The 229,165-nt window shown below is 68.4% G+C and carries 207 protein-coding genes, 4 tRNA genes and 2 pseudogenes (2 of these 213 only partly in view); 118 read left to right on the top strand and 95 right to left on the bottom strand.

What is annotated here, in order from left to right:
- From ET475_RS01345 to ET475_RS01330, 5 genes are all read right to left on the bottom strand, one after another.
- Positions 1–986, bottom strand: partial view of a diacylglycerol/lipid kinase family protein gene (locus ET475_RS01345; protein ID WP_242497718.1) — the 5' portion only. 7 nt of this gene lie to the left of the window's left edge; the window shows 986 of its 993 coding nt (coding positions 1–986); it begins with the start codon at positions 984–986; its stop codon lies beyond the left edge, outside the window.
- Positions 987–996: 10 nt separating this feature from the next.
- Complete coding sequence (locus ET475_RS17730; RefSeq protein WP_165310675.1) at positions 997–1,158, bottom strand: hypothetical protein; 162 nt, start codon at positions 1,156–1,158, stop codon at positions 997–999.
- 87 nt (positions 1,159–1,245) lie between these two features.
- A complete protein-coding gene (locus ET475_RS01340; protein ID WP_129385315.1) occupies positions 1,246–1,578 on the bottom strand; it encodes a hypothetical protein in 333 nt (110 codons plus the stop codon).
- A gap of 58 nt (positions 1,579–1,636) precedes the next feature.
- Positions 1,637–1,711 (bottom strand) — tRNA-Lys (locus tag ET475_RS01335).
- 87 nt (positions 1,712–1,798) lie between these two features.
- Positions 1,799–3,010, bottom strand: coding sequence for an SDR family oxidoreductase (locus ET475_RS01330; RefSeq protein ID WP_129385313.1), 1,212 nt, complete (start codon positions 3,008–3,010; stop codon positions 1,799–1,801).
- Between the two features lie 206 nt (positions 3,011–3,216).
- Here ET475_RS01330 and ET475_RS01325 point away from each other — a divergent pair, with 206 nt between their 5' ends.
- From ET475_RS01325 to ET475_RS01310, 4 genes are all read left to right on the top strand, one after another.
- Positions 3,217–3,564, top strand: coding sequence for a helix-turn-helix transcriptional regulator (locus ET475_RS01325; RefSeq protein ID WP_129393505.1), 348 nt, complete (start codon positions 3,217–3,219; stop codon positions 3,562–3,564).
- A gap of 52 nt (positions 3,565–3,616) precedes the next feature.
- A complete protein-coding gene (locus ET475_RS01320) occupies positions 3,617–4,027 on the top strand; it encodes a VOC family protein (RefSeq protein WP_129385311.1) in 411 nt (136 codons plus the stop codon).
- A gap of 17 nt (positions 4,028–4,044) precedes the next feature.
- Positions 4,045–4,683, top strand: coding sequence for a DNA-directed RNA polymerase subunit beta (locus tag ET475_RS01315; protein WP_129385309.1), 639 nt, complete (start codon positions 4,045–4,047; stop codon positions 4,681–4,683).
- A gap of 290 nt (positions 4,684–4,973) precedes the next feature.
- Complete coding sequence (locus tag ET475_RS01310) at positions 4,974–5,858, top strand: aminotransferase class IV (RefSeq protein ID WP_129385307.1); 885 nt, start codon at positions 4,974–4,976, stop codon at positions 5,856–5,858.
- Here ET475_RS01310 and pstB read toward each other — a convergent pair whose 3' ends face one another.
- The 7 genes from pstB to ET475_RS01275 all read right to left on the bottom strand — a co-directional run bounded on the left by pstB (position 5,859) and on the right by ET475_RS01275 (position 13,756).
- Complete coding sequence (pstB, locus tag ET475_RS01305; RefSeq protein WP_129385305.1) at positions 5,859–6,638, bottom strand: phosphate ABC transporter ATP-binding protein PstB; 780 nt, start codon at positions 6,636–6,638, stop codon at positions 5,859–5,861. It lies immediately after the preceding gene.
- A 16-nt stretch (positions 6,639–6,654) separates the two neighbouring features.
- On the bottom strand, positions 6,655–7,767 hold the full coding sequence (pstA, locus tag ET475_RS01300) for a phosphate ABC transporter permease PstA (protein WP_422879931.1): 1,113 nt from the start codon (positions 7,765–7,767) through the stop codon (positions 6,655–6,657).
- The gene (pstC, locus tag ET475_RS01295; RefSeq protein WP_129385303.1) at positions 7,764–8,690 is read right to left on the bottom strand and encodes a phosphate ABC transporter permease subunit PstC; all 927 of its coding nucleotides are present in this window, start codon (positions 8,688–8,690) and stop codon (positions 7,764–7,766) included. Before pstC ends, pstA begins: the two co-directional genes overlap by 4 nt.
- A gap of 10 nt (positions 8,691–8,700) precedes the next feature.
- The gene (gene pstS, locus ET475_RS01290) at positions 8,701–9,807 is read right to left on the bottom strand and encodes a phosphate ABC transporter substrate-binding protein PstS (RefSeq protein WP_129385301.1); all 1,107 of its coding nucleotides are present in this window, start codon (positions 9,805–9,807) and stop codon (positions 8,701–8,703) included.
- Between the two features lie 121 nt (positions 9,808–9,928).
- The gene (locus tag ET475_RS01285) at positions 9,929–10,867 is read right to left on the bottom strand and encodes an NUDIX hydrolase (protein ID WP_129385299.1); all 939 of its coding nucleotides are present in this window, start codon (positions 10,865–10,867) and stop codon (positions 9,929–9,931) included.
- Positions 10,864–13,029, bottom strand: a complete 2,166-nt coding sequence (locus ET475_RS01280; protein ID WP_129385297.1) for an RNA degradosome polyphosphate kinase — start codon at positions 13,027–13,029, stop codon at positions 10,864–10,866. The genes ET475_RS01285 and ET475_RS01280 overlap by 4 nt, the downstream gene beginning before the upstream one ends.
- A gap of 34 nt (positions 13,030–13,063) precedes the next feature.
- Positions 13,064–13,756 carry a response regulator transcription factor gene (locus tag ET475_RS01275; RefSeq protein ID WP_129385295.1) on the bottom strand — a complete coding sequence of 231 codons (693 nt, stop codon included), beginning with the start codon at positions 13,754–13,756 and terminating at the stop codon, positions 13,064–13,066.
- Positions 13,757–13,833: 77 nt separating this feature from the next.
- On the opposite strand from ET475_RS01275, the gene ET475_RS01270 reads away from it, so the two are divergent.
- From ET475_RS01270 to ygfZ, 3 genes are all read left to right on the top strand, one after another.
- Positions 13,834–14,127 carry a hypothetical protein gene (locus tag ET475_RS01270; protein WP_129385293.1) on the top strand — a complete coding sequence of 98 codons (294 nt, stop codon included), beginning with the start codon at positions 13,834–13,836 and terminating at the stop codon, positions 14,125–14,127.
- Positions 14,128–14,272: 145 nt separating this feature from the next.
- Positions 14,273–14,872 carry a heme-binding beta-barrel domain-containing protein gene (locus ET475_RS01265; RefSeq protein ID WP_129385291.1) on the top strand — a complete coding sequence of 200 codons (600 nt, stop codon included), beginning with the start codon at positions 14,273–14,275 and terminating at the stop codon, positions 14,870–14,872.
- Positions 14,872–15,951 (top strand): CAF17-like 4Fe-4S cluster assembly/insertion protein YgfZ, encoded by a 1,080-nt coding sequence (gene ygfZ, locus ET475_RS01260; protein ID WP_129385289.1) that lies wholly within the window; start codon positions 14,872–14,874, stop codon positions 15,949–15,951. Before ET475_RS01265 ends, ygfZ begins: the two co-directional genes overlap by 1 nt.
- Positions 15,952–15,983: 32 nt before the next feature.
- Here ygfZ and ET475_RS01255 read toward each other — a convergent pair whose 3' ends face one another.
- The gene (locus ET475_RS01255; protein WP_129385287.1) at positions 15,984–16,805 is read right to left on the bottom strand and encodes a class I SAM-dependent methyltransferase; all 822 of its coding nucleotides are present in this window, start codon (positions 16,803–16,805) and stop codon (positions 15,984–15,986) included.
- A 40-nt stretch (positions 16,806–16,845) separates the two neighbouring features.
- Here ET475_RS01255 and ET475_RS01250 point away from each other — a divergent pair, with 40 nt between their 5' ends.
- Positions 16,846–17,592, top strand: coding sequence for a phosphoglyceromutase (locus ET475_RS01250; RefSeq protein WP_129385285.1), 747 nt, complete (start codon positions 16,846–16,848; stop codon positions 17,590–17,592).
- 1 nt (position 17,593) lies between these two features.
- Here the strand turns inward: ET475_RS01250 and phoU are convergent, their stop codons facing one another.
- Positions 17,594–18,250, bottom strand: a complete 657-nt coding sequence (phoU, locus tag ET475_RS01245; protein WP_129385283.1) for a phosphate signaling complex protein PhoU — start codon at positions 18,248–18,250, stop codon at positions 17,594–17,596.
- Between the two features lie 140 nt (positions 18,251–18,390).
- Here phoU and ET475_RS01240 point away from each other — a divergent pair, with 140 nt between their 5' ends.
- Positions 18,391–19,587, top strand: a complete 1,197-nt coding sequence (locus ET475_RS01240) for a sensor histidine kinase (RefSeq protein ID WP_129385281.1) — start codon at positions 18,391–18,393, stop codon at positions 19,585–19,587.
- Positions 19,584–20,267, top strand: coding sequence for a response regulator transcription factor (locus tag ET475_RS01235; protein ID WP_129385269.1), 684 nt, complete (start codon positions 19,584–19,586; stop codon positions 20,265–20,267). The genes ET475_RS01240 and ET475_RS01235 overlap by 4 nt, the downstream gene beginning before the upstream one ends.
- Before the next feature lie 7 nt (positions 20,268–20,274).
- Here ET475_RS01235 and ET475_RS01230 read toward each other — a convergent pair whose 3' ends face one another.
- Positions 20,275–20,787 carry a DNA modification methylase gene (locus tag ET475_RS01230; RefSeq protein WP_129385267.1) on the bottom strand — a complete coding sequence of 171 codons (513 nt, stop codon included), beginning with the start codon at positions 20,785–20,787 and terminating at the stop codon, positions 20,275–20,277.
- A 146-nt stretch (positions 20,788–20,933) separates the two neighbouring features.
- On the opposite strand from ET475_RS01230, the gene ET475_RS01225 reads away from it, so the two are divergent.
- The 5 genes and pseudogenes from ET475_RS01225 (at position 20,934) to ET475_RS01205 (ending at position 25,544) form a co-directional block, all read left to right on the top strand.
- On the top strand, positions 20,934–21,416 hold the full coding sequence (locus ET475_RS01225) for a CarD family transcriptional regulator (protein WP_129385266.1): 483 nt from the start codon (positions 20,934–20,936) through the stop codon (positions 21,414–21,416).
- Positions 21,365–21,892 (top strand): annotated as a pseudogene (gene ispF, locus ET475_RS01220) (2-C-methyl-D-erythritol 2,4-cyclodiphosphate synthase); the annotation flags it as partial. The gene ET475_RS01225 and the pseudogene ispF, both read left to right, overlap by 52 nt.
- Positions 21,893–22,450: 558 nt before the next feature.
- A complete protein-coding gene (cysS, locus tag ET475_RS01215; protein ID WP_129385264.1) occupies positions 22,451–23,854 on the top strand; it encodes a cysteine--tRNA ligase in 1,404 nt (467 codons plus the stop codon).
- Complete coding sequence (gene rlmB / locus ET475_RS01210; protein WP_129385263.1) at positions 23,847–24,845, top strand: 23S rRNA (guanosine(2251)-2'-O)-methyltransferase RlmB; 999 nt, start codon at positions 23,847–23,849, stop codon at positions 24,843–24,845. Before cysS ends, rlmB begins: the two co-directional genes overlap by 8 nt.
- Before the next feature lie 57 nt (positions 24,846–24,902).
- A complete protein-coding gene (locus ET475_RS01205) occupies positions 24,903–25,544 on the top strand; it encodes an NAD(P)-dependent oxidoreductase (RefSeq protein WP_129385262.1) in 642 nt (213 codons plus the stop codon).
- Between the two features lie 12 nt (positions 25,545–25,556).
- On the opposite strand, the gene ET475_RS01200 is transcribed toward ET475_RS01205, so the two are convergent.
- A complete protein-coding gene (locus ET475_RS01200; protein WP_129385261.1) occupies positions 25,557–26,867 on the bottom strand; it encodes a DUF4032 domain-containing protein in 1,311 nt (436 codons plus the stop codon).
- Positions 26,868–26,944: 77 nt separating this feature from the next.
- Positions 26,945–28,048: an ABC transporter ATP-binding protein gene (locus tag ET475_RS01195; RefSeq protein ID WP_129385260.1), complete on the bottom strand. Its 1,104-nt coding sequence runs from the start codon at positions 28,046–28,048 to the stop codon at positions 26,945–26,947.
- Positions 28,049–28,273: 225 nt separating this feature from the next.
- Between ET475_RS01195 and ET475_RS01190 the strand changes: the two genes are divergently transcribed.
- Together ET475_RS01190 and ET475_RS01185 are read left to right on the top strand one after the other, a co-directional pair.
- On the top strand, positions 28,274–29,263 hold the full coding sequence (locus ET475_RS01190) for a DsbA family protein (RefSeq protein ID WP_129385259.1): 990 nt from the start codon (positions 28,274–28,276) through the stop codon (positions 29,261–29,263).
- Positions 29,264–29,290: 27 nt separating this feature from the next.
- Positions 29,291–29,366 (top strand) — tRNA-Thr (locus tag ET475_RS01185).
- A gap of 25 nt (positions 29,367–29,391) precedes the next feature.
- On the opposite strand, the gene ET475_RS01180 is transcribed toward ET475_RS01185, so the two are convergent.
- Entirely contained in the window at positions 29,392–29,616 is a 225-nt protein-coding gene (locus ET475_RS01180; protein ID WP_129385257.1) for a DUF2188 domain-containing protein, read from the bottom strand.
- Between the two features lie 178 nt (positions 29,617–29,794).
- On the opposite strand from ET475_RS01180, the gene ET475_RS01175 reads away from it, so the two are divergent.
- The gene (locus ET475_RS01175) at positions 29,795–30,211 is read left to right on the top strand and encodes an SHOCT domain-containing protein (RefSeq protein WP_129385255.1); all 417 of its coding nucleotides are present in this window, start codon (positions 29,795–29,797) and stop codon (positions 30,209–30,211) included.
- Between the two features lie 10 nt (positions 30,212–30,221).
- On the top strand, positions 30,222–30,725 hold the full coding sequence (locus ET475_RS01170; protein ID WP_207205383.1) for a GNAT family N-acetyltransferase: 504 nt from the start codon (positions 30,222–30,224) through the stop codon (positions 30,723–30,725).
- Between the two features lie 1,231 nt (positions 30,726–31,956).
- Here the strand turns inward: ET475_RS01170 and ET475_RS01165 are convergent.
- Together ET475_RS01165 and msrB are read right to left on the bottom strand one after the other, a co-directional pair.
- Positions 31,957–32,499 carry a nitroreductase family protein gene (locus ET475_RS01165; RefSeq protein WP_129385253.1) on the bottom strand — a complete coding sequence of 181 codons (543 nt, stop codon included), beginning with the start codon at positions 32,497–32,499 and terminating at the stop codon, positions 31,957–31,959.
- Entirely contained in the window at positions 32,496–32,903 is a 408-nt protein-coding gene (gene msrB, locus ET475_RS01160) for a peptide-methionine (R)-S-oxide reductase MsrB (protein ID WP_129385251.1), read from the bottom strand. The genes ET475_RS01165 and msrB overlap by 4 nt, the downstream gene beginning before the upstream one ends.
- Positions 32,904–32,972: 69 nt before the next feature.
- Here msrB and ET475_RS01155 point away from each other — a divergent pair, with 69 nt between their 5' ends.
- The 4 genes from ET475_RS01155 to groL all read left to right on the top strand — a co-directional run bounded on the left by ET475_RS01155 (position 32,973) and on the right by groL (position 36,690).
- Positions 32,973–34,076 carry a DUF2332 domain-containing protein gene (locus tag ET475_RS01155; protein WP_242497717.1) on the top strand — a complete coding sequence of 368 codons (1,104 nt, stop codon included), beginning with the start codon at positions 32,973–32,975 and terminating at the stop codon, positions 34,074–34,076.
- A 9-nt stretch (positions 34,077–34,085) separates the two neighbouring features.
- Positions 34,086–34,334, top strand: coding sequence for a DUF3263 domain-containing protein (locus ET475_RS01150; RefSeq protein ID WP_129385249.1), 249 nt, complete (start codon positions 34,086–34,088; stop codon positions 34,332–34,334).
- 53 nt (positions 34,335–34,387) lie between these two features.
- A complete protein-coding gene (locus tag ET475_RS01145) occupies positions 34,388–34,954 on the top strand; it encodes a LytR C-terminal domain-containing protein (protein ID WP_129385247.1) in 567 nt (188 codons plus the stop codon).
- Positions 34,955–35,067: 113 nt separating this feature from the next.
- A complete protein-coding gene (gene groL / locus ET475_RS01140; protein ID WP_129385245.1) occupies positions 35,068–36,690 on the top strand; it encodes a chaperonin GroEL in 1,623 nt (540 codons plus the stop codon).
- A gap of 164 nt (positions 36,691–36,854) precedes the next feature.
- Here the strand turns inward: groL and ET475_RS01135 are convergent, their stop codons facing one another.
- The 4 genes from ET475_RS01135 to ET475_RS01120 form a co-directional block, all read right to left on the bottom strand.
- Complete coding sequence (locus ET475_RS01135) at positions 36,855–37,142, bottom strand: WXG100 family type VII secretion target (protein WP_129385243.1); 288 nt, start codon at positions 37,140–37,142, stop codon at positions 36,855–36,857.
- Positions 37,143–37,260: 118 nt separating this feature from the next.
- Positions 37,261–38,868 carry a sensor histidine kinase gene (locus tag ET475_RS01130; RefSeq protein WP_422879930.1) on the bottom strand — a complete coding sequence of 536 codons (1,608 nt, stop codon included), beginning with the start codon at positions 38,866–38,868 and terminating at the stop codon, positions 37,261–37,263.
- Between the two features lie 91 nt (positions 38,869–38,959).
- The gene (locus ET475_RS01125; protein WP_129385239.1) at positions 38,960–39,652 is read right to left on the bottom strand and encodes a response regulator transcription factor; all 693 of its coding nucleotides are present in this window, start codon (positions 39,650–39,652) and stop codon (positions 38,960–38,962) included.
- Between the two features lie 7 nt (positions 39,653–39,659).
- A complete protein-coding gene (locus tag ET475_RS01120) occupies positions 39,660–40,367 on the bottom strand; it encodes a helix-turn-helix transcriptional regulator (protein WP_129385237.1) in 708 nt (235 codons plus the stop codon).
- 89 nt (positions 40,368–40,456) lie between these two features.
- Between ET475_RS01120 and ET475_RS01115 the strand changes: the two genes are divergently transcribed.
- The 3 genes from ET475_RS01115 to ET475_RS01105 are packed head-to-tail and all read left to right on the top strand — an operon-like array spanning position 40,457 to position 43,223.
- Complete coding sequence (locus ET475_RS01115) at positions 40,457–41,680, top strand: NAD(P)/FAD-dependent oxidoreductase (protein WP_129385235.1); 1,224 nt, start codon at positions 40,457–40,459, stop codon at positions 41,678–41,680.
- Positions 41,680–42,573, top strand: a complete 894-nt coding sequence (gene folP / locus ET475_RS01110; protein ID WP_422879952.1) for a dihydropteroate synthase — start codon at positions 41,680–41,682, stop codon at positions 42,571–42,573. The genes ET475_RS01115 and folP overlap by 1 nt, the downstream gene beginning before the upstream one ends.
- Positions 42,570–43,223: a pyrimidine reductase family protein gene (locus ET475_RS01105; protein ID WP_242497716.1), complete on the top strand. Its 654-nt coding sequence runs from the start codon at positions 42,570–42,572 to the stop codon at positions 43,221–43,223. The genes folP and ET475_RS01105 overlap by 4 nt, the downstream gene beginning before the upstream one ends.
- Positions 43,224–43,230: 7 nt before the next feature.
- Here ET475_RS01105 and ET475_RS01100 read toward each other — a convergent pair whose 3' ends face one another.
- From ET475_RS01100 to ET475_RS01090, 3 genes are read right to left on the bottom strand one after another with little or no spacing between them, the layout of a single operon-like run.
- The gene (locus ET475_RS01100) at positions 43,231–44,874 is read right to left on the bottom strand and encodes a DNA repair helicase XPB (protein WP_129385231.1); all 1,644 of its coding nucleotides are present in this window, start codon (positions 44,872–44,874) and stop codon (positions 43,231–43,233) included.
- A gap of 29 nt (positions 44,875–44,903) precedes the next feature.
- Positions 44,904–46,637, bottom strand: a complete 1,734-nt coding sequence (locus tag ET475_RS01095; protein ID WP_129385229.1) for a helicase-associated domain-containing protein — start codon at positions 46,635–46,637, stop codon at positions 44,904–44,906.
- Positions 46,638–46,644: 7 nt separating this feature from the next.
- Entirely contained in the window at positions 46,645–46,911 is a 267-nt protein-coding gene (locus ET475_RS01090; protein WP_129385227.1) for a multidrug ABC transporter ATPase, read from the bottom strand.
- Between the two features lie 119 nt (positions 46,912–47,030).
- On the opposite strand from ET475_RS01090, the gene ET475_RS01085 reads away from it, so the two are divergent.
- Together ET475_RS01085 and ET475_RS01080 are read left to right on the top strand one after the other, a co-directional pair.
- Complete coding sequence (locus ET475_RS01085; RefSeq protein ID WP_129385225.1) at positions 47,031–47,411, top strand: cold-shock protein; 381 nt, start codon at positions 47,031–47,033, stop codon at positions 47,409–47,411.
- Positions 47,395–48,054, top strand: a complete 660-nt coding sequence (locus ET475_RS01080; RefSeq protein ID WP_129385223.1) for a DUF3027 domain-containing protein — start codon at positions 47,395–47,397, stop codon at positions 48,052–48,054. The genes ET475_RS01085 and ET475_RS01080 overlap by 17 nt, the downstream gene beginning before the upstream one ends.
- A gap of 15 nt (positions 48,055–48,069) precedes the next feature.
- On the opposite strand, the gene serC is transcribed toward ET475_RS01080, so the two are convergent.
- The gene (serC, locus tag ET475_RS01075) at positions 48,070–49,188 is read right to left on the bottom strand and encodes a phosphoserine transaminase (RefSeq protein WP_129385221.1); all 1,119 of its coding nucleotides are present in this window, start codon (positions 49,186–49,188) and stop codon (positions 48,070–48,072) included.
- Positions 49,189–49,293: 105 nt separating this feature from the next.
- Between serC and ET475_RS01070 the strand changes: the two genes are divergently transcribed.
- The 10 genes from ET475_RS01070 (at position 49,294) to ET475_RS01025 (ending at position 65,123) form a co-directional block, all read left to right on the top strand.
- Entirely contained in the window at positions 49,294–49,995 is a 702-nt protein-coding gene (locus ET475_RS01070) for an iron-dependent transcriptional repressor DtxR (protein ID WP_129385219.1), read from the top strand.
- 222 nt (positions 49,996–50,217) lie between these two features.
- Positions 50,218–51,108 carry a M23 family metallopeptidase gene (locus ET475_RS01065; protein WP_129385217.1) on the top strand — a complete coding sequence of 297 codons (891 nt, stop codon included), beginning with the start codon at positions 50,218–50,220 and terminating at the stop codon, positions 51,106–51,108.
- Positions 51,109–51,414: 306 nt separating this feature from the next.
- Positions 51,415–51,912: an HNH endonuclease gene (locus tag ET475_RS01060; RefSeq protein ID WP_129385214.1), complete on the top strand. Its 498-nt coding sequence runs from the start codon at positions 51,415–51,417 to the stop codon at positions 51,910–51,912.
- A gap of 119 nt (positions 51,913–52,031) precedes the next feature.
- Complete coding sequence (aroA, locus tag ET475_RS01055; protein ID WP_129385212.1) at positions 52,032–55,106, top strand: 3-phosphoshikimate 1-carboxyvinyltransferase; 3,075 nt, start codon at positions 52,032–52,034, stop codon at positions 55,104–55,106.
- Positions 55,051–56,250 carry an acyl-CoA dehydrogenase family protein gene (locus ET475_RS01050; protein WP_129385210.1) on the top strand — a complete coding sequence of 400 codons (1,200 nt, stop codon included), beginning with the start codon at positions 55,051–55,053 and terminating at the stop codon, positions 56,248–56,250. The genes aroA and ET475_RS01050 overlap by 56 nt, the downstream gene beginning before the upstream one ends.
- The gene (locus ET475_RS01045; RefSeq protein ID WP_129385208.1) at positions 56,247–57,089 is read left to right on the top strand and encodes an SDR family oxidoreductase; all 843 of its coding nucleotides are present in this window, start codon (positions 56,247–56,249) and stop codon (positions 57,087–57,089) included. Before ET475_RS01050 ends, ET475_RS01045 begins: the two co-directional genes overlap by 4 nt.
- A 7-nt stretch (positions 57,090–57,096) precedes the next feature.
- On the top strand, positions 57,097–59,115 hold the full coding sequence (locus tag ET475_RS01040) for an oxidoreductase (RefSeq protein ID WP_207205382.1): 2,019 nt from the start codon (positions 57,097–57,099) through the stop codon (positions 59,113–59,115).
- Positions 59,116–59,410: 295 nt separating this feature from the next.
- Entirely contained in the window at positions 59,411–60,103 is a 693-nt protein-coding gene (locus ET475_RS01035; RefSeq protein WP_422879929.1) for a hypothetical protein, read from the top strand.
- The gene (locus ET475_RS01030; protein WP_129385206.1) at positions 60,103–61,713 is read left to right on the top strand and encodes a DNA polymerase Y family protein; all 1,611 of its coding nucleotides are present in this window, start codon (positions 60,103–60,105) and stop codon (positions 61,711–61,713) included. The genes ET475_RS01035 and ET475_RS01030 overlap by 1 nt, the downstream gene beginning before the upstream one ends.
- Positions 61,713–65,123 (top strand): error-prone DNA polymerase, encoded by a 3,411-nt coding sequence (locus ET475_RS01025; RefSeq protein ID WP_129385204.1) that lies wholly within the window; start codon positions 61,713–61,715, stop codon positions 65,121–65,123. Before ET475_RS01030 ends, ET475_RS01025 begins: the two co-directional genes overlap by 1 nt.
- Before the next feature lie 29 nt (positions 65,124–65,152).
- Here ET475_RS01025 and ET475_RS01020 read toward each other — a convergent pair whose 3' ends face one another.
- The gene (locus tag ET475_RS01020) at positions 65,153–65,437 is read right to left on the bottom strand and encodes a Fe-S cluster assembly protein HesB (protein ID WP_129385202.1); all 285 of its coding nucleotides are present in this window, start codon (positions 65,435–65,437) and stop codon (positions 65,153–65,155) included.
- A 179-nt stretch (positions 65,438–65,616) separates the two neighbouring features.
- Between ET475_RS01020 and poxB the strand changes: the two genes are divergently transcribed.
- Positions 65,617–67,350: a ubiquinone-dependent pyruvate dehydrogenase gene (gene poxB, locus ET475_RS01015; protein ID WP_129385200.1), complete on the top strand. Its 1,734-nt coding sequence runs from the start codon at positions 65,617–65,619 to the stop codon at positions 67,348–67,350.
- Between the two features lie 176 nt (positions 67,351–67,526).
- Here poxB and ET475_RS01010 read toward each other — a convergent pair whose 3' ends face one another.
- Positions 67,527–68,408, bottom strand: a complete 882-nt coding sequence (locus ET475_RS01010; RefSeq protein ID WP_129385198.1) for an aldo/keto reductase — start codon at positions 68,406–68,408, stop codon at positions 67,527–67,529.
- A gap of 87 nt (positions 68,409–68,495) precedes the next feature.
- Positions 68,496–68,571, bottom strand: a tRNA-Arg gene (locus ET475_RS01005).
- Positions 68,572–69,769: 1,198 nt separating this feature from the next.
- Between ET475_RS01005 and prmC the strand changes: the two genes are divergently transcribed.
- The 13 genes from prmC (at position 69,770) to ET475_RS00940 (ending at position 80,918) form a co-directional block, all read left to right on the top strand.
- Positions 69,770–70,759: a peptide chain release factor N(5)-glutamine methyltransferase gene (gene prmC, locus ET475_RS01000; protein WP_242497715.1), complete on the top strand. Its 990-nt coding sequence runs from the start codon at positions 69,770–69,772 to the stop codon at positions 70,757–70,759.
- Positions 70,760–70,803: 44 nt separating this feature from the next.
- Positions 70,804–71,505: an L-threonylcarbamoyladenylate synthase gene (locus ET475_RS00995; RefSeq protein ID WP_129385195.1), complete on the top strand. Its 702-nt coding sequence runs from the start codon at positions 70,804–70,806 to the stop codon at positions 71,503–71,505.
- Positions 71,502–72,698 (top strand): MraY family glycosyltransferase, encoded by a 1,197-nt coding sequence (locus tag ET475_RS00990; protein WP_129385193.1) that lies wholly within the window; start codon positions 71,502–71,504, stop codon positions 72,696–72,698. The genes ET475_RS00995 and ET475_RS00990 overlap by 4 nt, the downstream gene beginning before the upstream one ends.
- A complete protein-coding gene (locus tag ET475_RS00985) occupies positions 72,685–73,188 on the top strand; it encodes a Cg1360 family ATP-synthase-associated protein (RefSeq protein WP_129385191.1) in 504 nt (167 codons plus the stop codon). Before ET475_RS00990 ends, ET475_RS00985 begins: the two co-directional genes overlap by 14 nt.
- Before the next feature lie 142 nt (positions 73,189–73,330).
- The gene (atpB, locus tag ET475_RS00980; RefSeq protein ID WP_207205452.1) at positions 73,331–74,143 is read left to right on the top strand and encodes a F0F1 ATP synthase subunit A; all 813 of its coding nucleotides are present in this window, start codon (positions 73,331–73,333) and stop codon (positions 74,141–74,143) included.
- 44 nt (positions 74,144–74,187) lie between these two features.
- Positions 74,188–74,427: an ATP synthase F0 subunit C gene (gene atpE, locus ET475_RS00975; protein WP_129385187.1), complete on the top strand. Its 240-nt coding sequence runs from the start codon at positions 74,188–74,190 to the stop codon at positions 74,425–74,427.
- Positions 74,428–74,453: 26 nt separating this feature from the next.
- Positions 74,454–75,008, top strand: a complete 555-nt coding sequence (locus ET475_RS00970) for a F0F1 ATP synthase subunit B (protein WP_129385185.1) — start codon at positions 74,454–74,456, stop codon at positions 75,006–75,008.
- Positions 75,008–75,796 carry a F0F1 ATP synthase subunit delta gene (locus ET475_RS00965; protein WP_129385183.1) on the top strand — a complete coding sequence of 263 codons (789 nt, stop codon included), beginning with the start codon at positions 75,008–75,010 and terminating at the stop codon, positions 75,794–75,796. The genes ET475_RS00970 and ET475_RS00965 overlap by 1 nt, the downstream gene beginning before the upstream one ends.
- Before the next feature lie 66 nt (positions 75,797–75,862).
- Positions 75,863–77,503: a F0F1 ATP synthase subunit alpha gene (gene atpA, locus ET475_RS00960; RefSeq protein ID WP_129385181.1), complete on the top strand. Its 1,641-nt coding sequence runs from the start codon at positions 75,863–75,865 to the stop codon at positions 77,501–77,503.
- A gap of 18 nt (positions 77,504–77,521) precedes the next feature.
- Positions 77,522–78,427 carry a F0F1 ATP synthase subunit gamma gene (locus tag ET475_RS00955; protein WP_129385178.1) on the top strand — a complete coding sequence of 302 codons (906 nt, stop codon included), beginning with the start codon at positions 77,522–77,524 and terminating at the stop codon, positions 78,425–78,427.
- Between the two features lie 23 nt (positions 78,428–78,450).
- Positions 78,451–79,899 carry a F0F1 ATP synthase subunit beta gene (gene atpD, locus ET475_RS00950; RefSeq protein ID WP_129385176.1) on the top strand — a complete coding sequence of 483 codons (1,449 nt, stop codon included), beginning with the start codon at positions 78,451–78,453 and terminating at the stop codon, positions 79,897–79,899.
- A gap of 2 nt (positions 79,900–79,901) precedes the next feature.
- Complete coding sequence (locus ET475_RS00945; protein ID WP_129385174.1) at positions 79,902–80,162, top strand: F0F1 ATP synthase subunit epsilon; 261 nt, start codon at positions 79,902–79,904, stop codon at positions 80,160–80,162.
- Positions 80,163–80,168: 6 nt separating this feature from the next.
- Entirely contained in the window at positions 80,169–80,918 is a 750-nt protein-coding gene (locus ET475_RS00940) for a YaaA family protein (protein ID WP_129385172.1), read from the top strand.
- Positions 80,919–80,978: 60 nt separating this feature from the next.
- Here the strand turns inward: ET475_RS00940 and ET475_RS00935 are convergent, their stop codons facing one another.
- A complete protein-coding gene (locus ET475_RS00935) occupies positions 80,979–84,818 on the bottom strand; it encodes a S8 family serine peptidase (RefSeq protein ID WP_165310673.1) in 3,840 nt (1,279 codons plus the stop codon).
- 122 nt (positions 84,819–84,940) lie between these two features.
- On the opposite strand from ET475_RS00935, the gene ET475_RS00930 reads away from it, so the two are divergent.
- Positions 84,941–85,897, top strand: a complete 957-nt coding sequence (locus ET475_RS00930; RefSeq protein ID WP_129385168.1) for a helix-turn-helix domain-containing protein — start codon at positions 84,941–84,943, stop codon at positions 85,895–85,897.
- 3 nt (positions 85,898–85,900) lie between these two features.
- Here ET475_RS00930 and ET475_RS00925 read toward each other — a convergent pair whose 3' ends face one another.
- Complete coding sequence (locus ET475_RS00925) at positions 85,901–86,308, bottom strand: DUF4870 domain-containing protein (RefSeq protein WP_129385166.1); 408 nt, start codon at positions 86,306–86,308, stop codon at positions 85,901–85,903.
- Between the two features lie 84 nt (positions 86,309–86,392).
- Between ET475_RS00925 and ET475_RS00920 the strand changes: the two genes are divergently transcribed.
- Positions 86,393–87,370, top strand: coding sequence for an aldo/keto reductase (locus ET475_RS00920; protein WP_129385164.1), 978 nt, complete (start codon positions 86,393–86,395; stop codon positions 87,368–87,370).
- 171 nt (positions 87,371–87,541) lie between these two features.
- On the opposite strand, the gene ET475_RS00915 is transcribed toward ET475_RS00920, so the two are convergent.
- Positions 87,542–88,837 (bottom strand): MFS transporter, encoded by a 1,296-nt coding sequence (locus tag ET475_RS00915; RefSeq protein WP_129385162.1) that lies wholly within the window; start codon positions 88,835–88,837, stop codon positions 87,542–87,544.
- A gap of 41 nt (positions 88,838–88,878) precedes the next feature.
- Between ET475_RS00915 and ET475_RS18345 the strand changes: the two are divergent.
- Together ET475_RS18345 and ET475_RS00910 are read left to right on the top strand one after the other, a co-directional pair.
- A pseudogene (locus tag ET475_RS18345) lies at positions 88,879–88,971 on the top strand (ClpX C4-type zinc finger protein); the annotation flags it as partial.
- Positions 88,972–89,226, top strand: a complete 255-nt coding sequence (locus tag ET475_RS00910) for a hypothetical protein (RefSeq protein WP_242497714.1) — start codon at positions 88,972–88,974, stop codon at positions 89,224–89,226.
- Position 89,227: 1 nt separating this feature from the next.
- On the opposite strand, the gene ET475_RS00905 is transcribed toward ET475_RS00910, so the two are convergent.
- On the bottom strand, positions 89,228–89,878 hold the full coding sequence (locus ET475_RS00905) for a TetR/AcrR family transcriptional regulator (protein ID WP_129385160.1): 651 nt from the start codon (positions 89,876–89,878) through the stop codon (positions 89,228–89,230).
- On the opposite strand from ET475_RS00905, the gene paaZ reads away from it, so the two are divergent.
- On the top strand, positions 89,877–91,925 hold the full coding sequence (gene paaZ, locus ET475_RS00900; protein WP_129385158.1) for a phenylacetic acid degradation bifunctional protein PaaZ: 2,049 nt from the start codon (positions 89,877–89,879) through the stop codon (positions 91,923–91,925). The genes ET475_RS00905 and paaZ overlap by 2 nt on opposite strands.
- Positions 91,926–91,928: 3 nt before the next feature.
- Here the strand turns inward: paaZ and ET475_RS00895 are convergent, their stop codons facing one another.
- The 3 genes from ET475_RS00895 to paaI all read right to left on the bottom strand — a co-directional run bounded on the left by ET475_RS00895 (position 91,929) and on the right by paaI (position 95,445).
- Positions 91,929–93,374 (bottom strand): MFS transporter, encoded by a 1,446-nt coding sequence (locus ET475_RS00895; protein ID WP_422879928.1) that lies wholly within the window; start codon positions 93,372–93,374, stop codon positions 91,929–91,931.
- A 384-nt stretch (positions 93,375–93,758) separates the two neighbouring features.
- Positions 93,759–95,012, bottom strand: coding sequence for a phenylacetate--CoA ligase PaaK (gene paaK, locus ET475_RS00890; protein ID WP_422879951.1), 1,254 nt, complete (start codon positions 95,010–95,012; stop codon positions 93,759–93,761).
- Between the two features lie 19 nt (positions 95,013–95,031).
- Positions 95,032–95,445, bottom strand: coding sequence for a hydroxyphenylacetyl-CoA thioesterase PaaI (gene paaI, locus ET475_RS00885; RefSeq protein WP_129385154.1), 414 nt, complete (start codon positions 95,443–95,445; stop codon positions 95,032–95,034).
- A gap of 81 nt (positions 95,446–95,526) precedes the next feature.
- On the opposite strand from paaI, the gene paaA reads away from it, so the two are divergent.
- From paaA to ET475_RS00830, 11 genes are all read left to right on the top strand, one after another.
- Entirely contained in the window at positions 95,527–96,477 is a 951-nt protein-coding gene (gene paaA, locus ET475_RS00880; protein WP_129385152.1) for a 1,2-phenylacetyl-CoA epoxidase subunit PaaA, read from the top strand.
- A complete protein-coding gene (gene paaB / locus ET475_RS00875; protein WP_129385150.1) occupies positions 96,474–96,758 on the top strand; it encodes a 1,2-phenylacetyl-CoA epoxidase subunit PaaB in 285 nt (94 codons plus the stop codon). Before paaA ends, paaB begins: the two co-directional genes overlap by 4 nt.
- Positions 96,755–97,570: a 1,2-phenylacetyl-CoA epoxidase subunit PaaC gene (gene paaC / locus ET475_RS00870; protein WP_129385148.1), complete on the top strand. Its 816-nt coding sequence runs from the start codon at positions 96,755–96,757 to the stop codon at positions 97,568–97,570. Before paaB ends, paaC begins: the two co-directional genes overlap by 4 nt.
- Positions 97,564–98,175: a 1,2-phenylacetyl-CoA epoxidase subunit PaaD gene (paaD, locus tag ET475_RS00865; protein ID WP_129385146.1), complete on the top strand. Its 612-nt coding sequence runs from the start codon at positions 97,564–97,566 to the stop codon at positions 98,173–98,175. The genes paaC and paaD overlap by 7 nt, the downstream gene beginning before the upstream one ends.
- Positions 98,175–99,335, top strand: coding sequence for a 1,2-phenylacetyl-CoA epoxidase subunit PaaE (gene paaE / locus ET475_RS00860; protein WP_129385144.1), 1,161 nt, complete (start codon positions 98,175–98,177; stop codon positions 99,333–99,335). Before paaD ends, paaE begins: the two co-directional genes overlap by 1 nt.
- 10 nt (positions 99,336–99,345) lie before the next feature.
- Positions 99,346–100,116 (top strand): enoyl-CoA hydratase/isomerase family protein, encoded by a 771-nt coding sequence (locus ET475_RS00855; RefSeq protein ID WP_129385142.1) that lies wholly within the window; start codon positions 99,346–99,348, stop codon positions 100,114–100,116.
- A gap of 69 nt (positions 100,117–100,185) precedes the next feature.
- Positions 100,186–100,770 carry a TetR/AcrR family transcriptional regulator gene (locus ET475_RS00850; RefSeq protein ID WP_165310671.1) on the top strand — a complete coding sequence of 195 codons (585 nt, stop codon included), beginning with the start codon at positions 100,186–100,188 and terminating at the stop codon, positions 100,768–100,770.
- Positions 100,771–100,772: 2 nt separating this feature from the next.
- Positions 100,773–102,500 carry an ABC transporter ATP-binding protein gene (locus tag ET475_RS00845; RefSeq protein WP_129385138.1) on the top strand — a complete coding sequence of 576 codons (1,728 nt, stop codon included), beginning with the start codon at positions 100,773–100,775 and terminating at the stop codon, positions 102,498–102,500.
- Entirely contained in the window at positions 102,497–104,491 is a 1,995-nt protein-coding gene (locus ET475_RS00840; protein ID WP_129385136.1) for an ABC transporter ATP-binding protein, read from the top strand. Before ET475_RS00845 ends, ET475_RS00840 begins: the two co-directional genes overlap by 4 nt.
- Before the next feature lie 53 nt (positions 104,492–104,544).
- The gene (locus ET475_RS00835; RefSeq protein WP_129385134.1) at positions 104,545–105,348 is read left to right on the top strand and encodes a PP2C family protein-serine/threonine phosphatase; all 804 of its coding nucleotides are present in this window, start codon (positions 104,545–104,547) and stop codon (positions 105,346–105,348) included.
- 68 nt (positions 105,349–105,416) lie between these two features.
- Positions 105,417–108,326, top strand: coding sequence for an FtsK/SpoIIIE domain-containing protein (locus ET475_RS00830; RefSeq protein WP_129385132.1), 2,910 nt, complete (start codon positions 105,417–105,419; stop codon positions 108,324–108,326).
- Here the strand turns inward: ET475_RS00830 and ald are convergent.
- Together ald and ET475_RS00820 are read right to left on the bottom strand one after the other, a co-directional pair.
- Positions 108,306–109,424, bottom strand: coding sequence for an alanine dehydrogenase (gene ald, locus ET475_RS00825; protein WP_129385130.1), 1,119 nt, complete (start codon positions 109,422–109,424; stop codon positions 108,306–108,308). The two genes, ET475_RS00830 and ald, sit on opposite strands and share 21 nt — an antisense overlap.
- Before the next feature lie 50 nt (positions 109,425–109,474).
- On the bottom strand, positions 109,475–110,464 hold the full coding sequence (locus tag ET475_RS00820; protein ID WP_129385128.1) for an asparaginase: 990 nt from the start codon (positions 110,462–110,464) through the stop codon (positions 109,475–109,477).
- A gap of 40 nt (positions 110,465–110,504) precedes the next feature.
- On the opposite strand from ET475_RS00820, the gene ET475_RS00815 reads away from it, so the two are divergent.
- Entirely contained in the window at positions 110,505–110,993 is a 489-nt protein-coding gene (locus ET475_RS00815) for an OsmC family protein (RefSeq protein WP_129385126.1), read from the top strand.
- On the opposite strand, the gene ET475_RS00810 is transcribed toward ET475_RS00815, so the two are convergent.
- Complete coding sequence (locus ET475_RS00810) at positions 110,962–111,735, bottom strand: lysophospholipid acyltransferase family protein (RefSeq protein ID WP_129385124.1); 774 nt, start codon at positions 111,733–111,735, stop codon at positions 110,962–110,964. The genes ET475_RS00815 and ET475_RS00810 overlap by 32 nt on opposite strands.
- Before the next feature lie 123 nt (positions 111,736–111,858).
- On the opposite strand from ET475_RS00810, the gene ET475_RS00805 reads away from it, so the two are divergent.
- Complete coding sequence (locus ET475_RS00805) at positions 111,859–112,803, top strand: FKBP-type peptidyl-prolyl cis-trans isomerase (RefSeq protein WP_129385122.1); 945 nt, start codon at positions 111,859–111,861, stop codon at positions 112,801–112,803.
- A 1-nt stretch (position 112,804) separates the two neighbouring features.
- On the opposite strand, the gene ET475_RS00800 is transcribed toward ET475_RS00805, so the two are convergent.
- Entirely contained in the window at positions 112,805–114,430 is a 1,626-nt protein-coding gene (locus tag ET475_RS00800) for a glycosyltransferase family 2 protein (protein WP_129385120.1), read from the bottom strand.
- A gap of 47 nt (positions 114,431–114,477) precedes the next feature.
- On the opposite strand from ET475_RS00800, the gene dxr reads away from it, so the two are divergent.
- Positions 114,478–115,560: a 1-deoxy-D-xylulose-5-phosphate reductoisomerase gene (gene dxr, locus ET475_RS00795; RefSeq protein WP_129385118.1), complete on the top strand. Its 1,083-nt coding sequence runs from the start codon at positions 114,478–114,480 to the stop codon at positions 115,558–115,560.
- 727 nt (positions 115,561–116,287) lie between these two features.
- Here dxr and ET475_RS00790 read toward each other — a convergent pair.
- The 3 genes from ET475_RS00790 to ET475_RS00780 form a co-directional block, all read right to left on the bottom strand.
- Positions 116,288–117,940, bottom strand: coding sequence for a Mur ligase family protein (locus ET475_RS00790; protein ID WP_207205380.1), 1,653 nt, complete (start codon positions 117,938–117,940; stop codon positions 116,288–116,290).
- A gap of 10 nt (positions 117,941–117,950) precedes the next feature.
- The gene (locus ET475_RS00785) at positions 117,951–118,598 is read right to left on the bottom strand and encodes a DUF1775 domain-containing protein (RefSeq protein ID WP_129385116.1); all 648 of its coding nucleotides are present in this window, start codon (positions 118,596–118,598) and stop codon (positions 117,951–117,953) included.
- A gap of 105 nt (positions 118,599–118,703) precedes the next feature.
- Positions 118,704–119,288, bottom strand: coding sequence for a hypothetical protein (locus ET475_RS00780; protein WP_129385114.1), 585 nt, complete (start codon positions 119,286–119,288; stop codon positions 118,704–118,706).
- 57 nt (positions 119,289–119,345) lie between these two features.
- Between ET475_RS00780 and ET475_RS00775 the strand changes: the two genes are divergently transcribed.
- A complete protein-coding gene (locus ET475_RS00775; RefSeq protein ID WP_129385112.1) occupies positions 119,346–120,623 on the top strand; it encodes a M50 family metallopeptidase in 1,278 nt (425 codons plus the stop codon).
- A gap of 6 nt (positions 120,624–120,629) precedes the next feature.
- On the opposite strand, the gene ET475_RS00770 is transcribed toward ET475_RS00775, so the two are convergent.
- Positions 120,630–122,546 carry an anthranilate synthase family protein gene (locus tag ET475_RS00770; protein WP_129385110.1) on the bottom strand — a complete coding sequence of 639 codons (1,917 nt, stop codon included), beginning with the start codon at positions 122,544–122,546 and terminating at the stop codon, positions 120,630–120,632.
- 347 nt (positions 122,547–122,893) lie between these two features.
- Between ET475_RS00770 and ispG the strand changes: the two genes are divergently transcribed.
- Positions 122,894–124,024: a flavodoxin-dependent (E)-4-hydroxy-3-methylbut-2-enyl-diphosphate synthase gene (gene ispG, locus ET475_RS00765; protein WP_129393470.1), complete on the top strand. Its 1,131-nt coding sequence runs from the start codon at positions 122,894–122,896 to the stop codon at positions 124,022–124,024.
- A gap of 468 nt (positions 124,025–124,492) precedes the next feature.
- On the opposite strand, the gene ET475_RS00760 is transcribed toward ispG, so the two are convergent.
- Positions 124,493–124,921, bottom strand: a complete 429-nt coding sequence (locus ET475_RS00760; protein ID WP_129385108.1) for a VOC family protein — start codon at positions 124,919–124,921, stop codon at positions 124,493–124,495.
- A 707-nt stretch (positions 124,922–125,628) separates the two neighbouring features.
- Between ET475_RS00760 and ET475_RS00755 the strand changes: the two genes are divergently transcribed.
- Positions 125,629–126,477 (top strand): alanyl-tRNA editing protein, encoded by an 849-nt coding sequence (locus ET475_RS00755; RefSeq protein ID WP_129385106.1) that lies wholly within the window; start codon positions 125,629–125,631, stop codon positions 126,475–126,477.
- A 49-nt stretch (positions 126,478–126,526) separates the two neighbouring features.
- Positions 126,527–126,602, top strand: a tRNA-Ala gene (locus tag ET475_RS00750).
- On the opposite strand, the gene ET475_RS17725 is transcribed toward ET475_RS00750, so the two are convergent.
- The 3 genes from ET475_RS17725 to ET475_RS17720 form a co-directional block, all read right to left on the bottom strand.
- Positions 126,591–126,989, bottom strand: a complete 399-nt coding sequence (locus tag ET475_RS17725; RefSeq protein WP_165310670.1) for a hypothetical protein — start codon at positions 126,987–126,989, stop codon at positions 126,591–126,593. The genes ET475_RS00750 and ET475_RS17725 overlap by 12 nt on opposite strands.
- A 93-nt stretch (positions 126,990–127,082) precedes the next feature.
- Positions 127,083–128,282, bottom strand: coding sequence for a recombinase family protein (locus ET475_RS00745; protein ID WP_165310669.1), 1,200 nt, complete (start codon positions 128,280–128,282; stop codon positions 127,083–127,085).
- Positions 128,283–128,441: 159 nt separating this feature from the next.
- Entirely contained in the window at positions 128,442–128,585 is a 144-nt protein-coding gene (locus ET475_RS17720; protein ID WP_165310668.1) for a hypothetical protein, read from the bottom strand.
- Here ET475_RS17720 and ET475_RS00740 point away from each other — a divergent pair.
- The 3 genes from ET475_RS00740 to ET475_RS00730 all read left to right on the top strand — a co-directional run bounded on the left by ET475_RS00740 (position 128,565) and on the right by ET475_RS00730 (position 133,211).
- A complete protein-coding gene (locus ET475_RS00740) occupies positions 128,565–129,443 on the top strand; it encodes a hypothetical protein (protein ID WP_422879927.1) in 879 nt (292 codons plus the stop codon). The genes ET475_RS17720 and ET475_RS00740 overlap by 21 nt on opposite strands.
- A 146-nt stretch (positions 129,444–129,589) precedes the next feature.
- The gene (locus ET475_RS00735) at positions 129,590–129,976 is read left to right on the top strand and encodes a sulfate permease (protein WP_129385104.1); all 387 of its coding nucleotides are present in this window, start codon (positions 129,590–129,592) and stop codon (positions 129,974–129,976) included.
- Between the two features lie 208 nt (positions 129,977–130,184).
- Positions 130,185–133,211, top strand: coding sequence for a TrlF family AAA-like ATPase (locus ET475_RS00730; protein WP_129385102.1), 3,027 nt, complete (start codon positions 130,185–130,187; stop codon positions 133,209–133,211).
- Positions 133,212–133,300: 89 nt separating this feature from the next.
- Here the strand turns inward: ET475_RS00730 and ET475_RS00725 are convergent, their stop codons facing one another.
- Entirely contained in the window at positions 133,301–134,980 is a 1,680-nt protein-coding gene (locus ET475_RS00725; RefSeq protein ID WP_165310667.1) for an SIR2 family protein, read from the bottom strand.
- 122 nt (positions 134,981–135,102) lie between these two features.
- On the bottom strand, positions 135,103–136,602 hold the full coding sequence (locus ET475_RS00720; protein WP_129385098.1) for an AlbA family DNA-binding domain-containing protein: 1,500 nt from the start codon (positions 136,600–136,602) through the stop codon (positions 135,103–135,105).
- 1,477 nt (positions 136,603–138,079) lie between these two features.
- On the opposite strand from ET475_RS00720, the gene ET475_RS00710 reads away from it, so the two are divergent.
- On the top strand, positions 138,080–140,365 hold the full coding sequence (locus ET475_RS00710; RefSeq protein WP_165310666.1) for a hypothetical protein: 2,286 nt from the start codon (positions 138,080–138,082) through the stop codon (positions 140,363–140,365).
- A gap of 121 nt (positions 140,366–140,486) precedes the next feature.
- On the opposite strand, the gene ET475_RS00705 is transcribed toward ET475_RS00710, so the two are convergent.
- The 3 genes from ET475_RS00705 to ET475_RS00695 all read right to left on the bottom strand — a co-directional run bounded on the left by ET475_RS00705 (position 140,487) and on the right by ET475_RS00695 (position 143,423).
- A complete protein-coding gene (locus ET475_RS00705; protein WP_129385092.1) occupies positions 140,487–141,632 on the bottom strand; it encodes a DUF4062 domain-containing protein in 1,146 nt (381 codons plus the stop codon).
- Between the two features lie 132 nt (positions 141,633–141,764).
- Complete coding sequence (locus ET475_RS00700) at positions 141,765–142,148, bottom strand: helix-turn-helix domain-containing protein (RefSeq protein WP_129385090.1); 384 nt, start codon at positions 142,146–142,148, stop codon at positions 141,765–141,767.
- A 279-nt stretch (positions 142,149–142,427) separates the two neighbouring features.
- Complete coding sequence (locus tag ET475_RS00695; protein WP_129385088.1) at positions 142,428–143,423, bottom strand: glycoside hydrolase family protein; 996 nt, start codon at positions 143,421–143,423, stop codon at positions 142,428–142,430.
- A gap of 80 nt (positions 143,424–143,503) precedes the next feature.
- Between ET475_RS00695 and ET475_RS00690 the strand changes: the two genes are divergently transcribed.
- From ET475_RS00690 to ET475_RS00680, 3 genes are all read left to right on the top strand, one after another.
- Positions 143,504–144,037 (top strand): PadR family transcriptional regulator, encoded by a 534-nt coding sequence (locus ET475_RS00690; protein WP_129385086.1) that lies wholly within the window; start codon positions 143,504–143,506, stop codon positions 144,035–144,037.
- Between the two features lie 66 nt (positions 144,038–144,103).
- Entirely contained in the window at positions 144,104–144,445 is a 342-nt protein-coding gene (locus tag ET475_RS00685) for a VOC family protein (protein ID WP_165310665.1), read from the top strand.
- On the top strand, positions 144,442–144,876 hold the full coding sequence (locus ET475_RS00680; RefSeq protein WP_129385082.1) for a MarR family winged helix-turn-helix transcriptional regulator: 435 nt from the start codon (positions 144,442–144,444) through the stop codon (positions 144,874–144,876). The genes ET475_RS00685 and ET475_RS00680 overlap by 4 nt, the downstream gene beginning before the upstream one ends.
- Positions 144,877–144,905: 29 nt before the next feature.
- On the opposite strand, the gene ET475_RS00675 is transcribed toward ET475_RS00680, so the two are convergent.
- The 4 genes from ET475_RS00675 to ET475_RS00660 all read right to left on the bottom strand — a co-directional run bounded on the left by ET475_RS00675 (position 144,906) and on the right by ET475_RS00660 (position 149,019).
- On the bottom strand, positions 144,906–145,730 hold the full coding sequence (locus ET475_RS00675) for an MBL fold metallo-hydrolase (RefSeq protein ID WP_129385080.1): 825 nt from the start codon (positions 145,728–145,730) through the stop codon (positions 144,906–144,908).
- A complete protein-coding gene (locus ET475_RS00670; protein ID WP_129385078.1) occupies positions 145,727–146,041 on the bottom strand; it encodes a putative quinol monooxygenase in 315 nt (104 codons plus the stop codon). The genes ET475_RS00675 and ET475_RS00670 overlap by 4 nt, the downstream gene beginning before the upstream one ends.
- A 187-nt stretch (positions 146,042–146,228) precedes the next feature.
- A complete protein-coding gene (locus tag ET475_RS00665) occupies positions 146,229–147,821 on the bottom strand; it encodes an AMP-binding protein (protein ID WP_129385076.1) in 1,593 nt (530 codons plus the stop codon).
- Positions 147,822–147,951: 130 nt separating this feature from the next.
- Positions 147,952–149,019: a Glu/Leu/Phe/Val dehydrogenase family protein gene (locus ET475_RS00660; RefSeq protein ID WP_129385074.1), complete on the bottom strand. Its 1,068-nt coding sequence runs from the start codon at positions 149,017–149,019 to the stop codon at positions 147,952–147,954.
- A gap of 371 nt (positions 149,020–149,390) precedes the next feature.
- Between ET475_RS00660 and ET475_RS00655 the strand changes: the two genes are divergently transcribed.
- The 3 genes from ET475_RS00655 to ET475_RS17715 all read left to right on the top strand — a co-directional run bounded on the left by ET475_RS00655 (position 149,391) and on the right by ET475_RS17715 (position 151,711).
- Positions 149,391–150,281 carry an endonuclease domain-containing protein gene (locus tag ET475_RS00655; protein ID WP_129385072.1) on the top strand — a complete coding sequence of 297 codons (891 nt, stop codon included), beginning with the start codon at positions 149,391–149,393 and terminating at the stop codon, positions 150,279–150,281.
- A gap of 315 nt (positions 150,282–150,596) precedes the next feature.
- Positions 150,597–151,073 carry a YbaK/EbsC family protein gene (locus tag ET475_RS00650; RefSeq protein WP_129385069.1) on the top strand — a complete coding sequence of 159 codons (477 nt, stop codon included), beginning with the start codon at positions 150,597–150,599 and terminating at the stop codon, positions 151,071–151,073.
- A 107-nt stretch (positions 151,074–151,180) separates the two neighbouring features.
- On the top strand, positions 151,181–151,711 hold the full coding sequence (locus ET475_RS17715) for a hypothetical protein (protein ID WP_165310662.1): 531 nt from the start codon (positions 151,181–151,183) through the stop codon (positions 151,709–151,711).
- Here the strand turns inward: ET475_RS17715 and ET475_RS00645 are convergent.
- Positions 151,639–152,403 carry an IclR family transcriptional regulator gene (locus ET475_RS00645; protein ID WP_422879926.1) on the bottom strand — a complete coding sequence of 255 codons (765 nt, stop codon included), beginning with the start codon at positions 152,401–152,403 and terminating at the stop codon, positions 151,639–151,641. The genes ET475_RS17715 and ET475_RS00645 overlap by 73 nt on opposite strands.
- A 52-nt stretch (positions 152,404–152,455) precedes the next feature.
- On the opposite strand from ET475_RS00645, the gene hutH reads away from it, so the two are divergent.
- Genes hutH through hutI form a run of 5 tightly spaced genes read left to right on the top strand, consistent with a single transcriptional unit; the run spans position 152,456 to position 159,313 of the window.
- A complete protein-coding gene (hutH, locus tag ET475_RS00640; protein WP_129385067.1) occupies positions 152,456–153,994 on the top strand; it encodes a histidine ammonia-lyase in 1,539 nt (512 codons plus the stop codon).
- The gene (gene hutU, locus ET475_RS00635; protein WP_129385065.1) at positions 153,991–155,649 is read left to right on the top strand and encodes a urocanate hydratase; all 1,659 of its coding nucleotides are present in this window, start codon (positions 153,991–153,993) and stop codon (positions 155,647–155,649) included. Before hutH ends, hutU begins: the two co-directional genes overlap by 4 nt.
- Before the next feature lie 3 nt (positions 155,650–155,652).
- The gene (locus tag ET475_RS00630) at positions 155,653–156,870 is read left to right on the top strand and encodes an allantoate amidohydrolase (protein WP_129385063.1); all 1,218 of its coding nucleotides are present in this window, start codon (positions 155,653–155,655) and stop codon (positions 156,868–156,870) included.
- Positions 156,867–158,135 carry a formimidoylglutamate deiminase gene (locus ET475_RS00625; protein ID WP_242497712.1) on the top strand — a complete coding sequence of 423 codons (1,269 nt, stop codon included), beginning with the start codon at positions 156,867–156,869 and terminating at the stop codon, positions 158,133–158,135. Before ET475_RS00630 ends, ET475_RS00625 begins: the two co-directional genes overlap by 4 nt.
- Positions 158,132–159,313, top strand: a complete 1,182-nt coding sequence (hutI, locus tag ET475_RS00620; RefSeq protein WP_129385061.1) for an imidazolonepropionase — start codon at positions 158,132–158,134, stop codon at positions 159,311–159,313. The genes ET475_RS00625 and hutI overlap by 4 nt, the downstream gene beginning before the upstream one ends.
- Positions 159,314–159,343: 30 nt before the next feature.
- Here hutI and ET475_RS00615 read toward each other — a convergent pair whose 3' ends face one another.
- Genes ET475_RS00615 through ET475_RS00605 form a run of 3 tightly spaced genes read right to left on the bottom strand, consistent with a single transcriptional unit; the run spans position 159,344 to position 161,589 of the window.
- Complete coding sequence (locus tag ET475_RS00615) at positions 159,344–159,967, bottom strand: hypothetical protein (protein WP_165310660.1); 624 nt, start codon at positions 159,965–159,967, stop codon at positions 159,344–159,346.
- A complete protein-coding gene (locus tag ET475_RS00610; RefSeq protein ID WP_129385057.1) occupies positions 159,946–160,296 on the bottom strand; it encodes a gamma-glutamylcyclotransferase family protein in 351 nt (116 codons plus the stop codon). The genes ET475_RS00615 and ET475_RS00610 overlap by 22 nt, the downstream gene beginning before the upstream one ends.
- A gap of 18 nt (positions 160,297–160,314) precedes the next feature.
- Positions 160,315–161,589, bottom strand: coding sequence for a DUF445 domain-containing protein (locus ET475_RS00605; protein WP_129385055.1), 1,275 nt, complete (start codon positions 161,587–161,589; stop codon positions 160,315–160,317).
- A gap of 49 nt (positions 161,590–161,638) precedes the next feature.
- Here ET475_RS00605 and ET475_RS00600 point away from each other — a divergent pair, with 49 nt between their 5' ends.
- Both ET475_RS00600 and ET475_RS00595 read left to right on the top strand, forming a co-directional pair.
- The gene (locus ET475_RS00600; RefSeq protein ID WP_129385053.1) at positions 161,639–161,914 is read left to right on the top strand and encodes a metal-sensitive transcriptional regulator; all 276 of its coding nucleotides are present in this window, start codon (positions 161,639–161,641) and stop codon (positions 161,912–161,914) included.
- Positions 161,911–162,318 (top strand): pilus assembly protein CpaE, encoded by a 408-nt coding sequence (locus ET475_RS00595; RefSeq protein ID WP_129385051.1) that lies wholly within the window; start codon positions 161,911–161,913, stop codon positions 162,316–162,318. The genes ET475_RS00600 and ET475_RS00595 overlap by 4 nt, the downstream gene beginning before the upstream one ends.
- Before the next feature lie 4 nt (positions 162,319–162,322).
- Here ET475_RS00595 and ET475_RS00590 read toward each other — a convergent pair whose 3' ends face one another.
- Genes ET475_RS00590 through ET475_RS00580 form a run of 3 tightly spaced genes read right to left on the bottom strand, consistent with a single transcriptional unit; the run spans position 162,323 to position 165,355 of the window.
- Entirely contained in the window at positions 162,323–163,531 is a 1,209-nt protein-coding gene (locus ET475_RS00590; RefSeq protein WP_129385049.1) for an MFS transporter, read from the bottom strand.
- A gap of 22 nt (positions 163,532–163,553) precedes the next feature.
- Positions 163,554–164,210: a response regulator gene (locus tag ET475_RS00585; RefSeq protein ID WP_129385047.1), complete on the bottom strand. Its 657-nt coding sequence runs from the start codon at positions 164,208–164,210 to the stop codon at positions 163,554–163,556.
- Positions 164,207–165,355: a sensor histidine kinase gene (locus ET475_RS00580; protein WP_129385045.1), complete on the bottom strand. Its 1,149-nt coding sequence runs from the start codon at positions 165,353–165,355 to the stop codon at positions 164,207–164,209. Before ET475_RS00580 ends, ET475_RS00585 begins: the two co-directional genes overlap by 4 nt.
- A gap of 163 nt (positions 165,356–165,518) precedes the next feature.
- Here ET475_RS00580 and ET475_RS00575 point away from each other — a divergent pair, with 163 nt between their 5' ends.
- The 5 genes from ET475_RS00575 (at position 165,519) to nrdF (ending at position 170,357) form a co-directional block, all read left to right on the top strand.
- A complete protein-coding gene (locus ET475_RS00575; RefSeq protein ID WP_129385043.1) occupies positions 165,519–166,223 on the top strand; it encodes a hypothetical protein in 705 nt (234 codons plus the stop codon).
- 262 nt (positions 166,224–166,485) lie between these two features.
- On the top strand, positions 166,486–166,719 hold the full coding sequence (nrdH, locus tag ET475_RS00570) for a glutaredoxin-like protein NrdH (protein ID WP_129385041.1): 234 nt from the start codon (positions 166,486–166,488) through the stop codon (positions 166,717–166,719).
- A gap of 1 nt (position 166,720) precedes the next feature.
- On the top strand, positions 166,721–167,164 hold the full coding sequence (gene nrdI / locus ET475_RS00565; RefSeq protein ID WP_129385039.1) for a class Ib ribonucleoside-diphosphate reductase assembly flavoprotein NrdI: 444 nt from the start codon (positions 166,721–166,723) through the stop codon (positions 167,162–167,164).
- A complete protein-coding gene (gene nrdE, locus ET475_RS00560) occupies positions 167,146–169,305 on the top strand; it encodes a class 1b ribonucleoside-diphosphate reductase subunit alpha (protein WP_129385037.1) in 2,160 nt (719 codons plus the stop codon). The genes nrdI and nrdE overlap by 19 nt, the downstream gene beginning before the upstream one ends.
- 74 nt (positions 169,306–169,379) lie before the next feature.
- Entirely contained in the window at positions 169,380–170,357 is a 978-nt protein-coding gene (nrdF, locus tag ET475_RS00555; protein ID WP_129385035.1) for a class 1b ribonucleoside-diphosphate reductase subunit beta, read from the top strand.
- 111 nt (positions 170,358–170,468) lie between these two features.
- Here nrdF and ET475_RS00550 read toward each other — a convergent pair whose 3' ends face one another.
- The 5 genes from ET475_RS00550 to ET475_RS00530 form a co-directional block, all read right to left on the bottom strand.
- On the bottom strand, positions 170,469–171,362 hold the full coding sequence (locus tag ET475_RS00550; RefSeq protein ID WP_129385033.1) for a hypothetical protein: 894 nt from the start codon (positions 171,360–171,362) through the stop codon (positions 170,469–170,471).
- A gap of 173 nt (positions 171,363–171,535) precedes the next feature.
- On the bottom strand, positions 171,536–172,165 hold the full coding sequence (locus ET475_RS00545; RefSeq protein ID WP_129385031.1) for an ABC transporter ATP-binding protein: 630 nt from the start codon (positions 172,163–172,165) through the stop codon (positions 171,536–171,538).
- Positions 172,156–173,151, bottom strand: coding sequence for a peptidoglycan-binding domain-containing protein (locus ET475_RS00540; protein ID WP_129385029.1), 996 nt, complete (start codon positions 173,149–173,151; stop codon positions 172,156–172,158). Before ET475_RS00540 ends, ET475_RS00545 begins: the two co-directional genes overlap by 10 nt.
- Positions 173,152–173,171: 20 nt before the next feature.
- Positions 173,172–173,651, bottom strand: a complete 480-nt coding sequence (locus ET475_RS00535; protein WP_129385027.1) for a hypothetical protein — start codon at positions 173,649–173,651, stop codon at positions 173,172–173,174.
- 149 nt (positions 173,652–173,800) lie between these two features.
- Positions 173,801–174,139 carry a hypothetical protein gene (locus ET475_RS00530; protein ID WP_129385025.1) on the bottom strand — a complete coding sequence of 113 codons (339 nt, stop codon included), beginning with the start codon at positions 174,137–174,139 and terminating at the stop codon, positions 173,801–173,803.
- A 519-nt stretch (positions 174,140–174,658) separates the two neighbouring features.
- Here ET475_RS00530 and ET475_RS00525 point away from each other — a divergent pair.
- Entirely contained in the window at positions 174,659–175,078 is a 420-nt protein-coding gene (locus tag ET475_RS00525; RefSeq protein WP_129385023.1) for a hypothetical protein, read from the top strand.
- A gap of 840 nt (positions 175,079–175,918) precedes the next feature.
- On the top strand, positions 175,919–176,398 hold the full coding sequence (locus ET475_RS17710) for a hypothetical protein (protein WP_165310658.1): 480 nt from the start codon (positions 175,919–175,921) through the stop codon (positions 176,396–176,398).
- A 1-nt stretch (position 176,399) separates the two neighbouring features.
- Here the strand turns inward: ET475_RS17710 and ET475_RS00515 are convergent, their stop codons facing one another.
- Positions 176,400–177,068 carry a response regulator transcription factor gene (locus ET475_RS00515; protein WP_242497711.1) on the bottom strand — a complete coding sequence of 223 codons (669 nt, stop codon included), beginning with the start codon at positions 177,066–177,068 and terminating at the stop codon, positions 176,400–176,402.
- 14 nt (positions 177,069–177,082) lie between these two features.
- Positions 177,083–178,441 carry a sensor histidine kinase gene (locus tag ET475_RS00510; protein ID WP_129385017.1) on the bottom strand — a complete coding sequence of 453 codons (1,359 nt, stop codon included), beginning with the start codon at positions 178,439–178,441 and terminating at the stop codon, positions 177,083–177,085.
- Positions 178,442–180,051: 1,610 nt separating this feature from the next.
- Between ET475_RS00510 and ET475_RS00505 the strand changes: the two genes are divergently transcribed.
- The 5 genes from ET475_RS00505 (at position 180,052) to ET475_RS00480 (ending at position 183,648) form a co-directional block, all read left to right on the top strand.
- Positions 180,052–180,780: a thioredoxin domain-containing protein gene (locus ET475_RS00505; RefSeq protein ID WP_165310656.1), complete on the top strand. Its 729-nt coding sequence runs from the start codon at positions 180,052–180,054 to the stop codon at positions 180,778–180,780.
- Positions 180,781–180,942: 162 nt separating this feature from the next.
- Positions 180,943–181,356, top strand: a complete 414-nt coding sequence (locus ET475_RS00495) for a hypothetical protein (RefSeq protein ID WP_165310654.1) — start codon at positions 180,943–180,945, stop codon at positions 181,354–181,356.
- Between the two features lie 178 nt (positions 181,357–181,534).
- Positions 181,535–181,906: a PadR family transcriptional regulator gene (locus ET475_RS00490; RefSeq protein ID WP_129385011.1), complete on the top strand. Its 372-nt coding sequence runs from the start codon at positions 181,535–181,537 to the stop codon at positions 181,904–181,906.
- A 1-nt stretch (position 181,907) separates the two neighbouring features.
- Complete coding sequence (locus ET475_RS00485) at positions 181,908–182,501, top strand: DUF1700 domain-containing protein (protein ID WP_129385009.1); 594 nt, start codon at positions 181,908–181,910, stop codon at positions 182,499–182,501.
- A gap of 721 nt (positions 182,502–183,222) precedes the next feature.
- Positions 183,223–183,648, top strand: coding sequence for a MarR family winged helix-turn-helix transcriptional regulator (locus tag ET475_RS00480; protein WP_129385007.1), 426 nt, complete (start codon positions 183,223–183,225; stop codon positions 183,646–183,648).
- On the opposite strand, the gene ET475_RS00475 is transcribed toward ET475_RS00480, so the two are convergent.
- On the bottom strand, positions 183,641–184,714 hold the full coding sequence (locus tag ET475_RS00475; protein WP_242497710.1) for a tellurite resistance/C4-dicarboxylate transporter family protein: 1,074 nt from the start codon (positions 184,712–184,714) through the stop codon (positions 183,641–183,643). The genes ET475_RS00480 and ET475_RS00475 overlap by 8 nt on opposite strands.
- A 46-nt stretch (positions 184,715–184,760) precedes the next feature.
- Here ET475_RS00475 and ET475_RS00470 point away from each other — a divergent pair, with 46 nt between their 5' ends.
- A complete protein-coding gene (locus ET475_RS00470; RefSeq protein ID WP_165310652.1) occupies positions 184,761–185,603 on the top strand; it encodes a hypothetical protein in 843 nt (280 codons plus the stop codon).
- On the opposite strand, the gene ET475_RS00465 is transcribed toward ET475_RS00470, so the two are convergent.
- Positions 185,589–185,975 carry a VOC family protein gene (locus ET475_RS00465; RefSeq protein ID WP_129385003.1) on the bottom strand — a complete coding sequence of 129 codons (387 nt, stop codon included), beginning with the start codon at positions 185,973–185,975 and terminating at the stop codon, positions 185,589–185,591. The genes ET475_RS00470 and ET475_RS00465 overlap by 15 nt on opposite strands.
- 147 nt (positions 185,976–186,122) lie before the next feature.
- Between ET475_RS00465 and ET475_RS00460 the strand changes: the two genes are divergently transcribed.
- The gene (locus tag ET475_RS00460; RefSeq protein ID WP_129385001.1) at positions 186,123–188,681 is read left to right on the top strand and encodes an ATP-dependent Clp protease ATP-binding subunit; all 2,559 of its coding nucleotides are present in this window, start codon (positions 186,123–186,125) and stop codon (positions 188,679–188,681) included.
- Between the two features lie 410 nt (positions 188,682–189,091).
- Here ET475_RS00460 and ET475_RS00455 read toward each other — a convergent pair whose 3' ends face one another.
- Positions 189,092–190,903: an SLC13 family permease gene (locus ET475_RS00455; RefSeq protein ID WP_129384999.1), complete on the bottom strand. Its 1,812-nt coding sequence runs from the start codon at positions 190,901–190,903 to the stop codon at positions 189,092–189,094.
- A gap of 178 nt (positions 190,904–191,081) precedes the next feature.
- On the opposite strand from ET475_RS00455, the gene ET475_RS00450 reads away from it, so the two are divergent.
- From ET475_RS00450 to ET475_RS00440, 3 genes are all read left to right on the top strand, one after another.
- Complete coding sequence (locus ET475_RS00450) at positions 191,082–191,846, top strand: LLM class flavin-dependent oxidoreductase (protein ID WP_129384997.1); 765 nt, start codon at positions 191,082–191,084, stop codon at positions 191,844–191,846.
- 1,338 nt (positions 191,847–193,184) lie between these two features.
- On the top strand, positions 193,185–194,045 hold the full coding sequence (locus tag ET475_RS00445; RefSeq protein ID WP_129384995.1) for an LLM class flavin-dependent oxidoreductase: 861 nt from the start codon (positions 193,185–193,187) through the stop codon (positions 194,043–194,045).
- A complete protein-coding gene (locus ET475_RS00440; protein WP_129384993.1) occupies positions 194,042–195,019 on the top strand; it encodes an epimerase in 978 nt (325 codons plus the stop codon). The genes ET475_RS00445 and ET475_RS00440 overlap by 4 nt, the downstream gene beginning before the upstream one ends.
- Before the next feature lie 820 nt (positions 195,020–195,839).
- On the opposite strand, the gene ET475_RS00435 is transcribed toward ET475_RS00440, so the two are convergent.
- On the bottom strand, positions 195,840–197,249 hold the full coding sequence (locus tag ET475_RS00435; RefSeq protein WP_129384991.1) for an MFS transporter: 1,410 nt from the start codon (positions 197,247–197,249) through the stop codon (positions 195,840–195,842).
- A gap of 68 nt (positions 197,250–197,317) precedes the next feature.
- On the opposite strand from ET475_RS00435, the gene ET475_RS00430 reads away from it, so the two are divergent.
- Positions 197,318–198,859, top strand: coding sequence for an ATP-dependent DNA ligase (locus tag ET475_RS00430; RefSeq protein ID WP_129384989.1), 1,542 nt, complete (start codon positions 197,318–197,320; stop codon positions 198,857–198,859).
- Here the strand turns inward: ET475_RS00430 and ET475_RS00425 are convergent.
- The 4 genes from ET475_RS00425 to ET475_RS00410 are packed head-to-tail and all read right to left on the bottom strand — an operon-like array spanning position 198,847 to position 203,745.
- Positions 198,847–200,124, bottom strand: a complete 1,278-nt coding sequence (locus ET475_RS00425) for a DUF4921 family protein (RefSeq protein WP_129384987.1) — start codon at positions 200,122–200,124, stop codon at positions 198,847–198,849. The two genes, ET475_RS00430 and ET475_RS00425, sit on opposite strands and share 13 nt — an antisense overlap.
- On the bottom strand, positions 200,121–201,788 hold the full coding sequence (locus ET475_RS00420; protein WP_242497709.1) for an MFS transporter: 1,668 nt from the start codon (positions 201,786–201,788) through the stop codon (positions 200,121–200,123). The genes ET475_RS00425 and ET475_RS00420 overlap by 4 nt, the downstream gene beginning before the upstream one ends.
- Positions 201,781–202,803 (bottom strand): glutaminase A, encoded by a 1,023-nt coding sequence (gene glsA, locus ET475_RS00415; protein ID WP_129384985.1) that lies wholly within the window; start codon positions 202,801–202,803, stop codon positions 201,781–201,783. The genes ET475_RS00420 and glsA overlap by 8 nt, the downstream gene beginning before the upstream one ends.
- Positions 202,804–202,860: 57 nt before the next feature.
- The gene (locus tag ET475_RS00410; RefSeq protein WP_129384983.1) at positions 202,861–203,745 is read right to left on the bottom strand and encodes an NYN domain-containing protein; all 885 of its coding nucleotides are present in this window, start codon (positions 203,743–203,745) and stop codon (positions 202,861–202,863) included.
- Between the two features lie 35 nt (positions 203,746–203,780).
- On the opposite strand from ET475_RS00410, the gene ET475_RS00405 reads away from it, so the two are divergent.
- Positions 203,781–204,173, top strand: coding sequence for a PLDc N-terminal domain-containing protein (locus ET475_RS00405; RefSeq protein WP_129384981.1), 393 nt, complete (start codon positions 203,781–203,783; stop codon positions 204,171–204,173).
- Here the strand turns inward: ET475_RS00405 and ET475_RS00400 are convergent.
- The 6 genes from ET475_RS00400 to hrpA all read right to left on the bottom strand — a co-directional run bounded on the left by ET475_RS00400 (position 204,149) and on the right by hrpA (position 213,716).
- Complete coding sequence (locus ET475_RS00400; protein ID WP_129384979.1) at positions 204,149–205,138, bottom strand: Gfo/Idh/MocA family protein; 990 nt, start codon at positions 205,136–205,138, stop codon at positions 204,149–204,151. The genes ET475_RS00405 and ET475_RS00400 overlap by 25 nt on opposite strands.
- Before the next feature lie 105 nt (positions 205,139–205,243).
- A complete protein-coding gene (locus tag ET475_RS00395; protein WP_129384977.1) occupies positions 205,244–206,566 on the bottom strand; it encodes an O-acetylhomoserine aminocarboxypropyltransferase/cysteine synthase family protein in 1,323 nt (440 codons plus the stop codon).
- Between the two features lie 120 nt (positions 206,567–206,686).
- A complete protein-coding gene (locus ET475_RS00390; RefSeq protein WP_129384975.1) occupies positions 206,687–207,628 on the bottom strand; it encodes a quinone oxidoreductase family protein in 942 nt (313 codons plus the stop codon).
- Between the two features lie 12 nt (positions 207,629–207,640).
- On the bottom strand, positions 207,641–209,335 hold the full coding sequence (gene mctP / locus ET475_RS00385; protein ID WP_129384973.1) for a monocarboxylate uptake permease MctP: 1,695 nt from the start codon (positions 209,333–209,335) through the stop codon (positions 207,641–207,643).
- Positions 209,335–209,604 (bottom strand): DUF3311 domain-containing protein, encoded by a 270-nt coding sequence (locus ET475_RS00380; protein WP_129384971.1) that lies wholly within the window; start codon positions 209,602–209,604, stop codon positions 209,335–209,337. The genes mctP and ET475_RS00380 overlap by 1 nt, the downstream gene beginning before the upstream one ends.
- 140 nt (positions 209,605–209,744) lie before the next feature.
- Positions 209,745–213,716 carry an ATP-dependent RNA helicase HrpA gene (gene hrpA / locus ET475_RS00375; RefSeq protein WP_129384969.1) on the bottom strand — a complete coding sequence of 1,324 codons (3,972 nt, stop codon included), beginning with the start codon at positions 213,714–213,716 and terminating at the stop codon, positions 209,745–209,747.
- Between the two features lie 115 nt (positions 213,717–213,831).
- Between hrpA and ET475_RS00370 the strand changes: the two genes are divergently transcribed.
- Both ET475_RS00370 and ET475_RS00365 read left to right on the top strand, forming a co-directional pair.
- Positions 213,832–214,668, top strand: coding sequence for an aldo/keto reductase (locus ET475_RS00370; RefSeq protein WP_129384967.1), 837 nt, complete (start codon positions 213,832–213,834; stop codon positions 214,666–214,668).
- 4 nt (positions 214,669–214,672) lie between these two features.
- On the top strand, positions 214,673–216,520 hold the full coding sequence (locus ET475_RS00365; protein ID WP_129384965.1) for a thioredoxin domain-containing protein: 1,848 nt from the start codon (positions 214,673–214,675) through the stop codon (positions 216,518–216,520).
- Here ET475_RS00365 and ET475_RS00360 read toward each other — a convergent pair.
- From ET475_RS00360 to ET475_RS00350, 3 genes are read right to left on the bottom strand one after another with little or no spacing between them, the layout of a single operon-like run.
- Positions 216,514–217,692: a cation:proton antiporter gene (locus ET475_RS00360; RefSeq protein WP_129384962.1), complete on the bottom strand. Its 1,179-nt coding sequence runs from the start codon at positions 217,690–217,692 to the stop codon at positions 216,514–216,516. The two genes, ET475_RS00365 and ET475_RS00360, sit on opposite strands and share 7 nt — an antisense overlap.
- Positions 217,693–217,708: 16 nt before the next feature.
- Positions 217,709–218,203, bottom strand: coding sequence for a cation:proton antiporter regulatory subunit (locus ET475_RS00355; protein ID WP_129384960.1), 495 nt, complete (start codon positions 218,201–218,203; stop codon positions 217,709–217,711).
- 16 nt (positions 218,204–218,219) lie between these two features.
- Positions 218,220–219,764, bottom strand: coding sequence for a dolichyl-phosphate-mannose--protein mannosyltransferase (locus tag ET475_RS00350; protein ID WP_129384958.1), 1,545 nt, complete (start codon positions 219,762–219,764; stop codon positions 218,220–218,222).
- A 22-nt stretch (positions 219,765–219,786) separates the two neighbouring features.
- On the opposite strand from ET475_RS00350, the gene rsmI reads away from it, so the two are divergent.
- The gene (rsmI, locus tag ET475_RS00345) at positions 219,787–220,608 is read left to right on the top strand and encodes a 16S rRNA (cytidine(1402)-2'-O)-methyltransferase (RefSeq protein ID WP_129384956.1); all 822 of its coding nucleotides are present in this window, start codon (positions 219,787–219,789) and stop codon (positions 220,606–220,608) included.
- Positions 220,609–220,649: 41 nt separating this feature from the next.
- Here the strand turns inward: rsmI and ET475_RS00340 are convergent, their stop codons facing one another.
- Complete coding sequence (locus tag ET475_RS00340) at positions 220,650–221,408, bottom strand: SDR family NAD(P)-dependent oxidoreductase (protein WP_129384954.1); 759 nt, start codon at positions 221,406–221,408, stop codon at positions 220,650–220,652.
- 1 nt (position 221,409) lies between these two features.
- Complete coding sequence (locus ET475_RS00335) at positions 221,410–222,273, bottom strand: fumarylacetoacetate hydrolase family protein (RefSeq protein WP_129384952.1); 864 nt, start codon at positions 222,271–222,273, stop codon at positions 221,410–221,412.
- A gap of 133 nt (positions 222,274–222,406) precedes the next feature.
- Between ET475_RS00335 and ET475_RS00330 the strand changes: the two genes are divergently transcribed.
- The gene (locus ET475_RS00330; protein WP_129384950.1) at positions 222,407–223,699 is read left to right on the top strand and encodes an L-fuconate dehydratase; all 1,293 of its coding nucleotides are present in this window, start codon (positions 222,407–222,409) and stop codon (positions 223,697–223,699) included.
- The gene (locus ET475_RS00325) at positions 223,696–224,658 is read left to right on the top strand and encodes an aldo/keto reductase (protein WP_129384948.1); all 963 of its coding nucleotides are present in this window, start codon (positions 223,696–223,698) and stop codon (positions 224,656–224,658) included. The genes ET475_RS00330 and ET475_RS00325 overlap by 4 nt, the downstream gene beginning before the upstream one ends.
- On the opposite strand, the gene ET475_RS00320 is transcribed toward ET475_RS00325, so the two are convergent.
- Together ET475_RS00320 and ET475_RS00315 are read right to left on the bottom strand one after the other, a co-directional pair.
- Positions 224,646–225,485: an amidohydrolase family protein gene (locus tag ET475_RS00320; protein ID WP_165310650.1), complete on the bottom strand. Its 840-nt coding sequence runs from the start codon at positions 225,483–225,485 to the stop codon at positions 224,646–224,648. The genes ET475_RS00325 and ET475_RS00320 overlap by 13 nt on opposite strands.
- Complete coding sequence (locus ET475_RS00315) at positions 225,482–226,165, bottom strand: FadR/GntR family transcriptional regulator (protein WP_129384944.1); 684 nt, start codon at positions 226,163–226,165, stop codon at positions 225,482–225,484. Before ET475_RS00315 ends, ET475_RS00320 begins: the two co-directional genes overlap by 4 nt.
- A gap of 120 nt (positions 226,166–226,285) precedes the next feature.
- Here ET475_RS00315 and metG point away from each other — a divergent pair, with 120 nt between their 5' ends.
- Both metG and ET475_RS00305 read left to right on the top strand, forming a co-directional pair.
- Positions 226,286–227,860, top strand: coding sequence for a methionine--tRNA ligase (gene metG, locus ET475_RS00310; protein WP_129384942.1), 1,575 nt, complete (start codon positions 226,286–226,288; stop codon positions 227,858–227,860).
- Between the two features lie 75 nt (positions 227,861–227,935).
- On the top strand, positions 227,936–228,817 hold the full coding sequence (locus tag ET475_RS00305; RefSeq protein ID WP_129384940.1) for a TatD family hydrolase: 882 nt from the start codon (positions 227,936–227,938) through the stop codon (positions 228,815–228,817).
- A 281-nt stretch (positions 228,818–229,098) separates the two neighbouring features.
- Here the strand turns inward: ET475_RS00305 and ET475_RS00300 are convergent, their stop codons facing one another.
- Positions 229,099–229,165 carry the final stretch of a hypothetical protein gene (locus ET475_RS00300; protein ID WP_129384938.1) on the bottom strand. 494 nt of this gene lie beyond the right edge of the window, so 67 of the gene's 561 nt are visible here — the last part of the coding sequence; its start codon lies beyond the right edge, outside the window; it ends in the stop codon at positions 229,099–229,101.

Below are 229,165 nucleotides of genomic sequence, written 5' to 3'. Positions count from 1 at the left end.
TGGGCGCGAACGATGCCGAGCGCCTGAGGCAGCACCGTGATCTCGGCGCCGGTTGCCGTGCCGAAGGCGTCGCCGTCCAACTGGGTGGGCTCGGGGACGTCGAACCGGGCGCTCAGCGTTCGTGCCTGAAGGTAGCGCATCTCGCGCCACTTGCCGCCGGGCCGCGTCGCCGCACGGGCGCTGTGCGTGCGATGCAATACCCGGTTGAGCCCGAGCCGGGACCCCACGCGCAGCCACTGCCAGAATCCCTTCGGGCGCAGCAGCACGACGTCGAGGAGGCCGTCATCGGGGGCGGCATCCGGAAGAAGAAGGATGCCGGCGGTGATGGTGCCGCAATTGCCGACGATCACGGTGTGCGCACGCACCGCGGTCTCGGCTCCACCATCGGCACGGTAGTGCAGAGTGAAGCGCTTGTTGCCCATCACCGACTTGCTGATCGGATCGGCATAGGCGAGCCAGCCGATGCGCTTCTTCAGCGCCTCATTGGTATCGGTGGCCATGCGGGCGTCCAACCCGACGCCGGTCATAACCAGGAACACGTGGGTGGTCGCGGGCTCATCGCCGCGTTCGAGGCGCACGACGCCCACGTCGATCGGGCGCGTCTCGCCGGTGAACGCGGTGTGCACACCGGTCTCGATATCGGCGACGAGATCGAGATTGCGCGCCAGCAGATTTCCGGTGCCTGAGGCGACGATGGCGATCGGCACACCGGAACCGTGCAGTTCCTCGGCCGCAGCCCGCAGTGTTCCATCGCCGCCGGCGACGATCACCACAGTCGGAGTGCTCTGCAAAGCTGCTCGGGCGGCCTGGCCACCGGGGTCGGCCGCGGTCGTCTCGAACCACGTCGACGATGCCCAGCCGTTGCTTTGCTCTTCGGCGTGCACCGCGGCGCGCAGGCGCGCGACATCGGCCTTCACCGGGTTCACGATGACGGCAGCTCGACGAGGTGCCGCCGAATCCTGCGGCTCTGTGTCTTGCTCGCTCACATGTCGAAGCCTACGGGCGGCGACGAGCTCGCTGACGGATTGCGCCCACCACCACGGTGCCCACGAACAGGATGATTCCGATCACCGCGAGCCAGAGCAGGCCCTTGATGGCGAACCCCACGACCGACAGCACGGCCCAGACGATGAGCAGGATCACGATGAGTGTCCACATACCCGAAGGCTACGCTGGCCGGCGGTGGATAGCGAGGTGTCGCCGGTGGCCTCGCCTGGACGGGGACACGCGCCGGGTCGGCGTGGCTCAGTGCACGTGACCGGTCGAGCGCACGTCGGTCATGCCCTGCGGTCCGTTCGTGCCGAACGAGAAGTCGACGACGCCCTGGGGGCCCACGCTTGCCTCAAGTACGAAGTCTTCGAGATCGTCGACGACGTCGGGAGCCAGAAAAATATGCGCGCCCGACTGCTCGAGCACGACATCGCCCGATTCCGGGCCGTCTGCCGGTTCGAGAGCGAAGTCGGTGCCGCGGTCAGACCCGTCATAGACGCGGATGCCCCCGGCTTCGCGCCCGCCTGCGGTCTGCGCGGCGATCGCCTTCACGATGACGCACGCGTCGTCGGTGAGTGTGAACAACATTGCCTCCTGCTGTCGCCGAGGTTCCGCGATGTCGGAGCCATGGCGTACAACGAGAATATGGTGCCCCCGGAGAATTACGATATCTCGACCCACCGGTTAAAAGCCGGTTGCTCTGCCTCTGAGCTACGGGGGCGAACATAAGTGCCGTACAAGATGTGCGGCACCTGTCGGCAGTCTAAACCATTGACGGAATTCAACCGGTGTGAGTGGCACCGCTCGTTCAGCCGGGTGTCGGGATCGTCGCCGACACGCGAAACCCGCCGTCGGCGGTGGGGCCGGATGCCACGGCCCCGCCCAGCCGACGGATCTCGGTGCGCGAGCGGCTGAGCGTCGCGGACAGTTGGGCGTGCGGGGTCACTCTGCCGGGCCCGTGGCTGACCTCGATCTCGACCGCCTGCGCCAGATAGCGCACCGTGGCCGCGGCATCCACCCCGCGCGTGCGGGTGAGCACGAGGCCGACGCCCTCCTGCAGCGCGCGGAACGCGGCCTCGTCGATGTTTACGGGCAACCGGCGCTCGTCGCCGTCAATGGTCAGGGTGATCGGCATTCCGGCCGTCTGCAGCCCCGCGATCAGTTCGCGGGCGTTCGTCAGCGACGGCTCGGGCGGTTGGGGGAGCGGGGCGCGCACGAGCGGAATGCCCGCCACCCCCATCGGACGTTGCGCCTTCGCCTCGCCGTCTGACCCTGTCTGCTGGCGCAGCCATGTCGTGAAGTCCTGTCCGCGCAGCTGCGCCGAGGTGCCGGCCAGAAGGCTTCCGTCGCGCATCTGACGTCCCGAGCCACCCGGAAGCGACAGCTCGACGACGCGCCCCGGCAGTCCGGCCGCGCGGCCATAGCGCCGGGCGAGGTCGGCCATGCGCTCCACACGCGGTCCGGCGATGTCGGTCACCCGTCCGGCAGGCACACCCTCGGCCAGCTCGACGAGTCGGGCGGCGACCTCGGCCGCCTCGATCGGCTGCGAGCGCATGGTGGGCACGAGCACGAACGGGCCCACCTTCATCCGCTCGAACATCTGCCGGGCGAACTCGTGGAATTGCGTGGCACGCAGAAGCGAGGAGGGAATCGGCCCGGTCTGAACCATGTGCTCCTGCGCGCGCTTGCCCTGGTAGTAGCCGTACCCCTTCTCGACGCTGTCGATCCCGATGATCGACAGCACGACATGGTGCCGCACCCCGGCGCGCTGCTCGGCGGCCAGAAGATTGCGGGTCGCGGTCTCGAAGAACCGAATGGATGCCGCTGCCGACATCGATGCCGTGCTGGTGACATCGATCACCGCATCGACGCCGGCCAGCACGGCGTCGAGCCCGTCTCCGCTGAGCAGGTCGATGCCCGTCGAGCGGGAGATGACGACGGGTTCGTGGCCATGACGGCGCACGAGGTCGGTGACCAGGCGCCCGACGGTTCCGGTGCCTCCGGCGATGGCGATGCGCATGCTTCGAGGCTACTGCGGGTCGGACGCGTCGGTCGGGCGTTCAAAACTCATCCGATCTCGTCCGCGGGGGTGCCCGAACGACGCGGTCGGGCCCGTTCTGCACCCGATGGGATGAGTTCTGAACGCGGCGCCGATAGCCTCGAACCGTGGCATCCGCCCCGCAGACACCCCAGACGCTCGCACACCTGCGTCGCGCCCGCGATCTGATGGACCGCGACTATGCAAAACCGCTCGACGTGCCGACGATGGCCGCGCGCGCGTTCATGTCGCCGGCGCACTTCTCGCGCGAGTTCAAGACCGCGTACGGCGAGACACCGTATGCGTATCTGATGACCCGGCGCATCGAGCGGGCGATGATGCTGCTGCGCGCGGGCATGTCGGTGACGGATGCCTGCACCGCCGTGGGCGCGACATCACTGGGGTCATTCAGCTCGACGTTCACCGAGATCGTCGGCGAGACGCCCAGCGCGTACCGTGCGCGCAAACACGACGACGCTGAGGCTCTGCCGGAGTGCTTCGCGAGGGTTCTCACCCGGCCGACGAGGTATGTCTGATCGAGCAGGATCGGAGAAGCACGGTGGGATGCCGCCGCGTACCGTTACCGGCATGACAGACATCACATTCGGATATTTTCCACTCACCGTCGACGATGTCGACACCGCTCTCGAGTTCTATCGGGATGCCCTCGGCCTGAGTGTGCTCAACGACGTCTCGGGTAACGGATGGCGCTGGCTGAGCATGGGGGTGCCGGATCAGCCGGGCGTCGTGCTCGTCTTGTCGGCACCGGGCGCGGGCCGCTCGCCGGAAGACGCCGAAGTGCTCGCCCGACTGGTCGCGAAGGGCGCAGGTCCCGGGCCGATCGTGTTCGCGACGAGCGACCTCGATGCCGCGTTCGAGCGCATCCGGGCGACCGGTGCCGAGGTGCTGCAAGAGCCGATGGACCAGCCGTGGGGTCCTCGCGACTGTGCTTTTCGCGACCCGGCCGGCAACCTCGTGCGGATCAACGGAACGGCATGACGGCGTAGCCTTGACGCGTGCAGCAATCGGGCAGGGAGTTTCACAAGCCGGTGCGGCGCGCCGGTGAAGAACTCGACCGGCTGTTCGGCGCGCACGATCCTGCTGAGGCGACGCGGGTCGCGCACTCCACGGCGACGGCGCTGCTCTCGCGAGTGCGCGCCGACCCCGAATCCGAGATCGTCGACCGGCTCGTCGACTTCACCCGCACGCACGGTATCGACGACATCGCCGAGCTGTGGTCACGGTCGCCCGCCCGCAGCCTTCCCGGTGCGCTGTGGAACCTGTATCTGCTGCAGCTGATGATCCACCGCGACCCCGATACGGCCGCGCTGCTGTACGAGCGCGGCCGCGTCGAGATCACCTCGGTCGACCCGGTGATCGCCGGCGCGCCGGTGCCGTCGGGGCCCGACGAGCTCGTCGCCACCGTCGACCGGATTCTTCGAGGGGTGTTCGACGGCGACTTCGCCGTGGCGCTCGAGCGCGCCGCCGCGTTCAGCCGGGTGCAGGCATCCGGGGCCACCCACGTCGCCGACGACTACGAGGGCACCGAGCCCGAGCGTGCCACGACGCTGACCACGCGAGCCGCGCGGTTGGCCACCATCGCGAGCGACCTGACAGCGGCCGCGGCGCTGTGGCGGATGGACGCGCTGAGCTGACTCGGCGGGGTGGCGCGCGGGCAGGAAAATGCCGGGCCGCAGAACGCCTCTCGGCGCGAGGCCGCTCGAAGCGGCAGAAGATGGAGCCCGGGGTTACTGCGGCCCGGCCGATCAAGTCTAACCGACGGCATCCCCGCCCTATTCCCCTCCCGGGTCGGCCGGCGGCGTTCGTCTCGCAGGAAGATCTGCGCCAGGGGCCCCGACACGCCGCCGACACTCCCGGGATCGCAAAAAACGTCCTGCGAGACGAACGCGCCGGGGCCGGGTCGCCGCCGTCCTAAGCTCGAGCCATGGCCGCACACTTCGCCCTGCTCATCGACCCGGCAGCCTCCGACGATGCCTGCGATGACTTCGCGGCGACGTTCACGGTGCTCGACCCGGCAGCGCCGGCGCTGAGCGTCAGCGAACTGAGCACGCAGCGCGGCGACGGCATCTTCGAGTCGATCGGCGTCGTCGACGGTCATCCGCAAGAGGTCGCGGCGCACCTCGAACGGCTCGCGCACTCCGCGGCGCTGTGCGATCTGCCCGCGCCGCACCTCGGCCAGTGGCGGCAGGCCATCGGGCGCGCGGCGGCCGCGTGCGGCGCGGGCGAGTCGGTGATAAAGCTCATCCTCAGCCGCGGAGTCGAGCACGGCCCCGCCCCGACAGCCTGGGTGACCGCCGCGACAGCGGCCGACAACAGCGCGGTGCGCGAGCGCGGCATCCGCGTCGTCACCCTCGACCGGGGCATCGACAGCGGCGCCGCCGACCGAGCGCCATGGCTGCTGCTGGGCGCGAAGACGCTGTCGTACGCGGTGAACATGGCGGCGATCCGCGAGGCGCACCGGCGCGGAGCCGACGACGCGGTGTTCGTCTCCAGTGACGGCATCCTGCTCGAGGCGCCGACAGCTTCGCTCATCCTCAAGAAGGACGGCCGCTTCGTCACGCCGGCCGCGGGCAGCGGCATCCTGCACGGCACGACCCAGATCAGCCTGTTCGAGCACCTCGCACAGCTCGGGCATTCGACGGCGTACGAGACGCTTCCGGTCGAGGCGTTGATGAGGGCGGATGCCGCGTGGCTGGTCTCCAGCGTTCGGCTGGCGGCTCCCATCAGCGCCGTCGACGGCGTCGAACTCTCCGCCGATAGCGCGCTGACGGCATCCATCAACGACTATCTGCTCAGCCCGCGCGACTGACTATCCGAATCGGCCCGAGACGTAGTCCTCGGTCGCCTGCTGCTGCGGTGTCGTGAACATCGTCGCCGTGTCGCCGTACTCGATGAGCTTTCCCGGCTTGCCGGTGCCGGCGATGTTGAAGAACGCCGTCCTGTCCGACACACGCGAGGCCTGCTGCATGTTGTGGGTGACGATGACGATCGTGTACTCGGTCTTCAGCTGCGCGATGAGCTCCTCGATCGCATAGGTCGAGATCGGGTCGAGCGCCGAGCAGGGCTCGTCCATCAGCAGCACCTGCGGCGAGACGGCGATGGCGCGCGCTATGCACAGGCGCTGTTGCTGCCCGCCCGACAGGCTCGACCCGGGCTTGCCCAGGCGGTCCTTGACCTCGTTCCACAGGTTCGCGCCGCGCAGCGACCGCTCCACCAGCTCGTCGGCGTCGCTGCGCGACATGCGCTTGTTGTTGAGCTTGACCCCGGCCAGCACGTTGTCGCGGATCGACATGGTCGGAAAGGGGTTCGGCCGTTGGAAGACCATGCCGATCTGGCGGCGTACGGCGACCGGATCGACTCCGGGACCGTAGAGGTCGTCTCCGTCCAGCAGCACCTCGCCGCCCACGCGGGCACCCGGAACGACTTCGTGCATGCGATTCAGCGTGCGCAGGAACGTGGACTTGCCGCATCCCGACGGGCCGATGAAGGCCGTCACGCTGCGCGGGGCGATATGCATGCTCACGCCCTCGACGGCGAGGAAGTCGCCGTACCAGACGTTCAGCTCGGTGACGTCGATGCTCTTGGACACGGGTCTCCTTCGGAAATCACAGGCCGCGCTTGGGCGCGAAGATCTTGGCGATGAGCCGACCGGCGAGGTTCAGCACCATCACGATGACGATGAGGGTGAGCGCGGCCGTCCACGCTCGGTCGATGGACGCCTGTGCACCCACGCCGGCGGCCTGGGTGTACTGCGTGTACACGAACACCGGCAGCGTCATCATCCGGTCGTCGAACAGGTTGTAGTTCATGCTGAAGGTGAAGCCGGTCACCAGCAGCAGTGGCGCGGTCTCGCCGATGACGCGGGCTATCGCCAGCATCACCCCGGTGACGATGCCTGCGAGCGAGGTGGGCAGCACGATCTTCAGGATCGTCAGCCACTTCGGCACCCCGAGCGCGTACGAGGCCTCACGCAGCTCGTTGGGCACGAGGCGCAGAATCTCTTCGCTGGAGCGCACCACGACCGGGACCATGAGCACCGACAGGGCGACGGCCCCCATGAAGCCATTGCGCACGGCGGGCCCGGCGACGAGCGCGAAAAGTGCGAACACGAACAGCCCCGCGACGATCGACGGGATGCCGGTCATCACGTCGACGAGAAAAGTGATGGCCTTCGCCAATGCGCCGCGGCCGTACTCGACGAGGTAGATCGAGGTGAGCAGGCCGATCGGCACCGAGATGACGGCGGCGGCAAGCGTGATCAGCAGCGTGCCCATGATGGCGTGCAGTGCGCCGCCGCCGGAGCCGACGACATTACGCATCGACTGCGTGAAAAAATCCACATCGAGGCGGGCGAGGCCGCCGAGCACGACCGTCCAGACGAGGGAGACCAGCGGTAGCAGGGCGATGATGAACGCCGTCGAGACCAGCGAGGTGACCAGGCGGTCCAGCGCCCGGCGCGAGCCCTCGACGATGCGGGAGAGCGCATACAGCACGATGTCGAACAGCACGGTGCCGAAGAACACCGTGCCCACCAGGCTGAACGTCGTGGTCACCCCCGCGGCCCACAGCAGCATGAAGAAGGCGCCGGCAAAGATCCAGCCGCCGGCCAGCACCATCCAGGCGGTGCCGCGCGGGAGCGTGGCCCCGGTCAGCGGCGCGGAGGAGGGGATGCCGTCGGCCGAGGCGAGGGCGGGAGCATCTGTCACGGTGGTGGTCATCCGTTGGCTCCCGAGAAGGCGGCGCGGCGGCTGACGATCCAGCGCGCGAGAACGTTGACGAGCAGGGTGACGGCGAACAGCACCAGGCCCGAGGCGACCAGGGTGTTGACCGCGATGCCGGTGGCTTCGGGAAACTGCAGGGCGATGTTCGCGGCGATGGTGTTGGGGTTCTGCGCCTGCAACAGGGCGAACTTGACGACGAACGCCGGGGAGAGCACCATCGCCACGGCGAATGTCTCGCCCAGCGCCCGGCCCAGACCCAGCATGATCGCAGAGACGATGCCGCTGCGCGCGAACGGGAGCACCGACATCCGGATCATCTCCCACTTGGTGGCCCCCAGCGCCAGAGCCGCCTCTTCGTGCAGCCGCGGCGCCTGTAGGAACACCTCGCGGCAGATGGCGGTCATGATCGGGATGACCATGACCGCGAGGACTATCGCTGCGGTCAGGATCGTGCGGCCGGTGCCCGAGACCGGGCCGGCGAACAGCGGGATCCACCCGAGGTTGTCGCCCAGCCACTGATACAGGGGCTGCACCAGGGGCGCCAGCACGACGATGCCCCACAGGCCGAACACGACCGAGGGAACGGCGGCGAGCAGGTCGATGATGTACCCGAGCGTCTGCGACACGCGCCGCGGCGCGTAGTGCGAGATGAACAGGGCGATGCCCACCGACAGCGGGGTGGCGAACAGCAGCGCCAGGAACGCCGCCCACACCGTGCCGAACACGAGTGGCCCGACGTACTGCCAGAAGTTCGTGGCCGAGTTGGGAAGATCGCCCTCGCCGGCGCCCAGCGCGGGAATGCTCTGGATCACCAGGAAGATCGCCACGGCGGCGAGGGTGGCGAGGATGACCGCGCCGGCGACCACGGTGATCGTGGAGAACACCCGGTCGCCGACGCGGACGGTGACTTTCGTCGTCATTCGATTCCCACTACTTGATGGTCTGCGCCGCGGCGATGACCTTCGCCGACAGCTCGGCCGACAGCGGTGCCGACCCTGCCTGTGCGGCCGCGGCCTGCTGGGCCGCGTCGCCGGCCACGTACTGGATGTACGAGCTCACCAGGGCGCCCTTGTCGGCGTCCTGATACTGCTGACAGGCGATCAGGTACGACACCAGCACGAGCGGCCAGGCGCCGTCCTGGGTGTCGGTGCGGTTGATCGCGATGGCCAGATCGCCGGCGGCGCGCCCGGTGACCAGGGGCGAGTCGGCGACCACGGCCGCGGCGCCGTCGGCCGAGATCTTCACGAACGTGTCGCCGACCTTCAGCTGCGCTATCGACAGACCGGCCGCTCCCGACTCGTCGATATAGGTGATCGAGTTCTTCGCGCTCTTGGCGGCTTCGGCGACACCCGAGGTGCCCTTGGCGGCGTCGCCGACAGCGAACGGGAATGTCTGCGACGGCTCTTCGGTCCACACGTCCGCCGCGTTGGCCGCGAGATACTCGGTGAAGTTCTGCGTCGTTCCTGAGTCGTCGGAGCGGTGCACGACTGTGATAGCGGCATCCGGAAGCGACACACCCTCGTTCAGCGCGGCGATCTTCGCGTCGTCCCAGCGGGTGATCGTGCCGGAGAAGATGCCCGCGATCGTCGCGGCATCCAGCTTCAGCTCGTCGACGCCCTCGATGTTGTACGCGATGGCGATGGGGGAGATGTAGACCGGCAGGTCGATGGCGCTGGTGCCATCGGCGCACATCGCGAAGGTGCCGGCCAGTTCGTCGTCGCTGAGTGCGGCATCGGAGCCGGCGAAGTCGGCGGCGCCCGAGATGAAGCTCTTGCGCCCCGCTCCCGAACCCTGGGGGTCGTAGTTGATGTTCAGCTCGGGATTCGCGGTCTGGATGCCGGCGATCCAGGCCTGCTGCGCGGTGCCCTGCGCCGACGATCCGATGCCGTTGATGGTGCCGGACAGTGCTGCGGAAGAGTCGCCGGTGGGCGAGGGGCCGGAGCCGTCGGCGGATGCCTCGTTGGCAGCGCAGCCGGCCAAGACGAGGGTGGATGCCGCGACCAGGGCGCCCAGGGGAGCGATGCGGGTGAGCTTCACAGTGTGAATCCTTCACGTTGTCGGGTTGTCGGCCCCGCTCTGCGGGGCTCGCCACGAACCTAAAGCGCGTCGGTGACCAGACTGGGCTCTGCGAGTGAACGGAAGGTGAACGGCCGGAGACTCAGATCTTCGGCTCGTGCGTCTCGATGGCCACGATGCCCGATCCGGGGTTGCTGGCCGACAGATGGACGACCGAGAAAGCGCCCACCGGAAGGGCGGCGGCATCGTCGAGATACGAGCCGCGCAGCGTGCCGGTGGCCAGGGCAAGCTCTCGCATGATGTCCGGAAGCACCGGGCCGTGGCTGCACAGCACCGAGGCCTTGCCGGCGCGCACGCGTGCACCGACGGCGGCGCGCACGTCGGAGGTGCCGTCTTCCCAGGCGTCTTGACTGATCTCGGGGGTGCGGTGGATGCGATGCCCGGTGGCAGCGGCCAACGGCGCGACGGTGGTCACGCATCGCACGGCGTCAGACGAGTAGATCTTTCGCACGCCGAAGGCCTGCAGCGGAGCGGCGATGGCCTTTGCCTGTTTCGTACCGCGAGCGGTCAGTGGACGCAGAGCGTCTTCGCCGGCCCATTCCTCGCGCGCGGCGGCCTTCGCATGGCGCTGCACCACGACGGGGAATGTGTGTCGCACCCCGTCGTCGACCAGTGCGAGGAAGTTCTCCAGAATCTCCACATCGACCGGATAGCTCATGCGGGCCAGGGCCTTCTTCGGCGAGATCCATTCGATCGCGGCGATCTCTTTGTTCGGCACGAACCGTGACGCCCGGATCGCCTCATCGGAGGCGAAGGTCGACCAGTAGTGCACGATCTTGGTGCGGCCGCTGGGCAGCGCGTAGCGCGAGACGCCGACGGGCACGCCGAGACAGACGGCGATGCCGGTCTCTTCGAGGATCTCACGCACGGCGGTGCCCGCCAGCATCTCGCCGGCGTCGACCTTGCCCTTGGGCAGGGTGACGTCGGCGTAGGCGGTGCGGTGGATCACGAGGACCTTCAGCTTGCCCTCGACCAGGCGCCAGACGACGCCCCCGGCGGCATAGACGGCCGTCTCGCTCATCGCACCGCTCGCGCCCGCCGCCGACGTTGCACGTTGGCCATCGTCTTGTCCTGCAGATCCACCAGCCTCTTCCCGTTCTCGCCGACGCTGTGCCTGACCCAGTCACCATCCGGCTGCAGATGCCACGAGCTGGTCCCGTCGCTCATCGCAAGGGTGAAAAGGTCCTCCAGCGACTTGAGCTGTGCGGGTGAGGTCACCCGCACCAGCGCCTCGATCCGTCGATCAAGGTTGCGGTGCATCATATCGGCGCTGCCGATGTACACCTGCGGGTCGCCGCCGCCCGCGAACGAGAAGATACGCGAATGCTCCAGGTTGCGGCCCAGGATGCTGCGCACGGTGATGTTCTCGCTCATTCCCTCGACCCCCGGCTTGAGGCTGCAGATGCCTCGCACCCAGACTTCGACCGGCACCCCCGCCTGGCTCGCACGGTAGAGAGCGTCGATGATCTGCTCGTCGACCATCGAGTTCACCTTGATGCGAATACGCGCGGGCTTGCCGTCGAGGGCGTTGCGGCGCTCCTTCTCGATCAGGCGCAGCAGGCCCTTGCGCAGGTAGCGGGGCGCGACCAGCAGGCGCTTGAACTTCTTCTCGATCGCATAGCCGCTCAGCTCGTTGAAAAGCCGGATGAGGTCACGGCCGACCTGTTCGTCGATCGTGAAGAGGCCGAAGTCCTCGTAGATGCGGCTGGTCTTCGGGTTGTAGTTGCCGGTGCCGATGTGCGCGTAGCTGCGCAGCGTGCCCTCTTCTTCGCGGATCACGAGGGCGAGCTTGGCGTGCGTCTTCAAACCGACGAGCCCGTACACGACGTGTACTCCGGCCTTTTCGAGCTTTCTCGCCCAGGTGATGTTGGCGGCCTCGTCGAAACGCGCCTTGACCTCGACCACGGCCAGAACCTGTTTGCCGGCCTCGGCCGCGTCGATGAGCGCCTGCACGATGGGGCTGTCGCCCGAAGTGCGATACAGCGTCTGCTTGATGGCCAGAACGTGCGGATCCTTCGCGGCTTGCTCGAGAAAGGCCTGCACACTCGTCGCGAACGGTTCGTACGGATGGTGCACGAGCACGTCGCTCTTGCGGATAGCGGCGAAAAGGTCGGCGCGGCCGTTCTGCTCTGCCGGCTGCAGCGCGAACGGAGTCACCGGCACATGCGGGGGGTAGCGCAGCTCGGGGCGGTCGATGCGTCCTAAGCCGAAAAGTCCGCCCAAATCGAGCGGGCCGGGCAGTCGGTGCACCTGCTGCTCGGTGATGTCGAGTTCGTCCACGAGCAGGTCGAGAGTGATGTCGTCGATGTCATCGGTGACCTCGAGGCGGATGGGCGGTCCGAACCGGCGGCGCAGAAGCTCGGCCTCCAGTGCCTGGATGAGGTTCTCGGTCTCGTCCTCTTCGACCTCGACGTCTTCGTTGCGGGTGAGCCGGAAGGCGTGGTGGTCGAGCACCTCCATGCCGGGGAAGAGGTCGGCCAGGTTGTTGGCGATGAGGTCTTCCAGCGGAAGGAAGCGGATGCGAGCGGAGTCGTCACCCACCCGCACGAAGCGCGGCAGCATCGGCGGCACCTTCAGTCGCGCGAAATCCTGGCGGCCGGTGCGGGCGTTGCGAATCCGGATGGCGAGGTTCAACGACAGCCCCGAGATGTAGGGGAAGGGATGCGCCGGGTCGACCGCGAGCGGGGTGAGCACCGGGAAGACCTTCTCCTGAAAGTACCGGTAGAGATCGTCGCGCTCGCCGTCGCTGAGCTCGTCCCACGTCAGAAAGTCGATGCCCGCCTCGGCCAGGGCCGGCTTGACCAGCTGGGTCCACGCGTCGGCGTGGCGCAGCTGCAGCCGGTGCGCATCACCCGAGATGTCGGTGAGCACGTCTTGCGGCGAGCGGCCCACGTTCGTCGGAACCGCCAGGCCGGTGAGGATGCGGCGGCGAAGCCCCGCAACGCGCACCATGAAGAACTCGTCGAGGTTGCTGGCGAAGATCGCCAAGAAGTTCGCCCGCTCCAGCACCGGCTGGGCCGGATCTTCGGCCAGTTCGAGCACGCGCTGGTTGAACGCCAGCCAGCTCAGTTCGCGGTCGAGGTAGCGGCCCTCGGGCAGCTCGGAATCGTAGACCTCTTCCAGGTCGAAATCGTCATCCTCGCCGTCATCCAGCCCGGTGTCCAGGACCTCGTGTTCGATCATCTTCACATCATTGCAGGCCGAGGTTACGTGCGCGTCAACGCGTGGGCGCCGACGCGGCCTCGCTCTCGTCATCGTCGGTCACATTGAAGCGATATCCGACGTTGCGCACGGTGCCGATGAGCTGTTCGAACTCGCCGAGCTTGGCGCGCAGGCGCCGTACATGCACGTCGACCGTGCGGGTGCCGCCGAAGTAGTCGTACCCCCACACTTCGCTGAGCAGCTGCTCGCGGGTGAACACACGGGACGGGTGCATCGCGAGAAAATGCAGCAGCTGGAACTCCTTGTAGGTGAGGTCGAGCGGCTTGCCGTGCAGCTTGGCCGAGTACGACGACTCGTCGATGCTCAGCCCCGAGGTCTGCACGCGCGCCGGCTCGGCGGCCGCTGCCTGGCTGCGCCCGACGGCCAGGCGCAGGCGGGCCTCGGTCTCGGCGGGTCCCGCGGTGCTCAAGATGACGTCGGCGACGCCCCAATCGGCGGCGACCGCCGCCATCCCGCCTTCGGTGACCACGAGCAGCAACGGCGCCTCGAGTCCGGTGGTTGTCAGGATGCGGCACAGCGACTTCGCCGCGACGAGGTCGGTACGTGCGTCGAGCAGAATGACATCGACACGGGGTGCCTTGACCAGCTGCGCGGGCTCGGCCGGAATCGTCTGCACGTGGTGTCCGAGCAGTTCGAGTGTGGGCAGGGCGGCATCGCGAGCCGAGCTGAGTACGAGAATATGGACCACGCGACCTCCTGCGACCTGCCGGACCACGGTGGCCGAAGTGTTGTGGGGACATTTTAGGGCCGTGCGAGAATGGGCGCATGTCCAGCGAAGCAGAGCGCGTCGGCCGAACGCCTTTCGGCGGGGTCATCGCGGTGTGGGTCGCCGCTGTCGTCATCGGCGTGCTGGTGGGTGTGCTCACCCCCTCGGGGCAGCGCGCACAGTGGTTCGCCATCGGGCTGGCCGGCTGTCTTGTCCTCTCCTTCGCGGTGCAGCTGTGGGCAGGTCGCCCCCAGCGATTCATCTCGCGGGTCGCGCTGAGCATACTTGGCTCGCTCGTCGTTCTGGGAGCGATCAGCGCCGTCTTCGGCTTGGTCGCCGCGGCGGCCGGGTAGAACCGGGATAGAGTAGAACCATGGACACGATGGCGCTGGAACTCTTCTTCGTCGGCCTGCTGGGCCTGGCCTCCCTCGCGATCCTCTTCTGCACGGCCGTCGTGATCAAGAATCTGTATCGCGGCCAGCGCTGAACGGGCGCGTCGTGATCGAGATCCCGACCGATCTGCCCGCCGAGCTGGCGCCCCTCGCCTGGCTGCGGGGGGTGTGGGAGGGCACCGGGGTCATCGACTACGAGGCAGACGGTCATCACTTCTCCGCGGAGTTCACCCACCGCGTTTCGTTCAGCACAGGCGACGGCGGCTATCTCAACTACTCGGCCGACGCCTGGACGGGTGATGGCGACGAGCGGGCGCCCCTGTTGGCCGAGGTCGGCTACTGGCGGCTCGCTCGCCCGCAGACTGCGGCCGACCCCGGGCCGGCCCTGTTGCCGGCGCGCACGGCCCCGGTCGCCCTGACCGCCGACGACATCGAGAAGCTCCGCAACGCCGAGGGCGGCTTCGACATCGAGGTGGCGCTGGTTCATGCCGACGGCACCAGCGAACTCTCGCTCGGGCAGGTGCGCGGTCCGCGCATCGACGTGGCCACCGACGCCGTGGTGCGCCCGGCGACCGCGAAGGCGTACACCGCGGCATCCCGCATGTACGGGCTGGTCGAGGGCCATCTGCTGTGGGCGTGGGATGTCGCGGCCCTGGGTGCTCCGATGGCCTCGCATGCCTCCGCCCGCCTGGCGAAGGTTCAGTGATGGACGCATTCGCCGCTCTTCTGCGCGCCGCCGACGGCGCGGTCGTCGCCGACGGCGTGCTCGAGCACGTCGGCAACCCGATCGCTGAACAGCGCGCCCTTGCTTCGGGCGCCGCGCTGGCGCCGCTGGGCGACCGCGTCGTGCTGGCCGTGCCCGGCGAAGACCGCCTCACCTGGCTGGAGTCGTTCTCGACCCAGCGGCTGAGCGTGCTGGTGCCCGGCGAGAGCGCCGAGCTGCTGATCCTCGACCCGAACGGGCACGTCGAGCACGCGGCATCCCTCATCGATGACGGTCAGACGGCGTGGCTGATCGTCGACAGATCGGATGCCGTGGGCCTGCTCGATTTTCTGAAGAAGATGCGGTTCCGCCTGCGCGTGGACCCGCGCGACGCGCGTGACGAGTACGCGGTCGTCGGGGGAACGGCGGGGGCGGTGGCCGCGCTGCCGGCGCCGCTGGTCTGGCATGACCCGTGGCCGGGGATCACCGAGGGCGGCTGGGCGTATTCGGCCGCCGACCCGCACCCGGGCGCCGAGCGCGATTGGGCCGAAGCCCTGGTCGATGCCGAGGGGGTCTCGCGACTGGCCACGGCTGCGGCATCCGGTGCCTTGCACCTGGCCGGCTCGATAGCTGCCGACGCCCTGCGCGTCGCCGCCTGGCGTCCGCGCATCGCCGACGCCGATGAGCGGATGCTGCCGCACGAGGTCGACTGGCTGCGCAGCGCCGTGCACCTGAACAAGGGGTGCTACCGCGGGCAGGAGACGGTGGCAAAGGTGCACAACCTCGGGCATCCGCCCCGGCGACTCGTGGCGCTGCAGCTCGATGGCGCACCGGCCGCCCGCGGCGACGCGGTGCTCCACGGCGACGCCGAGGTCGGAACGGTGATCGCGGCCGCGCAGCACTTCGAGCAGGGCCCGATCGCCCTGGCGCTCGTTCGTCGGAACACGCCCGTCGACGTCGACCTGGCCGTGGCCACCGCCGACGGCCCGGTCGCCGCCGCCCAAGAGGTGATAGTGCCGCCCGAGGCGGGGGCCACCGCGTCGGTGCCGCGCATCCCCAAGCTCGGCCGCCGACGCGCGTAGCGCGGTCGTGTCACGCCGCGCGAGGCGGGCTTTCACACCCGCGGCGCGACGGCCTCCCACGGCACGGTGACCTCGCCCAGACGCCAGCGCGCGCGATCGCGCAGCGGCCAGCCGGCATCCACAAGTCCCTGCATCGCCGCACGCCAGCGCTGCACCGGGCCGAACGCCGACATGCCCGCGGCCCGCTCCCACTCCCGGTCGAGCGCGATCAAAAAGTCATGGATGCGCTCGCCGGGAACGTTGCGGTGGATGAGAGCTTTCGGCAGCCGCTCGGCGGCGATCGAGGGATGCTCGAGCCCGGCCAGCCGCAGCGACACCGTGAACGACACCGCCCGTGAATCGGGGCCGATCGCCACCCAGGTGGCCACGCGCCCGAGTTCGTCGCAGGTTCCCTCGACGACGAGTCCCGAGGGATCGAGCCGAGAGGCCATGCGGGCCCAGGCATCCCGCACGTCTTTCTCGTCGTACTGGCGCAAGACATTGAAAGCGCGAATGGCGGCCGGCCGCCGCCCGGCGGGCGTGGGCACTTCGAAGCCACCACGCGCGAACGACACGCGCGCGTCGGCGGCGAACGGTGTGCACCCCGAGCGCACCCGGGCCAGCTGGTCTCGCGCCCGCGCGACCCGGCCGGGATCGAGTTCGAGGCCGAGAACATGCACGTCGCGGCGCACCGGGCGCAGCCGCGCCTCGAGCTCGAGCGCTGTCACCCCGCTCGCACCGTAGCCGAGGTCGACGACGAGCGGGTCGGCGGCGCGACGCAGGGTAGGGTGGCGGGCTATCCAGCGATCGACACGGCGCAAGCGGTTGGTCCCCGTCGTGCCGCGCGTCGGGCGCCCGACGGGGGAGGATGTCATCACCTCCATCATCTCATCGCCGGATCGCTAAGGTGGAATCATGACCGCCCCGTACACGCTGATCCTGCTCCGTCACGGACAGAGCGAGTGGAACAAGTCCAACCAGTTCACCGGATGGGTGGACGTGCGCCTCACAGAGCAGGGCAAGGCCGAGGCCCAGCGCGGCGGCGAGCTTCTCGCCGAGTCGGGGCTGCACCCCGACGTGCTCTACACGTCCGTGCTGTCACGCGCGATCCAGACCGCGAACATCGCGCTGGATGCCGCGGATCGGCTGTGGATTCCGGTGAAGCGGTCATGGCGCCTCAACGAGCGCCACTACGGCGCGCTGCAGGGCAAAGACAAGGCGCAGACCCTCGACGAATTCGGTGAGGAGCAGTTCATGCTCTGGCGCCGTTCGTTCGACGTGCCGCCGCCCGAGCTGCCCGACGATGCCGAGTACAGCCAGGCCAACGACCCGCGCTACGCCGACATCGACGGCGGGGTGCCCCGCACCGAGTCGCTCAAGCTCGTCATCGACCGTCTGCTGCCCTACTGGCACGGAGAGATCGTCCCCGACCTGCAGGCCGGCAAGACGGTGCTGGTCACCGCACACGGCAACTCGCTGCGCGCGCTCGTGAAGCACCTCGACCAGATCAGCGACGATGACATCGCCGCCCTGAACATTCCGACCGGCATTCCCCTCGTCTACAAGCTCGACGAGAACCTGGCGCCGCTGGGCCCCGGCGAGTACCTCGACCCCGAAGCCGCCGCCGCCGGCGCCGCCGCCGTGGCCAACCAGGGCAAGTAGCTCAGGCGGGCGGGTCGGCCGCCCAGTCGCCGGTGGCCAGGTAGACGACCTTCTTGGCCACCGACACGGCGTGGTCGGCGAACCGCTCGTGGTAGCGACTGGCCAGTGTCGCATCGACCGTGGCCGACGCCTCGCCCTGCCAGCTGTCGCTGAGCACCTTCTCGAACACCGCTATGTGCAGTTCGTCGATGTCATCGTCGGCATTGCGAATGCGCTCGGCCAGGTCGAGGTCTTCGGTGCGCAGCAGCTCGGCGAGATCGCGCGCCAGCGCGACATCCAGCTCGCCCATGCGGGTGAAGGTGGATTTCAGCCCCTTCGGGATGGCGCGCTCGGGAAACCGCATGCGCGTCAGCTGCGCCACGTGCTCGGCGATATCGCCCATCCGCTCCAGTGAGGCGCTCACCCGCAGGCTCATCACGACGATGCGCAGATCGCGTGCCACCGGCTGCTGACGGGCGAGAATCTCGATCGCGAGCTCATCGAGGGCCAGCGCCCGCTCGTCGATGACGCTGTCGGCGTCGATCACCTCTTCGGCCAGCGTGACATCGCTCGTGCCGAATGCCGTCGTGGCCTTCTCCATCGCGGTCGCCACGAGCTCGGCGATCTCGACGAGCCCCGATTGGAGCTCTTCGAGGGACTGGTGGAACACCTCGCGCATGCAGATTCCCGTTTCTTCGGTGGGCGGTTCTCAGCGATCATCGCCATCGAAGGTTAACGGACGGTGCCGTGCCGGTGAACTCTTCTGCCGCGGTGTACAGATGGTGAACAGCAGATGTCGGTGGCCCATACTCTGGAGACATGGATGCCGCGCAGCTCGCTTTGTTCGCGCTGCTCATCGGCGTGGTGCTGGGCGTGTCCGTCGCACTGGTGGTCGCCGCCGCGTACCGCGCGCGCGATCGCGCCATGCAAAGAGCGTCGGCGGGGATCCCGGCCGGCATCCGGACGGTGCTGGCCGGCATGGACGACCCGGCCGTCGTCGTGGATCGGTCAGGCATCGTGGTCGTGGCATCCCCTCCGGCCGGCGACGCCGGTCTTCGCGAGGGCCGCGCTCTTCCCGATGAGCAGCTGGCACTTCTGGCCCGCGCCGCGCGGGCGGGTACGGCATCCACCCCCGTCATCGTGCCGATGCGCACGACCGGTCAGCCGCGCACCGTCGCCGTGCACGCGCGGGCGCTGACACCGCGCCTGGTACTGCTGGTGCTCCACGACGTGACCGAGCAGGAGCGCGTGGCCAAGATGCGCCGCGACTTCGTCGCCAACACGAGCCATGAGCTGAAGACCCCCGCCGGCGCGGTGAGTCTGCTGGGTGAGGCCATCGAGTCGGCGGCTGACGACCCCGACGAGGTGCGCGGATTCGCCCGGCGGCTGCGCGCCGAGGCCGAGCGGCTGGGAACGCTGACCAGCCGCATCATGACTCTCTCGCAGCTCGAGGCCGACGAGCCGCTGGCGATGCGCGACGTGCCGGTCGACGAGCTGATCGACGACGTGATCGAGGCGCACGGTGCCCAGGCCGACGCCGCCGATGTCGCGCTGGCACGCGGTGGTGACAGCGGCGCTCTGGTGCACGGCGACCCGCTGCTGCTGGCCGAGGCGCTGGGCAATCTCGTCGCGAACGCGGTGGCGTATTCGCCGCCGGGATCGCGCGTCGGGGTGGGCGTGAAGACCGTCGCGCGGGTCGTGGAGATCTCGGTGGCCGATCAGGGGATCGGCATCGCCGAGAGCGACCAGGAGCGCGTGTTCGAGCGCTTCTTCCGCGCCGATCGGGCGCGGTCTCGGCGCACCGGAGGTACCGGCCTGGGCCTGGCCATCGTCAAGCACGCTGTACAACGCCACGGCGGCGAGGTGCGTCTGTGGTCGCGGCTCGGTCAAGGCTCGACGTTCACGATCCGGCTGCCGCGTGCGGTGCCCGACGCGGCGGACAAGGCCGCGCTGCGGCATCCCGGCAAGAAGTCCCCGAACAAGAAGCACCACCGACGGAAGGACAGCGTCGCATGACCCGCGTACTGATCGTCGAAGACGAACCCGACCTCGCCGACCCGCTCGCCTACCTGTTGCGCCGGGAGGGCTTCGAGGTCGCTATCGCCGACGACGGGCCGGCGGCGGTCGGCGAGTTCGCCGCACACGGCGCCGACATCGTGCTGCTCGACCTCATGCTGCCCGGGATGCCGGGGACCGAGGTGTGTCGCCAGATTCGGGCGAGCAGCGCGGTGCCGATCATCATGGTCACCGCCAAAGACACCGAGGTCGACATCATCGTGGGGCTCGAACTCGGCGCCGATGACTACATCACCAAGCCGTACTCGACCCGCGAGCTGCTGGCGCGGATGCGGGCGGTGCTGCGCCGCACGGCGGCGGCCGAGGCAGACCTCGACGAGCGGGTGCTCGACGGTGGTCGCGTGCGGCTCGACGTCGACCGTCACACCGTGACGGTCGACGGCGAGCAGATAAGTATGCCGCTGAAGGAATTCGAGCTGCTCGAGGTGCTGATGCGCAATGCCGGGCGGGTGCTCACTCGCGGTCAGCTCATCGACCGGGTGTGGGGCAGTGACTATTTCGGCGATACCAAGACCCTCGATGTGCACGTCAAGCGCATCCGCTCGCGCATTGAAAAGGATCCGCGCGACCCGGCGATGCTGCTCACCGTGCGGGGGCTGGGCTACCGGTTCGAGGTGTGAGCGGCGATCAGGACGCGGGCGTGGCGTCAGGCGTCGGGGCCGGCTCGGGCACGAGGCCGGAGAGATATTGCTCGTCGCCGCCGAGCACGGGCAGGTTCGCCAGCGCGCCCTCGGCGTCACCGGACTGGAAGTACACGGGCACCGTCAGGCCCGGCTTCACGCCCAGGTTGTCCAGGCGCAGCGGGTCGACGTTCTGACCGAGGCTCGAGACGCTGTGGGCGGCCACACGCACGGTCTGGGTGATCTTGCCCGAAGCAGCGTCGACCTCGACGGTCAGCGTCTGATCTTCGGCGGTGGTGTTCACGACCGCGGCGATGAGGTTGCCGATGGTCCCGTCATCGGTGGCAACGATCAGTGCGTTGCGCACCTGCAGGGGCGCACCTGTCGTGTCGGCGATGTTGATGCCGTCGCTGGGTGAGTAGGGGATGGTGGTGCCCTGCGGAGAGATCATCGAGCAACCGGTGGCACCGAGAATGACGGTGGCGCAGACGGCGATGGACGCGAGCAGGCGCGATTTCACGGTTCCTCCCAGAGCAGACAACAGGCTCTAGCATTCTACGGTGTCCGTGTATGCGCTGCCGACCGAGGCCGATCGCCCAGGTGCTGGGCAAACCTTAGTGCATACCCGCTGTGGTATCCTGGTAGTTGCCGAAAGGATATAACTGCATGCTTTTTGAGGTTGGCGAGACGGTCGTTTATCCGCATCACGGAGCGGCGACCATCGCGGAAGTGAAGACCCGAGTCATCAAGGGCGAAGAGAAGGTCTACCTGAAGCTACGCGTCACTCAAGGCGATCTGACCATCGAGGTCCCGGCGGACAACGTCGACCTGGTCGGCGTCCGCGACGTCATCGGCAAGGAGGGGCTCGAGAAGGTCTTCGAGGTGCTGCGTGCGCCGTTCACCGAGGAGCCCACGAACTGGTCTCGTCGGTACAAGGCGAATCTCGAGAAGCTCGCTTCTGGTGATGTCATCAAGGTGAGCGAGGTCGTTCGCGACCTGTGGCGCCGTGACCAGGACCGTGGCCTGTCGGCCGGTGAGAAGCGGATGCTGGCCAAGGCCCGGCAGATCCTCGTCTCTGAATTGGCGCTGGCCGAGAAGACCGACGAAGAGAAGGCCAGCGGCCTGCTCGACGAGGTGCTCGCCTCCTGAGCGCGATCCCGCGCGTCGGCATCGGCACAGACGTGCATCGCTTCGGCGGTGCCGGCACGCTGTGGCTGGCCGGGCTCGAGTGGCCGGGAGAGCCGGCGTTGGCGGGGCATTCCGATGGGGATGCCGCAGCGCATGCGATCGTGGATGCTCTGCTGTCGGCATCCGGGTGCGGTGACATCGGAACGCACTTCGGCGTGGATCGCCCGCAGTACGGCTCGGCCCACGCCGACGTCTTCCTGGTACGCACGCTCGAGCTCGTGCAGGCGGCGGGGTTCACCGTGGGCAACGTCGCGGTGCAGGTGCAGGCTGAGCGGCCGAGGTTCGCGCCGCGCCGGGCCGAGGCCGAGGCGGTGCTGTCGGCCGCGCTCGGTGGCGCCCCGGTATCGGTGTCGGCCACGACGACCGACGGCTTGGGGTTCACGGGTCGTGGTGAGGGTGTGGCCGCCCACGCGGTGGCCCTCGTCCTCCCGTCCTGACGCCCCGCCCCGCCCCGTCCCGCCGAGTTGTCCTCGGGTTGCGCGAGTTGTCCTCGGGTTGCCCGAGTTGTCCTCTTGTTGCCCGAGTTGTCCCCGGGTTGCGCGAGTTGTCCTCGGGTTGTGCGAGTTGTCCTCGGGTTGCCCGAGTTGTCCTCGGGTTGCCTGAGTTGTCCTCGGGTTGCCCGAGTTGTCCTCGGGTTGCCTGAGTTGTCCTCGGTTGCTCGAGTTGTCCCCGGGGCAATGAGTACGGACTCGGTCGAGAACGGTGAGCTCGCGCGCCCGCCCGACGTCGACCCGCGGGCCAGGGGGGAGCAAGTCGCGCAACGCGAGGTCAAGTCGCGCAACGCGGGGACAACTCGCGGGCATGGGCCGCGGGCCATGGGGTAAAGGCGCGCAACGCGAGGTCAGGTCGCGCAACGCGAGGTCAGGTCGCGCAACGCGGGGACAACTCGCGGGGACAAGGCGCGGCACACGCTACGGGCATGGGCCGCGGCACACAACGCGGGGACAAGCCGCGGGCACACGGTGCGCGCAGACACGCGCCGGTAGGCTTGACGGGTGACTCTCCGGCTCTATGACACCAAGGCGCAAGCGCTGCGCGACTTCGTGCCCGGCGACCCGCAGAACGTCACGATCTACGTCTGCGGCCCCACCGTGCAGTCCGGCCCGCACGTCGGCCACCTGCGCGGAGCCCTGAGCTTCGACATCCTCTCCCGCTGGCTCGAGCATCGCCTCGGCCGCGTCACCCTCGTGCGCAACGTCACCGACATCGACGACAAGGTGCTCGCCAACGCGACCGACACCGAGCCGTGGTGGGCGCTCGCCTACCGCATGGAGTGCGAGTTCACCGCCGCATATGCCGCGATCGGCATCCGCCCTCCGACGTATGAGCCACGGGCGACCGGGCACATCCCGCAGATGATCGAGCTGATCGCCGAACTCATCGAGCGCGGCCACGCCTACGCAGCCGCCGGCGATGTGTACTTCGACGTGCGCTCATGGCCCGAGTACGGCGCCCTGACCCGGCAGGCTCTCGACGCGATGGAGCCGGCCGAAGACGCCGACCCGCGAGGCAAGCGCGACCCGCACGACTTCGCGCTGTGGAAGGGCGCCAAGCTGGATGAACCGCAGGATGCCGCGTGGCAGTCACCCTGGGGGGCAGGACGCCCCGGCTGGCACATCGAGTGCTCGGCCATGTCGCGACGCTACCTGGGCCCGCAGTTCGACATCCACGGCGGCGGGCTCGACCTGCGCTTTCCGCACCACGAGAACGAGCTCGCGCAGTCGACCGCGGCCGGCGACGGTTTCGCGCGCTACTGGGTGCACAACGGTCTTGTCACCGTCGACGGGCAGAAGATGTCGAAGTCCCTGGGCAATTTCGTGCTCGCGGCCGATCTGCTCGCCCAGCGTGACCCGCTCGTCGTACGGTACGCACTCGCCGCCGCCCACTACCGGTCGAGCCTGGATGTCTCAGACAAGGCGCTCGACGAGGCCGAGGCCGCCCTCGACCGTATTCGCACCTTCCTCGAGCGGGTCCGGCGCGCAGGCGCAGAGCCTCCCAGGGTCGGCGACGCCCCGCTTCCCCCCGCGTTCGAGGCTGCACTGGACGACGACCTCGGCGTGCCACAGGCGCTGGCGGTGGTGCACGACACCGTACGCGCGGGCAACGCCGCGCTCGATGCAGGAGAGCAGGATGCCGCGGCAGCGGCGTGTGACGCGGTCAGCCTGATGACCGGCGTCCTGGGCATCAACCCGCTCGACCCCCAGTGGCAGCGCGGGCAGGCAGGGCCCGAGGCATCCGCCCTCGACAGCCTGGTGCAGACGATGATCGACCAGCGCGCACAGGCGCGTCTGGACAAGGATTGGGCGGCAGCCGACCGGGTGCGCGACGCGCTCGCGACGGCCGGGGTCGCTCTGGAAGACGGTCCCGACGGGACCCATTGGAGTGTGCAGAATGGCTAAGCCCAAACGTGCCGGCAACACCGGCAACAGCAAGAAGAAGGGTCCCCAGAAGGGCACCGGCGGCCACGGCCGCAAGGCGCTCGAGGGCAAGGGGCCCACGCCCAAGGCCGCCGACCGCAGCTGGCATGTCGCCGGCAAGCGCAAGGCGGCGCAGGACCGCTACGTGGCTGCCGGCGGCAAGCCGAAGGCCAAGCCGGTCGACATGAACCGTGCCGCCCGGGCGAAGAAGAACGACGACACCGAGACCGTGACCGGCCGCAACAGCGTGCTCGAGGCACTGCGGGCGAAGATCCCCGCCACGGCGCTCTACATCGCGCAGCGCGTGGAGATGGACGACCGGGTCAAAGAGATGCTGGCGATCGCGACGCATCGCGAGATTCCCGTGCTCGAGGTCACGCGGCCTGAACTCGACCGCATGTCGGGCATCGACGGGGTGCACCAGGGCGTGGCACTCAAGGTGCCGCCGTACACGTACGCGCACCCGCAGGACCTTCTGGAGCAGATCTTCGACACCGGGGCCACGCCCCTGCTGGTCGCGCTGGACGGCGTGACCGACCCGCGCAATCTTGGTGCGATCATCCGCTCGACGGCGGCGTTCGGCGGACAGGGCGTGATCATTCCGCAGCGGCGATCGGCGGGTGTGACCTCGACGGCGTGGAAGACCAGCGCGGGGGCGGCGGCACGCGTGCCGGTCGCGATGGCCTCGAACCTGACCTCCACCCTCAAGGAGTTCAAGAAGCAGGGCGTTTTCGTTCTCGGGCTCGATGGCGCCGGCGACGTTCAACTGCCGAAACTCGAACTGGCTGATCGGCCCGTGCTGATCGTGTGCGGGTCGGAAGGCAAGGGCCTCTCGCGCCTGGTCACCGAGACCTGCGACCAGATCGTGTCGATCCCGATCGAGGCGGCGACCGAATCGCTGAACGCCGGGATCGCGACATCCGTGGCGCTCTACCAGGTTGCGACCATGCGGGCGGCGCAGCAGGGGGAATGAACCGCCCCGCGGCTGAATTGCACTCCACGAAGATCTATTCAGCTGAAGGGAACGCTCATGGCACGCATCGTCGTCATCGGAGGCACCGGCTATGCCGGTGGACACATCGTCGCAGAGGCCGCCGCGCGCGGCCACGATGTCGTCTCGGTCGCACGCAAGGCGCCCGACGAGAAGGTCGACGCGGTCACCTACGTGCAGGGCGATCTGCGCGACCTGAAATCGCTGAGCGAGGTGCTGGAGGGGGCGGATGCCGTTGTGGACGCCGTCTCGCCGCGTGGTGACATGGTCGACGCGGCCGTGGACGCCCTGCGTGCGCTCGCGGCGAAGCTGACCGGCACCAACACGCGCCTGGGGGTGGTGGGCGGTGCGATGGGAAGCCTCGCGGCGCCGGGCGGCCCGCGACTCTACGACCTGGGTGTGCCGCCGGAGTTCGGTGTCGAGCCGAAGGTCGGCGTCGATTCGCTCGAGCTGCTGCAGGCCTCGGATGAAGGCTTGGACTGGTTCCTGGTGCACCCGCCGAAGGAGTTCGGCGCGTGGGTGCCCGGGGAGCGCACGGGCCATTACCGGGACGGCGGCGACGTGGTCGTCGAGGATGCCGACGGAAAGTCCTTCATCTCGGGTGCCGACTTCGCGATCGCCGTCGTCGATGAGATCGAGCAGGGCCGCCACCACCGCGCCCGCTTCACGGTCGGGTACTGACGCTCGTCGCGGTCAGACCAGGTCGCGCCAGTCGCCGGTGGGCTCGTCGTCGTCGGAGGCGAGGGATGCCTCATCCAGGTCGATCGGCACGGTGAGCGTCTCGGTGGCCGGGCCCATGACCGTGGCCTCGTCGCGCCGATACCGCAGCACCTCGTCGATGTAGCTGCTGATCACCTCGGCCAGGGGCACCGAGGTTCCCCGCCCTTGCGACATGTACCAGCGGTGCTCGAGCACCTGGTGGAACACCTCGGCGGGTTCGAGCTTGGCCCGCAGCTCGAACGGGATCGCGCGCACGACGGGTTCGAACACCCGGGTGAGCCACTCGTGCGCGACCATCTCCTCGTCGTCCGATGAGGCACCCGTGCGCGCCCGATACTCGTCGAGGTCGTTGAGCAGCCGCCGTGCCTGGTTCTCTTCGACGTCGAGCCCGGTCAGCCGGATGAGGCGGCGCTGGTGATGCCCCGCATCGACGACCTTCGGCTGAATAGAGACCCGCGTGCCGTCGGGCGTCGCGCGAATCGACATCTCGCCGATGTCGAACCCGAGGGTGTTCAGCCGTTGCACGCGCTCGGTGATGCGCCACGACTCGTTCGCGGCGAACGTCTCTTTGTCGGTGAGTGCCGCCCACAGCGAGCGGTACGACGAGATGATGCCGTCGGCGATCTCGACGGCATCCATGCCGCGCTCCAGCCGCCCACCGGCGGCGAGGTCGAGGATCTCGCCGGCGATGTTGGTGTGGGCGACCTCGAGGTCGTGTTCGCGCTGCCCGCGGGTGAGCCCGCTCTCGTGCAGCTCCCCGGTCTCGGCATCGACGAGATAGGCGGCGAAGGCGCCGGCATCGCGCCGGAAAAGCGTGTTCGACAGCGAGACATCGCCCCAGAAGAAGCCCACGTTGTGCAACCGCACGAGAAGAACGGCCAGCGCATCGACGAGCCGATTGGCGGTGTCGGGACGCAGCACCTGAGTGAACAGCGCGCGGTAGGGGAGCGAGAAGCGCAGGTGCGCGGTCACCAGGGCCGACGGCAGTGACCGGCCTGCGGAGTCGGCACGCCCGTCGATGACGGCGACCCGTTCGACGCACGGGACATCCAGCCGCGCGAGGCTGCCGAGCATGTCGTATTCGCGACGGGCCATCTCGGCGGTGGTCTCTTTGATGGCGACCACCCGCCCGGACAGATTCGCGAAGCGCACGAGGTGTCGCGAGATGCCCTTGGGCAGGTAGACGATGTCATCGCTGGTCCAATCCGCCAGGGGCGTCGACCACGGCAGCGCCAGCAAGCCGGGGTCGATGGCGCTTGCGGTGATGCTCAGCGACTCGGTCACGGCATCCTCCCCTTCTCGCAACGGCGACGGCGCGAACCCGGTGAACCGAGTCCGCGCCGTCGCACCGTGATGTGGTGTTACGCCGAGGCGATCGCCTTCTCGGTGAGGCGCTCGCCGCTCTCGAGGTCGAACACGTGCACGCGGCCCGCGATCGGGCTGAGCACGACGGTCTCACCGGCGTTCGGGTGCTGACGTCCGTCGACGCGCGCGACGAGGTCGTTGCGCTTGCCCTCGATCTCGGAGTGGCCGTACAGGTAGCCGTCGGCGCCGAGCTCCTCGACCAGGTCGACCGCCACCGACAGGCCCTGACCACCGGCGGAGTTGACGGTGATGTCTTCGGGGCGGATGCCGACGGTGACCTGCTTGCCGGTGACCTTGGACAGGGTGGATGCCTCGACGGGAACGAGCTGGTTGCCGAACTGCACGCCGCCCTCGACCACGTCGACCGTGAACAGGTTCATGGCGGGCGAGCCGATGAAGCCGGCGACGAAGACGTTGTTCGGCTGCTCGTACAGGTCGCGCGGGCTGCCGACCTGCTGCAGGACGCCGTCCTTGAGCACCGCGATGCGGTCGCCCATGGTCAGCGCCTCGGTCTGGTCGTGCGTGACGTAGACGGTGGTCACTCCTAGGCGGCGCTGCAGCGACGCGATCTGAGTGCGGGTCTGCACGCGCAGCTTCGCGTCGAGGTTCGACAGCGGCTCGTCCATGAGGAACACCTGCGGCTGACGCACGATCGCGCGGCCCATGGCGACGCGCTGACGCTGACCACCGGAGAGGGCCTTCGGCTTGCGGCTGAGGTACTCCTCGAGGTCGAGCAGCTTGGCGGCTTCGAGCACGCGCGCGGCGCGCTCTTCCTTCTTGACACCGGCGATCTTCAGGGCGAAGCCCATGTTCTCGGCGACGGTCATGTGCGGGTACAGCGCGTAGTTCTGGAACACCATCGCGATGTCGCGGTCTTTCGGCGGCACGTCGGTGACGTCGCGGTCGCCGATGAGGATGCGGCCCTCGTTGACCTCTTCGAGGCCGGCCAGCATGCGCAGCGTGGTGGACTTACCGCAGCCGGAGGGACCGACCAGAACGAGGAACTCGCCGTCGGCGACCTCGAGGTTGATCTTGTCGACCGCGGGGCGGGTGCCTCCGGGGTAGAGGCGGGTTGCGTTGTCGAACGTGACGGACGCCATGATTTTTCTCCTTCACCGGCAGGTACGTGCCGGACGATCCGTAGTGAATGGATGACGGACCCGTAGGCCCGTGCGCCCGCCCTCGGGCGCTCCCTCAGTATGCCAGACGAATCGTGCACGCTTGTCTGTGGGGATTTCACAGGCTGTCTGGTTAGCATCGAATCCGTCGCGGCACCCGCGCGACATCCCGGTTTTCGCCGGAGAATCAGTCCGTCAAGAGGTCCCATGTCGAACGACGAGTCATCGAACGTTCCTGATCCGAACGACCGCCGCAGCGCGGTCCGCGAGAAGGCACAGCTCGTCCATGCCCGTCAGAGGCGCGCGCGTGTGATCCGCACTGCTGCGATCACTGTCGGTGCCGTGATCGTGGTCGCCGGTGTGGCTACCGGCGTGACGATGGCCGTCACGTCGCAGACGGCGCTTCCCGACATGTCGCCGGCGAACCTCGTCGACGACGGTTTCGCCGTCACCAGCGTGAACGGCGTCGCGGTCGAGTCCGACCCGGGCGCCGTCGACGCGACGCCGTCGCCTACTCCCACCGCATCCGAGAAAGCGACCTCGACGGCGGCGAGCCCCGATCCGACCGCGACGGGCACCGGCGTCGTCGACATTCGGGTGTACGTCGACTACTACGCGCCGGGCGCCAAGCAGTTCCAGGTCGCCAATGTGCAGCAGCTCACCCGCTGGGTGGATCAGGATGCCGCGACTCTGAGCTATTACCCCGTCGCGATGCTCTCGGCCAAGTCGAACGGCACGAAGTACTCCTTGCGTGCCGCCAGCGCCTCGGCCTGCGTCGCCACCCACTCGCCGGCCTCGTTCTTCGCTTTCAACAACGCGCTGCTCTCGCAGCAGCCGGCTCAGGGTGACGACGGCTTCACCGACGAGCAGCTCGCCGACCTGGCGATAGCCTCGGGTGCCGATGAACCCAAGGTCGTGCGCGACTGCGTGGAGGGCGAGGACTACGTCAGCTGGGTCAAAGACGCCACAGAGCGTGCCCTGGTCGGCATTCCCGACACCAAGGACGTCTCGCTGACCGGCACCCCGATGATCCTCGTCAACGGCACCCCCTACGCGGGCGCCCTCGACGACCCCAAGGAGTTCGCGCAGTTCGTGCTGACGATCTCGAGCGACGCGTACTACCGGTCGACACTGCCCACGCCGTCGTCGACACCGTCGACGACATCGTCACCGAGCCCGAGTTCCACCAGCAAGTGATCGGCGTCCCGTTAGACTGGACGCTCTGCCGGCTTGGCGCAATTGGTAGCGCACCGTACTTGTAATACGGGGGTTGCAGGTTCAAGTCCTGTAGCCGGCACCACTTCGCACCTCGCCGCCGCGACCGTTCACCCCGGGATGTCGCGGGGAACATGACCGTACGAGGTGCGCTCGACGATTCTTCCGTGCAGAGCTCGGACGATGTGCTCGACGCGCAAGACCTGGGCCAGGTCGCGTCCCGCCTCGACGGCGTCGCTCTTGCGCTCGAATCGATCGTCGAGCACTTGGTGCCCCTCGATCCTGTTGCGCCAGACGCCGTCTTCGTGAAACGTCTCGATATCACCTTCGGTCATCGTTCGCCCCTTCTGTCATCGTCCGCCCCTTTTGACGAGGCCGGTCTACCCGCGGCATCCCGATTCGAGAACCCCCTTGCGACAGCGAGCAGCATTCGTCACGCGCGCGCGGGCGTCTGACCGCTAGTGTGTGCGTCAGGCGGTGTTCTGCCGCTCATCGACCTTGGGAAAGGCAGTTATGCGCTTCTTCGACGACGCCGTGGAGTACCACGGATATTGGGGATCTTTCGGTGACCTGATCTGGTGGTTCTTCACTGTCTTCATCTTCTTCGCCTACCTCATGGCCCTGTTCTCGGTGCTGGGTGACCTGTTCCGCGACCGCAAGCTGAACGGCTGGGCGAAGGCGATCTGGATCATCTTCCTGATCTTCGTGCCGTTCCTGACCCTGCTCGTCTACCTCATCGCGCGTGGACGCGGCATGACCGAGCGCAACGCGGCTCGGGTCAAGGAGTCGCAGGCCGCCGCCGACGAGTACATCCGCTCGGTTGCGGGCTCGAGCCCCGCGGACGAGATCGCCAAGGCGAAGGCGCTGCTGGATGCCGGCACGATCACGTCGGCCGAATACGAGGCGCTGAAGGCCAAAGTCCTGTCCTGATGGATTCCTGATGGACGAGGTGCGCATCCGCCCAGCGGTGGCAGACGATGCCGCCGGGATGGCGCGCGTCCACGTGGAGACGTGGCGCGAGACCTACCGCGGACTGATGCGCGACGAGGTGCTCGATCGTCCTGGGTTCGAGGCATCCCGTCACAAATTCTGGACGGCGGCGATCACGGACCCGCGCTTCGCGCGTAACCGGATCGCCGTCGCCCACCGCGGGGACGAACTGATCGGCATCGCGATGGCGGGTCCGCCGATGGATGCCGGTGCCGATGCGTCGTGGAGCGCACAGCTGTACGTGCTGTACGTGTACGCCGCGCACCACGGCTCAGGGGCCGGCGGCGGACTTCTCGACGCCGTGATCGACCCCGGCGAACCCGCGGCGCTCTGGGTCGCCGATCCGAACCCGCGGGCCCAGGCGTTCTACCGCAAGCACGGGTTCGCCCCCGACGGAACGTCGAAGGTCGATGACGGCGTTGGCGAGATTCGGATGGTGCGCGCCGGGCGGTGATCGACGCGGGTCGTGGCGCTGTTGGTTCTGCGCTCGCTGTCGCCGCAGGCGCGGTCGCAGCGCGAGGGTGGGTCGCGGCCATCCCGGGCTCGCGCTGCTGGTTTCTGCGTTCGCGGATGGTTTCTGCGTTCGCTGTCGTGTTCTGCGGTGTGTGGTTGTTCGCGCTGCTGGTTTCTGCGTTCGCGGGTGTTATTTGCGTGCGCGAGTGCGGATTCGGGTAGCGCGGGCTGTGGGGGAGGTCGCGGGGGTGGGCTGCGCGGTTGTCTTCTGCGTTCGCGGGTCGTTTCTGCGTTCGCGGATGGTTTCTGCGTTCGCGGGTCGTTTCTGCGTTCGCGGATGGTTTCTGCGTTCGCTGTCGTGTTCTGCGGTGTGTGGTTGTTCGCGCTGCTGTTTTCTGCGTTCGCGGGTGTTATTTGCGTGCGCGAGTGCGGATTCGGGTAGCGCGGGCTGTGGGGGAGGTCGCGGGGGTGGGCTGCGCGGCTGTTTTCTGCGTTCGCTGTCGTGATCTGCGTTCGCGGGTCGTTTCTGCGGTGTGTGGTTGTTCGCGCTGTTGGTTTCTGCGTTCGCGGGTGTCATTTGCGTGCGCGAGTGCGGATTCGGGTAGCGCGGGCTGTGGGGGAGGTCGCGGGGGTGGGGCGCGCGGTTGTTTTCTGCGTTCGCGGGTCGTTTCTGCGTTCGCTGTCGTGTTCTGCGGTGTGCGGTTGTTCGCGCGGATGGTTTCTGCGTTCGCGGGTGTTATTTGCGTGCGCGAGTGCGGATTCGGGTAGCGCGGGCTGTGGGGGAGGTCGCGGGGGTGGGCTGCGCGGTTGTTTTCTGCGTTCGCGGGTCGTTTCTGCGTTCGCTGTCGTGATCTGCGTTCGCGGGTCGTTTCTGCGGTGTGTGGTTGTTCGCGCTGTTGGTTTCTGCGTTCGCGGGTGTTATTTGCGTGCGCGAGTGCGGATTCGGGTAGCGCGGGCTGTGGGGGAGGTCGCGGGGGTGGGCTGCGCGGCTGTTTTCTGCGTTCGCTGTCGTGATCTGCGTTCGCGGGTCGTTTCTGCGGTGTGTGGTTGTTCGCGCTGTTGGTTTCTGCGTTCGCGGGTGTCATTTGCGTGCGCGAGTGCGGATTCGGGTAGCGCGAGGGGAGGCGGCCTCGGTGAGGCGGGTGCGACGCAAGGCGCGGCAGTGACGCCGGGCGGCGCGCCGGGCGCCGCCCGACGCGGCGAAGCCCGGCGGCGCGCCGGCGCCGAGCGGCTCAGCGCGGCTGGGGCATCGACGACAGGAAGCGCTCGGGGTCGAGCTTCTTGTGGTGGCCCTTGTCCTTGCCCGCCGGCTTGCCGCCCACATAGAGCCAGCCAAGCAGCTTCTCGTTGTCGCGCAGACCGTGCACCTTCGCAACGGCTTCGTCACGCGTGTAGTGACCGGTGCGCCAGATGACACCCCACCCTGCCTCGTCCAGGAGCAGGCTGAGCGTATGCGCGACGCCGGCTGCCGTGGCCGCCTGTTCCCAGCGCGGCACCTTGCCGCTGGGGCGATAGCTGACGACGATCGCGATCAGCAGGGGAGCGCGCAGCGGCTTGGACGACATCTCCTTGTCGCCGTTGGCCTTGGCGATCGCGCGCCCAAGGGTTTCACGGTCGCCGTCGCGCAACTCGATCAGCCGCCACGGCCGCAGCGACGAGTGATCGGCCACGCGTCCGGCGGCGGCGACGAGCTCAGCGAGCTCGTCGTGCGACGGCGCCGCGTCGGTCACCTTCGACCAGGAGCGGCGCGCGTGCACCGCATCGATCGCGCTCACGCATCCTCTTCGGGCGTGAACTGCAGCGAGATGGAGTTCATGCAGTACCGGTCGCCGGTGGGCGTGCCGAAGCCATCGGGGAACACATGCCCCAGATGCGAGCCGCAGGCCGCGCACCGCACCTCGGTGCGTTCCATGCCCAGCGAGTGGTCTTCGATCAGCTGCACGGCTTCGGGGCGCACCGATTCGTAGAAGCTCGGCCACCCGCAATGCGAATCGAACTTGGTACCGCTGCGGAACAGCTCGGCGCCGCACGCGGCACAGGTGTACAGCCCCGCGCGATGCTCGTCGAGCAGTTCACCGGTCCACGGCCGCTCGGTCGCGGCTTCGCGCAGCACGGCGTACTGCGTCGAGTCCAGTTCTTCGCGCCACTGCTCATCGGTCTTGTTCACGGCGTATGTCATGGAAACCTCCTGCACCACCATTCAACCCGACATCAGCGCAGAGTGTTCCGGTCCCTCCACAATGGAAGAGTGCCCCGCGACCCCGAGATCGATGCCGTGCAGCAACGCTACCGCCGCTTCGCCGTCGATGAGGCGCCGCACCGCTCGCCGTTGTACGCGCAGTGGGCGGCTCGCGTCGCCCACGACGCCACCCTCGCCGCCGTGCTTGCCCGTGTTCCGGCAGCGCATCGATCGCCGCCGTTGGTCTTCGCGGTCGCGCGGATGCTGGGGTGCGGGCTCTGCGCGCCCGAGAAATGGGCCGCGTGGATGATCGCGAATGCCGACGCCGTCGTCGAGGCGGCATCGGAACGCGGCGTGCAGACGAATGAACCCCTGCGCTGCGCGGCGCTGCTGCCGGCGCTGAGCCGCATCGAAGGTCCGATCGCGTTGCTCGAGGTCGGGGCCAGCGCCGGACTGTGCCTGTATCCCGATCGCTACTCGTACCGATACCGCACCCCGACGCGCGTGGTGACCGTCGACCCCCACGACGGGCCGAGCGCGGTCGTGCTCGAGGCCCAGTGGCGAGGAGAGGCTCCGACGCTGCGCATGCCGCAGATCGTCTGGCGCGCCGGTATCGACCTGCAGCCCCGCGACGCGGCCGACCCCGCCGATCGCTCGTGGTTGACCGGCCTGGTGTGGCCGGGTGAGGGAGGCCGTGCACAGCGGATACGCGCCGCGCTCGATATCGTCGCCGCCGATCCGCCGCGGCTCGTCGCCGGTGACGCCACGACGGCTTTGTCGGGGCTGATGGCCGAGGCGCCCAAGACCGCCGCGCTTGTCGTGACGACTCCCGGTGTGCTCGCGCTCGTGCCGCGTGAAGGGCGTGAGCTGATCGTGGCGGCGGCGCAGAGCGGCGATCACTGGATCACGATGGATGCCGCGGGCCTGCACTCTTCGGTCGCCGGGCGGTGGGCGGCGCCCGAACCTGCCGCGGGGCAAGCGACGGCGCCTGGAGATCCGACGGAGCACGGCGCGCGGCATCCCGCACCCGAGTCTGCGCAGTGGCCCAACGGCGTGTTCGCGCTCGCGATTGACGGCGAGGTGATCGCCGCCGTCGACCCGCTGGGCGCGATCGTCGAGCCGATCGGGGCCGACCGGGAGTGGCATCCCGTCGACGCGTCGACAGACGGATAGCGTGGAGATGTGCCCCTGGACGACCGCGCTCGCGCTCTGCTCGACTTCGAGGCCGCGTGGCAACGCCACGGCGGCGCGAAGGAGGAAGCGATCCGCGCTGAACTGGGCCTGACTCCGGCCAGGTACTACCAGCTGTTGGGACGCCTGATCGACACTGAAGACGCCCTCGCGCACGACCCGATGCTCGTCAAACGGCTGCAGCGCATTCGTGACGACCGGGAGCGCTCGCGCCTGGCCCGCGCGTCGGGTGCTCTCTGACGACGCGGGGCGTGCATCCAGGCAAGCATCAGCGCGACAGGTACCATCGTGGGGTGCCGAAGCCGAGCTATCCGCGGGATCGTTTCGACGATGCTCCCGTCGAGGTCGATCGGGTCGGCGCGCACCGCGCCGAGAACCCGCATCTGCGCGCCGGAGTCATCGTGATCTGGGCGGCCGTGACCACCGTCGTGCTGATCGCGGTCGGCGTGGTGGGCACACTCGCGCTCACGGGGCGTTTCGGCACTCCGGCAGCAGGGCCCACGACGGCCGCACCCACCACGAGCGTGACTCCCGTGATCGACACCTCGTTCACGGTGCTGATCCTGAACGCCACCGGTGAAAGTGGGCAAGCCACCGTGGCGCAGGATGCCGTGGTGCGGGCAGGCTGGGATGTCGCCGACGTCCTGCCCAGCGAGGCCGGCTCGACCTACCCGACCACCACCGTCTACTACGCGGATGCCGCCGATCAGGCCGCCGCCGCGGGGCTTGCCAAGATCGTGGGGGCTTCGTCGGTGGTGCTCGATGACCAGTACCAGTCCACGACCGACGCGAAGGGCAAGCAGCTCACTGTCGTGTTGGGCACCGATCTGGTCGCGCCGTCTGGCTCGCCCACGCCGTGACACCCCCGTCGTCGGCTTGCACTCGGTAGGGGCGAGTGCCAGAATGAATTAGCACTCGCGTAGAGTGAGTGCTAATAGACCGTCAGCCAACGTCCGGGAGGGACGACACACACATGGCAAAGATCATCGCTTTCGACGAGGAGGCCCGCCGCGGCCTCGAGCGCGGCCTGAACACGCTGGCCGACGCCGTCAAGGTGACCCTGGGTCCCCGTGGTCGCAACGTCGTGCTCGAGAAGAAGTGGGGAGCCCCCACGATCACGAACGACGGCGTCTCGATCGCCAAGGAGATCGAGCTCGACGACCCGTACGAGAAGATCGGCGCTGAGCTGGTCAAGGAGGTCGCCAAGAAGACCGACGACGTCGCCGGTGACGGCACCACCACCGCCACTGTTCTGGCCCAGGCGCTTGTGCGCGAAGGCCTGCGCAACGTCGCGGCCGGTGCCGACCCGATCTCGCTCAAGAAGGGCATCGAGAAGGCCGTCGCAGCCGTCATCGAGGAGCTGCACGCTTCGGCCAAGGAGGTCGAGTCCAAGGAGCAGATCGCGGCCACCGCGTCGATCTCTGCGGCCGACTCCACCATCGGCGACCTGATCGCCGAGGCGATCGACAAGGTCGGCAAGGAGGGCGTGGTCACCGTCGAGGAGTCGCAGACCTTCGGCACCGAGCTCGAGCTCACCGAGGGCATGCGCTTCGACAAGGGCTTCATCAACCCCTACTTCGTCACCGACCCCGACCGCCAGGAGGCGGTGTTCGAAGACCCGTACATCCTCATCGCGAACCAGAAGATCGGCAACATCAAGGACCTGCTGCCCGTCGTCGACAAGGTGATCCAGGACGGCAAGGAGCTCGTCATCATCGCCGAGGACGTCGAGGGCGAGGCGCTGGCGACCCTGGTGCTGAACAAGATCCGCGGCATCTTCAAGTCGGTGGCCGTCAAGGCTCCCGGCTTCGGCGACCGCCGCAAGGCCATGCTCGGCGACATCGCTATCCTCACCGGTGGCCAGGTCATCACCGAAGAGGTCGGCCTCAAGCTCGAGAACACCACGCTCGACCTGCTCGGCCGTGCGCGTAAGGTCATCGTCACCAAGGACGAGACGACCATCGTCGAGGGTGCAGGTGAGCAGGACCAGATCGAGGGTCGCGTGACCCAGATCCGTCGCGAGATCGAGAACACCGACAGCGACTACGACCGCGAGAAGCTGCAGGAGCGCCTCGCCAAGCTCGCCGGCGGCGTTGCCGTCATCAAGGCGGGCGCGGCCACCGAGGTCGAGCTCAAGGAGCGCAAGCACCGCATCGAAGACGCCGTTCGCAACGCGAAGGCCGCCGTCGAGGAGGGTGTCGTCGCCGGTGGTGGCGTCGCGCTCATCCAGGCCGGTGCCAAGGCGTTCGGCAAGCTCGAGCTGACCGGTGACGAGGCGACCGGGGCGAACATCGTCAAGGTCGCCATCGAGGCGCCGCTGAAGCAGATCGCAGCGAACGCCGGCCTCGAGCCGGGCGTCGTCGCCCACAAGGTGGCGGGCCTGGAAGACGGTCACGGCCTGAACGCGGCCACCGGCGAGTACGGTGACCTGTTCGCGCAGGGCATCATCGACCCGACCAAGGTGACCCGCTCGGCGCTGCAGAACGCCGCGTCGATCGCCGGCCTGTTCCTGACGACCGAGGCCGTCGTCGCCGACAAGCCGGAGAAGGCTCCGGCCGCCCCGGCCGGCGACCCGACCGGTGGCATGGACTTCTGATCCCAGAAGCCGCACACGAAGCGCCCCTCCTTCGGGAGGGGCGCTTCGTCGTGTACGCCGGAATCAGCGCGGCGCGACGCCGCAGGATGCCGCAGCATCGGCCTGCCGCGTGTCGTCGGTGACGAACTCGCCGGCCCCTCGCGCAGCAATCGGAGCACGTGGCTTCACCGGAACAGGCTCGTGGTGTACTGCTCGGCTTCGGCATACTGGTGGCCGGCCGCGCTCAGCGCGTGGTTGATCGATGACAGCGCGTCTTCGACCTGCAGTTGCGTGGCCCGCCACTGGTCGACGACACCGCCGAACGCCGCCGAGGCCGCGCCCGTCCACGTCGCTTGCAGATCGGTGAGCTGGGCGAGCATCGCCTGCGTCTCGCCCTGAAGCCGGTCGATGGTGCCGCGTACGGCGGCGGTGGCGGAGAAGACGGCGTCGCTGTCGACGGAATAGACGGCCATGGTGTGCATCCCTTCATCGAGTGGGTGCTTCCACGTTAGGAGCGCGCACAGCATCCTCGCGCCCGGAAAAGACGATCCGTGGACAACGCGCGGTGCGGCCCCGGTTGGGGAGGAGACGCTACCGGGCCTCGGCGAGGGGGAACGAGACGCGGAACGTCGCCCCTCCGCCGGGCGTCTCGAGCACCGCGACCGACCCGTGCAGCGCCTCGACGATCGACGCGACGATCGACAGTCCCAGTCCCGACCCGCCCGTCTCGCGGGTGCGCGAGGTGTCGGCGCGCCAGAACCGCTGAAAGATCTGCTCGCGGATCTGCGGGGGGATCCCCTCGCCGTGGTCGACCACGGCGATCCAACCCGTGCCGGCTGCGGCATCCGTTCCCACCACCAGTTCGATGGGGGAGTCCTCGGGCGTATAGCGGCGGGCGTTGGCCAGCAGATTCGTCACGACCTGGCGGATGCGGTTCTCTTCGCCTATGACGATGGGCTGAGGGGCGGATGCCGCAGCCTCGGGCACGCGGATCGGCACGGTGGGCGGCATCTCGTCATCGGCGTCGGCGACGGCATCGGTGGGGCGCGGGCGGCGCCGCAGCAGCCGGGCCGCGCTCGGAATCCGCCGGTGGCGGCCGGTGGTGGTAGGAGGCTCTTGCGGGGCCGTGATCTCGGCCGGCGCAGCGCCGGTGTCACCGGTGGTGGTGTCGCGGACGCTGACCGGACGGGTCGGCGCGGTCGCGCCCAGGTCGAGGGCGGCGTCATGTGCGATGGGTCGCAGATCGACCGGGGCGATCTGCACCTCTTCGCGGCGATCGTCGAGGCGGGTCAGAGCGAGCAGGTCTTCGACCAGGGCGCCCATCCGCGTGGCCTCCTTCTCGATCCGCTCCATGGCCTGGGCGACGTCCTCGTCGTTGCGGATGGCGCCCATCCGGTACAGCTCGGCATAGCCGCGCACGGTCACCAGCGGCGTGCGCAGCTCGTGGCTCGCATCGCCGATGAAGCGGCGCATCTGCAGCACCGCGCCGTCGCTGCGCTTCATCGCCGCGTCGAGCTGGCCGAGCATGGCGTTGATGGCGATCTTCAACCGCCCCACCTCGGTGTGCTCGGGCTCGATGTTCGTCATGCGCTGGCTGAAGTCGCCGCCGGCGATGGCCATGGCGGTGGCCTCGACCTGGCCGAGACTGCGGAAAGCGAGGGTGACCAGCCAGCGGGTCACGAGGGCACCGGCGATGACGGTGATCAACGCGAGGATGCTGTAGATGCCCAGGAAGGTGCCGATGATGCGGTTGACCGAGGAGATGGGCAGCGCGACAAGCTGCGTGAACAGTGCGGGCCGGGTGTCGACCTGGAACGAGGCGACCGCCGCCCGGAACGGCACCCCGGTGCTGCCCTCGATGGTGAACGGCGCCGAACCGCGGATCGTGGCCTGCGGGAGGGTCAGCTGTGTCGGCAGCACGGGTGTGTTCAGTGCGCGCGGCCCGGTGGAGGCCACCAGCGAGCCGTCGGCGGCATACACCGCGATGAAGTAGCCCGAGTAGTCGACCGGCGCCGACGAGTTCGGGGTGAAGGTGACCGAGTCATCGGTCGCCGAGATGTCGAAGACGCTCTTGGCGAGGTCGGCTCCGGCCAGCTGCTGCACCTGGGCGTCGAGGTTCGCGTCCAGGGCATTGCGCAGGAAGATCATCGTGCCCAGGCCCGCGATGAAAAGTCCGATCGCCAGCACAGCCACCGTCACCCCGGTGACTTTGGCGCGCAGGCTCAGGCTGCGCCAGCCCCGGGTGACGACATCGGGTTGTCGGCTGGTCAGTGCACACCCCCGCGGTCGATCACGACGACTTGCCCGCCTTGAGCATGTAGCCGAAGCCGCGCTTGGTCTGGATCAGCGGCTCGGTGGAGTGCGGATCGATCTTGCGTCGCAGATACGAGATGTAGCTCTCGACGATGCCCGCGTCGCCGTTGAAGTCGTATTCCCAGACATGGTCGAGGATCTGCGCCTTGCTCAGCACGCGGTTCGGGTTGAGCATCAGGTAGCGCAGCAGTTTGAACTCAGTGGGGCTCAGGTCGATCTGCGTGTCGCCGACGAACACATCATGCGTGTCCTGGTCCATCGTCAGCTCTCCGGCGCGGATCACCGACTCTTCGTCGGTCTGCATCGTGCGACGCAGGATCGCCTGGATGCGTGCGACGATCTCGTCGAGGCTGAACGGCTTGGTGACGTAGTCGTCGCCGCCGGCGTTCAAGCCCTCGATCTTGTCTTCGGTCTCGTCTTTCGCGGTGAGGAAGAGGATGGGTGCGGTGTACCCCGCGCCGCGCAGGCGCTTGGTGACGCTGAATCCGTTCATGTCGGGCAGCATCACATCGAGGATGATGAGGTCCGGCTCCTCTTCGAGGACTGCGGAGATGGTCTGCGCGCCGTTGGCGACGGCGCGCACCTGGAAGCCTGCGAATCTCAGGCTCGTGATCAGCAGATCGCGGATGTTCGGTTCGTCATCGACGACAAGGATGCGCGGTGCGGTCATGTGCCCATTATGGTGACTGAGTCTCGGTCTGTGTGGGAGGTTCGCCGTCAGCGCTTATGCCTGCGCTGCGAATCTCGACGCAGCAGCCGCCATCTCGGGGCACCGGATGAGCGCATCGGGCATCTCCTGATCCTTCGAGCAAGCCCTCGATGAGGGCGGCGTTCACGGTGCAGACGAGGGTCGGGTGTCGATCGGCCAGGGCGTGGAACGGGCAGTTGCGCAGGGTGATGCCGTCGCGGTCGCCGGCATCGGGCGTGTATCCGCACACGCTGAGGGCGGTCTCGATCGTGCCGCAGTCGGCGCCGATCTCGCGCCCGAGGTCGCGGGCTTCGGATGCCGCGGCGGCGGCCACACTCGTATGCTCGCGGTCGGCGCGCTCGGCGCCGGCGGCCAGCAGCTCGGCGGCCAGTTCGTAGTGCCGCTCGGGGATCGACCCGATGAGCTCGGTGGTCACCGCGCGATAGAGCTTGGCCGGACGGCCCGCTCCCGGCCCGCTGCGGCCGGACAGGCGACGGTATTCGACGGTCAGCAACCCCGCGTCGACAAGCCGGTCGAGGTGGAAGGCGGCCGTCGAGCGGGGGAGCGCAGCCTCGGCTGCCGCGACATCTCGGCCCACGGCATCCTGCCCTCGCGCCACGATGTCGTAGATGCGCCGGCGCACCGGGTCGGCCAGGGCAGCGAGGGCCGCGGCGCGGTTGACGGCGAGGACGCTCATCGTCCCAGATTACTCTAAAAATCTGAATCTTGACAAAAGAATCGCGGGGTCATACCGTCAGATCAGGCGTACGACGAGAGGAGCCCATCATGGCTGGCATGGTCATCATCGGAGGAGGCCTGGCCGCAGGCACCGCCGCCGAGACGCTACGCAGCGAGGGATATGACGGCGAGGTCACCGTGGTGACCGACGAGGCACACACTCCCTACCAGCGCCCGCCACTGTCAAAGGGCTTTCTCAAGGGCGATGAAGGACTCGACGCGGTCATCCTGCACCCTGACGACTGGTACCGCGAGCAGCGGATCGACGTGCGTACCGCCACAAGCGCCACGGCGGTGCATCCCGATGCGCACACCGTCGACCTCGACGATGGCACGCAGCTGAACTACGACAAGCTGCTGCTGGCGACCGGTTCGTCGCCGCGCGTGCTGCCGATCGCCGGGCACGATCTTGCCAGCGTGCACATGCTGCGTCGGCTCGACGACTCCGAGGCGCTGAAGGCACGGCTGGGCGCCGGTGGCGCAAAGCTCGTGTTGATCGGGTCGGGGTGGATCGGCATGGAGGTGGCCGCCACGGCGCGTCAGCTCGGCAACGAGGTGACGATCCTCGAGCGCGACCCGATTCCGCTGGCCGTGGCTCTCGGCGACGAGATGGGAGGCGTCTTCCGCCGGCTGCACGAGGAGAACGGCGTCGATCTGCGCACCTCGGTGAACGTGGAAAGCATCGAGGGCACCGACCGGGCCACCGGTGTGGTCGTCGATGGGCAGAGCGTGCCTGCCGACCTGGTACTCATCGGCGTCGGGGCGATCCCCAACACCGCTCTGGCCGAAGCCGCCGGCATCGACGTCGAGAACGGCATCCTCACCGATGCGTCCCTGCGCACGAGCGCGACCGATGTGTTCGCGGCCGGCGATGTCGCCAACGCCCTGCATCCGGTGCTCGGGCATCGGCTGCGCAGCGAGCACTGGGCGAATGCCCTGGGCGCCGGTCCGGTGGCGGCCAAGGCGATGCTGGGACAGGATGCCGCGCACGACATGATCCCGTACTTCTACACCGACCAGTTCGATCTGGGGATGGAGCTGTCGGGCTTTCCGCCGCTGATGCGCGATGCCGAACTGGTCATTCGCGGCGACCTGGCCCGGCGCGAGTTCATCGCGTTCTGGATGCAGGGCGCGCGCGTGGTCGGCGGCATGAACGTGAACATCTGGGATGTCAACGAGACGGTGCAGCAGCTGATCCGTTCGGGCGCGGGCATCGACCCGCGTGCCCTTGCCGACACCGAGGTGAGCCTGGACAGTCTGGTCACCGCGTGATCGTCGAGCCGGCTCTGACGACGCCGGTGCGGCGTCTGGGGGAGAGGGAGATCGACTTCTCGCGGCGGATCGCCGTCATGGCGATAGTGAATCGCACCCCCGACTCGTTCTACGACAACGGTGCCACGTTCGGGCTCGAGGCGGCGGTTGCGTCGGGCACGGCGGCATTCGACGCGGGCGCCGATCTCGTCGATGTGGGCGGCGTGAAGTTCGCTCCGGGACCGCCACTGCCCGTCGACGAAGAGCTCGCACGGGTTCTTCCCGTCGTGCGCGCACTCGCACCGGCGGGCCCGGTCAGTGTCGACACATTTCAGCCGGCGGTGGCCGAAGCGGCCATCGCGGCAGGCGCCGCGGTGATCAACGACACCACCGGCGTGCACGACCCCGCGATGGCCGATGTGGTCGCCGATTCCGGGGCGACGCTGGTGATAGCGCACAGCCTGGCCGCTCCCCGCACACAGCTGCCGCAGCCGCACTACGACGACGTGGTCGCCGAGGTGGTGGCGTTCCTGCGCGAGCGGGTCGATCTCGCCCTCGCGCACGGAGTGCCGCCCGAGCGGATCGTCATCGACCCCGGACACGACCTCAACAAGAACACCCGGCACTCGCTCGAGCTCACCCGTCGGCTGGGCGAGCTGACGGCGTTCCGCCTGCCGATGCTGGTCGCCCTCTCGAACAAGGACTTCGTCGGCGAGACCCTCGACCGTCCCCGCGACGGGCGGCTCTCGGGCTCGTTGGCGGCGGCCGTGTTCTGCGCGACGCAGGGTGCACGCATCGTGCGCGCGCACAACGTCGCCGAAACCGTCGACGCCCTGCGGATGGTCGAGGCGATCCTGGGGTGGCGCGAACCGGCGTTCGTGCTGCACAACACCCGGCCGGAGGGCAACACGTGATCACCGACGACGAGCTGCGGCGCGCGTATGCGCTCGATGACCGGCAGACGCCGCGGGTGCGGCTGAACTTCGTGTCGTCGGCCGATGGCGCCGTCACCCTCCGCGGGCGCAGCGGGACGCTGGGCGGCGACACCGATCGCCGCCTGATGCAGGTGCTGCGCGAGCTGGCCGACGTCGTGCTGATCGGGGCGGGCACCGTTCGTGCCGAAGGATATGCCGGCGTGGCCCCCCGCGTGGCGATCGTCAGCGCGCGGCTCGAGCTCTCACCCGATGACGCGGTGTTCGCCGGCGCCGCAGCCCGGCCGCTGGTGGTGACTTCGGCGGCCTCGCCACCGAGCCGTCGCGCGGCGCTGGCGGGCGTGGCCGACGTGCTGGTGTGCGGCCAGGAATCCGTCGAGCTGCCGGCGATGGTGCGTGAGCTGGCGGGTCGGGGCATGCCGCAGATCCTCTGCGAGGGCGGCCCGCACCTGTTCGGCTCGCTGTTGGATGCCGACCTCGCCGACGAGCTGTGCCTGACGGCATCGCCGCGGCTGGTCGGCGGCGTCGCCGGGCGCATCACGCAGGGAGCGGCCGAGGTCGACCGCGGGTTCGCCCTGCGCGGGGTGCGCCACGACGACGAGGGGTTCGTGTTCCTGCGCTACGCGCGGTGAGCCAGGCTCAGGCGGCGGCCAGCTGGTCGGCGTCGAGGATCGTGTAGCTGTAGCCCTGTTCGGCCAGGAACCGCTGGCGATTCTGGGCGAAGTCCTGGTCGACGGTGTCGCGCGCGATGAGGGTGTAGAAGCTCGCGGTGTGCCCCGACTCCTTCGGGCGCAGCAGCCGCCCGAGACGCTGGGCCTCTTCTTGCCGTGAGCCGAACGACCCCGACACCTGAATGGCCACGGATGCCTCGGGCAGATCGATCGAGAAGTTGGCGACCTTCGAGACCACGAGAAGCTCGATGCTGCCCTCACGGAATGCCTGGTACAGCTGCTCGCGTTCATCCACCGGGGTCTGCCCGGTGATCTTGGGGGCATCGAGGGCCTCGGCCAGCGTGTCGATCTGGTCGAGATACTGGCCGATCACGAGAATGCGCTCACCGCGATGGCGGGCGACCAGGTCGCGCACCACGCTGATCTTCGCGGGGGCGGTCGCCGCCAGACGGTAGCGGTCTTCATCGGCGGATGCCGCATATTCGAGCCGATCGCCCTCGGGCAGATCCACCCGCACCTCGTAGCAGACGGCGGGGGAGATGAAGCCCTGCGATTCGATCTCCTTCCAGGGCGCATCGAATCGCTTGGGGCCGATGAGGCTGAACACATCGCCCTCGCGGCCGTCTTCGCGCACGAGCGTCGCGGTCAGACCCAGCCGGCGCCGCGCCTGCAGATCGGCGGTGAGCTTGAACACGGGGGCCGGCAGCAAGTGCACCTCGTCGTAGACGATCAGGCCCCAGTCCAGGGCGTCCAGCAGGGCGAGGTGCGCATACTGGCCCTTCCGCTTTGCGGTGAGGATCTGATAGGTGGCGATGGTGACCGGCTTGATCTCCTTCATCTGCCCCGAGTACTCGCCGATCTCCTCTTCGGTCAGCGTGGTGCGGCGCAGCAACTCATCGCGCCACTGCCGTGCGCTGACGGTGTTGGTCACCAGGATCAGCGTGGTCGTCTTCGTCTCGGCCATCGCCCCGGCGCCCACGAGGGTCTTGCCGGCGCCGCAGGGCAGCACGACCACGCCAGAGCCGCCGCCGGTGAAGGTGGAGACGGCGGTGTGCTGATACGGCCGCAGGTGCCACCCGTTCTCGACCAGATCGATGGGATGCGGGGTTCCCGGCGTGTAGCCGGCGAGATCTTCGGCGGGCCAGCCGATCTTCAACAGCTCCTGTTTGATGGCCCCGCGCGCCCACGCGTCGATCACGTAGGCGTCCGGGGCGGGGTGCCCGATCAGCAGGGGCTGGATGGGCTTGTTCTTGGTGACCTCGGCCAGCACCGCGGCATCCGTCGACCGCAGCACCAACAGTCCTTCGTCGTCGCGCTCGATGACCAGCCGCCCGTAGCGGTTCACGCTCTCGCGGATGTCGATCGACACCGACGGCGGCACCGGGAACTTCGACCAGCGGTCCAGCGTCGCCAGCATGTCATCGGCCTCGTGCCCGGCGGCACGGGCGTTCCACAGACCCAGCCGCGTGATGCGGTAGGTGTGGATGTGCTCGGGTGCGCGCTCGAGCTCGGCGAAGATCGCCAGTTCGTGGCGAGCGGTCTCGGCGTCGGGATGCGCCACCTCGAGCAGCACTGTGCGGTCGCTTTGGACGATGAGGGGGCCGTTGGACATAAGGGTCTATTCTACCCGGGCGCTGCGGCCTACCGGGGCCGCACGGCCACGATGCTCGACACCGGAAGCGTGCGTTCGACGTCGGCGCCGCGGTCGCGTCCGCGCAGGCGTCCGCCGCCCAGACCGCTGGCCTCCATCGCGAACTCCCGCTCATCGCCGCCGGGCAGCCGCACGGTCACCACGATCTCGCTGCGGGCGCGCACCGCCTGGTCGAGCTCGCGCTGCAGCCAGGCACGGTCGGCGTCGCCGCCCGAGTGTGCGATGAGCTCCGAGGCCACCGGCAGCAGCGCCGCCCAGGGCTCGGACCGCGCGGCGGCCGTCAGCGGGGCGCGGCGTCGATGCAGGGGCACCGGCTGCCCGATCTCGTCGACTGCTATCACCGGGTAGCGGGCATCGGCGAGCGTCCAGAACACCGCATCGCGCGAGACGCGCGAGACGAGGGCGTCGTCATCGCGGACGAGCCCGATCGCGCGCAACGCCTGGTCGACGGCGAGAGTGTGCAGCAGACGCGGTTCGGCGCTGGTGACCCGCGTGCGACCCGACACGTCGGTTCCGACCCGGATGAGTCCGTGCCGTGCCTCGGCCTGGTCGATGAGGTACTCCAGGGGCTGCGGAATGCCGGTCAACGACAGTTCGGACAGAAAGGCGCGCAGGGATGCCGCATCCTCACCGCCGGCGATGGCAGCCGCCAGTGAATCGGCGCTGAACCGGTACGTGGATGCCTGGGCCACCGACTCGCGGATCGCCATGGTGCGCAACCGCAAGTCGAGCCCTGATCGCAGCGGCCCGGGCGCGATCGCGCTCAGATCTGCCTGGAGGTAGATCTTGTCGATCTCGTCGGGAACGAGCGGTGTCAGCGCGGCCAGCTCGGGGTCACCGCCCGCGCGCAGCGGCGTCGTCCAGGCAGGCTCGGCACCGTCACGGTCGTACAGTCCCCAGCGTTCGGCGCGCCGGCGGAGAAGTTCGACATGGGCGGGCCAGTCGTCGTCGAGGGGGAGCAGTGCGCTCCATGCCCCCGGCGGCAGGTACCCGTCGCCGAGGGTGCGCACAGCCGCCGGCAGCGCATCGCGCCACGCCGTGGCCACCGCTGCCCAGCGTGCGACCAGGCCCCCGGGCAGCCAGGCGTCGCCGACGTCGGTGACCAGCCATTCGCGCCCGGCCAGGGCCAGCAGCCCGGCCGCATCGGCCAGGGCGAGCAGGTCGTCGAGTTCGGTGGCGGTCTGCACGATGTGGGCGTCGAGCAGTCGCCGTCGGTCGACCGCGGTGACAGCGCCGGCGCCGGTCACGGTCAGCGGCTGGTCGCGGCTCAGCGCCACGACGTCGGTCAGGGTGCGCACCGCTGCCGCCACCTGCTCGGCGACCGTCGCCGCATGACGTTCGTCTGCGCGGGCCGGATCGCCCGGGGATGAGCCGGTGGCGACGGCCTCCGGATGCGTCGTGAGCGCCTCGCCGAGCCGGGTGGCCACGACCGCGAACGCGCGGCCGTCGGCGCGCACAAGCGCGAGTTCTTCCAGGGGAACGCGTGCGTCGCCGGTGACAGGATCGCCGGCTGCGGCATCCAATGCCTGCAGCACCGGACGCGCGAGGCGGGTCAGCGCACGGTCGATGGATGCGGCATCCAGCAGCGCCTCTGCCGCGTCGAAGCAGTCGTGCCATCCGACCGAGGCGGGCACCCCGCGCGCATGCAGCAGCCGGGCGAGCGCCTCGGGCTCGATACCTGCCAGCTGGGTCGCCAGCGCGCGTTCATCGGAAGTGTGGGCCACGTGGGTCTCAGCGCGCCTTGTTCGCTCGCGCCCTTCGCACGAAGCTCATGATGATGACCGCGAGGATCATCAGGAACGCCAGGATCGGACCGATGTAGACGGCGATGCCGACCGCCGGCCAGGCGCCCTGATCGAACTTCGCGTGCATCGCCGAGCCGATCATGATCGCGAAGAAGCAGCCGACGGACAGCACGAGCAGCCCGAGGGCTGTGAAGGACAGGATCCGGTCGATCCGGCGAACCGGGACGTCTCCGGACGGAGTGGGCGCGCTCATCGCTTTCAGCCTACTCGCCGCTCGGCGTGCCGTAGTCTTGGTGGCGGGACCTGCGGGTCCTTTTCGTTCCACTCAGCTCGCGCGCCCTCCGGCGCGCGCCGTGTTCGTGCGAGGTACTCATGCCCACCGGCAAGGTCAGGTTCTACGACGAGGAGAAGGGCTTCGGCTTCATCTCCTCTGACGACGGTCAGGATGTCTTCCTGCACGCCACGGCCCTGCCCGCGGGAGCCGTGGTCAAGGCGGGCTCACGCGTGGAGTTCGGGCTGGCTGACGGACGCCGTGGACCCCAGGCACTGTCGGTTCGGCTGCTCGAGGCGCCGGTGAGCCTTGCCAAGCGTTCCCGCAAGCCGGCCGACGATATGGCCGTCATCGTCGAAGATCTCGTCAAGCTCCTCGACGGCATCGGCGGCGACCTGCGCCGCGGCCGGTATCCCTCGGGCGGGCAGTCCCGCAAGATCGCCGCCCTCCTGCGCAAGGTGGCCGATGACTTCGATGCCTGAGACCCCGGGGCCCTCCGAGACGCCCGGCGTCGTTGCCGACGACCGGCTCTTGGCCGCGCACGATCTCGCCCGCGCCGCGTTGTACGAGGTGACCACCCCGGCGGCGGTGGGTGAGCCGGCCGGCTACACCGTCGAGTCCGACGGCGTGGTCTCGCTGCGCTTCACCAACCGGATGCCCGGGTACCCGGGGTGGTTCTGGACCGTCAGCGTGGCCGCAGTCGAGGGCGCCGAACCCACGGTGCTCGAGGTCGAGCTGCTGCCCGGCGACGAGGCGCTTCTGGCACCGGAATGGGTGCCGTGGGCCGTGCGGCTCGCCGAATACCAGGCACAGCAGACGGCGACCGCCGAGGCGGCAGCCGAAGACGAAGATTCCTCAGACGCCGACGATTCCGATGACGACGAGTCCGGTGAAGACCTCGACTTCGACGAGGACGACCTTGAAGACGTCGATGATCTGGATGCGGCGGATTTCGATGAGGACGGCTCGCCGATTCTGCACGCGGGCGATGTGGACGGCGTCGACATCGACGAGCTCGACGAGTCGGCAGACGACGAGGATTCAGACGACGACGATGCCGACGACGAGGCCGACGACGAGGAGTCCGATGACGACGACCTCGACGAGGACGCCGACCGGGAGTGACCGGGCGCTCTCGCGCTACTGCGCGAGGCGCTCCACGGTGTAGTCGATGCAGCGCGTGAGCGCACGCACGTCGTCGGGCTCGATCGCCACGAACGTCGCGACGCGCAGCTGGTTGCGCCCGAGCTTGCGATACGGCTCGGTGTCGACGATGCCGTTGGCGCGCAGCGAGGCGGCCACGGCCGCGGCATCCACCGACTCATCGAAGTCGATCGTGACCACGACCGGTGAACGGTCGGCGGCATCGGCGGCGAAGGGCGTGGCGTAGGCGGATGCCTCGGCCCACGCGTATAGCGCGTCGGAGGACTCCTTCGTGCGGGCACCGGCCCATGCCAGTCCGCCGTTGCCGTTGATCCAGCGCACCTGCTCGTCCATCAGCAGCAGTGTGGACACCGCCGGCGTGTTCAGGGTCTGGTTCAGCCGCGACTGGTCGACGGCCGTCTTCAGGTCGAGGAACGCCGGAATGTAGCGGTCGGTCGCCGCGATGCGCTCGATGCGCTCGATGGCCGCGGGCGAGACCGCCGCGAACCACAGGCCGCCGTCGGAGGCGAAGTTCTTCTGCGGGGCGAAGTAGTAGACGTCGGTCTGGGTCACGTCGAAGTCGATGCCGCCGGCGGCGCTTGTCGCATCGATCACGGTCAGCGCGCCCTCGTCGCCGTGCACGCGCTCGATAGGCGCGGCCACGCCGGTCGAGGTCTCGTTGTGCGGGCCGCCGTACACGTCAACGCCGGCCACCGGCTCGAACCGCGCGCGCGTTCCCGGCTCGGCCGTGCGCACGTCGGGCGCCTCCAGCCAGGGAGCGGCGGCGGCCTTGGCGAACTTGCCGCCGAACTCGCCGAACTGCAGGTTCTGCGCGCGCCGTTCGATCAGGCCGAACGCGGCGGCATCCCAGAAGGCGGTCGACCCGCCGTTGGCGAGGATGATCTCGTACCCGTCGGGCAGCCGGAACAGTTCGGCCAGGCCCGCGCGCACGCTGCCGACGAGGTTCTTCACCGGAGCCTGGCGATGCGAGGTGCCGAGAATGGCGGCACCCGGGCCTGCGAGCGCCTGCACCTGCTCGGGGCGCACCTTTGACGGGCCGCACCCGAAGCGTCCGTCGGCGGGCAGAAGTTCGCTGGGCAGAGTGACGTGGGCCATGCAGCGATTCTACGGCGGCGGGATGCCGCGCCCCGACGTGTGACGGCGTGCGACGGGCCGCCGGGCCGCCGGTAGGCTAGGAGGTCTACGGAGGCGGAGGAGACGATGGTAGACCTCATCGACACCACGGAGATGTACCTGCGCACGATCCTCGAACTCGAGGAGGAGAACATCGTGCCGCTGCGTGCACGCATCTCCGAGCGCCTCGGCCACTCCGGACCCACCGTCTCGCAGACCGTCGGTCGCATGGAGCGCGACGGGCTGGTCATCGTCGCCGATGATCGCCACCTCGAGCTGACCGACTCGGGTCGCTCCAAAGCCGTCGACGTCATGCGCAAGCACCGACTGGCCGAACGACTGCTCTCCGATGTGATCGGTCTGGACTGGGCCTATGTGCACGAAGAGGCCTGCCGCTGGGAGCACGTGATGAGCGAGCAGGTCGAGCGTCGCCTGGTCGATCTGCTCGGTCACCCCACCGAGTCGCCCTATGGCAACCCGATCCCGGGGCTTGATCAGCTGGGGGGCGTGGCCTCGATGACCTTTGAACAGGGCGTCGTCGGGCTGGTGCGCAAGCTCGACGCCGACGGCGGGCCGATTCGCGGCACCGTGCGGCGCCTCGCCGAGCCGGCGCAGGTCGACCCCGAACTGCTCGATCAGCTGCGCGAGGCCGGGGTCGTGCCGGGCGCGACCGGCCAATACCAGTACAGCGAGGGCTATGTGCTGGTGCAGATGGACGGCAACATCGAAGGCCTGGAGCTGCCCGTCGAGGTCGCCTCGCACATCTTCCTGGTCGACGAGACCGACTGATTGCGCCCACCCACCGGCTCGAGAGCGTGACTTATTCGTTACCTTCGGGTAGCCTCGAACAGTCCGCCGGCTAGAAGCCGGTCGGTGGATGTCTGCAGGGATCGCCTCACCGGCTCGTCGTTTCTGCAGTCCACATCGCCGGGGAATCCCGATTCCTCTGCCCGCATCCCGACGAGCCCGTAACCGGTTCCGGCCGGATGCGGAGGTCACGGAGGACAGCTTTTGGCTGAACAGCACGACTCGACCACCGACCACGACGAGCCGACCGCAGTGACGCGTTCCCGACGCAGCCTGCGCGCCGCGGCGGCTGCCGCACCCGTCTCGCATCGCGCGAAGACGGCGCCGGCGACCACATCGGCGACGCGAGCCGGGTCGGTGAAAAAGCACCGCTCGGCGGGCAGCCGAGTGGCGGTTCTCGGTGTGATCACCGCCCTGGTCGGGTCGGTCGCGATCCCGGCCTTCGCCGCCGCCGGGCAAGGCGCCCCCGAGGCGCGCACCGTGCAGCAGCAGGCCGCCGCCGACGCGCAGTCGCTCGTGGTGGCATCCGAGCACGAATCCACCGAGCTCAGTCGCAGCAGCTACTCGGCGACCACGGCCGACGAGATTGCGAAGAAGAAGGCCAAGGAAGCCGCAGCCGCCCGCGCGAAGGCTGCCGCGCGCGTCGCCTCGTACACCGCGCAGAGCGTCGATCTGAGCCTGACCGGGCCCGGCAGTGGCGATATCCGCTGGCCGCTGGCCAAGATCAACCACATCGGCGACGGGTTCCGCGCCCGCGGCGGCGAGCACGACGGCGTCGATCTGCTCACCGACGGGGGCACCCCGATCTTCGCGGCCACCTCGGGCACGGTGAAGGTCTCGAGCGAGGGGTACTACGGCTACGGCGTGGCGATCACCATCGAGACGGTGATCGACGGCAAGAAGATCACCACGCTCTACGGCCACATGCGCTACGGCAGCCGCCAGGTGGTCTCGGGTCAGAAGGTCAAGGTCGGCCAGCTCATCGGCCTGGTCGGCAGCACCGGCCAGTCCACAGCGAACCACCTGCACTTCGAGGTCTGGTTCAACGGCACCAAGGTCGACCCGCTGGCCTGGCTGCGCGCCAACGCCGGCTGAGGCATCCGCTCCGACACGCCGCCGCGCGCCGGCGACCCCACCCTCGCCGTGGCGGGGCTAATCTGTTCCCGGACGCCGAGATCCTCGCGAAAGGGACGCCGATGAACGTGTGCACACCCCGCATCCGCACCATGGATGCGCTCGGGCTGCTCGTTCTCCGGCATCATGAGAGCGGATGCCGCACCCTGCGTGCGGCGTGCGGGCGCCGTCTGTAGACGGCGCTTTTTTCATCCCTGCGCGGGGAACGAGACGTCTTCGAACCCGACCGTCCGGAAAGCCGTTTCGGACCGATCGTGAGGATGACGGATGCGCACACTGGTGTTGAACGCAGGATACGAGCCGCTGGCGGTCGTGTCGTTTCGCCGGGCTCTGGTCCTGGTGATGAACGACAAGGCGGCCATCATCGAGCGCGACGAGGACAATCCGGTGCTCGCCGCCGGCGGATCGTTCGACAGACCCGCAGTCATCATCCTCACCAGATACGTCCACCTGCCGCAGTCGGGTCGTGTACCGGTGACCCGCCGCGGGGTGCTGCGGCGCGACGGTTTCCGCTGCGCGTACTGCGGAGGGTACGCGGCCACGATCGACCACGTGCAGCCGCGCTCGCGTGGCGGGGCCGACAGCTGGGAGAACCTCGTCGCCTGCTGCCAGCGCTGCAACAACGTGAAGGGTGACCGCACACCGCAGGAGATGTCGTGGCGGCTGCGCTTCGCGCCGCGTCCGCCGCACGGACCGTCGTGGTCGATCCGAGGCACGGAGCGCACCGATCCCTGTTGGGAGCCGTATCTCGCACTCGCGGCGTGACACCCTGCGGCGGGGTCTGCGTTCGCATCCCGAGAAGAGTATGTTCGCTGCTGGCGGGCTCCGCCGTTGCCGCCGATGCGCGGTGGTCGGGCGGCCCGTACCGGACAGGAGGGTGATTCATGCATCTGTCGGTCGCAGGAAGCACGGCGCGAGTACACGGCACCGTCCGGGTACCCAACTCGAAGTACCACGCGCATCGTGCGCTCATCCTGGCTTCGCTCGCACCCGGCACCAGCCGCATCACCGGGCTCAGCGATGCACGGCACGTGCAGTACACGGTGGATCTGCTGCGTGCGCTGGGTATCACCGTCGAGATCGAGGGTGACACCTTCGTCGTGCATGGCGGCGCCTATCGGCCGCGGCGCGATCATGTCACGGTGGGCAGCTCGGGAACGACCCTGTACTTCATGGTCGGCCTGGCAGCACTGGCCGACCGCGACGTGCTCGTGACGGGTCAGAAGTATTTCGACCGGCGTCCGATCGGGCCGCTGCTGCGCGCGCTGCGGGAGCTGGGGGTGGATGTCAGCTCACCGACCGACTGCCCGCCCATTCAGGTGCGGCACGGCCGGCCGACCGGGGGCACGGTGCACATCGCCGGCACCCTGTCGCAGTGGATCTCGGCTCTGTTGCTGATAGCGCCCTTCGCCGCGGCACACACCACGGTGATCGTGGACGGCCCGTTCAACGAGCGCAGCTACGTCGATCTGACCGTGCGCATGATGGCCCAGTTCGGCCTGAATGTGGCGGTCTCGGCGGACGGACGTCGGTACGACATCGCGCCGGGCCAGGTCGCGCACCCCGCCGACCTGCAGCTGCCGCCCGACATCGGCTCGGCCGCTTTCGGGCTGGCCGTGGCCGGCATCCGGCCCGCCGATGTCGTGCTGACCGGACTGCCGAGCATCGACCCGGCCGACGTGGATCATCCCGAAGCCGAGTTCCTGCGGATCGTCCGCGCGATGGGTCTGCCGATGGAGGTGGATGCGGCGGCCGGCGCGGTGCGGGTGCGCCACGACGGTGCCCGGCTGCAGGCCACCGAGGTGGATTGCCGCGCCGTGCCCGACATGCTCCCCGTGCTGTCGACGATGGCGGCGTTCGCCGAGGGAGAGAGCGTCTTCCACAATGTCGAGCACGTGCGTCTGAAGGAGTCCGACCGGGTGCACGCGATGCTGCAGCTGAACGAGATGGGCGCGCAGCTCGACTTCGACGGCACCGACCTGCGGGTGCGTGGCGTGCCGCAGCTGCGCGGCGCGCACCTGTCGTCGTTCAACGACCATCGCGTGCTGATGTCGCTGGCCGTGGCCGCCTCGGCGGCATCCGGTCGATCCACCCTCACCTTTCCCAACGCCTACCGCATCTCGTACCCGCAGTTCCTCGACGCGATGGCAGATCTGCACGTGGACATGCAGGTGGAGAAGGGGCCGGCGCGCCCGACCGGTCGACGTCGCCCGCCCGCCGGCACTGCCGACGAGGCCGCGCGTATCACCGGGGCACAATGGATCCGCCGGTGGGCCGACGAGCGGCCGCACTCGCTGGCCCTGGTGGATGCCGCGCCCGACCGCACCACGCGCATGACGTGGTCCGAGCTCGACCATGCCGTCGACAAAGCGGCGGCCCTGCTGATCGAACTCGGCGTGCAGTCCGGCGATCGCGTGGCCGTGCAGCTGCCGAACTGCTCGGGATTCGTCGTCGCCGCCGCCGCGGCATCCCGCATCGGCGCCGTGATCTGCCCGATCATGCCGATCTTCCGGCAGCGCGAGGTCGCGTTCGCGCTGAAGCGCTCGGGCGCGAAGCTCGTCATCGTCGCCGACAACTTCCGCGGGCGTCAGCACGACCACGAACTGGCCGACATCCTCGCCGGGCCCGAGGCCTCCGAGCTGGCCGTCGAACACGTGCTCGTCATGCACCTGACCCCCGGGGTCGCTCACGTACTGCCGCCGTGCGACAACCCCGATGTCACCTGGAACGCGTGGCACCGCGCCTCGGCCTGGGTCACGGTGGATCGGGCGGCCCTCGACGCACGGGCGCCCGCGCCGCAGGATGCCGCCCAGCTGCTCTTCACGTCGGGGACTTCGGGCGAGCCCAAGGGCGTGCTGCACACGCACGAGAGCCTGAGCCGGGCGGCCTGGATGGAGATCGAGCAGCTGCCGCTGAACTCGACCGACTCGGTCTACATCCCCTCGCCGCTGGCGCACCAGACCGGCTTCCTGTACGGAATGTGGCTGGCCTGGGTGCTCGGCGTGCCCGAGATCGTGCAACGGGTGTGGAACGGCCGGCAGGCCCTGGAGATCCTGGAGGCATGGGAGGGCACCTTCGTGCAGGCGGCCACACCGTTTCTGACCGACCTTGTGCGCGAGGTCGAAGCCGGCGCCCCCGCCCCGCGTGCACTGCGCATCTTCGTCGCGACCGGCGCCGCGGTGCCGCGGGCACTGGCCGAACGGGCGACCCGGGTGCTGGGAACGGCCGTGTGCGGCGCGTTCGGAACCACCGAGACGGGGCTGGCAGCACTGTCGACACCCGCGGATCCGGCAGGCAAGGCGTGGGGCACCGACGGCAAAGCGCTGCGCGATGTGCGGCTGCGGATCGTGGACGACGACGGGCACCTCGTCGCCGCCGGTGTTGAGGGCAACTTCGAACTGACCTCGCCGACCGTCTTCGGCGGGTATCTGGATCGTCCCGATCTGAGCGCCGAAGCCTTCGCCGCCGACGGCTGGTACCGCACGGGCGATCTCGCCGTGATCGACGACGACGGATTCCTGCACATCACCGGTCGCGTGCGCGACGTGATAAACCGCGGCGGAGAGAAGGTGCCGGTCTCCGAGATCGAACAGCTGCTGTACCGGCACGAGGCCATCGATGACGTCGCCATCGTCGCGATGCCCGATGAGCGGCTGGGGGAGCGCGCCTGCGCCTTCGCCGTCCTGGTACCGGGTGCGACGCTGAGCTTCACGAAGCTGCAGAACTACCTCGACGACAACCGGGTGTCCAAGAGCTATTGGCCCGAGCGCCTCGAGATCGTCGACAGCCTGCCGCGAAACGCCGTCGGCAAGGTGCAGAAGTTCCTGCTGCGCGAACGCGCCGCCACGCTCAAGCCGCAGCGCTTGACCACCCTGACCGACACCGACAAGGAGGACCCCCTCGATGACCAGCATCCCGGTCACGCTCGACGGACGTGGAAGCCGAATAGAACAGCCTGAATACGACGCGCTCGTCGAAGAAGTCACCCGCTGGGTGCGCGGACCGGGGGAGGAGTGGGCCGAGAAGATCGAGGCGACCGGGACGGTTCCGCGCGAGTTGTTCGACCAGCTGAAGCAGCGCGGCTATCTGAGCATGGCAGCACCCCGTGAGCTGGGCGGACGGGGGCTCGCCTTCAGCCAGTGGATGGGGCTGATGGAGGTCTTCTCCCGTTCGCATGCGTCGATAAGGATGCTGGTGCACGTGCTCAACGGCACGTGGCGGGCCATCAACCCGCACGTGAGTGCTGCGCAGCGCGAGAAGTTCGTCGTGCCGATGGTCGCCGGCGACATCCTGGTCGCCTTCACCCTCACCGAGCCCGGCAACGGCACCGGCGCCGACCTGAGCTGCACAGTGCGCCGCGAGGGCGACAGCTATCTTCTGAGCGGCCGCAAGCACCTGATCACCTTCGGCGTGAACTGCGACTACTGGCTGCTGTTCGCACGGCTGGAGGGCAGCGCCGGCAAGGACGGAGTGGTCGCGCTGCTCGTCGACCGGCACGCGCCCGGTGTCGAGGTGGAGGACACCTCGCAGACGATGGGCGTGCACGGCACCGATCACGCGAGTCTGCGCTTCACCGACACCCCGGTGCCCGTCGACCAGCGCGTGGGCGAAGAGGGCGACGGGCTGCAGATAGCGCTGGGGGGCTTTCTCACCCCGAGCCGCATCTCTGTGGCGATGAGCTGTGTGGGCCTGGCCGAGCGCGCGCAGGAACTGGCCGTCGACTATGCGACCACGCGGGTCACGTTCGGCAAGCCGATCTCATCACGGCAGGCGATATCGTTCATGATCGCCGAGAACGAGGCCGACATCCAGGCGGCCAAGCAGCTCGTGCTGCATGCGGCCCGGGAGTGGGAGCGGGATGCACCGCAGGCCCCCGCACTGTCGTCGATGGCCAAGATGACGGCGGTGGACATGCTCACACGCGTCACCGACAAAGCCCTGCAGGTGCACGGCGGCGTCGGGTACTGGAAGAGTTCGCCGATCGAACGCGTCTACCGCGACGCCCGTGCGCAGCGCTTCGAAGAGGGCACGAACGAGATTCAGAAGACGGTGGTCGCGCGCGACGTGTTCGCCCGCGCGGCACAGCACAAGGAGGACGCATGACCACGCCCGAAACCGACGACGCCGGAGAATACTCGGGCCGGGTCGCCGTGATCACCGGATCGTCGCGGGGGATCGGCCGCCACCTCGCGCTCGAGCTGGCCAGCAAGGGCGCGTTGGTGGTCGTCAACTACCGCACCAACGCCGAGCTCGCCGAGGAGGTCGTCGCCGAAGCACGGCGGCGCGGAGGCGACGGTATAGCGGTGCGCGCCGACATGGAGAATCCCGAAGACATCGCGCGGCTCTTCGACGCCACGGCCGACGCATACGGACGGCTGGACTTCTTCGTCAACAACGCGGCTGCGGCCGCGTTCAAGCGCATCACCGATCTGAAGACGCACCACCTCGACCGTTCGTACGCCATGAACCTGCGTCCGTTCGTGCTGGGCGCGCAAGAGGCCGTCAAGCTCATGGACCGCGGCGGCCGGATCGTCGCCGTCTCCAGCTACGGCAGCATGCGGGCGTTCGCCACCTATGCGGCGCTGGGGTCGTACAAGGCTGCCGTCGAGTCGTTCATCCGCTTCATGGCGGTGGAGTTCGCCGGTTACGGCATCACGGTCAACGGCGTCAACGGCGGGCTCATCGACTCGGATTCGCTCGAGTACTTCTATTCGATGCCCGGGATGGCACCGATGCAGAAGGTCATCGACGCGATTCCGCTGGGCAGGCCCGGCACGGTGGCCGACATGGCGAACGCCATCGAGTTTCTGCTCTCAGAGAAGGCCGGGTACATCACAGGGCACACCATCGTCGTCGACGGCGGCATGACGGTGGCCGCACCCCCCTACTGGCACGACACGACCGACCCGCTCGGGCTGCCGCCGCGCCCCACACGCGACTGACCGAGCCGTGGCATCCCCCCGTCGCTACCCGAGGGTGCGCACGCCCGTGCGCGTGGGCACGCTGACCCTGCCGCACCGTGTACTGATGGGCTCGATGCATCTGAACCGCGAGCGGGGCGACCCCGCCGCGCTCGCGGCCTTCTACGCGGAACGGGCGCGGGGCGGGGCCGGGCTGATCATCACCGGCGGGGCGGCCGTGAGCCGGGTCGGTGCCGGTGGGGCCGGGTACGGCGTCATCGCCGAGCCGGAGTTCGCCCGCACCTGGCACACGGTGGTGCAGGCCGTACACGAGGCGGGCGGCCGGATCGCGCTGCAGCTGTTCCATGCGGGGCGGTATGCGTTGCCGAGGGCGTTCGGGCTGACGCCGGTGGCCCCGTCGGCGGTGTACAGCCGCTTCTCGGATGCCACGCCCATCGCCCTGGACGACGAGGGGATCGCCGCCACGATCGCCGATTTCGCCGCGGCATCCCGCATCGGAATCGGCCTCGGCTTCGACGGCGTCGAGATCATGGCGTCGGAGGGGTACCTGCTCAATCAGTTCGCCTCGCCCGTGACGAACCTGCGCGACGACGCCTGGGGAGGGGATGCCGCCCGGCGGTGCGCGTTCCCGGTCGCGGTGACCCGCGCCGTGCGATCGGCCGTCGGCAGCGCCCCGGTGCTCGTGCGCATCTCGGGGGCCGATCTGGTCGAGGGGTCGTCGACGCCCGACGAGGTCGACGCGCTGGCGGTGGCGCTCGCCGACGCCGGTGCCGACGCGGTCGATGTGGGGATCGGATGGCACGAGTCGCGCGTGCCCACCGTGCAGTCGATGGTGCCGCACGCCGCCTTCACACAGGTGTCGGCGCGCATCCGCGCAGCGCTGGCGGCGGCGGGAGCCACTGTGCCGGTGATCGCCTCGAACCGCATCAACACTCTTGCGCAGGCCGAACGGGTGCTTGCGGGGGGCGAGGCCGACATCGTGTCGATGGCGCGGCCGTTCCTGGCCGATCCGCACATCGTCGCCGCGTCCTTCGCGGGGCGCGAGGCGACGGTGAACCCGTGCATCGGCTGCAACGAGGCGTGTATCGACCGCTCGTTCGGTCTGGAGCCGGTCTCGTGCACGGTCAACCCGCGCGCCGGGCGCGAGCTCGAGTTCCCGCTGGCTGCGGCATCCCGCCCTCGTGGCACCCGGATCGCGGTCGTGGGGGCGGGGCCGGCAGGGATGGAGGCGGCCCGGGCGGCGGCATTCGCCGGGGCGCAGGTCACGCTGTTCGAAGCCGGCGATGCCATCGGTGGTCAGTTTCTGCTGGCGGGAGCCGTGCCGGGCAAGAGCGATTTCGCGGCCAACGCGCGCTCGTTCGCCCGCGTGCTCGACGAGCTCGGCGTCGACGTGCGCACGGGGCACGAGGCGACGGCCGAAGAGCTGGTTGGTTTCGATCACGTGGTGGTGGCCACCGGAGTCGTGCCGCGGCGCGTGGAGCTGCCGGGAGTCGAGCGCGCTGTCGACTATGTGCAGGCGTTCGCCGAGGCGGCCCGGCTCGGCGAACGGGTCGCGGTGATCGGCGCGGGCGGGATCGCCGTCGATCTCGCACATCTGCTCGTGGAAGGGGTGGATGCCGGCCCCGACCGCTTTCTCATCGAGCACGGTCTGCGGGTGGGAGCGCTGCCCGCACCGCGTCGGCGCGTGACCATCATGCGCCGCACGGGCGCGATCGGGGCGGGCATGGGCGTGACCACGCGCTGGGCGGCCGTGCAGGAGATCCGCCGTCGCGGGGTGCGCACGCTCACGGGCGTCACGTATCGGGCGATCGAGCCGAGCGGCGTGCGGGTCGAGGTGGACGGGACTGAGGAGCTGATCGAGGCCGACGTCGTCGTGATCGCGGCCGGGCAGACGCCCCGCGCGCAGCTGGCCGGGCAGCTGGCGTCGCGGGGCATCGCGCACACCGTCGTCGGCGGGGCGCGCAACACCGCCGGGCTGAACGCGGTCGCCGCATTCGAAGAGGGGCTGCGCGCCGGGGATGCCGCGGCGCGCGCGGCGGGGCGCTGACGCATCGCGCGCTGCGCGCGCGTGCGCCGGCGCGTCGGCGCGTCGCCTCGCGCCCGCCGCCCCGCGGCGCGCGCCGCGGCGTTTCCCGCGGCGCCCTCGTTCGCGCTGTCGTTTTCTGCGTTCGCGCATGCGATTTGCGGGCGCGAACGCAGAATGCGGTAGCGCGAGCCGCGACGGGCGCGGAACACGGACTATCGAACATAGCCTATGGATAGACGCGTTCCCGATGTCGGAGGCTACGTCTATCGTCGTTCTCACGATTGACGCACTAGAACATGCGTTCTAGGATGATGAAGTGGGGGCGATCATGTCGGCAGGGGCTGCGACAGCGCAGACGGAGATCTCGCGACTGCGTGCCCAGCTTGAGCGGGTGCAGGGGCGTCGGCTCGGCGCGGCCGTGCTGCCCACCCTGCCCAGCCTCGCCGGCCTGCTGCCCGGGGGCGGGTTGCGCGCAGGCGCCGCGTATGCGCTGGCGCCGTCGGCCTCGCTGCTGTTGGCGCTGCTCGCTCGCCCCTCGCAAGAGGGGTCATGGTGCGGTGTGGTGGGAATGCCCGAGCTCGGCGCCGAGGCGGCCGAGCAGCTGGGCGTCGACCTGTCGCGCATGGTGCTCATCCCCGAACCGGGGCCGCGCTGGCTTGCGGTGACTGCGACGGTCGCCGACGTGCTTCCGGTGGTCGCCGTGCGTCCGGCCGGGCGGGTGTCTCCCGGCGAGGTGTCTCGACTGTCGGCACGGCTGCGCGACCGGGGCGGGGTGCTGCTCGTGCAGGGAGTGTGGCCGCAGGCCGAGGCATCCATCGCCGTCGACCGGTCGGAATGGTCGGGTGTGGGCGACGGGTACGGCTTTCTGCGCCGACGTGCGCTGACAGTGAGTGTGACCAGCCGGCGCTGGGCGGTGCCACGCCGGGCGCGGCTGGTGCTGCCCGACGAGACCGGGGGACTGACCGCCGTGTCCCAGGTCTCGCCGGTGCCGATGCGGGCGGTGGGCTGATGAACGCGGCGACACGCAGCCTCGTGCTGTGGTTTCCCGACTGGCCGGTCACGGCGCTGCGCCGGCAGCGCGGGAGGGTGGATGCTGCGGGGGTGGATGCTGCGGGGGTGGATGCTGCGGCCCCGGATGTCGCGGGGATGGATGCCGCGGCCCTGGCCATCGTGCACGCCAACACCGTCGTGGCATGCTCGGCGGCGGCCCGTGCCGACGGCGTGCGCCGCGGTCAGCGGCGCCGCGACGCGCAGGCGCGCTGTCCGCGTCTCGAGATCGTTCCGGCCGATCCCGAGCGCGACGCGCGTATGTTCTCGCCGATCGTCACTCGCATCGAGCAGCTCGCCCCCGGCGTGCAGATCATCCGGCCGGGGCTGTGCGCGCTGCGCGCCCGGGGGCCGGCGCGGTACTACGGCGGCGAGAACGCCGCCGCCTGCGAGATTCTCGACCTGCTCGCCGAGGCAGAAGAACTGCCCGGGGTGCGCGCGGGCGTCGCCGACGGACCGTTCACCGCCGAGCAGGCAGCCCGTGCCACCGCCCCCGACGCGCCCGTGCGCGTGGTCGCCGACGGCGCGGCGGCGGAGTTCCTGGCTCCTTTGCCGGTGACCTCACTGCAAGACGACGGACTCGCCCATCTTCTCAGCCGGCTCGGGGTGCACACTCTGGGGGCGTTCGCCGATCTTGACCGTGCACTCGTGCACGACCGGTTCGGGCCGGTGGGGCGGCGACTGCATGAGCTGGCCGGCGGCGCCGACTCCCGCCCGGTGCAGCCGCGCACGCCGCCGCCCGAGCTCGATCGCGAGGTCGCCTTCGAACCGGCCGTGGAAGCGGCCGAGCAGGTGGCGTTCGGCATGCGTATGGCAGCCGATGAGTTCATCGGCGGGCTCGGCGCCGTCGATCTGGTGTGTACCGAGCTGCGGGTCGAACTGGTCGGTGAGCGGGGCGAGCGCAGCGAGCGGGTGTGGCTGCACCCGCGCTCGTTCGACGCGGCCGCGGTCATCGATCGCGTGCGCTGGCAGCTGGCCGAAGACGCGCAGAACCATGTGCTGCGCAGCGGAGTGGTGCTCGCACGGATCCATCCCGAGGCGGTGGATGCGGCATCCGCCCATCAGCCCGCCATCTTCGGCTCGGGCCCCGACGATCGCGTGCATCATGCGCTCTCTCGCGTGCAGGCGATGCTCGGGCACCGTGGGGTGCTCACCCCCGCGATCGGCGGGGGGCGGTGGCTGAGCGAGCGACAGGTGCTCGTGCCCTGGGGTGACCGCGGCGATCGTGCGGTGGCCGCGCAGCGGTCGCGGCCGTGGCCCGGCAGCCTGCCGCCTCCGGCTCCGGCGACGGTGTTCCCGCATCCGCAGCTCGTCGATGTCGTCTCTGAGACGGGGGTGATCGTCGAGGTCGACGAGCGCGGAACGCTCAGCGCCCCGCCGGCGCGGCTGACCGAAGCCGGGCGAGGCCGCGACATCGTCTCGTGGGCAGGGCCGTGGACCGTCGACGAGCGCGGGTGGGATGCCGCGCGTGCGCGTCGTGCGCACAGGTTTCAGATCGTCGACGCCGAGCAGAACGCCTGGCTGCTCGTCTGCGAGGGCGGCCGCTGGGCGGCCGAGGCGCGGTACGACTGATGGGCTTCAACAACCCCTCCATCTCGTGGTCCGAGCTCGAGCGTGTGCTCAGCGACCGGCGCCGGCCCCGCTCGGTTCCCGCCGGTGCCGACGGCGGCGACAGCCCGGCGTGGTCGCACAAGCGTGGACCATACGTGCCGCCGCCCATCGAGCGGCCCGCCGATGTGGTGCCCTACGCCGAGCTGCACGCGCACTCGTCGTTCTCGTTCCTCGATGGGGCATCCTCTCCCGAAGAACTCGTCGAAGAGGCCGAACGGCTTGGTCTGCATGCTCTGGCGATCACCGACCACGACGGCTTCTACGGCGTGGTGCGGTTCGCCGAAGCCGCAGCCGACCGGGCGTTGAAGACCGTGTACGGTGCCGAACTGTCACTCGAGCTTCCCCGACCCCAGAAGGGCGAGGCAGACCCCGCCGGCGCCCATCTGCTCGTGCTCGCACGCGGGCAGGAGGGCTACCACCGGCTGGCGGCCGCGATCACGCACGCGCAACTGCGTGGTGCCGAGAAGGGGCGGCCGGTCTACGACCTCGACGAGCTGGCCGCGCAGGCCGAGGGGCACTGGGCGATTCTCACCGGCTGCCGCAAGGGCGCGGTGCGCAGGGCACTGGCAGAGGTGACGCTGACCGGAGGGAGGGATGCCGCGGCCGCCGCGCTCGACCGGCTGGTCGCCGGTTTCGGGGTGGACAACGTGTATGTCGAACTGATCGATCACGGCGAGCCGATGGACTCGACGGTCAACGACCTGCTCGCGCAGCTGGCCGCCGACCGGGGCCTGGCCACGGTGGCCACCAACAACGTGCACTACGCGAATCCCCGGCGGCGGACCCTGGCCGCGGCCGTCGCCGCCGTACGGGCAGGTCGCAGTCTCGACGAGCTCGACGGCTGGCTGCCCGCCCATGCCGGCGCCCACCTGCGCAGCGGCGCCGAGATGCAGCGACGGTTTGCCCGGTACCCCGGAGCGGTGGCACGCACTGTCGCCCTCGCCGACGAGCTGGCGTTCCCCCTGCGCATGGCCAAGCCCGCGCTGCCCAAGCTGCGTGTGCCCGAAGGGCAGACGCCCATGTCGCATCTGCGACAGCTGGTGTGGGGGGCGGTTCCACGCAAATATCCCGATCTCATCGCGAAAGACCGGCAGCGCATCGCCCACGAACTCGACGTCATCGAGCAGAAGGACTTTCCCGGCTACTTCCTGATCGTGTACGGCATCGTGCAAGAAGCCCGGCGGCGCGGCATCCTCTGCCAGGGGCGGGGATCGGCGGCCAACAGCGCCGTCTGCTATCTGCTGGATATCACCGCCGTCGATGCTATCGCCTACGAGCTGCCGTTCGAGCGGTTCCTGTCGAGCCTGCGCGAGGAAGAGCCCGACATCGACGTGGACTTCGATTCCGACCGGCGTGAAGAGATCATCCAGTGGGTCTACGAGCAGTACGGCCGGGATCGTGCCGCGCAGGTGTGCAACGTCATCCAGTACCGGCCGAAGAACGCCGTGCGCGATATGGCGCGGGCGCTCGGGTATTCGCCGGGGCAGCAGGATGCCTGGTCGAAGCAGGTGGAGAGATGGGGTGCGAGTCTGTCCACCGGCGACGGCCACGACATCCCCGACCAGGTGATCGAATACGCCGAAGAGCTCTTGAAAGCCCCGCGGCACCTGGGCATCCACTCCGGCGGCATGGTGCTCACCGAGCGGCCGGTCGGTGAGGTCGTGCCCATCGAGCACGCGCGCATGCCCGGCCGCACCGTCATCCAGTGGGACAAAGACGACGCGGCGTGGATGGGCCTGGTGAAGTTCGACCTGCTGGGGCTGGGGATGTTGGCGGCCCTGCAGTATTGCTTCGATCTCATCCGTGCGTCCACGGGGGAGGTGTGGGAGCTGTCCACCATTCCGAAAGAGGAATCCGCCGTCTACGACATGCTGTGCCGTGCCGACTCGATCGGCGTGTTCCAGGTCGAATCGCGTGCGCAGATGGGCCTGCTGCCGCGTCTGCAGCCGCGTCGCTTCTACGACCTCGTCATCGAGATAGCGCTTATCCGTCCCGGTCCCATCCAAGGCGGGGCCGTGCACCCGTATGTGCGTCGCAAACTCGGGCGCGAGAAGGTGACGTACGCACACCCGAAGCTCGAGCCGGTGCTCGCGCGCACGCTGGGGGTGCCGGTGTTCCAAGAGCAGCTCATGCAGATGGGCATGGCCATCGGTGGCTTGTCGGGTGAAGATGCCGACCTGCTGCGCCGGGCGATGGGCTCCAAACGTGGCGTGGAGCGCATCGAGTCGCTCAAGCAGAAGCTGTACGAGGGAATGGCGGCCAATGGATTGGTGGGGGATGCCGCAGACACCATCTACGAGAAGATCCAGGCGTTCGCGAACTTCGGTTTTGCTGAATCGCATTCGCTGTCGTTCGCGCTGCTGGTCTATGCGAGCAGTTGGCTGAAGCTGCACTACCCGGCCGCGTTCTTGGCCGGTCTTCTGCGTGCGCAGCCGATGGGGTTCTACTCACCGGCCACGCTGGTCGCCGACGCGCGCCGGCACGGCGTCGAGGTGCGTCGGCCCGACCTGCACGTGTCGGGTGCCGAACCGCTCGTTGAGCGAGCGCAGCAAGACGAGACGGCCGTCACCGGCAGGGACTCATGCCTGTCCCGCCACCAACCGCCGGTCGGCGACTTCGACATCGACGCGCCCGACGAGTCCGCCGCGCATCGTCGCGACGGGGCCTTCGCCGTGCGACTGGGGTTGGCTGCGGTCAAGGGCATCGGGTCGACGCTGGCCGAGAAGATCGTCACCGAGCGCGATACGCACGGGCGTTATCGCGATCTGCGCGACCTGGTGCGCCGGGTCGGCGTCAACACCGCGCAGCTGGAGGCGCTGGCCACTGCGGGAGCCTTCGAATGCCTGGGGCTGACCCGCCGCGAGGCGATCTGGCTGGCAGGCTCGGCGGCCCAGGACAAGGCCGAGTTCCTGCCCGACTCGATGGTGTCAGTGCAGCCGCCGCTGTTCGGTGACCCGTCGAGCTACGAGAGGCTGGCCGCCGATCTGTGGGCGACCGGTGTGTCCACCGACGATCATCCGCTCACGCATTTCCGGGCACCGCTGGATGCCCGCGGCGTGCTGACCTCGCGCGAGCTGCGCACACACGAAACCGGCCGACGCGTCGAGGTGGCGGGACTTGTCACACACCGCCAGCGCCCGGCCACGGCATCCGGTATCACTTTCATCAATCTCGAAGACGAGCACGGGATCGTCAACGTGATCTGTTCGATGGGGGTGTGGACCCGGTACCGACGCATCGTGCGCGATGCGCCGGCACTGATCGTGCGGGGAATCATCGAACGGTCTGCCGAGGGCGTTGTGAACCTGCTCGCCGATGCAGTCGAAGACCTCCGGGTCGGGGTCGATCATCGCTCCCGCGACTTCCGGTGAGGTCCCGGCCCGCGCCGGGACCACACCGGTCAGACCTGTGCGGAGAGGCCGAAGCGCACGCCGCCTTCCGTGTCGACCTGGGCGTCGAGCACCTGTCCGTCGAGGGCCGCTGCGGCCCCGGCATCCAGAAACACTCGCGCGCCCGACTCGTCGACGATGGTGTCGGATGACTCCGGCGCGGGCACCACCGACAGCGCGAAACCCGAAGCCGGGTCTTCCGAGCCGTGAATACGCAGGCCGGCCGTTTCTGCCTCCGGGCCGTTCGAGACGATCGACTTCACCGCCGTCTGGGCGTTCTCAGTCAAGGTGAGCATGAGAGCTCCTTCCGTGAGGGACTTCGAGTCGGCCACGATTCCGAGAATTCGACGGGGATGCAACCCTGCACCGGCATTCGGAGGGGATTCACACACTCCGGCAACCCGCTCGCGGGGGGTGCACCCACCGCCGGTGCAACCCCCTCGCGGTGGGCGCACCGGCGGCCTACCCTGTCGGCATGTCGACGAACGTGGCGGAGCTTTTCGTGCAGACCCTGAAGAACGCCGGTGTGCAGCGCATCTGGGGAATCCCGGGCGACTCGCTGAACGCCTTCACCGAAGCGATGCGGCGTGACGGCGGCATCCGCTGGATGCACATGAGACACGAAGAGGCTGCGGCGTTCGCCGCCGGTGCCGAAGCAGAGGTCACCGGCGAGTTGGCGGTGGCTGCCGGCAGCTGCGGACCGGGCAATCTGCACTTCATCAACGGCTTGTTCGACGCGAACCGCACCCGGGTTCCGGTGCTGGCGATCGCCTCGCACATCCCGCTCGCCGAGATCGGCAGCGGCTACTTCCAAGAGACCCATCCGCAAGACCTGTTTCAGGAGTGCAGTGTCTACTGCGAGCTGATCAGTGACGCATCGCAGCTGCCATGGGTGCTGGAGAACGCCCTGCGCGCCGCGGTCAGCGAACGTGGCGTCGCGGTCGTCGTCGTGCCCGGCGATGTGTTCTTTCAAGAAGCCCCCGACCGGCGGCCCTCATCACCCATCCGCGCGGCCGTCTCGCGCGTGATGCCCGCCGCCGCTGAGCTGCAGGCGGCGGCCGACATCCTGAATACGGCCAAGAAGGTGACGATCCTGGCTGGGGCCGGAGTGGCGGGGGCGCATGACGAGGTGGTCGCGCTCGCCGAACGACTGCAGGCGCCGATCGTGCACGCGCTGCGCGGCAAGCCGCATATCGAGTACGACAATCCGTTCGACGTCGGCATGACCGGACTGCTGGGCTTCGCGTCGGGATATCGAGCGATGGACAAGTGCGATGCGCTGCTGATGCTGGGCACCGACTTTCCGTACCGGCAGTTCTACCCCGAGAAGGCCCAGATCATCCAGATCGATCTGCGCGGATCGCAGCTGGGTCGACGCACCCCGGTCGATGTCGGACTCGTCGGCGACGTCAAGAGCGCGGCATCCGCCCTGCTTCCGTTGATCGAGGAGGGTCGCGCTTCCAAGCACCTCACCGACAGCGTCAAGCACTACCGCAAGACCCGGCGCGAACTCGACGAGCTGGCCGCGAACGACGGCAAGAGGCCCATCCATCCGCAGTATGTGGCGCGGCTGGTCGACGAGTTGGCGGCGAAGGATGCCGTGTTCACGGCGGATGTCGGAACCCCGACGATCTGGGCGGCGCGTTATCTGCGCATGACGGGGGAGCGCATGCTGCTCGGCTCGTTCGTGCACGGGTCGATGGCGAGCGCGATGCCGCAAGCACTGGGTGCGGCGGGCGTGGATCCGGCGCGCCAGGTCGTGGCCCTGGCCGGTGACGGCGGACTGGCGATGCTCATGGGCGACCTGATCTCGATCACGCAGAACGATCTGCCCGTGAAGATCGTCGTGTTCAACAACTCCTCGCTGAACTTCGTCGAGCTGGAGATGAAAGCCGCCGGCATCGTGAATTTCGCGACCGATCTGCACAACCCGAACTTCGCCGACGTTGCGACATCGGTCGGGATCACCGGCATCCGGGTCGAAGATCCCGCCGATCTCGAAGACGCCCTGCAGCGCGCGTTCGCAGTACCCGGTGCGGCGCTGGTCGACGTGGTCGTTGCTCGCGAAGAGCTCTCGATCCCGCCGGCGATCACCGCCGCGCAGGCCAAGGGCTTCACCCTGTGGGCGCTGCGCACCGTGATGAGCGGCCGCGGCGACGAGCTGCTGGATCTTGCCGATGTGAACATCGTGCGGCGCATCTTCGGCTGAGAGCGTGCGCCGGGCGGCTATCAGGCTTCGGGGATGGCGCGGGCATCGCCGGCCGGCATCCTCATTTTCAGTTTCATTTTCAGTTTCAGTTTCGGTTTCGGTTTCGGTTTCAGTTTCAGCTTCAGACCTCAGCTTCAGGCGTCAGGCGTCAGGCGTCAGGCGTCAGACCTCAGGCTTCAGGCTTCAGGGATGGCGCGGCCGTAGCTTTGAAGAGTGATGTCGTCGGGCTCGGGTCCCCGGCGCACACCGGTGTCGAGCGCGTCGATGCGGGCGAGCTCATCGGCGGCGAGGGCGAAGCCGAACACGTCGAAGTTCTCCGCGATGCGAGACGGTGTCGTCGACTTGGGGATCGCCGAGCGCTGCTGCTGCAGGTGCCAGCGCAGCATCACCTGCGCCGGCGAGACGCCATGTGCTGTGGCGATGCTCCCGATGGTCTCGTCGTTGAGCGTGCTGCTGCCGCCCTCGCGGTAGAACGTGATGCCGCCGATCGGCGACCACGCCTGCGACACGATGCCCAGCTCGGCATTCTTGGCGAGCAGATCCGATTGGCGAAAGTAGGGATGGACCTCGATCTGGTTCACCGCGGGGACCACCGATGTCGCCGCCAGAAGGCGGTCGAGGTGTTCGGGCATGAAGTTGCTCACACCGATCGCGCGAACCTTGCCGTCGGCGAGCAGCTTCTCCAGCGCCCGGTATGCCTGGATGGTGCGATCGAACTCACCCGGCAGAGCCTGGTGGAGGATCAGCAGGTCGATCTGGTCGACGCCGAGCTTGCCGGCGCTCTTGTCGAAGGCGTGCAGGGTCTGCTCGTAGCCGTAGTCGCTGATCCAGACCTTCGTCTCCAGGAACACCTCGGCTCGATCCAGATCCGACCGGCGCAGGGCATCTCCGACCCCTCGCTCGTTTCCGTACGCCGCAGCCGTATCGATGTGTCGGTAGCCGACCCGCAGCGCTTCATCGACCGCGGTCGCGGTCTCATCGGGCGGGGTCTGGAACACGCCGAAGCCCAGGGCGGGCATGATCACGCCGTTGTTCAATGCCAGTTCGAACTCGCTCATGGTCCCAGGCTAGGTCGACGCCGGCATGTCAGGGAGGTCCCGGCATGCCCTGGCTGACGCGTGTACAGCCTGCTGTGGCGGGTGGGTTGGTGCCCCCGAGAGGAATCGAACCTCCGACGCGCGGCTTAGGAGTCCGCCGCTCTATCCACTGAGCTACGAGGGCGCGGCATCCAGCTTAGGGGGTCGCGCGTGCGCGCTCGCCCGGCGTGCGCTGCCCGTGCTTGGCTCGCGCTCCCCGCGCTCGGCTCGCGCTGTCGTGTTCTGCGTGCGTTGTCGTGTTCTGCGTGCGCTGTCGCGTTCTGCTCGCGCTGTCGTGTTCTGCGTGCGCTGTCGCGTTCTGCTCGCGCGGGTGGTCTGTGGGGGTGCGTGACGCTCGCGCTGTTGGTTTCTGCGTTCGCGTATGCGATTTGCGTGCGCGAACGTGGATTCGGGTAGCGCGAGGGATGCTGGGGCCGGGGTGGCTTGGCTCGCGCTGTCGTGTTCTGCGTGCGCTGTCGCGTTCTGCTCGCGCTGTCGTGTTCTGCTCGCGCTGTCGCGTTCTGCTGGCACTGTCGTGTTCTGCTCGCGCTGTCGCGTTCTGCGTGCGCTGGTGGTTTGTGGGGGTGCGCGTCGCTCGCGATGTTGGTTTCTGCGTTCGCGTATGCGATTTGCGTGCGCGAACGCGGATTCGGGTAGCGCGACGGATGCTGGGGCCGGGGTGGCTTGGCTCGCGCTGTCGTGTTCTGCTCGCGCTGTCGCGTTCTGCTCGCGCTGTCGCCGTTCTGCTGGCACTGTCGCGTTCTGCTCGCGCTGTCGCGTTCTGCGTGCGCTGGTGGTTTGTGGGGGTGCGCGTCGCTCGCGCTGTTGGTTTCTGCGTTCGCGTATGCGATTTGCGTGCGCGAACGCGGATTCGGGTAGCGCGAGGGGTGCTGGGCGGGGGTGGGTCTGCTCGCGCTGTCGTGTTCTGCGTGCGCTGTCCTTTTCCGCGTCGCGCTGTCGCGTTCTGCGTGCGCTGGTGGTCTGTGGGGGTCCGCGTCGCTCGCGATGTTGGTTTCTGCGTTCGCGTATGCGATTTGCGTGCGCGAACGCGGATTCGGGTAGCGCGAGGGATGCTGGGGTGGGGTGGGTCTGCTCGCGCTGTCGTGTTCTGCGTACGCTGTCGTGTTCTGCTCGCGCTGTCGTGTTCTGCTCGCGCTGTCGCGTTCTGCTCGCGCGGGTGGTCTGTGGGGGCGCGTGACGCTCGCGCTGTCGTGTTCTGCGTTCGCGTGTGCAATTTGCGTGCGCGAACGCGGATTCGGGTAGCGCGAGGGATGCTGGGGCCGCGAGGGGCTTGCCACGACGCGGGGGATGCCGCAGCCCGGCCGATAGGCTGGACGCCGCCCATGGACATGCCCGACACCCCCGCGCCCCACGACGCCCCCGCGCCCCACGGCGCCCCCGCGCCCCACGGCGCCCCCGCGCCCCACGACGCCCCCGCGCCCCACGACGCCCCCGCGCCTCACGCCACCCCGACCCCCCGCGCCGCCGCCGCGCTGCGCGCCGCCACGGGCGCGCTCGCGGCCGCGGGGGTTCCCGACGCGGCCGTCGATGCCGAGCTGTTGCTCGCGCACGTGCTGGGCGCCAGCCGCGGGGGAGCCCAGGCCGCCGCACTTCGCGATGACGCGCTCGCCCCCGAACAACTCGAGCGTTTCAACGGTCTGGTCGCGCGGCGCGCCGGCCGCGAGCCGCTGCAGCACCTGACGGGGCTCGCGCCGTTCCGCCACCTCGAGCTCGAGGTGGGGCCGGGCGTGTTCGTTCCGCGTCCCGAGACCGAGATCGTCGCGCAGCTGGCCATCGATGCGCTCGCGGTCGTGCCGAGCGGGCACCCGCGCGCCGTCGACCTGGGCACCGGCAGCGGCGCCATCGCCCTGGCGATGGCCACCGAGGTGCCGCACGCCGAGGTGTGGGCGATCGAGCGTTCCGCCGATGCGCACGCCTGGGCCGCGCGCAATGTCGCCCGCTACGGCGGCGAGAACACCCACCTGGTGCACGCAGACCTGGCGGATGCCGCGGCCGAACTGGACGGGACCGTCGATGTCGTGGCATCCAACCCGCCCTACGTTCCCGACGAGGCGATCCCACGCGATCCCGAGGTGCGGCTTTTCGACCCGCCCCAGGCGCTGTACGGCGGGCCCGATGGACTCGACGTGGTGCGGGTGCTCAGCCGCACCGCGCTGCGCCTGCTGCGTGCGGGCGGAACGCTCGTCATCGAACACGGCGAATGGCAGGGCGAACCGCTCCGCGAGCTGCTGACCGCCGACGGCTGGCGCGCCGCGGCCACCCACCCCGACCTCACCGGACGCGACCGCGCCACGACGGCGATTCGCCCCTGACCGCACGAGGCCGCACAGGTGTGCGTCGCTACACTGGACGGGTCATGTCCCCCCTCTACGACTGCGCCGTTCAGGCCGATCTTCTCGCCGGTATGCGCGAGGCCCGCCAAGCCATCGTGCGCGGTGAGCTCATCGTGATGCCCACCGACACGGTGTACGGCGTGGCCGCCGACGCCTTCAACCCGCAGGCGGTCGCCCGGCTGCTGGCGGCCAAGGGGCGCGGCCGGCAGCAGCCGCCGCCGGTGCTGGTGTCGGGGCGCGACATGATGCAGGCGCTGGTCTCGGAGGTTCCTGAACCGGTCGCACATCTGGTCGACGAGCTGTGGCCGGGCGGGCTGACCGTGGTGCTGCCCGCGCAGCCGTCGCTGACCTGGGACCTCGGCGATACGCACGGCACTGTGGCCGTGCGCATGCCCGATCATCCGCTGGCGCTCGAGCTGCTCACCGAGACAGGGCCGCTGGCGGTCTCGAGCGCCAATCTCACGGGAAAGCCCGCCGCCGTCACCGCCGACGACGCGCGGCGGATGCTCGACGACAGTGTCGCGGTGTATTTGGATGCCGGGGCCAGCGCGACCGGCGTTCCGTCGACCATCATCGACGCGACAGGTCTGGTCGGCACCGACCACCCCGTTGTGCGGGTGCTGCGCGAGGGTGCTGTCGATCGCGAGCGGTTGCGCGGCGTGCTCGGCGATCTTCTCGAGCCCGACCCTGAGCCCGACCCCGAGCCCAGCGGTGACGACGGGTGAAGCAGTACATCTTCACGATCCTTTTCACCGCCACGCTGACGTTGATCCTCTCGTGGGCGGTGTGGCGCATCGGGCTGCGATACAAGCTGTACCCCGCCATCCGCGAGCGTGATGTGCACAGCACGCCCACGCCACGGCTGGGCGGCATCGCTATGTTCCTCGGGATGGTCGGCGCGTTCACGGTGTCGGCGTTCACCCCGTACTTCCAGATCTTCTGGGCCAACCCGCGAGCGGTCTTCGCGATCCTGGCAGCGACCGGGCTGACGGTGCTCGTCGGCGTCGCCGACGACCTGTGGGATCTCGATTGGATGCTCAAGCTCGCCGCCCAATTCCTCGCGGCCGGCATCATCGCCTGGTGGGGTCAACTGCAGATCTTCTCGCTGCCGATCGGCGGCATGACGGTGCCGTCGGCGGCGGTCAGCTTCACGCTGACGGTGTTCGCGATCGTCGTCGTGATGAATGCGGTGAACTTCATCGACGGACTCGACGGGCTCGTGGCGGGGGTCTGCTTGATCGCCAGCACGATATTTTTCGCCTACTCGTACTTCGTGGTGCGCGATTCGGGAGCGTCGAGTTACTTCAACCTTGCGTCGTTCATCGCGTGCGTGGTGGTGGGCATGTGCCTGGGATTCCTGCCGATGAACTGGCACCCCGCCAAGATGTTCATGGGCGACTCGGGCGCGCTCGTGCTCGGGCTGCTGCTGGCCACCGGCGCCATCGCCATCACCGGGCAGTTCGACCCGGCGACGCTCGATCCCGATGAATTCGGCCGCTCGCAGCTGCTCGGTGCGTTCCTGCCGATCCTGCTGCCGGTGGCGGTGGCGATCCTGCCGCTGCTCGACTTCGGCAGTGCGGTGATCAGGCGGTCGTGGCAGGGCAAGTCGCCGTTCTCGCCCGACCGCAAGCATCTACATCATCGGATGCTCGACATGGGGCACTCCAGCCGCACGGCCGTGCTCATCTTCTACGCATGGACGGCGGTCATCGGCCTGTCCATGCTGCTGATGTACATCGGCGTCGGCCACGACTGGCCTGGCCAATACTGGCTCGGCGTCGGATTCGGGGTCGTCGGTATCGCTGCCTGCCTCGTGGTCACCTTCATTCCGAACCGTCGCACGCGGCGCCCGGCCGCGGCATCCCACCCGGCGTCGCAGACGCCCGCCTCTCAGGAGCACACCGTTGACCAACCGTGACAGCCCCGTTTCCAGCACCCCCGTTCTGCGCACGACGCTTGTGTGGTCGGCGGTGGTCACCGCCGTGCTGGCCGTCGCCGGCGCGGTGATCGGCTTCGTCGTCGCCGGAACACCGGGCCTGTTCAGTGCTCTGGCCGGAATCGTGTTGGCCGCGCTCTTCCTCGGCGTGACCGGGGCGAGCATCCTCATCGCGAACCGCTGGTTCGGCGATGCGCTGTACGTGCCGGTGTTCTTCGGCATCGTGCTGGGCGGCTGGCTGCTGAAGTTCGTCGTCTTCATCGTCGTGCTGCTGGTGCTGCGCGGTCAGCCGTGGATCGAGCCGACGGTGTTCTTCGTCGCGATCGTGGCCGGAGTGGTGGCATCCCTCGTCATCGATGTGGTCGTACTGACCCGGATGCGGGTGCCCACCGTCACCGTCGAGCTGCCCACCTCATCCGACGACGACGAGCCGTCATCGTCGGATGACGACCAGCAGAACCGGCGTGGCTGAACCGGACTTGTCTTCTCGCCGAGTTTGATAGGGTAGAGGAGCACCCGCCCGCCCGCCGCTTGTCCGTGCTGAGGTGGGGAGTGCGTTCCCATCGACCATCGTCGCAACGGTTTCGACCGATGCCCCGAAGTTGGAGCCAGCGCTGTTCACTCAAGCTGCGACACTGATCGCGAAAGCCGCGGAGTCTGATGGCGGGTTTCAGCCGCCGTCGATCGACGAGTTCTTTCCGTCGGTCCTTCTCTTCGAGGGCACCCCGTTCGCGCTGACGCGCATCAACCTCATCCAGATTCTTGCGACGATCGTGCTGATCGTGCTGTTCGTGGTCGGCACCCGCCGGATGAAGCTGGTGCCCGGCCGCTTCCAGAGCGTCATCGAGTACGGCCTCGACTTCGTGCGCAACGGCATCGCCCACGATCTGCTGGGTCGCAAAGACGGCAACCGCTTCCTGCCGATTCTGACCACCATCTTCTTCATGGTGCTGTTCATGAACTTCACGGGCATCATCCCGGGTCTGAACATCGCCGGCACGAGCATCATCGCCGTTCCGCTGCTGCTGGCGATCGTGTCGTACGTCACCTTCATCTACGCGGGTCTGAAGAAGAGCCCGAAGAAGTTCGTGCGCAACTCGCTGTTCCCGTCGGGCATTCCCGCGGGCATCAACATCTTCGTCGCGTTGCTCGAGCTGCTTTCGACATTCGTCATCCGGCCGGTGACCCTCACCCTGCGTCTTCTGATGAACATGATCGTCGGGCACCTCATGCTGGTGCTGTTCTTCACGGCGACGTGGTTCTTCTTCTTCACCGCCGGGCACTGGTGGGCGCTTCTGGGGGCGGGCACCCTGGCCTTCGGCTTCGCCTTCACCCTCTTCGAAATCCTGGTGGCCGCCCTTCAGGCGTACATCTTCGCAATCCTCACCGCGGTCTACATTCAGCTCGCGGTCGCGGACGAGCACTGAGCGGGATCGGCACGAGCCGACCCACCCAACGAAAGGAAAAACCCGTGGAAGCTACTACGGTTCTGGCGGCTGTGACCGGTTCGATCGCCACCGTCGGCTACGGCCTGGCCGCGATCGGCCCCGCCATCGGCATCGGCATCGTCGTCGGCAAGACCATTGAGGGCGTCGCCCGTCAGCCTGAGCTGGCCGGCCGTCTGCAGGTGCTCATGTGGATCGGTATCGCGTTCACCGAGGCGCTCGCGTTCATCGGTATCGCCACCGGCTTCATCTTCGGCTACAACTGATCCGCCTCTTCACGTAAGGAGACAGGATGCTTCGGGCTCTTGTCACTCTGGCCGCGGAAGAGGAAACTCACAACCCGCTGCTGCCGGAGATCTCCGACCTGGTATGGGGTGCGCTCTGCTTCATCGCGATCCTGGTCGTGTTCTGGAAGTTCGTGCTGCCGCGCATGCAAGACATGCTCGACCAGCGCGCCGCCGCCATCGAGGGCAACATCGAGAAGGCCGATGAGGCTCAGCGTCAGGCCGAGGCCGCGCTCGAGCAGTACACCGCGCAGCTCGCCGAGGCCCGCAAGGAAGCCGGCGAGATCCGTGAGGCCGCTCGCGAAGATGCCAAGAAGATCGTCGCCGAGGCCAAGGACAACGCCACCGCCGAGGCGAGTCGCGTGACCGCGACCGCGCACGCGCAGATCGAGGCGGAGCGCCAGAGCGCTCTCGTGTCGCTGCGCGGCGAGGTTGGCTCGTTGGCGCTTGATCTGGCCGGCGGTGTCATCGGAGAGACCCTCTCCGATGACGCGAAGGCGCAGTCGGTCGTCGACCGGTTCCTCGCTGAGCTCGAGGCATCCGAGACCAAGGCAGCGCACTAATGGGCAGCGCGACCACTCAGGCCCTTGCGGCATCGAACGCGGCGCTGGATGCCGCGTCCGGAGTCGACCTCGGCGTCGCCGGCGAACTTTTCGCCGCCGCACGCGCGCTGGCCGACACGCCGGCGCTGAGCGGTGCGCTGGCCGATTGGGGAGCGAGCGCTCCGGCACGAGCGAAGGTCGTCTCTGACGTGTTCGCGACGCTGCAGCCGGTCACTCGTGAGCTGCTGTCGACGGTGGGCACGCAGCGCTGGTCGCGTGCCGCCGACCTGGTCGATGCCGTCGAGGAGCTGGCGATCAGAGCTGCCGCATCGGCCGACGCGAAAGCCGACGTCGAAGGCGAGCTGTTCCAGTTCGGCCGCGTGGTCGCGGGCGACCCGCAGCTCGAGCTCGCGTTGGGCAGCCGCCTGGGCGAAGCCGGCGAAAAGGGCCGCCTCGTCGAGGCACTGCTGGGCTCGCGTACGAGCGCGGCGACCGCACTTATCGCCTCGGCGGTCGTGCAGCGCCCGCGTGAGCGGCGCGTGCGCGAGCTGCTGGCGCGCGCCGAGCGCATCGTGGCCTCCGCTCGCGGACGCAAGGTGGCGCGGGTCACCAGCGCGGTGCCGCTCTCGGCGGCGCAGATCGAACGGATCGCGAAGCTGCTGGCGGCGAAGTACGACAGCGAGATCTCGGTCAACACCGTGATCGACCGCTCTGTGGTGGGCGGCGTGCGCGTGCAGATCGCCGACGATGTGATCGACGCGAGCGTATCCACCCGACTGAACGACCTGCGGCAGCGGCTGGCAGGCTGAGACAGACTTCCCGTCCTCTTGGGACGGCGACTTCGGGGCCGAGGCCCCTCGAACAAAAGGAAGACAATGGCAGAACTCTCCATCAGCCCTGACGTCATTCGTGACGCGCTGAAGGACTTCGTCGCCGCGTACGAGCCCACCGGGGCGGCAGCGACCGAGGTCGGTACAGTCGTCGACACGGCGGACGGCATCGCCCACGTCGAGGGACTGCCCGGCGTCATGGCCAACGAGCTGGTCACCTTCGCTGACGGCACGGCCGGCCTGGCACTGAACCTCGACGAGCGCGAGATCGGTGTCGTCGTACTCGGTGAATTCTCCGGCATCGAGGCAGGCCAGCAGGTCACCCGCACCGGCGAGGTGCTGTCGGTTCCCGTCGGTGACGGCTACCTCGGTCGCGTGGTCGACCCGCTGGGCAACCCGCTCGACGGCCTCGGCGAGGTCGCCAGCGAGGGTCGTCGTGCGCTCGAACTGCAGGCGCCCGGCGTCATGCAGCGCAAGAGCGTGCACGAGCCGCTGCAGACCGGCATCAAGGCCATCGACGCGATGATCCCCGTCGGCCGCGGTCAGCGTCAGCTGATCATCGGCGACCGCCAGACCGGCAAGACCGCCATCGCCATCGACACGATCATCAACCAGAAGGCCAACTGGGCCTCGGGCGACGAGAACAAGCAGGTGCGCTGCATCTACGTCGCTATCGGCCAGAAGGGCTCGACCATCGCCTCGGTGAAGGGCGCGCTCGAAGACGCCGGCGCTATGGAGTACACGACGATCGTCGCCGCTCCCGCCTCTGACCCGGCCGGCTTCAAGTACCTCTCGCCGTACACCGGCTCGGCCATCGGCCAGCACTGGATGTACCAGGGCAAGCACGTGCTCATCGTGTTCGACGACCTGTCGAAGCAGGCCGAGGCCTACCGTGCCGTGTCGCTGCTGCTGCGCCGCCCGCCGGGGCGCGAGGCCTACCCCGGTGACGTCTTCTACCTGCACTCCCGCCTGCTCGAGCGTTGCGCCAAGCTCTCCGACGAGCTGGGCGCGGGGTCGATGACCGGTCTTCCGATCATCGAGACCAAGGCCAACGACGTGTCGGCCTACATCCCGACCAACGTGATCTCGATCACCGACGGCCAGATCTTCCTGCAGTCCGACCTCTTCAACGCGAACCAGCGTCCCGCGGTCGACGTGGGCATCTCGGTGTCGCGCGTGGGTGGCGACGCCCAGGTGAAGTCGATCAAGAAGGTCTCGGGAACCCTCAAGCTCGAACTTGCCCAGTACCGCTCGCTGCAGGCGTTCGCCATGTTCGCGAGCGACCTGGATGCGGCATCCCGCCGCCAGCTCGAGCGCGGTGCCCGGCTGACCGAGCTGCTCAAGCAGCCGCAGTACTCGCCGTACCCGGTGGAGGAGCAGGTCGTCTCGATCTGGGCCGGCACCAACGGCAAGCTCGACACCATCGAGGTCGAAGACGTGCTGCGCTTCGAACGCGAACTGCTCGACTACATCCGACGCAACACGACGATCCTGGACCGACTGCGCGAGACCAACGTGCTCGACGACGAGACGCTCGCCGAGCTCGTCAAGGTCACCGACGCATTCATCCCCGAGTTCCAGGGCGGCGCAGGCACTGCCATCGACGCCCCGGGTTCGGAGGAGTACGAGGCAGCCGACGCCGCCGACGTCAACCAGGAGAAGATCGTCAAGGGCCGTCGGGGCTGAGCGCTGGAGACGTAAGACATGGGCGCACAACTCCGGGTCTACAAGCAGAAGATTGCTTCTGCTGAGACCACCAAGAAGATCACGAAGGCGATGGAACTCATCGCGGCTTCGCGCATCCAGAAGGCGATGGCGCGTGTACGCGCGGCGGCTCCCTTCGCGCAGGCCGTGACACGGGCCGTGTCGGCGGTGGCGACGCATTCGAACGTCGACCACCCGCTGACCCGCGAGCCCGAGCAGATCCGTCGTTCGGCCGTGGTCATCTTCACCTCCGACCGAGGCCTGGCCGGTGCCTTCAACTCGCAGATCCTGCGCGAGGGGCTGGAACTGGCCGAGCTGCTCAAGTCCGAGGGCCGGGAACCGGTGTTCTACCTCATCGGCCGCAAGGCCGTCGGGTATTTCCAGTTCCGCAAGATGGCACATGCGGCCGAGTGGATCGGCGACACCGACACACCGCGGTTCACCTGGGCCGAAGACATCTCCGCGACCTTGCTCGACGCCTTCGAGCTGGGCGGCGAAGACGGCGGCGTCGACGAGATCCATCTCGTCTACAACCGCTTCGTCAGCATGATGACGCAGAGCCCCGAGACCGTGCGCCTTCTGCCGCTGGAGGTCGTCGAGGCCGCCGACGACGAAGACGACGCCAAGGCCCCGGTGTACCCGCTGTACGAGTTCGAGCCCGATGCCGAGACCGTGCTGGATGCCATCCTGCCGGTCTACATCCAGAGCCGCGTCTTCAACGCGCTTCTGCAGTCGTCGGCGGCCAAGCATGCCGCGACGCAGAAGGCGATGAAATCGGCCAGCGACAACGCCGACAAGCTCATCACCGACTACACCCGGCTGCGCAACAACGCGCGACAGGCCGAGATCACGCAGCAGATCGCCGAGATCGTCGGCGGCGCCGACGCCCTGGCATCGGCCAAGTAGACCCCATCGAAAGAGAAGAAGCCATGAGCCTCACCGCACAGGAGACCGAGACGACGGTCACCGGCCGCGTCGCGCGCGTCACCGGTCCCGTGGTCGACATCGAGTTCCCGCACGATGCGATCCCCGACATCTACAACGCGCTGAAGACCACGATCACGATCGATGGCGAATCGACCGAGATCACGCTCGAGGTCGCCCAGCACCTGGGCGACGACCTCGTGCGCGCCATTTCGCTCAAGCCCACCGACGGCATGGTCCGTGGGCAGGAGGTGCGCAACACCGGCGGCCCCATCACTGTTCCGGTCGGTGACGTCACCAAGGGCCACGTGTTCAACGTGACCGGTGATGTGCTCAACGCGCAGCCGGGCGAGACCATCGAGATCACCGAGCGCTGGGGCATCCACCGCCAGGCGCCCAGCTTCGACCAGCTCGAGTCGAAGACCCAGATGTTCGAGACCGGCATCAAGGTCATCGACCTGCTCACCCCGTATGTGCTGGGTGGAAAGATCGGCCTGTTCGGCGGCGCCGGCGTGGGCAAGACCGTGCTCATCCAGGAGATGATCCAGCGCGTCGCGCAGGACCACGGTGGTGTCTCGGTGTTCGCCGGTGTCGGCGAGCGCACCCGTGAGGGCAATGACCTGATCGCCGAAATGGAAGAGGCGGGTGTCTTCGACAAGACCGCCCTGGTGTTCGGTCAGATGGACGAGCCGCCGGGGACGCGCCTGCGTGTCGCGCTGTCGGCCCTGACGATGGCCGAGTACTTCCGCGACGTGCAGAAGCAGGACGTGCTGTTGTTCATCGACAACATCTTCCGTTTCACGCAGGCCGGTTCCGAGGTGTCGACGCTTCTGGGTCGCATGCCTTCGGCGGTGGGCTACCAGCCCAACCTGGCCGACGAGATGGGCGTGCTGCAGGAGCGCATCACTTCGACCCGTGGCCACTCGATCACCTCGCTGCAGGCGATCTACGTGCCCGCCGACGACTACACCGACCCGGCGCCGGCCACGACGTTCGCGCACCTCGACGCGACCACCGAGCTCAGCCGCGAGATCGCGTCGAAGGGTCTGTACCCGGCCGTCGACCCGCTGACCTCGACCAGCCGCATCCTCGACCCGCGCTACATCGGCGAGGACCACTACCGGGTCGCCACGGCGGTCAAGCAGATTCTGCAGAAGAACAAAGAGCTGCAGGAGATCATCGCGATCCTCGGTGTCGACGAGCTCAGCGAAGAAGACAAGATCGTCGTCTCGCGTGCGCGCCGCATCCAGCAGTTCCTGTCGCAGAACACCTACATGGCCAAGAAGTTCACCGGTGTGGAGGGCTCCACGGTTCCGATCAAGGAGACCATCGAGTCGTTCGACGCCATCGTCAAGGGTGATTTCGACCACGTCGCCGAGCAGGCGTTCTTCAACGTCGGTGGCATCTCCGACGTCGAGGCCAAGTGGGCGCAGATCCAGAAGGAGAACGGCTGATCATGCCCCTGCAGGTCACTCTCGTCTCCGCCGAAGAAGAGGTCTGGACCGGCGAGGCATCCCTCGTCATCGCCAAGACCGTCGAAGGCGAGATCGGATTCATGGCCGGGCACGAGCCCGTGCTGGCGATCCTCGCCGAAGGTCGCGTGCGCATCACCGGCGCTGACGGTGTGAAGATCGAGGCCGAAGCGAAAGACGGATTCGTCTCTGTCGAGAACGATCGGGTGACCATCGTCGCCGGCCAGGCCGCGCTCGTGGCCTGACCCGGCATGCTGATTCTGCTGCCGCCCTCCGAGACCAAGCGTTCCGGAGGGCGGCGCTCTTCTCTGCGGCTGGATGCTCTCGCTCTCGCGCAGCTCGCACCCCAGCGTGCCCAGGTCATCGACGCGCTGGTGTCTCTGGCCGCCGACGAAGAAGAGTCCGCCCGGATTCTCAAACTGTCGCCGCGGCAGCGCGGCGACATCGCGCACAATGCGGCGCTGCGCACCGGCCCGACGATGCCTGCTGTCGATCGGTATACCGGCGTGCTCTATGACGCGTTGGATGCCTCGGGGTTGGATGCCGCGGCGCGGCGCTGGCTCGGTGCGCATGTGCTTATCCACTCGGCGCCGTTCGGCCCGGTGGCCGCCCTCGACGCTATCCCGGCCTATCGGCTCGCCGCCGGCACGACCCTGCCCGGTCTGCCGCCGCTGCGCCGGGTGTGGGCAGACGCGGTGACGGCCGCAATCGCGCAGCGGGCGCCTTCGTTCGTCCTCGACCTGCGCTCCGAGGCCTACGCGGCGCTCGGCCCGATCCCCGCCGGTACCCCGCACGCCTACCTGCGCGTGGTGACCGACGGGGCCGATGGCACCACCCGTGCGCTGAACCACTTCAACAAGCACGCCAAGGGCGAGCTGGTGCGGCAGCTGGCCACCGATCGGCCGCGCATCGCGTCGATCGACACGCTGCGGCGGTGGGCGGATGCCGCCGGCGTCGTGCTGCGCGAAGGTGCGGCGGGCGAGCTCGACCTGGTCGTGTGAACACACAGGCGGCCCCGGGAAGGATCACCTCCCGGGGCCGCCTGCTGCTGTGTCACCGCGTCAGGGCTTCGGGTGCCCCTGGTGCGACGCGGAGATCTGGAACGCATGGGTGATCTGCTGAGCGAAGGTGTTGCCTGCGGCATCCTTCGCCGTCACTTTCAGATCGACCCAGCCGGCCTTGTTCGTGGGAACCTCAGCCGTGTACGAGGCGACGTACGCGCGACCGGTGGGGAACATGCCCGACGCCTCGCCCGGTCCCGACGTGTCGCGCGAGCGCAGGGTCAGCTTCACGCTCTGCCACTTTCCGCCGTTCACCCGCACCTGCGCCGTGGCGCCGGTCACCTTGGCCGATCCCACGGCACCGGCCAGATGACCGACCTGCACGTTCAGCGTCTCGGACGTCGACGGGCGATGACGGCCCTTCGTGTCGTCGTCGATGCTGTAGTACCCCTGCAGCAGCGGCAGCATGTGCTGGTCGTAGTTCGACGCGTCGGTGGTCGCCGTCGTCGTCCACTCGGTGCGGGTCGACGTCGACTGGTCGCCCAGCAGCGTGCCGTCCTGCGTCGCGGTGTTCACGATCTTCAGATCGTGCGCGCCATCGGCCAGTCCGTACGCCGACAGGCTCTGGTACGAGCCCGACCCCGCCATCTGGCCGTCCACGTACAGGTCGAGCTGCTGCGAGGTGTGCGGATCGGCCGCATACGTGTCGGCCGTGCCGGTGCGTTCGGGTGAGATGCCGTCGGCCCACGACGGGACGTTCAGCGTCACGCCGTCGCCACTGGCATACGGCGCCCAGTAGCCGGGCCCGATGTACGGCCGCACGATGCCGTCGAAGTACGACGTCGAGGTGCGCTGGCCTGCCTTGTAGCTGTGCAGAACGTCACGCACCTGCCAGGCGGCCTCGACGATCTCGGGCTCCTGCAGCCACCTCACGTCACGCGTGCTGACCCACTCGGTGCGGGTCATGCCGCGCGGAACGGCGTAGGTGAAACCGGTGCCGTACTCCACGCCCGGAACGAAGTCGTACCGGAACTCTGCGACGGTCTGGGTGTCGTCGCCGGAGTACGTCGTCTGGATCTGAGCCAGCCGGCCCGGCCGGTAGGCCTGGTTCGCCGAGATCTTGCCGTCTTCGAAGCGTGAGATGTCCCAGATCGCCTGCGAGTACGGGATGCCGGTGCCCGACACCTGTACGGGGTGGCGCGTGATGTCGGCCAACAGGGCACGGCCCTGCACGCCGCTGATCTGCGCGACGGCCAGCTTGGTCGGCTGCGTGTAGTCGGCCGAGCCTGCCCACTCGCTGAACTCACCGTCGGCGTCGTTGACGATGATCAGCAGCTTCGCGCCCGCGTTCAGAGCGTTCTCGGCCTGCTGGCCGGGCGTGATGGTCGACGAGTGGGTGACCACGGCCACCTTGCCCTTCGCTGCCACGGCGGCGAAGGCGTCGGTGGAGCCGTCGCCCGCATCCACCGCGCTCGCGCGTAGCTTGCCATCGAGAGGGGTGGATCCGGCCGCCACGATGAGGTCCAGGTTGCGGCTCCCCGCCTTCACCGTGAGTGTCGGGTGCTGCAGCCGCCAGCGCACCGAGTACGTGAAGTCCTGGTCGGCGTCGGCGTTCATCGGCTGCGCATAGAAGCCGTCCATCGTCACCGGAAGAGAGGCGCTGCCGGTGAAGCCGTCGACGGCGAAGTCCATCCGGTTCACCGTGGTCTCAAGCCCTCGTTCTCCGACGTCGACCGAGACCTTCTTCGCCGTACGTGCGTCCAGTGCGACGGTCGCACCTTCGGAGGTGAGGTCGACCGATGGGTCGCCGGTGAGAACCTCGACGGCGCTGTCGGCGCTCTTGTTCAGCGTCATGTACGAGAACACGCTGTACGAGCCGGCCGGCAGCCGCAGTGTCGCCTGGCCGGCGACGTCGACGATCTGATAGGCCTGGTTCTCGGCATTCCACAGCCATGCGGTGGCCTCGGTGGGCTGGCCGTCGAAATCGGTCGCGGTCAGGTGCAGGCTGTAGCGCTCGTCCTCGGCGATGATGCCGATCGCGGTGCGGGCCACTGCGGTGCCCTCGATCGAGGCGACCAGTGCGCCCGAGAGCTGATGCCCGGCGGCCACGGCCGCCTGGTCGGCGGTCAGGGTGACCTCGCGGCTTTCGCCGGCGGGCACGGTGAGCGAATCGGCGCTCACACTCACGACATCGCTGGGTGCGACCTCGGCCGACAGCGGCTCGACTCCGCCGTCGCCGGCGGGCGTGGTATCGGAGACGGCGACGTCGAGGTCGAGGGTCACCTCGGCCGAGCCGTTGTTCGTGTATGTGACGGTGCGCTCCAGAGTGGTCGGATCATCGCCCCAGTGCAGCATCCCGAAGTCTGCCGACCCCGAGGCTACGACGTCCGCGTCGATGGCGGTGGTCAGATCGACCACGCCGACGCCGGCTTGGTAGGGGTTCAGCCCGACGTCACGCGATGTGCTGGTCAAAAGAGCCCGCAGCTGGTCGGCGGTGTAGTCCGGATGCTGCTGCTTGAGGATCGCGGCTGCGCCGGCGATGTGCGGCGTGGCCATCGAGGTGCCGCTCATGCTGACGTAGTAGCCCTCGCCGGCGCTCTGGGCCGAACGGGCTGCGGTGATGTCGTTGCCGGGGCCGGCGATATCGGGCTTCATCGCCCCCGACAGGGTCAGCGGACCCTGGCTGGAAAACCACGACAGCGCGCCCGACGGGTCGTCGACCGAGCCGACGGTGAGGGCATCGGCGGCGGCGCCGGGGGCACCGATCGTCTCGGGGTTGGTGGCGTTGCCGGCCGCGACGATGAACAGCGCTCCGGTCTGTTCCGAGATCTCGTCGAGCGCTTCGGACATCAGGTCGGTGCCGTCGCTGGGCGTGGTCGAACCGAGGCTCATCGACACGATCGGGGCGTTCTTCGCAGCCCACTCCATGCCGGCGATGATCCACGAGTCCTGACCGAAGCCGTCATTGGCCAGGACCTTGCCGACGATCGCCTTCGCACCGTCGGCGACGCCACGGTACTTTCCGTCGCTGGCCGCTCCTGTGCCCACGATCGTCGAGGTGACGTGGGTGCCGTGTCCCTCGGGGTCGCTGCTCACGGCTTCACCCGGTACGAAGCTCTGCGAGCCGTCAAGGACCTGACCCTTCAGGTCGGGGTGGGTGGCGTCGTAACCGGTGTCGAGCACGGCGACGGTCACGCCGTCGCCGGTGTATCCGGCATCCCACGCGTCGGGAGCGCCGATCCACGGCACCGAGGTGTCGAGGGTCGCCTTGACCTTGCCGTCGAGGTGGATTGCGGTGATGCCACCGGCGAAGCCGGATGCTGCCGCCGAGCGCGTCTTCGTGCTCGTGCGTGTGAGCGCCTCCCACGTCTGTGCGGCCTTGGCGTGCGACGCGGTGACTGCCTGCGCGTCGATGCTGGGCAGCGCACGCTGCACGGTCAGGCCGGGAGCCGGAGCCGAGCGGGTGGTGCCACCGTCGGTCTGCACGATGATCGGCGTGGCATCCACGTGCGCGTCGTCGTATCCGTCCTCGATGAGCAGGCTGACGTTGAAAAGGTCGTCGTCGAGCACGCCATGGGCGAGGTACGACTCGACGCTGTCGGGAATGACGTGAAGGTCGTCGCCGACCTGCAGTGTCTTGTACCCGTCGCCGTCGGTGACTGTGTCGACGTCGACGGTGTGGGTGCCGTCGGAGCGATCGGTGACGGTCACCGTGTCGCCGGTGATGAGTGTCACTCTGTGCACGGCCTCGGCGGTCGCCGGGCTGTCCTGGTGCGAGGATGCCGCCTCGGCGGGGAGGGCGGCCGCGCCGAGCCCGCCGAGGCCCAAGGCGACGCCGGTCGTGGCGGCCAGCGTCGCCCGCGCACGTCGACGTGCGGGGCGATTGTGGGGGTGATCCATGAGAACCCTTTCCTGATTGGGGAGCGAGGCCCACATTCCCATACCGCGCGGTATAACGTGGTGGCGAAGAACCGCCATGGCCGTCATCCGCCAGCCATCGACGCCGCAGATCTGGAGGCCGCATGCTCGACGCGATCGGGCTCGATGACGATCACGTTCTGCTCTACCGCAGCCTGCTGGCCGCGCCGTCGGCAGCTCCCGACGAGCTCGCCCGGGTCACCGGGCTCGACAGCGTGCGGGTGCGCCGACTCGTCGACGAACTCGAGGGTGCCGGGCTGGTCGCCCGTCAGGCCTCGGCACCCGACCGGGTGGTGGCATCCCCGCCTTCGCTTGCTCTGCGTCCGTTGCTGTTGGAGAGCGAACGGCGACTGGCCGCCGCGCACGAGGCGCTCGTGCACTTCAGTGAGCTGTATCGGCACGGAGCCGAGCAGCGCGCGGCGCCCGATGTCGTCGATGTCGTCGTGGGGCCGGATGCCGTGCGCCAGCGCCTGGCTCAACTGCAGGCGTCTGCGCTCGAGCGGGTCGATGTGTTCGTGCTCAGCGAGGTGGCGCTGATGGCGTCGCAGGACAATCTCGAGGAGGAGCGTGCGCTGCGGCGCGGCGTACGCTATCGGGTCATCATCGAGTCAGAGGTCGCTCAGCGGCCCGGTTTCATCGACAGCGCGCGGGTGACGATCGCGGCGGGGGAAGACATCCGGGTGCTGCCGTCGCTGCCGACGCGGCTTTTCCTGGTCGACGACGCCATCGCGCTGCTGCCGATGTATTCGCACGGCCCCGATCGCGTCAGCGGCGCCCTGCTGGTGCACCCCTCGGGACTGCTCGACCTTGTGATGGCGATGTTCGGCGAGTACTGGTCGGCGGCGCGGCCGCTGCTGGGTCCCGACGAGCCCAGCGTCAGCCAGGCAGACCGCGATCTGCTGTCGCTGCTGGTGCTGGGCATGACGGATGCCGCAGCCGCCTCGCAGCTGTCTATCTCGGTGCGCACCGTGCAACGGCGCGTCGCCGAACTCGCCGAGCGTGCGGGCGTGCTGTCGCGGTTTCAGCTGGGTGCCGAAGCCGTGCGCCGCGGCTGGGTGTGACCGTTACTTGATCAGGCGCAGGTTGATCGGGTAACGATAGCCGCCGCCGTTGTTGACGGCGACTCCGCCCATGATCGACCAGACGACGTTGAGCACCCAGATGGCGAACAGCACAAGGCCCAGCAGGCCGACGAAGAGGGGGCCGATGAACGGAAGCCAACCTAGGAGACCACGGACGATCCCCACGGCCACCCAGGCGATCGTCACGGTGATCTGCCAGTTCAACGCCTCTTTGCCCTCGCCGTTCACGCGCGGGCCACGGTCTTTGAGCACGAGCCAAATGATCAGCGACGGCAGGAAGCCGACGATGCCGCCGATGTGGGCCCACATGGCGGCCTGCTTGTCACCCTCGGGTGAGAGCGGCGGGGCGGGCTGACCATACGGCTGCCCGGGGTTCGGGGGGTTCGTCATGATGCTGGTCCTTCCGAGATACGGCATGCTCACGGTATCGGTCCGACGCACTGCCCGGCAACGGCGACCGGTACGGTAGAGACGATGACCGATCTGCCACAGCGCCGTGTGGGCGCATCAGGACTTCTCGTTTCCGCCGTCGGGCTCGGCTGCAACAACTTCGGCCGTCCCGGCACCGCGACGGAGACACTCGAGGGCACGAAGGCTGTGCTGGATGCCGCGATCGATGCCGGTGTGACGTTCCTGGACACCGCCGATATCTACGGCGCCGAACCGGGGCTGAGTGAGACGCTGATGGGCCAGGCGCTGGTCGGGCGTCGCGACGAGGTCGTGCTGGCGACGAAGTTCGGACACTCCGGGCGCGATCTGGGCATCCGCGGCGGGGCGAAGGGCTCACGGTCGTACGTGCGGCGGGCGGTCGAGGCATCCCTGCGCCGCCTGCAGACCGACTGGATCGACCTGTACCAGCTGCACACGCCCGACAACGAGACGCCGATGGAAGAGACCCTCGACGCGCTGGGCGACCTCGTGCGGGAGGGCAAGGTTCGCTACATCGGGCACTCGAACTTCTCGGGCTGGCAGATCGCCGAGGCGCACTTCGTCGCGCTTCAGCGGCACAGTGTGCCGTACGTCTCGGCGCAGAACGAGTACAGCCTTTTGCGGCGGGATGCCGAGCGCAATGTGCTGCGCGCCGTTGAGCGCTATGGTCTCGGCTTCTTCCCCTACTTCCCTCTGCAGAACGGGCTGCTCACCGGCAAATTCACCCGTGCCGGCGGGCCGGACGACAGCCGCATCATGCGCCAGCGGCGCCAGCTGTGGGAGAACGCGCCGTGGGATGCCCTCGACGCGTACCAGTCGTTCTGCGACCAGCGTGGCATCACGATGCTCGAGGCGACGTTCGGGTGGTTGCTGTCGCACTCCTCGCTGTCGAGTGTGATCGCCGGTGCGACCCGGCCCGAGCAGGTGCGGGCGAACGCCGCCGCCGGCGCAGCCTGGTCGCCGTCGGCCGACGACCTCGCCGCCATCGACGCGATGTTCCCGCCGCCGGAGGCCGCGGACTGACCTCGCCGAACCGCCCGCTCGTTGAACCGCCCGGTCGTTGAGCGAGCGAAGCGAGTCGAAACGACACAACACTTCTGCCCGCGAGATCGCGCTTGTGCACGGATTTTGCGCCCTGACGCGTGCATGGGCGTGATCTCGCGAGTCCCTGCGCGAGAGGACCCGGGGCGGCGGTCACGACGGTTCGCGGGGGAGATACCCGGCAGAGATGAGTTCCTCGGCAGTCGGCATGGCTTTCCACCGCCGCTGCGGGTTCGTCATGAATACCGCCAGAGACATGGCGCTGAGGACGGCGGCCAACATGAGGGCGGCCGACAGCCCGGCGATGTCTCCGACGGTGCCACCCACGATGCTCGCCACGGGCATGGGGCCCAGCGCCGCGAATCGAGCGCATGACATGACCCGCGCATGCAACCCGGGGGGTGTCACCTGTGCCACCGTGCCGGCGGCGCTGAGCGAGTAGATCATCGCTGCGAACGTTGACAGCGATCCCAGCGCCGCGATCCAGAGGAACGAGGAGCCAAAGAGCGACGGGACCACAGGGTATGCCGCCAGGACCAGGGTGTTCGCGGTCATCGCCACAGTCTTCGCGCGCCCGATACCGAGCGCCCGAGAAAGCGAAGTCGCGAGAGTTGCCCCGGCGAATGCGGCGGCTGCCTCGCACACTGTCACGAGAGCGAAATCGCCTGCGCGCAGTCCCGCTTCCTGCAATGCGAACACGACAAGGACGGCGTTGGCCATCGCGCTTGCAGAGTTCCAGAACGCATTCCCGAGGAAGAGCGGTCGGAGCACCCGGTGACGAGCCGCATACGAGAGCCCATCCGCCGCATCACGCCACAATGACCGGCGTTGACGCTCAGGCGATTCCGTGGGGAACGGTTGATCGTCGGGATATCTGCTGAGAGCGAGGGCTGAAAGGAGATACCCCGCGGACGCGGAGAAGACCGCGACGGCGGGCGACGACATACGAATGATCACGGACCCGATGCCCGGCCCGGCGATCGAGGTCGCTGCTTGGGTGGCCCGAAGGCTGCTGTACGCCTGGCCCAGATCCGGCGCCGCGACATGGCGAGGAAGTGCGGCGGAGGATGCCGCGGAGAAGAACACATCCGCAACGCCGATGACCGCCACGGCACAGAACAGCTGCCACATTGAGAGCACGCCGCAGAATGCCGCGATGGGGATGGTGGTCACGGCCACTGCTCGAACGCCGGTCGTCGAGAGCATCACCCGACGGATGCGGGCGCGTTCGACCACGGCGCCAGCCGGTATTCCCAGGAGGAGGAACGCAGCCATGCTGAGCGCCTGCAGAAGTCCGATGGCTGAGGAGCCTGCACCGAGTGTGCTGGCCGCGACCAGAGGGAGAACCGAACGCGAGACGTCGTCTGCGAGTGACTCGCCGACGCTGCTCGTCCACAGGGCACGGAACGGGCGGTTGTGGCGAAGGCTGAGACGCATGTCGGATGTCACAAGTGTCAGGGTAACCCTGACACTCTAGACTTGTCCATGTGATGTGCTCGTTCTGTCTGAGGGCTCGAACCGGTGTGCGCCTCGTCGCCGGGCCCGGCGTCGCCATCTGTGCGGATTGCGTCCGAGATGCGGCGGTGCTCGTCGACCAGCCGGGGGACACGGAGCTGTCTCGTGTGTTCTCGCCAGATCACCGGGTGTCCCTCGGACTCAGCCGCATCCTGGAGATTCTTCCGGAGGTGGCCCAGGTGGGTGCCCATGTCGACGAGGAATTGGTCGGTTGGGTGAAGACGGCACGAACGGCGGGCGCATCGTGGCAACAGGTCGCCGATGTCCTCGGCGTCACGCGTCAATCGGCATGGGAGCGATTCTCTCGTCGCGTCAGCTCTTGAGTCAGCGCGTGCGCAGGCCGTCCAGGGCGACGGCGAGCACGTCGGCGGCCAGCTGGTCGGCGCCCTCACCGCCGGTGGGCCGGTACCACTCGATGAGCGAGTTGACCATGCCGAAGACCAAGCGGGTGGCCACCGACGCATCGATGTCGGCGCGCACCGAGCCCTCGTGCTGCGCTGCGCGCACGAGCGAGGTGACCTTTCGGTCGAAGGCGCGGCGGCGCGCGAGGGCCGCGCGCTCGGTGTCGCTGTTGCCGCGCACGCGCAGCAGCAGCGTGACCGCGGGCAATCGCGCCGACAGCACCTGCACCGCACCGCGCAGGACGGCGGCCAGGCGCTCGGCGGCCGTGCCGGCCGTGGCCTGATCGGTTTCGAGCACCGCCTCCAGCCCGCCCAGGGCCTGCTCGAGCGCAACGGAGAGCAGCTCTTCCTTCGAGGCGAAGTGGTGGTACAGGGCCGACTTGGTCAGTCCGAGACGCTCGGCGAGCTGCGCGACCGAGGTCGCGTCGTAGCCCTGCTCGATGAACAGCATCACGGCGACCTGCAGAATCTGCTCCCGGTCGTACCCGGGGCGCCCGCGTCTGGCCTGTTCGGTCACCGCCCCAGTCTGGCACGTGTCGTCTCTTTCCTGAACGATCGGTAAGGTATTCGGCATGGATGCAACGCTGCCGAGCTATGTCGACGGGGACTGGTGGATGCCGCGCAGCGGCGTAGATGCAGCGGTGGTGCGCGACGCATCCACGGGCGAGGAGGTCGCCCGTATCTCCAGCGAGGGAATCGATCTGGCCGGTGCGCTCGCCTATGCGCGAGAGGCCGGTCAGCGGTCGCTGGGCGAGTTGACCTTCCATCAGCGGGCCCTGCTGCTCAAGCAGTTCGCGCAGGTGCTGACCGAGCACAAGGACCAGCTGTACGAGTTGGCCACGACGGCCGGTGCCACCGTGCGCGACTCGATGATCGACGTCGACGGCGGCATCGGCGTGCTTTTCACGTACGGGTCGAAGGGCCGCCGCGAGTTGCCCAACGCCCACGTGCTGCTGGACGGACCGGCCGAGCAGCTGTCGAAGGACGGCTCTTTTCTCGGCCGCCACGTGTACACGCGGCTGCCAGGCGTGGTCGTGCAGATCAACGCCTTCAACTTTCCGACCTGGGGCCCGTTCGAAAAGCTCGCGCCGGCGTTCCTGGCGGGCGTGCCGACGTTGATCAAGCCCGCAACGCCGACGGCGCACCTGACCGAAGCGTGGGTGCGCATCCTCGTGGATTCGGGTCTGGTTCCCGACGGCGCCCTACAACTCGTCTCGGGACCACTGCCCGGGGTGTTCGAGCTGCTGCGGCTGGGGGATGCCGTGGCCTTCACCGGTTCCGCATCCACGGCAGCGGCGCTGCGCGCGCAGACACCCGACGGGGTGCGGTTCTTCAGCGAGACCGACTCGATCAACGCGTCGGTGCTCGGCCCCGACGCGGTGCCCGGCACGCCCGTGTTCGACGCATACATCCGCCAGCTGTTCACCGAGCTGACGGCCAAGGCCGGGCAGAAGTGCACGGCCATCCGTCGTGCGATAGTGCCGGCGGCATCCATCGACGCCGTCGTGGAGGCGCTGCGCGCCCGGCTCGACGAAAAACTTGTGCTGGGCGACCCGCGGGCCCAGGGCGTGACGATGGGCCCGCTGGTCTCTCTCGCGCAGACTCACGAGGTGATCACTCAGGTTGATCACCTGGTGAGCGCGGGGGGCCGGCTGCTGCTCGGCTCGACGGACGCGCCCGATGTGGTGCGCGCCGACGGGACGACCGGGCCCGCCCCCGACGGGGCGTTCGTCGCGCCGATGCTCATCGGTTTCGGGCCCGACGCGCCCGATGCTGCGCACGAGGTGGAGGCGTTCGGGCCGGTGTCGACGGTGATCGGGTACAGCTCGGTGGCAGAAGCCGCCGCGCTGGTGAACCGGGGCGGCGGGTCGCTCGTGACCAGCGTCGCCACCGACGACGAGGGCGTCGCCCGCGAGCTGTTCGAGCGCGTCGCGCCGTACAACGGCCGCGTGCTGATGCTCGACTCCGCTGACGCACGCACCTCGACCGGGCACGGCTCACCGGTGCCGCACCTCGTGCACGGCGGCCCGGGGCGCGCGGGTGGCGGGGAGGAGTTGGGCGGCATTCGCGCGGTGCAGCACTTCATGCAGCGCACGGCCGTGCAGGGCTCGCCCGACATGCTCACGGCACTGACCGGGGTGTGGTATTCCGGCGCCCGGGTGCACACCGACGGCGAGCATCCCTTCCGCAAACCGCTGTCACGGCTGCGTGTGGGCGACCGGTTCGCGTCGGGTCAGCGCGAGGTGACGCTCGACGACATCGAGACGTTCGCGCACTTCACCGGCGACACGTTCTATGCGCACATGGACCAGCAGGCCGCAGCGGCGAACCCGTTCTTCCCCGGACGGGTCGCGCACGGCTATCTGCTCATCTCGTTTGCGGCGGGGCTGTTCGTCGACCCCGCGCCCGGCCCGGTGCTGGCCAATTACGGACTCGAGGATCTGCGCTTCGTCACGCCCGTCTCACCGGGCGACGCCATCCGCGTCGAGCTCACCGCCAAGCAGATCACGCCGCGAGAGACCGATGACTACGGCGAGGTGCGCTGGGATGCCGTGATCCGCAACCAGCGCGACGAGCTCGTCGCGTCGTACGACGTGCTGACCCTGGTGGCCAAGCAGTAGCGCTCAGCCGGTCTTCGAGAGCGGGTCGGCGATGTCTTCGAGCGATTTGCGCTCCGCATCCACCCCGAGGAACACCTCGACCAGGCCCGCGGCGATCATGAGCCCTGCGCCGAGGAAGTAGCCGATCGCGACCGCCGAGATGCCCTGCTCGACGAAGCTGCCGAACAGCAGCGGTCCGATGATGCCGCCCAGGCCCGTACCGATGGCGTAGAAGAACGCTATCGCCATCGCCCGCGTCTCCATGGGGAAGATCTCACTCACCGTGAGATAGGCCGCGCTCGCTCCCGCCGAGGCGAAGAAGAACACGATGACCCAGCAGACGGTCAGCCACGTGGCATCCAGCATTCGAAGATCGAAGAGGATGCCGGTGGCCACCAGCAGCACGCCACTGCCGATGTACGACAACGAGATCATGACGCGCCGCCCGATCGAATCGAATAGACGGCCCAGCAGGAGCGGGCCGAGGAAGTTGCCGACGGCGATGGGCACGAGCGACCACGGGGCGATGTCGTCGGGCACGTCGAGCAGCTGGGTGAGCACCAGGGCGTAGGTGAAGAACACGGCGTTGTACAGAAAGGCCTGGCCGATGAACAGCGAGAGGCCGAGCACGAACCGCTTCGGATACCGAGTGATTGCGACGCGCGCGATCTCGCCGAAGCCGGTCGAGCGACGCTGCTGGATCTCGATCGCCGTGTCGTCGGGCACGTGCTCAAGGTCATCGCCGGTCTGCTGCTCGATCGTGCGCTCGATTGCCGCGACCTCGTTCTCGGCCTGTTCATCGCGGCCGTGGATGAACATCCAGCGCGGTGACTCCGGAACGTTGCGTCGCACGAGCAGGATCGTCAGCCCGAGCACCGCGCCCAGGCCGAACGCCAGACGCCACCCGAGATCGGCGGGGAAGATGGCGGTGTTCAGCAGAAAGACCGTCAGCACCGCCCCGAATGCCGTGCCCAGCCAGTACGAGCCGTTGATGGCGAGGTCGACGACGCCGCGGCGGCGTGCCGGGATCAGCTCGTCGATAGCGGAATTGATCGCCGCGTATTCGCCGCCGATTCCCGAGCCGGTGAAGAACCGGCAGATGAAGAAGTACACCGGGTTGAACGAGAACGCCGTGGCGACGGTGGCCGCCAGATAGATGCCCAGCGTGATCATGAACAGCTTCTTGCGACCGAACCGATCGGTGAGGTAACCGAAGGCGAGGGCGCCGACGCACGCACCGGCGACGTAGATGGCCGCCGCCTGCCCGATCTGTGCGGTTGTCAGGCCCAGGCCGCTGGACTTCTCGGTCAGTCGCCCCGCGATAGCGCCGACGATGGTGACCTCGAGCCCGTCGAGAATCCACACCGTGCCCAGGCCGATGACGACCAGCCAGTGCCATTTCGCCCAGGGGAGTCGGTCCATGCGCGCGGGGATCGTCGTCGAGATCGTCTTCAGCTCTGTCTGCGACATGACTGTCAGCGTGCCGCCGCCCCGGCGTGTTGTGGAAGCACCTTGACACGAGGCGCTGACGTGCTCACGCGCGGGACAGACGGCGGGAGATCACGACGGTTGGGGATCAGTGCGCAGGGGACATCAGCGCGCTGGGGACATCAGCGCGCTGCGCGCGAGACTGGCCGCGCGCGAGACTCGGCCCGGCGCGCGAGACTGGCCGCGTTGCGGTGTGTTTCGCGCGGTGAGGTGAGTCTCGACAAGGGGCGCGCGAGACTTGGCCCGGCGCGCGAGACGTGGCCGGGCGCGCGAGACTCGGCCTGGCGCGCGAGACTGGCCGCGTTGCGGTGTGTTTCGCGCGGTGAGGTGAGTTTCGACAAGGGGCGCCGTTGTGACCGGCATCCCTCACCGCAGGTCGTAGACGCGCTTGTACTTGCCCTCGCTGCGCGGCAGCGTGCCGGGCTCCTCGAGGTGCACGTCGATCGACGTGCCCAGCTGCGACTTTACCCGCTGCCGCAGCACGACCGCGGCCGCCTCGCACACCTCCACCGACAGGCTCGGGTCGCGCTCGATGCGCACGGTCATCGCGTCGAGCCTTCCGTTCTTGGTCAGCTCGAGCACGAAGTGCGGCGTGAGCGCCTCGATGCCGAGCACGAGTTGCTCGATCTGCGTGGGGAAGAGGTTCACCCCGCGCAGGATGATCATGTCGTCGTCGCGCCCGGTGATCTTCTGGATCCTTCGCATCCCCGGCCGAGCAGTGCCCGGCAGCAGCCGGGTCAGATCACGGGTGCGATAGCGGATCACCGGGAAGGCCTCTTTGGTGAGCGAGGTGAACACGAGCTCGCCTGCCTCGCCGTCGGCGACCGGCTCGCCCGTGTCGGCGTCGATCACCTCGGGCAGAAAGTGGTCCTCCCACACGTGCGGGCCGTCCTTCGTCTCGACGCACTCGCTGGCCACGCCCGGGCCCATGACCTCGCTCAGCCCGTAGATGTCGACCGCGTCGATGCCCAGGCGCCGCTCGATCTCGCCGCGCAGCTCGTTCGTCCACGGCTCGGCGCCCAGCACGCCGATGCGCAGCGACGTCGAGGCAGGATCGATCCCGGCCTGTTCCATGGCGTCGGCGATCGTCAGCAGATAGCTCGGCGTGCAGGTGATGACCTCGGGTTCGAAGTCCTGGATCAGCTGCACCTGGCGCGCCGTCTGCCCGCCCGAGACGGGAATCACGGCGGCGCCCAGCAGCGCCGCCCCGTCGTGCAGCCCGAGCCCGCCGGTGAACAGCCCGTACCCGTAGGCGTTGTGCACCTTCATCCCGGGCCGCACCCCTGCCGCGCGCAGCGAGCGCGCCACCAGTTGCGCCCATCGCTGCAGATCGCCCTCGGTGTAGCCGACGACGGTGGGCCGGCCCGTCGTGCCCGATGAGGCATGGATGCGGCGGATCTGCGACATCGGCACGGCGAACATGCCGAACGGGTAGGTCTCGCGCAGATCGGCCTTTGTCGTGAACGGCAGTCGGCGCACGTCGTCCAGCGTGCGAATGTCCTCCGGCGACACGCCCGCCGCTGCGAACTTCTGTCGATACGGCGGCACGTTCTCGTACGCGTGCTGCACCGTCCACTGCAGGCGCTTCAGCTGCAGCGCCTGCAGCTCGGGCCGCGGCATCCGCTCTTCCGGATCGAGCTCAGTCACCGGCATCCTCCTCGAAAGTGCGATTGGTCGTCAGCGACCGCCCGCGGAACTCCGCGACCACGTCGCCGGTCTCGTCGGTCACCGTCACGTCGTACAGGCCGGTGCGCCCGCTGACCACTCGACGCACCGCCGTCGCAGTCAGGGTCTGGCCCGCGCGCGTCGACTTCAAGAACGTGATGTCCGCGCCCGCGGCCACGGTGACATGCTCATCCTCATTGCACGCGATCGCGAACGCGGTGTCAGCGAGGGCGAACACGAGCCCGCCGTGGGTGATGGCGAAGCCATTGAGCATGTCGCCCCGCACACGCATCGACACGACCGCCCGGCCTGGTTCGTCGACGGCCACCTGCAACCCGAGAGCCGCGGCGGCACGGTCTTTCCTGATCATCGGCCGGATCACCGTCATCGTCCCTCCCGCACCCTTGCGACGGCACGAGTATGTCATAATTACTGAACGAGCGGTAGGTAATTGCCGGAGGTGTCGACGATGACGACCGTGACCACGCACGACGAACAAGAGGCGTTCGATGCGCTCATCGACGCCGATGCCCGCATCGAGCCGAAGGACTGGATGCCCGACGACTACCGGAAGAGCCTGATCCGGCAGATGTCACAGCATGCGCATTCCGAGATCATCGGCATGCAGCCCGAGGGCAATTGGATCACCCGCGCGCCCAGCCTGCAGCGCAAGGCGATCCTGATGGCGAAGGTGCAAGACGAGGCCGGCCACGGCCTGTACCTGTACTCGGCGACGCAGACGCTCGGCATCACCCGCGACGAGATGACCGAGCAGCTCATCGACGGCAAGGCCAAATACTCGTCGATCTTCAATTATCCGACGCCGACCTGGGCCGATATGGGCGCCATCGGATGGCTCGTCGACGGCGCCGCGATCGTCAATCAGGTGCCGCTGTGCCGCTGCTCGTACGGCCCGTACGCGCGCGCGATGGTGCGCATCTGCAAAGAGGAGTCGTTCCACCAGCGGCAGGGGTTCGAGATTCTGCTGCAGTTGATGAAGGGCACCCACGCGCAGCAGAAGATGGCACAGGATGCCGTGGACCGGTGGTACTGGCCGAGCTTGATGATGTTCGGCCCGCCCGATGACGAATCGCCGAACTCGGCGCGCTCGATGGCCTGGAAGATCAAGCGCTTCTCCAACGACGAGCTGCGCCAGCGCTTCGTCGGAATGCTCGTGCCGCAGGCCGAGGTACTCGGCGTGCAGCTGCCCGACCCCGCGCTGCGCTGGAATGAGCAGACGCAGCAGTACGACATGAGCCCTATCGACTGGGACGAGTTCATGGCGGTGCTCAAGGGCCGTGGGCCGATGAACGCCGTGCGCATTCAGAACAGGCGCACCGCCCACGAAGAGGGCGCGTGGGTGCGCGAGGCCGCCGCCGAGTACGCCCGCAAGCAGCAGGTGAAGGAGACCGCGGCATGACCGAGTCCTGGCCCCTCTGGGAGGTGTTCGTGCGTGCCGGCCGCGGTCTCTCGCACGTGCACGTCGGCTCCCTGCACGCGCCCGACGCCGACATGGCCGTGCGCAACGCGCGCGATCTGTACACGCGTCGCGGCGAGGGCGTCTCGATCTGGGTGGTGCCCTCCGAGGCGATCACCGCGAGCGACCCCGACGCGAAGGGCGCGTTCTTCGAGAGCCCCGCCGGCAAGAACTACCGGCACGCGACCTACTACACCGCCAGCGAGGGGGTGCCGCACCTATGACGAGGGCCGTGCACATCTCGGTCGACGAAGTCGAACTCGCCGAAGAGCTCGTCGGCGAGCAGGGCCGCACAGCGACCCCCGACATCGCCGAATACGCGCTGTGGCTCGGCGATGATGCGCTGATCCTCGCCCAGCAGCTGGGCGCGTGGATAGCCCATGCCCCCGAGCTGGAAGAAGACGTCGCCCTGGCCAATATCGCCCTCGATCTGCTCGGCCACGCGCGCAGCCTGCTGCGCTACGCCGGCACGGCTGACGAACGCACCGAAGACGATCTCGCGTACTTTCGTGACGAGCCCGACTTCCGCAGCGCCTGGCTGTTCGAGCAGCCCAACGGCGACTTCGCTCACACGATCGCCCGCCAGCTGGCGGCATCCACCTACCTTCTCGCCCTGTACGAACGGCTGCAGGCCAGCAGCGACCCGGTGCTGGCCGCGGTGGCCGGCAAGGCCGTCAAAGAGGTCGCCTACCACCGCGACCACGCCGTGCAGTGGACAAAGCGGCTGGCCGGCGGCACCGACGAATCACGACGGCGCATGATCACGGCCATCGACGACATCTGGCCGTACGTCGACGAGTTGTTCGGCGACGAACCGCTCATCGACCGGCTGGGGGATGCCGCGGTGCGGCCGTCCACGTTGCGCGCATCGTTCGACGAGACCATCGCAGCCGTCTTCGCCGAAGCCGAGCTTGAGGCCCCGACCCGTTTCGTCGCCTCCGGCGGCGGCCGGCGCGGAGAACACTTTCCGACGCTCGGGTATCTGCTGGCCGAGATGCAGATGCTGGCGCGGCAGCATCCGGGGGCGACATGGTGACCTCGACCGCACGAGCACCCCGGCCCACACGCGCCGAGGCGCTGGAGGCCGTGCTCGGGCCCTGGGCTGCTCGCGCCCCCGCACCGCCGCAGCAAGAGCGGAACGAGACGCCACAGGATCAGACCGGCACTGCTCTCGAGCGCGCGCGGGCTGCGGCATCCACCGTCTGCGACCCCGAGCTGCCGGTGCTCTCAATCGCCGACCTCGGCGTGCTGCGTGCGGTGCGCATCGACGACGGCGTGGTCACCGTCACGGTCACGCCGACATACTCGGGATGCCCCATGATGCAGGTGATCGAGCGCGACGTGCGCGCCGCCGTGCGCGCGGCCGGGTTCGCCGAGGTCCGGGTGCGCACGACGCTGACCCCCGCGTGGACGACCGACTGGATCAGCGACGACGGGCGCCGCCGTCTCGAACAGTTCGGCATCGCCCCGCCGACGGGAACGCGCCCGGTCGGCCCGATCCAGGGCGGCCTGCACGTGCGCTGCCCGCACTGCCGCTCGCTGAACACGCGTGAGATCTCGCACTTCGGCTCCACGGCATGCAAGGCCCTCTACGCGTGCCGCGCGTGTGGTGAGCCGTTCGACTACTTCAAGGCGCACTGATGACGGATGCCGCAGCCAGCGCCGAGCGCGTCGCCGACGCGTTGCTCGCCTCGGCCGTCGGAGGACCGCGGGGCCGCGCCGCACGGTTCCACACCCTCACCGTCGCCGAGGTGCGCCGGCTCACCGACGACGCCGTCGAGGTGACCTTCGCCGTTCCCGACCAGCTGCAGGCCGAGTACGACTACCTGGCCGGACAGCATGTAGCGCTGCGTGCCCGGCTCGACGGTCACGAGCTGCGCCGGTCGTATTCGCTGTGCCGTCCGCCGGCGGCAGGAACCCTCAGCGTCGCGATCAAGCGTGACATCGGAGGCCGCTTCTCGACGTGGGCGCAGACCGAGCTGCACCCCGGCGACACGCTCGATGTCATGAGTCCACAGGGCAACTTCACGGCGCGGCAGTACGATGTCGACGGCCAGCACTTCGTCGGCATCGCCGCCGGCTCCGGCATCACGCCGCTGATGGCGCTGGCGACCACGGTCTTGTCGGGGTCCGCGACATCCCGCTTCACCCTGGTGTACACGAACCGGTCGCGCTCCGACGTGATGTTCCTCGACGATCTCGCCGATCTGAAGGACCGCTACCCCGCCCGGCTTGCGCTGCACCACGTGCTCTCGCGCGAGCAGCGGGCGGCTCCGCTGCTGTCGGGACGGATCGACGAGGCCAAGCTGCGGACGATCCTTGATGTGCTCATTCGCCCCGACACCGTCGACGAGTGGTTCCTGTGTGGGCCGTTCGCGCTTGTGCAGCTGTGCCGCGACGTGCTCACCGACATCGGGGTCGACCGGCGGCACATCCGCCACGAGCTGTTCACGACCGGCGAGCCCGGGCAGGCGACACCGAACGGCGGTCGCCCGGTGCAGGCCCGGCCCGACGAGCACGTGCGTACGGTGCGATTCACGCTGGAGGGGCAATCCGCGAGCGTGGACAGCCCCGACAGTGCCCACGAGACGATCCTCAATGCGGCGCTGCGGGTGCGGCCCGATGTGCCGTTCGCGTGCGCCGGGGGAGTGTGCGGAACCTGCCGTGCGAGGCTGGTCGAAGGCGATGTGCGCATGACCGAGAACTACGCGCTCGAACCCGAAGAGCTCGAGCGCGGTTACATCCTGACCTGCCAGTCCCATCCTGTGACTGACACCGTCGTCGTCGACTACGACGTGTGAGGAGAGTCCCGTGATCGACCTGACCATCGAAGGCGGCATCGCCGAGGTCGTGCTGAATGCGCCCGACAAGCGCAACGCGCTCGACGAGGCGGCCCTGCACGAACTCGACATCGCGTACGCCGACGCCGAGCAGGCCGGCGTGCGCGCCCTGCTGCTGCGCGGCGAAGGCCCCGCGTTCTGCGCCGGCCGCGACATCGCCGGCGTCGACCCGGCCACCGACGACGTGCCCGGCTACCTCGACGGCCTGCTCGCGCCGCTGATGCGCCGCATGGCGGGCTTTCCGGCACCGACGTTCGCCGCCGCCCAGGGTGCGTGCCTGGGCGTGGGACTCGGCCTGCTGATAGCGACCGACGTCGTCTATGTCGCCGACACGGCGAAGTTCGGTTCGCCGTTCGCGGCGCTGGGCGCCGCGCTTGATTCGGGTGGGCATGCGCTGTTCACCGAGCGGCTGGGTGTGCACCGCACTCTCGACCTCATCTACACCGGCCGGCTCATGACGGGAGACGAAGCCGTCGCCGCGGGGCTGTTCTCGCGCGTCTACCCGGCCGATGAGGTGCAGGATGCCGCATCCACTGCCGCGCGACAGGCAGCGGTCGGTCCCACGGCGGCGTTCCTGGCGAGCAAGCGGCTGGTCGCACGCGTGCGCGAGGAACGGTTGAACCTGTGGGACACGCTGGCGGCCGAAACGGCCGCGCAGACCGCGCTGTCGGCCACCGACGACTACCGCGAGGGGTTCGCGGCGTTTCAGCACAAACGTCCGCCGGTTTTCCGCGGGCGCTGACGCTCAGGTTCGCTGAGAGCGCACGCACCGATGTCGCGGAGTGAGTGCTCACTCACTACACTCGAATCCATGCCTCCTGCCACCCGTGCCGAGCCGATGGCGCCCGACGATCGCCGCGCGATGATCGCCGAACAATCCGTGCCGCTTTTTCTCGAACACGGAGCGAGCCTGACGACCCGACAGCTCGCCGAAGAACTCGGCATCGCCGAAGGGACGATCTTCCGCGCTTTCGGCGACAAAGAGGCTCTCAAGCGCGCTGTCGTCGAGACGTTCTTCACACAGTCGCGCGAGCGGATGGCGCAGGGGATCGTCGATCCCGCGCTCGGGCTGGAGGAGAAGCTCTCCATACTCGTGCGCGGCACGCGGACGTGGATGCAGAACATGATGCGGATGCTGTCGCTGGTGGATCGCAAAGAGATCCCCTCGTTCTTCACGGGCCCGCGGGATGACGCCTACCGCGTCGCGGTGGCGAAGATCTTCGCCTCCAACGCCGACGAGCTGACCATCTCTCCCGATCGGCTCGGCCCCATTGTGCGGCTGGCGGGCATGGCCGCCAACGCTGCTCGGTTCGACGAGGAGGCGGGCTTGACCGACGACGAACTCGTCCACTTCATCTTGTACGGCATCGCGGGCCGCCCCCGCGGAGAGGACTGAACATGCTCGGCAGACTCCTTATTCGGTATCTGAAGCGAGGATGGCCACTGATCATCGGCGTCCTGGTCTTCCAGGTCGCCCAAGCCCTGGCATCCCTCTGGCTTCCGACACTGCAGGCTGACATCATCGACGATGGCGTGCTCACCGGCGATGTCGACTTCATCTGGCACACCGGCGGCATCATGCTGCTGATCAGCCTCGGCCAGATCCTCTGCACGATCGTTGCGGTGTACTTCGGTTCGCGCCTGGCGATGGGCATGGGGCGCGATCTGCGCGATGACATCTTCCACCGCGTCGTGCAGTACTCGCAGCGCGAGGTCGGCCAGTTCGGCGCGCCCTCACTGATCACCCGCAACACCAACGATGTGCAGCAGATCCAGATGCTCGTGCAGATGTCGGCGACCGTCATGGTCTCGGCCCCGATCCTGGCGATCGGCGGCGTGATCTTCGCGATTCGGCAGGATGTCGGCCTTTCGTGGCTGATGGCGGTCTCGGTGCCGCTGCTGCTGATCATCGTCTCGCTCATCGTCGTGCGCATGGTCCCCGCGTTCCGTGCCATGCAGCGGCGCATCGACCGGGTGAACCAGATTCTGCGTGAGCAGCTGACGGGCATCCGCGTGGTGCGCGCGTTCGTGCGCGAGCCCGAGGAGCACGCCCGGTTCACCACGGCCAGCAGCGACGTGATGGAGTCGGCGGTGCGCGCGGGAAACCTCATGGCGATCATGTTCCCCGCTGTCACGATCGTGCTGAACGTGTCCAGCGCCGCGGTCATCTGGTTCGGCTCGTTCCAAGTGCAAGACGGCAACGCGCAGATCGGCACGCTGTTCGCGTTCCTGACCTACATGATGCAGATTCTCATGGGCGTCATGATGGCCACCTTCATGTTCGTGATGATCCCGCGCGCCGCCGTCTGCGCGACCCGCATCGGCGAGGTTCTCGACACCGAGCCGTCGGTGATCGCGCACGAGCGGCTCGCCGAGCCACCGGCATCCCTCGGGCGTGTCGTCTTCGACCACGTCGACTTCGCCTATCCGGGTGCCGACGACGCCGTGCTGCACGACGTGAGCTTCACCGTCGAGCCGGGTACCACCACGGCGATCATCGGCTCCACCGGCGCCGGCAAGACGACGCTGGTGGGTCTGCTGCCGCGCTTGTTCGACGTCACGGGCGGTCGGGTGACCCTCGACGGCGTCGACGTGCGCGACTACGACCCCGACGTGCTCTGGAAACGCATCGGGCTGGTGCAGCAGCGTGCGTTCCTGTTCTCGGGCACCGTGGCATCCAACCTTCGCTACGGCGACGAGAGCGCGAGCGACGACCAGCTGTGGGACGCCCTCGAGATCGCGCAGGCGAAGGGCTTCGTCAGCGAGATGGGACTGGACGCCCCGATCGCTCAGGGCGGCACGAACGTGTCGGGCGGGCAGCGGCAGCGCCTCTCGATTGCGCGCGCAATCGTGCACCGGCCGGCGGCCTACATCTTCGACGACTCGTTCTCGGCGCTCGACCTGTCCACCGACGCGGCGCTGCGCCGGGCACTGGACACCCGGCTTCCCGACGCGACCCGCATCGTGGTCGCCCAGCGCGTGTCGAGCATCCAGCACGCCGATCAGATCGTCGTGCTCGAGCACGGGCGGGTCGTCGGCCTGGGTGTGCACGACGAGCTCGTCGAAACGTGCGAGACATACCGCGAGATCGTCGAGTCCCAGCTGAATGCGCAGGAGGCGGCATGAGCGAGAACAAGAGCACGCAGGCCACGGCTCCGCGCGGGCCCGCGCCGCGCGGTCCGATGGGTCGTGGCGGCATGGGCGCTCCTGCGCAGAAGGCGCAGAACTTCGGCCCCAGCGCCAAGCGCCTGCTCGGGATGCTGCGGCCCGATGCCGTGGGACTGGTGGCCGTCGTCATCATGGGCGCGCTCAGCGTCGCGCTCAACGTCGTGGGCCCGAAGCTTTTGGGTCAGGCCACCAACGTGGTGGTCGCCGGCTTCGTGTCGCTGCAGTTCAAGGATGTGCCGGCCGGGGTCACCAAGGCGCAGATCATCGAGCAGCTGCGCGCGTCAGGCCAGGACCAGACCGCCGACCTGCTGCGCACGATGGATTTCGTTCCCGGTGCCGGCATCGACTTCGGCCATCTCGCGTGGATCATCGGCGCGGTGCTGACCGTCTACATCGTCTCGGCCGTTTTCATGTGGATCCAGGGCCGCATCCTCAACGTCGTCGTACAGCGGGCCATGCACCGCATCCGCATGCTCGTGGAGGAGAAGGTGCACCGCCTGCCGCTGTCGTACTACGACCGCATGCAGCGCGGTGAACTTCTCAGCCGCGTCACCAACGATGTCGACAACATCGGGCAGACCCTGCAGCAGAGCATGTCGCAGGTGGTCATAGCGCTGCTGACGGTGGTCGGCGTGCTCATCATGATGTTCTCGATCTCGTGGGTGTTGGCGGTCATAGCCCTGGCGGCCATCCCGATCACCATCCTCATCACGGTGCTGGTCGCCCGCCGCTCGCAGAAGCTCTTCATCGCGCAGTGGGCCGCCACCGGCGTGCTCAACGCCCGCATTGAAGAGACCTTCTCGGGTCACGCGATCGTCAAGGTGTACGGCCACCAGCGTGATGTGCAGGAGAAGTTCAGCGGCGAGAACGACGCGGTGTACCGGGCCAGCTTCGGCGCGCAGTTCGTGTCGGGTCTGATCATGCCGGCGATGATGTTCATCGGAAACCTCGTGTACGTCGCCATCGCCGTGGTCGGCGGCATCCGCATCGCCAGCGGCCTCATTTCGGTGGGCGACGTGCAGGCCTTCATCCAGTACTCGCGGCAGTTCACGCAGCCGCTCAGTCAGCTGGGCTCGGTGGCCAACCTGCTGCAGTCGGGGGTGGCCAGCGCCGAGCGCGTGTTCGAACTGCTCGACGAAGACGAAGAGACGCCCGACGCCGATCCGGCGCAGACGGTGCCCGCCGATGCCGGTCATCTGGCGTTCGACGACGTCGCATTCCAGTACCTGCCCGACAAGCCGCTGATCTCCGATCTGAGCCTGAGCGCCGAACCGGGCAGCACCGTCGCGATCGTGGGACCCACCGGGGCCGGCAAGACGACGCTGGTGAACCTCATCATGCGGTTCTACGACGTCGACAGCGGACGCATCGTGCTCGACGGCGTCGACACCCGCACGATGACCCGCGCCGACCTGCGGGCGCGCACCGGCATGGTGTTGCAAGACACCTGGCTGTTCGCCGGCACTATCCGCGAGAACATCGCGTACGGTCGCCCCTCGGCCTCCGAAGAAGAAATCCTGGATGCCGCGACCGCGGCCTACGTCGATCGCTTTGTGCACGCGCTGCCCGACGGGTATGACACCGTGCTCGACGACGAGGCCACGAACCTGTCGGTGGGCGAGCGGCAGCTTGTCACCATCGCTCGCGCGTTCCTGGCCGACCCCCGCATCCTGATCCTCGACGAGGCCACCAGCTCGGTCGACACCCGCACCGAGCTGCTCATCCAGCGGGCCATGTCGCGCCTGCGCACCGACCGCACCTCGTTCGTCATCGCGCACCGACTCTCGACCATTCGCGATGCCGACCTGATCCTGGTGATGGAGGACGGGCACATCGTCGAGCAGGGCGCGCACGACCAGCTGCTGGCTGCGCGCGGCGCTTACTGGCGGTTGTACAACGCGCAGTTCGAGGCACCCGTACTGGACACGGGCGTCGAACCGGTCAATTAGTATGTGAAGACGTCGCCGTCTGGCGGCGCCCCGCCATCCAGGGAGGATCCCGCGTGCCCGACGAGCGCACCCGAGTTCACACGGTGGTGCTGCCCGATGCGACCGTCGAGGTCTCGTGGGCGGCGGCGACCGATGTCGGCCGTCGTCGCGAGGTGAATCAAGACGCGGTGCTCGCCGAGTTCCCGCTGTTCATCGTGGCCGACGGCATGGGCGGGCACATCGGCGGCGAGATCGCCTCGACGAGCACCGTCGGCCGGCTGCGTCCGGTCGCCGAGTCGGGCACCGTCACGCCCAAGGCGCTGGAGAAGGCACTGGGCCGGGCGGTCAAAGACATCGCCGCCCACCCCGAGGCCACCGACGACGGCACCGGCACGACGGTGACCGGGGTGTATTTCGACGGCGCCGCGGCCGACCCGCACTGGGTGACGCTGAACATCGGCGATTCGCGGGTCTACCTGCTGCGCGACGGCGAGATCGTGCAGATCACCACCGATCATTCGGTGGTCCAAGAGCTCATCGCCGCCGGTCGGCTCAGCCCCGAAGAAGCCGAGAACCACCCGTACGGCAACGTCATCACCCGCGCCGTCGGGCCCAGTGACAGCGTCAAGCCCGACTATGTGCGCCTCGACCTGGTCGACGGCGATCGGTTCGTGATCTGCTCCGACGGCCTGACCAAGGAACTCACCGACTACGGCATCCAGCACTTCCTCGGTGAGCACGCCGACCCGGGTGAAGCGGTCGATGCGATGATGCAGGCGGCGCTGGAGAACGGCGGCCGCGACAACGTCACTATCGTCGTCATCGACGTTGCGGTGCACTCTGCGTCAGATACCGACTCCTCCCCAGACGCAGACTGACCGCGAGTTCTCCACAGATTCGCGTGAGCCAGGCGTGCGGCGGCGTCTCGCGCTGTTGACTTGTCGGCATGACCGACGTTCTCGATGTCGCCGATGTGCTGCGACTGCCCGATGCGCCGCCCCCGGTGCGCCGCAGTGCGATTCCCCTGGTGGCCTCGCTGGTTCCCGTGCTGGCCGCGGTCGGGCTGTGGCTGGTCACGGGCACGGTCACGATGCTGTGGTTCGCCGCTCTCGGCCCACTCATCGCGCTCGCCTCGGTCGCCGACGGTGCTCGGGCAGCTCGCCGCCAGCGGCGTCTTGCCGCCCGCGACGCCGAGCGCAGCCGGCGCCGGGTGCGCTCAGCGGTGGCGGTGCGACACGATGCCGAGCGCGAGCGGCTGTGGGCGCAGACGCCCGATATGCGTGGGCTGGTCGTGCCTGACGATGATATCGACCCGGTCTGGCGGGGGCAGGGCTCACGCGACGAGCGCCTGGTCGTGGGCCGCGGCCGGCGCGCCAGTACCGTGCGCGTCGAAGGCGGGCGGGCCGATGCCGCCTCCGCGGCCGTTCGAGACGAGGCATCCACTCTCGACGACGCCCCGATCACGGTGCCGCTGCGCGGCGGCGTCGCTGTCGTGGGGCCCGAGCCACTGGCCCGGGCCGTCGTGCGCGCCCTCGTGCTGCAGGCCTGCCTCGCGTTGCCGCCCGACCGGCTGCGGCTCGGTGCCGATCCGGTCGCCGTCGACGATCCCGATGGGGCGTGGCTGCGGGCGTTGCCGCACGTCGGCACCGACGCAGCCACAACCCTGGTGCTGGATGCGCGAGAGGCCGGTGACGCGGCGATCGTTCGGGTCTCGGCGGGCGCCGACGTGCCCCCGCGCTGCGCTGCGGTGCTCACTCTCACCGGCGTCGACCGTGCCCGTCTCGCACACGACGGCACGGTCACCGAGGTGCAGATCGAGGGCGTCTCGCGCGAGCAGGCGGTCGCGCTCGCTGAGCGGCTGCGCGAGCGGGCACGGGCGAGCTTCGGTGCGGCAGGCCCGGGCGAGGTCGTCGCGCTCGCCGACATCGTCGACCGCAGCCCGGCCGGCGCCGGCCTCGATGTCGTCGTCGGCACGGCCCGCGGGGGAGCGTTCCGGCTCGACCTCGCAGCCGACGGGCCGCATGCATTGGTGGCGGGGATCACCGGATCGGGCAAGAGCGAACTTCTCACCACCTGGATCACGGCACTGTGCACACGCTTCGCACCCGACCGGGTGGTGTTCCTGCTCGCCGATTTCAAGGGCGGCACGGCGTTCGACGCGCTGGCAGCGCTGCCGCACGTGACAGGCGTGATCACCGACCTCGACGCGGGCGGCGCCGCGCGCGCACTGGCGAGCTTGCGCGCCGAGCTGCGTCGCCGCGAAGCCGAGATCGTGCGTGCCGGTGCGCGCGACATCACCGGCACGCAGCTGCCCCGTCTGGTGATCGTCGTCGACGAGTTCGCGGCGCTTGCCGCCGCCCATCCCGACCTCGTCGACCTCTTCACCGACATCGCCGCGCGCGGGCGGGCACTGGGCATGCACCTGATTCTGGGCACCCAGCGCGCCGCCGGGGTGTTCCGCGAGTCGTTGCTGGCCAACTGTCCGCTGCGCATCAGCCTGCGCGTGGCCGACGCCGCCGACAGCCGCGCTCTCATCGGCGGCGACGAGGCGGCGGCGCTGTCGGGCGCACCCGATCAACGTGGAATCGCGCTGATCCGCCGGGCGGTGGATGTCGCGGCCCGGCCGGTGCGCATAGCTCTCGCTTCTTCGCAGCTGGTCGACGAGGCGGCGCGGGCCGCGGTGGGTGCGCCGCCGCGGCGACCCTGGCTGCCCGCGCTGCCCGAGCGCCTTGCGCTCGCCGACGTCGGCCGCCGCGGCGACGGGCGCCCGGACGCCGACGTCGCCCACCGTACCGAGAATGCCCTGCACGCCGACAACGGCCATCGCGCCGAGAATGCCCTGCGCGCCGACGGGCGCCGGCGCGCCGACGCCGGCCGCCGCGCCGAGAATGCCCTGCGCGCCGAGAATGACCTGCGCGCCGACGACGTCGTGCTCGGCATCGCCGACGAACCCGAGCATCAGCGGCAGCCCCCGGTCATGCTCACCGGCCGCGGACTGGGCGTGATCGGCCGCGCAGGTTCGGGCCGTACCAGCGTGCTGGCCACGATCGCCGCGCAGGATCCCACCGCGCAGTGGATAGGCTCCGACCCTGAGGCGGCGTGGGACCGCGCCCTCGCGCTGGAGTCCGGCGGCACCGCCGCGACGGTTCTTCTCGACGACGTCGATGCGCTCCTCGCGCGCTATCCGATCGACTACGCGCAGGCGTTCGCTGACCGCCTCGAGCGCATCATCCACACCGGGCAGGGGCGCGTCATCCTCAGCCTGCAGCGCATGGCCGGGCCCGCCGGCCGGCTCGTCGAGCTGCTGCCGCAGCGCGCGCTGCTGGCGACGACGACCCGCACCGACTTCGCCGCCGCGGGCGGGGTGCCGCACGACTGGCACGAGAGCCTGCCGCCGGGCCGCGGCATCCTCGACGGCCGGCTCGTGCAGTTCGCGCTGCCGCCGACGATCCCCTCGATATCGGTGACCGGGCCCCGCCCGTGGCGACCGTGTGTGCCCCTCACGGCCGCCATCGCGCCGGCCGGGGCCGTGCAGCGTCACGTCGCCGCGGTCGCCGCCGCAGCGGGCAGCCGGGTGCTGACGATCGACAAAGCCGGCACGGCAGCAGACACGCCCGATGACGTGCCGGTGGTCGTGGTCGGCGACGGCGAGCAGTGGCAGCGCGCCTGGCGGCTGCTGCAGACGATTCGCGCCGACGGCGAGATCGTCGTGGATGCCGCCTCCGCCGCCGACTACCGGCTGCTCACCGGCGACCGCGCCCTGCCGCCGTACTGCGTGCCGGGCCGCGACCGGGCGTGGCTGCTGCGCGCCGACGGCAGTGTGCAGCGGGTCGTGCTAACCGCCGACCACCTCTGACAGCGGTGCGAGTTCGAACCCGTGCGCGGTGGCGACCCCGGCGTTGACCACCCGGCCATCCACGGTGTTCAGCCCGGCGGCCAGGGCCGCATCCGCGCCCAGCGCCTCGCGCCAGCCGCGCGCGGCGAGCTGCCGGATGTAGGGCAGCGTCGCGTTGGTCAGCGCCGAGGTCGAGGTGTTGGGCACGGCCCCGGGCATGTTCGCCACGCAGTAGAACACGGTGTCGTGCACCGCGAAGGTGGGATCGTCGTGCGTGGTGGGGTGGGTGTCGGCGAAGCATCCCCCCTGATCCACCGCGATGTCCACGAGCACCGAACCGGGCCGCATGCGCGCGACCATGTCGTTCGTGACGAGCTTGGGCGCCTTCGAGCCGGGGATCAGCACCGAGCCGATCACCAGATCGCTGTCGACGACGGCCCGATCGAGGTCGAGGGGGTTGGATGCCGCGGTCTTCACGCGCCCCTGAAAGTGGTCGTCGAGCATCCGCAGCCGCGCCACGTTGGTGTCGAACACCGTGACATCGGCGCCCATCCCCGCCGCTATGACCGCCGAGTTCGCCCCCGCCACCCCGCCGCCGATGACGGTCACCCGTGCCGGCCGGGTGCCGGGCACCCCCGACATGAGCAGGCCACGACCGCCCGACGAGCGCATCAGGGTGTGCGCGCCCACCATCGGCGCGAGGCGCCCGGCCACCTCACTCATCGGTGCCAGCAGCGGCAGGCTTCCCGACGCGAGCTGCACGGTCTCGTACGCGATGGCGGTCATCCGGTCGGCGATCAGACGCTCGGTGAGAGGCCGATCGGCCGCCAGATGCAGGTAGGTGAAAAGCACGAGATCGTCGCGGAAGTATCCGTACTCGCTTGCGATGGGTTCCTTCACCTTGAGCACCAGCTCGGCGCGCGCCCAGACCTCGGCGGCATCGTCGAGCAGAGTGGCTCCGGCGTCGGCGTATTCGGCGTCGGGCATCGACGACCCTTCGCCGGCGCCGCGCTGCACGAACACCTCGTGGCCGGCGCCGACGAGATCGTGCACGCCGGCGGGGGTCAGAGCCACTCGGAATTCGTTGTTCTTCACCTCGGTGGGCACGCTGATGCGCATGGGATTCCTTTCTGCTCCGTCTTTGGAGCAACATGCATTCCGCGTCGTCGCTAGAACGCAGCTCGGATCGTGCCGACGTCCTGTCCGCCGCCTGTGACGGCCAGCGGTAGCTGTGACAGGGTCTCCGACACGTCTGTGGGGTCGAGCGCGCCGGCCAGCTGCAGCAGTCGCAGCGACACGGCGGCGGTGGCCCGGCTCGATCCGTCGAGCATCTTCAGCGCCACCGTGGTGCCGTCGGGGGCACTCATCACGTGCACGCCCTCGGCGCCGCCCTTCGAGAACACGCCCAGCCGTTCGATCACGATGGTGTCGGGGCGTCCGGGTCCGGCGATGACCCACGGGTTCTCGCGAACCGCCTGCACAAGCGCACCGGCGTTGCGGTGCAGGGCGAACGGCGAGGCAGACGACGAGGTGGCGATGCGATGCATGGCCTTTGCCAGCCCGGCCAGCGAGACCGCGTGCACCGGGGCGCCGCATCCGTCGATGGCGGTGGCGGCGACGCGGGCGCCGGTGAGGCGCTCGACGAGTTCACGGATCTGCACCTGCAGGGGATGCTGCGGGTCGAGGTAGCTCGCGGTGTCCCAGCCGGCCCGGCGGCACGCCAGCAGCATTGCGGCATGCTTGCCCGAGCAGTTCATCCGGATGCGGGCCGGCTGCGCGCCGTCGCGCACCAGTTCGTCACGTGTGGCGGCATCCTGCGGCCACGCCGCAGGGCAGCCGAGGTCGTCTTCGCCCAGCTCGGCGGAGGCGAGGATGTCGCGCACGAGCCCCACGTGCCGGTCGGTGCCGGTGTGGCTGGCGGTGGCCACCGCCAGGTGTGGCCCGGCAAGATCGGCACCGGCGGCGACGGCCGCCAGCGCCTGGATCGGCTTCAGCGTCGAACGCGGCAGGATCGGTGAACTCGTGTCGCCATACTCACGCAGCACCTCGCCGTCGGCGCCGAGCACAATGGCCGACCCGGTGTGGCGCGACTCGATGAAGCCGCTGCGTTCGACCACGGCCAGCTCGACGGCTGCGGCGGCGGCGAAGGTCTGCGACACGCCCTCCAGCCTACCGCCGCGTCGGTGTCAGACTGGGGTCATGTTCGGCGAACACCACTACCGTGTGCACGCGGACTGGAACGGCAACCGCGGCGCCGGAACCACCGGATACCGCGACTACGACCGGCTGGTCACCCTGCGCATTCCCGGCAAGCCCGACCTGGCCGCCTCATCCGACAAGCCGTTCCGTGGCGATCCGTCGCGGTGGAATCCCGAAGACCTGCTGCTGGCCGCCCTCAGCGAATGTCACCTGCTGTCGTATCTGCATGCCTGCGTGGGCGCCGGCGTCGTGGTCACCTCGTACGAAGACGACGCGACCGGGGTGATGACCGAAGACGGCAAGGGCGGGGGAGCTTTCACCGAGGTCGTGCTGCGCCCGCGAGTGACGGTGGCTGCGGCATCCATGATCGAACCGGCCCGAGCCGCGCACCACCAGGCCCATGAGTGGTGTTTCATCGCGAACTCGGTGAACTTTCCGGTGCGGGTGCAGCCGGAGGTCATCGACGTTCGTGCGGAAGAACCTGCCTGATGCGCTCGATGGGCGTCTGCGCCGGCACCTCGTTGTAGGAGTGCGCGAGTTCCTGCCCGCTGAGTTCGTGGATGGCGGCCATGATTTCATCGGTGGCCAGGCGCCGGGCGCGGCCCGACGAGGCGGGACCGTGCGCGCTCACGTCGATGGGGGTGCCGAATTTGATCGTCGCGCGGGGCAGCAGGTGCGGGATCTTCGCGCCCACCGGCATCACCTTGTCGGTGCCGATCAGGCCGACCGGGATCACGGGCGCGCCGGTCTGCAGGGCCAGGAAGGCGACGCCGGTGCGCCCCTTGTACAGACGTCCGTCGAGCGAGCGGGTTCCCTCGGGATACAGCGCGATCGCCTCGCCGGCCTCGAGCAGCTGCTTCTGCTGCTCGAGTGCCTCCAGGGCCGCCTGCCCGGCGCCGCGGCGCACGGGGCTGGCGCCCAGCGCGGTGAAGAAGGTACGGCTCAGCCGTTTGGCCAGCCCGGTGCCCTCGAAGTACGTCGCCTTCGCGAGAAAGCGCACATTGCGGGGAGCAGCGACCGGGATGGCTATCGAGTCGATGAATGACAGATGGTTGCTGGCGAAGATGACCGGGCCGGTGAGGGGGACGTTCTCGCGCCCCGTGATGCGCGGCCGGTAGAGACCGCGCGCCAGCGGCGTCAGCAGAAAGCGGCCGAGGGCGTAGGCGAACCGGACGCGGCTGGGCGACGGAGGGGTCGAGGAGTCGGGTTCGGTCGTCTCCGGTTCTGTCACCTATCGAGGGTACTGCCGTTTTCATTCCGCACCGGGCATGCCCGCGGCATCCCCGACTCTCAGCTTGGTCTTTGGAAAGTGCGCGAAGATGGAGGTTCCGCCCCCGAGAGCTCGAGGTTTTCTGTGCGTAACCGCCCCATCATCGCCCTGTCCGTCGTCGCGCTGGCTGCGCTGTCGCTGGTCGGCTGTTCGTCGCAGCCGAAGGCCGACGCCACGCCGACGAGCACGGCTGCCCCCGACCTATGCACGGCGCAGGTGGCCTCGGGCACGTCGTCTGACGCGGTGAAGGTGACCGGCGAGGTCGGCAAAGAGGCCAAGGTCAGCTTCGACACTCCGCTTGAGATCACCGACCTGCAGAGCACAGTGGTCAAGAAGGGTGACGGCGACAAGATCAGCTCTGGCGATTTCATCCAGTTCGCCCTGACCGAGTTCAACGCCGAAAGCGGCGACAAGAACGGCGCGATCGGCCAGACCGAAGGCAGCCTTCTGCCCCAGCAGGTCTCGGCCACCAGCACCCTCGGCCAGGTACTCGGCTGCGCCTCGGTGGGCAGCCGCGTCGTGGCGACCATGCCCGGCGACGAGGACTACCCGGCCACCGTCGATGTGCTCGACGTGCTCAAGGTCGTCCCGACAGCCGCCTGGGGTACGGCGCAAGAGCCCAAGGCCGGCTTCCCCACCGTCAAGCTGGCCTCCGACGGCACCCCGTCGGTCACGCTTCCCAGCGGCGACATGCCGACGAAGTTCGCGAAGGAGACCCTGAAGAAGGGCGACGGCGTGAAGGTCGCAGAGGGTGACGCCGTGCTCGTGCAGTACTACGGCGTGTCGTGGAACTCAAAGAAGACCTTCGACAAGAGCTGGGGCAGCACGCCCTTCACCGTGCAGCAGGTGGGCACGGGCGTCGTTGACGGCTTCAGCAAGGCGATCGAAGGCGAGACCGTCGGCTCACAGGTCGTGGCTGTACTGCCGCCGTCGTCGGCCTACGGCGAGGGCGAGATCAACGATGACGACCTGACCGGTCAGACGCTGGTGTTCGTCATCGACATCATCGGCGTGCAGAAGGCGTCGTAGCTCAGGCCAGCACCGCGGTCAGGGCGACCTCGACCGCGGCCAGCACGGCAGTGGCCGCCGCTATCCACCCCGGGCGCGACCACGCCCGTGCACCCGCGTGCGCACGCACGTCTGTGCGCCGGGCCCGGTGGTCGGCGGCCCACGCGGCCCCGATGAGGCCGGCGGTGACCACGACGGCGGCGATACCCGGCGCTGATCCGGCGGACAGGATAGCGGCGGGCACCAGCGCGAGACCGAGTCGGCACGCTGTCGGCCAGCCCGAGGTCGACCGTACGGCCAGGAACGTCGTCATGATTCCCGCCGCCGCGACCAGCACGGGAGCGGCCGCCCCCCACCCAGCGATGGCGGCCGCGGATGCCGCGACAGCGGCCACCGGCGCGGCGACCGCGCACGCCTGACGTGCGAACACGATCGGAGTGCGCCCCCACGCGACCAGGCGGGCGTGCAGGGATCCTCCGGTGCGGCCGAGCGCGCGCAGGCCGGTGAGCTGGACCCGCCGCCACAGCGCCCGGGAGCGCCCGGCCGCCATCCGCGCGAGGGGCACCGGCTCGTCGGGGGCGAGGTGCTCGCGTGCGCGCGCGAGGGTGTCGGCTGCGACATCCCGAGCCAACAGCGTCTCGATGGAAACGTTCTGCGCCCGGGCGCGCACCGTCGTGGTGAGACGGTCGTCGGCGCGCAAGAACTCGTCGGGGGTGGCCTCGAGCGCGAGCGCGGCCGGCCAGCGCCACACCGCCGGCAGGCGGCGCACGGTGTCTTCGGGCAGCGCGGAGAGCATCGTCTCGCGCACCGCGGTGAAGAACGCGTCGCGGCGCTGGGGTGGCAGCCAGCGCACGGCATCGGAGCGCAGCCGGCCGACGAGTTCTCTGCGCACCCAGCGCGCCAGGAACGCGTCGCGCGCGCGGCCGGCCGGCACGGCGTCGACGATCGTGCCGATCGCGCGGGCGAGGTCGCGGTAGTAGTCGTGCGGGTCGTAGCGGGCGTATCCCGCACCACCGCCATCGGTGCGGGCGACATGGATGTAGACCGGGCTGTCGGCGTAGATCGACACGCGCCGGGCGGCCGTGTACGCGGCCGACAAGAAGAGGTGGTCTTCAAGGCGGCGCGCCCGTTCATCGAACCGCAGGCCATGCGCGTCGAGGAACGAGCGCCGGAACATGGCGTGCGGCGTCATGCTCGAGGCCAGCGGCACCTCGGGCGGCCAAGCGTCGGGCACGGTGCGTCGGAACAGGGCCGCCGGCACCTTGCGCCCGGCGCTGACCATGCGCCCGAGGATGACGTCGCTCTCGTGCTCGCGCGCGAAGCCCACCATGCGGGCCAGGGCATCGTCGGCGAGCCGGTCGTCCTGGTCGACGAAGAAGATGAACTCGCCGCGTGCTGCGGCGATCCCGACGTTGCGGGGCTTGCTCGGCCAGCCCGAGTTGGGCTGATGGATGACGCGTGCCCACTCGCGTGCCGCACACCAGTGGTCCAACAGCGACGGTGTCGCATCCGTGCTGCCATCGTCGACGAAGATGGCCTCGAACCCGTCGGTGACCGATTCTTGCGCGTCGAGGCAGTCCAGAAGAGGACGGACGAACGGGCCAGGGTTGTAGATGGGGACGACGACGCTGACTCCGAGCTGTTCCATGCGCTTCCTCTCGCTGTCGCGAGTCTATCGACGCCTAGAGTGAGACCATGCGACGCGTCCTGGTTCTCGGGTCCACCGGTTCGATCGGCACGCAGGCGTTGGATGTCATCCGCTCGAATCCGCGGCGATTCGAGGTAGTGGGACTTGCCGTGGGGCATGACCGGGATGCCGTTGCCGCCCAAGCTGCGGAGTTCGGTGTCGAGCACACCGCGCTGGGCGCCGCCGAAGCCGAGCAGCTGGTGCGCGATGTCGAGGCCGATGTCGTGCTCAACGGCATCACCGGGTCGGTGGGGCTGGGGCCGACCCTGGCCGCGCTCGAGACCGGCCGCACGCTCGCGCTGGCCAACAAGGAGTCGCTCATCGTGGGCGGCGACCTGGTCACGGCGCTCGCGGCGCCCGGACAGATCGTCCCCGTCGATTCCGAGCACTCGGCGATAGCGCAGGGGTTGCGGGCGGGGGAGCAGGCTGAGGTGCGGCGGCTCGTTCTGACGGCCTCGGGCGGACCGTTCCGCGGCCGCAGCCGAGCGCAGCTGCAGCAGGTCACCCCCGCCCAGGCTCTTGCTCATCCGACCTGGAACATGGGGCGGGTCGTCACCACGAACTCGGCGACGCTCGTGAACAAAGGCCTCGAGATCATCGAGGCGCACCTGCTGTTCGATGTGCCCTACGACCGCATCGACGTGGTCGTGCACCCGCAGTCGATCGTGCACTCCATGGTCGAGTTCATCGACGGATCCACCATCGCGCAGGCATCGCCGCCCGACATGCGGCTGCCGATCTCACTCGGTCTTGACTGGCCGCATCGGATCGGTGGCGTCGGCTGGCCGCTGGACTGGACCGTGGCATCCCACTGGAGCTTCGAGCCCCTCGACGACGATGCGTTCCCCGCCGTGGGGCTGGCCAAGCAGGTGGGCCGGGCCGGCGGAACGTATCCGGCGGTGTTCAACGCGGCCAACGAGCAGGCCGTCGACGCGTTCCATGAGCGGCGTCTGTCGTTCCTGGGCATCGTCGACACCGTGCGGCGCGTCGTCGAGCAGCACGACGCGCCGGCCGTCGTCGACCGAGACAGCCTCGCCGAGGCCGAGCGCTGGGCGCGCGAGAGCGCCGACAGGTTCATCGGCGCGGCCTGAGCCGCGGTCTGGGTGGCGGCGCGCCGCGTGCGGCCTGGGTGCCGGCGCTGCGCGGCGGCGCGGCGCGCTGCCTGGGTGCCGGCCTGCGGCCTGCGGCGACGTTGGGTCGTCGCATATGGCCCCTTGCGTTGCGTTGAGGGGGCCATTTGTGACGACTGAATGTTTGGGTGCGGTGTTGGGTCGTCGCATATGGCCCCTTGCGCTGCGTGGAGGGGGCCACATGTGACGACTGAAGGTGGGGCGTCCAAGAGGGGGGACGGGTTATGGATGCCGCGCCGGCGAATCGCCCGGTCGCCGCTGTTGGGTCGTCGCATATGGCCCCTTGCGGGGCGAAGGTTTCGGGTGCGGTGTTGGGTCGTCGCGTATGGCCCCTTGCGCTGCGTTGAAGGGGCCATTTGTGACGACTGAAGGTGGGGCGTCCGAGACGGGGACGGGTTATGGATGCCGCGCCTGCGGCCTGCGGCCTGCGGCAACGTTGGGTCGTCGCATATGGCCCCTTGCGGGGCGTGGCGGGGGCCACATGTGACGACTGAAGGTGGGGCGTCCGAGACGGGGACGGATTGTGGATGCCGCGCCCGGCACGCCTGCGGCCTGCGGCAACGTTGGGTCGTCGCATGTGGCCCCTTGCGTTGCGTTGAGGGGGCCATTTGTGACGACTGAAGGTGCGGCGTCCGAGACGGGGAGGGAATGTTGACGCATCGCGCTCGCGCCGCCGCGCGCCGGGCGCTCAGGCCGGGCGCTCGGGGTCTGACGCGGGGGTGGCGTCGTCGGGATACGGCACCGGCCACACCGGGTCGGGCACCGGCCAGCCGGCGTCGCGCAGCGCGCGGCGGGCCAGCTCGCGCGCCGAGTACGGCGCGCGGCGCCCGCGGATGTCGCGGTAGTCCTGATGGCCCGGCCCCGCCCACAGCACGGCGTCGCCGTCTGTGACGAGTTTCACGGTCTCACGGATGGCACGCTCGGGCGGCGAATACTCGTGGATCTCGGCATCGGGTCGCGCCGCGCGCGCGCCGGCAACCAGGGTCGCGCGGATCGAGTCGGGGTCCTCGAAACGCGGATGGTGGTCGGTGACCACGAGGATGTCGCTGCCTTCCACCGCGGTGCGCGCCATGTCGAAGCGCTTGGTCGCGTCACGGTCGCCGTCGGCGCCGAAGAGCATCACGACCTTGCCGGGGGTGACGCGTCGCACCGCGGCGAGCGTCTTCTCGAAGGCGTCGGGGGAGTGCCCGAAGTCCACGTAGATCGCGGGACCCTGCGCGCCCGAGACCAGCTGCGTGCGCCCGGGCAGATAGGCGTCGATACGACCGCCGTCGAGCGCGGCGGCCAGGCGCTCCCACGCGTACCCGGCCTGCAGCGCCATCACGATCGCGAGTCCCGCGTTGGCGGCCATGTGCCGGCCGATCGTCGGGACGACGGTGGTCAGGGCGCGGCCGTCGCGGGCGGTCAGGGTGAACACGGTGCCGTCCTGGCGCTCCTCGACGATCGTGACGCGCCAGTCGGCGTCGGCGGTCGGGTCGACGGCGATGTCGGGGGTGACGATGGTCTCGTACGGCACCTCGCACCGGGCCGCGACATCCGCCCCCGCTGCCGAGTCGAGGCAGATCACCGCGCGCCGCGCGCGATCGGCGGAAAACAGCGGAAGCTTCGCCTCGAAGTACTCCCGCATGTCGGCGTAGTCGTCGAGGTGATCGTGGCTGAGGTTCGTGAACGCGGCGACGTCGAACATCAGCCCGTCGACGCGGTGACGGCTCAGCGCCTGCGCACTCACCTCGACGGCGACGGCCTCGACGCCGCGCTCGCGCATCAAGGCGAGCAGGGCGTGGAATTCGGATGCCTCGGGTGTGGTCAATCGCGACACGATGACATCACCGGCGATGTGCCGTTCGGCGGTCGACGACAGGCCGGTGACCACGCCCAGCTGGGCGAGAATCCCCTCCAGCAGATGCGACACGCTCGTCTTGCCGTTGGTTCCCGTGGTGCCCAGCAGCAGCGGCAGCTCATCATTCGCACCGGTGCCGTAGACCCATGCCGAGATCTCGCCGAGCCGTGCGCGCGGATCGTCGACGACGACCAGGGGCACGCCGGCGTCGGCGGCCGGTACCGCCCCCGCCGCATCCGTGATCACTGCCACCGCACCGGCGGCAGCGGCCGCGGCCGCGAACTCCGCACCATGGCGGTTGACGCCCCGAATCGCGACGAACGCCTCGCCGGGGCGCAGGTCGGCTGTGGCGAGGGTGATTCCCGACAGCGTGACGCCGTCGGCGTCGCCGCGCAGCTCGCCGCCGAAACGGGCGGCGAGCTCGGTCAGGGCACGGACGGGTGGGTGCTCCGGCCGCAACACGGGCGGCAGGTTGGCGGGGGCGGAATCGGCGCTGCTCATAGCTGGTCCATCATCTCATCTGACGGCGCCGCCCCCGCCCGATCAGGGCCACCACGAGCCCGGCGACGCCGGCGACGAGTCCACCGCCGGCAAGCCACCGCGCGAGCGGGTCGGCGGTCGCCGCGGCAGGGGCCTCGGCCGCGGCATCCGCAGCGCCGACCGTCACGGTCGGAGCCGGCGTGTCCAGGTCGTCGCGGGTCTGCCCCTTCGCCGGAACCTCGCTCCACGATGTGGATCCGCTCACGCAGGTCTGCTCGACCGGGAACGCGAGCGTGGTGCCCTTGGCCGAGGTGTCGAACAGGACGTCCAGCGACACGGATGCCGCGATCCCGGTCTCAACCGGGCTGTCGGCCGTGAAGGTGATCGAGGTGGGCACGCCGTTGTCGCCGAGGGTGCGCTGGATGCTCCAGCCGCCCTGGTACACGGGGGTGGCGTTGCCGACGCCGTCGGGGATGGTGATGGTCAGCGACCGCGTGGGTGAATCGTCGCAGCCGTGATGGAAGCCGAACGTCAGCGGTGTCGTGGCGCCGGCGGGCGCGTCTGTCGGATCGACCTCGACGTGCGCCGAGGCGGCCAACGGAACGCCCAGCACCAGGGCCGCGCCGGCGGCTGCGCCGATGGCGAGGCGAATCGGGAGGGGAGAACGAGAACGGGTCATGAGAGATCTTTCGAGTCGGTGCGCGTGCGCGCGAGAGGGTGCGCTCGCCCGCCGGGCCGTCACGATGACGGCCGCACGGCGCGCGATGCCACAGGGAGAGGGGTGTCAGACGAGCGCCGGCGGTCCGCGCCGCCCGACGCTGCACACCAGCAGCACCGCGCGCAGTGCGGGCGCGGCGAACGTCGCGCGCACGGCGCGCACCGACGACGGACGTGGCACGCGGGCCCGACGCAGCGGAAGAAGGCGATGGATGCCGCGGCCCGCCGCGCGCAGCATCCACTCGCCGCGGTGCAGCACGACGACGGTCACCAGCGCCGCGATCACGTGCGCTGCTGACATCGAGTGAGGCGTCATAGCATGCGTGCCGGTGGCCACCATCTGCGCCGAATGCACGTGCGCACCCACGGGCGTGACGAATGTGACCGTCGACGGGCCGCCGAAGAGGGCGAACACGCCGTGGAACACCGCCTGCGCGGCCAGCACCGCCGTCGAGGTGCGCAGCACCGACGGCCGGCGGCCCACCAGCAGCACCGCGGGAGGAGCGGCCAGCATCGCCGCGGCCACGAGCAGCAGCGGTGCGGGCGCACCACCGCCGGCGACCGTGTGCGCGGTGGCGGCCAGCAGCACAGTGATCGCCGACGCCACGACGCCGCGCAGTGCGCGCAGCTGCCTGGCGGTGACACGATCCACACCCCCAGCGTAGACGTGCACGGCATACTCAAAGCCGTTGCCGGTAGCGTGTGGGCCGTGACCGTCCTCGCCTTCGTCATCGGCATCGTCTTGATGCTCGTCGGGCTCGCCGTCTCGATCGCCCTGCACGAGATGGGCCATCTGCTGCCCGCGAAGAAGTTCGGCGTACGCGTCGGCCAATACATGATCGGGTTCGGTCCGACCGTCTGGTCGCGTCGCAAGGGCGAGACCGAGTACGGGGTCAAGGCGATTCCGCTCGGCGGCTACATCTCGATGGCCGGGATGTACCCGCCCTCCCCGAAAAAGGCGGCACGCCCGGGGCGCGCCGGCGGTGGATTCTTCGCGACAATGGTCGAAGACGCCCGCACCGCCAACGACGAGACGTTGCAGGGCGACGACGATACCCGCGTGTTCTACCGGCTGCCCGTCTACAAGCGCATCATCGTGATGCTCGGCGGCCCGATCATGAACCTGGTTCTGGCGGTCGTGCTTTTCACCATCGCCTTGAGCGGCATCGGCGTGCAGACGGCGACCACCACTATCGCGCAGGTCGGCGCGTGCCTGCCGGCCGACACCACGGCCACCTCTTGTGCGGCATCCGATCCCGCCTCTCCCGCCGCCGAAGCCGGATTCAAGGTCGGTGACGTGCTGGTGTCGGTGGATGGCACCGCGGTGTCGACCTTCGCCGAGGCATCCGCGGTCATTCAGAAATCCGCCGGTGAGACGATCCCGGTTCTCGTCCGTCGCGACGGAGCGGAGCAGACGCTCATGCTCACGCCCGCGGCGCGAGAGTTCGACGGGCACACGGTCGGCTTCGCGGGAGTCACCTCTCAGCTCGAGTACGTGCGTCAGCCGATTCTGTCGGGCGCGCAGACCGCGGCGCAGAACGTCGGCGCCGTCGCCGGGATCATCGTGCAGCTGCCGCAGAAGCTCTACGGCGTCGTGCACTCGATGGTCACCGGTGGTGAGCGCGACCCGAACAGCCCGCTCTCACCGGTGGGCGTGGGGGTGCTGGCCGGCGAGGCGGCATCGTCGAACGCGCCGATCCTCGACCGGGTGTCGTTCTTTCTGCTGCTGCTGGGCTCGCTGAACGTGTCGCTGTTCGTGTTCAACCTGGTGCCTCTGCTGCCACTGGACGGCGGTCATGTCGTGGTGGCGCTGTGGGACGGCATCAAACGGGTCTGGGCGAAGCTGTTCCGCCGCCCGCCGCCGAAGCCGGTTGACGCGACCGGTCTCGTGCCGGTGACCTTCATCGTGGTGATTGCGCTCATCGCGATGAGCGCTGTTCTCGTCGTCGCCGACCTGGTGAACCCGATCACGCTGCTGGGCGGATAGCGGGGTTCAAAGACCGGGGTCGCCCAGAGCCTGCGCGACCAAACGCTCCAGCGTGTGCAGGCCATCGCGCGACAGGATCGACTCCAGATGCCCCTGCACCGAGGCGACGTGCGGCCCGCGCAAGGCATACACGTCGCCGGAGGCATCCGCTGCCACCTCGGTATCGCCGACCGTGGCGGTTTCCGGGGCGACACGGGCCGTGAAAGTGTTGTAGAACCCGATCGAGGCCTGCTCGCCGAACACGTCGACGGTCTTCTGCAGGCCCTGGTGCGGCTGGGTGAGCGGAACGAGCTCGATCCCGAGCGCGTCGGCGAGAATCTGGTGACTCAGGCACACCGCCAGCAGCGGCGCGCCGGCAGTGCGGCGGCGCGCGACCACTTCGCGCATGCGACGGATGCGGGCGCTGCCCTCGTCGCGCGGGTCGCCGGGCCCAGGGCCGGCGACCACCAGAGCCGCGGCATCCACCTCGGCATCGGTCGCTTCGTTCCACGGGACGATCCGCACGCTCAGCCCCAGATGGCGCAGCTGGTGGGCGAGCATCGTGGTGAAGCGGTCTTCGGCGTCGACCACGAGCGCATCTTGACCGAGGAACGGGGCGTCGGCGCCCCGGCCCTGTGGGTTCAGCCAGAACGGGGCGAGGCGCGCGTTGCGCGACTCGAGCAGCCGTGCGATGCCGGGGTCGTCGGCGAGCAGCCGGCGGGGCGCGGCCGGTTCGTCGGTGTCGGATGCCTCGGCCTGCACATCGCGCTCGACGGCGCCGATAGCTCCCAGCACACCGGCGGCCTTGCCGTGGGTCTCACTGACCTCGCCGTGGGGGTCGGAGTGCCGCACCAGGGTGGCACCCACCGGCACCCTCAGCCGCGCTCCTTCGAGGTAGGCGGTGCGGATGAGGATGGGCGCGTCGAGATCATGCGTGGCCTCGTCGACGGTGAGCGTCTCGCGCGGAGTGAACAGCGCCGCCACACCGGAGTAGTAGCCGCGGGGAGTGCGCTCGTGGCGCGCGATGACGGTGCAGGCGTTCTGCATGGGCGAGCCGGTCACTGTGGGGGCGAACATCGTCTCGCGCAGGATGTCGCGCGGATCCAGCCGGCTGCGCCCGCGCAGGACGTACTCAGTGTGGGTCAGCCGCGACATCTCCTTCAGATGCGGGCCGGTGATGCGTCCGCCGTCGGAGCAGACGGCGCTCATCATCTTGAGCTCTTCGTCGACGACCATGAACAGTTCTTCGGTCTCTTTGGTGGAGGCCAAGAACTCGCTCAGCGTCGCCACGGTGGCGCCACCGGTCGGGTGTCGGAAAGTGCCCGAGATCGGGTTCATCGTGACCACGCCATCTTGCGCGCTCACGTGCGCTTCGGGGCTCGCGCCCACCGCGATGTGACCGGGCGTGGAGACAAGGAAGGTCCAGTACGCGCCGCGTTCATGCTCCAGCAGCGCTCGGAACCAGGTGAGTGCGGCCTCGTGTGGGTCGGCGTCGACGCCGGCGGTGAAGTCCCGCCGGATGACGAAGTTCGCGCCCTCGCCGCGCCCGATCTCGTCGCGGATGACGGTGCGCACGATCTCGGCGTACTCCTCATCGGGAATGTCGAAGCCGGCGCCGTCGAGTTCGACCGGAGCGGTCGGCAGGGCGGCGATGACCTCGGCGCGATCCATGGCCAGGTGGTCGTCGACCACGAGACAGCGCAGCGGCGCGCCGTCGTCGTGGCATGCGAAACCGCGTTCGCGCACCTGCCGGAACGGGACCAGCGCCAGTACCTCGCGGGCCGTGCCTGCGGCATCCATCAGGGGAACATCGGCGAGCAGATCGACGTCGACGACCTGGCCGGTGAGTACCTCGACGGTGTCGGCGTCGCGGGCCAGAAGCGCGAACGGGCGGTTGCGCAGGGAGTCGAGAAGTTCAGCGGGGGAAGCGGGCGTCGTTGTCATCGCCGGCCTTTCAGGTGTCGGACGGCCTCAGACGAAGAAGACCGCCACGCGGGCGGTCTGTCGGTTGGAACGCGAACACACCGCCTCAGCGGGTGGTCCACCAGGAGTGGTTCGCGAACATGGGGCGAACCTACCACAGCGCGGGCAGGTGGCTTGGCCGTGTGACGGCGGCCGAGGTCAGTGTCGGACTGCGGGTGCGGGGGACTGCGGTGTGTGGGGGACTGCGGGTGTGCGGGGGACTGCGGTGTGTGGGGACTGCGGTGTGCGGGGGACTGCGGGCGTGCAGGTCACAGCCGCACTGCAGTCGGCGCGGCTAGGCTGAGCGAGTGCCAGCAGTGAATCTCGGGATGCCGCATGTGCCGTCGGTGCTCGCTCCGCGCCGCAAGAGCCGGCAGATCCGCGTGGGCGACGTGCTCGTCGGGGGAGACGCCCCGGTCACGGTGCAGTCGATGACGACCACCCCCACCACCGATATCAACGCCACGTTGCAGCAGATCGCCGAACTCACGGCGGCCGGCTGTGACATCGTGCGCGTCGCGGTTCCCAGCCAGGACGACGCCGACGCGCTGCCGATCATCGCGCGCAAGAGCCGCATCCCGGTGATCGCGGACATTCACTTTCAGCCGAAGTACGTGTTCCAGGCGATCGACGCCGGGTGCGGCGCCGTGCGCGTGAACCCGGGCAACATCCGCCAGTTCGACGACAAGGTCGGCGAGATCGCCGCAGCGGCGAAGGACGCGGGGGTCTCGTTGCGCATCGGGGTGAACGCCGGGTCGCTCGACAAGCGACTGCTCGAGAAGTACGGAACCGCCACTCCCGAGGCTCTCGTGGAGAGCGCGGTGTGGGAGGCCTCGCTGTTCGAGGAGCACGATTTTCACGACTTCAAGATCTCGGTCAAACATCACGACCCGGTCGTGATGGTCAAGGCATACCGACTGCTGGCCGAGCGTGGGGATTGGCCGCTGCATCTCGGAGTGACCGAGGCGGGCCCCGCTCTGCAGGGCACGGTGAAGTCGGCGACGGCATTCGGGATTCTTCTCGGTGAGGGGATCGGCGACACGATACGCGTGTCTCTGTCGGCGCCGCCGGTCGAAGAGGTCAAGGTCGGCCTGCAGATTCTGCAGTCGCTGGGGCTGCGCGAACGCACCCTCGAGATCGTCTCGTGTCCCTCGTGCGGACGGGCGCAGGTCGACGTGTACACGCTTGCCGATTCGGTGACGGAGGGGCTCAAAGACCTCACCGTGCCCTTGCGTGTGGCAGTCATGGGATGCGTCGTGAACGGGCCCGGCGAGGCCCGCGAAGCCGATCTGGGCGTGGCATCCGGCAATGGCAAGGGCCAGATCTTTGTCAAGGGCGAGGTGATCCGCACGGTGCCCGAGGCTGAGATCGTCGAGACCCTGATCGCCGAGGCGAACCGCATCGCCGCAGAGATGGGTTCGGAGGCCGGCATCGGCACGGCGCAGGTCGTCACCGGCTGACTCGCCGCACCCGTCGCACCCGTCGTCGTCGCAGCGACTCGCCGCACTGGCCCTCGCCGCCCTCGTCGCACTGGCCTTCGACGCACTCGGCGTCGTCGCACTGGCACGAGCCGCACTGGCCCTCGCCGCACTCGGCGTCGTCGCACTCGCCCTCGCCGCACCCGGCATCGTCGCAGCGACCCGTCGCCCTCGCCCCCGTTGTGGGTGGCCGCCGGGCACCACCCCTCCTGCGCACTCACCATCTGAACCGCGCGGCGAATCAGATGGTGAGCGGGCAGGCGAGGGTACGTCCTCGGTGCGGGGATGCGTTCGCAGGTGAGCGCATGCTCGGTGTAGACGTGCTTCAGCGGCGGCGACACGCCCTGCGTGCGGATGGGACTGCACCGGCGACGACGCATCGTCGGTGCAGACTTTACGTTCCTGCCGTGCGGGATGCGCATGGGTGGCGCGGCGTACGACGGGGCTACCTCACTGCAGGCAGAACTCGTTGCCTTCGGGATCGCGCATCTGGTAGTAGTGCTCTGGCCACGGTCCCCACTGCTGATCCACCAGCCGCACGACGCTGGCGCCGAGCGCAACCAGGCGATCCTTCTCGGCGTCGAGGCGCTCCTCGTGGGTGCCCTCGCCGTCACGAGCGATGGTGATGTCGAGGTGCAGGCGGTTGCGCCCGGCCTTGGTGCCGTCGGCATGGTGGAAGAACAGCCGCGGACCGTGGCCAGCTGGGTCTTCGGCGAGACCCCGCGTGGCCAGATCGGCGTCGCTGAGCCCCGCGGCCAGCAGCTGGTCGCGCAGCGGACCGTCGAAGCCCATGTGCGGGTAACCGAACACGTCAGCCCAGAAGTGCGAAAGCCGCTGCGGATCGTCCGCGTAGAAAACGATGTTGCCGAGTGTGAGCATGACGTCCTCCTTGAGTCGGTGCCAGTCGGTGTCTCCACCGTAGGGTGGACTCCCGACACCGGCGGGCTGTCTTGACGCGGCCGGCCCCGCCCATGTCGCCGGCAGGCCCAGCCATGTCGCCTCCAGGCCCGGCCATGGCGCCGCCGGGTCCGGGGGTTTGCCGCCCCATCTCGTCGCTTCGTGCCTCCGATGCGGCGTTTTGGGACGGCAGTCGGCACCGGGCTTGGCGTTGGCACCGCAGGCCCCTCTGTTTGCCGTCCGGTGTGGTCGCTTCGCGCGGGCGATGCGGCGTTTTGGGACGGCAGTCGCCGCCGGGCTTGGCGTTGCCGTCCTATCTCGTCGCTTCGTGCCACCGATGCGGCGTTTCGGGACGGCGGTCTTCGTCGGGTTCAGTGTTGGCACCGCGGGTCCCTCTGTGTGCCGTCCGGTGTGGTCGCTTCGCGCGGGCGATGCGGCGTTTTGGTACGGCAGTCGGCACCGGGCTCGGCGTTGCCGTCCCGCCGGGTCGCTTCGTGCCTCCGATGCGGCGTTTTGGGACGGCGGCCTTCGTCGGGTTCAGCGTTGGCACCGCAGGCCCCTCTGTTTGCCGTCCCATCTCATCGCGTTGACGCGGCATTTTGGGACGGCGGCGCTCGCGCCCGGCGTTGACGCCGCCGCGCTGGGAGCCTCCGCTTGATAGTCTTCGTTGCGCCCACCCAAGGAGGACCATGCCCGCGACGATCGTGACGTTCCCGTCCGGAGCGACAGCCGGTGAGGGGACCGTCACCCGCATCGTCGGCGATGTGGTCGTGCTCGACGCGACACCGTTTCACCCTGTCGACCACACCTGGCCCGATCAACCCGGAGATGCCGGCGTGCTGCGGTCCGGTGAGCACAGCGTCGAGGTCGTCGAAGCCGTCATGGCCGCCGAAGACGCCGACGGCACGCTGTTCGTCGGCTCCGACATCCCCGTCAAGCGCGGCACCGACGGCTGGACCTGGCTTGTCGGCCACCGGCTCACCGGCGCGGTGCCGCAGTGGCTGAGTGCGGGTGGGACAGTGACGGCGGAAGTGGATGCCGCGCGCCGGGCGGCCCTCAGCCGCGCACACACCGCCTGCCACCTCGCGTCGCTGGCCCTGGATGCCGCGCTTGCCGAGCTGTGGCGCAAGGACCCGGGCCCAGACCCGCTCGGAAACCCCGATTTCGAGGGCCGCGCGAACCAGACCAGCAGCATCCACCCCGACGGCAGCATTGACGAATACCGCCTGGGCAAGAGCCTGCGCAAGGCTGGGTTCGACAGTGAGGCCTTTGCGGCGTCGCTGAGCGAGCGGCAGCAGCGCGTCAACGCACAGCTGGCCACGTGGACGGCAGCGGATGCCGCGAGCCGCATCGTCACCGACGGTCCGACGATCATCGACCGCCGCCGCTGGGAGTGCGATCTGCCTGAGGGCACCGTGGGCTTCCTGTGCGGTGGTACGCATGCGGCATCCCTCGCCGAATTCGCGTCGGTGCAGGTGTCGCTGGCGTTGCCCAATCCGCAGCTTCTGGTGATGACGACCACCGTCGTTCCCGCCTGAGCCGGTTGGGAAGCACCCCCGCGATCGTGATAACCTTTCTGAGGTTCACGGGCCTGTGGCGCAGTTGGTAGCGCGCTTCGTTCGCAATGAAGAGGTCAGGGGTTCGAATCCCCTCAGGTCCACCATTTGGTCGAAGTTCCAACCCTGCCCCGCTGATCGTGGGGCAGGGTTTCTTCGTTGTGCTCCAGGTTGATGTCGGGGTGGAGTTGGCCGGTGCGCTGCCAGAACTCGGCGTGGAGTCGGTTGGTCGGGTCGAGGATGGTCTCGTAGATGCCGGTGAACTCCGAGGTCACGTCAAGGTTCTCTTTGAGCGTGATCTTGGTGAAGAACGCCTGGTTGCATAGGCGTCGGCGGGCGTCGTCGCAGGCGAGGTAGAACGCGTGCGCGTTGGTCGCCAGGTGCAGGTAGGCGCGTAGCCGGAGCTTGGCGTCCTCGCGCCCAGCCCGGTAGGCAGACAGCCGTTGGTCGATGTCGGTGAGCATGCCTTCGATGCGGTGCTGTTCCTTCTTCAACACCGGGAGGCTGATCGCGTCGGCGTAGTGGGCTTGCAGCAGCCGGAGTTGTTCGTCTTCGAGGCGTTCCTTCTGCCGAGTCAGGTCGCGGCGCTAGGTCTCAGATTCGGCGTCGATGCGGTCGAAGATGTCCTCGATCATGCCGGTGAGTGCGTCGGCGGCCTCGGGTGAGAGCTCGATGGTGCGGTAGTGCTCGGCAACCAGGTGCTCGACGGTCGAGACGAGCACGGCCTGTCGTTCACAGCCGCTGGTGCCCATGTGTCGGCCGAGGCAGATGAAGTAGGGGTAGGTCTCACCGTGCCGGTTGCGGGCATGGTTGATCGTCATGCGCTTCCCGCAGCCGCAGTACAGGGAGCCTTTCAGGTAGTGCTCGTGGGTCTGCGTGCGGTCGCCGGCGATGTTGTGGGCGTCGAGGACGTTCTGCACCTTGGTCCACACGGTCGGGTGCACGAGCCGGTCGTGGATGCCAAGGTGACGTGCGCCCTTATAGACGATGTCGCCCTTGTAATACGGGTTGCGGAGCATCCGTTGCAGCGTGGAGACCCCGATAGGTTTCGCGGGCCGCTTCGGGGTGGGCAGGCTGGTCAGCCCTCGGGCGGCGAGCTCGTCGGCCAGGTCGGACAGGGAGCGGTTGCCGGCCGCGTATGCCTCGAACGCCCACGCGACCAGCGGCGCACGTTCGGGGTCGACCGTGACGGTGCGGACCTCGCGGCCTTGTGGGTCGCGTTCTCGGACGTTGAGGTAGCCGAGTGGTGCCTTGGTGACGGTGCCGCCGGACGCCGCCTTCTGTTGGAGTCCTTTGGTGACCTCGCCTGCGAGGTTGCGGGAGTAGAACTCCGCGATGGTGGACATGATGCCGTGCAGCAGCATCCCTGTCGGGGTCTCATCGATGTTCTCGGTGACCGATACCAGGGTCACTCCGGCCTGGCGGAGCGCGAGGTGGATCGCGACGTCGTCGGCGCGGTTGCGGGCGAGCCGGTCGAGCTTGTGGACGATGCACAGATCGACGCGGTTGCTCTTGATGTAGGAGAGCATGCGTTGCAGGTCGGGTCGGCGGGCGTTGGTGGCGGTCTCCCCGGCGTCGATGAACTCCTCCACGATCATCGCGCCGGCCTCGGCGGCGGCACGTCGGATCGCGTCGCGTTGGGCGGGGATGGAGAACCCTTCCTCGAACCCGCCGCGCTCGGCCTGTTCCTTGGTGGAGACCCGGATGTAGGCGAGGGCGCGCTGCGCGTCGTTCAGCCCCTCCTGATCGGCTGGCACGGCGGTGTCGGCTTCGGTGGTGGCGGGCATGGTGCTCTTTCCTCTCAGGCGGCTGCCTGCCCTTCGCGGTGATTCCGCGAGCGCCAGTTGAGAGAAAGAGCATGACCGGCGATGCCGGTCAAGTAAGCCACCGATGCTGCCGGTGGACCCGAAGCGACTGATGCGCCCTCGAAGGGCAACATCGCTATTCTACGGCCCGTCGTCGTGGCGATCCAGGTAGTCGCTGGCGGTCTCGTCGTCGGCGGGGTGCAGGCCCAGGGGGTCGGTGATCGCCATGTCCACGATGATCCGTGCCAGCAGCTCCAGGTCGGGTTGACGACGGGGCGTCACCACGACGTCGACTTCCACCAGGCACCGCACCCCGGCGACAACATCGACGCCACCGCCCGGTCGGTGCTGTTCGGGGTGCTCCAGCACGTCGGCGCCGAGCTCTCCGCCCACGAAACAATCACCGCCGAGCAAGAGACATGGGCGAACATCGGTCAGCTCGCCGCCGAGTACGAGACGATCGCCGCCGCCGCGCAACACGACAGGTGGGCGAGCCTCGTTCGCGCATGCGGGCTCACCGATGAGGAAGCGGAGGCCGCGATCAGCTTTCCGGCCTTCGGCGCGCTGACCGCCGAGATGCGCCGGGCCGAGGCCAACCACCATGACGTCGACGTGCTGCTGCACCGCCTCGTCCAGGCGCGCGGGTTCACGGACGCCGACGACATCGCCGCCGTCCTCCACTACCGCGTCGCCAAGGCCACCGAACGACCCGCCGGATCCGGGCGCGCCCGCAAGACGCCACGGCTCATCGCCGGACTGATCCCCGAAGCGACCGGCACCATGACCTCCGAGCTGCGGCAGGCGCTCACCGAGCGACGCGACCTCATCGAGACCCGCGCCGCCGCGATCCTCGACCAAGCCCTCGGCGATGGCGAGACCTGGACGACCGCCCTCGGCACGCCGCCGAAAGACGAACGCGCCGCTGCGACCTGGCGGCGGCACGCCCGCACCGTGGCCGCCTACCGCGACCGCTACGGCATCACCGCTCTCACCGCGTTTGGTGTCCCGCCGGAGAGCACCGCACAGAAGGTCGACGCCGCCCGCGCCAAGGCCGCGCTTGACCGGGCGCACGACCTGAGCCAACAAGGCGAGACGACACCGCTACGGGCCGCCCGACGAGAAGCGCCAGGTCGGACCCTCTGAACATCTGCTACGTGTCGCCGCCGAGTCGTACAGTAGGGGACGAGGCAGCTTTCTCCTCCACAATGGCGCCCTCACGGGCAGGCCGGCTTCGGTCACTCTCTGACGCACTGTCTCGCTCAGCATCCGTGCGATGAGAGGACAGTGCCATGATCCGACTGCTCTGGGCCGCCAGCGTCCGCACCCGCTGCTACCTGCGGCGCTACATGCCCACCAACATCGCGGTCGACGCGATCCGAACCCGCCGCGGTCTCAAGTGGGGCGTGCCCGCCATGCTGCTTGCCGCGCCCTACGTGCTGGCCGCGAGCATTTGCACCAACCTGATCGCGGGCGGCGCCCCCGGTTGGCTGAACCTCCTCGTGCTGCTGTTCATCTGGAACGCGATCAAGTTCATCATCATGGGACCGATCAGCCTCGTGCTCCTGATCCGTGCCCGTCTCCAAGAGACCGTCGCACAGCGTCGCGCCTGCGCCGATCAGGCGACCCGTGACGAGTTAACCGTTGCAGACGAGCCGATGAGCGGTGTGCCTCGATGACTGGCATCCGCGTATCGCGCCTGCCCTGGACAGCAGCACCAGGCTGACTGCCGGGCGTCGCGGCAGTCGGCAGCTTCCAGCCGTCCAGACTCGTCGGCGTGCCCGCACGGAGGGGTCGCCTACCGCCGATACGATCAGCGCTGTGTACTCGTAGCGGCTCGCCTCTGCCCCGGCTGGCCGACGTTGGAGTCGGTCGGAAGGACAGAGCATGGGAAGGCTGGACGGGGAGCGAGCCCGTGGAACGGCATGGCGCATCTGGGATCTGCATGTTCACACGCCTGCTTCGATCATCCAAGGGTACGGCGGCGACTCTGACGAGGTCTGGTCACGGTTCATAGACGAACTGGAGAACCTGCCCGAAGACATCAGCATCATCGGAATCAACGACTATTGGTTCCTCGACGGTTTCAGACATGTCCTCCAAGCCCAGCGCGATGGACGACTGAAGAACCTAGAGGCGATCTTCCCGGTCGTAGAGATGCGACTGGATCAGTTCGGCGGCACCGAGGGAAAGCTCTCCCGGGTCAATCTCCATGTCATTTTCGACCCGGAACTCGACCCGGATGTGATCCAAGCACAGTTCTTGAACGCGCTTCAGCCCAAACTAAAGCTCTCACCTCAGCACGAATCATTGGGATGGCAGGGCGTCATCACAGCGGAGTCGCTAGCTGACCTTGGGCGCAGAATCAAAGAGACTGTCCCTGCCGAGGAGCTCGCCAAGTATGACTCCGATCTGCGCGAAGGCTTCAACAACCTCAACGTCTCTCTAGGAGATGTTCAGGGCGTGCTGTCCGGGCCGTACTTCAAGGGGAAGGCGCTACTTGCTGTCGGCAAGACGGAATGGGCTGACATCAAATGGGCAGATCAGTCCATCGCCGCCAAGAAGAACGTAATCAACTCCGCGGACCTGATCTTTACAGCGTATGAAGACACGGCTCGCTGGAAGGCTGATGTCGAGTTCCTGCGCGCGAGCAAGGTCAAGGATCGTCTACTGGACTGTAGCGATGCCCACCACTTCTCGGATTCTGAGCAGAACATGCGGCTCGGTGCATGCCAGACCTGGATGAACACGACCCCGACCCTCGCCGGGCTCGCGTACGCACTCGAAGAGTTCGACCGCCGAGTTCATGTCGGGCTGGAGCCTCCTGCCCTCGCGCGGATCCGCAAGAACCCTGAGCGATTCATCTCGAAGATCGAAGTGCGCTCAGACAAAAAGGACTACAGATTCTTCGACTACGAGATTCCGCTCAACACTGGGTTTGTAGCCGTGGTCGGAAACAAGGGTCAAGGCAAGTCCGCGCTACTCGACTGCATAGCGCTCGCCGGCAACTCGTCGCGCAACAGAGAGTTCGCCTTCCTGACTTCGACGCGATTCCTCAGCTCCACAAGTCTGAAGGTCGCTAAGGAGTACTACTCAGAGCTTGAATGGGCAACCGGCGCGAGGCGCCGTGCTCAACTTCCCGATGAGCACGACAGGTCCGCGCCCGTGTCCGTCGAGTACCTGCCCCAGGCATTCGTTGAACGTGTCTGCAACATCGACCCCGCCAGTGGAGACGCAGACGAGTTCGAGCGCGAGCTACGGACCGTCCTTTTCACCCACATCCGAGACGAGGATCGCGCGGGGAAGAAGACGTTCGACGCGCTCCTCGCACAGAAGACCCGTGTCTCACAGGACATGATCGACCGCTTGCGAGACGACCTGCGGCCCGTCGTGGGCTCCTACGCGGCGCTCGCGGCGTTCCGAGCAGAGAACCGGCTGCACGAAGTCGAAGGACGGCTCACCCTGAAGGAAGCCGAAGTGGCCGCCGCTGAAGCAGCGCTCCAAGGAGAGACGGACACGCTCGCAGCGATCGACTCCGCCAGCCGTGATGATGGTGAACTCACGGTCCTGAAACAGCGCTCCGAGGAGATCGAGTCGACGCGAACCGAGCTCCTGAGTAGGCAAACGGAGAACGAACAGCGTCGTGCGCAAGCTCGTCAGTCTCTGTCCGGCATGGAGACGATCGCACAGAAGGCCGATGCCCTCCGAGCGGATGCTGCGGACCTCAACGCTCAGGCTGAGGCGATTCTGCGCGACAGCGGTGATCCGTACATCTCAGTGACGATCAATCGTGCCCGCTACGAAGGCTGGCGCGCGACTCTCGATACAAGCCTTACAACATGGAGGGCCGAGCACGACGATCTGGTTCGCGACATCGAGGCGCAAGAGGAAGCACGGCGGCAAAACGCTGAAGCGCTCGCCGCTGCCGACAGTGCCCGCGAGCGCGCCCGCCAACGTGTTCTCCAGTCAGAGGAACGCGTGGCAGCGCTGGTCGGAGATGAGAACGACGACGAGTCACTGAATGGCCTCAAGGCGCTACGCACGCGTATCACCGAAGCCCCGGCAGAGATGGATCGTCTACGAGAACAGATCATCGAACACGCCGGTCGCATACACGCAGCCCTCATCGCCCAGCTTGACGCTGTGGAGAGCCTGTACGCACCGGCTTCCGAGTTCATTTCGCAGGCTGAAGTCGTAAAGAACGCCGGCCTTGAGTTCAACGCCGAGCTTCGGATGCTGCCCTCGTGGCGCAGCATTCCTACCGGACTTGATGGGCGCCGAAACGGTGACTTCTCCGACTGGCTCGCCGACCTTCCGCAGCGCATCGAAGACACCAGCTGGGAACAACTCTCCGCACAACTCAGAGAAGCGGTCATCCGGCTAGAGCACGAACGAGGTGAACCGGACGATCCGTTCAGGAACCCCGCAAGCGCTTTGCGCAGCACCACCACGCTGGATGAGTTCTTGATGAGCATGCTCGACCTGTCGTGGCTAGAAGTCCGCTTCGGACTCACAGGGGACGGTCTTCCGCTATCGCAACTGTCGCCCGGACAACGTGGACTCGTGCTTGCCCTGTTCTACCTCGTCGTTGACCGCCGGACCACGCCTCTCCTACTCGACCAGCCGGAAGAGAACCTCGACAACGAGACCATCGCGTCCAAGCTCGTGCCAGCGATCCATGAGGCTGCTGGCCGGCGACAAACCATCGTCGTTACTCACAACGCAAACCTCGCCGTCGTCGGTGACGCCGATCAGATCATCCACTGCCAACTGCAAGATCAGAAGTTCAGAGTCAGTAGCGGCAGCATCGCTGAGCTCGACGTCGCGCAGTTCGCGTTGAACGTCCTGGAAGGCACCAAGCCGGCGTTCGACAACCGGCGCCACAAGTACGAAGCCTTCCCAGAGCTTGTATGACCAGGCATCGAGAGGGTTGCTGACGGTCTGAGCGGAGACATCCACCCGAACCCCGTTGCGGTCTAGTGATGCAGAGTGGATCTGTCCACTCAACGCATGTTGTGGTATTTGAAGTTCTCAAGCACGCCGCGGTGATCGATCAGTGCTTGGTCGTAGCCGGCCTCTCCTCCAAGCAGGCGCACCCACGGCCAGTCCGAGTTGCGCTGCCCAGCGTCACGGAACGCGATCTCGGCGAGCGGCACGTTCCGGTCGTCCCATGACCAGGCTCGTTCGCCCACGTACTCACCCGGCATCGCGTGGTAGACGCCTGAGTAGGTGGCGTTCGTGTTTTCATGAAGCAGGCTCATCCGGTACTCGTAGCCGTGGAACGTGTCCTCATAGTCAGAGGCCTCGGGGATCAGGTCTTCGAAGATCGCGCGGACGTCGGCTTTGAGCAGGTGGCTCAATGGATACGTCCAGCCACTGCCGCCGTTCCACCTGGGCAGAGCGTTCACCGACTCCTTGTCGAGGACGCGGTAGGGGTGGATGATCTGGCAGGCAGGTAGCCGAATCCTCGTTCCCATATCGACGGTGCCCATGACCTCGGTAGCGAGCTTGATCAGGAGAGGGTCTCGTCCTCGCCGCGTCGCAGCGACACCGACCGCAGTGTGAACGAGCAGCGCGGAGTAAAGCCGAGCCTGTTCGAGCACTTGCTGGACGGGGACTCCCAGACGGCGTGTCGTACCAGCTTCGATCAGGCGTTCAAGGACGTCCATCCAGAGCCGGTCATGGGCTCCGTCCAGGTCGTGCCAGACGCCGGCCACAAGCAGAGCACATAGTTGCCGGGACTGTTCCCGATGTGCTTCAAGCACTTCTTGGAGGATTGCGGCGTCGAGTCCGTCGATGGAGAGCGGTTGGTTCTTCACGCCCTCCCCGACCTTGTCGGTTGCTTCCATCACCAGGTCGTGCAGGTCGATGCGGCGGACAGGATCGGGCAGGTACCGCTTCAAGCGCGTCACCGCCATCGCGGTCGTGAGCGGGGGCTCGGCGAGGCGGTCCAGTGCTTCAAGCGCGGATGACAGCTCGTTGAACAACTCGTCAGCTCCCGCAGCCGGAATGATCTGGCCCGAACGTGCTGCGATCAGCTTCTGAGCGTTGGCGCCCTTTCCGCTTCGTGCATCCCAGTACAAGGGATATCGACGGTTGGGTGTGGACTCGATCAGCCGGACCAGCGCGGTGTCCCATTCGGCTGACCACCCCGAGACGACCAGGCCGTATTCATCGAAGACCCGAGCGAGCAGCGTCACCCATTCCTCTGGGTACTGGTCGAGCTCGGCCGGAGTGTTTCGGGAACCGAGATCGAGATAGTCCCCGTGGACCTTGATCACTGTTGCCGGAGCATGCGCGAGAGGTTTCATGCCGTTGACTGCCTCCGGCCGCGCGATCACCTGCGGGGCGATCCCGACCGCGTCAAGCGCCTGCTCCATGAGCCGGTCGAAGTTCGTGGTGACGATGACCTTCACCGATCCCCGCTTAACCAGCTCGGCGATCGCGAGGTGCCCTCTACTCGGTGTCTTGATCCGTTGTTCACGTTCTTCATCGGACGGCTCGAAGAAGTCCGCCAGCAGTCCCTGCCTGGTCGCCGGTGTGGGCGCGAGCGCTTCAAGAAGCGACGAGTACCCGAGGTGCTCGCCGTGGTGATCGTGCCACCACTTCTCGGGGTCACTGGCGGCATCCTCAATCGAAGCGGGGTCCTCGACGGCTGCGACCCGACGCACCAGCTCCGTCACGACACCCCATCCAGTGGGCACGCCAGCGCTGGTAGACACGCCAGAGCCCAAGAGCAGGGCGTACACGCCGGGCTGTGCCTGCATCGACGTCGCGAGCATCGCCAGCGGCGACAAGGGATTGCTCATGTGCCTTCTCCAAGATGGTTGCTGACGAACTGCTGCGCCACCTGGGGTAGTGACCACCAATGCCCGCCGAAGCCGAACGATTCGCGCTCCGCGCTGGTGAATACCTGCGTCATCGCTTCGGCGATCTTGCGCTCGTCGGAAGCGGGGAACATCGCTGCGCGCGCGTCCGGGTCGCTGGCGACGACCTCGAACGCTGGATCAGCCCTGTCTTGGTTCATCGCCGATGCGGCCGGGTATCCGCTCCCGTGATGCCGACCCTCGGCGGCCACGATCAGGCAGTAGAGAATGTCGAACTGGCATAGCGAGTTGAAGAGAGCATCGTCGTGCGCGAGGTCGCCGGGGTCGGGCACCGCGCTTTCGGGGACATCAGGACGCATGGCCGGTTGCTCGCTCATCAGGACGCGCGCGGCAGAGATCATCATTCCGCCCTTGCCCTTTGGAAAGAGGTCAGCACGGCTTGCGTCGACCTGTCCGTGTCTGATCCAGGACGAGTAGATGTACACGTCCCCGCTGGGCGGGTACGGGCGAAGCGAGAGGTCGTGAACGATGGCCCACTGTCGAAGGCGAACAGCAAGACTGCCAAGGACGTACACGCGCGTGATGATGTCGAGTCGCGCGGCGGCGTCTCCGTGACCGAGCTTGGTATAGGCGTCGAAGAGGCTATCGATCCCTTTTTCGGCAAGGGTGCCGCGCTCGAAGTACATCGCGTGAGCCGCGAGGATAGTGATCTTGTCCAGAGCCGCGCGGCGCTCATCGGGGTTACTGACGAGTGCGGCGGACCGTCCGAGGAACTGCCGTAGGCGGATGTCGCTGTCAGCTTCCAAGCGCGACACCACCGCCTCACCGAAAGTGTCGTCCGCCATCTCAACAGACAGCGGGACGCCGGCGGGCCCAGCTCCGCCGGCCCGCATGGCACTAGCTAGGTCAGCGATCAGCAAGTCCACCTGTGCGCGGGCTTCCTCGCGGAGTCGTTGGTCACGGAGGCTCAGCAGATCGTTCCAGTGAGCGTGGCGAAGCGGGGTGTTCTTGGCCCCTTCGCGAACCAGGACATCTCCCTCGCGAAACACCACGACTTGCTTGCCGTTCTGTCCTTGGAACTGGCCGAGCTTGCTCATCGGCACCGGAAGCCCATCCCGATGGTGCGGAAGGTAGATCAGCACGACTTCATGTCCATCGACCTCATGGACCTGCGAGATCGCATGGACCTCGCCTTCGATGTACTTCCTGATCAGGTCACCCAACCGGGCGCCATCGAAGCGAGCTCGATCGGCGATAGCTCCAATAGGAAGAGCCAGGGTGCCGTCATCATTGACACCGACCAGGATGTACCCACCAGGTGGCCTGTTGCTCATCGAGACCGCGTCTTTGACGAAGTTCAACTCGTCGTTCTTGGCCGTCAAGTCCAGCTCGGCCTTGAACTCCAAGTGCGTCTGCTCGGGCAACTGAAGCAGCTCGACCAGCTTCTCCCGATCAGTGCGTCCATCAACGACGATCACGCCCCATCACCGCGCCTTCTCAGCACCGGGGACTCGTCCGCACAAGCGCTACGAGCGCAGCGAGCCCTGCCATGACGCGACCGATCGTAGGGTTTTGCGCCGTTGAAGGGTCTGCCCTCGTAAGCAACCGGGCAAGTGATGACTGCCGCATGCGCCTCCCTTCGTCAGCCTCGCTCGTCCAAGCACCTCCCTGCGCGAACGCCCAGCATCATGTGCAACTCTACGAGACAGCGCCGACAGAGCCCGGGCCAGCGCAACCCGTGGGTGACAACACGCGCCATGAGAATCGGTCAACGCGACGTGCCTTGCCGGAGGCCCTTCAGGACAGTGCCCGGAACAACATCGAACCGAGCTCCGATCGTCGCCAGCGACCAGCCGCGGTCTCTCAACGCGAGTGCGTCCTTCTTCTGCGCGAGGCGTAGGCAGCGCCGTCGCATCGGGACGCCGCACCGATGCAAGGCCGAACTCGGCGGCGAGTTCGTACACGCCCTAACTGCTCAGGTCGCCGTCGTCGTCCAACAGCAGGTCGATCAAGGCCGCCTCCCGCAACATGCGCGGAAGCGTGCTACTGAGATGATGGGCATATCGCTTCCGACCGAGGGGCAAGCCGAGGCAAGGCGAGCGACGGGAGCGAGGTGCGCGATATGGCCGATTGGCGGCCACTCCAACTTGGCTCGATGCTCAACGCCACGCCTTCGACTCCCGTGCCGGCGCCGGTGGTCGGGAAGCTCGATCTGCTGCCGTTCAACGCGTTGTCTTGGGAGGACTTCGAGCGCCTGCAATGGCGCGTGATGCGTGACGTGAAGGGGTTGCGGCACGCGCAGCTATATGGCGATCGTGGTCAAGCGCAGAAGGGCCTGGACATCGTGGCTCTCGCGCCGGACGGCACCGGCGTTGCGCTTCAGAGCAAGAAGTACACCAGCTTCGGCGCCAGCAACATCAAGGCCGCGGTGAAGAAGTTCCGGACCACCACCCGTCCGTTCACCGTCGAGACGTTCATCATCGGGGTGGCCCGCCCAGTCAAGACCACGGCCGCGATCGATGAACTCGCCGCTCAGCGCCGAGCGCTTCAGCCAATCAACTTGGAGATGTGGGATGCGCAGGAACTGTCCTACTTCCTGCGGGGCCGGCCCGACATCGTCATCGAGTACTTCGGGATGCCGACGGCGGAAGCGTTCTGCCTTCCGTTCAAACTCGACACGCCACTGGTTCCAGCGGCAGACGCTGTTGCCGTGCGCGAGGCACTAGCCCGTACCCCTGAAGTCGCCACCGGCGCCCAGCAGCTCTTCGACCAAGCGTCCGCGACAGAGAACTCTCCGCAGGCGCTGGAACTCATTGAAGCTGGGCAAGTGAAACTCCGCGATGCCGGATTCGGCCCCACGCGGCACAGCACGACAAAGACCGATACCGGCTCCTGGCGGCCGTCGGGCGTGCAGATGAGGCAGCACGCCATGTCCTGGAGCAGTTCTGGACCGCGTTGGACCAGGGCCTATCCACCACCGCGCAGATCACCCAGAGCGAATTCACCGCGCTCGCTAAACTCGCCGCGACTAATGAGACAACTGACGCCGAAGGCGACGCGAGCGTCAGCGAACGGATCAAGCTGTGTCAACGCGTCGCCGAAACTGCGACGGCGCTGCATTCGAACCCGCTGGCCCAGCTTCCCCATATCGAGACACTACGGATCGGGGAGCCCCTCGACCAGATCCGGCTCCTTCTGCTCGCCGGCGAGGCGGCCCTGGCGAACGACGACCGCGAATGGCTGACTAGCGCTGTCCCCGCCCTTACCGAGCTCGCGGGAGTCTCCTCGGCAGACCCGGTACTGCGCACTCGGCTACGACTCCTGCTCGCCGAGACGACCGCAGATTGGGCAGACCTGCTGGCTGACGTACGACAAGTCAAGCTTGGCTATGCCCTCCTCGGACTGGTCACCGCTCGTTACGCGCGCGACCTGGCTCTCCACGAACGATTCAGCGAAGCCGACCTCGCCTGGGATGAAGCATCCGCCGCTGCCTCACTCGCGCAGCAATGGGGCGAAGCATCGACCTGGGTCCTGAGCCGCCGTGCCTTCGGATCGCATTGGAAACCGTTCACCAGTAACGATCTACTCCCCATGCAAACCGCGCTGCAGCAAATGGGAACCTCCACGCCGCTCGTCCCCAATGCCGAGCACGCCTACGAAGACGCGCTGGCCGGTCTGAGCGATCAGAAGCTGCGATCAGCCGCGATATCGGCACAACGCGCGCTACGCGACGCCGTCACGACCAGCGACTGGGCCGGGGAAGACCGCGCACGCCGTGCGCTCGCTGCGATTCTCATCGAGTCCGATGAACCAATCCGGGCTGCCCACCACCTGGCCCGCGCTGGAGCCGCCAAGGCGATCGAAGCCTTGGGCGCATCTCATCCGCTCGAGTTCATCAACACCGTCGAGGACCTTGACTCGTCCAACTACTGGACCGTCGGCACGACCTACCGGCTCCTGGCCGTCCAGGCCGATCTCATCCCCGACGATCTCATCGACGCCCTCACCACTCACCTCGTCGGCGAACTGACCGCAGCCGAGTCCGGCAGCAGGCCGGACCTACGCTCCTTCGCAACCTCCCGCTATAACAATGCCGTCAAACTCTTGGCTGGCATCGCCGATCGCCTTCAAGCGGCGGCCGCCGATGAGGTGCTCTGCCATTTCGAGAAACAGCCGCTGGTCGAGCCGAACCACTATCGCTATCACGACGAAGACGAAGCGACGAGCGTCGCCAAGATTGCAAACACCCAGCCAGAACTGGCCGCCCGGGCCATCGCGCACCTCGTGACCCTGCTCGGCCGCTCGGAGGCCGCACGCACTTCCACCACCATCGACGCTATCGGGCGCAACCATCCCATCGCTCATGACGCGTTGGCCGCGCTCGCAGCCACAAACAACCGGTGGGCACAAGAGATGCTCGCGTTCCATGACACCGACGAGGTCGACTCCGTGGCAACGGCCGCGGCGTTCAGCCGGTTAACGACCCCACTCCACCACGTCGATGGTGTGTACTCCGTCGGCACCGGTGCGGTCGGTGACTCCCTCCTCGTCCGCCACCTTCCCGCCACGGACATCGACGCTGCCGTAGCCGAACTCCTCCATCGCGCCGACGACCCTCACGTCGGCTCCGGTGATCGCGCGCAGTACCTCATCGCCGCCAGCAACCTCGCGCGCCACACAACGCCAGCCAACCGCGCCGACTACTTCGCCACCGCGGCACGTCTTGCGACCTCGCCGACACCCTCGGACCACGACCGGCTCGACGAACAGTTCACCCACAAACTTGGCGCGTTCCGTATGAACGGAACGCCCCATAACACTCGCGGTCAAGCAACTACATTGGCCGCCGCTCTCGCCGCCGACGAGGCACAACGCAGCGAAGCCCGACGCCTGGCCTACTCACTGCTCGGCACAGACTCCGACTACTGGCCCACCAGAGCGCTGCAACAACTCGGTGACACCCTCAACGACGACCTCGCGTTCCTCGCCACCCAAGGCTGGGCCATCCGCAGCCTCGCAGCAGGCCGCTGGCCGGAGTACGGCCAGCCGGCCCACCTTGGAGCCCGCCTGGCGGCTGACCCCGATGTCCGAGTCCGGCGTGCTCTTGCCCGCGCGCTCTCCGGGCAGTCGGACCCAGCGCACGCGGCCGTGCGTGAGCGGCTTGCCAATGACCCGGCTTACAGCGTCCGGGCAGCCCTCAACGGAACGCGGGCTACGACCGCCGCCGAGACCACGACATGACGTTCCGCGCAGCCAGAATCACCAGTTTACCCCGACCATCTGAGCGTCGAGAGCAGCGGCACGACTCATGCGAACCACCCCCAGGCAAGACCGTCGACAGGGCCGCAGTGTCCGTGGATCGTCATAGACCGCTCACGGTGCCGTCGATCGAAACAGCCGCTGGGTCCGGCTCGTTCACGTAGACCTGCGGGGGCGTCCAACTGGCCCGCAGACGGCGCCCGCCCTGGTGGGAGGGGCCAAGCGTGAAGGAGTCGATCCTCGATGCGGCCTGTTCAGTAATCAGCCGCTCAGTGAACAATAGCCTTGCTACCGGCCGCACGACGCTGTCGTCCAGGCCCAGCCCCCGCAGCGGCTCCAGCGGATCGATCGGCCGGGCCAGCCACCCCATCTGTTGTCTGAGCGTCGAGGTGCCGAAGAGCCCGTCTGATAGCGCACGCTGGAACACCTCGTCGGCCGATAAGCCATTGATGGAGGCTCTCATGCTAGAGCCTCGCTGCTCCTGCGTGACCAGTGTCAACCGCTCTTCGTGGCCGATGGTCGAGACGGTTCTGGTCGACAACTCCACAATCTGTACCGGCAGCGCCGTATGGGGCGCAGCGAATGGGACACCGCCAGAGCGGTTGTCCCGCAGACGCACCAGCTCGGCATGGACTGCATCGCTGCGCACCGCCGCGGTGAGAGAGATCGTCTTCCCGTCGTTGGTGATCTCGCGCACACGAAACAGCGTCCTGCCCACCCGCCCCCATGGCGCCAGTTCCTCAGCGGCAAGCTCTTCCAGACGACGCCGCACCCGCCGACCGAGATCAGCCGGGTCACTCCACGGGCTCGTCGTGTAAAGGTTGCGGGTGCCCTGAATCAGATCGCGCTGGGGGCCGTCCATATCTCCGCCGGTCTCGCCGTGGACAAACAGGCACAGCCGCAACCCGTCGCGCTCCGCCTCCAAGAACTCCGCATGGGTGGCCGAGTACCCGTCAGGCATCCGCACGCCGTAGCGGGAACCCCACATGCCAACGTAAATCTCGGAGCTACGAACCCCCGAGAGATAGGCCTGCTCGGCCGAGATGTCCTGCGCTCCGAGATCCTCGAACATCACCGCTGTCGCGCCGACCGACTCGATCGCTCGCCGGACCTCGGCCCGCTCATCAGGCATGTCAGTGATCAGGCTCGACACGAACACCCGTCGCCCAGCGGCCCACGCCCGAACATCCTCCTCGGATGCGGCCAAAGAGGCCGAACGCTGGTCGATCAGCAACGCCACGTTATCCATGACCCAAGTCCACCACGGTCACCCCCAAACCCCGAGCACACGCGCGAGCTGCGGGGCGCGCCTCATCATCCAGGTCCTTGGCCTGGGAAGAAGCCTCCCGGGCCTATGGCCGACGAGCGCCGACGGCAGTGGTCATCGCGCCGACGACGCCAAGTGATTGCGTACTGTCCCCGCCGAGACGTCGAACCGCGCACCTATCTGAGCCAACGACCAGCCACGATCCCGCAGCGCGAACGCTTCCTCTTTCTGCGCGAGCGACAGGCCGCGTCGTCGCATCGGGACGCCTCGCCGGTGCAGGTGCGCGCTTACGGTGCGGCGTTCGATGCCGAACTCGGCAGCCAGCTCGTACACCGTCTGACCAGCGAGGTAGCCGTCTACCAGGGCGTCGACCGAAGCCGCATCGAGCCGCTTCTGCACCTGTCGAGCGTGCGGAACCAACGTGGATGCAACAGATCGCGGCCCCTGCCCGACGATCGTGGTTCCTGCGGATAGCCCGTTGACCAGGGACTTTGCCATCGGGGGCAGGGTTGGAACGTACTCTCGAAACTTCCACCGAAGGAAGATGCCCCTGCTTGCCGGGGGCATCTTCCTTTATCGGGCTTCTGAGCGCTCGGGGAAGCGAGACCGGCGGCACGCCGGTGAGAGCGCCGACCGCCTCGGCGAGTTCACGCTGCGTGAAGGGACGGGCGCCTTGGTGCTTCGCCAGGGACTGCGGGGCGCTCATGCAGCGCGTCGCTGAGATCCGCGACGAGATGGACACCAAGGCGCGACGCCTCGAGGCCACCCGCGACCAGCTCACGCAGTTTCTCGACTCCGGGGGCCAGCCTTAGTCTGCCGCGCGTCCGCCGTGCCGCCTTGTCGGGCGGCGATGAGATCTCGGACGGCCCCGAAGGCCGGCTTGGGCGTGTAGTCGTCGTGGAGCAACCCGAACCGGCTGTGCCACGTGCCGGCGGTGAGGCCGTCGCGCAGGCCGAAGAACTCATACGCGGTCACACCGAGGTCTGAGTCGAGAATGGTCGTGGCCACCGTCAGCATGACGCGTGCCTGAGTCGCTTCATCGCGTTCGCGGTCGGTGGGCCATCCCGTCTCGGTGATGTGGATGGGGATCCGCTCGGGTACTCCGACCTCTGTGGTGACTCGGCGCAACGACTCCACGAGAAATCTGACTGCCCCAGGGAGCTGATCTTCGGGGATGCGGCGAAACACGTCGGGGAAGGCGTCGAGGCCGATGTAGTCGAGGTCACGGAGGCGGTCTGGACCGAGAGCGTCGGCCAGCTGCCGCCAGAAAGAGGGATCGGCAAGGCCTGCGCAGTTCACGCCGATCTGCACCTCGGCATCGAGACAAGTGCGCTCATCAACGGCGGCGGTCACTCCGGCGGCGATCGCATCCAAGCATCCCGGGAAGCCGCCGTCTTGCGGTGCAGGCATGTTCGGTTCTTCCCCCACCTGCACGGCGCCTCCGCCCCACCGTGCGACGTCTCGGACTGCCTGTCGGACGAATGCGGCGAATCCGTCGGGGTCTGGGACCGCGTTCTGATAGCAGGCGACAAGGTCGATCTGCCTGCCCTGGCCGAGGTACCTTTCCGGATCGGAGGGTGTCTCGGCCGCGTCGCCGCGGTCGCCGGCGCGCCTGCCGAAGTGTCGGTAGCAGCGGACAAGGAAGCGCGCGTGGTCACTCTGCAACTCCGTGATCGCCTGAAGTGTTCGCGCGGGGTCCTCGGGTGGGCAATCCAACGGGCGAAAATCGATGAGGTCGGCGTTGACGACCCCCGGCCAGATTCCAAAGATCACAGCGCCTCCCTAATAACCGTATACGGCTATCACAATAGAGGACATAGCCGTATACGGTCAAATATCGCTAGTCTGGAGTCGTGCCCACGAACGCGCTCGCGAACCCCCTCGTGCTGCCGATCCTCGGTCTACTCGTCGAGCAGCCGCGCCATCCCTACGCGGTGTTCGCTGAGCTTCGCCGGCGATATGAGTACCTGCGCGTGCGAAATGCCACCGTTTACACCCTGTTGAACACACTGGCCCGGGCGGGTTGGGTGGAAGAGGTCGAGCAGCAGACGTCAGCCCTGTCGACGACCGAAGCAGGGCGCGATGCGCTGGCGGAGCGGGTCGCGACGGAGCTTGGCAGCAGCTCACTCTCCAGTGACGCCGTGTTCATGACAGCCCTCGCCTACATCGGCATCCTCGCGCCTGACGACGCGATCGACGCGCTCCGGGCTCGCCGTGAGCGCATCCGAATCGAGCAGAAGCTACTGGCGGACACCCTCGAGCGCGTCGACGCGTCTCAGCTGCACATGATCGAAGCCCATTACTATCTCGACAGGCTCCGCCACGATGCGGCGTGGATCGAGCGCACCATCGACCGGATCCGAGACGGGTCGCTGGCTTGGCGGTGACCCGGTGCGCGCGTCCAGCGACTGGCCTCCGCGTCTTGACCTATTTGACAAGTGCTTGTCAAGAGGGTGAACGTGAAGACAGCGCTCCACCGGATCGTCATCTCCGTGCGGTCCACGCAGGCCGCAGTGGGTTTCTACCGCGATCTGCTCGGGTTGACCACCGAGGCCGGGCCGCAGATGACGCGCCTGAGTGACCGGACCATCGAGATCCTTCTGCACGAGCGTTCTTCTCGGCCCAGCGACCTTTCGGTCGCGCTGAGCTTCCGCGTCGCCGATCTCGATGAGACGTGCAGCACCTGGGAGCGATCCGGCGGCACCGTGGTAGACCCGCCGGAACAACAGCCCTGGGGCGAATGGACGGCCGTGGTGCGTGAACCGGACGGCCACCTCGTCTGCCTCACGCAATGACCGCGCTGCTCGACGACTCGGGCGCGCTCGTGACGCGTCGGGTCGACCACGTGTTTGCGCTCTCCGGGCGGTTTCTCGACGCGGGCGACGAGGTCACGCGCCCCGAAGGACTCAGCGCCGCCCGTGGGCTCGTGCTCGGTGCACTGCAGGAGGGGCCGTTGACTCCGGCCGAGATCGCCCGCAGGCGCGGACTGACGCGGCAGACCATCCGCGAGAGCGTGACACGTCTCGAGCGCAGCGGACACATCGCCCGCACCGGGGAGGACAAGCGCACGTTCCTCGTCGAACTGACGGCGCACGGCCGTGAGGCGCTCGCACGCATCGAGCCTCGCCGTCGCGCGTGGGCGGAACAGACCGCGACGGCCGTCGATGAAGACCGGCTGCGCGACGCCGTCGCCGTGCTGGCGCGCCTGCGCGACGCCACCGCGTGACCTCTTCGCCGTGCGCCGGCGGCCTGAGGCTACCCGGGCCCGGTGAGGTGGTCGAACTCGCCGCGCACCCACGCTGCGTGGCGGCGGGCGGATGCCGCGACCGCAGCTTTGCCGTCATGCGCGATACGCAGCCCGAAGTTGCTGTAGACGCGGTCGAAGTCGTAGCGGTCGACGTGGGCGGCGATCCGCTCGACCACTGCTGCCGACAGTGGAAGGCGGTTCGGGTAGGAGCGCAGGAACGACACGGTCCGGCGATCGGGATTGACCATGATCGTGTCGCTGCACAACAGCACACCGGCGCCATCGGTGCCGGTCCAGTGCACGACGCTGCTGCCCGGAAAGTGCCCGCCCGGCTGGGAGGCGACCACGCCGGGCACGGGTTCGATGGAGCCCTCCCACAGCTGCAGCGCCGCAGGGCGCCGACCCAGCCAATCGGCATCGGCCGCCGACACGTAGATCGCGGCGTCATCGAGAGCCTGTGACCACAGCGACTGCAGGCCGAACATGTGCGGGTGAGAGGGGATGATGGCCCGCATCGGACCCAGGGCGCGCACGGCCGCGACGGCATCGGCGGTGATGGCCGCGGGCACGTCGACCATCACGGTTCCGGCATCCGTCACCACCACCTTGGCCAACTGACCGATGCCGACGCCGCCGGACACCTCAAGCCCCCACAACCCTGACTCGAGTTCGGCCAACGCGATGACGGCATCGGCAGGAGGCGACACCCAGCGTTGGCCACCGGGGTCGACGTACTGCCGCTCGTCGACGCAGATCGGGCACCACTCGGGAAGATCTGCGCTGTCGCGTTCGACACCGCAGGTGCTGCACTGAACGAGCCCATCGGTGGTCACGTCTGCTGCCCGTCCCGGAGGGGAGATCCGACGACATCGAACCTGAACCCGCCGAACTCGCCCGACAGCAGCGGCCGCGCCTGTGCGATGGCCGCTTGCACATCGGGCTGGGTCAGCGACGCTCGGTGCGCGTCGGCGGTGTCCCACAACTCGACGACGAACACGGTGTCGGGTTCGTCGTCGTTGACGCCCACCTCGTAGGCGTGACACCCGATCTCGGCGAGGTGATCGCTGCGCAGCGTGAGAAGGGCGAGGAGCTCGTCGCGTTTGCCGGGCAGAGTGCCGAGCGTGCCCGCGTTGATGAAGACCATCACCCGAGGCTACTCGGCAGGTACGACCTCGTTCCCGGGCACCGTCGCCGGCTCGGGCGGCGGCCGTGTCCAGGCGGCCGACAGGCCCAGGCGGCGGCCGGCCCGGGCGGCGGCCGTGCCCAGCCACCCGCCGCTCCCAGCCGCCCGCCTCCGGCGCGACGCCGGGCCCGTCGGCGCGAGACCTACCTCAGGCGGGCGCGTTCTCGCGGGCGCGCAGGTCTTTGCGCAGGATCTTGCCCGAGCTCGACTTCGGAATCGCCTCGACGAACTCGACCCGGCGCACCTTCTTGTAGGGCGCGACCCGTTCGGCCACGAACGCCTTGATCTCGTCTTCGGTCAGCTCGACGCCCGCGGCGGGCACGACGAACGCCTTCGGGATCTCCTGCTTCTCGTCGTCGAGCACACCGATCACCGCGACATCCGCCACCTTCGGGTGGCTCAGCAGCAGCGCCTCGAGCTCGGCGGGCGGCACCTGGTAGCCGTGGTACTTGATGAGCTCCTTGACCCGATCGACGACGGTGTACCAACCGCCCTCGTTGACCGTGGCCACGTCGCCGGTGTGGAAGAATCCGTCGGCGTCGATGGCGTTGGCCGTGGCATCCGGCTTGTTCAGGTATCCCATCATGACCTGCGGGCCCTTGATCCACAGCTCGCCGGGGCGCGTCTGGCCGTCCTCTCCGAACTCGGTGATCTCTTCGCCGGTGTCGGGATCGACGATCTTGCACAGCGTGTTCGGCAACGGCGTGCCCACCGAGCTGACCGGGATGTCGTCGCGGGTGTACGGCATGGCGTGGGTCACCGGACTCGTCTCGGTCAGGCCGTACCCCTGCATCATGCGGGCATGGATGCGCCGGCCGGCCGCTTCGGCGGTGTCGCCGTCAAGCGGGGCGGCACCGGAGAACACCGAGTGCACCGTCGAAATGTCGTACTGGTCGACGATGGGATGCTTGGCCAGCGCCACGGCGATCGGTGGAGCGATGTACAGGTACGTACAGCCGAAGTCCTGGATGTTCTTCAGGAACTCTTGCAGGTCGAAGCGCACCATCGTCACCAGGCTCGCGCGCTGGCGCAACGCGAGGTTCAGCAGCACCGTCATGCCGTAGATATGGAAGAACGGCAGCACCGCCAGCACCCGGTCGTCGGCCTTCAGGTCGATGTTCACCCGCGACTGCTCGACGTTGGCGACGAGGTTGCGGTGGCTGAGCATGACGCCCTTGGGAATGCCGGTCGTCCCCGACGAATAGGGGAGCGCGGCCAGATGGGTGGCCGGGTCGAAGCTCACCTCGGGCGGCGTGCGCTGCTCCATGAGAAGTTCGCGCAGGTTCGGGTGCCCGTCGGCTCCGTCGAGCACGATGAGATGGTCGTTCGGGATGCCGCAGGCCGCGGCGGCCTCGGCGGCGTGGGGGAGCAGCGGACTCACCGTGACAAGCCATGTGGCCCCGGCATCCTCGATCTGCTTCTGAATCTCGCCGGCGGTGTACAGCGAGTTGAACGTCGTGACGGCAGCGCCCAGACGCAGGACGCCGTGGAACACCGTGGCGAACGCGGGGACGTTCGGGCAGAGGAGGCCCACGACCGTGTCGGCGTCGACGCCGCGTGCAGCCAGAGCGCCGGCGAAGGCATCTATCTGCGCCTTCAGCGCGCCATAGCTCGTCTCGGCACCGGTGGCCGGATCGATGAGCGCGACACGGGCGCTGTCTTCTGCGGTGAGGTCGCCGAACAAGTAGTCGTAGACGCTGAGTTCGGGAATCTCGACGTCGGGGAACGGGCTGTGGAACACGAGGCTTCTCCCTTGATTCTTCGTGCCTACCGGTGCTGGTGCCGGCCACCGGCGTCGTCGCCGGTTGCGTCCATCATGCCATGTGGACCGAGTCCCACGCACCGTGAGACTCGGTCCACATGCTGAGGTGTCAGACCCGCGCCGAGCGCGCGGCCTCCAGCCGCTGCGCCGCGAGCTTCTCCGCGGCATCCAACGGGCTCGTTCCGGCCGATGCGGCCTCGTCGAAGATCCGGCGCAGCGTGTCGCCGATCGCGCTGACCCGCTGCATGATCTCGTCGCGTGTGCCGTGGTGTGTGGCCTCGAGATCGAGGTAGATGACGCCGCCGGCGTTGACGACGAAGTCGGGAGCATAGAGGATGCCGCGCGCGGCCAGCCGCGCGGCTCCGCTGCGATCGGCCAGGGGGTTGTTGGCCGGTCCGCACACGGCCTTCACCGCGAGGGCGTCGATGGTCTCGTCGTCGAGGATGCCGCCGATGCCGGCCGGCACGAAGACGTCGCCGGGCACGTGCTGCTCGGTGCCGGGCGTGACCCAGGTGGCGCCCAGGCGTGTGGCGAGCTCCTTCTTGGCCGGGTTCACGTCGGTGACCGTCAGCAGGGCACCCTCGCCGGCGAGGCGCTGCGCGAGGCGGCTGCCGACCTGACCCAGTCCCGAGATCGTGATGCGGCGCTGGGCGAGATCGGGGGAGCCCGTCACTCGCTCGAGTGTGGCCCGCAGCGACTCATAGACGCCCAAGCTTGTGGGACCGGCGGGCTCACCTGCGCCGCCGGCGGTGTCGGGCAGGCCGACCACGTGCGCGGTGCGCTCGCTGACGGTGAGCATGTCTTCGGCCGTCGAGCCGACGTCTTCGGCGGTGCGGTAGAGGCCGCCGAGGGATTCGACCGCGTCGCCGAGGTCGAGAAAGGCGGCGCGACGCCGATCGGCGTCGAGCGTCTCGCCCGGTTTCAGGCGCAGCACGGACTTGCCGCCGCCGGCGTCCAGGCCTGCCGCGGCGTTCTTCAGGGTCATCGCCGCCGAGAGGCGCAGCGCGTCGCCGAGGGCGTCGCTCCAGTGCGGGTAAGTCCACAGTCGGGCGCCCCCGAGCGCGGAGCCGAGAGCAGAGGAGTGCAGGGCGACGGTGAGGAAAAGGCCGCTGCGTGGGCCGGTGATCACCTCCACGCGCTCGTGGGTGAAATCGGGCAGGGGCAGGGTGTGCGTCATCGCGACCTCTTTCGGCTGGCCTTGTGGGCTCTGTGCGGGCGGATGCCGCCGCTTCGCGGCATCCCCTTCCATTGTGCCCTGACCAGGCAGAGATGGTGTGGGGCGGCGTTTCGGCCGCGCTGCGGCATCCGCCCGCTCCGGCGGCATCCGCCCTGTTCCGCGGCATCCGCCCTGTCCCGCACTGCTCCGTTCGTCTCGCAGGATGGAATCGGTATCCCGGGCGTGTCGGGCGGCGTCTCGCCGCCCTCGGACCAGATCGTCCTGCGAACCGAACACGGCCGGGTCGTTCATCGTCTCCTCCCCAGGCGCGAGTTGTCCACAGATCGTGCGGAAGCGGCCGACGGCGCACCTGCACCCGACACGATCGAAGGATGCTGCAGCACAAAGACCGCACCGAGCGCGCGGCCGCGCCCGACGCCTTCGTGCGCCGCTGCCGCGACGACAACAAGCCGGTTCCTCTGCACTGGCCGGTGCGGACTCGCCGCGAGCTTCTCAGAACGGGGTGGAAGCCGCGCACGCTGACGGCGGGTGTGGTCAGTGGATCCCTGATCCGTGCGCGCGAGAACGCCTACCTGTCGCCGGAGGCGCCCGCCGACGTCGTCGATGCTTGCCGTATCGGCGGGCGGATGTGCTGCGTGTCGGAGCTCGCACGCTGGGGCGTGTTCGTGCTCGAACACACCGAACTGCACCTCGCTGTGCCCCGCACGAGCAGCCGACTGCGCAGCGTCGGCCGCGACATCCGGGTGCACTGGGTGCCGACCGGACCGGACGGTTGGGGCAACTCAGAGATCGTCGAGTGCCTGACGCAGGCGGTGCTGTGCCAGCCGGTTCGCGCGGCCATCGCGAGCCTTGATTCGGCGCTGCACCTCGGCCTGATCGATGACGATGGGCTGGGGGAAGTGTTCGCGGCGCTCCCGCGGCGGCTGCGCGTGCTGCGCAAGCACCTGGATGCCGCAGCAGAATCGGGCGCGGAGAGCATGATGCGCCTCATCCTGCGTCGGCTGGGGTGCCGGGTGCAGAGCCAGGTGGAGATTCCGGGCGTGGGGCGGGTCGACTTTCTGGTCGACGGGTGGCTCATCGTCGAATGCGACAGCGAGGCGCACCATTCCACGTGGAAACAGCGAAAGAAGGACCACCGCCGGGATCAGGCTGCCGCCGCCCGCGGACTTGTCACCTACCGGCCGATCGCCGAGGACATCTTCTGGCACTCTGACGACGTCGTGCGCGCGGTTGCTGGACTGCTGCGCGCGCACGCCGCCTGAGCAGCATCCGCCTCGCCCCGTCTGCCGACCGGCAGCATCCGCCCCGCCACGTCTGCCGACCGGCAGCATCCGCCCCGCCCGGTTTGCAGACCAGCAGCATCCGGCCCGGCCCGTTCGTCTCGGCCGGCCCACCGCATCTGCAGGCCCGGCCGTCTGGCGACCAGCAGCATCCGCCCTGGCCCGTTCGTCTCGCAGGATGGAATCGGTATCCCGGGCGTGTCTGGCGGCGTGTCGCCGCTTGGCGACCAGATCGTCCTGCGAGACGAACGCCGAGAGGGGACGGATGCCGCGCCGAGGCCGCCCTAAGCTGACACCATGCCCGACCAGCTCCCCACCCGCACCCGCCTCGTCGATGCTGCCCTGCGGGCGGCCGGAATCACCGGCGAGATCGTCGTGCTGCCGGATTCCGCCGCGACGGCGCCGCTGGCCGCCGCGGCGCTCGGGGTCGAGGTCGGCGCCATCGCCAACAGCCTCGTCTTCTGGTCGGACGACGAACCGCTGCTGATCATGACCAGTGGCGCCCACCGCGTCGACACCAGCGCGCTCGCCCAGCGGCTGGGAAGGCAGAAGATCAAGCGTGCCACGCCCGAGCAGGTGCGCGAGGCCACCGGTCAGGCCATCGGCGGTGTCGCTCCGACTGGGCATCCCACGCCGCTGACGACGGTTGTCGACCGGGCACTGGCCGAGCACCCGCAGATCTGGGCCGCCGCGGGCACGCCGCACGCCGTCTTCCCGCTCACCTTCGCCGAGCTCGTGCACCTGACGCACGGCACCGTCGAGCGGGTCGACTGACCACCGCGCCACGCTCGGGCCTTGCCGGTGCGGGCCCTGCCGGCTCGGGACGGCCGGCCGCGCGGCACCCCACCGCCCGCCAGCTGTTCGGCTCGCAGGATGGATTGGTGATCCCGGGCGTGTCGCCCGGCGTGTCGCCGGGGTGGGGGCAAAACGTCCTGCGAGATGAACGCCGAGCCGCCGGGCGCCAGCCGCCGGTCGCCGAGCCGCCGATCACCGAGCCGCCGGTCGCCCAGCCCGCAGCCACCCAGCCGCCGGTCGCCGAGCCGCCGGTCGCCGAGCCGCCGGTCGCCGAGCCGCCGGTCGCCGAGCCGCCGGTCGCCGAGCCGCCGATCACCGAGCCGCCGATCACCGAGCCGCCGGTCGCCCAGCCCGCAGCCACCCAGCCGCCGGTCGCCCAGCCCGCAGCCACCCAGCCGCCGGTCGCCCAGCCCGCAGCCACCCAGCCGCCGGTCGCCCAGCCCGCAGCCACCCAGCCGCCGGTCGCCCAGCCCGCAGCCGCCCAGCCGCCAGCCGCTGATCACCGATCCGCTGATCACCGATCCGCCAGGCGGCAACAGCGCCCTCACCGCCCCGAGATGCGGCGGGCCAGTTCGGTCGCCGCGGCCCGCACCTCGTGGGCGAGGGATGCCGCCTGAAGACCGGCATCCTCGGACCAGGTCACCGCAATCGCGGCCGCCGGCCAGCCGGCATGGTCGGTCACGACCGCTCCCACCGAACGCATGCCGAGGGTGACCTCACCGTCTTCGACGGCGTACCCGTCGGCGCGGGCCAGGCGCAGCAGCTCGCGCAGCTCGCTCGGGCGGGCGGGTCCTCGGCCCGTGCGGTCGGCGAAGGCAGCGGCATCCGGGTACAGGGCTCGCACCTGTTCGCGGGGGAGCGCCGCGAGCATGGCGCGGCCAGTCGCGGTCAGGTGCGCCGGCAGCCGTACCCCCACGTCGGTGACCAGCGCCGGGCGCCGCGGCGCGCGTTCTTCGACGATGTAGAGCACGTCACGCCCCGTCATCACGGCCAGGTGCGCGCTCTCGCCGACCCGGTCGGCGAGCGAGGCCACCAGCGGCCGTCCGAGGCGGGCCAGCGGCTCTTGCCGCGCGTAGCCGCCGGCGAGTTCGAACGCCGCGGTGCCCAGGCCCCACCGGCGCTCGCGCTCCAGATGCACGACGAACCCGTGCGCCTCGAGCGTGCCGAGCAGAAAATACACCGTCGAGCGGGGAAGACCCAGCTGCGTGGCCAGGGTGCGGGCGGCCACTGGCCCGCGCTGCCGGGCGAGGAACGTGAGGATCCGCAGCGTCTGATCGGCCGCGGGCACCTTGTCTGGGATCACAGACACAGGATGCCACAGCCCGCTACCGCCGCGGCCAGCCACGGTGTGGAATCAGACCATGACCTCCAGCACCGTCACCGTGGGCGTCGCGCCGCTGAGCCCCGCCCAGGTCGTCGCCGTGGCGCGCGAGGGCGCCCGCGTCGAGATTGCCCCCGCTGCACTCGAGCGCGTCGCCGCCAGCCGTGCACTCATCGAGCAGCTCGCCGACGACCCGGCGCCGCACTACGGTGTCTCCACCGGGTTCGGGGCCCTGGCCACCACCTTCATCGCGCCCGAGCGGCGCCGCCAACTGCAGGCGAGCCTGATCCGCTCGCACGCGGCGGGCACCGGCGCCGAGGTCGAAGACGAGGTGGTGCGCACGTTGCAGCTGCTGCGCCTGCAGACCCTGGCCAGCGGGCGCACCGGCGTGCGGCCCGAGGTCGTCACAACCTACGCGGCGCTGTTGAACGCGGGCATCGTGCCGATCGTGCGCGAGTACGGATCGCTGGGCTGCTCAGGCGATCTGGCACCTCTCGCCCATGTCGCCCTGGCAGCGATGGGCGAGGGCGACGTGCGAGTGGACGGACAGAAGATGGATGCCGCGACCGCGCTGGAGGCAGCATCCATCGCCCCTCTCGTGCTGGCCGAGAAAGAAGGCCTCGCCCTCATCAACGGCACCGACGGAATGCTCGGGATGCTGCTGCTGGCCCTCGCCGACCTCGAGGTGCTGCTGGACACGGCCGACGTCTGCGCCGCACTGTCGATCGAAAGCCAACTGGGCACCGATGCCGTCTTCGCTGAAGACCTCATGGCGCTGCGCCCGCAACTCGGGCAGGCCGCCAGCGCCGCTCACCTGCGCACCCTGCTGGGCTCTTCGCCGATCGTGGCCAGCCACAAGGGGCCCGAGGACGGCCGCGTGCAAGACGCCTATTCGCTGCGCTGCGCGCCCCAGGTGCACGGCGCCGCCCGCGACACCGTCGACCACGCCCGACTCATCGCCACCCGCGAGCTGTCGGCGGTCGTTGACAACCCCGTGGTCACCCTCGACGGACGGGTGGAGTCCAACGGCAACTTCCACGGCGCACCCATCGCGTATGTGCTCGACTTTCTCGCCATCGCCGTCGCCGACGTCGCATCGATCTCGGAGCGGCGCACCGACCGGGCGCTGGATGTCGCGCGCAACCGTGAGCTGCCACCGTTCCTCGCCGCCGAGGCCGGCGTCGATTCGGGTCTCATGATCGCCCAGTACGCGGCGGCCGGCATCGTCTCCGAGCTCAAGCGTCTTGCGGTGCCCGCCTCGGTCGACTCGATCCCCTCGTCGGCGATGCAGGAGGACCACGTGTCGATGGGCTGGTCGGCGGCCCGCAAACTGCGTCGTGCCATCGACGGGCTCGCGCGGGTGCTGGCCATCGAGGTCATCACCGGCACTCGTGCGCTCGACCTGCGCGCGCCGCTGCAGCCCGGTCCGGGCACCGGCGCGGTGCGCGACCTGGTACGCAGCAGCGGCGTGGCCGGACCCGGCCATGACCGCTTCGTCAGCCCCGACATCGAGACCGTCACCGGTCTCGTCCTCTCCGGCGCCGTGCGCGCCGCCGCATTCGAAGGAGAACACGCATGAACGGAGCACGTCCGGTGACCGCGCCGCGCGGTCCTCAGCGCACCGCGAAGAGCTGGGGCGCCGAGGCCGCCAAGCGCATGCTGATGAACAACCTCGACCCCGAGGTGGCCGAGCATCCCGACGATCTGGTCGTCTACGGCGGCACCGGGCGCGCGGCGCGCAGCTGGGAGGCCTTCGACGCGATAGTGCGCACGCTCGACGAGCTCGAGCCCGACGAGACGCTGCTCGTGCAGTCGGGCAAGCCGGTGGGCGTGTTCCGCACGCACGAGTGGGCGCCGCGGGTGCTGATCGCCAACTCGAACCTCGTCGGCGACTGGGCCACCTGGCCCGAGTTCCGTCGGCTAGAGGCACTCGGCCTGACGATGTACGGCCAGATGACGGCCGGGTCATGGATCTACATCGGCACCCAGGGCATTCTGCAGGGAACGTACGAGACCTTCGCGGCGGTCGCGCGGTCGCTCGGTCGTGACTCGCTGGCCGGCACTTTGACGCTGACCGCCGGATGCGGCGGCATGGGCGGCGCGCAGCCGTTGGCGGTCACCATGAACGACGGGGCCGTGCTCATCGTCGATGTCGATGAGTCACGGCTGGCCCGCCGCGTCGCCAAGCGCTACCTCGATGAATACACGACCGACCTCGACGACGCGGTGGCGCGGGTTCTCGCGGCCAAGAGCGAGGGCCGGGCGCTGTCGGTCGGTGTGGTCGGCAACGCGGCCGAGGTGTTCCCCGAACTTCTTCGCCGCGGCATCCCGATCGACATCGTCACCGACCAGACCAGCGCACACGATCCGCTGGCCTACCTGCCCACCGGCATCGCGTTCGCCGACTGGAAGCGCGAGGCAGCCCGCGACCCCGAGGGATTCACCGCGCGTGCGCGGGCATCGATGGCGGCGCACGTGGACGCCATGGTCGGATTCCTCGACGTCGGTGCGGCGGTGTTCGACTACGGCAACTCGATCCGCGCCGAGGCAAAGCTGGGTGGCAGCGAGCGGGCGTTCGCGTTCCCCGGCTTCGTGCCCGCCTACATCCGGCCGCTGTTCTGCGAGGGCAAGGGCCCGTTCCGCTGGGCGGCCCTGTCGGGCGATCCCGAAGACATCTACAAGACCGATCAGGCGATCACCGAGCTCTTCCCCGAGGATGCCGCGCTGCACCGCTGGCTTCAGCGGGCGCGCGAGCGCGTCGAGTTCGAGGGACTTCCGGCCCGCATCTGCTGGCTCGGCTATAAGGAGCGGCACCTGGCCGGGCTGAAGTTCAACGAGATGGTCGCCGCGGGCGAGCTCAGCGCCCCGATCGTGATCGGCCGCGACCACCTCGACGCCGGCTCGGTGGCCAGCCCGTACCGCGAGACCGAGGCGATGGCCGACGGCTCTGACGCCATCGCCGACTGGCCGCTGCTGAACGCCCTGCTGAACACCGCGTCGGGAGCGAGCTGGGTGTCGATCCATCACGGTGGCGGGGTGGGCATCGGCCGCTCGATCCACGCCGGTCAGGTCACGGTCGCCGACGGCACCGAGCTTGCCGCCGAGAAACTCGCGCGCGTGCTGACCAACGACCCCGGCACGGGAGTCATGCGGCACGTGGATGCCGGATACCCGCGCGCCCGCGAGGTGGCGCGCGAGCGCGGCCTGCAGGTGCCGATGCTCGCGACGGAGTGAACGATGACCGTCACCGCACGTCTCGCCGAGATCGCCGACATCGGCCGTGACGCCGAGCGCGGCGGCTACTCGCGCCACCTCTTCGACGCGAGCGACGCGCCGTTGCGGGCATGGTTTCACCGCAGCGCCGAGCAGCTCGGCCTCACCGTGGAAGAAGACGGGAACGCGAACCTGTGGGCGTGGTGGGGTGAGCCGGGCGCCGGGGCGGTGGCCACCGGCAGCCACCTCGATTCGGTGCCCGGGGGCGGCGCCTACGACGGTCCGCTGGGCATCGCCGCCGCCTTCGAGGCCGTCGCGCAGCTGCGGGGCGCCCGCTTCGCGCCGGCACGCCCGATCGCGGTGTGCGCGTTCGCTGAAGAAGAGGGGTCGCGGTTCGGCCTGCCCTGCCTGGGCACGCGGCTGCTGACCGGATCGGTCGACGCCGCCCTCACGCTGCAGCGGGTGGATGCCGCAAGCACGACGCTCGCCGACGCCTGGCGGGAGTCCGGTCGTGACCCCGCACGGGTCGGCGCCGATCCGGCACGGCTCGCGCGAGTTTCGGCATTCGTCGAGCTGCACGTGGAGCAGGGGCGCGACCTGGTCGACCGCGGCATCCCGGTCTCCACGGCCGCGGCGATCATTCCACACGGGCGCTGGCATCTGACCATCACCGGCCAGGGCAACCACGCCGGCACCACGAGGATGGATCAGCGCGCCGATCCTGTGGTCGCGGCCGCCCGCGTCGTGCTGGCGGTGCAGCAGGCGGCGCGCGGGCATGCGGAAGCCCGCGGCACGATCGGCAAGCTGCAGGTGATCCCCGGTGGCACCAACGTCATAGCGTCGCGCGTGGAGGCCTGGCTCGATCTGCGCGCCGACCGTGACGACGACGTGCGCGCGCTGTTCGAGACCGTCATCGCCGGTGCCCGCGCAGCCGTGGCGCAGGAGGGCTGCCTGCTCGAGGCGCAGGAGGAATCGTTCACCTCACGGGTCGACTTCGACGCGGCCCTGACGGCGCGGGTCACTGCGGCCCTGGCGCCCGAGTTCGGTGCGGTGCCGGCCATTCCCACCGGTGCCGGGCACGATGCCGGCATCCTGTCGGCGCACCTGCCCACGGCCATGCTGTTCGTGCGCAACCCGACCGGTGTCTCGCACGCGCCCGAGGAGGGCGCGAGCGATGAAGACTGCGAGGCCGGTGCCCGTGCGCTTGCCGCGACACTGCACGAGTTGGCGGGTGCGCCGTGATCACCGCGGCGCACTGCCGGGCGGCACTGGTCGACGGCGCCTTCGCCGACGATGTGCGAATCACCGCGCGCGAGGGGGTCGTTGTCGGCGTGACCTCGGGTGTTCCCGCACAACCCGGCGACACCCGGCTGGGTGTCGTGGTTCCGGGGTTTGTCAACGCGCACTCGCACGCCTTTCATCGCCTGCTGCGCGGACGCACGCACGGTGGCGGCGGCGACTTCTGGGTCTGGCGCGAGCAGATGTACCAGGCGGCGGCTGAACTGACCCCCGAGTCATACCGCGAGCTCGCCGAGCGCGTGTTCGTGGAGATGCGGGATGCCGGATACACCGCCGTCGGCGAGTTCCACTACGTGCACCATCGGCCCGATGGCACGGCCTACCCCGACCATGCGATGGAACGGGCTCTGGCCGAGGCGGCGGTGGCCGCCGGCATCCGGCTCGTGCTGTTGGACACGTGTTACCTGCGCGGGGGAGTGGGGCACGATCTCTCCGACCGACAGCGCCGGTTCGGCGACCGCGATGTGCACGCCTGGCTTGAACGCTGGCACGCGCTGCGCGAGGCGGTGGCCGGGCCCCTCGTGTCGGTGGGCGCCGCCGTCCACTCGGTGCGGGCGGTGACTCCCGCCGACCTGGCCGTGATCGGGCAGGAGCTGCCGGCCGACGTGCCGCTGCATGTGCACGTGTCGGAGCAGCCGGCCGAGAACGACGCCTGCCGGCAGGCGTACTCACTCACGCCGACGGCGCTGCTGGCTGAACACGGCCTGGTGCGCCCGACCCTGTCGGCCGTGCATGCGACGCACCTGACCGAACACGACATCGCCCTGCTGGGGGCCGCGGGCGCTTCGGTCGTGATGTGCCCCACGACCGAGGCCGACCTCGGCGACGGCATCGGTCCCGCCCCCGAACTGCTCTCGGCCGGCGCGACGCTCGCCATCGGATCCGACCAGCACGCGGTCATCGATCCGTTTGAAGAGCTCGCGCGACTCGAGCTCGACCAGCGGCTGCGCGCGCAGCGACGCGGCATCTTCACGCCCGCGCAGCTGTGGCACGCCGGGTCGGCCGGCGGGGCGCGGGCGCTGGGGCTGCCCGGGTGGTCCGAGCGCGTCGGCTTGCGCCCCGGCATCCCTTTCGATGCCGTCGAGGTGGATGCCGCAACGTCGCGCACGCGCGATGCCGACATCGGGCAGCTGCCGCTCGTGGCACGCGCGGCGGATGTCACATCTACCATCGTCGGCGGCATACTGACTCGCAGGGAGGCGCCATGACCGCGACGCTGATCACGAACATCGGCGAGTTGACGACGAACGTCGAGGCTGCTGGCGACCCGTGCGCCACGCTCACCGACGCAGCAGTGCTGTGTGAGGGCTCGCGCGTCGCCTGGGTGGGGCCGGCCGATGATCCGGTCGTCGAACGAGCGCGGCGCGGCACAACGGCGGTCGTGGATGCCGCGGGCCGGGCGGTCATCCCGGGCTTCGTCGACAGCCACACCCACCTCGTGTTCGCCGGCGACCGTGCCGACGAGTTCGCCGCGCGCATGGCGGGACAGCCGTATGCCGCCGGCGGCATACGCACGACGGTGACCGCCACGCGGGCGGCGAGCGACGACGAATTGCGGCGGCGCCTGATCGGCTTGGTTGCCGAACTGCACGCGCAGGGAACGACGACGTTCGAGATAAAGACCGGATACGGTCTGACCGTGCACGACGAAGCACGGCTGGCGCGGTTGGCGGCCGAGGTCACGCCCGAGGTCACGTTTCTGGGCGCTCATGTCGTGCCCGCCGAATACGTCGATGCGCGCGAGGCCTATGTCGAGCTCGTGTGCGGTGCGATGCTTTCGGCATGCGCGCCGCACGCGCGATGGATCGACGTGTTCTGCGAGACGGGTGCCTTCACGGCCGACGAGTCACGCTGCGTGCTCGAGGCAGGGCTCGCGCGCGGCCTGCGTCCGCGGGTGCACGGCAATCAGCTCGGCCCGGGCGCGGGTGTACAGCTCGCCGTGGCGCTGGGCGCGGCATCCGTCGACCACTGCACCTACCTGAGTGATGACGACATCGCCGCCCTGGCCGGCAGCGACACTGTCGCGACCCTGCTGCCGGGCGTCGAATTCTCGACGCGGCATCCCTACCCCGACGCCCGTCGGCTGATCGATGCGGGAGTGAGAGTGGCGCTGGCCAGCGACTGCAACCCCGGTACGAGCTTCACGAGTTCGATGCCGCTGATGATCGCGCTCGCGGTGCGCGAGATGGGGATGACGGTGCCTGAAGCCGTGTGGGCGGCCACCGCCGGCGGTGCGCGCGCGCTGCGGCGCAACGACATCGGTGTCATCACTGCCGGTGCCCGGGCCGATCTCGTGGTGCTGGATGCGCCCAGCCGCACGCATCTGGCCTACCGGCCGGGCGTGCCGCTCGTACATGCCGTCTACAAGGACGGTCAGCGGCTCTGAGGGTCCGTCGAAGAATCGTGCCGTGCCGACTCAGCGCGCGGGCACGTCGACGATCTCGCGCACCTTGTCGGGCCAGCGCACCGAGATCGCGTGTCCGCCGTCGCCGTCGGGGGCTATCTCGATCTCGGGGATCAGCGACCCGGTGCGGCGCAGGCGAATGGGCTTGCCGTCTTCGCCGATCTGGCCCTCGTCGACCTGCGGCACCGGCGGGGGCTCAGCGCCGGTGCGCACCGCAATGATCACGGGGTAGCCGCCCGGCAGATCGTGCACGGTCACCTGCGGCATCATCGCCTCATCGGCGGCGTCGGCGAGCGTCACGTCGCCATCCCAGGGCACCAGCATGCGCACTTCGGAATGCGCCTCTGCCGCGGTGCCGCGCCCTGCGCACAGATCCACGCCCTGGTGCAGTTCGGTCACCCACAGCTCGCCCGCCACTGCGGGCCCGGTCAGGCGTACGCCCGGGGCGACGCCCTCGGTGTCCACCCGCACGATCCGCAGCTCCCAGGGCTGGTGCACGGCATGCACCACCGTGACCGGCGTTCCGCCGAGCACTGTCTGCGTGCTGGCGAACGGCATCCACTCGGCGGGCGCGCGCCCCGCGCCGAGCACGGCCAGAGAATCGGCGGGAACGGTCATGCCGTCACGTACGTCCATGCCGTGCGACCGCTGGCCAGCGGCGCCTGCACCCGCCGATACAGAGCGACCTCGTAATCGTCGGCGGCGGCGAGTTCGGCCTCGCTGATCCACAGCGCCTTGCCGGGCACCCGGTCGGCATCGTCGCCGGTGGCGCGGGCCACGGTGTGGATGGCCAGCCCCGACAGTGCGACCACCCGCGGATCGTCGATCGGCGCATCGTCGAGCACATAGCCGACGAGTTCGTCGTCGGAGCCCTCGACAAGACGCCCGAATGTATCGAGCTGCACGTCGTCATGCTGCAGCGTGCCGTAGGTGAACAAAAGCTGGTTGGTGGGTGTCTCGGGCACGTGCACAGCGTATCGCCGTCAGAGTCTGAGGATCAGGTGGGCGACTGTGAAAATGGCAACCCCGGCCAATGCGCCCACCACGGTGCCGTTCAGGCGGATGTACTGCAGGTCGCGGCCGACCATCAGCTCGATCTTCTCGGTCGTCTCGGCGGCATCCCACCGCTCGATGGTGTCGGTGATGATCGAGGCGATGTCGTGCCGGTACCGGTCGACCAGCAACGCGGCCGCGTCGGTCACCCAGCCGTCGACCCGGCGCTGCAGGGCCGGCTCGGTCTGCAGCCGGCCGCCGATCTCGGCGAGGGCCGCAGTCGCCCGCGTGCGCAGCCCGCTGGCGGGGTCTGCGAGCGATACCAGCAGTCCACTCTTCGCGGTCTCCCAGACACGGGCGGCGAGCTCGCGTACCCGCGGGCTGTCGAACACGGTGGATTTGGCGTCTTCGACCCGCCCGATCATGGCGGGGTCATGCTGCAGCCGGTCGGCGAGGCGGGCCAGGTAGTCGTCGATCGCCGTGCGGGCGGGATGCCGCGGGTCGGCCCGCACCGCCGCCACGAACTTGACCGCCTCGTGGTACACGGTGTCGTCGACGAACCGGTGGGCGAGCTTGGGGACCCAACCTGGAAGCCGGCGCGAGACCAGGCCCTCAAAGGAGGGGCGATTGGCCTCGAGCCATGACGCTATGCTGTCCACGGCCAGGTCGACGGCGCCATGATGGGCTCCGGCATCGGTCACCCGCGCCAGCCACGCACCCGCGGGCGGCCCCCATTCAGGGGCGACGAGGTGTTCCCGGGCGAGGTCTTCGAGCACGTCCTGCACATCGGCGTCGCTGAGCGCCGTCAGCACCGCCGCGGCCACGCCCGATGCCTCGGCGGCGACCCGCTCGGCGTGCGCCGGCTCGGCCAGCCAGCCACCCAGTCGACGGGCGATCGAGGTCGATTCGAGCTTGGCGCGCACGACCGGTCCTGACAAGAAGTTCGTCTCGATGAACTCGCCGAGGGTGTGTCCGATCTCGTCTTTGCGGGTGGGGATGATCGCGGTGTGCGGAATCGGCAGGCCGAGGGGATGCCGGAACAAAGCGGTCACCGCGAACCAGTCGGCGAGCGCGCCCACCATGCCGCCCTCGGCCGCCGCCCGCACGTAGGCGAGTGCGGGCAGGCGCTCTTCGAGGGCGAAAGAGACGGCGAAAACGATCGCGAGAAAGATCAGCGCACCCAGCGCTATGGCTTTCATCCGGCGCAGCGCGCCACGCCTGACCCGGTCGGCGGGACTGAGCAGAGCTGTGGGGGTGTGCGCCATGGCGTCATCCTGCCACGTCGTTCTCGGATGCGGCCGGTAGCCTGGCGGCGTGATCGAAGACATCAAGAAGCGCGCGCTGCATCGCACGGCGATCCTTGAGGGCCAGCTGCGGGGGCTTTCGAAGATGATCGAGAACGAGGACTACTGCATGGACATCATCGGTCAGTCCCGCGCGATCCAGAAGGCGCTCGAATCCCTCGACAAGCTGCTGCTGGAAAACCACCTGCGCACGCACGTCACACACATGTTCGAGCAGGGCGGTCAGGAGAGAGAGCAGGCCGTCGCCGAGCTTCTGAAGGCCTATGACGTGGGTAACCGCGGATGATCTCCACCGAACGCGCCCGCGAATTGCGCGATATCGGGCTGGTCTGGCATCCGCAGTCGGGCGACCGCTTTCAGCTTGACGAGCCCGAGTTCGAGGCCGACGTGTTCACCGTCAGCGACATGACGATCGAGGCACGGAACTTCTCGACCGGCGGCATCCTCGCCTTCAACGGCACGACCGAGTGGGCGCTCGACTCGGTCGCGCAGGAGGACGCGCTGTGGCTGCCCAGCGAAGAGCAGTTGCGCGAACTGCTGCGCGGCACCTTTCGTGCACTACGGCGCCTGCCCGACACCTATGAGGTCGAGGTCGAGATCGCGGGGGAGCGCCGGGTGTACGCGCACCCCGAGCCCTCCGACGCGTACGCTCTCGCCCTGCTCGAGTTGCTGCACCGCGTCACCGACTGAGCTGTCACACCGTCTGAATGGGAATCGTCGTGGTGTCGGGCAGTGGGCTCGGATCGGCGTGGCGCAGGTCGGGGAAGCCCCGATGGAAGACCACGGCCACGGCCAGGCCCACGGCCGCGAACACCGCGCCGGTCCAATAGGCGCCCACCGGGCCCACGCCGTCGATGAGAAAGCCTGCGACGGCAGAACCGGCGGCAGCCCCGATGAGCTGCCCGGTGGTGATCCAGCCGAACGCTTCGGCGGTGTCGCTGAACTTCACGCTCGAGGTGGTCATCGCCGAGATCGCCGCGAACACGGGCGCGACGCCGATGCCGGCGATCAGCAGCGAACCGCCGACCCACCAGACGTTCAGCGAGATCGTCGTGATGACAAGGCCCACCGTGACGATGGCCATGCGCCGAGCGGTCGCCCAGCGCCCCATCGGAATGCTGCCCGAGGCCAGCCCGCCCACCAGGCTTCCCACCGAGAACACCGCCAGCACCAGGCCCGCCTCGACACCGCCCTCGCCGAAGGTCGCCACGACCCCGGCCTCCACTGCCGCGCACGCACCCACCAGCAGGAACCCCACGAACGTACCCAGCAGCACGGCCGGGCGGCTGAGGACCTTGCCGAACCGGCGCTTGCTGCGCGGAATGCGCACTTGACCGAGTTCGGGCGAGGAAATGAACCAGGCGGCCCCGCCCAGCAGGATCACCACGATGGCAAGCAACCCCACCACGGTGCTGATCTGGGTGGACACGAACGTGACCACCACCGGGGCGAGGATCCAGATGATCTCCTGCAGCGAGGCGTCGAGCGAGAACAGCGGCGTCAGCTGCCGCGAATTCACCATCTTCGGGTAGATGGTGCGTACCGCCGGCTGCACCGGGGGCGTCGACAGCCCGGCCAGCATCCCGAGCACCATGAAGGCGGGCACCGGAAGCTCGAACAGTGCGATGCCGGTGATGGATGCCGCGCACACGACCGTGGTCAGCGTCAGCACGCGCCGCATTCCCCACAGCCCCATCCAGCGGCTGGTGATGGGGCCGGCGATCGCCTGACCGATCGAGGCGGCGGCCAGCACCAGACCCGCAGCCCCGTACGAGCCGGTGATGTGCTCGACGTGCAACAGGATCGCCAGACTCGTCATCCCCGAGGGGAACCGCGCCGTCAGCTGCGCGGCGATGATGCGCCCGACCCCTGGGGTGCGCAGCAGATCCCGGTATCCGGCCACCCCTCAACGGTACCCGGCTCGCTCACGCGCGTGGCGTCACGAACCGGCTCTCGTAGGCCATCACTATCGCCTGCACCCGGTCGCGCGCCCCGAGCTTGGCGAGCATCCGGGCGATGTGCGTCTTGACCGTCGCGTCGCCGATGAAAAGCGTGCGGGCGATCTCGGCGTTCGACATGCCCTGCGCGACCAAGGTGAGTACCTCGCGTTCGCGCGCGCTCAGCGCCTCGATCCGGCCGCGCAGCACCGTGTCTGTCGGTGCCCCGTCCACGAACCGCTCGATGAGCCGGCGCGTCACCGATGGTGCCAGCAGCGCCTCGCCGACCGCCGCCTGGCGGATCGCCGAGACCAACTGCTCGCGCGGGGCGTCCTTGAGCAGGAACCCGACGGCTCCGGCACGCAGTGCCTCGTACACGTACTCGTCGAGGTCGAACGTGGTCAGCACGAGCACGCGCGCGCGGCTGCCGGCCGCGGTGAGAGCCCGCGTCGCCTGGATGCCGTCGAGCTGCGGCATCCGCACGTCCATCAGCACCACGTCGGGGTCTTCGCGTGCGACCGCGCGCACGCAGGCGGCACCGTCTGCGGCCTCGCCCACCACTTCCATGTCGGGCTCCAGGTCGAGGATCAGGCGAAACCCGGTGCGCACGAGTTCCTGGTCGTCGGCGATCAACACGCGGGTCACGTCGTCTCCCGTCGCCCAAGCGGCAGAACAGCCTCGACCTCGAAACCGCCGTCGGCGGTCGGCTGCGCCTGCAGGCGGCCACCGAGTGCGGCGGCGCGCTCGCGCATGCCGCTGATGCCATAGCCCGAGCCCTCGGCCGAGGGCTCGGGTGCTGCGGGCGCCGCGGTCACGACCGAGACCCGCAACGCGTCGTCGCCCTGCACGATCGTCACGGTGGTCGCGGCGCCGGGGGCGTGCCGGCGCGCATTCGTCAGGCACTCCTGGACGATGCGGTACGCGGCCAGGTCGACCCCTGGTGTGACCGGCGCCCTCGTGAGCCGAACCTCGAGGGCCACCGGAGTGCCCGCCGACCGCGCGGCATCGGCAAGTCCGGTGATCGCCGACACGCCGGGGGACTCGACACCGGGCAGCTCATCGTCGTCGGTGCGCAGCACATCCAACATGCCGCGGATATCGGTGAGAGCCTCGCGTGCCGTGGTGCGGATGGCTCGCACCGGCGTGAGCGCGCGTTCCGGGGCGATCTCGAGCGCGGCCTCGGCGGCATCGGACTGCACCGCGATCACGCTGAGGCTGTGCGCGACGACGTCGTGCAGGTCACGGGCGATCCGCACGCGCTCTTCTGCCACCGCCAGCCGTGCTGCCTCGCGCTGACGTCGCTCGGCCGCGGTGACGCGGCCGCGCCACTGCGCACTGGCACGGCCGAGCAGCCAGACGCCGCCGAACAGTAGCAGGATGAACACGTAGTCGACACCGTTGTCGATGCGCTCCTCGAGCAGCAGCACCACGACGAACACGGTCCCGGCAACGGCGGCGACCGCCTCAGACAGATAAGCGGCCGCCGAATACAGGGCCACGGCCTCCACCACCAGCGACCACAGCGAGCCGGGCGATGTCGACATCAGGGTCTGACCCATGCCCGCCGCTGTGACAAGCGCGATCATCAGGAGCGGGTGACGTCGTCGCCACGCCAGGGCAAGCGTGGAGACGATGGCCACCGGAACAGTCACCGCCAGGGGGCCCTCGTTCGGGTTTCCGGTGACCACACTGCCCACCGCGATCAGCAGCAGGACGACCGCCAGCACGACGTCGGGTGTGGGAAGGCCCCACACGGTGCGACGCCGCCATCGCGAGAAGGCCCGGCGCATGAGGTCACTCTATTCACCCGTCGGCTTCGGCGTGTCGCCCGTGCGGGCGACGTCGCTCCTCCCTGTGGGCCACACCGATCATCCCGGGCGCCGACGCGGCGCACCGGCGAGCGGCGAGATCATTCGGCTGTGGCGCAGACAGCGCCCGAAAGGAGAGAGAACGATGTCCGTCATCTTTGAAAAGGTCGTGGCCGTCACGGCCCTCGTCGTGGGACCGCTGAGCCTGATCGTCACGACCGTCTGGCAGTGGATGCTGCAGCCCAGCGGAGTCCATCCCACCGCCGCCGACGTCGCCGCGCAGTTTCCGGCCGCGTGGCTGACCATCGGTCTGCTGGCGGTATGCGGGCCGTTGGTGTGGCTGATGGGCCTGCCGGCAACGGCGACCCCGACGGGCCGTGGGTCGCTGACCACCCGGATCGGGGCATTGGTCACCGGGATCGGGTTGGCGGCAGGCATCGGTCACCTGGCGGCCTTCTTCGCCCAGTACGGTGCGATTGTCGCTGCCCACCTGGGCGATGACGCCACCGCGGCCATGAACGCGGCGGCAGAGGCCGAGCCGATCGGAAACATCCTGCTGCTCGTCTTCCTCATCGGCTATTCGCTCGGACCCATCATCCTCACAGTGGGCCTGCGGATGGCTCGGACGGTCGGGGTGTGGGTGCCGCTGGCCGCGGTCATCACCGCGGGAGCCAACCTGTTCGGCGGACCGATCGCCGGTGTCGTTCAGCTTGTCGCGCTGATCGCGGTGTGGGGCTCGCTCGTGATCGTGGTGCTGCGCGAGCACACGCCATCGGTCGAACGGGCGACACGCCGCGACACGCCGACGACGCTTGTCCACAGGAAATCGGATGTCGGAACCCGGCCGTAGCGTCAGGGCTGTGGAGGAGCGCGTGCCGGTCTCGTGAAAGCGGCGGAATCCAGGCCTTTTCCAGGTTCGTGAGAACCTCGTCGGCTGTGGATGAAACGGTGGACAACCTGTGTTGTACATGGGGAGGGCGGTGGAAAACTACACAGATGTAACTACTATCCCTTGTGGTGCTTCCCAGTGTCGGTACCCATATGTAGTATTGGGGGACCGGCGGGGGACCACCGGGAAAACGGATCGAATGACGAGGGGAGACACGGTCGAAATGGCGATCACGGTCTACACGAAGCCTTCTTGCGTGCAGTGCAACGCGACCTACCGCGCGCTGGATGCGAAGGGCATCGACTACGAAGTGCACGACCTCACCGAGGACCCGACGGCGCTCGAGCAGGTGAAGGCTCTCGGCTACCTGCAGGCACCCGTCGTCGTCACCGATGAGGGGCACTGGTCGGGCTTCCGCCCCGACAAGATCGACGAACTCGCCGCTCGCCTGGCCTGATATGCCCACCGCGGTCGCTGCGCCGCTTCTCGTCTACTTCTCCAGCATCTCGGGAAACACGGCGCGTTTCGTTGAGAAGCTGGGGATGCCTGCCCGGCGCATTCCGTTGCACATGGGGCCGCACAGCACCGAAGAGCCCTTGAAGGTCGACGAGCCGTTCGTGCTCGTCACCCCGACCTACGGCGGCGGACAGGGACGCGGAGTCGAGAAGGGCTCTGTTCCCAAGCAAGTCATCAAGTTCCTCAACGACGAGGACAACCGCAAGTGGATCCGCGGAGTCATCTCCGCCGGAAACACGAACTTCGGTCAGGCGTACTGCCTGGCCGGAGAGATCATCAGCCGCAAGTGCAACGTGCCGCACTTGTATCGGCTCGAATTGTTCGGCACGCCCGAGGACGTCGCCCGCGTGAGCGACGGATTGGAACGATGGTGGAAGCTGCAGTGACCGAAACGGCATCCTTCAAGACCGAGGCGCGGTTCGACGGCATGGACTACCACGCCTTGAACGCGATGCTGAACCTGTACGACGCCGACGGCAAGATCCAGTTCGACGCCGACAAGCGCGCTGCGCGCGAGTACTTCCTGCAGCACGTGAACCAGAACACCGTGTTCTTCCACTCGCTCAAAGAGCGTCTCGACTACCTGGTCGAGAAGGAGTACTACGAGCAGGGCGTGCTCGACCGGTATCCGTTCGAGTTCATCCAAGAGCTCAACGACCGTGCGTATGCGGCCAAGTTCCGCTTCGAGACGTTCTTGGGTGCGTTCAAGTACTACACGAGCTACACCTTGAAGACCTTCGACGGCAAGCGTTACCTCGAGCGCTTCGAAGACCGCGTCGTGATGACGGCGCTCGGTCTTGCCGACGGCGATCAGCAGGTCGCGCGCGACCTCGTCGATGAGATCATCTCCGGCCGTTTCCAGCCGGCCACCCCGACGTTCCTGAACACAGGCAAGGCGCAGCGCGGCGAACTTGTCAGCTGCTTCCTGCTGCGCATCGAAGACAACATGGAGTCGATCGCCCGCGGCATCAACTCGGCGCTGCAGCTGAGCAAGCGCGGCGGCGGCGTCGCGCTGCTGCTTTCGAACATCCGCGAGTCGGGGGCTCCGATCAAGCAGATCGAGAACCAGTCTTCCGGCATCATCCCGGTCATGAAGCTTCTCGAAGACAGCTTCAGCTATGCCAACCAGCTGGGCGCGCGCCAGGGTGCCGGTGCCGTCTATCTGAACGCGCACCACCCCGACATCATGCGGTTCCTTGACACGAAGCGTGAGAACGCCGACGAGAAGATCCGCATCAAGACGCTGTCGCTGGGTGTCGTCGTGCCCGACATCACGTTCGAGCTGGCCAAGACCGGCGAAGACATGTACCTGTTCAGCCCGTACGACGTCGAGCGTGTGTACGGCGTGCCGTTCGGCGACATCTCGGTCACCGAGAAGTACCGCGAGATGGTCGACGACCCGCGCATCAAGAAGACGAAGATCAACGCGCGCGAGTTCTTCCAGACCCTCGCCGAGATCCAATTCGAGTCGGGCTACCCGTACATCATGTTCGAAGACACGGTGAACAAGGCCAACCCGATCAAGGGCCGCATCAACATGTCGAACCTGTGCAGCGAGATTCTGCAGGTGAACACGCCGACGACGTACAACGACGACCTGTCGTACAACCAGATCGGCAAGGACATCTCCTGCAACCTGGGATCGATGAACATCGCGCTGGCGATGGACGGGGGAGACCTGGGCAAGAGCGTCGAGACCGCCATTCGGGGACTGACCGCCGTCAGCAACCAGAGCCACATCTCGTCGGTGCGCTCGATCGAAGACGGCAACGACCGCTCGCACGCGATCGGCCTCGGGCAGATGAACCTGCACGGCTACCTCGCCCGTGAGCACGTGTACTACGGGTCAGAAGAGGGTCTTGATTTCACGAACGTGTACTTCGCGACCGTGCTGTATCACGCGCTGCGCGCCTCCAATCGGCTCGCCATCGAGCGCGGCGAGACGTTCGACGGCTTCGCCGACTCGACCTACGCGTCGGGGGAGTTCTTCGACAAGTACCTCGAGCAGGACTTCACGCCCACGACCGCGAAGGTGTCCGAACTGTTCGCCGGGCACCACATCCCGACGCGCGAAGACTGGGCTGCGCTGAAGGAGTCGGTGCAGCAGCACGGCATCTACAACCAGAACCTGCAGGCTGTGCCGCCGACCGGATCGATCTCGTACATCAACAACTCGACGAGCTCGATCCACCCGATCGTGTCGAAGATCGAGATCCGCAAGGAGGGCAAGCTCGGCCGCGTCTACTACCCGGCGCCGTTCATGACGAACGAGAACCTGAGCTACTACCAGGACGCGTACGAGATCGGCCCCGAGAAGATCATCGACACCTACGCCGTGGCCACGCAGCACGTCGACCAGGGGTTGAGCCTGACGCTGTTCTTCAAGGACACCGCCACGACCCGCGACGTCAACAAGGCTCAGATCTACGCCTGGCGCAAGGGCATCAAGACGCTCTACTACATCCGCGTGCGTCAGATGGCACTGGAGGGGACCGAAGTGGATGGTTGCGTCAGCTGCATGCTCTAGCGCTCTCGGTCGTTGAGCGAGCGCAGCGAGACGAAACGACACCCCACCCCAGCATCCGTGAAAGAGAAACAGAAATGACCCCCGAACCACTGAAGCTCCTCGAGACCGTTCAGGCGATCAACTGGAACCGCATCGAAGACGAGAAAGATCTCGAGGTCTGGCACCGGCTGACCGGAAACTTCTGGCTGCCCGAGAAGGTGCCGCTGTCGAATGACGTGCAGTCGTGGAACACGCTCACCGCCGACGAGAAGCTCCTCACGATGCGGGTGTTCACGGGGCTCACGCTGTTGGATACCATCCAGGGCACCGTCGGCGCAGTCTCACTGATCCCTGACGCGATCACTCCGCATGAAGAGGCCGTCTACACGAACATCGCGTTCATGGAGTCGGTGCACGCCAAGAGCTACTCGTCGATCTTCTCGACGCTGGCGTCGACGAAAGACATCGACGAGGCGTTCCGCTGGTCGACCGAGAACCCCAACTTGCAGCGCAAGGCGCAGATCGTCATGGACTACTACCGTGGCGACGAGCCGCTCAAGCGCAAGGTGGCCTCGACGCTGCTCGAGTCTTTCCTGTTTTATTCGGGCTTCTACCTGCCGATGTACTTCTCGTCGAAGGCGAAGCTGACGAACACGGCCGACATCATCCGGTTGATCATCCGCGACGAGGCCGTGCACGGCTACTACATCGGCTACAAGTTCCAGAAGGGCTTGGAGAAGCTGGATGCCGCGGGCCGTGACGAGATGAAGGACTACACGTTCTCGCTGCTGTACGAGCTCTACGACAACGAGGTGCAGTACACGCAAGACCTCTACGACGGCGTCGGCCTGACCGAAGACGTCAAGAAGTTCCTGCACTACAACGCGAACAAGGCCCTCATGAACCTCGGCTACGAGGCGATGTTCCCGGCGACCGTCACCGACGTGAACCCGGCGATCCTGTCGGCCCTGTCGCCGAACGCCGACGAGAACCACGACTTCTTCAGCGGCTCGGGCTCGTCGTACGTGATGGGCAAGGCCGAGGCCACCGAAGACGACGACTGGGACTTCTGAGAAATTGGGTTGATTTCACCTCGAAGGGGTCAGACGCGGGGCCCGGAACGGCGAGACTTTGCAGTTCCGGGCCTCTCAACATGCGGGCGTCCGTTCGTCGGCGCGGTGTCCTCATCGCTGCTGAAAGTATCTGACGAGATGAGCCTCATTCGTCATTGCAGCAGTGAGCCCGATCGTGAGTATCCAGGCGCTCATGGCTGCGGCCACAACTCGCGCCCCGGCCAACCATGCGGCCAGCGGAGGATCGGGGTTGTGCCAGGCGGCACAGAAGGCAAGTGTTGTCGCGGCGAACAGTGATGCGGGGATGAGCCAGATCGCACACTCGGCCAGCGAGATGCCGGCCAAGGCGGAGTGGCTCACTCCGACGTGGAGGGCCGATGCGAGTTCCAAACGACGGAGGCGCAGCCCGACAAACGCGAGTGCGGCGGCCGCAATAGCAGCCAGGCTAGTGAGGACAACGAGCGGCAGCGAATGGAAGACAGCGTTGGGGTCGAGAGTACGTCCCAGAGTTGGGTTCCATTGTGTCGCTCCGTTTGAACCGCCGACGTCTATGGTGACAGTTCCCAGCAGCTCCAGCGGGTTGTCCGAGGGCGGCCAGAACCGCACCCAACATGAATCGAAGGGCTCACTGCCGACAGCCAGCCCGATCGCCGCACCACTGAGCGTCGAATCGCGACCGTCGTCGGGGTGGTCATACGTCCCTGCAACGGCGCTCGGCCGACTCCCGTCGATCAGAAACGTAGTTCCGGGGATGTGGCTGAGTCCGAGCGAGGCGGCCAGGGTGGAATCTACGATCAGACCCGCGTTCGGAGAGGCTGGATCGACGTCGAGAAGGTGCGCCATGCCGAGTGATGCATCGAAGTACGGTGTGGGGCGGTCGGGGAGCAGGGCAAACCGGAGAGTGTCGCCGGCGCGCGTCGCTCCCGCGGCGTCCACGCCGTCGACGCGAGCGAGTGCGTCGCAGGCGTTTCCATCGACGTTGCCAGGAGAGTCGAGACGGAACACGGATGCCCCTGACTCACGAAATGCGCTGGCCTCCGTGACCACACCCACAACCCCTCGTGTGGCGACGATCCCCAGGCATAGGGCGATGGCGAGGAATGTGACGAGAGAGATGACCCCATAGCTTGCCCCGGCACCGAAGTTGCGAGCTGCCTCACGCCACACTTCTCTGATCTTCAAGAGTCACCATGATCGTCGGCGGGAGGTTGCACGGTGAGCAAATCGATCGTTGTCGAGCACGCGGCGATAACACGAGGGTCATGAGTGGCGACGAAAACGATGGCCGCGGCCTCCTGAAGTGACCGCAGGGCCTCACACACATCGGCGGCCGCCCTGGGATCCAATTGAGCAGTCGGCTCGTCTATGAGTAGCATGTCGGGTTCTGTGGCGAGAGCGCGAGCCAGTAGCATCCTTTGACGCTCCCCGCCCGACAGCATCCGGTATGGGCGTGCCGCAACCTCTTCGAGGTTGAGCCGCATCAGCTGACGCCGGGCGACGACGGTTGCATCGCCCCGCCCCGCCCCGCGCGCCACGAGTGGGAGGCATACATGATCAAGGGCGGTCCGCTCCGACACGCCATGCGGGTTCTGCGGAACGAGCGCCACGTCGTGAATGGCAGTTCGTTCGATGGTGCCGTGAGTCGGCCTGAGCCAGCCGCCCAGAAGGGAGAGCAAGGTCGATTTCCCCGAGCCGGATGGGCCTGTGAGTGCGACGAGCGATCCTTCGTGGGCTGTGAAACTGAGCCCCGTGTAGAGGGTGGGTCCTCCAGGGTGCGCGAAGGAGATGTCATCGACTCTTATTCGCATGACGTGCTCGCGTTAGCAGCAGGAATGATGACTGCTTCGACGGACTGCTGAGGTACGACAAAGACGGTGCCCAACTCGCTCGCGAGGATCTGCACGGGCACCGCCTTGTGGGCAGATATCACGCATCCGCGTGTCGAGCCGGTGACCAGCACGGCGGACGGGGGGACCCCGATGGCCGAGATCGGCTCTTCAAGCTTCACTCCGAGCGCAATGCCGCGAGTGGGATCCTTCTTCCACTGCGCAAAGGCGTCAGACGATGCCACCGCGCTCAGAAACGTGGCGTCGGTGACCTTACGCCCCTCAGGAATGTGGACCACCGCAGCTCCCGACACCGCAACGTATCGGTGGTGAGCGAGGTCCGTAGCTATATCGGGAAACGTCAACCCGGTAAGGGTCTCGCCCGCGACAAGCAACGGCTGACCGTGCGTTATCTCGGTGCCCACAGGCGCCTCGCAGGAGGTGACCGGAGCCATTCCGCTCGGTATCCATTGGACGCGATCAAGTGTGATGCGCCCGTCGGCCGCGACCGACGCTCGTCTCTGCATAGCCTCGACCGCGGCGATCGTGTCAGCATCGTAATTCCGGGTGACCCCCAGCTCGTATCCCGCTTTGATCAGAGCCTTCTGCAGACCCTTGACGTCCGCTCCTGTGCTGCCGGAGGAGAGATCGCGCCACAGCGGTACGCCAGTGACAAGTGCGATGCGGCCTATCCCGTCAACACTCAGAATGTGGTCGCCGGTGCGGATCTCCGTGCCGGGCTTGCACTGAGAAGCGGTCACCATGCCATTTCCACCCGTGAGGCCGACTGTTACCTTGTCTGAGAGTGTCGGCACAGCGTAGATAGTATGCGCGTCGGTGAACGACCTCGCTGTCACCGGGACAGTACGTGGCACGTCCACGGCGCGTACCGATGGCGGCACCAGTGGCGGTAGCACCAAGGCGCCGAGCAACACACCGCCGGTGAGCACCAGGGCGCCGACCGACACGGCCCATCGTAACCAGGGTCTCACCGACCCAGCGGGTTGGTGCTGCACTCTTGCACTCTCGGATCATCCATTGCGACGCCGCCGGGAAGCTTCGGTAGCTCCGACGCGAGTGGTATGTCATTGCCGTTCGACTCGCCAGCCTGTGCAGCTGAGAACGCGTTCACGAACTGGTCCCAATCGTCTTTCGTGAACGTGCTGTCGACAACCTCTTCCGTACGCAGGCACTCTGCGACGAGGGCACTGAAATCCTCCTTCTGCGGGTTCGTTCTGATCGCGTAGTAGAGGGGTTCGATCACATACGTTGTCTCCTCGGCGCATTGCCGTTCGGCATCGGCTTGCGCTCCGACAAGTTGAGTATCGAAGTCGTAACCGCCGTCTGGACGAGCTGTGGCGTGGATGCCAGCGTCGGTGAGGCAGTCGATGTAGCGCTGACGTACTTCACGAAACTCTGCGTCGGTGATCTTGCCATCGCTCAACACCCCACGCTGCAGGTCGGTCACAGCCTGTTGGCGGGCCTGCTCAAACTCGGGGGCGTAGGGACCCGCCGCGGACGCTTCGTTCGAGGAGCATGCCGCTAGCCCAATCGCCAGTGACAGTATGCCGCCAGCCGTCAGAATCTGCCGCCTTAGCACTTCATCTCCGCGCAACGTCAGTTCGACTCGATGATGTTCACCTTGTGGAATCGTCCACTCGGAAGATACACGATCGAGGCCAGCCCAGGATCACCGATCCAGGGGCCCACGCTTGTCCCAACACTGGAGTTGGTGCTGTCGGTGTAGTACCAGTCCTTGCGTGCTCGCACCTTCGAGCTTCCCGTGCAGAGCGAGGAAACCTTCACAGTTGCCTGTGCGGACGTGTTGACGGAAAAGTACGCACCCGAGCACACAGCATGTGCAGGTGTCACCACCGCGAAGCTTGCGAGCAATGTCATTGCAAGCGCAGCAGTTGCTCCGAAAACCGTGCTCTTCTTTGCAGCTTTGGACGTCATCTTGACCCCTCTGGACGTGCGTTGAACCTAGGCCGATGGTCTCGACCTAGCCCGAAACATTCCACGTGCACGCCTGGAGGTCAACGACGTGATGCGCGGCGTCAGACATGAACTTCCGCGTTTTTGCGCGACTGGAGTGCCTGGTGGCGGCGGTCCGGTTCACGACTTCTACGGTTCCGGTGTCGGCTGCGATAGCGGAAAATGACTTCGATGACGCCGCAGGCGACGCATGCTGCGGTCCTGATTCTGTGCGGTTCTGCAACGGATCGTTCGAGCGGGCCCTAGGGTGCAGGACGGCCACTTCTGGCATCGACCGCCCATATATGGTGTCGTCGAGCGATTGGGCCGCCGACGCAAGCGCGTGAACGACGATCACGCAATACGAATCGACGACAGTTCACTCATTTAGATGACGGGACTCGACCGACGGGAGCCATGGTCGATGGAACGCCGTGACGGCAATCGCGGTTGGTTGCAGGCGTTGGAGGCGGCGATCCACGCGATGGAGAGTGAGCGAGCGTGACTGACCGTGATGACGACGAGGGCGCGGTCGAGGGCGACCAGACATTGAGCACCGGCGGCCTGGATGACTTCTATTCGATGTTTCAGCGTGAGCGCGACAAGCGACTCCAGAGGTATCAGGTCTACGTTGCCAACGGCAACTATGCGAAGCATCTGACGACCGCGTTGAAGTCGTTCCAAGGCGTCCCAAACCTACACATCGCGGACCTCGTACAGTGGAAGACCTTCCTACGTAATGCTGAGTTCCCTGCGTACGGTGCCCCGGCAATCCTCGTCGATTTCCTCGCGCCACAAACCGTACAGGGGTCCCTGGACGAGCCGGATGTCGCCACCGGATATCTCGACGGCGACCAGGATCTGCAGATTGTGCGGACCCACAGCCTGCGGTTGATGGCATGGGAGTCTGAAAGTACCTGAGCCTTCGCGTCACCGATTCGTTCGATACAGGCAGGAAAGGCGATGGCGGCAGTCCGCACTCTCCGAGTCTGGTCCGGCCGGCGACTGGCGACCGCGCATGGGGTTCGCATGGAACTGACTTCGGAAGAACTTGTGGCCGTGACAACGGAGATGATCCTCAGTTGTGTCGTGTTCCCGGACCTCCACGAGCCCGACACCCGACGGCGGCTGGACCGCGATAGAGCTTCTTGAGCTGCTCGCACCCGGTCGTTCCGACGTACTCGGCGACCTCCTGCTGGAGGTGGTGGCGGCTGGCGCGGCCGCCATCACGGAATCGAAGGCGGCTACCTGTCTGAACGGCGTGGACAGGTCGATTCACGAACGATGAGCTCCGGTGTGGGCATGCCTACCGTGGGCTCTGCGTGGTCGCCGATTTCCGGTCCTTTGTCGACGGTGGCGACGTCAACGAAGCGATGTGCGCATGACGGTGCGACCGTGTCCTTGCCTGACCTCCTGCGTACTGCGGATACGTGGCGGGACGACTGCTTCAATGAACCCGGCTACATCAATTCGTCGCCAGACGGCAGAGGGCGCTCGAAGGCGGTTCCTTGGTCGGTTGCGGCCGAGAACTCGTCGATCTCTCATGACAACCGCCAACGGCCCGCTCCCGTTACAACGGGAGCGGGCCGTTCACCTTCTGGCCGAGATCAGTTCGGGGCCCCACTCTGATGTGTTGCACGTCGGGCAAGGACAAGTGCAACGGCGAACATGACCAAGCTCGCGCTCGCCGCCGCCAGATAGAGCCATCGACTGGCCTCTGTGAGCGTGAGTGCAAGCACCACCAGCACTAACGGAGCGAGGATGCTCACAAGCGTCACCGTTGTCGACCAGCGCTTCTCAGTACGGTCGGTAGCACTCTTCTTGCGCTTGTTCCACGCCGGCATCGCCATGAACAACGTGACGATGAGGCCTATCCAGATGACAAAAAGCGCCGTTGGTATCCCACTGCTTCCCCAGATTGCTGCGGAGGACGTGATTCCAAACATGAGAGCCGTGGTCGCAACAAGCGGCGCACCCACACGGGGAAGAAGCGGCCCGGTTTCTGAAAGTGCACTCACTCCTTGCATGGGATCACTTCCTGCATTTCTCCTGAACCAGATGGGTGGTGGGCAGCGGGTCGTAGATGAGCGCTCGGACACCCACACACTTCCCATTGTTGAGAGCGGTGTTCGCATAGTCAATCGCGTAGGCGGAGCTGACGCCACAGGCAACGCCGGCTATGGGGCCACCGAGGGCGCTGCAGGATGCCCAAAAATAAGGCTGGTGGTTTCAATCATTTGAATTATGTTGCGGTGTCGTCAACGTTGTTCCGTACAGCCCAGAGGGCGAGCTGGGTCCGGTCGGCGAGCCCGACCTTCTTGAGTGCCGACTGGAGCTGGGACCTCACCGTGTGTACGGACACGTTTAGGAACGCCGCGATGTCTTCGTTGCTCGTCGTGCCGCTGGAGAGGACAGCCACGACCCTTCGCTCTGCTGCTGTCAGAAGTTCGGCCGCTTCCGAGACCGGTACTCGACGACGTCGAACGAACTCCCTCAACATGGGCGCTGTGACTCGCGTGGACACCACCCCTTGCCGCTGCGACGCGGCGTAGATTGCGTCGAGGAGATGTGCCGAGTCGTGGCTCTTAAGGAGATACCCGACGGCTCCCGCATCGAGCGCATCACGCACATACTCATCGAACGCGAAGCTTGTCATGACGATCACCGCAGAATGACGTGTTGAGTCTGCGGCCAGCTGGCGTGTGGCCTCGATGCCGCTCATTCCGGGCATTTGGAGATCCATAAGGACCACGTCTGCCTTTTCGTTTCGGGCCACGGTGACAGCGTCGGCTCCGTTGCCCACCTCGCCGATGACGACGATATCCGGCACCGCCTCCAGTTGCAGGCGGAGACCGCGGCGCACGACGCGGTTGTCGTCAGCGATTAAGACGCGGATTCTCTTCGTGTTCACAGCGGTCTTTCTCGTTAGAGGAGGGTGGACATCGGGATCGATATGGCGAGTTGCCATTGGCGAGATGCGTTCGCTCCTGCCGTGAGGGTGCCTTGAAGCAGTTCCACGCGCTCGCGCATCCCGGCGAGTCCCCATCCCAAGCTGATGCCCGGTATTTCCTTGACCGTGGTGGCTGGCAGGTTGTTCGTGATGACGACGTCGAGTCGTTCGCGGTTGGCAAGTATCTTCACATGCGCCGACGAGCCGGGGGAGTGCTTTGCGACGTTCGTGAGCGCTTCCTGGAGCGCTCGATACGCTGTGCTCGATACCACTGCTGGGAGCTCTTGTAGTTCTCCGTCGATTGACATCTCGACATTCATTCCGATTCTTCGCCAGTACGCTGCGAGTTCTGGCGCGCGGCGGATATCGGTTGCGGTGGCGTCCGTCTTTCTCGCCCCGGCGTCCTGTAGATCTGCCAATGCCCCTGCGAGACTGGCGGCCGCGAACCGGCCCTCACTCCGAACCTCGCCGACAAGTTCAAGTGCGGTATCGGGACTGTCTGCCGCGACGGTGAGTGCTGCGTCCGCAAGAGTGATCAAGCCCGCAAGATGCTGGCCAGCCACGTCGTGGAGTTCGCGTGCGATTCTCGCTCTTTCCTCATGCTGAGCGTCGCGCACTCTTTGGGCGTGCTCTTCTTTCGCCAGCGCGGCTTCTTCATGTGCTCGTGTCACGCGACGGGTCTGCGCGCCCCACCAGATGCCCAGTGCCGTCGCCCCCGCCGCGGGCGCAGCGAATCGAGCGCTCTCGCCCAATACGAATCCCGTCGCTGTGCTGTAGCTCGTGCCGATGAGTAAGAGCCAAACAAAGATGACTGCCATCGTCACCGCAATGACGCAGAGCGCCCAGACCATCGAAATGGTGGGGTTGAGACGCGTGCCGAGGAGGAAGAGGGCCAGTGCGATGACGAGATACATGCCGGTCAGCCACGAAGGGACCGCGAGCCCGACCCCAAGAGCCAGGTATGTCAACGTCGCGAGGACCACGGTCCACCGCGGCGCGCGGTCTGCCAGCATGAGGGGGGCCGACTGCAGCATGCATCCCACGACGAGCAGCAGAATCACCACCGGCTCCGGGAAGATCAGTCCCCACTCTCGATTTCCTTCCACGAGCGCGGTGACGGGGACGGCGAGGACCTGGAGAAGGGTCGCAACGAAGACGGTGAGAGCGAACAGCAGCGCCGCCTTACGCGAGCGCAAGAATGCCGAAGGAAAGGCTTGCAGTGCTTCCACTCCAGTCTCGAGGGTATGAGAAGGAGTGAGGCGGGCGGCGGCTTCAGACGCCCGTATCTGGTCAGCCGTATTCACCTCCGACGCACTATCTTCACGACGATACATAGGGGGAGCGTACGCGAACGTGCGTGTCCTTGCCCCTCCGGTGGCGTCTTGCGACCGGTGGTGGTCCACGGGGTCGCGTCCGCGGATAGCTGGTCGCGTCGGACTTGGCACGCGGTCGCCGGAGGGGATAGATCGTGCGCGCGCGTCACCGTTAGCCTGGGCCTGAGCGTCCGTTCGATCATCTACGCTGGCTTTCGTGCAGGATGACGGAGGGGCATAGCCGCAGTGCCGCGTTGCCCAGATTGTCAGGTAGTCGAGCGTGCGGCGGTTGGCGGCTGGCAGTGTCCTGTTGCGATATCGCGGAAGAGTGTACTGTGGTCCATGCCATCGCGGCAGACTCCTTCGTTGGTGCCCCAAAGAGCAGTCCGGCTCCTCGCGTTCCGGGTAGCGGTAGCGCGTCGTTAGCTCCCACGCTTGCACTTAGGTTCTGGATACTCGGTCGGGTCAAGCGTGAGCTTGTCTCCGGGCTGAATCACATGTGTGCGCCCACCGCAGTAGAGCCAGTCACTATTCAGGCCCTGGATGAAGTTCGAGCAGAACCGGTAATTGATTGCCTCCCATGCATCCCCCGCTGCCACCGTGTAGGCGATAGGGTTTCCACTCTCATCAACGGTGACTTTGCCTTCTGCGTGCGCACGCGGACCACGGTCCAAGACGCCAGTCTTGGACGCACATGTCGTTTCGGTCTCCGCTGGGCTCGCCTGACTAGCTGGGGCGGCCTGAGAAGACCCGGGAGACGTCGCTCCCGGGGGTGTGACGTCCTGCGCGCTTGGTGTCGCCGTGCAGCCGCCGAGAGCAATTGTGGCTAGTGCGGTCGCGGCGAATGCTGCGCCAGCCATCCACGTAGTCCGCATGGTCGACCTGGGCTTGCTGCCAGGGGGACTAGCCGTGAGCTGCGGACGAGTGATACTTGCGTGAGCCTTACTCAGGAACGTTCTCCCGCCGGGTGTAGCCAAGGCGTGAAACACGACAGCGGATCTGGAGAGAAGTCTCGACGGTGATGCCACGGTTGCAGCGTATTGGTCTGGCCAACGAAGCCCAAGGCTCGCCCGCCTCGTCGGTTCAACCGGCAAGTCCGGTGTATTCCGCGTTGAGCTTCGCGGGGTCCACCGTCAACTCGAGCCGCTCGGCGACGGCGAAAGGTATGCGGGTGGCGCTGCGCTCAACGGCAGACGGGCCTTAGACCATCTGCCGTCGAGCCAGAATCTTGGTGTCCATTCGTAACGCTCGGTATTAGGAGAATTTCCTTCGACGAGATGATCCGGTTCGTTGACATGTTCCGGGATCGTTTCGGGGTCGAGGCCATCTGCCGCACGATCAGTGCGATAGACAGTGGGTTCCTCACCGCGGGGACCGGACCAGCAAGACCCGCGCCCCGTCCGCCAGGACGCTGCACGACCAGATACTGGTGCCCGAAATTGTCCGCTTGGAGATCGTCACCGGTTCATTCGCGCTCGCCGCCGCCATCCTCGTGGCCAGCTACTGATCGGGTTGGTGGCACGTACGTTGTTCCGGACTGGTTGGGGCGACTCTCTGCTTTGTCACGGTGGTTTCGGAGAGCCTTCGCAACCGTCCCGCGTAGATTTGTGGTCAGACCACTAAGGATGGCCATGTCCAAGACCCGCGTTCCCGCACTCCTGCTCGCACCGATCATCGCCGGCGCCCTCGCTCTGACCGGCTGTTCCGCAGTGACAGACTCCCCGGCGTCGGCACCCAGCGACTCGGCTCCCGCACCCAGTGCGCAGGGGGCGGGCACCGCAGTGCCGGCATCCCTCGGCGACCACGTGATCACCGCGGGCGACGGGCCCGTCGAGATTGCACTGTGGACCGACCTGTCGTGCCCGTACTGCGCGATGCTTGAGGCCGAGACCGGCGACCTCATCGCCTCGTGGGTCGCGAGCGGTGATGTCACGCTGACGATCCACCCGCTCAACTTCGTGAGCGAGAAGCACGGCGACGCCACTGATTGGTCGACGCGTGCCGCAGGTGCCATTGCGGCGGTGGCTGATGCGGGGGAGGGCGCGGCCATCCCTGCGTTCTACGCGTTGCTGCAGAAGAACCAGCCCACAGATGCGGGCGCACTCGGCGATGACGACATCATCGCCCTGGCAGCGCATGCGGGCGTGACCGCCGACATCCGCGACGCCGTCGAGACTCAGAGGTTCGGCGACTGGGTGCAGGCCTCCAACGACCACTGGCTCGGCACGACCATCGACGGTACCGCCCAAGTCGTGCAGGGAGTGCCCGTTCTGGTCGTCGACGGCACTGTGTTCGACATTCAGGACACGAACGCCGACCGGTTGCAGGCGGCGGTCGACGTCGCACTCGACCAGCCCTGATCGACGATAAGCGCAGCGAGACGTCGACGCCCGTCCTCGGTGACGGGAGCGTCAGCGTGGGACACGAGGACCTCCGTGGTGACGCATGTGAGTCTGGTGACCCATATCCTGCCGAGGAGGTCCTCGCCTAGCTCAAACGTTCGCAAGGTACCGTCTCCGGGCGTGAGAAGTCTCGAGTATCCGGCCATCATGGTTCAGACCGCAGATGGCGTCATTAGCCCGGCCTCCGTAGAAAGCTGCACCAAGAAGGCCGTAACCGGCGGGATGAAGTACACCAATTGCAAGATCTGCACGTGGGTTGGCGCCTGGTCGATGTCGTTCCACGCGGATTTCACGATCAAGACAAGCGCACCGGACACGATCAACGCCGTCAGAGACTGGGCATGGTCATGGGGAGGTCCCGTGTCGCAAACGTCTCATACACTCGCCATCGGCCAGGCCACCGAGAACAGCAACGGGGCCGCGTGGGCACGCTACACAGGAACGTTCACTGGTCCATTGATCGGCACGAAGACTGAGTGGGTCGGCCTCTGGGTCGGGGGTAACAGCTACGGGGACAACCATTCGGGTGGTTGATGCGCCGTCGAGATGCAGGATGTGGCGTCACAAGCCATGTACTGCATCTCGATGCGGGGTCGGTCAGGAGCGTAATCGATGAACTCGCCAGGCAACCACCCAAATGCTCCCCGAGAAGCCCAATAAGCAGCATCGGAGGCTACTGCGGTAGAGCCCATTACAAGGTAGCATGCAATACATGGTTGATGACCGCACGCTGAACAGCCTCCGCAAGGGAGTGGTTGAAGGCGTGACGCTCGCGCTGATGCGGGACCGTGAGGTCTATGGCCGCGATCTCGCCTCGACGCTCGTGGAGCTGGGCCTGATCTCGAGCGCAGGGACAATGTACCCGGTGCTCGGCAGGCTGCGAGAGTCCGGCAAGGTCGAAACGACGTGGGAGCAGTCCATGAAGGGCCCACCGCGTCGGTATTACCGTCTGACCACCCGCGGGCAGGAGGCGCTTGACGACTTTACGCTCGGCTGGAGGATGATCTCGAACGGCGTCGCTTCAGTCTTCTCCCCGTGCGCCCAAGTCGACTCGACGACAACAGGAGAGGGAAGGTCGCGGTGACATGGATGTCGATGACAGTGCAGTTGAAGGCGCGTACCTTGATGAGGTTGAGCGCGCCGTCTCCGTGCGCGATCCGGACGCGGCGTCGCACATCCGTGCGGAGATCGCGGCCCACATCGTAGAGTGCAGATCGGACGCGGAACAGCGAGGCGAACCGATCACCATTCACGACATCATCGCCGAGATCGGCGATCCCCTCGCTGTCGCTGCGGAAGTTCCGACGACCTCCGGGAAGAACAGCAAGCCATCACGCATCACTCTCTTCGCGCGCTGGGAGCCGATTTCCTATGTCTGGGCCGTCTGCCTGCTGATAGCGGTCGGGTCGAGCCTGTACTTCATCGGCTGGGCCCTGGGTTTGATCATGATGTGGACCTCCGCGCTCTGGAGCCGCAGAGTGAAGATCTGGTCAACGGCCGTGATACCGGGATGCCTACTGCTCGCTCTCATCTGGTTCGACTTCGTCTTCGTCGCGGGATATCTAGGGACGACCGCAATCGCGGTGCTGCTGTACTTCACGTCCGCACCAGTGAAAGCACGCAGAGCGGCGAAGCGCGCCGCAACTGCTCAGGAAAGGCTCACTCCGGCGCGCAGCTGATGGCCCCGTGGTCTTCGCCTTCACGCTCATCGGTTCCGCCACACGCAGCCGCGAGGCAGCAGAAGCGGAGCCTGTTTCAGAGCGGCCCGAAGGGGCATGGCAGTGCAGCAAACCCGGCGACGAGGTGGGGCTGTGCGATATCGGCTATATCCGTGCGGGGGGTTCGTAGTGAGCGGTATCATAATTCGACCGTGAACTGAAGTTCATAGCGAGGAGTTCGAATCTGATGAGCAGACGCGCATTGCGACCAACACCATTGTTCGTGTGGGCTGCGGTTCTTGTTGTCCTGGGCGCCATCGTTGCGCTTGGACTGACCGTTGGGACGAGCCAGGACTCGCCGATCATTGACACGTGGATCCAGCAAGTAGGCGTCGGGGCTTCCGTGGGTGTCCTTGTCGGTGGTGTTGTGCTGCTCTCGTTGGGGTTCGTTGCTCGAAAAAGAGTGGCAAGTTCCGCCTCGCCGCGATAGACGGCAGCGCCTCATCTTTGTGACGTCTTCATCTGGAACCGGGATGCCGACGCGACACAGGTGGAGCTAAACGCGACATCGGGAGTCCTCTCGGTCAGCCTGGCCGGTGCTGGGGAGTCGGCGCGCGTCATGCGGATTCGTCGGACCGGCGCCTGAGGCAGGCGTCGTACGCGCGCACACGAACACCGCGCTCACGATTTGCTCCGGCCCGCGCCTCTGAGGCTCACCGAACGCCGCGACTACGATGGAAGCATGCCCCCGCAGCCACGCCGGTTCAGCCCGGTGCTCTCCCTGCTGACGCTGGGAACCATCTGGGATGGCCAGCTCAACAAGCAACTCAAGGGCCTCGGGCTGACGACTCGCAAGTACGGACTGCTCGCACACATCCGCGCGACGCCGGGCATCTCGTTCTCCGAGCTCGCGCGGCGATCGCAGATCACCGTGCAGACCGCGCATACGGCGGTGCACGCTTTGGTCGATGACGGGCTGGCGGCGGATGCCACGGCCCATGCGGGCGCGGCATCCACCCTCCGCGTCACAGACAAGGGCATGGCGGCTCTCAAAGAGGCCGACGCCCGGCTCGCGCACCTCGACGCGGTGTTCGCGTCATCGGGTGCACAGTTGACGGCGGCGCTGAAGGGGCTTCACGAAGAGCCGTTCGGCGAGCACCTCAACTGACGACGAGCGGCGCGCGCGGCGGCCGCAGCACCGTGCGCCACAGGTTCACCAGCATCCATACGAACGTGCCGGTCCACGCGGCCATGGCGATCCAGCTCTCCACATAGCCGATGGTGTGGACGATCGGCAGGCTGTCGACGTCGCCGAGGAACTGCGCACCGACCCCATACATGCCCAGCGGGAAGATGATGCTCCACAGCGTCGCCTCGTAGCGGAACGGGATGCGGTGGCGCCCGTGCCGCCACCACCCGGCGATCACCAACGGCGGGATCAGCCACGTGCCGAACGCCCAGAAGAACACCGACGCGCCCGCGATGAGGCCGCGCGTGGCATCCACCATCGGCGCGTCGGCCATCATGACGATGCGCGCGCCGGCGACCACCGTGATGGCGGTGGCGCCCATGGCAACCCAGTACGGGGGAGTGAGGTCTTCGGGGCGGAACGGAACGGTCAGCATGCGCACCGCGACGAACACGCCCACTGCGCAGTACAGAAAGATTCCGACCGACCACGAGAACACCGCGAGCAGTGCCAGGCCGGGCCGCCAGGCCTCGAACTCGAGCTCGAGGGTCGCCGCCAGCACGGCGATCGACTGGCTGGCCACCGCCCAGATGAACCAGGTGCCGTTCGCCGTGGTGATCGGCGGCTGTTTGCGGTCGCCGAGCACCGCGGTCCAGGGCACCGTGTAGCCGAGGATGATCCAGGCGATGGATGCCACCAACAACAGGGCGACGGCGACGCCGTGGTAGCCGCTTTCTTGACTGAGCCTGCTGCCGAGCACGTCGGTCGCGGCCACGAACGTGAAGAACCCGAATGCGCGGCCGGGGTCGGCGAAGTCTTCGGCCATCTGCGCCGGGTGACGCAGGATACGGACGATGTTCAGCGCCACGAGCACGATGTATGAGACGGCGGCGATCACGAGAAGCACCAACGAGACGGTGAACCACTCGTTGGTGCGCATGCCGATCGAGACGATGCCGGTGGCCATGACCAGCGCGAAATAGCCGGGGGTGAGGGCGGCCACGCCGGCGTCGGCGCGGGCCTGCAGAGTCAGCGGCGTGGTCACGGCTTCAGGCTAGCGGTCGCCCGTGTCGGTCGTGGGGTGCAGGATCGTGAATATGCAGCTCGCCAGCACCTCCACCCAGCGCACGTACCGCTACGTTCGCCTGACGATCCTCGGCGCGGTGTTTGCCCTCGCGGTCTCGCTCATCATCGTGGTGGCCGCCGACGGCCCTGTCACCTCGCTCAGCGCGCTGTTCTACACTCCGGGCCGCACCGTGTTCACCGGCGTGCTGTTCGCGGTGGCCCTCGCGTTGCTCGCGCTGTCGGGGCACAGCGTCGAGCAGGTGCTGCTGGATGTCGCGGCCCTGTTCGCCCCGCTGATTGCGGTGATTCCGACCCCGCTCGGCGTGGGAGACGCACCAGGTGTCGAATGCCCGGGGCAGACGCCGTGCGTGCCTGCGGAGTACACCGCCGGCGTGCACAACGGCGTGATCACCTTCGTCGTGGTGGTGATCGTGGGGGCGGGCTGTGCACTCGTGCTTGGGCGCGGGCAGCGCACGATGTCGCGGGGCGTGGTCATCGCCGTTGCGGCCGCGGTCGTCGTCGCACTCGCGATGCTGGTCTGGCTGCTTGTCTGGCCCGCGGCCCTGCTGCAGACGGGCCACCTCGTCGTGACGGCGGGGTTCTTCGGCCTGATGTCGGCGGTGGCCGTGGTTTCGGCAGTCGCATCGGTGGGTCGGTGGCGCGTGATCTACCTCGTCGTCGCCATCGGGATGGCGGCATCCCTCCTGTTCCTCGCGGCCGTGGGCATCGCGCGGCTGGCTGGCGCCGATCTGGCGGGGCAGCCGTGGATATTGGTGGGCGAGGTCGGACTCATCGCGTTCTTCGCCGCGTTCTGGATCGCCCAGACGGCGCAGAAGTGGAACGAGGTCGACCCGTCACTGCTCGCCTGATCCGGTTCGGGCCGGGATCTGCTGCAGCGTCCACCGGTTTCCGTCGGGGTCGCGGAACGTGACGAACCGACCCCATGCCTGCTCGTCGACGCCCTCGGCTTCGACGCCGACCTCGCGCAGATGCGCCAGGGCCTCATCGGCGTCGGGCACGACCACCTGAATCGTGTTCTGCCGACCGGGCTCGAGATCGATGCTGAGACCCACGCCGAACGCGATCGAGCACGCCGACCCGGGCGGAGTCATCTGCACGAACCGCAGTCCCTCATACGGAACCTGGTCGTAATCGAGGTGGAAGCCGACACGTTCGTAGAACTCCTTCGCCCGGTCGACGTCGGTCACGGGTACGAAAATGAGCTCGATGCGCCATTCCATGGTGTTCTCCTTTGATCGTCTGGTCATGACGCTACGCGCGGGTTCCGACATCGCGGAATACTTCCCGAGCACACGTGTTGAAGTTGATATCGGAGTGCTCAAGTTCGTAGACTTGATGCACTAAGACTCAACTTTGAGGAGCTTTGAATGTTCGATGACGGCACCCCACCGGTCGAAGGCGCCCAAGACGGCGCGAGCGCGTTCGACGATTTTCTCGCGCGCTACCTCGCCGGTGAACGCGCGCGTCAGCAGCACTCCGTCGACCTCAGCCGGTTCATGACCGCGCGCACGCAAGAGGTGCTGCAGCAGGCCGCACAGTTCGCACTCGAGCGCGGTCAGCGCGAAGTCGACACCCTGCACGTGCTGCGAGTGCTGATGGATGTCGCAGCCGCACAAGAGGCCGTGCGACGCATCGGCGCCGACCCGACCGACATCGCGCACGAGACCGAAGGCCGGTTGCCGGCGCCGCACAGCGCAGTCGACGCAGCCGACGGCGCAGTGATCACCCCGTCGCTGCAGCGCGCGCTGTTCCACTCCTTCCAGGTCGCCCGCTCGTCGGGCTCGACCTACGTCGACCCCGAGCACGTGTTCTTCGCGCTCGTCCTGGCGCAAGACACCCCCGCCGGCCAGGTACTGGCGCGGGCCGGCGTCACCGCCGAGTCGTTGACGCAGAGCGTGAACGAGACCGTGACCGCCGGCGGTGCGCAGGCAGAGCAGGGCACAGCCTCTCCCGACACCCCGATGCTCGCCCGCTACGGCACCGACCTGACCGCGCTGGCCGAGGCCGGCACGCTCGACCCGGTGATCGGCCGCGCCGGCGAGATCGAGCAGACCATCGAGATCTTGTCTCGCCGCACCAAGAACAACCCGGTGCTGATCGGCGCAGCCGGCGTCGGCAAGACCGCCATCGTCGAGGGGCTCGCGCAGGCGATCGTGGCGAACCAGATTCCCGAACAGCTGCGCGGCAAGCGCGTGATCGCGCTCGACCTGCCCGGAATGCTCTCGGGCACGCGCTACCGCGGCGACTTCGAAGAGCGCCTCACCAAGACGATGGACGAGATCGCCGCACACTCCGGCGAGATCATCGTCTTCCTTGACGAGTTGCACACCGTGGTCGGTGCCGGCGGCAACGGCGACGGCGGCATGGACGCCGGCAACATCCTCAAGCCCCGGCTCGCCCGTGGTGAGCTGCACCTCGTGGGTGCGACGACCCTGGATGAATACCGCCGGATCGAGAAGGATGCCGCGCTGGAGCGCCGCTTCCAGCCGGTCAAGGTGGGCGAACCCAGCATCGAGGACGCCATCCGCATCCTGCATGGGCTGAAAGACGCCTACGAGCTGCACCACGGTGTCACCTACACCGAAGACGCTCTGCGGTCGGCCGTGGAACTTTCCGACCGATACCTGACCGAACGGGTGTTGCCGGACAAGGCGATCGACCTCATCGACCAGGCCGGTGCACGGTTGCGGCTGCGGCTGGGTGTGCAGGCCGACGTGTCGGTGCTCATGCAGAAGCTCGCCGACCTCGAGGCGGACAAGAACGCGGCCGTCTCGGCCGAGCGCTACGAAGACGCGTCGCAGCTGCGCGACCAGATCGCCGACGTGCAGCACAAGCTGGATGAGATCGCGGGGACGGCCGGGGCGCCCAAGGCCGACGCTGTCGTGGGCGAGCCCGAAATCGCCGACGTGATCAGCCGGGCCACCGGCATCCCGGTCTCGCGGCTCACCGAGACCGAACGCGACCGACTCGCCGTGCTCGAGCACGAGCTGCACGCACGTGTGATCGGGCAGGATGCCGCGGTCACGGCCGTGGCCAAGGCCGTGCGACGCAACCGCACCGGCATGGGCGACGCGCATCGGCCGATCGGATCGTTCCTGTTTTTGGGCCCGACCGGCGTCGGCAAGACCGAGCTGGCCAAGGCGCTCGCGCAGTCGTTGTTCGACGACGAGGGCGCGGTGATCCGGTTCGACATGAGCGAGTTCGGCGAGCGGCACACCGCCGCGCGGCTGATCGGAGCCCCTCCGGGTTACGTCGGCTACGACGAGGCCGGTCAGCTCACCGAGCGCGTGCGGCGCAACCCGTACTCGGTGGTGCTGTTCGACGAGATCGAGAAGGCGCACCCCGACGTGTTCAACCTGCTGCTGCAGGTGCTCGACGACGGACGCCTCACCGATGGGCAGGGGCGCACGGTCGACTTCCGCAACACGGTGGTCGTGATGACCTCGAACCTGGGCAGCGAGTTCCTCGCCTCGCGCGGCGGAGCCATCGGGTTCCTGCCCGACGGCGGGGGCGAGACCGGCTACGGCTCGGAGAAGGACCTGCGCGACCGGGTGTTCGCCAAGCTGCGCGAGGCCATGCGGCCCGAGTTCCTCAACCGCATCGACGAGATCGTGCTGTTCCGCAAGCTGGATCGCGAGCAGCTGCGCGAGATCGTCCGGCTGCTACTGGGTGCGACCTCAACGCGGCTGGCCTGGCGCGAGGTGAGCCTTCAGGTCACCGACGCCGCCGTGGCGTGGCTGGCCGACCACGGCTACGAGCCCGAGTACGGCGCGCGCCCGCTGCGTCGGCTCATCCAGCGCGAGGTCGACGACCGCATCGCCGATCTGTTCGTGTCGGGCGCGCTCGCCGATGGGGGAGCGGTGACGGTGGATGCCGCCGACGACCTGCTCTCGGTGACCGCGACGCCGGTGCACCAGGCCGCGTAGCGCGCCCTGGGCGGGGTGGCGCGCCGCGTGGCGCCCCCCGCGCCCAGACAGGGGATTTCCGTCGAAACCCAGGGCGTCGCCCTAGGTCTCGACGGGAATCCCCTGTTTCGGCGACTGATGATGGCGGGCGGGCACGGGCGCGCGGGGGCGCGGGCGGCCCGGGCGGCGGGCGGGCGGCGCGCCGCGCCCGGCTGGGTAGCGCATGCCGCTCCGGGTGGCGCTCCCCGCGCGGCACGCCCGCGTCCAGACAGGGGATTCCCGTCGAAACCCAGGGCGTCGCCCCAGGTTTCGACGGGAATCCCTTGTTTCGGCGACTGATATGGCGGGCGGGCACGGGCGCGCGGAGGGCGCGGGGGCGCGGGCGGGCCGGGCGGCGGGCGCGGGCGCGGGCACGCGCGGCGGGCGCCGGGCTACAGCGGGAGAAGCAGCGGCACCAGGAGCACGCTGACCACGAGCGTGATCAGGGTGAACGGAGTGCCGATCTTCACGAAATCGATGAACCGGTAGCGTCCCGGCTCGACGACGAGGGTGTTCACCGGCGACGAGACCGGCGTCATGAAGGCCGCGGATGCCGCGAGGGCCACCATCATCGCGAACGGATACGGCGACACACCCAGGTGCATGGCTGTCGAGATCGCGATCGGAGCCATGAGCACCGCCGTCGCGGTGTTGGAGACGAACAGGCCGATGACCGCGGTCAGCACGAAGATGCCGCCCAGCAGCACCGTCGGCCCGGCCCCGCCGAGAGCGGCCATCAGGCCGTCGACGACGAGATCGACGCCGCCCGTGCGCTGCAGAGCGAGGGCGAACGGCAGCATCCCCACGATGAGCAGCAGCGTGGGCCAGTGGATGGATCGATAGGCGCTGACCATATCGACACAGCGGAAGATGCCCATCAGCAGACAGGCGATGAGCGCGGCGATGACGTTGGGCACGATCCCGGTCACCATGAGCACGACCATGACCACCACGCTCGCTATCGCGAACGGCGCCTGATTGGCCGCCGGCGCTATCTCGGCGGCTTCGGCGGGCAGATCGAGCAGGATGTAGTCGCGCCGCGCGGCTCCCAGACGCTGGATCTGCTGCCACCCGCCAGTCACCAGCAGTGTGTCGCCGGCGGCGAGACGCAGGTCGACGAATCCTTCGTCAACGGTTCGTCCGCCGTGCCGCACGCCGGCGACCTGCACGCCGTGCGCGTTGCTGAACTGCAGCATCCGTACGCTCTTGCCGATCGCCGCCGAATCCGGCCCGATCAGCACCTCGGCCATGCCGACCTGACGTGCGTAGGCGTCGAAGAATCCGTCGGTCATCGCGAGTCGCTCGAGCCGGAACCGCGCGCGCTCCTCGCTCGAGAACGCGGCATCCACGAAAAGCACGTCGCCCTTGGCGACGACGGTCTGGTCGGAGGTGTGGCGCACCGTGCGGCGCAGCAGGCGTGTCCGTTCGATCATCAGCACGCCGGCGCGCCGCTGGTCGAGCAGGTCGAGTTCGGCCAAGCTCGTGCCGATGAGCGGTGAACCGGACCCGACCCGGTAGCGGTGTGTGCGCGCGTCGACGCGATAGTCGGCGATGAGGCTGCTGAACGTTCGACTGCTCGCGCCGCCGCCGGTGGTCTCGCCGCCGAGAAAGCGGCGGGCGAAAAGCATGTAGCCGATGCCGAGTGCGAGGATCACCAGCCCGAACGGGGTGATGGTGAAGAAGCCGAAGCCGCTGTGCCCTGCGCGCTTCAGCTCGGCGTCGACGATGAGGTTCGGGGTGGTTGCGATGAGAGTGAGCATGCCGCTGGCAAGGCCCGCGAAGCTCAGCGGCATCATCAATTGGCGCGGTGACATGCCCGTGCGCGCGGCGATGCTGAGGGCCACCGGAATGAAGATGGCCACAACGCCGGTGGAACTCATGATCGCGCCCAGCAGCGCCACCGAGAGCATGAGCAGCACGATCAGCCGGGTCGCGCTGGCCCCCGCAGTGCGGGCCAGCCAGTCGCCCAGCCGGTAGGTGACGCCGGTGCGTGAGAGGCCTTCGCCGACGACGAACAGCGCAGCGATGAGCACCACGTTCGGATCGGCGAACCCAGCGAGGGTCTCGGGAACGGTCAGGATGCCCGTCACCGGCAGCGCGACGATCATGACGACCGCCACCACGTCCATCCGTGGGCGGCCGAACGCGAACATCGCTATCGCGGCCACGAGCAGCACGAGCACGAGAGCGAGGTCGCCGGTCATCGCTGCCCCTTTCCGGTGGTCTGGCTGCTCTCTGAGCGTAGCGATGCGTGGGCAGCGCCGCGGACTGCGGCATCCCTGCTGCGGGATCCCGGCTGCGACATCCCGGTCCGTGCACCGGGGGCGCTGCCGCGTGGCACACTCGTGCACGGGGGCGCCGCCGCGTGGCACACTCGGAAACATGAACGACGCACCTGTCTCGATCGGAGTGGCCGGCACTCTTGGCACTGCGCTGATTGCGCAGATAGCGGCCGCCGCCGAGGCCGCGGGGCTGTACGCCCTCTGGGTCAACGACACGCCGAGCGGCGACGCGCTGGCAGGGCTGCACGAGGCGGCCAAGGTCACTGAGCGCCTCGTGCTGGGCACAGGTGTCGTCCCGCTGGATCGCTACACACCCGATGAGATCCTGCTGAAGGCCGACGGACTGCCCGAAGACCGCTTGATGCTCGGAATCGGTTCGGGCCAGGCATCCGGTCCTGTGCTGGCCGCCGTCGGCAACGCGGTCGACGCGCTGCGCGCCGGCACGAGCGCCGGGATCGTCATCGGCGCGCTCGGACCCAAGATGCGCGCGCTGGCCGTGGAACATTCCGATGGGATGCTGCTGAACTGGCTGACCCCGCCCGTCGCCGCCGCGCAGTCGGCCGACGCTCACGTCGTTGCGCCGGGCGCGCATGTGGCTCTGTATGTGCGCACGGCTCTGGACGAAGAAGGGATGCCGCGGCTGCGCGCCGAGGCGGCGCGGTACGCCCGCTTTCCGAAGTACGCGGCCAACTTCGCCCGTCTGGGCGTCTCCGCTGACGACACCGTGCTCGCGCCCGATGGTGCAGGGCTGCCGGCCTATCGCGCTGCCGTGGATGAGGTCGTGCTGCGCGCGATGACGGCCGACGACGATGTCGCGTCGTACCGGGCCTTCATCGAGCGGGCGGCGGGACTCGTCGCTGCGTGACGGGGCCGCGGCGGGCCGCGGCTGCGCGCGCGTCGGCCCCGCGCAGCGGCCCGGGCCTTGCGCCCCGCCGCGGCCCCGCGCCGGCCTCGCGCCCGCGTCGCCCGGCCGCGCGGGCCCGCGTCGCCCGGCCGCGCGGGCCCGCGTCGCCGTCCGCCTCGGCGAAACAGGGGAATTCCGCCGAGACCCAGGGCGACGCCCCCGGTTTCGGTGGAAATCCCTTGTCTCGGCGTCTCGGCGTCTCGGCGTCTCGGCGTCTCGGCGTCGGCCTCGCGTCCCGCGCCGTGTGCCCGCCCCGCCTCTGCCCGCCCTCGCTTCCGCGCCGCGGCCGCCTGTCCGCCCCGGCACCCGCCCCCGGCCCCCGGCCCCCGGCCCCCTGCACCCGCCCCCGGCCCCAGGCCTCGGCCCCGGCCTCGGCCTCGGCGAAACAGGGGATTTCCGCCGAGACCCAGGGCGACGCCCCCGGTTCGGTGGAAATCCCTTGTCTCGGCGGTTCGGCGGTTCGGCGGTTCGACGGTTCGGCGGTTCGACGGTTCGACGGTTCGACGGTTCGGCGTCTCGGCGTCTCGGCGTCGGCCTCGCGTCTGCGCTGTATGCTCGCTCCGCCTCTGCCCGCCCTCGCTTCCGCGCCGCCGACCGCCTGTCCGCCCCGCCCCGGCCCCCGACCTCGGCGAAACAGGGGATTCCTGACGAGACCCAGGGCGACGCCCCCGGTTTCGGTGGAAATCCCTTGTCTCGGCGACTCGGCGTCTCGGCGTCGGCCTCGCGTCCCGCGCCGCCGCTCGCGTCGGCACCCGCGTCGCCCGGCCGCGCGCCTGCGTCGCCGTCTGCCTCGGCGAAACAGGGGATTTCCGCCGAGATCCAGGGTGACGCCCCCGGTTTCGGTGGAAATCCCTTGTCTCGGCGACTCGGCGACTCGGCGACTCGGTGACGCGGCGTCTCGGCCTCTCGGCGTCTCGGCGTCGGCCTCGCGTCCCGCGCCGTGTGCCCGCCCCGCCTCTGCCCGCCCTCGCCTCCGCGCCGCGGCCGCCTGTCCGCCCCGGCACCCGCCCCCCTGCACCCGCCCCCGGCCCCCGGCCTCGGCCTCAGCGAAACAGGGGATTCCCGCCGAGACCCAGGGCGACGCCCCCGGTTTCGGTGGAAATCCCTTGTCTCGGCGGTTCGGCGCCGCAGACCGCACCGCAGACCGCACCGCAGACCGCAGCCGGCGCCGCAGCCCGGGCCGCAGCCCGCGCCGCGGCGTACCCCGCGCCGCGCCGCGGCGCATGCCGACCCGGTCACGGGCGTGCTCGCCGCCTGCGGGGTTTGCCCCTCACCCAGACGTGCGGGCAGGATGATCGCATGACCAGCGTCGGTGCGATCTTCAGCCCCTACCCCAACCCGCCGGAGGCCTTTCACGAGGCCGTGCTGGCCGCTGAAGATGCGGGGCTCGACACGCTGTGGGTCTGGGAGGACTGCTTTCGCAGCTCTGCTTTCGCCGCGGCATCCGCGGCGCTGGCCTGGACCGAGCACCTGCGCATCGGCATCGGCATCGCACCCATGCCGCTGCGCAATGTCGCCGCCAACGCGATGGAGATCGCGACGATCGAGCGGATGTTCCCGGGCCGGCTGATGCCGGGTGTTGGGCACGGCGTGCTGGCGTGGATGGGCCAGGTCGGCGCGCGAGTCGCGTCGCCGCTGACGCTGATGCGGGAGTATGTACCCGCGCTGCGCGCGCTGCTGGCCGGCGAGAACGTCACCGTCGCCGGCCGATACGTGACCCTCGACCAGGTGCGACTCGCCTGGCCGCCGGCGGCGCCGCCGCGCGTGTACGCGGCCGCGGAAGGTCCGAAGACGCTGGTGGCGGCCGGGGAGGTCGCCGACGGCGTCGTGCTCGACATGCGGCACACCGTCGATGAGGTCGCGACAGCCGTTCAGGCGGTGCGGGCATCGAACGCAACACGGCACGTGGTCGCGTATGTCGTGGCCGCGTTCGGAGAGGATGCCGCAGCCCGCGCGATCGCCGTCTACGGCGACGATGCCCCGGATGATGCCGCCGATCGCGTACTGGCCGGATCGGTCGCCGAGGTCGCAGCCGGGGTGCTCCGTTTCGCCGCGGCCGGCGTCGACCACGTCGTGCTCATGCCGCCCAACGATGCGCCGCTGGCCGCGTACTATGCCGATGCGGCCGAGGTGGGGCGCCTGGTCGGCAGCCGCTCATGAGTCCGGTCGCCACCGTCGCCGGCGGTTCTGGTTTCGTGGGCCGCGCGATCGTCGAGGCGCTGCGCAGCGACGGATACGCCGTGCGGTTCATCGGCCGAGCGGGTCCCGACGCCCGCTGGGATGACCTCGACAGTGTGAGGCGCGCTGTCGAGGGCAGCGACATCCTCGTCAATCTGGCGGGAAAATCCGTCGACTGCCGGTACACCGAGCGCAACCGCGACGAGATTCTGCACTCTCGCATCGCGACCACCGGAATGCTGCGCGATGCCGTGGCTGCGGCATCCCGCCCCCCGGCGCTGTGGCTGAACGCGAGCACCGCCACGATCTATCGGTACGCGCTCGACCACCCGCAGACCGAAGACGGCGGCGAACTCGGCGAGGGGTTCTCGGTCGATGTCGCCCGAGCGTGGGAGAGCGAGCTGTTCGAAGGCTCGCTGCCGGCGACCCGGCGCGTCGCGCTGCGCATGGCGATAGTGCTCGGAGACGGGCCGGCGACCGGGATGCTGTTCCGCCTCGCGCGGTGGGGTTTGGGCGGCCCGCAGTATGACGGCCGGTGGTTCGCGCATCGCCGATATCGCGGCATCGGCCCGCACCCCACGGGCGGGCCCGCGCCGTGGCATCGTTCGCGCGGACGCCAGCGATTCAGCTGGATCCACCTCGATGACGCTGTCGGGGCCGTGCGCTTCATCCGTGATCATCCCGACATCGCCGGGGCGGTGAATCTGGCCTCGCCGAATCCCGTCGACAACCGCACACTCATGCAGACGCTGCGTCGCGCAGTCGGGATGCCACTGGGGCTTGCGGCACCGCGTTTCGTGCTCGAGCCGGCGATGTGGGCGCTGCGCACCGAACCCGAGCTGGTGCTCAAGAGTCGGTGGGTCGTTCCCGCTCGGCTGCAGGCGGCGGGCTTCACGTTCGGCCACCCCGATCTCGACGAAGCGGTCGCCGACGTGTGGCGCACCATGCGACGCTGACGCGCTCTTCGCGCGGTGCGCGGCATCCCCTCGATGCAACGCACGAGTCGTCGATGGCGTGGGGGAGGCGCGGCCAGCTTGCGGCATCGACCACCGTCGCGAATGGTCGCTTGGCGTGTCGCATCCGACGAGGTGGGACGGCGTGTGCGGGAGCGCGTGAGGTGCGCCGTCCGATCTGGTCGCTTCGCGCGGAGCAAGCGACCACACGGGACGGCGTTTCGGCTGGCGGAGGAGCATGCGACCACTTGGGACGGCGTGTGCGGGGGCGCGTGAGGTGCGCCGTCCGTTCTGGTCGCTTCGCGCGGAGCAAGCGACCACTTGGGACGGCGTTTGCGGGGGCGCGTGAGGTGCGCCGTCCGTTCTGGTCGCTTCGCGCGGAGCAAGCGACCACTTGGGACGGCGTTTTGGCTGGCGGAGGAGCAAGCGACCACACGGGACGGCGTGTGCGGGAGCGCGTGAGGTGCGCCGTCCGTTCTGGTCGCTTCGCGCGGAGCAAGCGACCACTTGGGACGGCGTTTCGGCTGGCGGAGGAGCAAGCGACCACACGGGACGGCGTGTGCGGGAGCGCGTGAGGTGCGCCGTCCGTTCTGGTCGCTTCGCGCCGAGCATGCGACCACTTGGGACGGCGTGTCGGCTGGCGGAGGGCAAGCGACCACTTGGGACGGCGTGTGCGGGGGCGCGTGAGGTGCGCCGTCCGATCTGGTCGCTTCGCGCGGAGCAAGCGACCACACGGGACGGCGTTTCGGCTGGCGGAGAAGCAAGCGACCACACGGGACGGCGTTCGGAAGGGCCGAGCGGAGGCGAGCGCGCCCGCCGCTGCCTACGCCCTGTCTTCCTCGCTGATCGGCACGTGCGGAATCAGCAGCGTGCACACGACAAGCAGCACCGCCGAGACGGCGACTCCGATGAAGACCGCGGTCGATCCGGCCTGGACGGCAGCGGGATGCCGCGGCCCGCCGTTCGTGCTGATGACGGCGTTCGCGATTGCGCCGTAGACGGCCACGCCCACCGAGCTGCCGACGGATCGGGCCAGCATGCTCGTCCCCGACACGACGCCCCGGCGGCGCAGATCGACGGAGGACTGCGCGGCGATGAGGGAGGGGTTGGCGACAAGACCGAGTCCGAGTCCGACGACGAAGCAGGCGACGGCGGTCAACACCAGCGAGGGCGTCGCGGCGAACAGGGTCAGAAGTATCGCGCCGACCACCGCCAGGATGCTGCCGATCACCGCCGTGGACCGAAACCCGATGCGCAGGTAGAAACGGCCGGCCAGCGCCCCGCTGATCGGCCACCCGAGGCTGAGGGCGGCCACCGCGAGCCCGGCCAGCAGCGGGGCGGCGTCAGCGGTGGATTCGAGGAACGTCGGCACGAACGAGGTCAGGCCGATGAGCACCGCGCCCACGCCCAGCGCCGCCAGCGACGCGGTGACCACGATGCGGCTGGAGAACACCCATGGCGCCAGCACAGGGTCGGCAGCCCGCCGTTCGACGAGGGTGAAGACCACCAGCAGCACGGCGCCGCCGGCGAAGCATCCCAGGCTCTGCCAACTGTTCCACGCCCAGCCCTGGCCGCCCTCGAGCACGCCGAGCACGAGCAGCACGAGCGCGGCGGTGAGCAGCGCCGAGCCGGTCACGTCGATCCGTTGCCGGTGGCGTTCGAACTTCTCGTGATAGCTGCGCAGCAGCATGAACAAAGCCAGAAGACTCAGCGGCACGTTCACCCAGAAGATCCAGCGCCACGACAGAAACTGCGCGAACAGGCCGCCCAGGCTCGGCCCAGCCACCGACGAGATGGCCCACACACTGGCCAGGTACGCCTGGGCGGTGGCACGCTCGCGGATCGTGTAGATGTCGCCGGCGATGGTCATGCTGGTGGGGGTGATGGCTCCCGCACCCAGCCCCTGCACGGCCCGGAACACGATGAGTGCCGGCATGGTCCCCGCCAGTGCCGCAGCCACCGAGCCGATCAGAAAGAGCCCGATGCCCACGATCATGATCGGCTTGCGTCCGAACGTGTCGCAGAGCTTCGCGTAGACCGGCACCGACGCGGCCTGGGCGAGCAGATAGACCGAGAACAGCCAGGGGAACTGTGCGAAACCGCCCAGATCGCCCACGATCGTCGGAACGGCCGTCGCGAGGATCGTCGAGTCGATGGCGATGAGGAACGACGCCAGCATAAGCGAGAGCAAGATCGGTCCGCGCTCTGACCGCAGTCCGACCTGATTCGCCATAGGAACAGCAAACCACGTCGACGCGGCAGCGCATTCCTGATGTCGGCACCCAGTGCAAGAATCCGAGCATGCTGCTTGCCGAACTCGTCGACGTCACCGCCACCGTTGCGGCGACACGATCGCGCCGGCAGAAGACCGAGGCGCTGGCGGGCCTTCTCGACCGACTCGGCCCCGATGACGTGCTGCCGGCGATTGGCCTGCTGATCGGCAGCCCACGGCAGGGGCGGCTCGGGGTCGGGTGGCGCGGCATCGCGACGCTGCAGGTGCCGCATGCGGATGCCGCGAGCCTGACGATCGCCGACCTCGACAGTGCGCTCGGCGGCCTGGCCGCGGCATCCGGCCCCGGATCGGCAGGGGTGCGCGAGGGACTGCTGCGTGAGATCGCCGGGCGGGCCACCACCGAGGAATGGGGGTTCATCACGCGCGCGATTCTCGGCGAGCTGCGCACCGGCGCTCTGCAGGGCGTGCTGCTGGATGCCATCGCACAGGACGTGCACGCCGACGCCGCCCTCGTGCGGCGCGCCGCGATGCTCTCGGGCGATCTCGGCGAGACGGCCGCCCTCGCCCTCGCGGGCGCCGATCTGACCCGCGTCGGGCTGCAGGTGGGCCGCCCGGTGCAGCCGATGCTGGCCGCCTCAGCCACCAGCGTCGCCGAGGCCGTGGCGATCACGGGTGAGGCATCCGTGGAGTACAAGCTCGACGGCGCGCGCATCCAGGTGCACCGGCACGGCGACGACGTGCGCGTGTACACGCGCAGCCTCGCCGACATCACGCACCGCGTGCCCGAGATCGTCGCCGCCGTGCGCGAGCTGCCGGTGCACGATGTGATCCTCGACGGCGAGACCTTGTCGCTGGGCGAAGACGGCACTCCGCGCCCGTTTCAAGACACGATGGCACGCTTCGGGGCCGACCGGGCACGCCACATCGCCCTGCGACCGTGGTTCTTCGACGTGCTGCACGTCGACGGCCGAGACCTGATCGACGAGCCGCTGCGCGTGCGGCTGCGTGAGCTCGAGCGCGTGGCCGGTGCGTGGCGCGTTCCGGGCATCGTGACCGGCGATGCGGATGCCGCGCAGCAGCTGTCTGCGCAGGCGCTGGCCGCCGGCCATGAGGGGGTGGTCGTCAAAGCGATCGACGCTGGATATGCGGCGGGCCGCCGTGGCAAGGCCTGGATAAAGGTGAAGCCCGTGCTGAGTTACGACCTGGTCGTGCTCGCCTGTGAATGGGGCTCAGGGCGGCGTCGCGGGTGGCTGTCGAATCTGCATCTGGGCGCGCGGGATCCCGACGGCCGCTACGGCGAGCCCGGCGGGTTCGTCATGGTCGGCAAGACGTTCAAGGGGCTCACCGACGAGGTGCTGCGCTGGCAGACGACGCGTTTCGAGCAGATCGAGACCCGACGCACGGCCGGCACTGTGTTCGTCGCGCCGATCACCGTCGTCGAGATCGCCATCGACGGCGTGCAGCGCTCGCCGCGCTACCCGGCCGGGATCGCGTTGCGCTTCGCCCGCGTCAAGGGGTACCGGCCCGACAAATCCGCCGCCGAGGCCGACACGATCCAGACGCTGCAGGCGCTGCGTGCGGCCGCCGACGTGCCTGATCAGTCGGCGTAATGCAGGCGGGCGTCACCGGGTGCGCACTCGTCGCCGATACGGATGCCGCTGGCGATGGCACCCTCGGCGCGCAGGCGCTCGAGCTCGTCGACGGCCCGCTGACGCAACGTCCACGGGTCGAGGGTGTTCACGTAGACTCTCGTGTCGCCCTCGAAGCCGGCCGGGTTCGACACCCGCCACTTCAGCACGATGCGCCACGGCATCGGTGCGGCCGCCGGTGCCGGCCGATAGTGCCATTCCTCGTTGGTGGGCACCAGCACTCCCGTGGCCGCGTGAAGTGCGTGCACCAGGTCACTCATCGCGCGCACCTGGGCCGGCGTGTGATCGGCCGGATGATGGGCGTCGGCCGTCGAGTACACCTCGAAGGCAGGGTAGCGGTGCCCGATACCCGCGAAGGCGACGGCGCCGTCGGTGGCGGCCACCAGCAGACCTTCTCGCACCGACAGATCGGCGACAGCATGCTGGTACAGCCGCGGGTCGGCTTCGAGCAGGGTCAGCTCGCGCTCGGTCTGCGGCCCGTACTCGTCGATTGCGACGAGTTGCTTGTGCAGATGCTCGAACGATGCCCCGGCGGGGCGCAGCCAGTTCTGGAACACGGCCACATACGCGGCGTATGGCTGGGCGTCGGCGATCTCGCGCATCGATGCGACGGTGAAAGCCAGATAGGCGGCGTGCTCGTCGGGGGTCAGCACCCCGCTCGAAACCAGTTCGTCGTCGCGGGTGGCGCCATCGCGCACGTGTCGGCGGGCCACGATGACATCGTGCGAGCCGCCGACCAGGTCGACGGCGGCCGTGTGCAGGTCGTGGGCCGTACCCGACGAGGCCGCACGGATCGCGGCGAGCTTCTCGATGTGCGCGTGCCCTGCCGGGTGGGCGAGGTAGCGCTCGGCCCACGCGACGACGTCGGCGCTGTGATGGAAGTCGTGGTTGGTGCGCCAGTAGGCCGCCGAGACGATTTCGAAGAGGTTGCCGAACCGACGGAACTCCGCCACCGAGTCATGCAGCGCGTCGGCGGGGACCCGGTCGATGCGCTCGAACGACGGGCCGACCAGCCGTGCCTTCTCGGGAGTGGTCTCCAGGTACCTGTTCTCGCAGAACGCGCACAGCTGCGTGTGGTCGCCCGGTTCGAGCAGGCGTGGTTCGCCGCGCGCGGCGGCCAGCGGCCGGTTGGCGCGCCCGGGCACCGTCCACACCCGCGTGCCGGTGAGCGGCCCGACCTGCTTGACGGTGCCGTCGGCAAGTCGGCGCAGAGCGGGCAGGCTCACGACTCGTCTGCGGCGAGCGATTTCTCCGCCGCAGCGATCTCGTCGGGCAGGTCGCCGGTCGCCACCGACTCGGGCACCTCTCCGGGCTTGAACTTCGGCAGTCGACTGGCGGGCACGATGGCTATCGCACTGACGCCGGCGAGAATCAGCAGGCCGAGGCGGAGCGCAGAAAGGCGGGACTGCTCGTTCACCTCGACCGCGGCATCCACCTGCGTCTGGTCGAGGTCGGTGCCGGCCAGTACGTCGCGCAGACGGTCATTGCTGACGAAGTTCACGCTGTCCAGCGGAACCTGGGCCACGGCCTCGTCGGGCAGCTCGGGGTGTGCTGCCAGAGCCGCGGTGATGTTTCCGGCCAGCAGTCCCACCAACAGCGCGCCGGCAACGGCGGTGCCCACTGCCGACGCCAGGTTCTGCGTGGTGCCGCGCACCGAGCCGACGTCACCGGCGAGCTCTTTCGGCGAGGCGGTGACCAGCACGTTGAACACGAGAGTGACCAGGGCTCCCTGCCCGACGCCGAAGACGAACAGGCCGAGGATGGTGGGCAGGGTCTCCCAGTTGTTCGTCACCACGAACGACAGCCAGATCAGCGCGATGGTGGTCAGCCCGAAGCTGAACGTGCCGATGACGCGCGGCGAGAAGCGGCGGTAGAAGCGCACCACGATGATGGCGGTGACGAACACCGTGAGGTTGAACGGGAGCATCGCCAGCGACGTGTCGACGGGGGTGCGTCCCTGCACGATCTGGATGTACAGCGGCACGGTGAAGTTCAGCGCCGCCTCGAGGGCGACGACGATGAACATCGCGTAGACGGCGGCACGCTCGCGTGACGAGCCGAACACCGACAGGCTCACCAGCGGCACCTTGCCCTGGCGGGTGCGCCGGCGTGTCCACAGGAAGAACAGCTGCACGAGCACGACACCCACGATGATCAGCAGCAGCGCCGGCGACAGGCCGAAGATGTCGAACGGTGCACTGTCGCGCGCCTGCAGAATGCCCCAGGCGTTGAGGTTGTTGACGCCGAGGGTCAGCGCGATGATGCCCAGGCCGATGATGACGGCGGCGACCACGTCGATGTGGATGGCGGGGTTGCCTTTGACCGAGACGAACTTGAAGCTGAGGATGAAGACGGCGACCGCGACCAGCACGACGACGGCGAAGACCGGTCGCCAGCCCACGAACGTCGCCAGCGTGCCGCCGAGCAGGAAAGCGGTCACACCCGCCAACGCCCGTGCCGAGCCGAGCGAACCGATGGCCGTCTCTTGCTGGCGTCCCTGATAGTTCTCGGCGATCAGGGCCACCAGCGACGGCACGATGATCGCCGCCGAGGCTCCGGCGATGGCCTGCGCGGCGATCACCCAGCCGACGACGGGCGCGAAGATCATGAGAAGACCGGATGCCGCGAACAGCGCTATCACGATACGGAAGATCAGCACCCAGCCCACGCGCTGGCCGACCTTCGCGCCGACCATGACCAGTGCCGCCACGGCGAGCCCGTAGATGACGATGGCCGTCGACACGTCGGTGGGTGGGACGCCGAACTCGTCGACCATGCCGCCGAGGGTCACCGGCAGTGCCGAGACGTTGTACGACATGAGAATCTGCGCGAGGAACAGCGCGATCATCGGTGCCCAGGAGGCGCGCGCGGTGGTGGACGAGTCAGCCATGGTGTTCCTGACGGTGAGGGGCGGGGGAGGAGGCGAAGACGTTCAGTCCCAGCGTGCGGGAGAGGTTGGCCGTGGCGATCTGTCCGCGCACGCTGTTGCCGGCCGCGTCGAGCGGCGGAGCGTAGGTGCCGATGCCGGCCTTGCCCGGGGCGATGGTGACCAGCCCTCCTGCCACGCCCGACTTGCCGGGCAGCCCGATCTCGAACAGCCATTCGCCGCTGCGCTCATACAGTCCGCTCGCGGCGAGAACGGCCAGGGTGTCGCGGCAGACATCGGCCGAGACCACCTGGTCTCTCGTCACCGGGTTCACCCCGCCGTCGGCGAGGGTGGCGCCCATCACGGCGAGGTTGCGGGCGTCGACGCGCACCGAGCACTGTCGGGTGTACACGTCCACGGTCTCGGCGGGGTCGAAGCGCATTCGCCCATAGCTGTGCAGCAGCTGCGCGATGGCCCGGTTGCGGTGGTTGGTCTCGCTCTCTGACCGGTAGACCTCGTCGTCGATCTCGAGCTCGCGGCCGGCGAAGCGGGACAGCCCGTCGAGGATGAACTGCCACTTGCGCTCGGCCGTCGCTCCCGGGATGAGGGCTGTCGTAGCCAGCGCGCCGGCATTGACCATCGGATTGCGGGGATGGCCGCCGGCCTGCTCGATGGCCACCACCGAGTTGAACGCCAGGCCCGTGTTGTCGACGCCGACCAGCTCACGCACCTCGTGGTGACCAACCCCCTCGCACAGCAGCGCGTACACGAACGCCTTCGAGATCGACTGGATCGAGAAGGCCGTGCGGGTCTGGCCCGCCTCGTGCAGGCCGCCGTCGACATCGGCCACGCACAGCCCGAACGCCTCGGGGTCGGCAGCGCCCAGAATCGGGATGTAGTCGGCGACCACGCCTTCGCGATGCGTCAGTGCGCGGCGATAGGCATCGTGCACGGCGGTGTCGATGAGGGCGTCACCGGGAACCGGGCCGGGGTGTGCGCGCTGGCCGATGTCGGTGATGTCGAGTTCGTCGTCGCGCACGGGCCCACGGTATCGCGCGGAGCACCGCCGCGCGGGGACATTGCAGTGATATATCGGTCAGGTACGCGATGGCTGCAGGCGCACCGTGACGATGTTCGTCGACTCATCGATCTCGGCGACCTCGGGGTGTGCCTTGACGAAGTCCGAGAACGACTTGTGCCCGAGCACCTTCTCGCTGAAGGACGGGTCCATGCGCTTGAGCAGGTTCTTCACTGCCGACAGGTGCATCCACTCCTCGTCGGTGCGCACATGCTCGAGCTTCAGCGCCCGCTCGAGCAGCTCGCCGGCAGGGTCGGGCTCGGGCTCGGGTTCCTTCTTCTTGCGGGTGCGCGGCGGGGCGGCATCCTTCGTCGTCGTCTTCACGGCGGGTTCGGGGCGGGTGATGCCGGGCAGCTCGTCATAGTTGTCGAACTGGTCGCAGGCGGCGGCCAGCGACTTCGCCGTGGAGCCCGCGACGCCCACACCGACCACGAACCGGCCCAGTCGCTTGCAGCGTTGCGCGAGCGGTACGTAGTCGCTGTCGCCGGCGACGATGACCACGTGCGTGAGATCGGGCAGGCGGAACATGTCCTCGACGGTGTCGACGGCCAGGCGAATGTCGGCGCCGTTCTTGGCGTACGCCGCGGCCGGGAACAGCTGCACCAGGTCGACGGCACGTGCCACGAGCTGATTGCGGTATTCGGCGTTGACCGGGTTCGACCAGTCGGCGTACCCGCGGGTGAGCACCAGGGTGCCGAAGGATGCCGCATAGTCGATGATCGCGCCCACATCGACACGGGCATCGGCCAACCGTCCGGCGATCTCGGGATCGGTGGTGTCGGCCATGATGCGCTGCCGGTCGCGCGAATACGCGTTGCGGCCGTGCACCCGGTCGTACCACGACATCACGATGTTGTCGAAGTCGAGGTAGACGGCCACGCGGGCATCGAGTGTGTTCGGCATGCGTCCAGTGTGACAGGTGACCTTATGCTCGTGTCATGTCGATCGTGTTCACGCTCCTGGTGGTGGCGGCGACGGTGTTCGCCGTCGTCGACATCATCGTGCGCGATGAGGGACAGATCAAGCACATGCCCAAGGCGCTCTGGCTGCTGCTGGTGATCCTGCTGCCGCTGATCGGCGTGATCCTCTGGTTCACGATCGGGCGGGAGTACGCCGACGGCGCGCCGCGGATGCCACGGCTGCAACGGCGCCCGCGTTCGGCCCGGCCGCCGGCATCCCTGCCCGCACCGATGATGCCGTCACGACCCCGCGACACCCGCACCACCGAGCAGCAGCTCGCCGATCTCGAACGCGAGATCGAAGAGGACCGGCGGCGCGCCGAGCTGCGGCGCCGGCAGCAGGGCGATCAGTCCGCCGAGTCCGCCGAGTAGCGCACGCCGATCTGCCGGCGGATCTCGTCGAGGGTACCCATGATCGCCACCGTCTCGTCGATGGGCAGGATGTCGCTGTCGCGCCGAGCGTCGGCGATGATGCGTTCGGCCTCGAGCGCCTGATACTGCATGCCGCGGCCCTCGATCTGGGAGGTGTACTCCTCGATGACGCGGCCGTCGGGGGCCGTCACGCGGAAGTCGGTCGCCGTGTACCAGACCCGGTCGATGTCGATGCGGGCCTCGGTACCCACGATGTGGGCGGTGTTGGGTCCCGCCGCCCGCGACGACGAAATGCTCGTGGAGACGGCACCGGCGGCGTGCGTGAAGAGCGTGGCGACCTCGGTGTCGGCGCCGGTCTCGCCCAGCCGCGCCTGTGCTGAGATCTGTGTGGGCGCGCCCAGGATGTCCCAGACGAACGAGACAGGGTAGATGCCGAGGTCGAGCAGTGCCCCGCCGCCGAGTTCGAGGGCGTTCAGCCGATGCGCCGGGTCGGCGGTGATCTTCTGCGTGTGGTCGGCGAACACCGTGCGCACCTCGCCCAGCGTGCCGTGGGAGATGAGCTCGCGGATGCGGCGCATGTGTGGCAGGTAGCGGGTCCACATGGCCTCCATCGCCAGCAGGCCGCGCGCGGCGGCGGCATCTCGCACAGCCTGCGCTTCGCGCTCGTTCACCGTGAACGACTTCTCGACGAGCACGTGCTTGCCGTGCTCGAGGCACAGCAGCGCGTCTTCGGCGTGCATCGGATGCGGGGTCGCGACGTAGACGATGTCGATGTCGGGGTCGGTGGCCAGCTGTTCGTACGAGCCGTGCGCGCGCGGGATCTCGAACTGCTGGGCGAAGGCGGCCGCGGCCTCGGGACGGCGGGAGCCGACGGCCTGAACGTCGAGCCCGGCGGTACGCAGGTCGGAGGTGAAGGCGTGCGCAATGCCGCCCGTAGCAAGGATGCCCCAGCGAAGTCCGGTCATGCTTTCACCCTACCGATCCCCGAGTTGTCCCCACGTTCCCCGAGTTGTCCCCGGGTTGCCCGAGTTGTCCTCGGGTTGCCCGGGTTGTCCCCGCCCCGGGCCGCATCAGAGCAGCGCGAGCGCCCGGTCCAGGTCGGCGATCAGGTCATCGGCGTCTTCGAGCCCGATTGACAGGCGCACGGTGGCCCACGAGATGCCGCCGTCGGCCAGCTGCTGCGGCGACAGGTGGCTGTGCGTCATGGATGCCGGGTGGGTGACGATGCTGCGCGCGTCGCCGATGTTCGCCAGCAGGTGCAGCACCTTCAGCCCCGCGATGAACGTCTCGGCGCGCACGAAGTCAGCCTCGTCGTCACCCGTGGAGTGCAGGTCGATCGAGAACACCGACGGCACTCCGCGCTCGAGGTAGGTCTGCGCCGCGTCGTGCCACGGATTCCCGGCCAGCCCGGGGTGGTGCACGCGCGCAACGGCCGGGTGGGTGGCGAGGTGCTCGGCGATGCGCTGAGCGGATGCCGCATGCCGCTGCATGCGGATGTCGAGGGTCTCCAGCCCCTGCAGCAACGCGAACGCCGTGGTGGCGGACAGCGTCGGGCCCAGATCATGCATGTGCTTGGCCTTTATCAGCGCGATGAACGGCGAGGTGTCGCGGTAGTGCTCGAGCAGGCTCTCGCCGCTCGGGATGCGGCGGCTCGGCTCGGTCAGCGCAGGCCACTTCTCGGGCTCGGCGGAGAAGTCGAAGGTGCCGAGGTCGACGATCGCCCCGCCGATCACGGTGCCGTGACCGCCGATGAACTTCGTCGCCGAGTGCACGCTGATGTCGGCGCCGAACCGCTTCGGACGCTGCAGATACGGCGTGGCCACGGTGTTGTCGACCACCAGAGGAACCCCGGCCGCGTGCGCGGCATCGGCCACCGCCCGCACGTCGAGTACCTGGGCGATGGGATTCGCGACGGTCTCGGCGAAGAACAGCCGAGTGGAGGGCCTGACAGCCGCGTGCCATGCGTCGATGTCGTCCTGATCGACGAAGGTGGTCTCGATGCCCCAATCGGGCAGGGTTTCCACGAGCAGATCGACGGTGCCGCCGTAGAGCTGGTTGGCCGCGACGACGTGCCCGCCCCGACCGGTCAGGGCGAGGATCGTGAGGGCGACGGCGGCCTGGCCCGAGGCGATTCCCGCGGCGGCCACTCCGTCTTCGAGGGCGGTGATGCGCTGCTCGAAGATCGTCGCGGTCGGGTTGCCGGTGCGCGCGTACACGTCGCCGTCGGCGCGATGCGCGAAGAGGTCGCGCGCGTGGGTCAGCGACTTCAGCGCGAAGGCGTTCGACTGGTAGATGGGGGGCACCGCCGATGTCGGTGCGGCCGGTGCCGCATACCCCGCCTGCACCTGTGCAGTGGCGAAGGACGGCGGGGGACAGTCGGCGTTCTCGGACATGCGTCCATTCTCGCGGGGGCATGCACGGCGATGGATGCCGTGTGTCGAACTGTTGCGAGGCGCGAAGCGCTGGCCCGCCCGGGCCGTCTCGCCTGGGCGGTGTCCGGGAGACCGACGTGGTTACAGCGTCAGTGTGATCTTGCCGTCGACGCCCGCCTCGAGCACTCGGTGAGCCTCGGCGGCGTCGGCCAGCGCGAACGACGGGCCGAGTTCCACGCTGAACCGGCCCGCGGCCATGAGGTTCAGCACGACCGGCATCGCCTCGGCGCGCAGCTGCTGCTGCCGGGCCGTGAGCGGCTCGGGCGAGCCGCCCAGGAATGCGCGGATGCCCAGGCCCGCGGCATCCTTCCCCCGCACCAGAGTGACGATACGGCTGCGGTCGCCGAGCAGGTGCAGCGAGACGTCGATAGCTTCATCGGTGCCGGCGATGTCGATGACGGCGGTGATGCCCTGCGGAGCCGCGGCGCGCACCCGGTCTTCGAGCCCGGCGCCGTACGCGACCGGGATCGCCCCGAGCGCGCGCAGCCGCTCGTGCCGGCGCGGCGAGGCGGTGGCGACGACCGGGATGCCCCACAGAGCCGCGAACTGCGCGACGGCTTGTCCGACCGCGCCCGATCCGCCGTGCACGAGCAGCGTGTCGCCGGGCCGCACGTCGAGCGAGCGCAGCGTCTGGTAGGCGGTGCCGGCGGGAATGCCCAGCGCCGCGCCCTCGGCCGCCGAGACGTGCACGGGCCGGGGCTGCACGTTCGCGAACGGCACGGTCAACTCGGTCGCATAGGCTCCGGATGCCCCGAAGACGATGACCGGGTCGCCCACGCGGAATCCCTCCACGTCGTCGCCCACGGCGCTGATCGTGCCGGCGGCGTCGGCGCCGAGCCGGCGCGGGGTGGTGATCTCGCCACTCGGGCGCCGACCAGAGCGGATCTTCGCCTCCAGCGGATTGACCCCCACCGCGGCCAGACGCACAGTGACCTCCCCGGCCGCGGGGGCCGAGGAGGTCACTTCATGCAGCGTCAGGACCTCTGGTTCGCCGAATTCGACGTACTCGATAGCCTGTGCCATGCGTCCAGCTTGTCACGGAGCGAGCGGGTTGGCCCCCTCTTTCGCGGCGGCCGCCTCGATCTCCTTCACCTTCGGGTCGTTCTCGTCGGCACCGTAGTCGCTGCGGCGCGTCGAGTCCGTCGTGTCCTGCACCTTGAAGGCACGCAGGATGAGGGTGATCACCACGGCCACCACCGCGTTGACCACGAACGCCGACACGCCGATGTACACCGTGATGTGGGTGAACGGGAACTCCGCGATCGATCCGCCGAAGTGCTTGCCGGTGGCCGGGTTCACGACGTTGTACGCCGAGACGGTGCCGTACAGAATGCCGGCGGCCCAGCCGATGAACAGCGCCCACTTGTTGAACCACCGGGTGTACAGGCCCGCGACGATCGCCGGGAACGTCTGCAAGATCCAGATGCCGCCCAGCAGCTGCAGGTTGATCGCCGCCGAGGTGTCCATCCCGAGCACGAACACGAGGGCACCCAGCTTCACGATCAGCGAGACGAGCTTGGAGACCTTCGCCTCTTGCTGCGGCGTGGCATCCTTCTTGAAATAGTCCTTGTAGATGTTGCGGGTGAAAAGGTTCGACGCAGCAATCGACATGATCGCCGCCGGCACCAGGGCGCCGATCGCGATCGCCGCCAGCGCGACACCGGCGAACCACTTCGGGAACAGGTCGGTGAACAGCTGCGGAATCACCAGCTGCGCATTGACTGCTCCGTCGACGTCGATGGGCTGTGTGCCCGCCTTGATCGCCACATAGCCGAGCAGCGCCAGGCCGCCGAGCATCAGCGAGTAGAGCGGAAGGATCATCGCGTTGCGCCGGATGGTGTTGCGGCTCTTGGTGGCCAGCACGCCGGTGATGGAGTGCGGGTACATGAACAGCGCCATCGCCGAACCCAGAGCGAGCGTCCAGTAGGCGTTGAACGAGCCGGCACCGGGGATGACCGCCCCGAACGGATTGCCCGTGGCGGGGTTGGTCGCACTCAGCTTGTCATCGGCCGCCGAGAAGATGCTCTCCCAGCCACCGACCTTGCTGGGCAGGTAGATGATCGCCACGATGATGGCGGCGTAGATCAGGATGTCCTTGACCACCGCGATCAGCGCGGGGGCGCGGAGCCCCGCCGTGTAGGTGTACGCGGCCAAAACGACGAACGCGATGATCAGCGGCAGGTCGGCCATGAACCAGTTCGTGTTCGAGCCCAGACCCAGCACCGTCAGCACCGACTTGATGCCCACCAGCTGCAGAGCGATGTACGGCATCGTCGCGATGATGCCGGTGAGGGCCACCGCGAGCGACAGTGTGCGGCTGCCGTAGCGCCCGCCGACGAAATCGGCGGGGGTGACGTAGCCGTGCCGGTGCGAGACCGACCACAGTCGTGACATCAACAGGAACACGATCGGGTACAGCACGATCGTGTAGGGCACGGCGAAGAAGCCGCTGACCGCGCCCGCCGCCCACATCGCGGCCGGGACGGCGACGAAGGTGTAGGCGGTGTACAGGTCGCCGCCGAGCAGGAACCACGTGACCCAGGTGCCGAACCCGCGCCCACCCAGGCCCCACTCGTCGAGGGACTTCATGCCGCGGTCGGCGGGAGCGGTGCGCCAGCGCGACGCCCAGAATCCGATGATCGCCACGACGACGAACAGGATGACGACGATGATCAGCGGCACCCACTCGATGGCGCGGTGCGGAGCGACGTCTGCGGTGTGAATGAGCATCAGGAGGCCTTCCCTTCGCGAACCTCTGCGCGGCGGCGGCGGTCTTCCTTGCGCATGATCAGGTAGGCGATCGCCAGCAGGCCGGCGGCGAGGAACACCCACAGCATCTGGTACCAGTAGAAGAACGGGATGTTCCAGAGGGTCGGGTCCCACCGCGCATACATCGGCACGAGCAGCGGCATCACAATGGCGATCGTGATGAGGATGCCCGCGATGATGTACGGGCCGGGTCTCGCCGGTCCGCGCGTCGGGGTTTCGTGTGACGTCATCGTCGGTCCTTCCGGGGATTCAGTTTTCGGTGCGGGTTACCTGAGAGCAACCCGGGAAGATACTTTTCTCCGGCTGAGGGCATCACGTCAAGCGGACGCGCGAAGTGGACGCCGATCGTGGCGAAAATCTCACGTCGCGATCAGTGTGTGGCCAGCGTTTTGGCGATGCGCTGAAGTGAGACGGAACCGGTCGTGCCGAGGTCTTGCGCGAACAGGCTGATGCGGTATTCCTCCAGCATCCAGCGCGCGGTGACCAGGTGGGCGGGCGCGTCTGGCGCGGGTGGGATGCCGCCCCCGGCATCGACGTAGAGTGCGGCCGCCCGCTCGTATTCGGTCTGCCGCTGGCGGTCACGGCCGGGGCTGTCCGGCAGCGATCTCAGTCGCTGCAGCGCACCCTGCAGGTAGCGCGGGAGCTGCGCGAGCTGCGCGAGGCCGGTGCGCGAGACGAAGCCGGGGTACACGAGCCCGCTCAGTTGCCCCTTCACGTCGTTGAGGGCAGCCAGCAGCGTGAGCGCGTTCGTGCCCTTCACGGCGCGTTCGACGTCACGAGCGGCGGTGAGGATGCGGGCCAGCAGCGACACTGCGGCGAACAGTTCGTCGACGACGGCGGCGGCGAACGCATCACGGACCCGGTCGAAGTCGGCGCGCGTGCGCACGACGGCGTCGGGGTGTGTGCGGGCGATGACCGCGTCGGCGACGGCGACGCGGCAGTCCTCGATCGCCGCGCGGGCCGAAGGATACGGGGATGCCGCCAGGGCGAGCTTCTCTGCAGCGGTGAGATGGTCGAGCACGTAGTCGGCCGGGCTCGGGGTCGACAGCAGCACGAGGCGGCGCACGCCGGCGCGGGTGGCAGCCTCGGCCTGCGCGGGTGTCGCCTCGATGCGGGCCGAGACCGTCGCGCGGTCATCGATCAGGGCGGGGTAGCCGCGCACGACGCCACCGGCGACCTTCGTGTCGACGACCGCCGGAAGTTCGCCGATGTCCCACGTGGTCATGCCGGTGCGCTCGGCGAAGCTCGTTGCCCGGTCGCTGAGCGTGCGCAGCGAGTCGAAACGGCGATCGCCTTTCGGGCCGCCGCGTTTCGACTCGTCGCTGCGTTCCTCGCTCAACGACCGACTGACGGCGTTGCGCGCCCGTTCTGCGAGCCGGGCCTGCAGGGCGGCCAGATCGCGGTCCGACCCGATGGCGCGCCCGCGCGCGTCGACGGCGCGGAACGAGACCATCAGGTGGCCGGGAACCCGTTCCATATCGAAGTCCGCGGCTGTGACGGGCTGGCTGGCCACCCGGCGGATGCGCTCGGCCAGCGCTTCGCGAAGCGTCGAGGGCGGCATCCCGTCGTGTGATTCCGGTCCCTGCCCGGCGAGTTCGTCGGCGAAGCGTGCCACCCAGTCGGCGGCGGGCACGACGTGCCGGCGGATGGTCTTGGGCAGCGCGCGGATGAGCGCGGTGATCAGCTCGTCGCGCATGCCGGGCACCTGCCAGTCGAATCCGCGCGGCTGCAGCTGGGCGAGCAAGGCGAGCGGCACCACCACGGTCACGCCGTCGTCGGGCGCGCCAGGTTCGAACCGGTAGGCGAGCGAGAGCACTTGATCGCCCTGCTGCCATCGGGTCGGGAACGCGCGTTCGTCGGCCCGCGAAGCATCGTCGACCAAGTCGGCCTCGCTCAGGTCGAGCAGGTGCGGGGTGCGGGTGTGAGCGTCGCGCCACCACGCCTCGAACGAGCGCACGTCGAAGACGTCGCGCGGCAGGCGGGTGTCGTAGAAGGCGAACACCGCCTCGTCGCCGGCGAGGATGTCGCGGCGCCGCTCGCGTTCTTCGACCTTCTCGAGCCGTCGTCGCAGTTCGAGGTTGCGCCGTTCGAACGCGGTCAGTCGCTTGTCGAGGGCGGAGGCGTCCCAGTCGCCGTCGACGAGAGCGTGCCGCACGAACAGCTCACGGGCCAAAGGGCGGTCGAACCGCGCCAGCTGCACCCGGCGTCGCGGGATGATCTCCACGCCGAACAGGGTGACCTTCTGCGCGGCGACGGCGGCTCCGGCATCCTTCGACCAGTGCGGGTCGGACAGCTGGCGCCGGGCGAGATCGCCGGCCAGCGGCTCGGCCCATTCCGGGTCGATGACGGCCACCGTGCGGGCGAACAGGCGACTGGTCTCGACCAGCTCGCCGGCCATGACCGCCCGCGGGTTCTTGCCGCGCAGCGCTGAGCCGGGAAAGATCGTGAACTTCGCGCCGCGCGCGCCGATGTATTCGGCGCGCGGCTTGCGGCGTTTCTCGCCCTGAGAGATGCGATCGGCCGGGGTGCTCAGCGACCGGGTGTCGAGAACGCCGATCTGCGACAGCAGCCCCGACAGGATGGCCTTGTGCACCGCGTCGGGCTCGGCGCCCTCTGCCGGGCCGGTGGCCGCGGCCTTCAGCAGCGAGGAGAGCTGACGGTGCACGTCGAACCACTCGCGCACGCGCACATAGTTGAGGTGTTCGGCCCGGCAGGTGCGCCGGAACGCGCTCGAACCCAGGTCGTGCTGCAACTGCTGCAGATGGTTCCACAGGTTCAGCATGCTGAAGAAGTCGCTGGTCGGGTCGGTGAAACGAGCGTGCAGGCGGTCGGCCTCATCGCGGTGTTCTTCGGGGCGTTCCCGCACATCGGGGATGGACAGGCCCGCCACGATGGCGCGCACCTCGGGCAGCACCCCGGTGCGGCGGGCCTCGATGAGCATGCGGGCGAAGCGCGGATCGATCGGCAGCCGGGCCAGTTCGCGACCGATGTCGGTCAGGACCGGGCCTCGCCTGGGCTCGCTTCGCTCACTCGACGGTCGGTGCGTGACGGCGCCGAGCTCGACGAGCAGATCGAACGCCGCCTTCACGCCGCGGGAATCGGGCGGGGTCAGAAACGGGAAGTCGGCGATGTCGCCGAAGCCCAGCGACAGCATCTGCAGCACGACCGAGGCAAGACTGGTGCGCAGGATCTCGGGCTGGGTGAATTCCGGACGGCTCGCGAAGTCGTCTTCGGCGTAGAGCCGGATCGCGATGCCGGGGGCGGTGCGGCCGGCCCGCCCAGAGCGCTGCTGGGCCGACGCCTGCGAGATCGGCTCGATCGGCAGCCGTTGGATCTTGCTGCGATTGCTGTACCGCGAGATGCGGGCGGTTCCGGCATCCACCACATACCGGATGCCGGGAACGGTCAGGCTCGTCTCGGCGACGTTCGTCGACAGGATCACGCGGCGGCGCACGCCCGCGACTCTCGAGCGCTCGAACACCCGGTGCTGATCGGCGGCCGAAAGCCGACCGAACAGCGGCAACACCTCGGTGGGCGCGGCGTCTTTCGCATACATGCCGCGCACGGCATCCATCGCGTCGCGGATCTCGGCTTCGCCGGGCAGGAACACCAGCACATCGCCCGGCGGCTCGCGGTCGAGTTCGCGCAGGGCCGCGGTCAAGCCGTCGACATCATCGGACGCATCGTCGCGCTTCGCGCGTTGCGCGCTGCGCGGGCTGCTCGCCGGTTCGTCGACCGCCGGCCGGTAGCGGATCTCGACCGGGTAGGTGCGACCCGACACCTCGATGATCGGCGCGGGGGTGCCGTCGGACGCGGCGAAGTGCTTCGCGAAGCTGACCGGGTCGATGGTCGCCGAGGTGACGATGACCTTCAGATCCGGCCGCTGGGGCAGGATGCGACGCAGATACCCGATGAGAAAGTCGACGTTCAACGACCGCTCGTGCGCCTCGTCGACGATGATCGTGTCGTAACGCGCCAGACGTCGGTCGCGGTGGATCTCGTTGAGCAGGATGCCATCGGTCATCAGGGCGATGCGGGTGTCGTCCGAGACCTTGTCGGTGAAGCGCACCTTGTATCCCACGGTGGTCCCGAGGGGAACCTGCAGCTCTTCGGCGACCCGCTCGGCGATGCTGCGCGCCGCGATGCGGCGCGGCTGAGTGTGCGCAATGCGGGTGCGGCCGAGCTCGAGGCAGATCTTGGGCAGCTGCGTGGTCTTGCCCGAGCCGGTTGCGCCGGCCACGATCACGACCTGGTGAGAGGCGACGGCGCGCGCGATCTCGTCCCGCGCGGCGCTGACGGGCAGCTCCGGCGGGTAGGCGATGACGGGTTCGGGCGAAGACACAGCCTTCGATCGTATCGCGTTCGCGCGGCTCGCCGCGTGCGCGATCCACGTGTGGAACCGGATGAATGTGACGGCGCGCACGGCGCTGCCCGAACGCGACTCTTAGGCTGGGGTCATGACCGTTCCCCAGATCACACTCAACGACGGCAACACCATTCCGCAGCTCGGATACGGCACTTTCAAGGTGCCGCCGGCCGACACCCAGCGTGCCGTGGGCGAAGCGCTCGAGCTCGGCTACCGGCACATCGACACCGCCGCCATCTACGGCAACGAAGAAGGCGTCGGCCAGGCGATCGCCGACAGCGGTATCCCGCGCGACGAGCTGTTCGTGACCACCAAGCTCTGGAACGACCGGCACGACGCCGACGAGCCGCGCAAGGCGCTGCAAGAGAGCCTTGCCAAGCTCGGGCTCGACCAGGTCGACCTGTACCTCGTGCACTGGCCGACGCCGGCCAAAGACAACTACCTGCACGCCTGGCAACAGCTCATCACGCTGCGCGAGGCGGGTCTTGCCCGCAGCATCGGGGTCTCGAACTTTCTCGTGCCGCATCTGGAGAAGATCGTCACCGCGACCGGTGTCGCCCCCGCGGTCGACCAGATCGAGCTGCACCCGGCGCACCAGCAGCGTGACGTGACCACCTGGGCGGGCGAGCACGACGTGCGGATCGAGGCGTGGGGGCCGCTGGGCCAGGGCAAGTACGACCTGTTCGGCGCCCAGCCCATCGCTGTTGCCGCCCAGGCGCACGGCAAGACCCCCGCCCAGGTGGTGCTGCGCTGGCACCTGCAGCACGGGTACATCGTGTTTCCGAAGTCGGTGCACCGCGAGCGACTCGCCGAGAACCTCGACGTGTTCGGATTCGAGCTCAGCGATGCCGAGGTCGCCGCGATCGACGCGCTCGATCCGGGCGACGGCTCGGGCCGGGTCAGCGCGCACCCCGAAGAGGTGAACTGAGGGCATGACCTCCCGCCTCGCCGCCGCGGCCAGCCCCTATCTGCGGGCGCACGCCGACAACCCGGTCGCCTGGTACCCGTGGGGTGCCGAGGCGTTCGACGAAGCGGCGCGGCGGGAGGTCCCCGTTCTCATCTCGATCGGATACTCCACGTGCCACTGGTGTCACGTCATGGCACGCGAATCGTTCGAGGACCCCGACACCGCTCGCGAGCTGAACAACGGATTCGTGGCGATCAAGGTCGATCGCGAAGAGCACCCCGATGTCGACGAGGCGTATCTGGCCGCGGCATCCGCTTTCACCCGTAATCTCGGCTGGCCGCTGACGGTGTTCGCCACGCCCGAGGGCCGGGCGTTCTTCGCCGGCACGTACTTCCCTTCTGAGCCGCGTGGCGGCATGGCGTCGTTCCGGCAGGTGCTCGCCGCGGTGCGTGAGGCATGGACGCAGCGACGCGACGAGGTGCAGCAGACGGCCGACGCGGTCGTGGAGGCGCTGCAGACGGCGCGGGATGCCGCATCCGCCCCTTCTGCACTGCCCGATCTCGATGCGCTCGCCGCCGCTGCGCGCACGGCGCTGGCCCGCGAGGATCGCGAGTACGGTGGCTTCGCTCCGGCCGGCGCGACGATGGCGACCCCGAAGTTTCCCACCGTGCCGCTGCTGCGCTTTCTGCAGGCGCCGGCGCTGGCCGACGTGGTGCCCGAAGCTACGGCGACCGTCGATCGGGCGCTGCGGGCGATGGCGTCTGCACCGCTGCGCGACGCGGTCGACGGAGGCTTCTTCCGCTACGCCACCCGGCGGGATTGGACCGTGCCGCACTACGAGCGGATGCTCACCGACAACGCCGGTCTGCTCGATGTCGCGCTCGACGCCGGTGACGATGAGACCGCACGCGGCGTGGCACGGTTCCTGATCGACGTGCTGCAGCAGCCGGGTGGAGGGTTCGCCGCCGCGCAGGACTCCGAGTCGTGGATCGACGGGCAGCGCGACGAGGGAGGGTATTACGCGCGGGATGCCGCGGGCCGGGCCGTGCTGCAACCGCCGGCCGTCGACGGCAAGATCGTGACGGGGTGGAACGGCCTGGCGATCGGGGCGCTCGCCCGCGCCGGTCTGCGGCTGGATGATGAGCACCTGATCGACGCGGCGCGCTGGGCGGCCGACGCCGTGCTCGAGGCCAACGTCGGCCCCGACTCTCTGCTGCGTCGTGCGTCGCTCGACGAGGTCGTCTCGCCCGCTCCGGCGACCCTTGAGGACTACGGCCTGCTGGCCGGCGGACTCGCCGCGCTGGCGGCGGCGACCGGCGAGCTCGCTTATGCGGTGCGCGCCCGCGAACTCGTCGATGCCTGCCTGAGCGGCCACGGCGCGCCCTCGGCGCCCGGTGGCGGCGACCCGGTGCTGACCGCCCACGGCGTTCCCGGGGCGGCATCGGCCAGCGACGGCGACCGCCCGTCGGGGCCGTCGGCACTGGCCGACGCCGCGTTCGCGCTCTGGCTGCTGGGGGCGGGGGAGCGCTACCGTCAGGCGGCGGCATCGCTGGTCGAGGCACGCGCCGAGCAGGCGCCGGCCGAACCGACCGCGCATGGTGCGCTGCTGCGTGTGGCCGCCCAGCTGGCGGTGCCCCCGCATCAGCTGGTGGTCATCACGACCGCTGGTGACGCGCTGACCGCCGCCGCGCGGCGCATCCGGACCGATCTCACCGCGGTGGTCACCCCGCAGCAGGCTCGCGCGTTCGCGGCTGCAGGCTTCGCCCTGTTCGAGGGCAAGATCGGCGAGGTGCCCACGGTCTACGACTGTCGAGACTTCGCCTGCCGCCTGCCGGTGACCGACCTTCGCTCGTTGAGCGAGCAGGGTCACTGATCGGCGGCGACCTTCTTCTTCGCGGTCGTCACGCGCCGGAACCAGGCGGTGTCGCTCAGCCGCGCCAGCAGGGTCGCACCGATCACGGTGATGAACACATAGACGGCGGCCAGCGGCGCGAGCATGGGGGCGGTGGAGCCCGCGATGCCGGCGATGACGATGGAGAACTCGCCACGCGGTGTCAGGCCGATGCCGGCACGCCAGCGGCCGGGTCGGCCGATGCCCGCACGGCGAGCGGCGATGTAACCGGTGAGAACCTTCGTGAGCATCGTGATCGCGGCCAGAATCAGGCCCGGCACGATCATCTGCGGCAGTTGTGACGCATCGGTGGCCAGCCCGAAGAAGACGAAGAACACCGCGGCGAACAGATCACGCAGCGGGGTGAGCACTTCGCGGGCCGACTGTGCGACGCGACCCGACAGGGCGATGCCGACCAGGAACGCCCCGACAGCGGCCGACACGCTCACTTCTTCGGCAAGGCCGGCCACGAGCATCGTCAACCCCAAGACGCCCAGCAGCAGCGGCTCGGCCAGATCCGGTGTGAACAGGCGCGAGATCGTCGACCCGAACCGCAGCGCGACGAAGAGGATCACGAGCACCACGGCGACGGCGATGGCGACTCGGTAGGCCCCTTGCAGCAGGCTCACGCCGATCACCAGTGCCGACACCGTCGGCAGGTAGAACGCCATCGCCAGGTCTTCGATGACCAGGATGGAGAGGATGACGGGGGTCTCGCGGTTGCTGATGCGGCCGAGATCGCGCAGCAGCTTGGCGGCCACCCCCGACGAGGTCACCCAGCAGATGCCGGCCACGGCCACGGCGGCGGCCGGCCCCCAGCCCAGGATGAGGGCGAAGGCAGCACCGGGCAGGGCGTTGAGCACCATGTCGAGCAGCCCCGCGAACTTGGAACGGCGCAGCCCGCGCAGCAGCTCGTCGGCCGAATACTCGAGCCCGAGCAGAGCCAGCAGCAGAATGACGCCGATCTCTGAGCCGATTTCGAAGAAGCCTTGGCTGGCGTCCATGGGCAACACTCCGCCGGTGCCGAAGGCGAGCCCGGCGACCAGATACAGCGGGATGGGAGAGAGGCCGAAGCGATCGGCGAGCCGGCCGAGCAGGCTCATTCCGAACAGGAGTGCGCCGACCTCGACGAGGACGATCGTGGTGTCTGTCATCGGCGGCGCCCGGGAGTCACTCGGGGCCGTTGGAGAACAGTCGGGCTGCGGCATCCAATCCGGCACGCGTGCCGACCGTGACGATGACATCCCCCTCGCGCAGAATCTCGCCCGGAGTGGGCGAGGGGATCACATGCCGGTCGCGAATGATCGCGACGATGGACACGTGGGTGCGTGTGCGGGTCTTGGTGTCGCCGAGCGTGCGGTCGACGAACGGCGAGTCGGGCGGCAGGGTGATCTTCTCGGTGTACAGGCCGTCGGTCTCTTCGGTGAGCTTGGTGAGCCGGCTCACCGCCAGCGAGGCGCTGAACAGGTCGGCGAGGGCTTCGGCCTCTTCGTCGGAGATGTGCAGCGACTCGCGACAGTTGTCGGGGTCGTCAGCGTCGTAGAGACCCAGTTCCCGGTCTCCATCGCGATATCGCACGACGGCGAGGCGCCGGCCGCTCTCGGTCACCAGGTCATGGCGCACGCCGATGCCGGGGAGATCGACCTTCTCGATATGGACAGTCACCCCACGAGACTAGCGCTCAGATCCACGTCGGGATCCAGTTGTGCACGAGCCAGAACACGTACGGCACCTTCATGCCCACCCACACCGGGTACCAGAACGCCGAGAGCACCGTCACCACGCCGAGGAAGACCCACACGGTGCGCTGCCCGCTGACCCGCCGGTGATTCACCCGCGAGCGGAATCCGGCGATCTCGCGCAGCGCGAAGGTGAGGGCCAGCACGGTGAACGGCACCATCGCGATCGTGTAGAACTGGAAGATCGTGCGCTCCGGGAACATCAGCCACGGCAGGTAGGTGGCCGCGATGCCGGTGAGCACCACCGCGTGCCGCCAGTCGCGACGCACGGCGAACGCGATGAGGAGAAAGACGGCGGCGGCGATCCCACCCCACCAGATGAACGGATTGGGGATCGACGAGATGGCCTGCACGCAGTTGCTCGACCAGGTGCATCCATTCTGCCCGACGGTGTCTTGATGCCAGTACATCGAGGTGGGCCGGATCAGCAGCGGCCATTGCCACGCCGGGCTCGCATAGCTGTGCGGTGTGGTCAGGCCCACGTGGAACTGGTAGATGGCCTGGTGGTAGATCCACAGCGCCGCGAACGGGTTCTGCGCGGCCTGGCGGTCGTATCCGCCATCGGTGACCAGCCACCCGGTCCACGAGGCGAGGTACACGACGAACGCCACGGGAACCAGCAGAACAAAGGATGCCACGCCCTGGCGTGCGGCATCCTGCGGCCAATATCGCACCCCGGCGCGACGGCGAGCCAGCGCGTCGGTCACCACCGCATAAATGCCGATCGCTGCCAGCACGTACAGCCCCGACCACTTCACGGCGCATGCGGCACCGGCGGCCGCGCCTGCCGCGAACAGCCAGGGGCGCCCCCACAGCATCGGTCCCCAGCCGGAGTCCGGGTCGCGCTCGGCCAGGCGCTGCGCGAGCCGGGCGAGATGTCGTTGCCGGTCGATCACCGCGAACAGCATGGCCAGCACGATGAAGAACGTGAGGAAGATGTCAAGCAGCGAGACGCGGCTGAGCACGATAGCCAGCCCGTCGATGGCCATCAGCACGCCGGCCACCGTGGCGAACACGGTCGACGAGGTCAGGCGCTTGGCCAGCAGGTAGACCAGCAGCACGGTCGCCGTGCCGAACAGGGCGGCACCGAACCGCCAGCCGAACGACGAATCGGGGCCGAAGATCCACATGAAAAGGCCGATGATCCATTTGCCCAGTGGCGGATGCACGACAAAGCTCCCGCTGGCCAGGAACACATCGGTGTGCCCGGCGGCGAAGTCCTTGTCGGCGCCGTCGGGCCAGTCGGCCGGGTAGCCGAGGTTCCATTGACTCCAGGCATCCTTCACGTAGTACGTTTCGTCGAAGACGAGTTCATGCGGATGTCCCAGGTTCCACAGTCGCAGCACAGCGGCCAGAAGAGTGACCAGAACGGGTGCCAGCACGTCGATGCGGCGGCGCAGCACCACCGACCTGCGCACGCGTGCCTGCCAGCGATCCAGCCACGACGCGGGCACGTCGGGCACGAGAGAGTCGACCGTCGCAGTCACCGCTCCAGCCTATGCTGGGGCGGTGATCATCCTCGCCGCGACGCCCATCGGCAACCTGGGGGATGCCTCACGACGTCTGGTGCAGGCGCTGGATGCCGCCTCGGTCATCGCCGCCGAAGACACCCGCACCGCGCAGCGGTTGCTGGCGGCTCTGGGCGTTCAGAACCGCCCGCGACTTCTGGCTCTGCACGACCACAACGAGAAGGACCGCGCCGCTGAGATCGTCGCGCTGGGGCGTGACGGCGACGTGCTACTGCTCAGCGACGCCGGCATGCCCACGGTCAGCGATCCGGGATACGGTGTGGTCGCCGAAGCGGTATCGCAGGGCGTCGAGGTGACGGTGATTCCCGGGCCCAGTGCAGTGATCACCGCGCTGGCTGTCGCGGGGCTTCCCACCGACCGGTTCACGTTCGAGGGCTTCGTGGCGCGCAAGAGTGCCGAGCGTGAGCGCACGTTGCGCTCTCTGGCGCGCGAGCCGCGCACGATGGTGTTCTTCGAGGCGCCCTCGCGCATCGCGCAGACGCTGCATGACATGGCCGATGCGTTCGGCGCGTCCCGACCTGCCGCGGTGTGCCGCGAACTGACGAAACTGCATGAGCAGGTCGTGCGCGGCCCGCTGGGTGAACTGGCGACATGGGCCGATGACGGCGTGCGCGGAGAGATCGTCGTCGTGGTCGGCGGTGCCGCACCCCAGCGCATAGCGCTGCCCGACGCCGTGACAGAGGTATTGGAGCTGACCCGCACCGGGGTGCGCTTGAAGGATGCCGCAGCCGACGTGGCCGAGGCGACCGGGCACTCGCGCCGCGAGCTGTATCAGGCCGCCCTCGCGGTCAAGAACGGCTGACGTTCCCTCGCTGCGCTCCCTCGCTCAACGACCGGACAGCGTCAACGACCTGGGGGTCGCAGGCGCAACTCGTGCATGCCGCCGTCGACGGCCAGCCCGATGCCGGTCGTCGAGCGGGCGCGCGGCCCGACGAGATACGCGACCGCATCGGCCACCTCGTCGGGTGAGACGAGCCGGCCGTGCGGCTGCCGTGCCTCCAGTGCAGCACGCTCCGCTGCCGGATCGTCGGCCTTGTCGAGCAGACGCCCGATCCACGGCGTATCGGCGGTGCCGGGATTGACGGCGTTGACGCGAATGCCTTCGGCCAGATGATCGGCGGCCATCGCCCGGGTCATCGACAGCACCGCGCCCTTGGTGGCGCTGTACAGCACCCGCTCGGGAAGACCGGCGGTCGCCGCGATCGACGAGGTGTTGCACACGGCCGCGGCCGGCGATCGGCGCAGGTGCGGCAGTGCGGCGCGTGTGACCCGTGCCATGCCGACCACGTTGATGTCCCACACCCGATGCCACTCGTCGTCGCCGTTGGCCGTGACATCCCCCTGCGCGCCGATGCCCGCGTTGTTCACGAGAATGTCGATCCCGCCCAGCTCGGCGACCACGCGCGCGACCCCGGCGACCACCGTCGCGTCATCGGTGACATCGACCGCGACGGCGAGATCGACGTCGGTCGCGGCATCCGGGTTCACATCGAACACCGCGACCCGCGCCCCGTCCGCACGCAACCGGGCGGCGATGGCAGCGCCCAGGCCCGACGCCCCGCCGGTGACCACGGCGACAAGTCCCTGCAGCTCGTCGCCCATCTCAGTCGTTCTCCTCACGCACCGCGATGTACTGCTGGCGTTGGCGGCCCAGGCCCTCGATCTGCATCTCGACGATGTCGCCGACGCGCAGATAGGGGAACCTGCCCGAGAGGGCCACTCCCTCGGGAGTGCCGGTGAGGATCACGTCGCCGGGCTCGAGGGTGAGGTACTGGCTCAGCTCCCACACGATGTGGTCGATACCGAAGATGAGGTCGGAGGTGCGCGAGTGCTGACGGGGCTGCCCGTTCACCCACGAGCGCAGCGGCACGTCGGCGGCATCCACCTCGTCGGGAGTGACCAGCCACGGTCCCAGCGGCAGAAAGCCGGGGGCCGATTTGCCCTTCGACCACTGCCCGCCCGAGACCGCCATCTGCCAGTCGCGCTCCGATAGGTCGTTGCCGATCGTGTAGCCGGCGATGTGCGCGGCCGCGTCGTCGACAGAGTCCAGGCGCTGCGCACGGCGCCCGATGACGAGGGCCAGTTCGACCTCCCAGTCGGTCTTCGTGCTGCCGACCGGGATCTCGACATCGTCGTCGGGGCCGGTGACGGTGTTGGGCGCCTTCATGAACATCACCATGTGCTCGGGCGGCGCCGACCCCGATTCGGCGGCGTGCGCGGCATAGTTCATGCCGATGCAATACACGGCCGAGGGCCGCGCGACCGGTGCGCCCACGCGCAGAGATGCCGCGCCCTCGAGCACGGGAAGAGAATCGGATGCCACGGCCGCGCGTGCGCGCGCGATGCCATCGCCGGCCAGAAAAGCGCCGTCGATGTCGGCGGTGACAGAGGAGAGGTCGAGGAACCGGTCGCCGTCGACGACGACGGGAACCTCGTGGCCGTGAGGGCCGAGTCGGGCGAAACGCATGAGGAACTCTCTGAAGGTCGGAACTTTGCACCGTGAATACGGCGATGTGGTCACGATTGTTGCACATCCGCGGTATCTTGGTCCGCAGACATCAGATGTTTATTCGCGGGTGCTGCGACTCGGAAGGGCAGACATGGCCGTCATCACCGCTGTGGACACGTTCGACATCCGATTCCCCACGTCGTTGAGCCTCGACGGCTCCGACGCGATGAATCCGGACCCGGACTACTCCGCGGCCTACCTCATCCTGCGCACCGACGCCGACGACGGCCTCGAGGGGCACAGCTTCGTCTTCACGATCGGCCGGGGCAACGATGTGCAGACTGCGGCGCTGCGTGCGCTGAGGTCGTACCTGCTGGGTCAGGACATCGACGCGCTGTTGGCCGATATGGGGGCAGCATCCCGTCGCCTCGTCGGCGATTCGCAGCTGCGCTGGTTGGGGCCCGAGAAGGGCGTCATGCACATGGCGATCGGTGCCGTCGTCGATGCCCTGTGGGATCTGCGTGCCAAGCGGGCAGGGCAGCCGCTGTGGCTGCACCTGGCGAGCCTGTCGCCGGAAGAGATCGTCTCGCTCGTCGACTTCCGCTACCTGACCGATGCGCTGACCCCCGACGACGCGCTGCGTATTCTGCGCGCGGCCGAACCCGGGCGTACCGAGCGCATCGCCCAGCTGCGCGCCCAGGGATACCCCGCGTACACGACCTCACCGGGCTGGTTGGGCTACTCGGATGAGAAGCTGGCTCGACTGTGTCGCGAGGCGCTGGCCGAGGGCTTCGGGCAGATAAAGCTGAAGGTCGGAGCGAACCTCGAAGACGATATCCGGCGCATGCGCATTGCCCGCGAGACCGTGGGAGCGGGATTTCCAGTCGCCATCGACGCCAACCAGCGCTGGGATATTCCGGATGCCGTGGCCTGGGTGAACGCGCTCGCCGCGTTCGATCCCGCCTGGATCGAAGAGCCCACCAGCCCCGACGACGTGCTCGGGCACGCGGCGATTGCGCGTGGCGTGGCGCCGATCCGGGTCGCAACCGGCGAGCACGCGCAGAACCGGGTGATCTTCAAGCAGCTGCTGCAGGCGCACGCGATCGACGTCATGCAGATCGATGCCACCCGGGTCGGGGGAGTCAACGAGAACATCGCGCAGCTGCTGCTGGCCGCACACTTCGGCGTGCCGGTCTGCCCGCATGCCGGCGGGGTGGGCCTGTGCGAGCGGGTGCAGCACCTGTCGATGTTCGACTTCGTGGCCGTCTCAGGCACGATGGACGGCCGCATGATCGAGTACGTCGACCACCTGCACGAGCACTTCGTGACCCCGACCGCCGTCGATCGGGGCCGCTACCGCGCGCCCGAAGCCCCCGGCTCGGGTGCAGAGATGCGGCCCGCGTCGATCGCCGGTTTCACCTGGCATCCCGAGGGGGCGGCATGACACCCGGCGGCGAGGAGGTGAGCCTACTGGGTTTCGGAGCGGCCCCGATCGGCAATCTCTCCCGCGTCGTCTCCGATGCGCAGGCGCGCGAGACTCTCGAGGCGGCCTGGGCCGGCGGCATCCGCGCCTACGACACGGCGCCGCACTACGGGCTGGGGCTCAGCGAACGGCGCCTGGGCGCGTTTCTGCGCGAGAAGCCGCGGGACAAGTTCGTGCTCTCCACCAAGGTCGGCCGGCTGCTCGAGCCCAACCCCGACTTCGCCGGAGGGCGTGATCTTGCCTCTGGCTTCGACGTGCCCGACGACCTGGTGCGCCGCTTCGACCCGTCGCTTCCGGGCATTCGCCGCAGTCTCGAGGACTCCCTCGAACGGATGGGTCTGGATCGCATCGACATCGCCTACCTGCACGACCCCGACGCGTACGACCTGGAGCGGGGGCTCGGCGAGGGCCTTCCCGCGCTCGAGCAGTTGCGCTCCGAAGGGCTTGTCGGCCAGATCGGCGTCGGGGTCAACGACGCGGCGGTCGCAGCCCGCGCCGTGCGCGAGGCCGACCTCGACGTCGTCATGGTGGCGGGTCGGTGCAGCCTGCTGCGTCCGCACGGCTTCGATGATCTTGTGCCCGTGTGCATCGAGCGCGGCACCCGCATCGTGGCGGCCTCGCCGTTCAACTCCGGACTGTTGGCAACGCCGCATCCTGCTCCCGGTGCCCTGTTCGATTACGCGCCCGCCTCGGCGGCGCTCCTGGCTCACGTGGAGCAGCTGGCCACGGTGTGCGAACAGCACGGTGTCGACCTGCCCACCGCCGCGCTGCACTTTCCGCTGCGTCTGCCGCAGGTGGTCTCGGTCATGGTGGGCACCGCCCGGCCCGAGCAAGTTCGCGAGAACATCGCACGCATGACCACCGTGGTGCCCGATGCGCTGTGGGACGCCCTGCAGACAGAGAAGGATCAGACACCGTAGAAAGTGGCCGCGGTGCCTTCGGTCAGCAGAACCCACTCGGCATCCGACGCACCCGTGGCGTGGCGGATGCGCGTCACCCAATCGGTGAGGGTCGTGCCCACGCCGGTGCGGGCCGAGACCGGCCAGTCGCTGCCGATCATCGCTCGGTCGGCGCCGAACGCGTCGACTCCGGCAGCGAGGAACGCGTCGGCATGCTGTCCGTACGCGGCGGCATCCCTCGCCTCGGCGGCCAGCCCCGACAGCTTGACGTGTGCGTGCGGAAGGGCGGCGATGCGGCGCACGGCATCATGCCAGGCGCGCCCGGCCGCACTGTCGAGGCCGGCGTCTATCGGCGGCTTGCCGAGGTGATCGAGCACGATGTGCGCTTCCGGCGCCCGCTCCAGCAGCTCGGCCAACGCAGCCAGCTGCGTGTGGCGCACGCACGCATCGAAGGTGAGGCCGCGGCGCGCGAGCTCGTGCAGACCCGCGGCCAGCGCCGGCACGTCCCACGTGTGCGTCGGCGCGTTCTGCAGCGGATGACGCACGCCGACCACCCGGTCGATCGCCGACAGCTCGTCGAACAGGCGGGCATCGGATGCCGCCAGGTCGGCGAAGGCGACGATGCCGGCCAGTTCCGGCCAGGCCGTGGCATCCACCCACTGGGCCTCGAGAAGTCCCTGGTCGCGCGCGCGGTCGGCTTCGACGAAGATCATCCGCGTGCTCAGGCCGTCGGCGCGGTCGATGTCGTCGGGCAGCGCCTGGCGGGGGAGTGCGGGCGCGGTGTCGAGCCACGGGTAGTCGAACACGGCGGCATCCCACACGTGCACGTGCGAATCCAGCAGCGTCACGGCGCGATCTCCGAGGCCTCGCGCAGCCAATGCTCGATGCCGGCGATGTGGGCCAGGGCCAGCGCCGACGCCAACTCGGCATCACGCCGCTGCAGCGCGTCGAGAATGGCCCGGTGCTCGGCGATCGTGCGTTCGGCGGCGCGGTGCTGGGTGAGGCCGCGCCACACGCGGGCGCGCTGAGTGCCCGACTGCATGGCCTCGACCAGCCGGCTGAGGTATTCGTTGCCGGTGCCTTCGACGATGGCCTGGTGGAACGCCAGGTCGTGCGCCACGAGCGCCTCGATCGGCCCGTCGGCGTCGGCGGCACCCAGAAGGCTCTCCAGGTGCGTCAGCTGCTCGTCGGTCAAGCGGGTGGCGGCCATGCCGGTGGCGGCCGGCTCGAGCATGCGGCGCACGGCGAAGATCTCCAGCACCGATTGATCCGTGTGCAGATCGACGACGAAGTTCATGGCCTCCAGCAGCAGGCGCGGTTCGAGGCTGGTGACATAGGTGCCGTCGCCGCGGCGCACATCCAGTACCCGGATCACCTCGAGCGCCTTGACCGCCTCACGCAGTGAACTGCGCGAGACCCCGAGGCGCTCGCCGAGCTCTTTCTCCGGGGGAAGCCTGTCGCCCGGGCGCACTTGCCCCGAAACGATCATCTCTTTGATGCGCAGAATGGCATCGTCGGTCACCGCCATGTCGTCATCGTAGCCAGACATCTGATGTCTGCGTATGACGATTGGGCCCGTGCCGGGCTCGTTTCCCGTGCCCGTGGTCACAGATCGGTGTGCGGCATCCGGTCAAACTAGACTCGCAGGGTGACTTCTGCGGGTTCTTTCTACATCACGACGCCGATCTACTATCCGAGCGATCTGCCCCACATCGGGCACGGATACACGAGCGTCGCCGTCGACACGCTCGCGCGCTGGCATCGCCAGGCCGGTGACGACACCTGGATGCTCACCGGCACCGACGAGCACGGGCAGAAGATGTTGCGTGCGGCGGTGGCCAACGGCGTGACCCCGCAGCAGTGGGTCGACAAGCTCGTCAATGAGAGCTGGTTCCCGCTGCTGACCACGCTGGATGTCGCCAACGACGATTTCATCCGGACGACCCAGCCGCGGCACGAGGAGGCCGTGCAGGCGTTCTTCCAGGCGCTGTACGACCGCGGCTACATCTATGCGGGCGAGTACGAGGCGCTGTACTGCGTGGGCTGCGAGGAGTTCAAGCCCGAGTCCGAGATCGTCGACGGCACCGGCCCGTTCGAGGGGCTCAAGGTCTGCGCCATCCACTCCAAGCCGCTCGAGCTGCTGCAGGAGAAGAACTACTTCTTCAAGCTCAGCGAGTTCAGCGACAAGCTGCTCGAGCTGTACAAGACCGAGCCCGACTTCGTGCGCCCGGATTCGGCGCGCAACGAGGTCGTCTCGTTCGTCAAGCAGGGCCTGAAAGACCTGTCGATCTCGCGCTCAACGTTCGACTGGGGCATCAAGGTGCCCTGGGACGAGTCGCATGTCATCTACGTGTGGGTCGACGCGCTGCTGAACTATGTCACCGCCATCGGCTACGGCACCGACGACGAGAACTTCGCTCGCCGTTGGCCGGCCTACCACGTGGTGGGCAAAGACATCCTGCGCTTCCACGCCGTGATCTGGCCGGCGCTGCTGATGGCCGCCGGTCTCGAGGTGCCTCGGGGCGTGTTCGCGCACGGCTGGCTGCTGGTCGGCGGCGAGAAGATGTCGAAGTCGAAGCTCACCGGTATCGCCCCCACCGAGATCACCGACGTGTTCGGGTCCGACGCGTATCGCTTCTACTTCCTCTCGGCCATCCCGTTCGGGCACGACGGCTCGTTCTCGTGGGAAGACCTCTCAGCCCGCTATCAGGCCGAGCTGGCGAACGGTTTCGGCAACCTCGCCTCGCGCACGACGGCGATGATCGAGCGGTACTTCGAGGGCATCGTTCCGGTGCCGGGGGAGTACACCGAGGTCGACCTTGCCGTGCAGAAGACCGTGGCGGATGCCGCGGCCGCCGCCGATGCGGCCATCGAGAGGTTCCGCATCGACGAGGCCATCAGTGCGATCTGGACGATCGTCGACGAGCTGAACGGCTACATCACCGACAACGAGCCGTGGGTGCTGGCCAAAGACGACGCGCAGCGCGAGCGCCTGGGCACCGTGTTGTACACGGCTGCGGAGGGCCTGCGGGCCTTGGCCGTGCTGCTCTCGCCGGTCATGCCGATCGCCACCGAGAAGCTGTGGGTCGCGCTGGGCGCCGCCACCTCGCTCGGCCGGTTGCAGGATCAGTCGGTGCGCGAGGCGGGGACTTGGGGAGCGCTGAAGCCCGGCACCTCGGTGAACGGCCTGGCCCCGTTGTTCCCGCGCGTCGAGCAGGCCTGACACCCGGTCGGTCGTTGACCGAGCCGGTCGCAGAGCGAGCGAAGCGAGTCGAAACGCAGACGAGGAGACGCAGCGATGCCCGATGATCCGTCGAACTACGTGCGTCAGCGCGAGAAGGGCTCGCGCGACGTGTCGTATCCGGCCGCGCCCGAGCCGCTCGCGGTGCCGGTGTACGACAACCACTGCCACCTCGAGATCGCCGACGGCGATGACGGTGGCCTCTCGCTCGACCAGCAGCTCGAGCGCGCGCTGGACGTCGGGATCGCCGGCGTCGTGCAGGCCGGAGGAGACATCGACTCGAGCCGGTGGTCGGCCGATGCCGCGGCCCGCCACCCGCGCGTGCTCGCGGCTGTGGCCATCCATCCGAATGAGGCGCCGGTGTACGAGAAGGCCGGCCGGCTCGATGAGGCCATCGCGGTGATCGATGAGCTCGCGGCCCAGCCGCGCGTGCGTGCGATCGGCGAGACCGGGCTGGACTTCTTCCGCACCGGCGAAGACGGACGCGGCGCACAGTTCCGCTCGTTCGAGGCACACATCGCTCTCGCGAAGAAACACCGTGTCGCCATGCAGATCCATGACCGCGACGCCCACCAGGCCGTGCTCGACACACTGGAGCGGGTCGGAGCGCCCGAGAAGACCGTGTTCCACTGTTTCTCAGGCGACGCCGAGATGGCCCGGTACGCGTCGGAGCGCGGCTACTACCTGTCTTTCGCCGGCAACGTCACATTCAAGAACGCCCAGAACCTGCGCGATGCACTGGCGGTGGCATCCCTGGATCGCATCATGGTCGAGACCGACGCCCCGTTCCTCACGCCTGCGCCGTTCCGCGGGCGGCCGAACGCGCCGTACCTGGTGCCGGTGACCGTGCGATTCATGGCCGAAGAGCTCGGCCTCGACGTCGATGCCCTCTGCGCCCAGCTCGCCGCGACCACCGTCGGTGTCTACGGCCCCTTCTGACCCCGCCCGCCCCGCCCCGCCTCGCCCGCCCGCCCGTCCCTGCCCGCCCCGCCGAGTTGTCCCCGGGTTGCGCGAGTTGTCCCCGGGTGGCGCGAGTTGTCCTCGCCCCGCCGAGTTGTCCTTGGGTTGCCCGAGTTGTCCTCGGGTTGCCCGAGTTGTCCCCGGGTTGTTCGAGTTGTCCCCGCCCCGCCGAGTTGTCCTCGGGTTGCCCGAGTTGTCCTCGGGTTGCGCGAGTTGTCCCCGGGTTGCCCGAGTTGTCCCCGGGTAGCCCGAGTTGTCCCTCAGCCCAACTGTGGCTCCACAACCCACGAGATCACGCGCGCGTTCGTGAGCGGCACCGGCCCGGCC

It is taken from the genome of Microbacterium protaetiae (assembly GCF_004135285.1).
GTDB classification, from domain to species: domain Bacteria; phylum Actinomycetota; class Actinomycetes; order Actinomycetales; family Microbacteriaceae; genus Microbacterium; species Microbacterium protaetiae.
The sequence above is the reverse complement of the archived record's forward strand: the minus strand, read 5'-3'. Positions and strand labels throughout refer to the sequence as shown.

Excerpts from the sequence above, each read along its gene's own strand:
- ET475_RS00745 (WP_165310669.1), bottom strand. The coding sequence starts at position 128,282 with ATGCCCGCCACCACCGAAGCCGACACCGCCGTGCCAGCCGATCAGGAG.
- phoU (WP_129385283.1), bottom strand. The coding sequence starts at position 18,250 with ATGCGCGAGGTGTTCCACCAGTCCCTCGAAGAGCTCCAATCGGGGCTC.
- ET475_RS00360 (WP_129384962.1), bottom strand. The coding sequence starts at position 217,692 with ATGACAGACACCACGATCGTCCTCGTCGAGGTCGGCGCACTCCTGTTC.
- ET475_RS00400 (WP_129384979.1), bottom strand. The coding sequence starts at position 205,138 with ATGACCGGACTTCGCTGGGGCATCCTTGCTACGGGCGGCATTGCGCAC.
- pstC (WP_129385303.1), bottom strand. The coding sequence starts at position 8,690 with ATGACGACGAAAGTCACCGTCCGCGTCGGCGACCGGGTGTTCTCCACG.
- ET475_RS00770 (WP_129385110.1), bottom strand. The coding sequence starts at position 122,546 with ATGACAACGACGCCCGCTTCCCCCGCTGAACTTCTCGACTCCCTGCGC.
- ET475_RS00700 (WP_129385090.1), bottom strand. The coding sequence starts at position 142,148 with ATGGCAAAGTCCCTGGTCAACGGGCTATCCGCAGGAACCACGATCGTC.
- ET475_RS00735 (WP_129385104.1), top strand. The coding sequence starts at position 129,590 with ATGATCCGACTGCTCTGGGCCGCCAGCGTCCGCACCCGCTGCTACCTG.
- ET475_RS01205 (WP_129385262.1), top strand. The coding sequence starts at position 24,903 with ATGGCACGCATCGTCGTCATCGGAGGCACCGGCTATGCCGGTGGACAC.
- ET475_RS00925 (WP_129385166.1), bottom strand. The coding sequence starts at position 86,308 with ATGACGAACCCCCCGAACCCCGGGCAGCCGTATGGTCAGCCCGCCCCG.
- ET475_RS00815 (WP_129385126.1), top strand. The coding sequence starts at position 110,505 with ATGTTCGGCGAACACCACTACCGTGTGCACGCGGACTGGAACGGCAAC.
- ET475_RS00680 (WP_129385082.1), top strand. The coding sequence starts at position 144,442 with ATGACCGCGCTGCTCGACGACTCGGGCGCGCTCGTGACGCGTCGGGTC.
- ET475_RS00460 (WP_129385001.1), top strand. The coding sequence starts at position 186,123 with ATGTTCGATGACGGCACCCCACCGGTCGAAGGCGCCCAAGACGGCGCG.
- ispG (WP_129393470.1), top strand. The coding sequence starts at position 122,894 with ATGCCGCATGTGCCGTCGGTGCTCGCTCCGCGCCGCAAGAGCCGGCAG.
- ET475_RS17710 (WP_165310658.1), top strand. The coding sequence starts at position 175,919 with ATGCTCACAAGCGTCACCGTTGTCGACCAGCGCTTCTCAGTACGGTCG.
- ygfZ (WP_129385289.1), top strand. The coding sequence starts at position 14,872 with ATGGACGCATTCGCCGCTCTTCTGCGCGCCGCCGACGGCGCGGTCGTC.
- rlmB (WP_129385263.1), top strand. The coding sequence starts at position 23,847 with ATGGCTAAGCCCAAACGTGCCGGCAACACCGGCAACAGCAAGAAGAAG.
- ET475_RS00575 (WP_129385043.1), top strand. The coding sequence starts at position 165,519 with ATGTCCGTCATCTTTGAAAAGGTCGTGGCCGTCACGGCCCTCGTCGTG.
- ET475_RS01175 (WP_129385255.1), top strand. The coding sequence starts at position 29,795 with ATGCGCTTCTTCGACGACGCCGTGGAGTACCACGGATATTGGGGATCT.
- ET475_RS00845 (WP_129385138.1), top strand. The coding sequence starts at position 100,773 with ATGCTCGGCAGACTCCTTATTCGGTATCTGAAGCGAGGATGGCCACTG.
- ET475_RS00390 (WP_129384975.1), bottom strand. The coding sequence starts at position 207,628 with ATGGCACAGGCTATCGAGTACGTCGAATTCGGCGAACCAGAGGTCCTG.
- ET475_RS01030 (WP_129385206.1), top strand. The coding sequence starts at position 60,103 with ATGAACGCGGCGACACGCAGCCTCGTGCTGTGGTTTCCCGACTGGCCG.
- poxB (WP_129385200.1), top strand. The coding sequence starts at position 65,617 with ATGTCGACGAACGTGGCGGAGCTTTTCGTGCAGACCCTGAAGAACGCC.
- ET475_RS00580 (WP_129385045.1), bottom strand. The coding sequence starts at position 165,355 with ATGCGCCGGGCCTTCTCGCGATGGCGGCGTCGCACCGTGTGGGGCCTT.
- dxr (WP_129385118.1), top strand. The coding sequence starts at position 114,478 with ATGCGACGCGTCCTGGTTCTCGGGTCCACCGGTTCGATCGGCACGCAG.
- ET475_RS00435 (WP_129384991.1), bottom strand. The coding sequence starts at position 197,249 with ATGGCGAATCAGGTCGGACTGCGGTCAGAGCGCGGACCGATCTTGCTC.
- prmC (WP_242497715.1), top strand. The coding sequence starts at position 69,770 with ATGGACATGCCCGACACCCCCGCGCCCCACGACGCCCCCGCGCCCCAC.
- ET475_RS01325 (WP_129393505.1), top strand. The coding sequence starts at position 3,217 with ATGGACCGCGACTATGCAAAACCGCTCGACGTGCCGACGATGGCCGCG.
- ET475_RS00505 (WP_165310656.1), top strand. The coding sequence starts at position 180,052 with ATGTCCAAGACCCGCGTTCCCGCACTCCTGCTCGCACCGATCATCGCC.
- ET475_RS01090 (WP_129385227.1), bottom strand. The coding sequence starts at position 46,911 with ATGAGCGCGCCCACTCCGTCCGGAGACGTCCCGGTTCGCCGGATCGAC.
- ET475_RS00755 (WP_129385106.1), top strand. The coding sequence starts at position 125,629 with ATGCCCGCGACGATCGTGACGTTCCCGTCCGGAGCGACAGCCGGTGAG.
- ET475_RS00760 (WP_129385108.1), bottom strand. The coding sequence starts at position 124,921 with ATGCTCACACTCGGCAACATCGTTTTCTACGCGGACGATCCGCAGCGG.
- ET475_RS01180 (WP_129385257.1), bottom strand. The coding sequence starts at position 29,616 with ATGACCGAAGGTGATATCGAGACGTTTCACGAAGACGGCGTCTGGCGC.
- ET475_RS01320 (WP_129385311.1), top strand. The coding sequence starts at position 3,617 with ATGACAGACATCACATTCGGATATTTTCCACTCACCGTCGACGATGTC.
- ET475_RS00785 (WP_129385116.1), bottom strand. The coding sequence starts at position 118,598 with ATGACCCGTTCTCGTTCTCCCCTCCCGATTCGCCTCGCCATCGGCGCA.
- ET475_RS00705 (WP_129385092.1), bottom strand. The coding sequence starts at position 141,632 with ATGGATAACGTGGCGTTGCTGATCGACCAGCGTTCGGCCTCTTTGGCC.
- ET475_RS00730 (WP_129385102.1), top strand. The coding sequence starts at position 130,185 with ATGGGAAGGCTGGACGGGGAGCGAGCCCGTGGAACGGCATGGCGCATC.
- ET475_RS00605 (WP_129385055.1), bottom strand. The coding sequence starts at position 161,589 with ATGGCGCACACCCCCACAGCTCTGCTCAGTCCCGCCGACCGGGTCAGG.
- aroA (WP_129385212.1), top strand. The coding sequence starts at position 52,032 with ATGCATCTGTCGGTCGCAGGAAGCACGGCGCGAGTACACGGCACCGTC.
- ET475_RS00830 (WP_129385132.1), top strand. The coding sequence starts at position 105,417 with ATGACCGACGTTCTCGATGTCGCCGATGTGCTGCGACTGCCCGATGCG.
- ET475_RS01240 (WP_129385281.1), top strand. The coding sequence starts at position 18,391 with ATGGATGCCGCGCAGCTCGCTTTGTTCGCGCTGCTCATCGGCGTGGTG.
- ET475_RS00480 (WP_129385007.1), top strand. The coding sequence starts at position 183,223 with ATGCCCCCGCAGCCACGCCGGTTCAGCCCGGTGCTCTCCCTGCTGACG.
- ET475_RS00995 (WP_129385195.1), top strand. The coding sequence starts at position 70,804 with ATGTCCCCCCTCTACGACTGCGCCGTTCAGGCCGATCTTCTCGCCGGT.
- paaK (WP_422879951.1), bottom strand. The coding sequence starts at position 95,012 with ATGCCGCGGCCCGAGCTGCAGGCGCTGCAGCTGAAGCGCCTGCAGTGG.
- ET475_RS00545 (WP_129385031.1), bottom strand. The coding sequence starts at position 172,165 with ATGCGAATAAGAGTCGATGACATCTCCTTCGCGCACCCTGGAGGACCC.
- ET475_RS01045 (WP_129385208.1), top strand. The coding sequence starts at position 56,247 with ATGACCACGCCCGAAACCGACGACGCCGGAGAATACTCGGGCCGGGTC.
- ET475_RS00935 (WP_165310673.1), bottom strand. The coding sequence starts at position 84,818 with ATGGATCACCCCCACAATCGCCCCGCACGTCGACGTGCGCGGGCGACG.
- ET475_RS01100 (WP_129385231.1), bottom strand. The coding sequence starts at position 44,874 with ATGTCCAACGGCCCCCTCATCGTCCAAAGCGACCGCACAGTGCTGCTC.
- ET475_RS01120 (WP_129385237.1), bottom strand. The coding sequence starts at position 40,367 with ATGAGCGTCCTCGCCGTCAACCGCGCCGCGGCCCTCGCTGCCCTGGCC.
- ET475_RS01135 (WP_129385243.1), bottom strand. The coding sequence starts at position 37,142 with ATGGCCGTCTATTCCGTCGACAGCGACGCCGTCTTCTCCGCCACCGCC.
- ET475_RS01070 (WP_129385219.1), top strand. The coding sequence starts at position 49,294 with ATGGTAGACCTCATCGACACCACGGAGATGTACCTGCGCACGATCCTC.
- ET475_RS01085 (WP_129385225.1), top strand. The coding sequence starts at position 47,031 with ATGCCCACCGGCAAGGTCAGGTTCTACGACGAGGAGAAGGGCTTCGGC.
- ET475_RS00965 (WP_129385183.1), top strand. The coding sequence starts at position 75,008 with ATGGGCAGCGCGACCACTCAGGCCCTTGCGGCATCGAACGCGGCGCTG.
- ET475_RS01125 (WP_129385239.1), bottom strand. The coding sequence starts at position 39,652 with ATGACCGCACCGCGCATCCTTGTCGTCGATGACGAACCGAACATCCGC.
- ET475_RS00380 (WP_129384971.1), bottom strand. The coding sequence starts at position 209,604 with ATGACGTCACACGAAACCCCGACGCGCGGACCGGCGAGACCCGGCCCG.
- groL (WP_129385245.1), top strand. The coding sequence starts at position 35,068 with ATGGCAAAGATCATCGCTTTCGACGAGGAGGCCCGCCGCGGCCTCGAG.
- ET475_RS00405 (WP_129384981.1), top strand. The coding sequence starts at position 203,781 with ATGTCGATCGTGTTCACGCTCCTGGTGGTGGCGGCGACGGTGTTCGCC.
- ET475_RS00895 (WP_422879928.1), bottom strand. The coding sequence starts at position 93,374 with ATGTCGCAGACAGAGCTGAAGACGATCTCGACGACGATCCCCGCGCGC.
- ET475_RS00650 (WP_129385069.1), top strand. The coding sequence starts at position 150,597 with ATGCCCGACCAGCTCCCCACCCGCACCCGCCTCGTCGATGCTGCCCTG.
- ald (WP_129385130.1), bottom strand. The coding sequence starts at position 109,424 with ATGCGCATCAGCGTGCCCACCGAGGTGAAGAACAACGAATTCCGAGTG.
- ET475_RS00840 (WP_129385136.1), top strand. The coding sequence starts at position 102,497 with ATGAGCGAGAACAAGAGCACGCAGGCCACGGCTCCGCGCGGGCCCGCG.
- ET475_RS00420 (WP_242497709.1), bottom strand. The coding sequence starts at position 201,788 with ATGGCTGACTCGTCCACCACCGCGCGCGCCTCCTGGGCACCGATGATC.
- ET475_RS00485 (WP_129385009.1), top strand. The coding sequence starts at position 181,908 with ATGGATGTCGATGACAGTGCAGTTGAAGGCGCGTACCTTGATGAGGTT.
- ET475_RS00450 (WP_129384997.1), top strand. The coding sequence starts at position 191,082 with ATGAACGACGCACCTGTCTCGATCGGAGTGGCCGGCACTCTTGGCACT.
- ET475_RS00490 (WP_129385011.1), top strand. The coding sequence starts at position 181,535 with ATGGTTGATGACCGCACGCTGAACAGCCTCCGCAAGGGAGTGGTTGAA.
- ET475_RS00850 (WP_165310671.1), top strand. The coding sequence starts at position 100,186 with ATGCCTCCTGCCACCCGTGCCGAGCCGATGGCGCCCGACGATCGCCGC.
- ET475_RS01255 (WP_129385287.1), bottom strand. The coding sequence starts at position 16,805 with ATGACATCCTCCCCCGTCGGGCGCCCGACGCGCGGCACGACGGGGACC.
- ET475_RS00395 (WP_129384977.1), bottom strand. The coding sequence starts at position 206,566 with ATGTCCGAGAACGCCGACTGTCCCCCGCCGTCCTTCGCCACTGCACAG.
- ET475_RS00955 (WP_129385178.1), top strand. The coding sequence starts at position 77,522 with ATGGGCGCACAACTCCGGGTCTACAAGCAGAAGATTGCTTCTGCTGAG.
- hutH (WP_129385067.1), top strand. The coding sequence starts at position 152,456 with ATGACCTCCAGCACCGTCACCGTGGGCGTCGCGCCGCTGAGCCCCGCC.
- ET475_RS00330 (WP_129384950.1), top strand. The coding sequence starts at position 222,407 with ATGGCCGTCATCACCGCTGTGGACACGTTCGACATCCGATTCCCCACG.
- ET475_RS00595 (WP_129385051.1), top strand. The coding sequence starts at position 161,911 with ATGATCTCCACCGAACGCGCCCGCGAATTGCGCGATATCGGGCTGGTC.
- ET475_RS01225 (WP_129385266.1), top strand. The coding sequence starts at position 20,934 with ATGCTTTTTGAGGTTGGCGAGACGGTCGTTTATCCGCATCACGGAGCG.
- ET475_RS00410 (WP_129384983.1), bottom strand. The coding sequence starts at position 203,745 with ATGCCGAACACACTCGATGCCCGCGTGGCCGTCTACCTCGACTTCGAC.
- mctP (WP_129384973.1), bottom strand. The coding sequence starts at position 209,335 with ATGCTCATTCACACCGCAGACGTCGCTCCGCACCGCGCCATCGAGTGG.
- nrdH (WP_129385041.1), top strand. The coding sequence starts at position 166,486 with ATGGCGATCACGGTCTACACGAAGCCTTCTTGCGTGCAGTGCAACGCG.
- nrdI (WP_129385039.1), top strand. The coding sequence starts at position 166,721 with ATGCCCACCGCGGTCGCTGCGCCGCTTCTCGTCTACTTCTCCAGCATC.
- ET475_RS01025 (WP_129385204.1), top strand. The coding sequence starts at position 61,713 with ATGGGCTTCAACAACCCCTCCATCTCGTGGTCCGAGCTCGAGCGTGTG.
- hutU (WP_129385065.1), top strand. The coding sequence starts at position 153,991 with ATGAACGGAGCACGTCCGGTGACCGCGCCGCGCGGTCCTCAGCGCACC.
- ET475_RS01250 (WP_129385285.1), top strand. The coding sequence starts at position 16,846 with ATGACCGCCCCGTACACGCTGATCCTGCTCCGTCACGGACAGAGCGAG.
- ET475_RS01310 (WP_129385307.1), top strand. The coding sequence starts at position 4,974 with ATGGCCGCACACTTCGCCCTGCTCATCGACCCGGCAGCCTCCGACGAT.
- serC (WP_129385221.1), bottom strand. The coding sequence starts at position 49,188 with ATGGCCCACGTCACTCTGCCCAGCGAACTTCTGCCCGCCGACGGACGC.
- ET475_RS00790 (WP_207205380.1), bottom strand. The coding sequence starts at position 117,940 with ATGAGCAGCGCCGATTCCGCCCCCGCCAACCTGCCGCCCGTGTTGCGG.
- ET475_RS00510 (WP_129385017.1), bottom strand. The coding sequence starts at position 178,441 with ATGTATCGTCGTGAAGATAGTGCGTCGGAGGTGAATACGGCTGACCAG.
- ET475_RS01050 (WP_129385210.1), top strand. The coding sequence starts at position 55,051 with ATGACCAGCATCCCGGTCACGCTCGACGGACGTGGAAGCCGAATAGAA.
- nrdF (WP_129385035.1), top strand. The coding sequence starts at position 169,380 with ATGACCCCCGAACCACTGAAGCTCCTCGAGACCGTTCAGGCGATCAAC.
- hutI (WP_129385061.1), top strand. The coding sequence starts at position 158,132 with ATGACCGCGACGCTGATCACGAACATCGGCGAGTTGACGACGAACGTC.
- paaA (WP_129385152.1), top strand. The coding sequence starts at position 95,527 with ATGACGACCGTGACCACGCACGACGAACAAGAGGCGTTCGATGCGCTC.
- ET475_RS00340 (WP_129384954.1), bottom strand. The coding sequence starts at position 221,408 with ATGGGCGACGAGCTGCAGGGACTTGTCGCCGTGGTCACCGGCGGGGCG.
- ET475_RS01340 (WP_129385315.1), bottom strand. The coding sequence starts at position 1,578 with ATGTTGTTCACACTCACCGACGACGCGTGCGTCATCGTGAAGGCGATC.
- paaC (WP_129385148.1), top strand. The coding sequence starts at position 96,755 with ATGACGAGGGCCGTGCACATCTCGGTCGACGAAGTCGAACTCGCCGAA.
- ET475_RS00945 (WP_129385174.1), top strand. The coding sequence starts at position 79,902 with ATGCCCCTGCAGGTCACTCTCGTCTCCGCCGAAGAAGAGGTCTGGACC.
- ET475_RS00335 (WP_129384952.1), bottom strand. The coding sequence starts at position 222,273 with ATGCGTTTCGCCCGACTCGGCCCTCACGGCCACGAGGTTCCCGTCGTC.
- atpD (WP_129385176.1), top strand. The coding sequence starts at position 78,451 with ATGAGCCTCACCGCACAGGAGACCGAGACGACGGTCACCGGCCGCGTC.
- ET475_RS01280 (WP_129385297.1), bottom strand. The coding sequence starts at position 13,029 with ATGATCGAACACGAGGTCCTGGACACCGGGCTGGATGACGGCGAGGAT.
- ET475_RS01190 (WP_129385259.1), top strand. The coding sequence starts at position 28,274 with ATGTCGAACGACGAGTCATCGAACGTTCCTGATCCGAACGACCGCCGC.
- ET475_RS00940 (WP_129385172.1), top strand. The coding sequence starts at position 80,169 with ATGCTGATTCTGCTGCCGCCCTCCGAGACCAAGCGTTCCGGAGGGCGG.
- ET475_RS00655 (WP_129385072.1), top strand. The coding sequence starts at position 149,391 with ATGCTGCAGCACAAAGACCGCACCGAGCGCGCGGCCGCGCCCGACGCC.
- ET475_RS00365 (WP_129384965.1), top strand. The coding sequence starts at position 214,673 with ATGACCTCCCGCCTCGCCGCCGCGGCCAGCCCCTATCTGCGGGCGCAC.
- ET475_RS00440 (WP_129384993.1), top strand. The coding sequence starts at position 194,042 with ATGAGTCCGGTCGCCACCGTCGCCGGCGGTTCTGGTTTCGTGGGCCGC.
- ET475_RS01170 (WP_207205383.1), top strand. The coding sequence starts at position 30,222 with ATGGACGAGGTGCGCATCCGCCCAGCGGTGGCAGACGATGCCGCCGGG.
- ET475_RS17730 (WP_165310675.1), bottom strand. The coding sequence starts at position 1,158 with ATGTGGACACTCATCGTGATCCTGCTCATCGTCTGGGCCGTGCTGTCG.
- ET475_RS01285 (WP_129385299.1), bottom strand. The coding sequence starts at position 10,867 with ATGAGCGAGACGGCCGTCTATGCCGCCGGGGGCGTCGTCTGGCGCCTG.
- paaB (WP_129385150.1), top strand. The coding sequence starts at position 96,474 with ATGACCGAGTCCTGGCCCCTCTGGGAGGTGTTCGTGCGTGCCGGCCGC.
- ET475_RS01010 (WP_129385198.1), bottom strand. The coding sequence starts at position 68,408 with ATGAGCGAGTTCGAACTGGCATTGAACAACGGCGTGATCATGCCCGCC.
- msrB (WP_129385251.1), bottom strand. The coding sequence starts at position 32,903 with ATGACATACGCCGTGAACAAGACCGATGAGCAGTGGCGCGAAGAACTG.
- ET475_RS00670 (WP_129385078.1), bottom strand. The coding sequence starts at position 146,041 with ATGGTCTTCATCAACGCGGGCACGCTCGGCACTCTGCCCGGCAAACGC.
- ET475_RS00465 (WP_129385003.1), bottom strand. The coding sequence starts at position 185,975 with ATGGAATGGCGCATCGAGCTCATTTTCGTACCCGTGACCGACGTCGAC.
- ET475_RS00615 (WP_165310660.1), bottom strand. The coding sequence starts at position 159,967 with ATGGACGTACGTGACGGCATGACCGTTCCCGCCGATTCTCTGGCCGTG.
- ET475_RS00660 (WP_129385074.1), bottom strand. The coding sequence starts at position 149,019 with ATGACGCACACCCTGCCCCTGCCCGATTTCACCCACGAGCGCGTGGAG.
- ET475_RS00430 (WP_129384989.1), top strand. The coding sequence starts at position 197,318 with ATGCTGCTTGCCGAACTCGTCGACGTCACCGCCACCGTTGCGGCGACA.
- ET475_RS00905 (WP_129385160.1), bottom strand. The coding sequence starts at position 89,878 with ATGCCGAATACCTTACCGATCGTTCAGGAAAGAGACGACACGTGCCAG.
- ET475_RS00325 (WP_129384948.1), top strand. The coding sequence starts at position 223,696 with ATGACACCCGGCGGCGAGGAGGTGAGCCTACTGGGTTTCGGAGCGGCC.
- ET475_RS01270 (WP_129385293.1), top strand. The coding sequence starts at position 13,834 with ATGTCCAGCGAAGCAGAGCGCGTCGGCCGAACGCCTTTCGGCGGGGTC.
- ET475_RS00800 (WP_129385120.1), bottom strand. The coding sequence starts at position 114,430 with ATGGAACAGCTCGGAGTCAGCGTCGTCGTCCCCATCTACAACCCTGGC.
- paaD (WP_129385146.1), top strand. The coding sequence starts at position 97,564 with ATGGTGACCTCGACCGCACGAGCACCCCGGCCCACACGCGCCGAGGCG.
- ET475_RS01115 (WP_129385235.1), top strand. The coding sequence starts at position 40,457 with ATGGCTGGCATGGTCATCATCGGAGGAGGCCTGGCCGCAGGCACCGCC.
- paaZ (WP_129385158.1), top strand. The coding sequence starts at position 89,877 with ATGGATGCAACGCTGCCGAGCTATGTCGACGGGGACTGGTGGATGCCG.
- ET475_RS00455 (WP_129384999.1), bottom strand. The coding sequence starts at position 190,903 with ATGACCGGCGACCTCGCTCTCGTGCTCGTGCTGCTCGTGGCCGCGATA.
- ET475_RS00970 (WP_129385185.1), top strand. The coding sequence starts at position 74,454 with ATGCTTCGGGCTCTTGTCACTCTGGCCGCGGAAGAGGAAACTCACAAC.
- ET475_RS00930 (WP_129385168.1), top strand. The coding sequence starts at position 84,941 with ATGCTCGACGCGATCGGGCTCGATGACGATCACGTTCTGCTCTACCGC.
- nrdE (WP_129385037.1), top strand. The coding sequence starts at position 167,146 with ATGGTGGAAGCTGCAGTGACCGAAACGGCATCCTTCAAGACCGAGGCG.
- ET475_RS01060 (WP_129385214.1), top strand. The coding sequence starts at position 51,415 with ATGCGCACACTGGTGTTGAACGCAGGATACGAGCCGCTGGCGGTCGTG.
- ET475_RS01235 (WP_129385269.1), top strand. The coding sequence starts at position 19,584 with ATGACCCGCGTACTGATCGTCGAAGACGAACCCGACCTCGCCGACCCG.
- atpA (WP_129385181.1), top strand. The coding sequence starts at position 75,863 with ATGGCAGAACTCTCCATCAGCCCTGACGTCATTCGTGACGCGCTGAAG.
- pstA (WP_422879931.1), bottom strand. The coding sequence starts at position 7,767 with ATGACCACCACCGTGACAGATGCTCCCGCCCTCGCCTCGGCCGACGGC.
- ET475_RS00530 (WP_129385025.1), bottom strand. The coding sequence starts at position 174,139 with ATGACGTCCAAAGCTGCAAAGAAGAGCACGGTTTTCGGAGCAACTGCT.
- paaI (WP_129385154.1), bottom strand. The coding sequence starts at position 95,445 with ATGACGGTGATCCGGCCGATGATCAGGAAAGACCGTGCCGCCGCGGCT.
- ET475_RS00315 (WP_129384944.1), bottom strand. The coding sequence starts at position 226,165 with ATGGCGGTGACCGACGATGCCATTCTGCGCATCAAAGAGATGATCGTT.
- ET475_RS01195 (WP_129385260.1), bottom strand. The coding sequence starts at position 28,048 with ATGGCGTCCGTCACGTTCGACAACGCAACCCGCCTCTACCCCGGAGGC.
- ET475_RS00370 (WP_129384967.1), top strand. The coding sequence starts at position 213,832 with ATGACCGTTCCCCAGATCACACTCAACGACGGCAACACCATTCCGCAG.
- ET475_RS01080 (WP_129385223.1), top strand. The coding sequence starts at position 47,395 with ATGACTTCGATGCCTGAGACCCCGGGGCCCTCCGAGACGCCCGGCGTC.
- ET475_RS00445 (WP_129384995.1), top strand. The coding sequence starts at position 193,185 with ATGACCAGCGTCGGTGCGATCTTCAGCCCCTACCCCAACCCGCCGGAG.
- ET475_RS00630 (WP_129385063.1), top strand. The coding sequence starts at position 155,653 with ATGACCGTCACCGCACGTCTCGCCGAGATCGCCGACATCGGCCGTGAC.
- ET475_RS01020 (WP_129385202.1), bottom strand. The coding sequence starts at position 65,437 with ATGCTCACCTTGACTGAGAACGCCCAGACGGCGGTGAAGTCGATCGTC.
- ET475_RS00920 (WP_129385164.1), top strand. The coding sequence starts at position 86,393 with ATGACCGATCTGCCACAGCGCCGTGTGGGCGCATCAGGACTTCTCGTT.
- ET475_RS01330 (WP_129385313.1), bottom strand. The coding sequence starts at position 3,010 with ATGCGCATCGCCATCGCCGGAGGCACCGGAACCGTCGGGCGCCTGGTC.
- ET475_RS00305 (WP_129384940.1), top strand. The coding sequence starts at position 227,936 with ATGCCCGATGATCCGTCGAACTACGTGCGTCAGCGCGAGAAGGGCTCG.
- paaE (WP_129385144.1), top strand. The coding sequence starts at position 98,175 with ATGACGGATGCCGCAGCCAGCGCCGAGCGCGTCGCCGACGCGTTGCTC.